Source organism: Haloarcula sp. CBA1131, assembly GCF_008728975.1.
GTDB lineage: Archaea > Halobacteriota > Halobacteria > Halobacteriales > Haloarculaceae > Haloarcula > Haloarcula hispanica.
Genome location: NZ_RPCY01000004.1, coordinates 171,657 through 402,342, shown reverse-complemented (window position 1 = coordinate 402,342; position 230,686 = coordinate 171,657). Strand labels below are relative to the sequence as shown.

The following is a 230,686-nucleotide window of genomic DNA, read 5'->3' as shown; positions in this document are numbered from 1 at the left end:
GAGCGCCTGCTCCGCGCGGTCGGTCGCGAGTTCGCCGAGGCTCTCGGCGGCTTTCGCCCGGGCAAAGGCGTTCGGCTCCCGGGCCAGCATCGCGGCCAGAATGCGTTCGGCCTCCGGCACGTCCTCCGCGACGCCGCCGAGGAACTGCGCGGCGTACTCCCGGACCGCCGGATGGGGGTCGGTCTTGATACACTCGACCAGCAGCGGCTGGTCGGCGTCGCCGCGCTTGCCCATCGCGATGACGGCGTTCCGTCGGACCCACCCGCTGTCGTCGTCCAGCGCCCCTCTTAGCTGGTCGGCGTCGCCGCCGGCCCGCGAGAGGGCGACGACGGCTTCGGCCCGGACCCACGGTTCGGCGTCGTCAAGCGCCTGCCGGACGACGGCCGGCGCGGCCCCGGCGACACCCAGCGCCTCGACAGCGAACTGCCGCACTTCGGGGTCGTCGTCTTCCAGTGCGCGCTCTCCCAGCGCGTCAATCGTTTCCCGGTCGAGGCCGGACTCGGCCGCATCCACAAGTGCGATGGCGGCGTCCTGCCGAGTCCGGACCTGTGGAGCGTCGAGTGCGCTTCGGACCTCTGTCTCGGTCTCGCCCGGCGTCCGACCGCGTGCGCTCCAGTTCTCGTAGCTCATCGCGCCAGCCTCCAGTAGAGGACAGTCCAGCCGGCGACCGTTGCCGCGATGAGTGTCCCGAGCGACGTGTACAGCGGGTTGCTACTGCCGCCCGAACCGCCGTCGCCGCTACTGGAGTCGCCGCCGCTGGAACCGCCGCCGCTGGCGGCGCTACCTGAACTCGAACTGTCCCCGCTGCCGCCGCTCTCGGGTGCCGTGAGTTTGCCGGACTCGGTGTCGAGCGTGCTGTACTGCATCGTCAGTGACTTCTTGCCGTTGACCTCGTCGCTACTCCCGTTCCAGACGGCGAAGGCGAGATACATCGTCTCGTTTTGCGAGAAGGTCGCGTCATGCTGGCCCTCGCCGGTGTGTTCCCGGACGAAGACGACGGACCACTCGTCGCCGTTGCGAGTCCCCTGTGCGTTCACGTTCTGCTGTGGCGCGTTGCTCAGCGACCCGTAGCCGGCCGCGTAGTAGTTTTGGCCGTAGTTTTCGTACTGGCTCTGCGAGAGGGGGTTGCCAGCGGCCATGCCCGGTTTGGTCTCCTCGTCCGGGTGCGGGTAGGCGTACATATCGTTGCTCCACTCCGCGTTCTTGTCGTTCCCGTACTGCCACTGGGACCGCCAGTACCAGATGTTGACCGGGTCGCCGCCCGCGCCCATCGTGATCGGCGGTTTCTCGCCGCTGTGGAGCATAACGGCCGCCGCGTCGCTGTAGTTCTTCGGCGACCGGATGTTCGTGTCTTTCGTCGGGTCCGTCCAGGTCAGCCGGAAGGCGACGTGGGTCTCGTTGGTCAGCGCCTGCACCTCCATCTCGTCGACGCTCCCGCCGCCGTAGGGGACGGCCATCTGCTGTTTCGACAGCGAGACGGTCCGGGACGGAGCCTCCGACCAGCGGTCGCTCTCGGCGGTCTGGGGCACCTCGTCGGTCGCGACCAGCGGTTGCTGGCCGCCGGTGACGGCCGCTGCGACGGCCATCTGTCCGGCCACCAGAAGCGCCATGACGACTGCCGTTGCTGTCGTCGCCCGGCGGGCCGCCTCGTAGTCGAGTTCAACCATCGGCTCTCACCCCCGTGCCGGGCGAGACCGGATCGGGATGGCTCGCCTCGTCGAACTCGACCAGGGCCGCCGCAAGCTCCGCGGCGGCGGCGTAGACGGCGCTCGTCTCGGGCAGGTCCCGGTCGGAACTGCCGCCACCGTCGACGGTTTCCCGGACCCGATGAGCGAACGCGGGGACGAAGTCACCGAGGTGCTCGTCTAACACCGTTGCACCCGCACGAGCGAGGCGGACGGCCGTCTTGTCGTCGCCGCCGTCGAGGGCGACCGCCCGCTGTGCGGCCAGCACCTGCAGCAGCTCCAGTTCGACGGTGACGTGGTCGTGACGCTCGTCGAACTCGTCGCTGATTTCAAGGCCGAACTCCTCCAGCAGGCCGACGACCGTGGCGATGCGGCGCTGGCTCTCGTTGACCTCCTCGCCGGTGGTGTAGTGGGCCTCGTAGGGGACGACCGGATAGGTCCCCCGTCGCCCGGGAGGCCGAACAGCCGATTGTACGCCGGTTCGAGCGAGTCCCGGTCGACGCCGTCCAGCGCGTCAAGCAGCGCATCGACCTCGCTGTCGAGCCCGAGTTCGACCCCGGCCTGTCGCACGGCGTCCTGTACCGCCTCGTCCTGTAAATCGGCGACGACGGCCTCATCGGGGTACTGGAAGACCGCCGCGGCGAACCCGTACAGTGCGGCGCGTCGCGTGTGGTGTTGTGGCGTGTTCTTCATTGTACGCACCTCAGGGCTGGTTCGTCCACTGTTCGCCCTCGCGGACCTCCATGGGCTCCTCGATGGGCACGTCGACGACCTTCTCGCCGTTGCGGTCCCAGCCCTTCACGCGGTTCTCCTTGACGTTGTAGGTCTCGATGAGCCGCGTCGTCGCGCCGAACAACTGGAGAATGCCAAGCACTTCGTGGCTGGGGTTGCGAGCCCGCTCTTGGACGATGCGGACCGACTCCTCGTAGGTGTCGCCCGGCCACTCGTTTTCTTTGACCTCGGTGTTCGGCGTGAACATCTGGGTCAGGAACTCCGGCGGGACGTGGTACGGCGGCATGTAGAACACCTGCGGCTGGGTCCCGAACTGCGGGTACAGCGGCAGGGCCACCTTCTCGTCGGAGTGGACGAGGTAGTTGATCGGCGAGCGCCCCGACGCGGCGGAGGACTTCCCCCCGCCGGCCCGGCGTCCGGCCCGCGGTTGATGTTGCCGTGGAGCCGCGTCTTCCCGATACAGGAGGAGACACACCGGGGGACGTTCCCTTCCTCGATGCGAGGGTAGCAGCCGACCGGCTTCTCAGTGACGCCCGTTTCGGGGTTGTACATCGGCTTGTGATACGGACAGGCCTTCACACAGCGACGGTAGCCCCGGCAGCGTTCCTGATCCAGCAGGACGATGCCGTCCTCCTCGCGCTTGTAGATGGCCTTCCGCGGGCAGGCCGCCAGACAGGCCGGGTTCTTGCAGTGGTTACAGAGCCGCGGGAGGTAGAACTGCCAGATGTCGTGGTACTCGTCGTTCTCCAGGTCGGACTCGACGACCTCGCCCTCGGGGTACTCGCCGTGGACCTGATCGTCGCCCAGCGCGGGGTACTCCCAGGCCTGCTTCTCGGCGATGTAGCCGTGGACCTTTTCGCCGTTGTCGGCGGCGTCGAAGATGGTCTGGTCGGCCTCTAAATCGTCGAGCAGCCGCATGTCCCAGCCCATCGGGTAGCCGCCGTAGGGCTCGGTTTCGACGTTCATCCACCACATGTACTCCTCGCCCTCGCCGCTGGTCCAGGTCGACTTACAGGCAAAGGAGCAGGTGTTGCAGTTGATACACCGGTTCGTGTTGATGACCATCCCCCAGTGGTAGTCCCGCTCTTCCTCGCGGTGTTCGTAGGGATAGCTGTGCTCGCGGCCGAGTTGTGGGTTGTACGTTTGTGCCATCAGTCGTCACCTCCGGGCGTCGTCGTCCCGGTCCTGCCAGCGCCGCTACCGCTTGGCTGCAGTGACCCGCCGATGTAGTCCTCGACGAGGTCGTCCCGGCGGGCGTCGCCGGGCCACCAGTCCGCTTCCTCGTACTTCTCCACGTCCACGAGGTCGTCCCGGTTGGTCCCCGTCGGAGCCCACACCGTCTCCTCGTAGCCGTGCTCCAGTTCCGCGCCGTGCCAGGCGATGTCCTCGTCGACGATGTCGGAGACGTTGGGGTCGCCGAACACCGCCTTGTGGACGAGGTCGTCGGTCTCCTGCAGCGGATCGAGCCAGATGTTGGTGATCGTGTTGTACCCCTTGACGCCGTCCTCGTCGGCCTCGTCGTCGGGGAAGTGCTGGGGCCACCAGCCGTGCCACAGCGTCAGCTGTCCCATGTCGCCGGCCGACCGCGGGCGCTGACGCTCGCTGACCATCGCCCTGACGACGAGGTCGCCGCGCTTGCCGGTGATGCGGACGTAGTCACCGTTCTCTACATCGATGTCTGCTGCGTCGCTTGGATGCATCTCGACGAACGCTTCACCGAGCGGCGCGACGTCTTCGGACTCGCCGTCCCCGGTGGGGAACGAGAAGTCATCGACCAACCGGTCGGTCCCCTCCGGGTCGCCGCTGACGCTGCCGAAGTCCCGCGAGGCCCAGATGAGGTTCCAGTCCGTCATCCCCCACGAGGAGTGGGTCCGGTACTTGGGGTGGGGGGTGTTGTAGTAGAACTGGTTGCCCTCGTCGTGATACAGCGGGTTCTCCTCGTCCTTGGCTTCGTCCCACTTCTTGTTCACGCCGTAGGGAGTCCCCTCGACGCTCTCGACGTGGTCGATGTCGTCCCGACCGAGTTCGATGAACCGGTCCTCCTCCTTGTGGAACTCCATCCGGCCGGTCTTCGTGTAGAACGGTCGGTCTTCGTGGACCTGCGAGTAGAACGGAATCCGCGGATAGGTCTTGAGGTCTAGCCGTTCCGGGCCGTCCTCCAAGTCCTCGACGTCGATGCTCTGGGTCGTCATCCCGCGGTCGAAGGTCTCTTGGATGTAGTTCTTGACGTCGCCGTCTTCCTCCAGGAACTCCTCGAAGTACACCCGGTAGGAGTCGACGTTTCGCTCCTCGGGCGGAATCTTCTCGTCCAGTTTCTCGGCGACCATCGCGACGGCTTCCCCGTCCTGTTTGGTGTCGTAGATGGGGTCCATCACGCCGTGGTCCATCTGGACGAACGGGTTCTCCGGCCCGATGGTGATGTCGGGGTACTCACACTCCAGCCAGGACGGCACCGGGAGCACGATGTCGGCGTGTCTGGCGGAGTAGGTCATGTGCATGTCCGAGACGATGAACAGGTCGTTCTCGGTGTCTGGGTGTTTGACGAAGTTCTCGATGACGTGTTCCTGATGTTTGGTCTGGTTCAGGAGGTTGCAGTTCATCGTCCACAGGATCGACGGCTTAGACATCGTGTACGATCCCGCGTTCTCCGGCATCACCGGCTCCTCGGCGTCGCCCTGAGGGACGAGGTCCATCTCGCGGTCGAAGTCGCCGCGAATCTCGTGGGGGTCGAGTTTCTCGCCGCCGAAGAAGGCGAAGGCGTAGCCCGGATACATCCCGTGGGCGGCGTTGCCGTCCGGGTTGACGTAGTGGGGTACCCGTCCAGCAGTTCGATCTTGTACTGGCCGGAGTAGTTGTAGTACCCCTGGCCGGCGTCGCCGATGTTCCCGAGCATCGCCTGGACGAGGAACACCGCCCGCTGGAGCGCGTCGTTGGAGTGGAACCAGTGGTTGATCCCCTCGCCGGTGAACCACTGGCCCTTCTCGGCGTCGGCGAACTCCCGCGCCGTCTGGGCGAGCTTGTCCGCCGGAATCGTGGTGATGTCCTCGACCGTCTCCGGGTCGTAGTTCTCGATGATGTTGTCCCGCTGGCGGGCGAAGTCGCTCCGGACGGCGACGGTCGAGCCATCGGTCAGTGCCACCTCGCTGTCGACGTCTAGCTGTGGCGTGGTCGGCATCTCCTCGCCGACCTCCTCGCGGGTCATCGCTACGGGCTGGCCGTCCTCACCCAGCACCACGAAGTCGCCCCAGTCGTTGTGCTCGTGTTGCTCGTCGATGTCCTCCGCGGGCGGTTCGACGTCCTCGAACACCTCGTGTGCGCGAAGGTATTTGCCAGTGTCCTCCCGGATGAGTAGGGGAAGACTCGTGAACTTCCGCATGAACTCGGCGTCGTACAGTTCCTCGGCCATGATGACGTGGGCCATGCCGAGGGCGAACGCCGGGTCGCTCCCGGGGCGGATCGGGAGCCACCGGTCGCACTTCTGGACCGTCGGCGAGTAGTCCGGATAGACGCCGACCATCTTGCCGCCGCGCTCGCGGGTCTCCTGCAGGAAGTGGTTGTCCGCGAGTTTGTTGTGGATGAGGTTCTTCCCCTGAATGATGGTGTAGTCGGCCTTGCGCCAGGCGACGGCGTCAGAATCGGATGTCTGGTAACCAGTGGTGATGACGTGGCCCGGCGGCAGGTCGGCGTACCAGTCGTACTCGGTCCACTCACAGCCGCCGAAGATGGACGCCAGTCGGCGGCCCGAGCCGTGCCGGGTGAACAGTCCATCTGCCTTGATGGCGTTGAAGATGTGGAACCGCTTGTTGTCCTCTAAGTTCGCCATCTTCTCGGCGATGAGGTCGATGGCCTCGTCCCAGGAGACGCGCTCGAACTCGTCCTCGCCGCGGCCCTCGGGGTTGGGGTCCTCGGGGTCCCACCCCTTGCGGACCATCGGGTACTTGATGCGCGACGGCTCGAACGTCCGGCGGTGCAGGGAGAGCCCCTTCATACAGCCACGGGGGTTCCAGTGCTGGCTGACGCCGGCGTCCTCGTAGCCCGACGGGCCGACCGAGGGTTCCTCGTTGTGATACACCTGCTCGGCCCGTATCGGGACGCCGTTTTTCATGTAGAAGTTCAGCGCACACGACTGGGTGCAGTTGGGGTGACACACCGTCCAGTCCACCTCGTCGTAGGCGTAGATGTCGTGGTACACCTGCTCCCAGTCCCGGTTCGGATAGGATTTGAGCGGGTTGTCCACGCTCGTTATCGGTTCCGTGGACTGTGTCGCGCCCCAAGCACCTTCGGCGAGCGCGCCGACCATCCCTGCGCCAGCCGCGGTCAGGAAGTCCCGCCGTGACAGTTTCACCGGACATCACTCCGTTGGACAGCGCGTATCTGCATACGTGGGACCCACGGCCTTTGCTAAATGAACGATACTACAGGTTCCCAATTGGTGAGACGGGGCACGAAGATATTCGGCGAAAAAGGGTCTAAGGACGGGCTTCTGTTTTCAATACTTTACTGTCGGCTGTAAGTCTGTAAAGAATTTCGCCACCCGGGGTGGCGAATATCTTAAAATAGTTACAGCCAACAGTATTGACTTGCCGAAGACTATCGGTACCTACTCCGGGAGATAAAAATCGGATTTCGATTGTCTGTGCGGGGACGTGTTCCTGAGTTGGGCGATCTTGGACGGGTTCCGATGGCGAACGATGACGACGTCGTAGGCGTCGTCCGATGCAATCGACCCGCCAACACTGCTGATGCTCGTGACTAGGTGGCCGGCGTTTTCGCTTCCGATGAATACCATTGACGCGCCTTCTCTCTTGGCCATCTTACGGATGGCTTTCGCCACCGATCCGGCCGGCGCGTACCGATCCACGACTGTATGTCGGAAATCCGAACTCGGACACAGGTCCATCACCTGCTCGTGCAGTGAGGTGACGACTGTCTCCAGATCGAATTCTTCGTTCGGCCCGATCCAGTCGCGTTCTCGGGCGTACTTGGCATTCTCGTTCCGAATAACGCTGATGGCCAACACGTCCTCTTCGAAGACGGTGCCGAACTCCGTCGCCCGAACGAGTGCTGCCTCGGCCAGTTCGGAGCCGTCGAACGGCACAACGAGTGTCATACGCTGATTACCGGAGCCATAGACAAGTAACATACCGTTCGTTCTTACACGGCGAGAAGACAGCCCGCAATCGAAGAGCCAGTACTGCACCCAGACCCGAGACACGCAGAACGGTAGTCCATCAACTCCCGAGGGACAACCGTTCGTCGCCCATTCGCTTGCCTTGCGCAACGAGACGCTCTCCGTAGTCGGTCCGGGCGTCGTCCCATGACGCCAGCGCGTCTCCGAGCGAACTGTGGCGGTCGAGAGCGGCTTTTAGTTCGACGGCGTCGCTGGCCGCCTTCGCAGTGCCAGCGGCAGTGTGTGGGCGGGCGACGAACGCCGCATCACCGAGCAGACAGACCCTATCGACTGTCATCCGGGGGATCCGGAGGTCGTAAATCGCCTGCACGAAAGGCGCTGCTGTTGTTGCAACGAGGTCGGCAAACACGGGCGGCAGTATCTCGGTCGCCCGCTCGCGCTGGCGCGTTTCGACCGGGTTTTGGAGGTGCCCCGGCGACACGCTGAACTGCTGGCTTGCTCCTGTCGTGTCGGTAAAGATAGTATCACGCTCGCGCCCGCGGAGTGTGTCGTACCAGACCCAGTTGAGACGGCGGTCACCGGGTGCTGTGCTGCCATCGCCGCCTGGGATGAAGTACGCGAGGATGAGCGTTCGCTCTCCCTGATAAAACGTGAAGCGGCCGTCGAACGCGTCGATGACTGCATCCGAAACGTCCGCCTCCGGGACGACACCACGCCACGCGACGTAGTCGGCAAACTCCGGTTCGGTCTCGGGAAACAGTTGCGCACGGGCCGTCGACTGCCCGCCGTCGGCAGCGACGACCAGATCGGCCGCGGTCCGGTCCCCATCGGCGAATCGAACCGTGCCGTCTGTGGCCCTGAGGCCGGTGACAGTCCGACCGGCGTGGTACCGGTCGTCCGGGAACGCCGCCCGCAATTGACGGTAGACCGCGTCCCAGGAGGTGAACACCATCGAATCCGGTGTCGACGTCCGTACATCGCCGTCAGCAGTCAGAAACCGCCGCTCACTGGCTCGGGTGGTGATGGTCGCCGGGTCGACGATGTCGTGTCGTGAGAGGAACTGTCGGATCGACTGCTGGGCGACGATGCCGCCGCCGCGACTTCGGAGGTCGCCGGCCGATTGCTCGGCGACCGTCACGTCGTGGCCTGCACTGTCGAGAGCGATGCCGGTAAACAGGCCGCCCATCGACCCGCCGGAGATGGTGACGGACAGGGAATCGGATGGTTCGTTGGCGAGGTCCTGTGACACGGCCCCTCTCAGCGCTTGCCGTACGAAAGGCCTCTGGTCACCAGCCGATGACAGTATCGCTCCCGAACACCAGCCCCGAGAGGCGCTCCTGAAGTTCCCCTGTCGCTTCCGCTGTAAATCATCATACTACGAAGTCCCAATGGTTGCCTCGCACCGAGTCGGACTATTAATGTCAGCCGACACTAAACACGACGTATGCGAGTCGCGGCAGTCGGAATCGGTGGTGCCGGGGGACGGATCGTCGAGCGGCTGTGGCAGGACAACGAACGCCGCGAGACGACGTATCTCGGCGCGGCCTGCGCCGTCGATACGGACACCGAAGCGCTCGACGAACTCGACGCACTTCCGGACGACCGGCGGCATGCCTTCGGGCTCTCCGAAACAAACGGGGCCGGAACGAACGGGGACCGGACGAACGGTACTGCCGCCATCGAAGACGAACGGCTCGAAGTGCGCCGGCCGATAGACCAACTGGTAACGAGCGATATCGACGCTCTCGTCCTCGTGGCCGGACTTGCGGGCGGGACGGGCAGTGGCGCTACGGCCCACATTGCCGATGCACTCAGAGAGATTTACACGATCCCGGTCTACTGCCTGTCGGTGTTACCCGCCGGCAGGGACGACGAAGCAGCCGCCAACACCATCCAAGCACTTCGAGCGCTGGAACCGACCGTCGACGGGCAGATACTGTTCGACAACGAAGCGTGGCTCGGAAGCGGACAGACGGTCGAGACGGCCGCCGAGACGCTGAACGAGACTGTCGTGACACGGCTGGGTGCACTATTCGCAGCGGGTGAGGCGACGGCATCCGACGCAGTCGGCCAGAGCGTCGTCGACGCCAGCGAAATAATCAACACCCTCTCGGATTCGGGTTTCACTACGCTTGGCTACGCCAGTCAGGACCTGCAAGCGGACGATGGCGGCAGTGACGAGACAGTCATAGACCAGCTCAAGAACCGTTTTCTCGGCGACAACTCGGACGACGTCGACGAAATCGAGGCATACAACGCCGTCGAGACGACACTTCGCCGCGCTGTACGCGGCAAACTGACGGCCCAGTGCGAGCTGGATTCGGTCGACAGAGCCCTGGCCGTGTTTGCCGGGCCGCCCGCGTGGTTGATCCGGGATGCCGTTACCGACGGGCGGCGATGGCTCACGGAGGAACTGCAGTCACCGGAGGTACGGAGCGGCGATATGCCGACGCCGGACCGGGACACGTTGTCGGTTCTGGTCGTACTCAGCGGCGTCACAGAACTGCCGCGGCTGGTGGAACTCAAAACGCTGGTCGACGAATCAAAATGAGACGGCCCGTTAGATTCTCGTGGGACTGGAGCCAGACCGTCTGAAGTGCGGAAAAAACGAGACAAAGCGGATTGCACTCAAATAGATTTATAAGTGACAGTTTTCAACGAAACCATACGATGACACGGACTGTCATATCATACGAAGACGGCCACGTCTACGAGTTCGCCCCGAATATGGAACCGCTGTATACGGCTGCAGACGGGGAATCGCTCACATTCGAAACCATCGATAGCCTGAACAAAGCCGTTCAATCAGACGCTGATCTGATGGATGCGATCCCTGAAGAAGTGAATGCGGCTACAGGGCCGGTTGCTGTCGAGGGAGCTACACCCGGCGACGTCCTCAAGGTTGAGATCGAAGACGTCCGAGTCACCGAGGATCTGGGTCGCGTAATTACGGCACCGGGGTTTGGACTCCTCCAGGATCACGAGGACATCGAACACCCAGCGACGCGCGTGACGGAGATAACCGACGACGGGGAGGCACTCTCGTTCAAGGATATAGAGGTACCAGTCGATCCCGTCATCGGGACCATTGGCGTGGCAACGTCCGAGGAATCGATGTCGACTCTGACGCCACACGACCACGGCGGAAATCTCGATACCACGGATATGACCACCGGGACGACGGCCTACTTTCCGGTGTTCCAGGACGGTGCGATGTTAGCGATGGGTGACTCGAAGGCCGCGATGGCAGACGGTGAAATGTGTGGCACTGGTGCCGAAATCGGAACCGAGATCGACGTCACCGTCTCAGTAATCTCGGATGCCGCTGTCGACCTTGAGCGCCCACTCGTCGACACCGGTGACGCGTGGAAGACGATTGCAAGTGCCGAAACGATGGAAGATGCGGTCAAGACGGCAAACGAGGACCTCATCGGATTGCTCGCTGCCGAACACGAGTACACGCTGACCGACGCCTACCTCTTTTCGAGCCTCGTTGGCGGCCTCGAAATCAGCCAAGTCGTCGACCCACTCGTTACTGTGCGGAACTCCATTCCGCGCGAATACCTCCCAGATCCATTCTAATTATCGCGGCGAATCTTTCAGTCCTGTTGGTACTTAGCGGGACGACAGTTTCAATGGGGACACTCATCTGGATGATGGATTTCTGCTCGTCCTGCTACCGGCATTCCGCAAACTGGTGGCTCTGAATCCGGTGTACACCGTTGAACGAACGTACGCCCTTCCAGAATCGAGAGCTTCTGCTATCGGCCCCCTGCCAAGAAGCCACAAACGGTATCCACTTCTATGCCCCGCTGGAATCGGCTCCGAAAGATGTCGATCCGGTTGCTCCACTACTCTGACATTGAGAACGCTTGCGACGACCCCGTGCGGATGGGTCGGCTTGCCGGAACGATCCAGTCAATCCGCGGGGAGGATACTGTAGTCGCTGGCACCGGCGACAACACTGCACCGGGTGTCCTCGCCCATTACTACGAGGGGTATCAAGCACTGCCGTTTTTCCAGGCAGTGAGTACCGACGTTGAGACGGTAGGGAACCACGATTTTGACTTCGGGACTGCTCCCATTCTGGACGTGGTCTCGAAGAGTCCACAGGAGTGGGTCGTTGCGAACGTTTACGAAAGCGAGAGTGATCGTGGCGCTCCCTTCGCCGGATTAGACGGGACGACAGTCTTGCATCGAGATGGCCGGCGAGTCGGATTCGTCGGCGTAGTCGATCCCGCGACTCCCCGGATTGCTGCCGGCGCGTCAGAGCTGAACGTGACCAATCCTGTCGAGAGCGTGCGGAAAGCGGTCAGCGAACTCGGCAACAGTGTCGATCATTTCGTCGTCCTCGCACACTTGCGAGACGACTTAGAGACCGACGTTGCGGCCGTCGAGGGTGTCGACGCGGTCCTCGGCGGCCACGTCCACAGGGAGCGCCACGAGGCTGTCGACGGAACACTGGTTGTCCGCCCCGGAGCGAACGGGCAGGTGGTCTGGGAAGTCGAACTCTTCGACGGGGACCGCTCGCCGATTGCCACCCGTCATTCGACATCCGAGGGACCTATCGACGAGTCCGTGGCCGACATGACCCGCGAACGGCTGGCCGATGTCGGTCTGCTGGAGACTGTTGCCACTGTCGACGATCCGATCCATCGAGGCCTCGACCGGCGAACCCGCGGCGAGAGCCGCGTTGGCAACCTCGTGGCTGACGCCTATCGCTGGGCGGCTGATACTGACGTCAGCTTCGTCCACAATGGTGGCCTTCGAACGGGGCGACCCCTGTCCGGCGAGGTCACTGCTGGCGAGGTGGCCAGCGTACACCCCTTCGGCGGTACGGTAGAAGTCCTCGGCGTCTCCGGTGAACAACTACGAACCCTCTTGCAAGCGGCCTTCCGTCCACACCGCGAGGACGGACGGCTCTGGCACGGCGACGTCAGCGGGATGACCGTCGAGTACGATTCCGAGGCTGGACGGCTAATCGGTGTGGCTGTCAACGGCCAGAGTCTCGAAGCCGACCGAGAGTACAGACTTGCCACCAACTCCTACGTCGTCTACAGCGATGACTGGCCGATTCCACACGAGGCAACCATTGACTCGTTCGGTCTCCCGTTCGAGGCCGTCGCAGACTACGCTCGCGAAGAGGGCATCACTGTTCAGGTTGGTGGCCGACTCCAGAACTGCTGACCGGGTCCCGCCACGGATGGCCCTTCTGCAACTGTCTCCTTCAGGAACTGACCGTTCCAGAACTACTCTGTCGTAGTAACCAACAGTACTTGCTATCGACGAGCCTTGTTTCGACGCGGTGCAGGTCGGCCGAGCCGGTAGCTATCGGAAAAACGAAATCGACCAGAGACTCCCACAGACCGGTCCTGTTCAGTCGACACAGACACCACCCCACGTTATTGGAGACATCTAAACAGGGCCGTATATAGTATTACGAGTCACGGTGGACGGTTCATAGTAGTCAGTATACATATTATAAATGTTCAAACACGTCATCAGTATGCGTTCCAGTGTAGCATGAGCACACTCTCGGCTGATACGGAGAGTTGGTTATCGTTTGGTAAACAGGACATGATGGTGTTCATACTCGTTATGTCCCTTACCGGGTTGCAGAACGCGTTCACAGAAATCATGCCCGAGTTCACGGTCGGACCGCTAGAACTGGGCGTTGGTGGCTTCATCTTTATCCCGATCGTGCTGGTGCTACTTTTCAGGACCTACTGGGCTGCAGTAGCCGTTCCTGTTGGCGAAATCGTATTCGGAGAGATACTGCTCGGTGAGTTCGATGGTCTGGGTGCCATGGAGGGATTGCTTCTCATTCCGGTTTGCTATTATTTCGCCGCGAAACTGCTTCAGGACCCGGAAAACACCACACAGTTGGCAATTGTCGTGTTTCTGGCTGAGGCACTCGAAGAGTTCTTCGCTACGTTCATCGACATTGGGAAGGTGTATATCGGGGTTGAAGAATTGGAAGCCGTACCCGGCCTCCCCGAGAGCATTATCGTGCTCGAAGGGGTCGACTTCCTCACACAGATGCTAATCACGGGGACTCTTTTCGGCGTCATCCCCGCACTGTATCTCTACCCCAAACTCCACGGTAAAGTCGAACCGCTGCTCGGTATGGAACCGTTTGAGGGTGAACGCGGCGGGTCGATGTGGCGTGGCTTTTCGCCGAAGGCGCTGTTGGCGGTGCTTATCGCGTTCCCGCTCGCCTTCGTGGCCGAGGCTGCCAGCGAAGTCGGCGGGGCGGTCAACGTAGTCTGGGAGCCGGAATTCCTCGCGACGTTCGGTCAGAGTTACATCGCAGTTCCGATCGTCGTCTCCGCTATCGTCGCCACCATCGTCTGGTACCGCGCAACGCAAACGGCGTAAGATGATGACAGCGACACACGACTCTCAAATTGCCGTTGACGAACTGCAGTTCCGGTATCCCGGTGCTGACGAAGCTGTGTTGACCGGAGCGGAGCTGACGATAGAGCCCGGTGAGTTCGTCGCCATCATCGGTGGGAACGGTTCCGGCAAGACGACGCTGTGTAAGTCGTTTAACGGAATCATCCCGCATTTTTACGAGGGTGATATGCGAGGCCAAGTTACCGTCGCTGGACACGATGTCTCCGAGAGCTCTGTTGCAGAGCTCTCACAGCACGTCGGCTACGTGTTCCAGGAGTTCGATAACCAGCTCGTCAGTCCGACTGTATTCGAGGAAGTCGCTTTCGCCCCGATGAACTATGGACACGAGGACTACCGCGAACGAGTCCACCGGACACTAGATCTGCTCGATTTGAGCGGGCTGGAAGACCGCTTCGTCTGGGAACTCTCCGGCGGGCAAAAACACTTGGTTGCGCTGGCAGCAGCGTTATCGCTAGACCCCGACATCCTCGTCGTCGACGAACCGGCGGCACAACTGGACCCAGTCAACGCTCGGGAGACCTACGACCGTCTCGCCACGCTCAACGAAACCCACGGGAAAACCGTGGTCACTATCGAACATCAGACAGAGTTCATCGCCGAATACTGCGATAGCGTCGTCCTCGTCGAGGACGGTATTGTCCGTTGGAAATTACCGGTCGAGACGGCCCTCAATCAGTTGGAAGACCTCAGAGGACAGGACGTCCATCCCCCACAGGTCACGCGGATCGCCGAGCGCGTCCTCGATGATGCTCGCCCGCTCCCGGTGACGCTCGCGGACGGCCTCGATCTATTCACCGATTACGGCGACACCACTGTGGCTCGAACTGACGGACCACCGGAGGTGAACCGGAAAGGGAAGCCTGTCATCTCCTTCAATAACGTCTCGCAGTCGTACGATACACTCCGAAGCGGGACGAAAGACGTTCTCGATACCCTCTCATTGGATGTCTACCCAGACGAGCGGGTCGTCCTCGTCGGCAGCAACGGCGCTGGGAAATCCACGCTCATGCAACTGGTGACTGGCTTGGAGACACCCGACGAAGGGACGGTCACCGTCGGCGGAACAGACACCGAAGACGTCCTCCCAGAGCAACTGGCCGAGGAGGTCGTCTACGTCAAGCAGAACCCCGAAGAGATGTTTATCGACGATACTGTCCGGGCTGATGTCGCTCACTATCTCGATGATAGGGGCTACCCGAACGTCGAGCAGCGAGTCGACGAGGTGATCGAATTCCTCGACTTGGAAGATCTGCAGTCCCGGGACGGCCGCCTGCTCAGCGTCGGCCAACAGCGCCGGGCGTCACTGGCTATCGGGCTTGCGACGAACCCGTCGATTATCCTGCTCGACGAACCAACCGGCAGTCTCGACCTCGCGAGTCGCGAGGAGGTCGGTCGAACCATCGACCGGGCGGGCGACCGTGTCGAGACGGTCGTGATTGCGACACACGACCTCGAGCTCGCGGCATCGTGGGCGACTCGTGTCGTCGTGCTCGACGACGGTGACATCATCGCTGACGGCCCGCCGAGTGACGTGTTTGCTGACCTTGCCGCTCTCGAACGAGCGAACCTTCACCCACCGCAAGTGGTCCGCCTGGGGACAGAACTCGGTCTCAGTCCCGCACCGCTCACGGTCGAGGCGTTCACGGACCGACTGAACACGGCAAGTCCGCCGGACGAGACATCGAAACCGACCGTGGAGGAGCAGTGATGACGACACTCGATGCGCTTCGTGATGCCACGTCCGTCGAGGCGATCAAGGCTGACTTGCTTCGGACGGCCTACGAGAACGAGGGTTCGTTCCTCCACCGCTTGGATCCCAGAGTCCTGTTACTCTGGTACGTCGTCTTCCTGTTCGTCCCGTGGCTGTTCTACGACACGACCATCCTTCTCGGACTGCTAGCGTTCGTGTCGGTGCTCGCAGTACTTTCACGGGTCAGCCTGTTCCTCGTCGGACTGATGGCGTTTACCGTGGCAACGACGTTAGGATCGTACGCTGTCGTGACTGTCTTTACGGGTGATCCCGTTGCGGCGATTCGAGCGTTAGTTCCGTACACGCTGAAGTTAACGATTATCTCCGTGTCGAGTTTGGCGGTGTTCTCGAGCATGGGTCCGAAGACCCTCTCTCAGGGTCTCAGAAGTCTCGGGATTCCACGACAGTTCACGTTCCTCATCACGTACGGCTACCGGATGCTCCCAGTGTTGTTTGAGGAGTACCACGATCTGGTGAACTCGTTCCGGTTACGGAGTACGGCTCCCGACTCACCCGGGCGATTCCGCTGGCGGCACTACGTCTACCTGCTGAAGCTATCGGTGCGTGCGTTCTATCCGATGATCTTCAACGTGGCAAAGCGAAGTCGCGTCACCGTCGAGGCCATGGAAGCCCGGGGATTCTCGCACTCACTAGCCGACGAGGCGAGTACGGAACTTCGGCTGGCGGACATGCAGATTCGACCCGTCGATGTCGGGTTCTTCGCCGGTTCTCTGCTCGTCGTTACCGGACTCGCGCTTCTTCTGTGATGTCCTCCGCGCCGTTGACTGTTTCCTTACCACGTTCTCATTCTCTTATAGCCTATCAAAAGGAACTCCAGTGTACCCTTTGACAGTCTGGCACTGTCTACCGTATATTGAGGGATACATATCGAGTGTAACTGGTCCATAGGGCTCTTAGCGGTCTTTTTGACATGACGGACTGAGTGAGTGATATGAGCCTGATTACGGGGAACTCGCTCGAATCGAAACTGCTGGAGACGATTATTCTCGGCCGAGCAAAGATTCCGGACGATCCCGATCCAGGGAACTATGTCGTCGTCGACGTGGCGCAGTTCTCGACGACGGTCCCAGAACTGTTTGCGAATGGCACGGAGTACATCTACATTACCGAGGAACGGGGGAACGAACCAGCATTCAAGGCTGAACATCCAGACGCGAAAATCGGCGGGAGTTCCGGCCCGGACTATCGGGGCGAGGAGGGATACGACTTCTTTAATTCACCGAGCTTCGTTCAGGATATTGACGTCGCCGGTCGGCCGACTGCGATGACCTCGACCAACGGTGGGAACGCGGTCACGGATATCCGCTTAGCAGGCGGTGACGACGTCGATATCTACGTTGGTGGGTTGACTAACGGGAAAGCGGTCGCCGACTATCTCGCAGACAGCGACCGCAAGACGTATTTCGTTGCTGCCGGCTCGAGAGGGAAACCCTCGCCTGAGGACCTCGTTGGCGCGCTGTATATTGCTCGGCAACTGCACGGGAAGCCACTGACACCGGAGCAACGCGATATCTATCGGGAAGTCGTTCAGTTCGGGAAGGGGCCGAAGTACGAGGAGAAACCACAGATCAAGCGTACGGACCTCTACGAGTACACACTCGCGTTCGACAGCCGTGACGTCGTTCCGAAACTGGACGGGCAACGACTCTATGACGTGAGTGGCGAGACCGAGATCTGATGCGGACCGATATCCACACGCACACCACGTACTCGGATGGGTCGGATCTCGACGCAATGATTACCGCGGCCGAACAGGCTGGCTTGTCTGCACTCGGGCTGACTGATCACTGTATCGTCACTGAAGACGACTTCGGGCGACGTGCGAGATACGACCTCGTCGAAACGTATCAACAGCGCCGGGAGGACATTCGTGCTGCCAGAGACACGACTGCCCTCCAACTGTACGATGCTGCCGAAGTAAGCTACGTCGAAGGCACCGAGTCGCGTATTGCGTCGTTTCTCGACACCGCCGACTTCGCATACACTATCGGGAGCGTCCACTTCGCCGACCAGTACGACTACACCAGTAGGACACAATACGTTACTGCGTCTGCAACGCAACGCCGGCGGGCCGTCGAGCGGTACTACGATGCGGTCGTTGCGCTCATCGAATCTGAACTCTTCGACGTAGTCGGGCACCTCGACCTCCCAGAACGCATTCCAACGTTGCGACGGCACACAACTCGAGCGGATTACGACCGGGTCGCACGAGCGCTTGTTGACTCCGAGACAGTGCCTGAGGTAAACGCCGGCCGCGTCCATCGCTCGCTCGGCCGGGTACATCCCGACCCAGCGATGCTAGATCTGTTTACCGAGTATGGAATCCAGTTCGTCCTCGGATCGGACAGCCACACGCCTGCAGAACTCTCGCAGCGAGTCCCCGAACTACGAACACTGACTGAAACACTAAACCGGTCACCTGTTGCTGCTGTACTACGCGACAATCAACAGTACCGTGATTTTTGAGCAACCTATAGTAGCCATTGAAAATCAATGCACACCTGATCGCACGACGGCAGTGCGGTCAGTGTGTAATTCGTTTCAATTGTTACTATAGCGACTGTTCGAATGCTGTGAACACAGCGAATATCTCACTGCGGTAGTGGCTATATAGGTTTTAGTGGCCAGCCCTTATGATGATATCTTGTGTATTCCGCCCTCCAGGAGTACCATCGTACACTCCCACGACATAGCGCCCGAACTGTGGCTATGACCTGCTTGCCCCGTCACATTCATCTGAATAAACAGTTCAGTCCTCAATTACTTGAGCTTCTCAAAGACACTTGGCTGTCGTTAGCCATCAAATTTTCCGGAGGAGACTGGTAGCATGGCCAACGATTCAGGGCTTCGTGTTACTGGTCCAGATACTCTGGGTGGCGCAGTACTGTATCTCGTTGTCGGTATCGCTATCGCTAGCTACGGGGGATTCGATTACGTTCAGCAGACTGAAGCAGTTCGAAACTCGGTTGAAGTGGACGCGAACATTACGGAACTCGGTATCGAAACGGATAGCGGAACAGCGTCAAATCCGGGCGTAAAGTACGAACCGAACGTCGAATTTGAATACACCTATAATGGAACGACATACACCGGGACAAAACTATACCCAGCGAATATTGAGCGGAACTATGAGAGACGGTCAGCAGCCGAATCAGCGATCGAATCCTACGAACAGGGGACACAGACAACTGCATACGTGTCTCCAGACGAGCCAGGAGATGCGTTTTTGAAAAACAAAACGTCGAACGCACCGATCATCGCTATTGGACTTGGCGGATTATTCACCCTCTTTGCAGCCTTCTCTGCCGTGAAGAAGCTCTGAGTCCCCTTCCGTTGTTCGGCTGTCCGTGTCGTTACTGGACATCATGTGTGATTTGCCCGAATACGTTTAACTAAACACGACGGTTCTATTCGCGCACAGCTTAAAGTGTAAATAGGACTATATTTAACCAGTATGGTGGAAGAGTCCGGCCCGAAAGGAAAAGAGGAGGGTCAGTCGGCAGCACAGTCGACGTTCACGCTAAATCGGCGGACGCTACTTCAGTCGACCCTTGTTGGAAGTGCGATATTGGGGGAGTCGGTCTGGCCACACCAGTTGCCAGACAGGTGCAGTCCGACGAGAAGGGTTCTGGAGATAGCAACAATCGCTCAGCGGGCTTTCCGCCGAGTGGCATCACTGAGTATGGACGGAAAGTCACCCTCGGAAACGGGGAGGTGCGAACATTTACGAGTGAAACACCGTCAGGAGAGCCGAGGTATCACGGGGTCGAGTTCGACCACACGGCACTCGAAGGGCTTCCAAGCGAGACAGAGATAAGTGAGGTAAACGATCCTGTAGAGACTGATAAGTATCGATTTAGTGGACAAGCGGCAACGATCCATTTCAAACAGTCACTCCAGTTCTTTGTGCCGTTCCCAGATGCGGCTGGCACGCCGTTTACCTTCTTAGGACTCAACTGGAATCCGGACGGCCATTTCGGTGGCAAAGGAGCGTGGGAGAAGCCACACTTCGATATCCACTTTCACATGCGTGACCCTGCAACAGTGGATAACGTCGAGGGGCCTCAGCTTCCGCCGTACGATATCAAAACAGCGGACGGAATCGAGACAAACTTCGACTTCGCTCAACTTCCAGAAGGGTATGCGCGATCACCTCCGCCCGTCGCTGACGAGCGGTATATCACAGACATGGGTGAACACGTAGCTCCCAACGATGCGCCTGAACTCCCAAGTGGCCCCGACGACCGAGGTGATCCTACTAGCTTCAGCAACACACTCATTCAAGGGTTTCTCGGTGACACAGAGGGGTCACAGCTGGCGTTCGTTGAACCGATGCTCACCCGAGAGTTCCTGAGCGATTTCCGAGACAGCAAAACGTATGATGTCCCACAACCGGCCGAATATCCACACGACCAGCAGCACCCACACGAGTACAGTGTCCGGGATATCCCGTCGCAAAACAAGACCGTAGTCGCTATTCAGAGTTTCAAACAGGTATCTGACTGAGCAGCAGGATCGTCTTAGTTGAGCGCACTCGCTCAAATTGAATTCTCCACGCAATGCGGCTCATTGCGCTACTCAGTTCGACGGAATACGGAAATACGGTGGCCACGAGGCGCACCGTTATATTATCACTATCTGATAATTCGTTAAATAACTATTCTGTATGCAACACGTCCCCTCGGCAACCGTCGATGGGATTCCGTGACTGAACACGCGACGCTCACAAACATAGAGTTGAACTTTCAGTATAGTAGCCATTGGAAATCAATGCACAGCTGGTCGCATGGCGGCAATGCGATCAGTGTGTAACTCGTTTCAATTGTTACTATAGAACCACTACAGCGAGTGTTCCTCCCACTGGAAGAGCGAATCGCTCTCGTTTCGTCGGGCGACCGAGTCCTCCCACAGGCAAGATTAGAGTTGAGCGTGGGGTGATTGAGAATGCGCAGCCCTGATAACGGCGCAGACAAGCGACCCGAAGCAGAGCCGACAGGGACGGTCTGCCAACGACGAAGACACCGGGGCTAATCGTCGGGTGATGTCGGGGAGTGGTGGCTGGATCGGCTTCGGGGATATCTGTCCCAACAGCAAACAGTTATATTCTCCAGCAAGCGTACTGAACAGATATACTCGGCAGGGTCTGCCATCCAGACGCGGTCGTCGGCGGGGTCGGTCGTGGGGAATTACATGGAAGGAACGGTTCGAGAAGTCACGCCTAGCGAATTGTGCGACGCGGTCGACCCGTGTGAGGTTACACTCGTCCTCGGGGCACCCAGTGTCGGAAAGTCACATCACCTGCGGCGGGTCGGTCCATCCGTCGAGCGGCTCGCAGAAACAACAGCTATCGACGACGACGAACTCGTGGTCGTCGACGATTTTGTCTCGGCGGTTTTGCACCTCGGTGACGACCGGGACAGGCTGAATGTCCTGTTCGATCGTTCCGGGGGTGCAGTAATCGTGACGCGGCCACGGAGCCTCGACTGGCTCTGCCGACACGGTCACCTCGCGCCCGTTGCGTTCCACGACCGAGTCGATTCCGTGCTCGTGGTTCGGACGCCCCCCGCAGAGAGCCACGATGCAATCACCGAAATCCGCGAACTCACCAGCCAGCGACGTCCACCAGAACTGGGTGACGGGGAGCGCACGTCCCTCGTCGAACGCGTCACCTATCCAGGCTATGACTTCGAGGACGAGCGGCTTCAGCAACAGATCGGGACCGTCGAGGAGACAGTCACGCCCGCAGCCTTCCTCTCGCTCTCGCAGTATGGGTCCGAAACGGTTCTGGCCGGTCCCGATGTCAGGGCGGTGGTTACCGACCGCGACATCACGGTCGAACCGTTTGACGAGGGCGCCCTCGACCTCATCGCGTCCCTTTATTCCTGTGCCGTGGATGGCAGTTGTAGCTCGGTCGAAATGTCGCCTGCGGTCGCCACCGCACTCGCTCTCGTCGCGAGGTCGCTGGCTGATGACGACACGGAGTGGCTCGAACCGTTCGTTCGACATCGGCCGCTGGCCGGGGCTGCCGAAGCCCTCGAAATCGCCGTCGATCTCCCGCCGGGGACGGTCGAGCGGCTTCGGGTGTTCGGGTCCGAACCGATGCGAGCGAGGATCAGTCAGCGCCTGACGGCTCAGTCCGAAACGGAGACAGCCATCGCCGACGCGAGTGCCCCAATCGATGCAGCTCTGACAGCCATGCGAGCAATCGGGTCGTCGCTGGACGCCGCCGCGATGGAGCCCGACGAGTACGGAACCGATCCCCTCGTCGGTTCCTGGCACTGGAACGGACTAACAGCGTTAGACGCGGCTGCGGCGGACCGAGAGTTCCCGAACTCGGACAAGAACTCTGCAGCCGACGGGGACGTTGCTGGGGTCGGCGTCGACGAGGTCGTCGACGCACTCGATGGCGGGCTCGTGCTCCTCTCGGGACCGAAAGCCAGCGGGAAGCGACGGCTCACAGCGAGCGTTGCGACGGCACTTACGATGCGGGGAGCGACGGTCAGACTCTCCGATCTCCGTCAGCCAAACCACAGCAGGGTGGGAATCGACGCCACGCCCAACGCAGTCGTAGTCGCGACGTACGGGGCCGAGCCAGCACGAATCGTGAGCGACGCTGGCGTTCGGGCGCTCGCTGACTGGGTCGAGGCAGGGGTCTGTTCCGGTGCAGTGCTGCTCTGTGATAACGACCGACGGGAGCATCTGGACGCCCTCGCCGACCGGACTGGCTGTGACGACGTCGAGGCCTGGTGCGACCGTATCGAGTTCGACCTTGGAGACGCTGACCTGACGGCCGATCGGACGCCAGAGGCGGTCGCCGAGGATCTGCTGTCCGCGCTGGAGTGGCCCGAAAATCGAACTCCTTCCCGTCGGTCACTCGCGGTCGATTCGGTCGCGGGCCAGAGTACGCTGGCAGCGATCGCTGGCATGCCCGACAGTGCTCTCGATGCGGCCTTCGCCGGGCAGGTCGTTGCCGAGGCCGTCGCTGTCGTCGCACGGACCGCCCAGCCGAGCGCCGCACGGGAGTGGCTGCTCTTGGTCGACAACCTCGTCGGAGACGTCGCAGGGAACCGCTGTGACACGGACGCGGCGATCAGGTACCGGGGAACGGTCGCGGGCACTGCTATGGCGACTGTGGCGAGCGAGCACCCGACAGCCGACGCGTGGGTCGAGGCCATTGCAGTTCGTGCGCTGGCACTGACCAACGAGACCGCGACTCCCCACGGTCGGGACTCGGTCGGTGGCGACGTCGAACCTATCGTGACCGCCGTCACGACGGCCCTGTCGACGCTTGCCCGACCAGAAGCCGGAGGAGAGCCGAATCAGGGGGCACTCGCGACGGTCGACCATCTGCTCCACGAGATGGTGGACGGGAACGCCATCGATCCCGAACCCGGCCTGTATCCGCTCTGTCGGATCTACGGGAAGACTGTCGGACGGCTCGTAGAACGAGCCGAGGAGTCGGCGAGTGCCGAGGCGGTGCTCGCACCGGTGATCGCGCTCGTCGACCAGACAGCGTCCGAGTACGAGGACGGTCACGCGTCCGTCCTCCTCGGCAACGTGTTCGGATCGATGCTCGGGGCCCTCGGGAGTGTGGAGATGCCGACCGACGACCTCCCCGTCTGGATTGACGCGGTCGACGCTGCTGCGAGAGACGTGGCCACGTCGCTCCAGCACGACGAGAACCGGGCCGAGCTGTTACACGTCGCGTCCGTGAGCGCAATCGGCTTCTGGGTGTTCGACCACAACTGTCCGGCGGACCGATTCGAGCCGTGGCTGGTGGCGACCGGCGAACAACTCTGTCGGAGCACGGCCGAGTCGTCGTTCGTCGATCACCCCGAATCCTTCGTGGTCGACACGTACAGCTGGGCAATCTGGCACGTCGTTCACTACCGCGACCTCGACCGTGCCGAGCGACTGTTCGAGAAGTGTCACCGGCTGGTCGATACGATCGCTGACTCGGAGGTCCCCGACGACGAGTGGGAGTGCCGTGCGTCACTCCACGCCGGCGCGCTCGCGACCCTAGCCATCGTGGAACAGGGAGACGTGGCCAAGTCGGGCCCCTACGGCAAAGGAGCCCTCAGACTCCCGAATTCGCCAGGGTTCGCGGACTGGATCGACCGCTACGACGCGACCGTGACCCGCGGAGTAGCGGGCGATGCACCGACAGCAGTGGTCGAGCCGTACCTTCGGGCGGTCTACCGTGGGGCGCTCTCGACGCAGGTCCGGGGATACGACACCGAGCCTGACGACGGGATTTCGCCACACAGCGAGAGTATGTGGTTCGACAGCCTGACAGAGCGCATTGAGGACCTGGCAGCCACGGGTGACTTAGTCTCGGATCCGGTCGCGTTCCTGCGTTCGGTCTACGGCGACGCAGCTACAGGGTGGGCCGCAGAGGGCGAGGCGAACCTGGCCGGAGAGTGGCTTGGGTCGCTCGTCCGGGCGTTCCGCGGAGCGCGAGAAGGGATCGAGGGACCGAGCAAGACGGAGTGGTTCGACGCGTTCGCGGAAGCGGACGCGGCCGTTCTTCTGGCAGTGCTGACTCGGACTGACGCCGGCGGGCGAACGCACGATCGCCTGGTGGAGTCGGTACTCTCCCAGATCGAAACCACTGCAACGGCGACGGAGTACCCACTGCATCCCGTACACTACGTCGCTTCGGTCTTCGGGACCGCACTGGCGCTGGCAGTCGAGGCCGACCCTGCGGAAGTTCGCTTCGGCGTGACCGAAGTCGTCGCCGCCGAACAGCGAACTGACTTCGCGTGGGTCGGGATGGCGCGGGCGAGCATCCTCGAACGGGTGTATGCGGCGGCTCTCGCCGAAGTCGGTCGGACGAATGCCGACCACGACAACACCGAGGCGTGGCTGGCCGTCTGCTCGGAGCGGATGGAAGCAACTGCGACGCGGGAACTCCCCGACGATCCCGCCGGTTTCGTTGCGGGAGTCTACACCCGGGCGTACGTCGACGCAGTCGAAGCCGAGACGCCAGCGTGGCGTCGGCGTCTCGATGCCGCCCTCCGGGCGTTCGCCTTGGAGAGCCACGTCGAGGACCCGGCGACGTTTCTCGAAGGAGTCTACGCCGACGTCGTAGTCGCGGGAACGACGCAGAGCCAACTAGCCGCCGAGGTCGAGGCGTGTGTCGAGGCCGTGTCTCAGTCCGTCGAGCGTGCGAGTGAGGAGAACGTATTCCGGGCCGACGATGCCGTGGTACGAACCTTCTCGCGGGCCGTCGACAGGCTCCCGACGGGTAATCCCGAGCACAGGCAGACTGTACCCACTTGCTCGGTCGGGCACTCCGGGCGACCGGGGGCGAGACCCTCGAAGCGGCCGTCTTCGGCGGCGACCGTCCAACCGGGGACTACTCGGAGTGACCCACTGGCAGAATCCACCGTATGGCAACCTACTACGTCCTCTCGAGTCCGGAGCACACTCCCGACAGCAACCACAGTTCCGAGTGGCCCAAGGAACTCGGACTGTCCTTCGACGACCGTGAGATCCGACTCTTTCAGGGAAAAGGGCACGGTCTCGGCGGTACCGTCTACGACTTCGAGGACTTCCGCCTCGACGAGTGGGCCGAGTTCGTCGACGCCTGCGCCGGTGACTGGCTCCGCGAGGAACTATCCAGACACGAGTCGCTGACTGCTATCGACGAGGCGGACTTCGTCCGGACGCTGAACCGACACGCCACGTTCGCAACGGAAGAGCACTGACGAAACTGGCGGGACCGCTATGCTCATTCGTCGTCCGTTTTCCCTGGCCAGACTGTCGGCCTGATCCGTCTGTCATCGTACGCTGAGAGGTCGGTGCGGACGGTCTCGACCAAGTCCGTGGCCGAGGACTCGCCGTCTTCGATTGCAGTGACCTCCGCGGGCGTCAAGCGCACGGAGACATCGCGCTCTACCGGTCCGCCGAGGAGGAAGGTGAGAATCCACTCGCCGTCGCGGGCCAGTAGGACGTAGGAGTAAGGCTGCCGATCGAGGACTCGCATTGGTCGGTCGAGGAGCAACGCGGGCTAAACAGTTCCGACAGGGCGAAGCCTTTTGCGGCCGTTCGTCCCCCGTATCGGTATGTCTCTCCTCGAATCCGACGTGACTGCTCGCGGCGGTGCGCGATGACTGACGGTCCGACGGTGACCAACGCTGGGAGCAGGCGTACCAGTCCGGTGTCGGAGATTCCTACGAAGCAGTAATCACCCCTCCGGAGCGAGATCTACCGCCCGCATATACGCGTCAAGCTGTTCGGCCAGTGCCCGGGCGAACGTTTCGTCATTGATGTCGGTCTCCATCTCGACCAATTCGACCGATTCAGCCAGATTTGTTTTGAGTGCCTCGAACAGGGCTGTGTCGGCGTCGGGATCATGGAAATCCTCTCCCTCGACGTCGAGCATCGAAACACCTCCAAGTGGAATGTATAGGGCAGTTGGTCCGTTCGCTGCCGAGAGCTTCTTCGCGATGACCTCGCCCAGCTCAGCGTTCTCCTCGGCCGTTGTCCGCATCAGCGTTACCTGTGGGTTGTGGATGTGGAAGTCCCGCCCCTCGAACTCCTCTGGGACGGAGTCTCGTGGCCCGAAGTTGACCATGTCCAGCGCGCCCGTCGAGACGACCTGTGGCGTGCCCGTCTCCGCGGCGGCGTCCAGCCTGTCGGGGCCAGCAGCCAGCACACCCCCTACAAGCTCGTCGGCCCACTCCGTCGTCGTCACGTCCAACACACCGTCGATGACGCCTTGTCTCACGAGGTCCTCCATCGCCTTCCCACCGGTCCCAGTCGCATGGAAGATGATCGTCTCGTAGCCTCGTTCTTCGAGATACTCCCGAGCCGTCTGGACGCACTGTGTGGTGACACCGAACATCGAGATCCCGATAGTGGGGCGGTCTTCAACTTCGATGTCTGGCTGGTTCGTGACCATCCCGACCATCGCGAGGGCAGCATTAGCAATCACCTTCCGGGAGAGTTGGTTGAGTCCCTCAATATCAGCAACCGAATACAACATCATCACGTCAGTGGCACCGACATACGGTTCAATGTCGCCGGAGGCCATCGTCGAGACCATCACTTTCGGGACACCAACCGGCAGCGCCCGCATCGCCGTGGTCGCGATCGAGGTGTTGCCCGAGCCGCCGAGTCCGAGCACACCGTCGAGGTCGCCAGCATCGTGTAGCTGCTGGACGATCGCCGCTGCGCCCTTGCCCATCGCTTCGATCGCCTCACCGCGGTCGGCATCGTCCCGGAGGTGCCCCAGCGTGGTGCCGCCCGCTTCGGCGACCGCACTTGCAGCAGTGTCCGGATCGATTTCCGGGTCGTCCACCACGCCCGTGTCGATGATGTGTACGTCAACGCCTTGCGCGCGAAGGACATCTCGAGCGAAACCTATCTCTTCGCCTTTCGTATCGAGGGTCCCAACGATTGTGACGGCCATACTCACTCCTCCACGTTCTCGGGTGTCGGCAGTTCGCCCGGCGGGACGATCTCACACTCAGGAAGATCCCGGAGTACCTCTTCAGGACCCGGTGGTGCGTAGACCGCGAGCAGTAACAACGGTTCCCAGCTGGTGTTGACGGTTCCGTGTTCGACGCCTTCAGGAACGAACACCATCTCGCCGGCCGAGATATCGCGTGTCTGATCGGCGACCTCTTGTTCACCCTCGCCCTGGATGACGAAGAGGATCTCGTCGCTGTCAGGGTGCGAGTGGCGCTCATGGCCCTTTCCGGGTTCGAGTTTGACGACGCCAGCGCTGAAGCGCTCGCCACCCGTCACGTCAGGCGTGCTCAGCCACTTCAGGACGCCCCAATCGAAGAGCTGACTTTCGACGTCATCAGGAGTGATGAAGTATTCGCTATCAGTCATCTTCGAGACTAATCTCCTTGAATTCGCGGGCCTGTGCTTCGATTGCCTCCTCAGTTGGGAGGCGTTCAATGCTCGACGCACCGAAGAATCCGACGACACCCTCGGTGTGTTCCAGTACGTACTGGGCATCGTCGGGCCATGCGATCGGGCCGCCGTGACAGATCACCAGTACGTCCTGGTTTACCTCTTTTGCGGCGTCGTGATGAGCTTGAACGCGCTCGGCTGCGGCATCGAGATCTAGTGCCGTCTCGGCACCAATATCCCCAGATGTAGTCAGTCCCATATGTGAGACGACCACGTCCGCTCCGGCCTCGGTCATCTCGCGAGCCTGCTCCTCGCTGAAGACGTATGGGCAGGTGAGCATTCCTTGCTCGGCCGCTTCTTGGATCATGTCGACTTCCTTGTCGTAGCCCATCCCCGTTTCCTCGAGATTCTGTCTGAACCCGCTGTCCTCGTCGATGAGACCCACCGTCGGGAAGTTCTGGACGCCCGAGAACCCACGTCGTTTCAGGCTCTCGATGAACACATCCATCTGTCGGAACGGGTCGGTCCCGTTGACGCCGGCGAGAACTGGCGTGTCCTTGACGACTGGAAGCACTTCGTGGCCCATCTCGACGACGATCTCGTTGGCGTCACCGTAAGGAAGGAGGCCAGCCAGCGACCCCCGACCGTTCATCCGATAGCGACCGGAATTGTAGATGATCAGTAGATCGACGCCACCGCGCTCGGCGAACTTCGCCGAGATACCGGTCCCTGCACCTGCGCCGATGATCGGATCGCCGCCCGATACTGTTTCCTGAAGTCGATCAAGGGACTCCTGCCGTGTGAATTCCATACGTCAGATAGAACCATTTCATAATATAGTAATTAATTTTTTGATGATTACGAGGAGTTACCACGACACATAATATTACTTCTGGGCATAGAAACCATCGTCAAACCCAATCGTGGATGGCTCTGCGACTGCGTTGGACACCCAGATCTTCGAGTACTTCGATGGTATTCGACAGTGACAATGCCACAACGTGCGATTGAATGCCCAACGCCATCGCCGACTCGGGTGTCCGCTCGCGTTCCTCAAAACCCAACTCAATCCAGTCTCTATGCCCACTGAGGCGGCTGATTTCTGGCATAGGTACCAAGAAATCAGTCTGCATCACTTTTCACGCTCAACTAAACACGACGGACTCCGCTGTCCATAAAAATATCACAGACAGCTATTTCGCTACGGAAGTGGAGGCGCGACAGTAGTTGATCGATCAGTACAGCTATAGTAACGATTGAAACGAGTTACACACCTGATCGCACGACGGCAGTGCGATCAGGTGTGTATTGATTTTCAATGGCTACTATAGTTTCAATCCTGTTACCGGCGATATTTCGATGTGTGCCACTAACCCGCGGTTCCGACTGCTAAAGAACTACGACTCCGATAACATCAAACACTGTAGTACGGTACTCGAAAGTGAAAACCATGCTAGTCCGGTATTACTGTCGAGAGGATAGATCATGGTGTGCTCCCACTCGAAACGTACAGTGCTGTCAACGCGGAATGGCTGATTTTCCTCTCCCCAGAACTCGCGAGTCGTGCACAATTTGGCTGGACGATTACTGTTCACATCCTCTTTGCCGCGCTCTCGGTCGGGCTGGCACCGTTCATCATCTATTTCACCTGGAAAGACGTCTGGACCGACGATGAACGGTTCAGTCGGTTGCGCTCTTTCTGGGTGACGGTCTTCGCAGTCGGCTTCGTGATGGGTACGGTAACAGGCATCCCCATGAGCTTCCAGTTTGGGACAAACTTCCCGCGGTTTGCGACAATCGCTGGCGAATTGATCGGTGGTCCGCTGGCCTTTGAGGCGAAGATAGCGTTTTTCCTCGAAGCCGTCTTCCTCGGCATCTTGCTTTTCGGACGTGAGCGGGTGAGCGACCGAACGTATGTCCTCTCGTCGGTGCTGGTCGGGATCGGTGCATGGCTGTCGGCGTTCTGGATTCTAGTGGTCAACGCCTGGATGCAGACACCTCAAGGCTATGATATGATAACCCAGAACGGAATGCGGGTCGCCAGGCTGACCGACCCGGTAGCTGCCTTTCTCACGCCGCGACTCCCGTGGATGTACGTCCACATGGTCAACGCCTCCGTCATCTCTGTCGCATTGCTGGTCGGTGGTGTCTCGGCGTACTTGGTCTGGAAGACCCACGACTCGACGGCCTGGCAAGCCTCTCTAAAGATCGCGGTCCTGTTATTGCTGGTTACAGCACCACTGCAGGCCGTTCACGGTGATGCCTACGGTCGCCACGTCGCGGACACCCAGCCCCAGAAGTTCGCCGCTATGGAGGCCCACTACGAGACTGGACAGGCCGACCTTCACCTACTCGCGTTTCCGAAAGATCTCAGTGCGCTGACCGACCCACACGCGGAAAACCTCTACACCGTCAGTCTACCTGGCCTCGGTTCCTACCTCGCCACCGGCGGTGACCCTGACGCTGAGGTACTCGGGTTGAACGAGTACGAACACAACCCCCCGGTGGCGCTGGTGTTCTGGTCGTTCCGGTTTATGGTCGGACTCGGCTTCCTTTTCATCGGTCTCGCAATGTGGGGAGGGTCCCTCACATACAGAGACAAACTCGCCGACAGCGACCGATTCCTGAAGGCGATGATGGCCGCGACGCCACTGGGGTACGCCGCCTTGCTCACCGGTTGGTACGTCACAGAGATCGGTCGGCAGCCGTGGGTCATTCAGGGCGAATTGAAGACCAGTGATGCAGTCTCGCAGTCGCTGACCGCCGGGGAAGCGATGGCGACGCTGGCAGTGTTTCTCATCGTGTATGTTGGGCTAATTGCCGCGGCTCTCCTCGTCTTACGGTGGCTCGTGAGAGAGGAACTGCAGGACCTCGGCGTTCTTGCCCCGTCGCAGGAAACCGGACACGGACGCATTCCGTGGGTGGGTGGCGATGACTGAGTTGCTCTCCGTGGATCGCTACCTCCTTGACGCGCTCCCAGAGGTGTGGTTTGGCGTCGTCATGTTCGCGCTGGCAATGTACGTGGTTCTCGACGGATTCGACTTCGGCATCGGTATGCTGTACGCCACTCGGAGCGACGAAGACGACAGGGAGACACTCCTGTCGGTGTTTGGGCCGGTCTGGGACGCCAACGAGGTGTGGCTGGTCGCCTTCGGAACAATGTTGTTAGCCGCGTTCCCGAGCGTGTACTCTCGGTTGCTCGCTGACAACTATCTGCTCGTTATCGGGTTTGTTCTCGCGCTGTTGTTCCGGGGCATAGCACCGGAACTGCGCGAGCAATGCGAGGACGATCGGTGGCAACGGATGTGTGACGCTTCTTTCGTCGGGGGCAGCACGCTCGCACCACTGCTGTTTGGCGTCCTCGCCGGGCGCTGGATCTTCGATGTTCCGACGCTGTCGGTGCCGGCGCTCTTGACAGGTGTCGGACTGACCACGGTATCAGTCGTCACGGGCGCGGCTTTCATCTCGGCCAAGACTGGCTCCTCCCTTGCCGCCGACCTGCGCAGGTACGGTATCGCCGGAACGGTATCATATCTCGGTGGTGTCGCCATCCTTCTGACGACTGTCGTCGTGACAGACGCCGGCGGCACAGCTGACGCCGTTCTCTCTGTCCCGATTGCTGTGGTAGTCGCTCTCTCTGCCCTCTCAGGCCTGGCTGGGATAGGCTTCGCTCGCCGCGAGCAGTATCGGCGATGGCTCGTGAGTGCGCTAACTCTTCCCGCGCTGTTGAGCCTCCTCGTTGCGCTTCTGCTGTACCCAGTTATCTACCCTGCGACCGGACTGACCGTCCGAGAGGCCGTCGTCTCACCACTCGCGCTCAACCTTGTCACCGTGATGGGGCTGCCGGTGCTACTGCTCGTGCTCTGGTATTTCAAGTTCCTCTATGGCGTCTTCAGCGGACCCGTTGTCGACGAATCCTATGGTCCTTGACCAAGCCGAGACCGCCGCTACAGTAAGCAAGGTGAGTCTCCTCTGGGCTTGCTTCTGACCTCACGCCGCTTCTAGATTCGGCAATAGTTTCAGCCGGAGTGTCAGGGGCAATACCTGGCGTTCGAGCGCTCAGTCCGACTGGACTGGAGCGTCGAGTTGTTCGGTGCGTTCGCCAGAGTCGGGCTCAGCCAAATAATCTCCGTCCGCCGGAAGGAGTCGACGTTTCGAGTTAAAGACGACAATGAGGCTACTGATCGCCATCATAACGGCGGCGATCAACGGTGTGATCACACCGGTTATCGCCAATGGGAGTGCAATCGCGTTGTAGCCGGCCGCCCAGACGAGGTTCTGTTTGATCCGGCCTCGAGTTTCACTCGCCAACTCGAAGACCTCTGGAACGGCGTCGAGACGGTCGTCAAGCACTACCGCATCGGCCGCCTCGATCGCCAGATCGGTGCCGCTCGAGACTGCGATCCCGAGGTCGGCGCTAGCGAGTGCGGGCGCGTCGTTCGTTCCGTCGCCGATCATTGTCGTCGTCCCGCGCTCGCGGAGTCCCTGGACGATCACTTCCTTCGACTCGGGGCGCACGCCTGCGAAGACGTGATCAACTGCGGGATGGTTTGCAAACGTCTCAGTCATCCGCTCGTCGTCGCCAGTCAGCACGACGATATCCCGATCCGCGGCCGCGGTCTCGGAAACCACGCGTTCCCAACTCTCACGGGGCGTATCTTGGACTGTAACGACTCCTTTGACGGCCCCCTCCCAAGCAACCGCCGTTGGATGAGTACCCGACTCGTAAGCGTCCGTGACAGCTGCCTCGATTTCCGTGGGGATTGTCCACTCGTCAGTATCGAATGAGCCCGGGTGGCCCAAAACGACGCGAGTATCGTCGACAAGTGCTGACACGGTACGGTCGGCGCTCTCGAAACTCGACACCGATCGCGTGGTCGGCGGGGCAGCCTCGTCAATGGCAGCGGCGATTGGGTGGCTTGACCGACGTTCGACGGCGGCCGCCATCGCGAGCACTTCGTCGGGATCGTCGCCAACGACGTCCACAAGCTCCATCTCCCCAGTGGTGAGCGTCCCAGTCTTGTCGAATACGACGACCGAAGAGTCGTCGATCCGTTCAAGCACTGTCTCGTTGAGAATGAGCATGCGATTGTCGGTGGCATCGCGGGTGGCCGCTGCGAGAGCGAGCGGAGTAGCGATGCCGAGCGAGCATGGGCACGAGACTACTAGCACGGCGACCCCGGCCATTATAGCTGTGTTCGGGTCGTTACCAAGGACGAACCAGCCGGTGGCGGTCAGCGCGGCAAGTCCGAGTACGAATGGAACGAACAGTACCGCAAAGCGGTTGACAATATGTTGCACACCCGTGGCAGAACTCTTGACGTTCCAGAGGAGTTCGACGAGGCGATCCATCGTGCTAGTTTTTTCGGGACCAACTTCAACGATAATCGCATTGTCAGTAAGGATCGACCCGCCGAGGACACTGTCCCCGACCGATTTTCGTTGCGGGAGAGATTCACCCGTGATAAGTGCCTCATCAATCGCGGCAGTCCCGTCGACGATCTGGCCGTCGACCGGGATCCGCTCGCCGGGTTTGACTAACAGCCGGTCGCCAGGCTCACACTTCGCAATTTCGATGGTTTCACTGGTCTCACTGTCGTCGTCGAGTCGGCGGGCCTCATCGACGCGTGAATCCGTGAGGTCGGCACGGTTACCGAGTGCAGCGTGTTTGACCTGTGACTCCAGATGATTGCCGATAGTGACGATCGCGAGCACCATCACTGCGACGTCGAAGTACGGGTCACGCCCGCCCGTGAGGTAGGTTGCCAGCGAGTAGAGATACGCTGCAAGTACCGCGATAGCTATCAACACGTCCATGTTCGGGCGACCGACTCTCAGGCTCACGTAGGCCCCACGGAAGACCGGGTATCCAAGTCCGACGAGTATGAGTGTGCTCCAGACAATTAGTGGCCAGAACACCATCGCCTCGACAGTGCTCCCATAGAGGAAACTCTCGGGATAGATGCCGAGATACACTGGGTATATGAACAGGACGTAGAGAACCAACACAGGCATCATCAGAACTGCCGCGAGCACCGCACGGTATTTGCCGAACTCGACGCGTGAACGTAGTGAGTCGTTCTCTTCGTCAGGACCGTGAGCTTGGTAGCCCAGTCGACTGAGTGCCGCAGCGATCGCGTTTCGATCGATGCAGTCAGGATCGTACACCACCTGTGCCATTTCAGTCGCGTAACTCGCACGCGCCTCGTGAACGCCTTCCTCCTCTTCGGCAAGGAGTTCAATGAATCCCTCGCAAGTCTGACAGTGCATCCCGTCAATCGAGAGGTAGGCTGTTTCGGCACCCTCGGGGCCATCGGGCCTGGTCTCCTCGGCCTCGACACGGTCACGGACGGCCGCAATCGAAAGGTCGACATCCTCACCGTCGTCAACTAACTGTGCGACCTCTAAACAGCCTCGACAGCAGAACTCGCCGTCAATGTCATCGTTGGTAATCGGGTCTTTGACGGGGAGGTCACAGAGTGTACAGGTGGACATATTACGCAACCGCCTCCGATTCGGCGATCGGTTGATAGTACGGGATATCTGGTAACGGAAGCATGACGCCAAACCGCATAAGTCCCATCGCTACCAGTATGTATCCGAGCCCAACGAACAATACACCGAGTCCGTAATGGACTACCTGCCGCTGGCGGGTGCTCACTGATTGGATAACCGTTCCGTAGAGAAACACACTGGGGATCGTCCCGACCCCGAGCGCACCGAGCGAGAGGAGGCCATATACGGGTGAGCCCTGGGCAAACGCGTACAGGAATGCCGGATAGAGAAGCATACACGGCAACAACCCATGAAGCGCGCCGAGGCCGATAATGCCGATACCGTTGACCCAGCGGTCGACCCGTCTTGAAATGACTGTGTAGGTTCGCGCGAATAGTGAGCCGAACCCAGTACCGGCAACAACTCCTTCAACGGCTCCTTGTTGGTAGCCGGCTAACCGGGTGAGTCCCATAACGATAATTGCTACGCCAATGCAGATTCCGACGACACCCTGAGCTGGCCGGAGAAATCCAGCGAGCCCGATGGTTCCGTACAGTAGCGCGCCGGCAGCTCCGAAGACGCATCCGATGATGGCGTAGCTCACCGTCCGGCCGAGGTTGAACAGTGTGTGCTGACGCACCTCATAGAGTGTGAGTGCGCTCGCCCACCGGTCCTGGGTTTCCATACGCTCGGCATAGGTTGCAACGAGCGGGCCGCACATTCCAAGACAGTGTGCACCTCCGAAAAGGCCAATCATGAAAAACACGACCAGTCCGTAGCCACTTGTGATGCTGATCTCACTCAGCTGTACTAGAACTGCTGATATCATATCCAAGGCTGGCAAGGCCAGCATAGATTAGGGTGTACCAATCGTCGTGTGTAGTGGGTTTCGGTTCAGGCCGTGGCTTCGATCGTTAAGAACTACATCCAAGAACGTGGAATTACAGTGATTGTGAGGCGAAAACCCACGACTTCAGTCGTGGGATGAAGCCGACAACTTGGCCACTCCTCCCGCCACCTCCGTGATGAGTTCGACTTCGGATTGCCGTCGCTGTGGACGCGCTCGCACCTCGCCTCAATTGCGGGCGACGTGTCCAGCGAGTTCATCGAGGAGTATATCGACGCCCAAGCAGGTGAGTCGTCACGCAACGGACCGTCTCAACCACGGAAGTTTGTCAGTAGTTGAGACTTGCAGTCTCAATGCATACGAAATGAGATTCAAGGGAATCTTGGCTGGAATAACTGTTCAATCTGGATGCGAACTACCCAGAAGGGCACTGTCTAGTTCTGGACGACCTCAGCTGGCGTTCGTCCGTCGAGTTCTTGGTTGGGTCGTTCGTGGTTGTAGTGGTGTCTGAAGCGTCGTAGCCACTGTTTCGCGCTGGATTGACTGTCCCTCCAGAAGGAGTGAAAGCGGTCGATTCGCACGGTCACAGTCTGGAACCACTTTTCGAAGTGGTTCCGGATTCGATAGTCGAGCCGACCGCTCAAATCGTGACGCGAGAGGGCAGTCAGATAGCCGCCAGCATCGACGAGAAACTCTGTCTCGGCAACATCGTGTTTCTGAGTGAGCCGGTGCAGGAACGCCGCCGCGGGGTCAGTCCCGCAGCGGCTGAACACGTCAACTTCGAGAAGTAACTTTGATTCAGTGTCGACAGCGGCATACACCCACTTTTTTCCCCGTCGATCTCGATTTGTTTCTCATCGACTGCGACCCGCGACGGCTCCGCCGTCGGCGGGTCGCTCTGTGCTTCGGACAGTGTATGCACCCAATTCCAGACTGCTCCGTGAGAGCGGTCGACACCCAGCAGGTCTAAGATAGCAACCGTCTCCCTAATCGACAGCCCCGCAGTATGGAGACGCACCCCAAACCGCCGGACGGGTGTCGGGGTGCGCTCATTCTCCCAAACGTCTTGGCTGTCCTCATCTAACGTTTCTCTGAGGAGGTCTGCGAGTTGCATGGACACTTCTCGCTACGACCTCCTCGTTTCTCAAACTCGCTCAACTAGACAGTGCCTTTGGGGGTGTTATTTGGATTTCTCTATCAAACGATTCGTAGCTCCCCTGTACTGCTCATTAGCGGAGCAGACCCACCAATTTCGTGGAACTACCGTCGGCTACCCAATCCACCCGTCGATCTCAACCTGTGTACTGTCTGCCGGAGCATCGTCCGCTGTCCTCGCAGCTGAGTCAAACGGGGGCTCGACGAGACGCGGCACTTCATCGTCGTATGTCCGGTCAGGGCGTTTCACACAGTCGAGCGTGATGATAGGACTGCACTCACTACAAGAGTGCGTTGCCCCGTCGAAGCCGTTGATACTCACCGACTAGGAAATAACGCTCGCGAGCCGATACGTCTCCGCTGCTGGCTGGCGAGTACTGGCAGACTGGCAGCCAACAGCCCCGCAGACATCGCAGGTGACGAGATGGTCTCGATCTGCCTCGTGGAAGAGCGAAGGCGGCCTGCTCGACGTTGTCGCGGTCCTGAAGCGTACACTCCCGGCAAATCGTGAACCAGAACACGCCGTCTTCTCGCCCCACTTCGTCGGGCAACCGGACATACGTGTACGCCTCGCCGGAGATATCGGCTGTCCTGTCTCCACAGAACCGACAGTACTCAGCCGTTGCCTTGGGCTGGATTTCGGTCACTGAGACCTCCGTGCAAGTGTTGACTGCTCGCGAGCAGTGTCCACAGGACAGAGAAAGCGCCATTGTATCGCTCACGAATCGGCTTGTACTCTCGGTTGCTTCAGTTTGAGCTGCAAATCGAAAGATTTGAGAAGGAAAGCAAGCAAAAGTACAAGAATATCGGCAATTACAAGACCAATTTAACCAGAAATACGAGCGGATAGAAGAAATAGAAACACGCCTTTGGAAATACGAGAACCCGAATACATCGTCCAGTAAGCAACAGTCGGGGGCTGATGCTCACCGATTCGTCAAGGTGATCCCTGATCTGGAGCCCCCAGAAGTCACCCAGGACAACCGCCACTGCTACCAGTGCAACTCTTGTGGGACAGAAACCGTTGCGACACACCCTGACTGCCCCAAATGAGTGGTAGTTCGCGGTGAGCGTACTCTCCCAAGCAGCACTTTATCGGAACGATCACCGCCGCTCTTTCCGGAAGATTGCTGATAGCTTTGAGCAACTGCACTGGTTAGTAACCCTCAGGTGTGTCCGTGTGGTACGCGACCGAACGCGCTGGTCGCTGCGAATACGAACAGATTCATATCTCCACTGAACGTGACAGGTGCAGCCACGATCCCGATTGCGGTGATGTCGGTGGTATCGGCTCGGTTACGAACAGCACCACAGGACGGTTATCAGCCCGAACACTACCAACATGCTATAGTAGCCATTGAAAATCAATGCACACCTGATCGCACGACGGCAGTGCGATCAGTGTGTACATCGTTTCAATTGTTACTATAGTCGGCGGATCGGGCATCGTTATTGAGTTATCACTCCTGAAAGACTTATACTTGCCCGACGGTGCCCTCACTCTATTTCGTTATGGAAAAAGATAGTATTTCCTCAGAGTACGTCAGAAACGAGGCAGCGGACTATTCGAAGTTGATGAGCGGTTTGATAATGTCGTCCTCTTTCCTTTCCACGAGGGGAACGCTTCTTGCCAGCGTTGCGTTCGGGTTCCCGGCATGTGCCACCCCGAAGACGACCGACGTAAACAGCGTGGCAAGTCCGACCGCAGCCGTACCCCGAACCCGCTCGAACCACGTACGTTCCTCTGTGATGTTGGTGATGAGATATCCCCGAAATAGGAGCTCCTCGTAGACGCCCACGGCGACGAACGTGACGAATCGCCTGTGGTACCAGATGTAGCAGCCTATCGTTCTCAACGCGGATCCCGCCCTGAATCGCCCCTCTGGTTAAACGACACCCTGCTTCTGTACTCGACACTGACCACTAAGTCGTCCCCCGGTGTACACCCCGTAACTAATGGTTGTCTCCGCTTCGACGAACACCGAATCCTGGTATTCACGGGGGCTAAGTCAGATATACGACGCCCTTGACGCCGATTCAGATGGTCTCTCAACCGAGGACGCTGAAAGCCGGCGCTCTGAACACGGCTCAAATCGCCTGCCGAAGACAAAGCCGGTCACCGTGTGGCAAATCTTCCTCCGTCAGTTCAAAAACCCACTCATCTACATTCTCGCCACCGCGGCAATTGTCTCGTTTGCCATCGGTGAGGAGACTGACGCTGGATTCATCGCCCTGGTGCTGTTGATCAACGCGCTCGTCGGCGGTATCCAAGAATGGCGTGCAGAACGCAGCAGTCAGGCACTGCAGCAACTCATCAGGACCCGGGCGACGGTCATTCGAGATGGTGAGACACGCGACATCGATGGAGAAGAGGTCGTCCCTGGTGATATCGTGCTTCTAGAATCTGGGTACCGTGTTCCTGCGGACATTCGACTCGTTTCTACACATGGTCTAGAGATCGACGAGTCGCCACTCACCGGCGAATCAGCCCCCGTCCTGAAAGACGAAGAGTGGGCAGGCGACGACCGGGCCTCACTCGGAGATCGGCGCAATATGGCCTACGCGGGAACGGTGGTCAACCGTGGGCGGGGGCGCGGTGTCGTCGTCGAAACCGGTGCCGATACGGTTGTCGGCCGATTGGCCGAGGACGTCACGGCCGTTGAGGGCGGACAGCCTCCCCTCGTGACGCGTATGGAGCGATTTACCCGCATTGTCGGCCTCGTCGTACTCGCCGCCGCGGCAATCACCGCCCTCCTCGGAATCTTCGTCCAGCAGTACGACGCCGTCGAAATGTTCCTGTTCGCCGTTGCGTTAGCCGTGTCGGCGATCCCTGAAGGGCTCCCCGTGGGAATCACTGTCGCGCTAGGCGTCGCCAGCCGGAGAATGGCAAAGGTAGGCGTCATCGTCCGTCGTCTAGTGGCTGTGGAAGGACTGGGAAGTTGTACGATGATTGCGTCGGATAAGACGGGAACGCTGACTGCAAACGAATTGACGGTCAAACAGGCTCAACTCCCCGATGGAAGGACGTTTGAGGTGACCGGCGAGGGGTATGCCCCGGAAGGGAGTGTCCTCAGAGACGGGCACCCTCCGGAGCCTCATCTCGCAAACGAGTTGTCTCGTCTCGCCCGCGCATCTGTGCTCTGTAACGAAGGGCACCTGTCCCGACGCGACGACGAGTGGACGTGGCGCGGTGACCCGACCGACATCGCGCTTCTCGCGTTCGGTCACAAGCTGGGGTGGTCCCGCGAGGCGGCGCTCGACGCGAACCCACAGATTGACGAGATCCCTTTCGAACCCGAACAGCGCTATGCGGCGACATTTCATGAAACCCGTGACCAGGAACAGGTATTCGTCAAGGGTGCGCCCGAGCGCGTTCTGGAGATGTGTTCGGATGCAAGCGAGGGCGACTTTTCGCGGCAAGAACTGCAACAGCAGGCGACCGAGATGGCTCACGAGGGATATCGCGTGCTTGCCGTCGCCGAAGGAACGCTGGAGACTACCGAGGATCTCGGCCAGCCCCCGTCAGAACCGACCGGGTTGACGTTTCTCGGGTTTATCGGGATGATCGACCCGCTCCGATCCGGTGTCGAGGAGGCGATTACGTCAGCACAGCAGGCTGGCATCACTGTCACAATGATTACGGGAGATCATCGAGAGACGGCCCTTGCTATCGCCCGTGCCCTCGGACTGGCCGAGTCTCCGGAGGAGGTCACCACCGGAACCGAGCTCATGGACGCCTCCCAAGAACAGCTTGTGGAAATCATAGAAACGACGCGGGTGTTTGCACGCGTCTCGCCCGATCAAAAACTCAGAATCGTCGAAGCTGCCCGGGGTATGGGACACTACGTCGCCGTCACGGGTGACGGTGTCAACGACGCACCGGCGCTTCGGCAGGCGAATATCGGTATCGCTATGGGACAGATGGGGACCGACGTGGCCCGGGATGCGGCCGAACTCGTGATCAGCGACGACAACTTTGCGACGATAGTCGCGGGCATCGAACAGGGCCGGATCGCGTTCGACAACATCCGCAAGATCATTTTCCTGCTCATCTCCACCGGCGCTGGAGAAGTTACACTCGTCCTGTTGAGCTTAGCGGCCGGACTACCACTCCCGCTGGTGCCCGTCCAGATTCTCTGGTTGAACCTCGTCACGAACGGGATTCAGGACGTCGCCCTGGCATTCGAACCCAAGGAAGGAGACGTGTTGAATCGGCCACCACGCTCTCCTGACGAGCGAATCTTCAATCAAATCATGATCGAACGGACACTCGTCGCCGCGATGGTGATCGGTGTGATCGGGTTCGGGACGTTCATTTGGTTACTGGAGCAGGGGCTTTCGGAGGCGGCTGTCCGCAATCACCTGCTCCTGCTGGTCGTCCTGTTCCAAATGGTCAATATCGGCAATGCCCGCTCCGAGACGGCCTCTCTGTTCCATCTATCACCGTTGCAGAGCCCCATCTTGCTTACCGGGACGATTACTGCGTTCTTGATCCACCTCGGAGCGATGTACTTTCCGCCCGCTCAGGCAGTCCTTGGAACCGCACCTGTCAGTCTGGAACAGTGGCTCGTTCTCGGTGGGATTGCCCTGACCATCGCCGTCGCTATCGAGCTGCACAAACTGAGCTGGAAGATGCGGTACCCTAAGCGCTCGGAGAGAGCGTCACAGACCTCTTCGCAAACTCGCGAGAAGGAGGCGTAGAGCGGGAAATCTGGCAGACCCTCAGTCGCGCTCTCCGCCACGAAGCGGGCTTTCTCCTGTGAATTCTCGCTTAATTAAGCGACAGCATCCCAGCGTTCACGCCGGGGAGGACGTTATCTCCGAGCAGCCCGATTCATTCCGAGGAGGGGACGCATTCAGTTATAAAATCCCGGCGGGAGACCAGTGTGTCGAACGCCGGTCCATTCCTCGATCTGGAACTCGTATATCTGTGTTTCAAGCGAGTCACTCGCGGTCTCGAACAGTTCCGGGCGCCACGTTGGCGTCGTCGTCTCGTCGAGTTCACCACGTCTGTCTTCCGGGAGTTTCTGAATCGTCCCGATGAGTCCGACGCTCTCCCAGTTAAACGCTGTCTCCGCACTGTACACGAGGAATGCCGCCGACTCTGCCTGGTTGGCCAACTCCATTTTCCGACTTCCGTTGTCTCCGATGAAGTAGAAGTAGAGACGCCCCCCTCCATTATACCCGTAGGTCATCGGAATCAGGTAGGGTTCGACGTCTGTTGGGAGTCCCAGCGTTCCCATACTCTGGCTAGAGAGAAACCCCTCTACCTCCTCGTCGGTCATCTTGTGCAACCCGAAGTCGGTGAGTTCGTCGATAGTCATTCCATATCAGAGTATGCTATCGAGTGACATAATTCCGTGTGCTGTCTCATAGTTTCCCGATAGACAACAGATGGAGGCGTCTGCTATAGTAGCCATTGGAAATCAATGCACACTTGATCGCATGGCAGCAGTGCGATCAGTGTGTAAATCGTTTAATTGTTACTATAACTGCTCGGTCACCCGCTGGCGAGGACCTCGACGGTGACCTGACCTGTCTCCGGCGTCTCGTCGATCAGGACGGCGGCCTGGCCCTCAATTATCGGTTCGCCGTCCTCGTTGAGCACGTCCGTCGTGAGCTGGTATTTGTTCCTGCCGAGGTCCTCGACAACCTCACAGACTGCGGTAAGGCGAACATCGATGTCGGCCGGTTTTAGGAACGAGAGGTCCTGTGAGATGTATATAGTTACACCGGGGAAACGAGCCAACGCAGCACTGATCAATCCACCGACAAGCGTCCCGTGGACGATTCGCCGGCCGAACCGCGTCTGGCTGGCGTACTCCTCGTCGAGATGAAGCCGGTTTGTGTCGCCACTGGCGGCAGCGAAGGTCCTCACGTCTTGTTCGCTGATCGTCTTCGAAAACTCGACTCTGTCACCGACGTTGACGTGGTGGTCGTCGAGTCCCGTACCCTCAACGTCCCAGTCGTTTTTTTCGTAAGCAGTCTCCTGATGTCGGTAGTAGTTGGCAGTCTGTTGTTCGTGGCCTTCGATTACCCGCCGCTGGAGGATTTGCGGGACGTGACGGACGATATCGTCAGTGCTGACCAGCCCAACTAGCTCGTCTCCATCGAAGACGACCAACCGGGCGATATCATGCTCAAACATTGTTTCGACCGCGGCGCCGAGGGTGGCGCTCGCATCGACCGAAACAACGTGGGTTGACATAAACTCCGAAAGCGAGCGCTCTTCCGGGCTCGACTCCTCGCTGAGGAGTCGCACGAAGTCGTCGCTGGTGACGATGCCGAGGACCTCTCCGTCCTCGACGACGACTAGTGACCCGATTGAGCCCGCGTGACACCGGCCGGCGGCAGTACTGGCAGTTGTTTCAGGCGACGCCGTCTCGACCGGACTGCTCATCACGTCGTTGACGCGAATTGGGAACGCCATGGTTGCACGTCGGTTCGACGTGACAAGAGGTTATCTGACGAAGAGATACCAACCGATAACAGCTGTACGTATGTTATTACTAAAAGGAATAGAAAAGTAAAGAGATGGAATAAAAGGTGTATCTAACCGAGATCAAATAGTTATAATTACGCATGTATTATATACAAAATAACGCCCTTCAGATTGAATACTGGTGCTTTGTTTAAAGATTTAATTGATCAGTGTTATTCTTCGTGCTGGATTCTGGTATCCAAGAGCTTCAATTTGTTCTTCTCGAAACCAACGAGGGCACCAATCTGTCGCCCGTGGTGACGACCTTTGGGAGGTTATAATGTGCCTTATCGACATCATCGGTAATGGAACTAGAGTGCATAAGTTAGAGTGAAAACGAGAGATATTAACAATAAAAACCCGAGTTTGGAAATACAAAATCAATTTTATGAACTAAAGGGTTGCAAATACAAGATAAAGATACCAATCTGACTGAATAGAGGATTAAGTCTTGGAAAGTGGACGACATCCATGAGACGGCAGCCCGCAATGCGATATCCGAGTGAGCCAGTGCAGTGACGAAGACCGAAGCTCAGATCGAGATAGGACTCAGATAGCGATAGGCGTCGTCGATGGTACTGATCGTCCGGAATGCCGCTGCCACGGAGGGCTTCTCGTCGACCGAATCCATGTCGCCGACACGGGATCGTAGTTCGGTGACCACCAGCGCCCCCACGGTAGGCTCTGCGGCGACGAACCGGTCGATCGCCTCCTGGGAGTCCGCGGCGGCGAGAAAGAGCGCGCAGATCTCCTCAGCCGCCGATTCCGTTTCGGAGTCCACCACGTCCAGCGCCAGCAGTGCCTCGGTCGCCTCCATACGCACCCACGGATCCTCGTCTTCGAGACGGGCCTCTAAGTTCTCGACGGCGGGGCGAACCTCGTCGGGGTGGGTCCGTCCGACCGCCGTGAGTGCCCTGGCCGCAGAACGACGGCGTTCGATCCTCGACGCGTCGAGGCTGGCGGTAAGGTCATCGATGGCGGGCACGACCGCCTCCGGGTGGGCTTGTGCAATCGTCTCTAGCTCACGGGTGATCGATTCGTATATGGGTTCGAACGTGGTGTTTCCAGCACCTTCTTCGTCGAAGATGCTCTGGAGTGTCGAGGCGATACGGGGTGCCTCGCGTGGGAAGGTCACACCCAGCCGCCCGAGCGCCAGTGTGATGGATGTCTGTTCACCCCTGGGACCGGGTCCGACGAACGCAGCGGGTGGCGACAGCAATGCGAGGATGCCGTCGATGACGGGTCGAACCGCATCCGGGCGCGTCTCCGCGAGCGAAGCGAGCGCACTGGCCGCGCTGGAACGGACCGTCCAGCTGTCGTCGCCCAGACACGCCCGGAAGTCATCGATGGAAGGACGGTCCGCATCCGGATGCGTTTCCGCGAGAGAGCCGAGCCGCAGGACCGCTTTGGACCGTACTTTCGGGACGTCGTCGTCCAGGCACGCCTCGAAATCGTCGAACGGCGGGGTGATAGCTTCGGGTCGCTCTGCGGCGATCTCCCCAGAACGGCCAGTGTGTGTTCCCGGACCCACGCCTCGCCGTCGTCGAGACGGACCCGGAGATCGTCGACGAGCGGCACGAACAGTTCGGCGTGGTGCTTGCACAGTTCCCTGAGGGCGAACAGTGCCTCTCTCCGGGTCGACTCGTGGGCGTCGTGGAGCCGCTCCCGAAGGGTGTCGACGGCGGGGCGGAGCACTGCCGGGTTCTGCTCGCGACCGACGTCCGAGAGGTTCTCGGCGGCGGGTTCGCGGACTCGCCTGGGCTGGTCGAAACAGTGCCCCAGCAACACGTCGACGGCCGCCTCGGTTCGTTCCTCGTCGACGATGCCGACCGAACGAATGCCAGACATGGCGACGTCTCGGTCCCTGGCGTCTTCGGTCGCGAGCAACTCCCGCAACGCCTCGAATTCGGCATCGCCCGCCCGCCCGTCCTCGAAAGCGGCGACCAATTCCGTCACTCTCTCCGTCGTTCCAGTGGTCTCGCGAAAATCGTTCCCCATGCTTCTTGATTGAAACAGGCCACTCACGGTAATAGATCTCTGGATTCCACACGACGACCCGATACCACCTACGACCAGTGTGATTATATTCACAGCTACCGTACCAAAACGAAATGGATGACGAGTCGGTCGAAGCCGCACACGCCTAAAACCCCGAAACCTACGAGGACGAGCGGTTCGGGACATTCGAGAAGAAGGCGACTGTCTGTACTCGGTGATTATCTCGGTCTTGTGCGAGTTGACGGCGCCCACGGCCTCGTGCGTGAGCTCGCCGAGAGTACACTCCACGAGGGTGACGACCGGCGTGTGATCCCGGTCGATCGGTCGAGATCGTCGGCTCACCGTCAGGAGTTCTGTCCGCTTGATGCGCTGCTCGTGTTTCGCTGCGTTGTTCCGAAGCCATTGTCAATCGGGGGCATGTGATGCGCCCCGCCACCATCTCGCGGGGGAAACAGACACACCGAAACGCACCCGTCCATCTCATACACTAAAACTGATCGGTTCGCGAGTCCACTCTCCCTGTGACATCCCCTCAGCCGAAGAGAACCGGCGGCCTTCGCACACAGCATATCGCCTCTCTCTTTGGACGAAAACCGCGATCTGCAAGCCGAAATGACACCCTCAAATAGCAGATGAGCCGTGTCGTACCGATTTGAGCGCGTAGAAGGCATCCCGAGAAATCCCGTGATAATGCTGTAGTTTCAGAAATTGCTCGACGGGATTCAGAAGGAATGATTTCTACTCAGCAACGGACTTTTGAAAGTCTCTGCCGGTGATAGGTTTCACCGGCCGTGTTGAATACAGGATGCGAGTACAGCATGTGATTTTTCCAAGGCGTTGACAATGCAATCCCTCAGTACAGTGTCTGTAATACTCACTCTGTTCGCGCAGTCTGGCCAGAGCAGCGCTGACTGGCTACCTCACCGGGTTCACCACGGGGAGCCGACCCGAGGAGATTATCCGGCGAAGGAGGACGACGATACCGTTCTCCAGGCCGTTGGCGAAGACCGCCTGTTCGTGTGATTCGTCGGGGTCGGCGTCCGGGTAGAAGGAACTGACCAGCAACGTCGTGCGGTCGACCAACAGCAGGCGGCTGATGGCAATCTCGTCGTTACTCGTGGGACCCAGGAGCCAGTCCAATTCGGTTTCGAACACCTTCACGGATGGCAGCTCGGTACCGAGTTTGGCAATGATTGCGTCCGTCTGGCCACCGATGATCACGTCGACGCCGCGGTCGACTGCATCGTGGAGTCGGTCGTACAGCGCCTCCGTCAGAAGTTCCTCCTCGACGACCAGCAGGACGATCTCCGAGTTGGCGTCCTCAAGCAGCGTGTGTGTCCGGGACTCGATGCCATCGTGGCCGGACAGCGCCCATACCTCCTGCATTCGGTCGTTGTTCTCGCCCTCCGGCTGGGGGTCGAGCGCTTCGAGGTGTGACTGGAGGCTGTCGATCCGCGTGTCGTACTGTTGACGCAGGATCGCGGTCGCCTCTTCGATGCTGACCGCGCGAAACTGTTGAGGGCTGGAGTGCTGCACTTCGACCAGCCCCTTTGACTCCAGCACTCGGACAGCGTCGTACACCCGGGTCCGCGGAACCTCCGAAGCCTCACTGATTTGCTTGGCCGTCCCCGTCGAGAGTTGGGTCAATGTCAAGAAACTCCGCGCCTCGTACTCCTTCAGCCCGAGGTCCTGGAGCAGAGTTACCGTCTCGGCTTTGAGTTGTTCAGCTGTCATTAGGTGGTCCTGTCAAGTTTGACTGACTGAGAGAGGTACCAACGACAGAACCTGTCAATATAGTGACGGAATTGGTCACCGTTTCGGTCGATTCGGACATACCGTAGTAAGGACGCCGACACGAATAAAGTCGGTTACCCACACAGTTGTCATATTTGGAAATTCCAACTCAAACTGGCTATCGGTGGATATTTTGAAATTAGAATGTGATTTCAGTGCCGGTAGACGCGGAGATATTTGAAAATTTCAATCGGTCTCCCGGTTATCCTTGATCGGTGACCGACCCGTCGTCGGTGCCGTCATCCTGCCGCGCGCCGGGCCCCGACTGTGGATAGAAGTGGTCCCATGACTGGACTTGTGTCTCGGAGATGATCTCGGAGCTGGTGATTGTCATGCCCACGTCCGCCAGTTCGTTGCGGATCTCTTCGATTTCCCTAACCGTGCCGGCGACGACCTCGACGTGGACATTCCGTTCGCCCCCAAGCAACTCGCGGGTGGTTACCACACCGCGAATATCGAGGATCTGATCGGCCAACGAGTCAAGCTTATTCGGATTGACTGTACAGACGAACATGACGTGGAGGGGGTAGCCCGCTTCCTCGTAGTTGATCTCGGGGTGGTAGCCCCGGATTACGCCCTTCCCTTCGAGCTTGTCGAGGCGATTTCGGACCGTCGTGGAGGTCACATCCACCCTCTCACCGATCTCCGTATCGGTCTGGCGGGCATTGAGCTGAAGTTGGTGCAAGATGCTCCGGTCCACGTCGTCGAGTGGGGAGTCGTCCATGCGATGTCCTTGGACGGGGCGACTGAAAAGTCCGCATGGGCCCATCACGAGCAAGAGAGCAACCACGGCCGTCTCTATCCGAATCACGACGATCTCGTCAACAAAGGACTGCTCGAGAAGGGTGAACTCGACAAGCGGACGAGCGTATACACAGTCACACAGCGTGGTAAGCGTGAAATAGAGGCACGACAGGAGTGGGAAAGCCAGTATTTGGAGAGCAAAGAATCGGTTCCTGCGTAGCACCCACCGGTCTGTCGGAAGCGATGGTCATCCCGGAGGAATCCCTCCTGTAGTAGACAAAAGGGCCTCAGTCCGCGGGCTGTGCCTCCGTAGCTGGTGTCCCGCTTGGAAGCTCGGGAATGGACAGGTCCACGCGGCGGAGTAGCTGTGCGTTGATCGCGACGATTACTGTACTCAAAGACAGCAGAAGCGCACCTACAGCGGGGGACAGCAGAGTTCCGATCGGTGCCAATACGCCTGCTGCAAGCGGAATAGCGAAGACGTTGTAGCCGGCCGCCCAGACGATGCTCTCCTGCATCTTCCGGTAGCTCGCCTTGCTTAGCTTCACGAGTCGCACCACGTCCATCGGGTTGTTCTGGACGAGGATGACGTCGGCCGACTGGACCGCAACGTCGGTACCGCTCCCGATCGCAATGCCGACGTCCGCTCGCGTCAGCGCCGACGCGTCGTTGACGCCGTCGACGACCATCCCCACAAGCTTGCCCTGGTCTTGGAGTTCTTGGACTTTCTCGTCCTTGTCCTCGGGGAGGACTTCTGCGAACACCGTATCGATGCCCAGTTCATCGGCGACCGCTCCGGCGACGTCCTGGGAGTCGCCGGTCAGCATCGCCACCTCGATGCCCAGATCGTGGAGTGCGTCGACGACAGCGTAGCTTTCCTCGCGGATCACGTCGGCCATCGCGAAGGCAGCGATCAACTCTCCTTCGCGAACGAGATACACCACTGTCTGTGCGTTCTCGCCGGCCTCATCAGCGAAACGCTGGAGGTGATCGGAGACATCGCTATCGAGTTGAGTCAACAAGTTCGGCCCGCCGACGTACACCTCGTTTCCTTCGACGCTCGCGCGAACCCCTCGCCTTTGATCGCCTCGAAGTCGGTCGCGTCAGGTGCGCTAAGATCACGCTCGTCAGCTGCCTCGCGGATGGCTCGTGCAATCATGTGTTCGGAATCACTCTCGATTGCGAATGCCAAACAGTTTGTCGACGGGGACTCACGATCAACTGACGATAGTATTCTCGCCTAGCAGATGGTGGAGAGGAACGGAACAGACAAACTCCACTCCTTACGAGGATCGATCGACCGATCAGCGCTCCTCACGGTTCGTGACATCATCGAGAGAGAAGAGCCGCTCGCAGCGCCAACGCTAGACGGCTATCTCAACCCGACGGTTCTGGAAGTCCCACTCGGTGACGGCCGCCGTAGTGCTGACTCCGCCCGAATTGATGTTCAGTGGACGACTCGAGCGGACTACAAATTTCACTATACGGACACTGACGGTGTGAATTTCCGCTGGGACAGTCATCCACATGGCGGTGATTACATCTCCGTTCCAGGTCTCGAATACTATCATCCGCCCCCTGACGCCACTTCCGATCCAGACGATATCGAAGAGTCCTGCATCAAGCAGTCTGTCGAAGCACTCGTCACTCGTGCTGTTCTCAAACTCTGGCGTGTTGCCTATCATGCAGACTCCTACGACCCGCTGAATGCTGCGAGTAATCCACCGTAATCGAGGTGGAGGCCCCACTCTCAACGAGCGAGCGGAGCTATTGCTCTCACGAGAGGGGGGAGTCACTCACAGCAATTCGACCCACTCGGGAGCGCAATCGTGTGTGCCGCCGTAGATCGAGCGCTCGGGATACTGGTCGTCGGCAGCCTCGACAGAGACGATCACGTTGCCGCCGGAACACGAAATTTCTGCACCGGTTCCGACGACTGCATCGAGTGGGCCGTCTCCGTCGGTCCAGTCAGTTCTGACGTGGTCACCGCGGTCGAAGTCATACTCCTCGAAGGAAGGTGCTGTGGTACTCATGATCTCCTCCGGCTTCGGGGGAGACACAAAACCTCAGCCGTTCACCGGTCGGTCATGCACGTCGAACACGAATCGTATCGTACCAAATTGCACTCCCATCTACGAAAACAGAGGTTTTCGACCACACAGGTGAGACTACACGACGTCACATTCGGATAGCGCAGCCAAACACTCAATAATCGGGTTATCCAACAGACGAGTATGGCTACTATCGAAATTGATGAAGAGGTGTATGAGGCGCTCCAGATTCCTGAGGGAGAGCGGCCGCAGGCAATGAAACAAGAATTGGCTGTCTCGCTTTACGCGCGTGATGTCCTTTCGTTCGGGAAAGCGCGTGCATTGGCAGAACTGTCTCACCGAGAGTTCCAGACATTACTCGGAGACCGCGAAATCCCACGCCATTACACCGACACTGAACTTGCCGAAGACCTCGACTATGCCGAATAACGAGCTTGTAGTCTCGGACACGTCCCGCTGCTGAATCTTGCACTTATCGACCAACTCACCCTTCTCAAATCGCAGTTTTCGAGCATCACCATTCCGCGTCAGGTGTGGGACGAACTCACTGATGGAGAGGCAGGTGTAGACGCGCTTCGCTCGTTGCGTGACGATGAGTTCCTGACGATCACCGAGGTCGAACAGTCGCACCTCTTCACTGAAATCTTCCACGAGCTGGATCTCGGGGAAACAGCTGCTATTTGTCATGCCATCGAGCACGATGCTGACCTCATCCTTTTGGATGAAAAAGACGGTCGACAGGTCGCTCGGAGACACAGCCTGACGGTAACGGGAGTCATCGGGATACTACTCCGCGGAGCCAATGCTGGAGACATTGAATTAAAACACGAACTTGACGCCCTTCGTGACGCTGGCTTCTGGATCTCTGATGAGCTGTACTCAAAAATTCTTTCTGAAGCAACGGAATAGTTACCGCTCCCACGGGAAGAAGCCATTCCGCTCGCGATAGGCACTGATCTGGTCCTGAAACTCTTGTTCTTGGAAGTCCGGCTCGTCGCCGTGGATATCCTCCGGTGAGACGCCGTCGGGAAGATGTTCGTAGTCCGTGACGTCCTCCGTGTCATCCTCTTGGTCGGGTTCGTGTCGGTGCTGTCCACACTCCCTGCAGGTCCAGATCATGCGGTCAAGGTGTGGATGGCACTCGAAGCCATCGAGTCCGTAAGATTCGTGTCCCGTCACGGCGCCACATTGGCGACAGTGGAACCCGATTCCGATTATCTCCGGTTCGGCTCTTGCCTGATGGCGCTTCACAACGCCGGGAACAAGCCAGTACGTGCCGTCGTCCTCCCGGAACTCATCCGTGAGCTGCTGGAACTCCGAGCGGTCGGTGACCGGCGACCCGTCCTCGAGGTAGATCCGTGGCTGGACGTCGTCCTCATCCCCGTCCCAGTTGGTCTGTTCGTCGGCTGTCTCCAAGAGCGCCTGTCCGGGTTCCGCGTCGACCGTGGTTTCGGTCGGCAGGTCGGGCCAGCCTTGCGTGAGAGTGGCGGCTGGCTCAGTTCCGAAGGCTGCTCGACACTTCACGGTTCCATGGGAGGTGTCTTCGCCGCTCGCGATGCTGTCGGAAACGGAGAAGGCCGCAGCGCCGAGCGCTCGTGCATGGAAGTCAGTGTTCGCTTCGACGAGCGCGAGTACTACCCGCCCGAACGTCCACTCCCCAAGTGGGCTGCTATCCTGATCGTCGAACGAAGTCTCTGAGATGCCGGTTTGAGCACAGAACGGACACTGGCGTTCATCCCGTGGAATGGCCTGTCCACAGGTCCGACAGGTGCGAGCATCATCCTCTGTACGGTCGGGATATCCAGTGGAGTCGAGGACTCGTTCCTGTCCGTTTCCTCTCGTTTCAGGATCGGAACTCGCGGCACCGGGGATATCCGCGGGTCGTACTCAGGATTCCGGTCAGTCACACGCTTGGTTGCGGTCGTCATCGCATTTAAACCCCGGCCCCGAGGGAAGCACAAACCGACAGAGAGCGAGAGTCTTGCCTGATCCAGTGAAACAGCTGTCGACCTGATGATGTTGTCACTGGTTGCCGTGCAAGATGTAGAGGTTCCATTCAGCACTGGGTTCGCGTGTATTTCTAGTTTCGTTGCGTGCTCAATTCCCGTCTGACGTACCGCTCGCGAGCCACCTCGTGAAGCTTCCCTCGGTTCCAGAAATCAGCGTTGGGTGCAGCCACACCCTCGAACGCATCACGGTTTAGCCACCGGTCGCGAAGTTCCGTCGTGATCACGCCAGTGCCGCTGCAAAGACTACAGACGTTGTTCACGGGGTTATGCATACAACGGCCCTGCGCGTGACAGAAGTCGTCGATGCACTCAACCTGTTCACCGTCGCCACCACACTCGATACACCGAATCCAGTCAACGTCGTATCACGAGCAGAGCGGTCTGCGGTTGCCCCCTCACGCCGACTCACCTCCCAAGTATGCCGTGTGGCACAAACTGGTTTTACAAGCCCTGAAACCGTTGTACTCGAATATGGACATCGACTTCAGACTACCCGACATATCGCCTGTCTCGATAACCGTGGTTAAAAATTTGAGCCTGTCGTGGGGAGATTCTACCCAGAACCCGGATGACAATAGCGACGATGACGACAGCGATGGGAACAGCGATTCGGCCCCGGCCGTAACCGACATCTGGGGGAAATCTCCCAGAGCAAAACGCTGGGCAAAAGTCGATCGGCCATACCACCCAGGAGACCGCCGGTAGTCGAAACAGCACTGTTCACGCTCAGTACCGTCGTTACAGCCACCGTCGCAGTAATCCAGTTAGCAGGTGAAGCCGACGATGGTGATGATGAGGACGGCAAAGGAGGAAGTGACGGCTCAGAACCAACCAGATTCTACCCAATGGACGAATTCGCAAAACGCCGGATTCGGCGGTAGTGATCAGTGCTTTCCACACACTGTGCACAAGAATCGGGTCTCATAATTCCTGAACCAACCATACAAAATAATAGAATCCAACTGACTGGGTTTTTGTCTGCCAAGTGGCATACGCACTTAAACTGTCGATACAGACGAAATACCTATCCACACAGTGAATCAACTACGGCCATGGACCGGCGCACGTATCTCGCTATCATCTCTACAGCTTCCGTAGGAATCGCAGGCTGCAGCCAGCTCAACTCTAACTCAGGACCACCCGAAAACACTGAAACTCAAACTGCGACCGACACGACCACAACGGAGACCTCGACCCCGACCGATACCGAGACGCCGACGCCAACAGAAACGGCGGTAAACATCCCTGATGACCCTGTGGCCGCAGTCGAAATGTATCTGCAAAAATACTACGAAGAGGGCGACAGAGAATGGGTGAACGAGTTCCGTGCAGACAATGGGAATAGAGAACCGGCTACAGAGGAAGATATCGAAGCACTCCAAGAAGTTGATGTTACAGTCAACAGTGTCGAGTTGGTCGAAGAAAACCAAGACAGCGCAGTGGTTACAACATCTCTTGAATTAGAATACGATGACGAATCTGCAACAGGGACGTTCCGACTGGAGTTACGCAGAATTGAGGGTGAATGGCGTCTCTGGGACTCTAGAGAGTCTGACGACGGAGTGGTTGTATCTAACATTGATTTCCAGCAGTCTGATTTCGGTATCCAGTCGATAGTCAGGATAGAGAATAACACAGAGCAAAGAGTAAAGTTGGACGTTCGTGTCGAAGCTTATGAAGGCGACTTACTGCTTGACTCTGGCTCGGCAACAGGAGAGGTTCCAGCTGGCCGGATTTTAGAGGTTGAGGATATTTATTTAGAGGTTGATGAGGCGCGAGTGACTGAGTATGATGTGTTAGCGAGGCAGATTGGGGCATCTGAGTATACTCGTGTTTCTGGTGGCAGTGGCAAGACCTTCAGGGAGAAACTGAATAGCTGAGAGTGTCGTACTCTCACTGAAAACAATCCACGCCGATATACTGGGCGACGGGTTTGAGATCGACGAGCTCTGTCGGGGCCTCATCATTGACAGGTAGTACTCTCGACTTCGGGGCTCCCTCTATGCGAGATACGCGCTGTGCATCTTGCACAGCCCGATCTACCAACCTCGAGACAGATACCAGTGTTTTGCTGTCTTCGGTAAGAGCCGAGACCAAGACAGGACGAGTTGGCTACTCGCCGTCCGTGCTGTCTGTCACTTCTGCGATGAACGTGTCCGTGGCCCTGTCCAGATCATACTGGTTGATGAGTTCGAGGGCAGCCAGCGCTGCGCCTGTGTCTACGAGGTCTGCGGCGAGCAACCGTTTGAGACGAAGAGTGCCTTTGTGGGCACGGTCGGAATCTGAACCGCGCATCTGGGTAAATTCCATCAAGAGTCGTCGCCAAGCAGTCGCCGAGCCGGTCACCGTGAGATTCCAGTCCGGGGCTTCATATCTAGAGGACGACTGCCGGCGGTAGTGGCCTTCAAGTCTGTCGAGCAAGTCGTCGATGATCGTGCCCTTCTCAACGGTCCGTCCGTGTATGGCGTAGTCTGGGTCGACGAGATTGCGCCACTCGTCGGAGGAGTCGATATCGTACTCGACAGCTAGCTCGACCTCGACTGTTTCGAGACAATCGGCCTTCCCGGGTTCATTCACGCGCCGAAGTCGATCTGCGGTCCCCTCGGCGCGGACTGTAAGGTCTGGGAACTGCGCTTCGCTGGATGCTGATTGCTGTTCTCCGGTCTGATCGCTGTTGGTGGTCTTTGATGCCATGGGTACTGTCGGGACGCTCTCACTGGACCGCCCCGCACCCGACCGGGGGTGCAAAAAATTGCTATCGGCTTACGAGATCAATCGCTGAATATAGTTTCTTCACCTATTCAAGTGAGTGAAACAGCTGTAGCGTGTACCTCCGCACATGGTGGTATCACGTCTCTGAGAGACCTCACCCCACGGCAAATTTAGAGGCAAATTATTTTAGCGACTACCCCGAACCTGTACATATGTCCCACGAAGTCGAAGACGAAACGACAGTGAACGAGAGCTATTCTGTGACGGTCCCAGCAGCGGTACGGAGAGAGGCTGGTGTTGAAGCTGGTGACAAAATCCGCTGGCATGTCGACGATGACGGGAAGCTTTCAATCAAACTCGTCAAGCAACACTATGGAGCGTTCTCACAACTAGAGCCAGTCGACGTAGGCGAACCAACTGATGCCGCTGACGACCACGATCTCATTGCTGGAGACTACTGATGGCCGCGGTTGTTGTCGACGCAAACGTCCTCATCGCTACTCGTCTCTCTCGCGATCAGAATCACGAACGTGGCAAAGCAATTACACAGGCGGTAGACCAAGGAGTCCTCCCGACAGCGTACATCCTGAGTGACGTGCTCGAAGAGGTCATCAATTATCTTCAGGCAAGGGCTGGGCACAATGTTGCGACTGAAACGCTTGATGCTATCATCGAGAGCAGCGGGTTCTCACTCAGACAGAGTTCAAAATCTGATTTCGACACTGGCCGGTCGCTGTTCCGACGCTACGAGTCCCTTTCACTGACTGATGCCATTATTGTCGCAACGATGCAACGAGAAGAGATCGAATATCTCTACAGCTTTGACGACGGATTTGACGGTGTTTCCTCACTCACTCGCCTCACGACACCTGATAACCCGTTTGAGCAGTAGCACCTCTGTCCCGACTACAGGAAAGCTCAGTATACCAATGAGCGCTTATTCGGTCGCTGAAGACGTGTGATAGGACGCCCCGGAGTCAAACGAGGTCAACTCCTCGATGCGGTCTTCGAGTTCCGCAATCTCGTCTTGGAGTTGCTGAACTTCGTCATCGTCAGCATCGCTGGCGACAAGGCGATCTTTCAGCCCCTGAAGCCGGGTCTCTTTGGTCTCCTCGTCAACATCGGCTTTGCGGACGTACTCGGTACTCTCGATATCGTACAGATCTGTCTCAGACAGTTCAGTAACCTCCAGAGCATCGTCTACCTTGTCTCGATCAACACTCGTCACGCGCTCACGGTCAATCCCGGCAGCCTCCAGTGCGTTCAGCACAGTCTCCTCATCTTTGAGCGAGCGTTGGCGGCGTGCGGTCCGCTGGACGGAGCCAAACTGCCCGCTGACTGGCTGATCGTGATGGAGCCGACTCAGGATGACGTCAGCGACCGCTTTCCGAAGGTCGTTGGCACTCCGCTGGACATCCGACAGCATCGTGTACAGGTCCACCAGTGTATCCGTCTCGATATCGCCAAACGTGTCGACGTCGTGGCGCTCAAGCGCATCAGTCAATAGAAGTGCGTCGCTGTACACCTGCAGATCCGGTTCAGTGCGCTCGGTTTCTTTATCCTCATCGCCGGTCGTAGCGATCTGTGTCGTGGTTTCGAGGTCGCTCTGTCGGATGATGCCGGCATCTTCATCAATCTCTATTCGTGGATGGAGCGACCAGACCGTAGCGAAGGGTTCGGCGTCGGGTGGCAATCGGTCAAGAGCGAACTCCTGATTTGGTTCGTCATGCACTCGCCGAAACAGCGTTTCGAACTGTTCGCGCTGGAGTGGTCGTGTCTCATCCTTTTCCACGTAGTCGACGATGATTCGGTGTTCCTGTGTCTCACTGATCCGGAATGGCGTATGTGAGAGTGGCGTCACCAGCACTACATCAGGTGGGAGTTCATCAGCCTCCTCCAACAGCGTGTGCCAGTTGACACTGAACGACATATTCGATCCAGTACTGCCACCATCAAATGACTACTGCTCACGCGTGCAGACACACCACCATTTCCGGTGAAAAACCACCAGACAGCAGTAGTGTTTACACTCGAAACACGGTGTGGTGAACCTGGGATGTGACCATGCTCAGCGCAGGAATGGCCTACACTTCGAGTGGCTCCATCGGCTCGACCTCGAATGTCAGCAGATGCGACCGAAGTTGGGCGTAGGCCCCGTCGCCGTCAGTGGTGACGCAGTACCGGTTCAGCCGGGCCTCACGAGGATTGCCGTCGTTCTCTTGCCACTCTTCCAGCGTAAACTCAAGCGCCTCCAACTCGCTGTCAGCGTCTTCAAAGACGGCCGCGACCGATGGCGTCCCGTGGTTGTCAGCGACGTATGCGACCTTGACAGCGTCGTGGTTGGCGTCAAGTCTCGTCCACCCATCGAGCGCTTCCGGCGGGTCCTCGGCGAACTGCTCGATTTCGCGCTGAGTCAGCTCGGCTTCTGCGGCGTCGCGCCACGCTTGCTTGATGTCCTCGGCTTGGGACCGCTCGATCTCCTGAAGGACGTCGCTGTCGATACAGTCGGCGGCCCACGCAAGCACGGTCTTGGCCTTCTTGTGCTTCTGCTCGGGTTCGCCGTTTAGCTGCCCGAAATTCATCTCCTGAGGAGACATCAAGAGAACATGAGTGCGCCAGTAGCCGGGGTCAGCGTCGCACTCTTCACCGGCATCGGGAGCCCACGACTCCATCGAGGTCCGGACTTCCTCGTTATGGCCGAAGCCAGTTCGGACGCCGCCGGCGCGCAGGATTCGTTCCGCGAGGTCGATAGTTCGCTCACGCTCATTAGCAGGCGCTTCGTCTGGACGGTCAACGTCGGCGTAGAATGGCAAGCCGACGTTGTCGATGATCGTCTGTTCGTAGTTTGGACTGAGTGGCGGTTCCTCGACGAAGATCGGATCGAACGGTGGTTCGGCTGTAGGCAACATACTGGAAAGCCTCCAGCCAGTGAGGCAGCACAAAATCGCTCTGAGGCGGGTCAGGTCGAGAGGTACTGGTCGGCAGTGTCACCGTGGTTCGCTTCTAGAGCGTCCCAGTCAGCCATCGAATCGTACTCTGGGCGGATCTCACTGTCCAAGAGCATGTCGTCGGCGAAGGCTTGGACTTGTTCGTCGACGGGTGCGGCCTGCAGGTCACGCTCCTGGACGATGAACTGGATGCCGCAAAACGTGCGCCCGTCTGCTGCAAGCTGCCAGAGCATGAGCTTTCGATTCTGATGGGTTGCGAGTTCGGTCAGCAATGCGTCGTCTGTTGGATTGGACATCGTTTGGAGCCTCCACGCAAGAGGGGTTGATAAAATGAACATTGTGGATAAGATGAAGTAGCAGTACAGTGTTTGAAAAGGGGATTAAGTGGAATTACGCTAAGTGCGAACGGATAAGATTATGACTCTCGCAGGTGGCATTTGGTTTGACAGGATGTACGATGTGAATAGCTTCAAGCGCGATATGATGGTCGTTATCGCAGGTATGGACAGTCCGATGGGGACAGAATTGACCGCAGAACTGCAGGAGTACTACTCTGAGGAAATCACAGTAGGACGTGTCTATCCACAGCTGGATGATCTAGTCGAAAAGGGACTTATCAAAAAGAAGGCTAAGAACGGACGAGAGAACGAATATCAGTTGACGAGGCGTGGTGTGCGAGATCTTCAAGCCCATCGGGAATGGGAGGACGAGTACTTGGCTCCGATTGATGAGCTATCCGCATAGAAGGTGTGAGTGGTAGCTGCGACTTCTATAGAGGTTTTTCATCGCCCTAAACGGCAGTTTAATACTAATCTTAAATTAGACCTATTCTGAATCTATCTCAAACTTTCGTCGGGCCTTGTCAGCGACCTCGGGATGCCGATTCGCCAACCGCTCTAGCTGGTCACGGAACTCGTTGCCCAGATCGACGTCAACGCCATCGCTCGCACGAAGCTCATCGTAGAAGTGCTTCATTTCGGGACCGATAGCGAAGCCAATCGTCTGGTCACTGCTCCGACGGTGAACGTCTCACCGAACTCGCAGTTGGTATCACCCGGTGTCGGCGTTGGTTCCAGCATCGGTTCCAGGGTTGCCCGGCACGGGCGTCGCAGTGGCTGTGGCTCGGTGTCCGCCGTGTCAGCTGCGGCCGCCGCTGTGGACGCATCCATCGCTGGTGCTTCAGCTCCGCCGCTGTCGCCGCCTGCCCGGTGACGACCCATTCCCAGTGAAACCAGGAACTGACGGATATCGAATCTGAACTTCGCTCTATCTTGATTCAGCGAGAGAATCCCGCCCTTCCCGCGAAGGACGAGTGTTCCGACGCTCTGTCGGAACCGAGGACTAAGCAGGGCGGGAGTGAATCGCGTAAGCCTCTTGCCACAATCTCCGTGACTGTTGCCTGGCTGAATACCCAACGTAAGTATTTAGTGGGGTAGAAACGTACAAATTCTTGTGCGAACGGAGATAGATATGGAGCGCGGTGGCGACTTACACGAGCGGGTCAAAGAGTACGCTCGTGAGAATGGTATCCGCCATCCGCGTGCCTACCGCGAGCTAATCGAACAAGGGTTAGAGACGGATGAAAACGGCGACTAAGACGCTCGAAGCGACTCTTGCCCCGCCGACAGCACACAAGGAGCGGAAACTGTGTGACCTGCTCGACACCTACCGTGAGGGGCTACACGAGGGGTTCGACGCCGGGTGCGACACGATGAACGCAACCAGCGACGTGGTGACGCCCTACGACCTGCCGTATCAGGCGAAAGCGGCACTGTGCAACTACGTCCCACAACTTCACGACACCTACGACGCACAGGAGTTAGACGATGACCACCCGGTTCGGCTCACCAACCAAGCCGCCGAGTTTGACCACTCTCCGGCGCGAGACTATGAGTTCACATGGTGGGCACCGCAACCCGGTCGCGGAACGAATTTCTGGATACCGCTTCGTATCAACCCCGAACAAGAGGGGCTTTGGCACGACCTCGTAGACGGGGACGCATCCGCAGGGCAACTCCGCCTGCAACAGAATCGCACATCGTGGACGCTACACGTCACTGTCGAATTTCCGGTTGAAGAACCCGAGTACGCGACAGACGGCGACGACGTGACGCACATCGGTCTGGATATTGGTGAAACCGCCCTGATAACGGGCTGTGCCCTCAAGGACGGTTCACCAACTGGCCCGTTCGTGTGTGACGGGAGCCGTGCGAAGCATCTTCGCAAGGAGATGCACACGACTCTGAAACGACTCCAAGAGCGTGACGCCGCCGAGTGGCGGATAGACGAGCGATTCGACCACTACCAGAACGCGCTCACTGATATTGTCGAGAAGGCGTCTCGGCGGGCTGTTGAGTATGCCCGCCGGTTCGAGAAGCCGGTACTCGTGATGGAGAATCTGACGTACATCCGCGAAGAATTGGACTACGGTTCGTACATGAACCGGCGACTCCATGCGTGGGCGTTTGCTCGGTTACAGAACCGTGTCGAGGACAAGGCACGAGAGGCTGGTATCCCAGTCGAGTACGTCCGACCGGAGTACACCAGCCAGACGTGCCACGCTTGCGGTCACATCGGAAACAGAGCCGCACAAGCCACGTTCCGGTGTACCAACGACGGGTGCCACATCACGAAGTTTCAGGGCGATATAAACGGCGCAATCAACGTTGCACACCGGGCTGACCCGTGGGGAGAGAGCGTGCCGCTGAAACCGGCAGGCAATGACTCGCCTCGGGATGGGAGTGTCTGTGACAGCACCGCGACCCACCGAGAGACGAGCGAGAAACACTCGCAAATGACTCTCTCGGCGTTCCACGGGTCGGTACCCTCTACCAGCAACAGCGAAACTTAGCTGGTATTCCCCATGCGTGGGAAGCCGCGCCGTTCACGGCGCGGAGGATGTCACGTTGGCGCTCGTCTCCTGAGCCACGTTCACTGACTCTACACTAACTATTTCAGAATAGAATACTATTTCAGAATAGAAAATCATTCGCACTATTCACCACAGATTTAAGTTGAGAGGAGGTGATACTGCTGAATAGCATGGATGGCTCAAATAGTAAGAATAGCATAGATAGAACGAATAGTCCGAATAGCCCATATAATTCGATACAGACCGACGGGAACTCTCGGGCTGTATCGGTGTGTATGCTGAAGGGGGTGTCGGCAAATCGACGATTGCTGTCAACCTCGCCCGGCAGCTGGCCGCACAGGAGCACGATGTGCTCCTCATCGATCTTGATCCGAACGGCCACGCGTCCGTTGGTTTAGGCTTTGACGACCAGTATCACAACACCGAAGAAACTATCGGCGACGTCTTCTTCGACGATGCTGATCCGACCTCTGTCGTCTACGATACTGGCTACGAGTTCGACATTCTCCCGTCCAGCGAGGACTTAGAACAGGTCGAACGGGAGATCGTCGTCGGCGACGTGTTCCAACCCTCTGCACTGCTCAAGCGAGAAGTTGTCGACCCACTCCTCGGAGACACATACGATTACATCGTCACGGATTCGCCGGCGTACCGGTCCCGACTCACGGATAACGCACTCGTCGCGACGACGAATCTAGTGCTTCCGCTTGCCCCCGGAAACGAGGCGATGGCCGGCCTAGAGCGGACCATCGAACGACAGATTTCACCGCTTCGGCAGCATATGGACGTCGACGTCCTGGCGCTGGTTCCGAATATGTTGAGCGGCCGTATTGACCAGCAGACGCAGGATCGACAGTTGCTCGAACGGCTCAACTCGCATGATAATCTCCAAGATCGCATCCCGAACTTCGCGCGGATTACGGACTGGGAGGCCGTTGACGCCGGTGACCTCAAACCTTCACCGGGTATCCGGGACCGTACGAGCATCACGAAGGCCTACGGTGAGCGCAAACCGCTGCTGGACTTCGACCCTGACTGTGACCAGTTGAAGTGTTTCGACGAGCTGGCACACATCGTTGAGGCAGGAGAGGTGGTCCGTCATGTCTGAGGACGACCCGTTCGCCGACCTCGGGGAGACGCTCGAGGATGAACCGGATGACGAAACACAAGAGACGGATGAGGCGTCCGATTCGGAGACAACCGCGGAGGCCCCTGTACAAGAATCGGTCAAGCCCCGTGACCCGATGACCGATACTGCGTTCAGCTACGAGGCTGCCAAACAGCGCCCCTTCTATGCTCGTGAGACTACGATTGAGGACTTCGATTCCTGGCTGAAGTACGAATTAGAGCGGGAGCTCAACCAACAGGGCTACCAGAACATCGTCGTTCGCGAGATGACTGATGCACTTCTGCGAACCGTCGTGGAGGAAGATATCGTAGAAGAGGTGGCCGAACGGTTCGAACAAGCCCGCGAGTCTGCTCTTTCAGAACCGGACGAATAGCACACTATTTTAAAATAGAATACTATTCTACAATATCTCAACAGCAGTCTCAGAAAAGCCGGATCTCACCGTTGGACGGCAGGCTCAGTTGTGGCCTCCGCTGATAAAAATTGAGACCGACCTTCTCAATGCATGTGGAATTTTGACATAGTTCCTGAATAGTATGAAGGCGTAGTCTGGGATAGAACGATGGCACGAGACGACGCTGATCTACCGACGGAAGGAAGACTCTGAGCATGACGACCACCGCCAGTATTCAGTGTTCATGTCCAATCGCGGTAGTGGCTTCCTCACTGAGTATGGGTATCGGTGGGAGATCGAGAGCGGCTACAGATCGATTAAACGGTTCATGGCCGCGATGACATCGAAAGGCTTCGGACTCCGATTCTTTTATTTCGCGTTTGCGTGCCTGTTGTACTCGATTTGGCGTGCGGTGGATCTGCTCGTACAAGTCGAATTGACTGGTGAGTACGAACACTCGCCGATGGTGACGGCAGATGACACACTAACGTTGTTGAAGAAGGAGACTGGAATCGGGTAGGGATAACTCGATTTGTGGTCGCGCAGCGTCTGAGTGACTACGCTCTTGAGAATCTTCGAAATTCGGCGATATAGTCATTAGTTCAACATAAAATGGTGGTGAGAGCCAACTTGGAGTGGCTTCCGCTTGACGATTCGTCCAAATACACGCATTACAGCCACTCTAAACCCGCTGTAGTCTCATCTTTCCATACACGTTTCGGTGATATCGAAGTGCTACAAACGAACATCGATTTGCATCGATCAGGATTTGAGAGATGAGAGAGTACGCTCTATGCGTCGCATTCTAACTAATCCGAGGCGAGATCAGCCCCCGACATTAGCTAAAGACTTCTCGGACTTCTAAATACGGAAGTGTGGATTTTGGCCCCGCGCTGGCCTATAAAACAACTATTTCAGACATGGACCAAGCTAATTAATGTCTAAAATATCGATATCGACACTCAAAGTGATTACTATCGTTATAGTAGTTGGTTGAATTGGAGATAACGGGATCTCGTACTCTAGTGGAGTTTCCAGATGACACACTCAGAATGTCACTTTCAGACTTGTTACCAATCCACCCAAAATAATATTTGTACACTTGTTATCTAATGCTGGCATTTCTTTGCCCTACTTTCTAAAGCTCAGTTCACATAACAGATAGGTAGGGGTTGGCAAGAGCGAGTTTCGTGGCACTGACTGGTAGCTCTATTTCCTCTCACGAATTCTCCGCATCCATACGAATTTACTGGCGGTCTGTAGCAAACTCACCCGTTTCACTTGACTCATTAGCAACAAAACTACGGCGATAAGGATTAGAGCCTTGATTGTGTAATCGTTTCTCGTCCTGACTTAGTTTAAGACTGACCCTAAGTTTCGTACTTTGGGGATTCAACTCTCAGCGCACCCAATATCACGTAGTTCTCTCGGGCGCGCTTTATTTATCTTTGTCAAAGTTCGGTAGGTGCAGATGACGCTCTTCGGTCTCCTCATTACAGATTCTGACTAAGCGGAAGGGGGAGAGTCTTGTAGGTGCGGTCACGGTACTGACCGCAGTTCCACCTCTTGATTTTAACCACTAAAGGGTAAATTTTCCGTTACGCGGGAATTCGTCAATGTATAAAAAACGCACCTCGCTCGCTTATCCTTGCCCTATTTGTACCACTGAGTAGCACCCAATTTTGTAAATAGTAATATGTCAGCCCATATTTTCAGCAATTCACCCGGCTATACTCAATCACAACAGTGTGTTCACGGAGGTCCGGAAGACCAATAAAAAAAGTGATCTGGATAATCCGAGGAAACCGCTGTTGGCACCCATCAGCTTGGGATAACTTCATGACATGCTCTACGCTATAGGTTATTCAGCACGATTCCTATCCAATCACTTTCTACAACTATACGTGACTAATTCTCTCTAGTATCTACCAGGAATAGTATCTAGAAGCTTGGATTCTATTCAACCCCATCCCAGAGATATTGAAGCATGACACCTACAGTCGACACAAATAAACCGAGAATTCCAATAAACATTCCTGGTTCAATGAATTGGGAGAGATCCGATTCGAGTAACAGAATCCCAAAGGCAATCAATGCAATTCCGTAGACTGTAATTGTTTTCATGTCTACACATATCAACTCTTGCTATTTATGTTCTCCGGATTAATAATTATCTCACGTCATGTCACACCATTAAGTTTAAAATATTGGATATCACAGTGATGAGTGTGGTGCAAAAAAGAACCTCCCGAAGAACCGCTCTGAAGCTTATAGGATCTGCTACTGCGCTATCATTATGTGGTGGCGTAAGTGCAAATAGTGACCCTCCAGCCACAGTTATCGAGTACAAAAAAGGAGACAGCAATAATCCAATTAAAAATGAAGATATTCGAGAAATGCGTCAAACTGCTGTAGAGAAATCCGAGGTTGCCTCATCGAAAGAAAAGAAGGAACAAAACGATAATAACGAAAAGGAGAAAGTTAGCACTCAAGTAGACAGGATTGATGATATGAAAATGCTTGGAAATATCAAGACATATTCTTCCCAAGCAATTACTGGATATGCTATTGCTATAAAAAATAGAACGCCAGTTGAAAAGATCGTTTCCGAACCTGAAAACGTAAGTAAGTCAGTTACGCTACAATCCGAGTCAGACAGTTTGCCCAAACCATCGCACAAGTCTATTGATAAATTTATAAAGAAGCATTCAAACGAGGGTGACGTGAAGATACAGCAACAAGGGGCAAGTGAAACTGAGCCTAGGGGGAAAACTACTAAAATTGGGACAATAAACCATGAAATATTCTGCTATGATTTCGATGTTAACCCAACCGAAGTTGCTGGAAGACTAAGTACGTGGGTGGAAGCATGGAAGATTGATGCTGAAGAAGACGCATACTTGGTAAGTTTACTCGGTAAACAAATTCCAGCGAGCTATGATAATTTTGATTATGGATTTGGTGACACAATTAAATTGAAAGACAAGACCTCCAACTTCAGATCTTGGCTGAAGCAGAAGTGGACCAAATCTGACCTAGGCGACCCACAAATAAAAGATAGAGAACCAAAAGGCAACGTAACAGGGTCTGTTGACACTAGTTTGAGCATCTCTGTTGGAGCTAGTGGCGGCGATCCGGGTGCTACGGCAGGGCTCAGTGTCGATATAGATACACCCTACGTGGAGCGAACAGAACAATCAACAGTCGGCCGTGATGTAAAACAAAAGTATAGATATCCACACAAGTATTTCAACAAGGACGCGACGAAGGTCCCAGTGTCATTGTATTCTCTAGGCTACGGACATCTGTCAAAAGATCCCGCTGATAGCAAAACGCTATTGAAGACAGAAATGAAAGGGGAGTGGTTAGGTCCGGGTGATTTCAATAAGACAGAAAAAAGTGAGATTGACGCCACTATCAGAAAGTTGGACCAACCGGTGCAATAGCACTCTAGCTACAGTATCCCACAGGGCCGGTGGTTGAGAAATCTGCTTGCTGCGAATTTACCACGTTTCCGCGATATGAGTGTTTACAAATGTACACTGGTAGCACTGTCTAGTTAGTGACACTGAACTGGAATTCGTTCATCGAGCGCTCAATGCCGTCGTTGGAAGTTATAGTATTGCGCAAATTCCATCAGTCACTTGATGCTGCTCCACCGACAGAAAAAGACGCTGAGCATGATGTTTTCGGGTAGTATTCGGTATTCCTAACAAACACTAGCAGCTCCTATTTTGCCGAACACGGTATCGTAGAAGATTGAGAGCGGGTACAGGTCGATAAAGCGATTCATGGCCGCGACGACGTCGAAGGATTTCGGGTTGCGGTTCTTCTGTTTCGCGTTCGCGTGCCTCCTGTACTCGATCTGGGGTAGCGCGGTGTCGAGTGGCTACACTGTTGACCATCTTCGGAATTCGGCAATATAGCTAGTAGTGCAACAAGAACGGGTGATTGAGAGTAAATCTGAACCTGTTTCCGATCACTTAATCGTCCAAATACACGCATTACAGCCTCGCTAAACCCGCTGTAGTCTCAACTTCCCACCGTGGTGTAGTCCGAAATAGCGATCCCAATGCGTGGGATTCCACGGAGAACTGAACGACCGCATTGTTGTGATCGTTAGTCTCTATGAATGGCCTGAGTGGCGTGTGGGCCATCGCGACAGTCGATGGCCCACACAGCCACGACCCGTGCAGAAGCATTCGAACCGCTTCACGAGAAATCAGACAAGCACGCCCGCCTAGTCTGGGGACTCCAGACTGAAGATGGGTCACAGAAACCGTTGTCCAAACGCGCCTTCCACCTCGCAACGCACTGGTTTGGTCACGATGAACACAATGATGTTGAGGCCTTTCTGGCCTGGTTACCGATCACGATTGGCGGCACGCCAATCGATGATCCGTACCCGCAATGGCACGCCAATACGACCGATTTCGATCTTGTCACCCGACTTCACTTGATCCGGCTCTATCATAACTGGAATCATGAAACCGCGCTCTGCCAGTACCTTGACGCCGAGCCGTCGCTACTCGACGCGCTCGGCGTCGATTCTCGCCCCGACCAGTCAACGCTGTACAACGCTTGGCACGAACGATTTACCGAGCAGTTCCGTGAGGAACTGCGAGCGACTATCAAACAGGTCGTCCGCGTTGCCAAGATCCGCCGAGTCGATGTTGCTGACCGGATGTCTACGGCTGACGAAGCCACTGAAGAAGACGAGGAACCCAGTGCCAGCTCCCAACGAAAACACGCTCGGGAGACGACCAAGCAGATCTGGCAGACAGCTAAACCACTTGTCGGGCCGGTCGTCGATTTCGACCGGCCCGACGAGACCCAGATACACGATAACGCCTTTCTGGAGTTACACACGTTCCTGGGCTGTCGAGAAGACCTCTACGCGGAGACTGGTGCTAACGACTTTGTTGAAGACTCGACCCGGGACCGCACGCCAACTGGATCGTATCACCGCAACTCTATTCGCGACCTCTCAATCCAACAGCACCGCCAAAACCACCGCGCGGCGATGACCAATGTCATCGCTCGCGCCAGACAAGCGGGACTGCTTACCGGCAAGCAGACCGTTGCAATCGACATCACCGAGGGAAAGAAATTCTGGGGAGAACGCGATACAACGGAGCTACAGACACAGATTATTGGAACAAAAGAAGACAATCGGGAGGTCGCGTACCAGTACGCGACCGTCCAACTGGTCGGTAACGACCTCCCAATCGTTCTTGATGCAGTGCCAGTCGTCAAAGGAATGGCTCGCGACGAAATCGTCGATAAGTTGCTCACGCACGCAACAGAGATGGTCACTATCGATCTTGTTCTCATGGACCGTGAGTTCCAGCACGACGCCATTAAGGAAGTTTGCGAAAAGCACGGCGTTTACTACCTGAATCCGTCGAAAATGTACCGTGAGGAAAAGCTCACAGCAAAGCAGGTAGCCCGTGAAGATACCACGATCCACATTGAATCCGTAGCGGCGGCCGGCCAGCGGCCGCCGCGAAAGCGTCTCTGGGTTCCACGAGCCAACGTGAGAAGCGATGAGATGTTACCCGACGGTGGAACAACCGAGGAAACCGAGGACGTGTCGGAAGCCGACGAACCGTCGGCTCCCGACGGAGAGACCCAGAAGCAGCGGATTCGTCGTGAAATAGTGGAAGATTTTCTCAAAAGATTCGTAGACATCTCGGAAGAGGAAACCGCCGAATGGGATCTCGGCACGGAGTTCTTGGAGACAGTGGAGGAAAGTGCCTACAGGGAGTCGTATGCCGTCTCCGAGGACGGCATACGACACGTCGTTTTCGAGACGAACCATCCGGATATCGACATTTCAGACGGTAGAGCGAGCGATACAGCAGTAATTCACAAGATAGCACGCTTCACGCGACAGTACGCCAACCGGTGGGGAATCGAAAATGGCTACAAGAAGAGCAAGTCGATGATGGCAGAAACAACCAGTACAGACCACAGCTACCGATTTTTCAATTTCATCTTCGCCTGTTTGTTGTACTCGCTATGGCGGCTCATCGATGTGCTGGTGAAACGCTCGCTCGGCGACGAGCGAGCGGGGACCTGCGTACGTGCATCAACGTTCCTCACCATTGCCAAGCAGGATCTTGGCCTCGGACCACCAGAATAATCACCTGATTCCCGTGGAGTTTGCCCGGCGGGCCAGCGGCAGCGCTGGCCCGCCTGAGAGGATTTCCGGCAGTCGTCGACTCCAGTTGTCACGTCACGGCTGACAGACTCATCACGCGCCGATTTCGCGTTATCTTCGACCCACCGTAACCGCTGAAACGTCTGAAATCCCGCGCATCAGCCGGCCTATCTTGGAGTCCTCCACCGTGAAATTAGATATAGCGATATGCACTTTATCAACATCGGTATCTCAATTCTAAGCACTATAGAGGTGCTGAGACGCGAGAATTCTTGTTTTGAGATTAGGTTTGTATTATAATATTAAGCACCACCAGTTTTACCCGGACCGCCGCTGTACGGGAAGCATGGATCGGCTTCCGCCTGCATACGACGCTACTCCCGGGGTGATGCCCTCGAAGAAGCCATCGAGAAACGACTAGTCGATATCGACTCCGGGCGCTACCAAACGAACGTCGCCAGCGTGCTGCGGAAGTTCGCAGCTTGGTCCCGGGACCAGCACGGTATCTCCAGTCCCGAGGATATCGACGACGACCTTTGTCGGCAGTACGCTCGTGACCTCGCCCGGGCCGACGACAGAGACGATATCTCACCAGAAACCGCCCGACGCTACTTCGCCTACGTCCGCTCGTTTCTGACGTGGGCCGTCTACGAGAGTCTGATTCCGACGAACCCAGCCAAGACCAACCACGCCGAAGGCCCGCTGCCAACCGACGAGACTGAAACAGACCAGCAGTACTGGACGACACGCGACCGCGATGCTATTTGCGCTACTGCGACCGCCCGCGTCGACGACGCCGGCGAAAGCGATGACGTCGACCGCACGGCGGCCTACCGCGACCAAGCACTCGTCTTCCTCCTCGCCTACTCCGGTGCGCGTAGTGCAGAACTGGTCGCTGTTTCTGATGATGAAGAACGGAACGGCCTGCGGTGGCGTCACGTCGATCTCGACGCCGGCACGATGCAAGTATTCGGCAAGAACCGCACCCGCGAGTCTGCGCCGATCCTCGACGATGCTATCCGTCCACTCCGGCGCTGGAAGCAACTTCGAGAGCCCGACGAGAATGAAGCTGTGTTTCCCAGACTCGACAACGCGGCAAAAGCACTTGACCCGACGCCGTCGATCACAACGCAGTCGGCTCGGGATATCCTCGCCAAACTCTGTGAGTGGTCCGACTACGAGTTCGAGGAGCCACTGAAGCCACACGGTGCCCGCCGTGGCCTCGGGCGGGAGATCTATCGCGAGAATCCACAGCTGGCGCAAGATGTACTCCGGCACAAGTCTATCGAGACGACCCACAAAGGCTACGCACAGGAGGCCGCAAAGCGGACACGCGATGAAGCGAACGATATCATTGGAAAGCAGTGAAAGATACAGCTACTGCAAAGGGTGCTGAGTAGTTCGGGCTCTGGAGTGCGATCCGTGCCTGTCACCCCAGATCACAATTACGGGTTCAGTCACATTCGCGATTTTTCACTCGTGGTCAAGGCGAATAGAGCTTGGCCTCGGGCGATTTACGCTGACTTGCACGCTTTAATCACAACTTCAGGGTCGTCAACAAGTTGGTTTACTGTGTGTGCGCCCTTGCCCTTTCCCCGCCCTTTGCGCTCCTGCTCAACGAGCGAGAGAAACGCAAGTTCGGAGAGTAGATCCCGAACACGTCGCACTTTCAGTGGATCAACTCCATTGCTCTCACACAGGCGTTCATACACCGAATAGACGCTTTTCGTTGGGATTGGAGGATTCTTACCTGACGTATCCTGTACTTGTAACGCAAGCGACTGTAACAGGTATTTTGAGTGTTCTGGCTGCTTGGCAATGAGCTCAGAAAGTCTAGCCTGCTCTTCACGGTCATGCGCCTCATCAACATATTCGATTTTTACTGTATCATCGTCGTGTTCGTCGGCAATCTCCCCAGCATATCGGAGGATATCGATTGCCTTGCGCGCGTCTCCATGTTCCTTCGCCGCGAGTGCTGCTACTTTCGGGATAACATCTTCATCTAGAACACCCTCACGAAAAGCATCGGAACGAGATTTGAGGATCTCCCGGAGCTGGTTCGCATCATACGGTGGGAAAACGAAGTCTCGTTCCGACAGGCTTGATTTGACTCGTTCATTGAGAGAGTCTTTGTAACGGATCTTGTTACTGATACCAATCACACCAAGAGTACTTTCTGTCACCTTGCCTGCTTCGGCAGCGCGTGACAGTTGCATTAGAACGTTGTCACCTTCTAATTTATCTATTTCGTCAAGAATAATGATTCCAACATCCAGCCGTGCATCAAGAATATCCCAGAGACGGCGGTAATAGTCCGAGGTACTCACCCCAGTATGTGGAACTGTTATTTCTGTCTCTTCTGGGCTATTGAGTGCTTGAGCAATTGTGCGGACTGTCTGTGTCTCAGTTGATTCTTGGAAACAGTCAACGTATGCGACGCCGATTTTGACACCGTTGTCGGCGGCCGCCTCAGTGAGATCGCGAGTTATATACTTTGAACACAGGCTTTTGCCCGTACCCGTTTTTCCGTAAACCAATACGTTGTTCGGGGTGTCTCCCCGCTGGGCGTCTTTGATAGCATTAGCGAGCTTTCGAAGTTCAGTGTCGCGTCCGATTATCCGGTCACTCTCCGGAAGGTGGCTCACTCTGAGGAGTTCCTTGTCAGCAAAGATTGGATCTGGATTGCCGAAGAACGACTCAGACTCATTCATACCAACACAATCTCATGGACCTCATATTAATATTGTCCACCACCTTGCCGCTGTAAAACAGGTAAGATTGGTATGCTATATTTGAAAAGTCGTATATCAGTCGCTCAGTTCCCATCTATTGGTGATATCCTACTCCAGGATACTGTATGAATTTAGAAGGTAGTAGTACTCCCACACCCCGTGTTGCCGCTGTAACAGTTGAGATGAGTTTCCAGATGAAAGCGGGCACAATAATGAGTGATAGCATACCTACACGCTATCTACACGCTATCTACACGCGCTTGAACAGATCCTGTGTAGAAGGGGTGAAAACCGGTATTTCACGCTACCGACGCTAAAGCGTCGTTATTTTAGTACGCTAAAGCGTGGTACGGTACCAAACAGCATAGATCATAATAAAACTGATGATGCCTGTCCTAATTTAGTGGCTACGCGGAGTTATCAACTTGATATGGTAACACGCTGTGGCTGCTTTACCGATTCACTTACAGCGGCAATGAGGGGTGTACAAACATGACCTCGCATAAAAATAAGAGACAGGCAACTGTTCTCGATTGTTTACAGCGGCAACGAGGGGTGCGACTGCAGACTAGTCTAATACTAGCGTGTCATAGAGTACGCCACACACCCTCTCCTCCTTGCGATCACCGCGGATGATTTCGCCGTCTGGAAAGTCTTCCAATCTGGTGCCACACTCTGTAAATTACCCCTTATAACCCTGTTCATCGTATTTTGAGACGACCGCGTGAACCACGTTCTCAATCTTGACTGCGGCGTGGCCATTCAGAGTCGGAAGTCATCCAGAAGGCTCACCCGCTCTGTATTGTTGTTCCCACTCGTTTCGAGCAGCTATCTCTCGTTCGCCACGTCGCGTGATTGAGTAGATGTTGGTCCGTCTGTCTTTTTGTGCCTTCTCAACGAGCCCTTTGTCGACAAGTGTGTCAAGGTTCGGGTATAGCCTCCCGTGATGGATTTCTCCCTCGTAGTATTCCTCCATCTCCTCTTTGATCGCGAGGCCATGTGGGCCGTCTAGACCGCACACCACGTACAGTAAATCACGCTGAAAACCGGTGAGGTCAAACATCTCAGGATAACTAACAACTTTGCGCCATTAAGTTTACTGAAATTGACCAAAATCCAGACGCATTGATGGCTAGGACCGGTCTCGAAAGCGGCTGAAATCTGATGTTAAATGGTTGTCAATCCCCGTCTTACTCGCCTGCCTCGTCTTCCCCTGGCTGAACATCCCGAAGCCGGCCACCGATCTCCTGCTCGTACTCTTCCAAGAGCTTGTAGAACTCTGCAATCGTCTCCGCAGCAGTCTCACCCTTCGACTTGATGGTCACTCTGTCTTGATCGCGAGTGTCAGTGCCTCGATCCAACCGTGCTTCCATACTGCATCCAAAGTCCGTTCGTTCGACCTTTTCGACTGAGTCTGGAGCCGTGTCTGGCTCTACATCTGGTTCACTTGACATGGGTCTTCTCGGGACGCTCTCACTGGAACGCCCCGCACCCGACTGGGGCACACAAAACAGCCGTCAATCGCTGCCCTCGAACGCATCCAGACTGGCCTGCTCACTTGGGACAGACGTCGCAACAGGAGATGCTTGGTCTTCCGCGCCCGTGTCTGTCCCCTGCGTTGGACTGGGCTGGTTCTCCGCCTCGACCGTATTCTCGAAGGCGTCGGTCACCCACTCGTGAAGCTCTTCGACCTTCTTCTCGTCTAGCTCGCGAACGCTCCCTCCCAGCAAAGAGTACGAGGTCTGCCACGCTCGCTGGAACTCAACAGTCAGTGAGTCGCCCTGTATGATATAGGCGTCCAGATTCAGGAAACAGCAGTTCAATGCTGTCATTCGAGCACACAGTGGGTCTTTATCTTGCCCGACAAACAGCGCGTCTGGCTGCTTTCGACCGGCGACCAGCAGTGTTCGACCGCTCCCACAGGCTGGATCAAGAACTGTCTGTCTATCATCGGTATCGCTCTCGTCTCCGACGCCGGCGCTCTCGGCCATCGTCTCGCAAATAGAGTGGGGCGTGAAGTGCTGGCCGAACGCATCGCTGGACAGTCCGTATTCCTCGTAGACAGCACCCAGAACGTCAGCGTCGGTGGCTGCCATCCGTTCTTGAAGCTGGCCGAACGCCTTGGCGAAGAGGTCGACCGAGCGCCGTCCTTCTGGATGGTCCATATCGCCGCGTTCGCGATAGTCGTCGACGATCTTCAGATACGGATCGTCTCGGTCCTGCAGTGCGAACAGCATGAGGTTGACCCAGTCTCGGAAGACTGTGTGGGCGCTGTGTCCGCGCTGGCGAATTTGCTCAAGCGTTGCAACAATCTCGTCGACGTCGATCTGTGGCGAAGCCATGCTCTCTCAGCCACCAGAGAGTCACAAAATCTGGCCTGCCGGAGGGCACCGCTCTGGGAATTCTACTCGTGGAATGATCTGGTCAGTACAGGGAATAGAGTTATTAGCCAACAATGACGTTCCTGAAATATGGATTTTGAAAATTTCAAGTCAGAAATTTGTGACAAATATTCGGGGTGTGATGAGTCTACTGCAGAAAAGATCGCAAAGAGAGCAAGGCAGTACCACAGTAAACACAATTCAAACAATACGGCGGAAGACTGGTTATCTATCATGACGAGATACAATCAGCAAGACCCTATAGCTGCTTGGAATTATGCAGTAGGTTGGGCTGACGTTTCCAACTTTGGAGGCAGTAGCCCGTATAAAATCGATTAGGACGCACGCTCACTGAACGGTCGTTTCAATCGCTGTCATGAGTAAAGAAACCGTTCTACAGCGGCTACGACGGGTCGTATAGGTCTTCGACCGAGCGTCGGTAGTAGTCCTGGCTGGAGTCTGGAACGGGATCAGCCTCCTCTGGGTGCTTCGCGATGATGCTGGCGAACTGCTTGGGCGGCTTCCAACTGTCGTCAATTTCGCGGGCCTCCAACTCTTTCAGGACTGCATACTCACCACCAGCGGTGACGTACAGAACGCGAAGCCCCGGTTTCTCACTCAGTGGACCTCTGAGTAGCTTTCCTGTTCGTGTATTGACCAGCCACTCAAGCAAGAGTCCAGCCCGACACTGGATTGCGTACAACTGCACTTCGTTCTCCTCGGGAGATTCTGTGCGACCGTTGTCGGCCCACGATTGGGGCAGCGACCGATTGTCAGTCTCATCTTTCCAGCGCCACTTCAGCTTTTTCGGCCCGGTGTTCCCTCGTCGGTATCCACTACTCATTGTTGGATTCTCTCAGCCACTAGAGAAACACAAAATCCGCTCTGTATCGCTTCTATGGCAACTTTTTTGCTGTTTGAGGGTATATGTGTTAGTACGAGGACTCATCATGAAAACAGCCGAGTCCCCCACTACGACCAGCGAGTATTCGGCCCCAGACCAGTGGATATCCCGCCAGCCCAGTGGCACCCGCGAACTTGACTTCCGGCAGATTCGTGACGACCGATCAGCAACGTGGAACGCCGCCCTCGATGCCAGTGTCGACGTAACGAAAGGTGGTCGCCCGGACCTGTTTCTTGTCTCCGTCGACGACGACTGTCCGGTTAATTGCTCGCTCGCCGAGCATCCCAACGGGATCCACGCCGGCTGGTGCAGCTGCGAGGTCTTCCAGGCGACGACCGTCTGCCCACATCTCTGCGTTCTCCGCCAGCACGCTGCCCTCGGTGATCTTGACCTGCCAATGCGGGACCAGACCTGAAGTACAACTCAGTCGTCGCCCATCGAGATATCAGCCAGCGGCCGAACGTCGACGCGCCCAGTCCGGTCGTGGTCAAGACACTGGCACAGTCGTTCTCGAACCGTCGCCTGCGAACACGGCTCGACATCAACACCTAATCGTGGGTCGTCTCGAATCTGGACGTACTCTGCGTCGACGTCCAACGGCGTGTGCTCGACCCGGCACCAGATTGTCGTCGCTCCAGCCCGGTCTAGATCGGTCACGTACCGAGAAGCCACGGCTTCATGGCGAAGTTCGACGAGGACTCGTTCGACAAACGATGCGACCTTCGTTGGCGACCGTAGCGCTGGGACCGACGCAAAAACACTCGAAGAGTCGTGCTGTGCCGCCGATTCGGGAGTATCAGTAACTGACATATGTCTCTCTCAGGACGTGCTTGCTGGCTCGCCCTGCACCCTCGCCGGGGCACGCAAAACAACGGTCGCGAGCGGTCACGCAACGATATGCTCCTCGATCTCTTGGAACCACTGCCGGGCCGTCGTAATATGCACATCCAGTGGCTCGCAGATCGTCGCTTGCGTGAGCCGGATGTCTGACTCTTTCCCGGCGAGATATAGAGCGCCGGCTGCGATACCGTCTGGTCGTCCATTGACCTCAGTGGACTCGGTCGCCTGCTCCGCTAGTTCGAGCGCCCGCTGGCGAATCTCCGGGGAAACGTTGAATGGAAGGTCTGAACAAATCCGTGCCACCCAGTCCACCGGGAGCGACACTGGGATTGGGAGATCGAGTTCCACCAAGAACGTCCGGTAGCAGTTCCAGACGTGCGATGCAGAACACCGGGCAACATCGGCTACCGTCTCCATCGTCACGAGGCCGTTGCATCGGCAGGCAGCGTATACAGCGGCCGCTGCACCGCCCTCAATCGACCGCCCGATTAGGAGGTCCTTGTCCTGGGCTTCCCTGAAGAACGTGGCTGCCTGCTCTTTCACCGACCGGCTTTCGGACAGCGCACTCGCAATGCGTCGGATTTCGCCAAGCCCGTGAGCGAGATTCCGGTCGCGCTTGCTGGTGAACTTCGACCGGCCGTGGAGTTGTTGCTGGCGAGCAAGCCGTCGACGCCGTCTCGGGGAAATATCTGCACTCTCAACCGAGCCGATGTTCGTCGACAGGCCTCGATCATGCCGAGTGGCTGTTCGGGGCGCACCCGTCCGCTTCTGTTCCTCCTTGTCGTACGTCCGCCATTCCGGCCTGCGGTCAATCCGGTCTTGATCGGTCACCAGGCCACAGTCCTCGCAGTTCGTTTCTCGCCCGGTGCTGTCGAGTTCGCCGCCACACTCGGGACAGCCCGGCGTAGCTGCAGACAACGCTGTCTGGACGGTTTGTGAAGACATATTTCGAGACATCCTCTCACCTGACCAGAGGGTCAGAAAACACACTGCGGCCCCCGGTTAGGCGTCTGGCAGTTTTCCATCCGGGCGCGGGACTCGCTGGGCGTCGATCTCGATCTCGACCCGGCGACGGTGCTTGCACCGCTCGGCCTCATCGGGACAACTGCACGTCTCTTCGAGCACGTCGACCTCGTACCGGCTATCTGATGCTGAGTGAACCTCGTAGCGACCGGGCTTTGCGAGGAAGGAAACGTCGATATCTTCCTGCTTCGCTCGTTTCGTGCGTGGTTCGTCCTCGGAGGTGACAGCCAAGGGGTCCTCTTTGGGGCCCGTGACGCCGCTGTCGTCGAACCGGACCTGCATGACTCCGCCGTCAGCGACTGCCTTGCGGGGTTCGCCGTCGACGTGCAACCCGAACTGGCCATCGAGAGCGTCGTCGTCAACCCACTGCGGGATAGGTCGCTCGCCGGTGGCGAAGGCGACTCGCTTCTGGTGCTTGCACTCCTCGCCGGGGTTGAACTGTTTCCACTTGCATTCGCAACTCCCTGTTCGAGTGTCGACAAGGTACTCTGAGCCAGACCCGGAGTTGACCAGGAAGAGGTCGTCGTCGTTTCGTGCCCGACCAATCGAGTCCATCACGGTCATGACTTCGGTCAGCGCCCGAACGGTCCGGTTGTTCGGGTCAGCCTTCTCCAGTTCGCTCTCGTCGATGCTGCTGGCGTCGCTACGGGATTCTGTGGTAGCCATGAATGACAGGCGGCACGCCCTCTCTGGGACGCCCCTCACCCCGCTGGGGCACAGAAAATTCGGTGGCTAGAGCTTGTGAAAGCGTAACTCTATTTTCGGATAGGAGTGGGCGCTATAGAGAATACAGCCAGCATACGGCAAGAATTTCGAATTCGACAGTATACCATTGTATTATGAGCAGGTTGCATAACAGCACCAAGTCCATAATCAGCTGATGTGGGCCTCAATAGTGCTTACTTCATACGGTTCCACAGTGCTAGAAGTTATCGAAGTGAATTTTTTATATACAAATAAATACGTTTTGATAGGTTATTGGACTTTTTTGAGTGGGTTTCATCACTATCTCGTATAGTTCTGCCCTGTTTCTTTTTCTCCCAATACGGCTCGCCTTCTGTCGGTGCTGGCGGAGTACATGGGTCGTCTACGTATTTTTCCTCATCTACGTCTGGATGCATCGGGTGCTCTTCAGGGGTAGATGTTCTTATTGTATTGATGTTCTTTCCACCATTTCTGCTTGGGATACTATGCCCATGTATTTGTTCGTGGCAGCGTCTACAGACAGTAACTAGATTATACATACGGTGGCTACCTCCCCGAGATTTTGGTACCTTGTGGTGTGCGTGAAGTTCTACGTCCCCCCGACCGCCACCTTGTGCCCCGCACTTTTGACATCGATAATTATCCCGTCTATAGACTTGTTGGCGGCGGTTTTTCCAGTCTGGTGGATAGCCGTTTGACATTCCAACACCCTGTTATGTCATCTATTGTGACCTTTAGCCACAGATTGTATAAATACTTCGTTAGATAGTAGTGGCGGTGTATATACATTTTACTGAGCAGAAGCCAGCATCATGGCTAAAGAAATTGCTTCTCACTGCCCGGTCAGAGTTCCGTCGCCTGCATCTGCTCGTGTGCGTCGGGATTGACCACCGGGATGACGCCCTCGATATCCTCTTTGCCGTACTCCTCACGAATTAGGTCGTGGATATCGTTCGCGAGAGCAACGGCCTCGTCTTGCGTGTTGGAACTCGCCTCGTTCTCAGGAAAGTCTGCTGGCCCGACGCCCTCAACGACGATGAACAGCTGGTCGTCACTCATTGTCGACCGCCTCGACGAGCAGCGTCGTTTCGGGCAGGTCGCCGCGAGAGGTCGACAGGAACTCGGACGTCTCCAGCGTTTCCTCGACCAGCTCGACCAGTTCCTCTGAGACATCGCCAAAGTGAACGATGGCGTCGGGATCGGGGTAGTTGTCGTACTGCTGTGTAGCCGTCTTGTTTGTCTTGTTCTTACTCATAATCAGTCGGCAGAGCGCCCTCAGTGGGACGCCCCGCACCCCACTGGGGCACAGAAATTATACGATGGCTCGTTCCCAGCCATCCGATTCATCGCGATGAGCCTCACCTACCTCCTGAAGCGGGACCGCCGGACCGGCCTGCCGGTCCAAGGTGGAGCGTGTCCCCCGAGCGCTTGCGCTCGGGAACCGTGAGCGTGAGAGTGAGCGAAAGAGTGGCTGGTACGGCTCCTCGATTATTTCGCGATCACGTTCCCGTCCTCGTCGATGGCATACCTGAGTGGGTACACGTTGCCGTCGATATGCGTGGACTTCTTCGGCAGCGTCTCGTTCAGCCACGCTTCCCGGTCGGCGTCGGTCTGGATGTCCTCGTTCGGGGAGTGGACGCTGAACAGGTCCATGCTCACCCAGCGATTGACCGTCAGCTCACCGGACGGGGAATACACCTTCACCCGCTCCTTTTCAGCGTCAACGCCGCTGACAACAACTTCAGGCGCATCTTCGGCTGTTTTCAGTCCATCACCGATATCCACGGCATCAGGGTCGATATCGAGGTCGTCGCACTGCTGTACAGCCGTCTCGTCTGTCTTGTTTTCACACATAGTCGGTAGGCAGAGCGCCTTCTGTGGGACGCCCCTCACCCCGCTGGGGCACAGAAATCACACGATGGCTTGCTCCTCGGCATCCGATTCATCGCGACGGATCTCCCGTGCCCGCTCTCGAAGGCGAGACTGGACTGGCGTCCGGTTCTGGTGCTTGTTCTCGTATGCGAGATACCGCTTGACCGTCTCCATTGAGTGCATGCAGTTGATGCCGGCGACGATTGGCTGGAGATGGTCGGCGTCCAGCAACCGCTCTGGAGGGAGTTTGTCGAGAATTGGATCAGGAGTGTCGCTCATGAATCCTCCTCTTGGAAGTCATCGAGTGTCGTCCTGCGTTTGTACCGACAGCCCGGGTAGTGAGCCAGCAGCGTCTCGTCGACGGCGTCCCAGAACCCGACCTTGTGCGGCGCAACCGACTGCCAGAACCGGGCGCGTGCAAGTGCTGCCGCAACTCGGTGGCGTTCCTCACGACGCCACTGCTCGCGCTCAATCATCGCCATGCCGACGCTCCCTCCGGTCGATCCGCCATGTACGAGCTGGCAAGCTCCAGCCCAGCATCGAGTGACCGGCGCGTCCCGACCAGTTTGGTCGCCCGTTCGAGCGTCCAGCCAGCATCGCTCCGTTTGAGCAGGACTGTGGCTCCGGTGTCGGGGATGTGCCAGCCGATCGTGTCGTTGCCAGCGGCGAGAAATTCCCACTCACCGGCAACTGCTTCTTGTGCCGCGCTCTGCGTGTCAATCAGCACATTCGAGCGTGGGCCACCAGCGCCGAAATCGCCCAACGTGGCCGTTCCTGCTGCGTTCATGCAGCGACCTCCCGGCGGTCCCAACCGGCGAGTTCGGCTTCGATGGCGCTGATGATACTCGTGACCTGTTCCTCTAGCGTGTCTACCTGCGCACCGTCGACGTCCAAGAGCGAACGAAGTTCGAGTACGTCCGGGAGGTCGATACTGTCTGATCGCCGGGCCACCGCACGGAGGACAACCGCTTCAACATCGGCGCTGCCGGACTGCGCTCGAACAGTCGTCGCGATGGACTCGACGAACTTCGGGATGGTTGGCTTCGACAGGTCTTCCGAACGACGGCAGGACATATTTCGAGACATCCTCTCACCCGCCAGAGGGACACAAAATTAGGACTCGCTGCCGCTGTGACTGGAGTTTTGTGCTTACTGTGCTGGCTGAACTACCTGCTCAATAAGACTGCTCACGTACCGTTTCGGAGGGCATCCACTATCCTGACACCGACGAGACCGTAGATGAGTCCGAAGAGACCGAGGTAGAACCCTATGTAGAAGGCCCATGTCTCCCCCATCATACCCGTGTCCAATATCGTGAATCCTCCATAAAGTACGAGTAGGATTGCGAATAGCTCAACGAGGAGGGCTTTCTGGACGGACATCTTATTAAAGGTCTGTCTTTTCGACAATCAATAATCCCACGATGCCTGGCTCACCTGTACTGTTCATTAGCGGATCAGACCCACCAGTTTCGTGGAACTACCGCCGGCTACCCAGTCCACCCGCCGATCTCGACCTGTGTACTGTCTGCTGGAGCATCGTCCGCTATCCTCGCAGCTGAGTCAAACGGGGGCTCGACGAGATGCGGCACTTCATCGTCGTATGTCCGGTCGGGACGTTTCACACAGTCGAACGTCACGATGGGGCTACACTCACTACAAGAGTGCGTTGCCCCGTCGAAGCCATTGATACTCACCGACCAGGAGATAACGCTCGCGAGCCGATACGTCTCCGCTGCTGGACGACGAGTACTGGCAGACTGGCAGCCAACAGCTCCACAGACATCGCAGGTAAGCAGATAGTCCCGATCTGCCTCGTGGAAGAGCGAAGCGGCCTGTTCGACGTTGTCGTGGTCCTGAAGCGCACACTCCCGGCAAATCGTAAATCGGAACACGCCGTCTTCTCGGTCGACCTCGTTGGGCCACCGGACATAGGTGTACGCCTCACCGGAGATCTCGGCTCTGTCCCCACAGAATCGACAGCACTCGGCCGTTGCTTCGGGCTGGACGTCGGTCACTGAGACCACCGTGCAAGTGTTGACTGCTCGCGAGCAGTATCCACGGGACAGACAAAGCGCCACTTGTATCGCTCACGAATCGGCTTGTTCTCGCGGTTGCTTGCCTGCCCTGGTTCACGGTAGCCCGTACAGGTCCAGCCCTTGTCTTGCAGCGCCCGAACCATCGCCCCATCGTAGTCCGAGCGTACCCACGTCAACAAGAAGCGAGTGTCACGGTCGTCAGCCTGCAAGAATCGCTCTTGTGAGCGGGCTAACGCTGCCGACGCGAGGTTTGGCATCCGAACGCCCATGCAAATCCGCGCGGCCTCGACGAGCGAGTCCCCAGAAATCACCTCACTGTCAACGACTGGTGTGTCCGTCGACGGAAGCACCCGCCGGGCGGTTGCTCTGATCTCCGTGGGAAGGCTGTCGATCTCGACGGGCTCGGGACAGAGCTGGCCGTCGACGCCGTACCGGATTCGCTTCTTCGAGATGAGCGGGTAGCGGTAGGTGATGGCCCCGACTAGCGAGTCCTGAAAGTACATCCCGTGGTGAGCGAGATTGACCGACGGCAGTGACCCCATGTAGGAGTGGTGCGCCTCGTACACGGCGGCCGCTGTTTCTCTGTCGATTGGCTCCACGCCGACATGATCGGCAAATCGAATCCCGAGAGGTGCGGTGAACGGGTCGCCGTTGGCGTGAATCGGACAGGAACACTCCCCTGTGTCTGCTGGCGGGCGATGCTGGAACGACTGTGTTCGCGTCGATGCTGAGTGTGTGGACATCCTCTCACCCGCTAGAGGAACAGAAAATCGCTATCGAGTTACCACGGGGTGATCACAATGCCTGCGTCGGGACCTTCGATATACACTGGTTCGCACCCTCGGTAAAAGATCGTGAACCGCTCAGGCTGATACGCAGGATGCTTCGCAAGCGTTGCGATTGCACGGCTCACGTCGGCTGGCGGGAACTGTGGCTCGCCCGACCGGAGTGCAAGGCGGCCAGACTGGAGTGGCCCCCACGACTGGAACTGGTAGTCAGCTGGGGGAGTGAACGTTTCTCGGGCTGTTGCCACAAGATACTCAGCACCGTCGACGACCTTTGCAGCTATCGGATACCGGGCAGACTCCGGGCGCACGGTGATAGCTCCATCGAGCGCGGGGACCACTTCATCTTGCCAGACAAACGCCGATGGTGGCTTGACGACTGGAATTGGTTGCTCGTCGACGGGCGATTCGCTGCTGTTCGTGGCTGATCCGTCACGGGCTTTGGAGGTTGGTTCTGTCATCCTTGCACCCGCCAGAGGAACAGAAAACCGCCGTCTCAGTCGAGGCCGGGGAGTCGTTCAGCAATGATGATGCCGCCCCTCGGCCCCTCCAAGTACAGTGCTGTGTGCCCCCGGAAGTAGATGGTGTAGCGGTCTGGAACGTACTGGTGACCGGGTGAAAGCGTCGCGATAGCCTTCGACAAGATCCGCGCCGAGAACAGTGAGTCGCCGTTGTGGTTCGACAGGCGGCCAGATTGCAGTGGGTCCCAGCTGTCGAACTCGTGGTCCGCTGGTGGCGTCAGTGTTGTCCGGGCCGTTGCGATCAGGTAGTCAGCCCCCTCGACAACTTTGGCGGCGGTGTTCGTTACATCTGGAATGAATTCCACATTCTCTCCAAAGTCGGTCATCGGCTCGTTGTCCCAACGCAATGCTTCTGGATGGCCGGCGACCGGCACCGGCGGGCCTCGGAAGCTCTCGCTTCGGATGTGGGATTTTGCTTTGCTCTCGCAACCGAATGTCTCTCCACAGGTGCACTCGAACGATTCGTCGTTGCGATAGTAGCCGTCGGTATCCTGTGAGCGGACGAGTTCACCGTCATCGTCCATGTAGATGGTGTCGACATACCCCCACGAATACGACACCTCGATCTCGTGCTCTTGACTGGGCTTGCTGAAGTCGAAGCCGGCTTGCTGATCTGGCTGTCCGTCCTGCGTCTGAGTCGGATCAGTTTCTGTCATCCTCTCACCCGACAGAGGAACAGAAAATCGTCCGACACAGCGTGTTAACCAACAGAAGCGATGAGTGTTGGTTAAATACGAGGTGTCAGCCCGACGACCACCGTTTCAGGTCGCTCTGGGCGTTGGCCTGTCCACAGAACGACAATCAGTCGGACATTGGAACGCTCACTGCTTCGTCGTCGCGAGCGACGTAAGCGAATATCTCAAATGGCTATCTCCTACAGAACTTCTGGAATTGAAAAAATTTCAACTGCAATATTCAGAAACTAAGACAAAGGAGTAATTTCAGCCATCTGAATCTGAGAGGCTGAGAGGCCCTTTAGACAACTCTTAGCAATCATATTAGAGCCTCAGGTTATAATACAGCACACTAATACCCCGGCAAATAGCTGCTACCGCCCAAATGACTAGTGCTGAATATAAAATCGTAGCAGCTAATCTTTGAATGAGAAGTCCTGCAGTCATGTAGCCTCCAGACCCAGAGAGTAGCACGTCCGTATTAACCGTTGAGTTGACAACACCCGGCACTACTGCCCCAAACGCGAAATAGTAAACCAACAGCGCACCCCATAGTATATGTAATCCGTTCCACGCTACACTTGCATGGCGAATGTGAGGTCCACCGTTCCCAGGGTTTCTGGCCTTGATTCGGTCCAAAAACCAGCCTTCAGCCCACTTTGAGATCAGGGTCGTTGCCAAGAAAAACGCGATTGAGACACCGACTAACGCAGTTGTCGATTCAACTCCAGTGCGCGCTTCGAGTAATGGAGGTAGTATAGTCAGTGCACCTAATACGGACACTATGATGAATGTCAAATTATGAGAATAGTAAGTTGCACGGTAGACCGATAGAAGGAACGCAAACTTGTCATGCCGATCCAGATCGGGAATAAGTTGAGAAATCAAGTTATACTGAGATATAGTGCACTCATACGTAATATTTGTCTTATCTAGGTTGGAAATATCGGGAACACGACCACATAGATAATAAATGTCTACTGTACGTTCTCGCCTCTTCTGGCTGGCTCCGGAAACTTAGGTTTTGAGCTAAGGCCGCAAGTGGACACTGGAACACCTGTCCTGAGCGATTCGATTTCTCGTGATTCAGGAACCGGTAAGTGCAAGGCTCGCGCCCTGTATTCATCAGCAGTAGTTATGATATAACGCTGGCAGCACTGTTTCACTGAGTTCAGTAAAAGCCTCACTGGCAGTAGCTCTCCTAGCCGTAGACCTCGATGGGAGTGAGTCCTGCCCGGTATTCCACTCTGTCTCTCTCGTGTTGGCTCCGATACGCGAGCGTCTGTCCGTTCTCATACTCGACGACAATAGCATCCTCAAGGCCATTTACAGTTGCTCTCGAACCGTCAGCAGCCCAGACGGGGTCCATCGGTTCCGCTGTTAGCGGGGTCCGGTCTTTCTCCACGGTCGGCCACACACCCGCGATTTCCAGTATGACCGGATGTGTCTCAAACTCTCTCGAACCGTCTCCCGGATCGAGAGGTGGTCCGCACTCCCGTAGCCGTGTGGTGAGAAGTACTCGCCGTGAAGCGCCGCAAGATGAATCCCGTTCCAGTCGACGCCAACGATATCGGCTGGTTCCTCACCGGTCACACGCGGCTGTGATAGTTCCTCGATCACCGGATACTGCTTCGTCGGACTTGCCCCCAGCAGATGCACGCGCCGCCCCCGCCAGTCCACGATGTCCGTGTACTCCTCGGCTGTCTGGTCAGAATATCCCATCGGGTATCCCAAGACAATATCTTCGTCGATCACATCGATTGCGTCGCGGCACTTCGGGACGATGATGACCTCTGTCCCTGGAAACTTCCGTTTCAGCTCCCGTGCGGCTTGGTTGTACCGTCGCGCTTCCTGCTGGTCGTATGCATCGCCGAGCATCCCGACCGACGGCTCGCATCGCTCGAAGCGCTCAATGTACCGGTCCAAGTCTGGATTCCGGAAGTCGTTGTCTAGAATCTCAATCGGGACGTCGACGTTCCGCAGCGAGGACTGGTAGGTGTAGTCCTCGCGAACGCCGACGGCGAATCCAAGCCGGTAAGCATCGATTACGAAGGGCTCGCGATGGAGGAACCCGATGTACTCAGCCTGCTGTGCATCGCCGACAGCCGCCGCTGACCAAGAGTGTCGCGCCTCAGAAGACATGGAAAACACCGAGCGCACCGACCGGCGCGCCCAGCTGGCAGGCGCGGCACAAAACGACCCCGCGCTTTAAATACGGAGACGGGAAGAAATGTCGAGGAGAATGAAGGAAGGTATCGAATCGCAGTACGACGACCCTGACAGCTACCGGGGCGAGTACCCACCAGACTGGGCGTACCGGATCGTCTTCCGGAAGCAGTTGGACAACAACACTTGCACCAACTGCGGGACGCGGTTCCCTGCGGAGGATTTGGAAGTCGTGCGACGAATCCCCGCCGAGAACGGCGGGACAAACAAGACCACGAACCTGCTGACAGTGTGTTCTACCTGCGAAGAAGACATCAAGCAGACGGGACGCCTGAACCTGCCAGCGTCAGCGAACCAAGAGCCAGCAAGCAGTCCAGAAGCAGACTCCCACAGAGTGCTTGCGTTGCAGAGCGAAGTCCCGATCACTGAGGAAGTCGAGGGCGAAACGGAGGGCAACGGGCAGTCTCGTGGTGTCTCCCGGCTGGAAGCCAGCCACGTCGAGACACAGTCGAGGAGTCCTCTTGCAGTCACCACGACGACCGAGGACAGCGACGAGCAGTCCGACCAGGACGACACCGACGAGCGTGTTGGATGGCGACGGCTATTCGTTGCGTCGGTAGGAGGCACAGCGATGTTTCTGACATACTTCTGTGCGTTTGGTATCTCCTATTTCCTGTCCTCGCTTGCGGGTGATGTAGCGTTCTATGGCCTCCCACTGGCCGGGCTCGTAGCGGGAGTCCGGTGGCGGCTGTCGACAGCCATTGCATCCGTCTGCGTTGTTTTGATGTACGCTGCCGTCTGGGAGTCTATCTCGACGGAACTGCTCATGTCTCCGTTGGCGTGGATTCCCGTGGTTGCGCCACTGGCTGGGATTGCCTACGGACTCATAACCGAGCGCACTGAGTTCTCGCTGCGGAACCTTCCTTCAGATCCGCGACTGGTGGTCCAGCGCTTCCGTTGACGAAATATACTCTGATAACTGGTCCACGACCGACGGATCGAACGAGTCGGAGACGTGCCGCACGTTCCACAGCCCAGACTGATACACCTCAGATTTCGGCGAGTGGTATCCAAGCCAATCGAGGTCCGATGGTCCTGCGGATCGACGATGATGCGACACCATCGCGATGGTATTTGACTCAATCTCGGCTCTGTCACACTCTGGGCCGGGCTTGCCCGGAACGTCAACCCAGAGAAACGGCAGATCCCGGATGTACTCCGACACGCGCTGTTCAAGTTCGTGTTCCTGCTCGCGAACAGTCGTTGTTTCCTCATCGGGATTCGGTTCGCCCCAGTGAGGATACTCGTCGCGCCAGCCGTGCTTCTCGATCAGCGCCCGTCCAACGTGCAAGCGAAAAATCGAACCGCGATGGTTGCCACCGCCGGCGTACTTCCCTCGAACATTCCCACGATGTTGTCTGAGTCGATTCCAGAGCGTGTTCGACGAGCCGGTACTGACGCCGACGGTGCCGATCCGCGAGAGTCGCCAGTCGACCGCTGTCGTTGCGCGAAGGTCGCTTGCTGGCGAGAAGAAAAAGTACACTCCTCGGTCGGGCCAGTCCAATCGCCCGGTCACGTCTCCGAGGTAGTACGGCCCTCCGATCTGGTCACGCAAGTCAGCTAAGACACTCAAGAACTGTCCGACAGGACTGCCACCTGACGCTGCTGTGGAACGCATATTCGACTCCCTCGCCCATCAGGGGAGTCACAAAATACGGCTCTCAAGCACGTCTGGAAAAGCACGACCGACTGCTCAGCTGTCACCTTCGACGGCGTCGATCAGATCCGCCGCAGTCGACGAGATACGGTCCAGCCGGTCCCGCAGCGTCTCTGGTGCGTCGCCGTCCCACGCCGCCAAGTAGAACGCCGAGTTGTCGGGGTCCAGCCCAAAGTGACGACTGACCACGTAGGCGACTGCCTCAGCCTCGACCTCACGTTTCGACCGCTCCGCCTCATCCTCGACATTGAAGTGAAGCTCCGCATGGGCGAACTCGTGAATCAGTGTACTCGCGAGGGCGGCCCGATTCTCCCGGTCAACCGCTTCGATCATCGGATTCGTGGTCATCACGCTCCGACGCTGGCAGACACCCCGTGCAGACCCATGCTCCCACTCTTCCGGAGTGACGATTCTTGCGTCGACGCCGATCTCGTCGGTGGCGTCCAAGAGGTTCTCGACAAGTCCATCCGGGTCGCCGTGAGCTTCTGTCTCCAGTTCGGGAAGCGGTTCGCCCTCGGTCTGAGAGATATCGAACACCGACGTTGGCCGGAACCCGACCAGTCCCCGACGCCACTGCTCGGGGTCCGTTTCATCGTACTCGCAATCCGTGTTCTCGTGATACGACGGCGAATTGCCGCATTCGGGGCACTTCTTCGTGATGATCGGAGCCCAGATCCAGATCGCATCCTCGCCTTGCTGGACGTAGCGGTCGAACTCATTCTGCCACGTATTGTAGCCGGCGACTCGCGTTGCTTCGGGACACTGGAGCTTGATGAGTAGCGTGTTCCGGGCCGAGTAATCGTGGAACTTGCTCTGCACATCGAGCCACTGCTGGAACTGCTCACTGGTCTGCGCTTCGTCGGTGAGGTCGGCAAGATCCTCGACCCACGCATCGAGTTGGTCGCGCATCTCCTCGTCCCGGGAGTCCGAATCGTCGAAGGTGCAAGTGGTCTGTTGGCTGGACTGCTCTGGAGTCTCTGACTGTATCGTTGACATCGGTCTATCTTCGGGACGCACTCTCGGGCACGCCCCCGCACCTCCACTGGGGGTCACAAAATCGACTGGCTGACTGAGCGAGAGCGAGGTGAGGTGGCTACCTGTACCGCTCCGGCGGGTAGAAGACGACGTGGATAGCAGAGCCAAGGTTGTACCACGACTTTGCGAGAATCGAGACCTCTAGTCCCCACTCGGCGGCAAACTCGAAGACGTCGAACCAGAGATTGTGGGGCGGCTCTGTGGAATCCAATCGCTCGATATTCCCCGGATAGACGTGCATCGAGTACAACGCCGGCTCGCCATCGTCAAGCCAGAGCGTCGAGTGGTCGTCTGCTGGCGGGCTGTGAGGCGGTCCGTTTGGGTCGGTGTCGGCGTCAAGCGGCGAGTGCGGGCACTCGTCGTCGCCCGTGATGAGACGGCGTATGCAGGCTGTCTCGGCAGTCTCATCGAGGTCGAAGGATTGGGCAAACGCATCGCGCTGGTACTCGCCCATGATCGCGCCGAGCGCCCGCCAGATGTCATCCCACCTTGGGTCCTCTGGCTCGTGATCGAGGTAGTCGTGGACAGCCTCGCGCAGCTGTCGGTACTCGTCCCATGCCGGGACAGGCTCGTTCGGGCCGGGTGTCGGCCAGTCAGTGCGGTCCATACGCTTGGGAAAATTCCGATAGGGTATCAACTCTCGGGACGCGCCCATACGCCGCGTCAGAGAAGAGGTCCTGACGCTAACCAACACCGAGTGGAATGTGGGGTACTGTGTTGGTTAGTCTGCGAGTTGGCTACTCCGCGCCTCTAGCCTCCCAGCCCTTGTGGAAGTACACCAGCGCCATGTCGGAATCAAAACACTGCCCGGACGGAACGTGCTGCAAGACGTTTTGTTCTGGGACGGATTCGACCACACCCTCATTGAGTAGACTGGTAACGACCTCACGCCCTCGTGGCTCGTCGATCTCGACGGTATCGGGACGCTGCCGGTCACGGTCCTGTGCGATCTGTTCGCGCTCGAAGCGCTCGTAGTCTGGAACTGTTTCGGTCGGGTCCATAGAGGAAATCCCTCACCCGACCGGGGAGACACAAAATCAGCGCTAACCAACAGTCCGAAAGTATGGCGGTCACTGTTGGTTAAGACACACCACCGTTTCTGCAAAACGCTCGAAGCTGAGTCAGTTCGGGAGCTTCGGCGCGATCACGAATTGTATCGCTCCATCAGCGTCCGGGAACTCGGATTTCAGCACGAGCGGCACCCCGTTTCCGATATGTAGAACCCGATTCGTGCCGTCTGGCAGGCCAGCGTTTGCCGATTTGACCAGCGACGAGTCAAGTTTCACTGCGACATCCGCAGGCTCGAAGGCGATGAGATCGGTGTCGTCCCACCGGTAGGTCATGCTGTCAGTGTCGCCGTCTGCGGCAAACCGCACTTCTCCGGCATCAGAGTCAACGGTGAGATCAAACCGGTCGGCAAGCATATCTGCTGCGTCAAGACCAAGCGATATGTCGTCTGGACTCAGGTGGACAGTTGCCGGGATGTCTATCTCTGGCATCTCGACAGGGTAGCGGAGCGATTCAACCGCATCAAGCTCGATGGTGCGCGTTATCCCGTCGATGTTGATTTCTAGTGTGCTGTTTGCCGCATCGAGTGCGAACTGTGCAAGGTCGCCTGCATCGCCGACCGAGAGTGCATCGCGAACTCGTCTGACGTCCACCCCCAACGTTCCCCTCCCTGCATCGAAGGAGGTGAACGAACTCCCAGAAACACGCAAGTCGACCATCGCGTGTCCCTGCAGGTCAGCCGCCCGGATGGCGATTCCCGACTCTGTAATTCCTATCCGCGTCTTGTCCGTGACCGTGCCAGCCGCCGCGAAGATCCGCTCAAACAACTGGACCTCGCCGCTGATCCGAAGATGCTGCGGGGCATCGAGCGACAGGAGGTCCGCAGTGTCGAGTTCTGCGTCACCGTCCGGCGGCGTCTCTGGCACGCTCGTTTCGGCGTCTGTGGTTGCTGCTTCGGTGCTACTGGTCGCTGTGGACTGTGACATTTCGATTTCCCTCCACTTGCCGGAGGGTACACAAAATGAGCCGTTGGCGGCGTCGATGGCACGTTTGGTGTGAATACGATTCTGTATCCATCAGAGGGGGTGAAACAACTGCTCTGGAAGCGTGCTTATCGACCGCGAAGGAACGGGGACACAAACGCATAGGCGCAGATGAGTAGTGTGATAATAAATAGAGGAAATCCTAATCCATCTTCGTCAGCGATGATGAGTCCGGCTGTGAGGATTGATACCGCCATAGCGACGAGTGCTGTGCGGATTGAACGGAGGTTACGGAGCGTGGCTTCATCTGTCATACGTATGCCGGATATGGATTCCATATCAGCCTTGCGAAGCTAATGTCTTATACCGAATCCTGCTTGTCCGATTTCTGTTGACTGCTGCCGTCATGAATATGTTCGCCGTATTCACAACGGCCGGTCAGGGGACCACCGACGCGAGGCGATGAGTATTGTAGTCGACCGTCCATCGCGAGTAGTTCTGTGTTATCCAGTACTCGCGAACGACTGCAACGTCTTCCAGCGACTCCTCGGGTTGTTCCCACGCAAACTCGTAGCCGGCGACTACATCTCCCTCGTCGAGATATCCAACCGGATGCTCCGGCCCGTCCCACTCAACCGAGATTGGGTCGCCACCGTTTGGGGGCTGGACTCCACGGCTGACTGTCCCCTGGATGACGGATGGGTCATTCGTCAACCCATGCAGTTGTGCTAAGTCACTGGCTTTGATCGTGAACTCATCCTCCTCGCCGACGAACGAGTGCTGGGTTTGCCCGCGTACTGTTGCGTACTCTACGCTCTCGATATCGACACCGAGAGCGTCGGATAGCAGGTGGGTAAACTCAGCGGCTCCCGTGCGGACTGTTTGGTTCTGTTCCTCGATCTGCAGGGTCGTCTCTGGCGTCCGAAGCTCCCTCGTGTATGGATTCTCCGGCCGCTCAACGAGCATACAGCTGCACAAGAGCGTCCCTTCTGGACCCGTCAGAATCCACGGCTGTTTCCCGCACGGGATGGCAGTATATTGCGACGCAGTGTATCGGCCACCGCCAGTGAGGACTCGGAATTCCTTTTCAAGAGCCTGTGCGTCAATGCCGTACCCGTAGCTGTCAGCGAGCCCGTCGACGAATGTGACTCGAGTGTCGACTGAACTGAAGTCGTCGTACGTGTTTGGGATTTGCAGGAGGTCACCAGTTGCGTACTGCTCAACGTAGTCTCCGACGTCCCCATCAACGACCCACCGGGTTTGCTGTTTGGTTGCTCGACCAGCCGACGTGTTGATCGACGACGCCGGCCGCTGTGTTGTCAGCCCCCAGTCCTCGTCCGGGGCTGCCCAACTGGTATCGTCGCGGTCAGGAGCGCGACACGTCGTCGCGCATCGGGCGATGCTTGCAGCATCGGGATCGAGGTCGTCGTCGGCGCTGTCTCCGTCTCCGAACGTACCGAGTGAAAGGTCAGTCATCCTCTCACCCGCCAGAGGAACACAAAATTTTGGACTGGCTCACGGTCAATACAGAGAGGAATTCGGCTGTTTCGCTGTGCTTGGTAAGAGCCGACCCAGAAGGAGTGTTTCAGAGTCAGAAACACTCTGTGGGGCTTGATTATCCACTGGCCAGTATGTGCAGGTAGCCGCCGGTCGGAGGCGGTCCCCGAAAAGTATCCGACACGCTTGCCCCATCACTCCCCAACTGACCCCCAGTGTTGGCGAGCGCTAAGTGCTCGACCCGCTGCCCTCCAACGTGCCCCGTTTCCCCTCCACCTGCGTTCCACTCTCCGTACTCCCCTATCGTGCTTTCACCAAACTCCTAGAGTTCGGTGCTGTCGTCATGAGTCACAGTCTGTTGCTGACACACGGGCATCAGTGTTGGTCAGGAACCCTTTGTACGGTGGCTTCTGAGTAAATAACTGATCCGCCTTCTCGCGGGTCTGTACAAAGCACTACCTTCCTGGGAGACTTGTTTCACTGACTGGCCTGGTCGGATTAAAATACCGTCACCGTCTGTTCTACAAATCAGCAGATATTACGAGGAGATATCGGTGAGACAGAACTCGAGATTCGAGCCGAATTGCAAGCTTCCGAGGTGGATGAATCGTGACGAGACGCTCACAACGCCATCGGAGTACAGCACTCCCATTCGCGTACAGAGAATCCGGGCTCGACTTCGACCTGGAGGGTTATTCCGTCGACGGCAAGAAACCAGTAGACCTAGATCTCAAGGCTGGGCAGAAAGATATCGACTTGGTGTCTGCTCTCGAGCCAGAGGACGGTGAGGAGCCATCAGACTGGGAAAAAGTCGTCCTGTACGGGAGCCTCAAAGTACCCGAAGAGACTATCGAAAACGTCTTTCCGGAGGAGGAGCGCCAGAACCCACCTGCAAAGCTCTACGTCACTCTTCGCTGCCACGAGACTATCTACAGAGATCGGAAGATACTCGCCGACCCCGTAGCCGAACCAGGGGAACACGAAGTGGCCATCGTCCTGTACAAAGAGGATATCAGAGGCACCGTCGAACTCCGACCGTACTTAGTTCGCACCGAAGACAGATCTGGTGAGGGTCGTTAAGCGACGAAGAAGAACTTCCGAGTGGCGAGTGGCGATATCTACAGAGCCATTATCGACAGACCCCCTGGTGAGCAACCACCAGCGATCGACGGCGAGGAGATCAGTTTCTCCCGAGCATCACATCTTCCTGGTGGCGACAAGCTCTACTATCTGGACTTCCGGAACGAATCCCGACCGAAGCTGTGGCTAAACTCGGATCACCCGCGTATCACCGATGTCCTCCAGAGCCGTGGGTCTGTAGGTGCCGAGGCACGGATGCGTGACGTCATCCTCGACCAGATCAGCTACGGAATCTGGACTCAGCTGATATTGCGTACTGGGAGTGCGATCGACGAAGAGGGCGAAACAGAGCACGAGTGGCAGGAGACGGTTTTGGAGACGTTCGCGCGAAATCTGTACGATGTCGACGACCTCGAAGAGGCGAAACACGAGTTGCGGTCCGATCTCGAAGGGACTGACTCGATATCACATTTGATGGAACTGATCGACCGCGAGCTCCAGGAGTATATCGACCCACGGACACAACTGATCAACCTGATGGAGGAGGGCCTCAGGATCTAAGATGACCACAGAAGAGCCATTATACCGATTGCACGAAGACGGCAGACGACTCGTCGGGGAGAAGTTCCTCAAAGACGAGGCTTCGATAGACGAGGCAGAGCTCGCAGAACACGTGGAGCCGATGTCAGGGAATCCTACGGCCGATCTACAGTCACTGGATGTCGCTGTAGACACCGTATTGCAGGAGTATTCAGAGTACGATACGGCGATGGACGGCGAACTGGCCAGAGGAGTCCATCAGTGTCTGGACATCACACCTCGTACTGCCGGAGACCCTGGGATGTGGCATTGGCTAGCAGTGAAACGCTATCCCGAGTTCGTCCGGTATCGGTGGAAGTATCTCTCCGAAGAGGCGATGCGGTAGAAATTCCTGGGCGCTGGATCGGACCTGTATTCGAACGCGATTCACCGACTGTGGTGGATCGCCAAGTTGACCGCCGACGGAGACGATTACAGTCTCACGGAGGACGTGTTCGGCAATCAGACGATCGTCAACAAGGTGTTCGACAGGTGGTTCGCTCGGTACCAGCCAGCTGTCGTCGCAGTCTGTGACGTTCTCGCAGACGAGCCCTCGAGTGTGATAGACGAAGCGACTCGAAGGTTCAACCACGCCCTGACGAACGTCCAGCTCGAGGGACTCTCCGAGGACGAGGCCCGTGAGATGATCGCTCGAATCGTAGCGGATATCGATTAGGCGAGTCCGAAGAACCAGATTCAGCTCCAGTCTATCCCAGGTAGTGGACGGCTCGCCCATCGGCCGCTCCGTCTCGAACGTTCGATTAAGCAGGTACCAACTCGATACGCTTGTGCAGGCTTATCGGTCTATCTGCCGCTCTAAAAGTTTCAGTCGGGACTTGGATCGTGCTAACCGCTCTTCGAATGTGTCTTCGCTCCCGTAGATTCGCCATCCTTCATCTCTCTGGGCTTGGAAGTCTACGGCATCTTCTAACAGTTCCAATCGTGTCCATCCGTTCCAGAAATCTGAATCGTAGAGGGCTGAGGACCGATAGAACGACTCCATGTGAAGTACACTGAGTCTCGTATAGAATGCGACGATGCTCAGGTAACCACGCACAGCGATCTCGAATGACTCGTCGTAGTCGTCCTCACTGTAGAATGGCTCGTACTCCCCTTCTATGTGGAGGGTTCGGAACTTCTCTTCGTTCCCTGCCCCGTCGATCCTCTCTAGAATTATCTCCTTGTTAGACGGCTTCATTTCGAGAGGGGGAAGATCGGAGGCGTCTATCGCTCGTTGCAGTGACGCTTCGCTCCCCACACCACCACCGTTCACAGCCTCGTTGTCTGGTAAAATAGAGGGGTCCTCTGGTCCCTCCGAGTCTGTCTCGACGATGTTTGAACCACCACCTCCAAGCCTCTCTTTCAAATCTTCACACTCGAGACATTCGTATTGATTCGGGAGTGGGTCGCTGATGGTCGTTTCACAGACCCGACACTCCCGAGTCTGATGCCGGCTATCTTCGTCGTCTTCACGCATGTCGGGCGGGAGATTACTGTGATGCTCGGTCCGGGGAGGCGAATCTTCACCTGGCATATCAAAGTCGGTATGCAAGGGTGCTTAATTTGGAAGCGTGAAAGGTTTGGTGCTGGTTGGACTAGCCAGTCGGACCTCGGCTATCTGTGAACGGATCGCGTTAGTGTGAATACCAACAGCGCAGCGAATATCGCGCCGAATACTCCTTCGATCATCGCGATAGTTTGTCCAACTTGAGACGAAAGCTGTGGTGTGGTGGAAAATATCAGTGTAGCGAACGAACCGATACTGACGAGCAGCGCATCCAGAGGACCATCTACTGACGCCGGTTGTACGAGTAAGTATATCAATGCGAATACGAATATCGTGACCAACAACGACCCGATAGCCCGAAGTGGGCGTTCACCGTATCCGGCTGTGAGGCGCAGTGTCGCGTTCTCGAGCCACCTTACCCATCCCAAGGACCTAGAGCCGGACTGCTCTGCTGCGTGCAGGATCTGTCTATAATGCATTTCGCGACGGAAGAATTCGGACGCGATTTTCTTCGCACCAACTTGATTAGCTCCGTTTTTCGCTTTCAGATACGTCGTCTGTAAATCTTCGACATCAGATCTGGTGGCTGGCGGCGTGAACGTCTTTTCGTCCCCCAAGCGAGGGTCGTCTGTCACCTGATTACGGTTATCCCTCGCCGAGTCTCCATGTTCCTTCCCGTCCTTTCGTGGCCCGTCACCCTCTCGTTCTGAATCAGTCTTTTCGACGGACAGCTCTTCATTGGCAGCGAGTTTCCGACCAGCTGTCATAGTTTTATACATGGAGTTGATAGGCCCCATGAAGAACCAGATCGCTCTAAATATGGCCGAGTCGATAGGTGGGGACTGTTCAACGGTAGGTATGGCGTCGTCTATGACCGGATCGTGAATCTTCCATTCTTCTTGTTTCAATTCGGCCTGATAGTCCGAGAATTCGAATCCCGAAAACTGGGTCCCCTGACAACGGAGATGTCCGTATAGTTCGCCGTCGTCACTCTCGAACGAGACGTCCCCGAGCTTCGTCCGAGTGAGATCGGTGTCGTACAGAGAGTCGCCAGTACGCTCAATCTTCCCAGAGGCGATGTCTGCTCCTGCAAGATCCAGTTCTATCGCTTTCGCTCCGGGTGTTTCGACATCTTCGATCAGCAGCTCTTCTTCTATCGTCGCTTCGGCTAATGAAATCCCAACCCGGGCTCTTCCTCTCTCGATAGAGAGACTCTCGGTGAAGCGGACTCCCGATGCATCTATCCGTGTTATTGTCCGCACATTCTCCAAAGAACAGCCACTCAAGAAATCAGCATCTTGAAGCCTGAGCGAGCCATTTTTTAGAAAAAGGTCTTCCATGAAACAGCCTCCTCTGACTTGAGCGTCGGACAGATAGATCTCGTCGACAATGAAATTCCGAAGTTTCAAGCTTCCATTAAATGTCGCTTCACTCAGATTGATTTCGGAACCAGGTTGCCCTTTCTCTACCATAAACTCACTCTCGAATCTCGTGTTGTCGGCCGACAAGGGCCCACCTATCGTAAGCTTCTCACATTTGACTCTCGCATTGAACCGAGACCCCAACAGTTGCAACCGACCACCGACGGTGACGTCGTTCAGTTCGACCTGTTGGTTCGTCATGATTTCCTTGAGCAGAAGATATCTATCGAGCTCGTCGCTCTCGAGATGAAGTTCACCTTCGATCGAAGTTTGAACGAATTCGATAGACTCGGCTTCGAGATCGAAGAGACGCACATCGTGTGTGTTGCTCGAATCTATCTTGAGTACAGAAACTTCGACGTACTCGATGTCGACATCTTCAAGATTAGACGACTCAACGATGATATCTCCAACTATGTCTGAGTCCTCTATCGCAAGCTTGTCATCCAAGTGAACGTCTTTCAACTGGAGGGGATTGTGGATATCGGAGTCTGCGATGGTCACTGGTCCGTAGATGTCTGCCCGGAGAAATCCACGACCTCGTCGAATCCCCCTAGCTCGGCCAATTCTGCATCGTGTATACAAATCCCCTCACGGAAGGTAGTATCACTCATAGAGACGTCCCCGAAGACTTCAGCACCCTCGAACGATACTTTGTCGCCGAATTCGGCTTCCTTGAGGCTCAGGTTACCCCCTACATCAACTTCGTTACAGTTTATCCCGTTGTGGAACGTCGCTCCGTCCAAAATCAGATCCCCATCGACTGTGACGTCTACCAAGGAAACTGGACGATCGAATTCTGCTTTGCTAAGGTCTAAGCTCCCAGAAATATCGATGTCGTCACAGATGAGCTCTGAATCGAATACCGAATTTTCGACCACGACATCACCCTCTACGTTCGACCCCGAGAGATCTAATGTTCGAACGACTTCCGAGGATTTGAGCGATATTTCTCTGGCATCGACTTCACGAAGGTCAAGGGGAAACGAACAGTTCGCCGCAAGTTGGGTGTCTTCAAACTGTATCGTACCAAATTTTGCACCCGCAAAACAGGGCCGTTTCTCTTTACTGACGACGGGGCGGCCATCCGGGGCATCTTGGATCTCGTCGACGAACTCCTCTAGAATTTCTTCGTCGGTCTTGGCGCTCTGAGGGCGGTGAAACACGCACTTTTCATCTTCGTCGTCGACCGTACGCCCGCACGCTAACTCCGCGCCGTCGGTCTCCGTCTCGTGGCCACAATCCGAGGCATCGGCGGGCGACATACTCCACAGGAATAGAGTCCAATATATAAATTCCACCCAAATATTATGATATGTAGCGTAATCGTACCAGATTAGTATCGGTACGTACTCTACCTGCAAAATCGGCGGAAGATATATCTAACCTGATTTTAATTTTTTTACAGATGGGCGACTCTATCCCGAGGCTCGCAGAAAGGTGTGAAGGCCGCGAATTCCTCGCGGGATTCTTCGAGGGCTGGATAGAACACAACGACCAAGTGGTCGATATGGGCCAGACCGACAAAGCGCTCATCGAGAAGACACTGGCTCTCCTAGAGAACGAACAAGACCTGCTTATCATCAACCCTTTCAGCTATTCACTCGTCCCAGCACTAATAGCAGCGTCTTACACGTTCGTTGCTGATACCAGGACCGGTTCAGGGGATGCTCAATCGACGGGGAACCCGCTGCTTCTCTTCCCGAAACAAGGCTATATCGGCGATATCGAGTCCTTCAGTTACAGCGATATTGTTTCTGGTGAAAGTATCGTCGACAAGCGTAATATCAGTGACTTAGCTGACTTCGAGGGTGGAAACACGGTCTATCGAGTGACCGACGAGTCGGTGTTGGGATCGTCTGAAAAAGATATGGAGATCGGTCTAATGTTCGTCGATCTCCGGAAAGATCTCTGGCAGAACAACGTCGCAGAGTTCGAAGCATTCACGCGTCGTAATCGAGTCACGACCGTCGTGTACTACTCCGACGAACGGAACTTCGCTACGGCGAACGTCGCGGAAACGGTCAACGAAGAACTCGAAGTCTCTCGGTCGACGATAGCGGAGACCGAGACCGAGTCACTCGGCGAGAATCCATCACGGGCTCGTACGGAAGAGTTCATCGTCAACCAGGGGGTCGATATCTCTATTACGAGTGTCGATCCCGGTGATCTAGAAGAGTTGTTCGACGATTTGTACGAGGCGCGACAGGGCCTGCAAAATGCAGCTCCTGACCTGTACGCGGTTCCCGAAATCAACAACCTACTGGTGGAGCTTGCGGTCGAACCATCTGTTTACGACGAACAAGTCAAAGAGAATTTTTACTATAGCTCTACATCGCGCCTGATCGAAGGGCTGCAGGAGGCTCGTAACAGAGCCGAAGAGACCGTCACTGGGAGGCTCGACGAGTATTGGAGGCTCGCCGACGACCTCCGTGCCGAGTTAGAGAAACAGAATCCGAAAAAGAGAGTGCTAAAGAACAGAGTAGAAGAGGCGACCGAAACCGCTGAAACAACCGTCTTCGTCGCCAGAAATCAGATGCACCGAGACGCTATCGAGCGAGGTTTATTTTTGGACGATGTCGATATCGGCGACAACGTCGAACTGGTGACGAAGGCGGAGGTCAACCCACGTCCGGACACCAAGCACGTATTCGTCAACCTCCCTGGGTTCAACCACCCTCTCTACGAGTTTCCACCCTCTACCGATGTGGAGTTTCTGGTCTATCCGTTTCTCAAAAACGTCGTGGAAAACGAGTTGACGAGTGATGGGGCGGACACAGATGGCGACGATTCTGGTGCCACGAGTGAAGTCGTTCGTGTCGAAGATAGTGAAGAGATCGGTCGGCCGGATACCGTCGAGTTCTCACGTTCGGAGATCGAGGTGGACGTCGCTCGATCGTTGGCGACGACCGACGGCGATAGCCACTCTGAGGGGCGAGGGTCAGAGGGGTCAGCGATAGAAAATATCGAGATCGAATTTAGCGACGGAAGTACCCAAGAGACTACCCCTCGGTCGATGATGACTATTCTCGACCCGGACGCAGACACGGTTCGTCGTCGTCGTGCACGAGACTTGCGTCCGGGTGACAAAGTGGTCATTCTCGGTGAAGCGGCTACCGACTTGTACGAGATTATAACCGAGCACCAGCACCAGAAAGAGTCGATACAACAACGCGAGATGCTGATAGAACGCTGGCGAGAGATTCTCAACGAAGCGCTCGACTCGGATTATACTACCGACGAAATACTGCACGAGTTGCAGGAGAGAGGATCCGACTTACAGACAACCGCAACCATCGAATCCTGGGCAGAGGGGGACACGCTCGGACCGCGTAGCCACGAAGACGTTCACTTGATTCTGGAGATCGCACGCCCTGGATCTGAAGGTGCATCCAAAGACATTCACGAAGCGATGAGATATATTCGCACTCTCCATCGACGCATCGGAAGACGAGTTCACAGAATTGTCGAGGCAGAGATAGATCCGAAGAAAGAAGCACGATTCGAGAGCGGTATCGGCAGTCAACTTAACAACATAGGAGATAAAATCGACATAAAACATGTGTCCGACACAAAATCAGTTTGACAAAACTAACCGGGAGTTGATGGACCGGACTCTGAAGAAGGTGCGTGGGAGATATACAGATTATTGCGCCTTCGACGAGCCACAGAACAGTTATTTCTTGTCGAGTCTCGCCCCCAAGGCGTCTGGCGAAGAAGGTCCCTTCACCGAGTCACGTCCAAATCTCATCGGGCTAAAAGTCAAGCCAGACCAGCAAGAACGCTACCTGGATCTCACTGTCTCGTTCGAAATCTATCTGCCGTCGTTCCCGCTTCGTTCCGAATACGAGGAGCTCGAAACCGGGAGTAACGGAGATTCTGGTCGGAGTTTTCGAACCGATTCGTCTTTCTACCGTAGAGTGGAGTTCGAATACGAAACCGAGATAGACACGAAGGCAGTCGGAACGGAAAATGACCCCTGGTACGAGGACGCCAGTTCCGATATCACCGAAGACATAGGCGAGCAACTCGAGAATCTCGTGGAAGAATTTTCCGAGGAGGACATTCTCGTTTTGGACCGGCCGGAGGATACAGATGTGGACCTCTCGGACCCGGACCAGTTCCAGGAATATCGAGATAGGTTGTCGGAAGACGACATCGATCCGCCCCACTGGGAGCTCGAATTCGAAATAGACGAGCGGAACGACGAGATGTCTCTCCGGCTGTACAACGAATCTGACGAGGATACCGACGGAGAGGCAGATATGTACGTTTTCAATCCTACAATAGGCCTCGAAGGTGTCTTCAACCACTACTCGCTGAGTCTTATTCCGGAAGAGTTCCGATACGATCGGAAGATCTGGGGGAAAGGTGAAAACTGTTCAACAGACGACAGTGGTCTCGACCCAGCCGGCAGGAACGAAACTGTACGGGAAGGATGGATAGAGACCACGGCTGTCCCAGAATATCAGTCGAAGCGATTCAAACAACGGGAAGAGCATATGGAGTATACTCGGTTAGAGAAGCTCTCCGATGGCGATCTCTTCTTAGATGCTCTCGTGGGTCTCGAGGACGAGATGAACACGTATCACTCGAAGTGGGTCGGAGAGAGACAACGAAAGATCGCCAGTGACCTCTCCAACGAAGAACTAAAGCAGTTCGAAGAATCGGCAGCAAAGTTCAAAGACGAAATCGACCGATTCCGCGACGGTATCGAGATACTTCAGTCTGAAGAGGACGCTCGGAAGGCGTTCCTGCTGATGAATCGTGCATTCCGTAACCAGGACACGGAGATGGATGCCTGGTATCCGTTCCAGATAATCTTCATCGTCTCCAATATCGGATCCATCGTTTCAAGGGAGTACCCGCGATTCGAGAGTGATGCTGACGACGAGGCCGAAGTGCTTTGGTTCCCTACTGGTGGTGGCAAAACGGAAGCGTACCTCGGACTCATCGTCTTCAGCCTTCTATTCGACCGGATTCGCGGGAAGGAGCGAGGAGTGACTGCTTGGATCCGCTTCCCGCTCAGACTGCTCGGTAAACAGCAGAAAGATCGCTTCCTCTCTATCTTACACGAGGCGAACAAAATTCGCGAACAGGAGTTAGATGTCGGTGAACCGTTCAGTGTCGGTTACTTCGTCGGAAGTCACGATACCCCGAACAGTATCGCAGACAGCGGCCGGAACAACTACTGGTCGACGTTTCAAAAAGACCAGAACGCCCTCAGAGACCAATGCCGGGTCGTCACCGAATGTCCGGAGTGTGGGGGCACCGTCGACGTCGAATTCGATGCTGATGTGAACAAGGTGTACCACTTCTGCACCGACGAGGAGTGCGATGTCGACCGGTTACCTCTCTACGTGACCGATCACGACATCTACCGAGAGATTCCATCCGTCCTCTTGGGAACTCTCGACAAGATCTCCATCGCAGGAGCGAATCCGCGGTTCACCAACTTGCTCGGAAACTTCACTTCGAAGTGTGAGGACCATGGTCTGGGCTACGCTGGAAAATGCCCCGAGAGTAGTACACTGAATTGTTCCGACGATTCAAAGCTCGAAGACGTCGAACCAGACCTCTACGACCCGATACCGTCTCTCCACCTCGTAGACGAGGTTCACTTGCTAAACGAGGAGTTGGGTGTCTTCGCAGGCCAATACGAGACTCTCTACCAGGAGCTGTGCCGGCAACTATCGGACGACAACTCCGAGCCCAAGGTGATCACGTCTACAGCGACGATCGCAGATTACGAACAGCATATGGATAACCTGTTCCTCAAAGATGCAAATCGGTTCCCAGAGGAGGGTCCGACGCTGAAGGAATCTTTCTACGGCTACGTCGACGAGGACGACCCCGAACGCCGATATATCGGTATCACTCCGGTCAACAAGACCCACATATACGCCGTCTTGGACCTGGTCAAAAAGTACCACCAGACGATTCGAGATGTCCGTGAGACCGGTCTCGAGAGTGTCGATATCGATGAAGACGTTCTCTACGATATCCTGGATTATTACGAACTCAGTGTGGTCTACTTCCTGAGAAAGACCGAGAAAGATCGGTTCCTTCGGAGTATGGAGAACCAGATAAACAAAGAAATGGAAAACGACGGGTACGAAAGCAACCTCTCTACCCAACAACTGACTGCCGACGTGGAATCGACGGACGTCCTTGACGAACTTCAGGATCCAGATGGCGACTTCGAAGACCGGGTCGACACTGTGGGCGCTACGAGTTTCATCGGCCACGGTATCGACGTCGATCGGTTCAATATGATGTTCTTCTTCGGGTTCCCGTCAGAGACGTTCCAATACATCCAATCCAGTGCCCGCGTCGGCCGAAAAGTCCCGGGGACTGTCGTCGACGTGTTCCGACCGTACGACGAGCGAGACAAACACCGCTACAAGTACTTCGAGAAGTCCCACGAGTACCTTCGTCGATCGGTCGATGCGGTCTCTATCGACCGCTGGTCGAAGTTCAGTTTGGAGAAAACCTTCCCAGGGGTGTACGAGGCGCTCTTGATGCAGTATTTCCGGCCGATCATGCATCGTGAATACGGAATAAACGTCCAAAGCTCGAGTCAACTCGAAGACGTGATATCGGCCCCCGACCAGTATCCCGAATTCAATCGGGAAGAGTACGAACGGCTGTTAGAACGATCCTATGGGCTCCACAAACGTAACGACGAGTACTTCGACAAACGCATCGCAGAAAAGACAGAGTCCTACTGGGATTACTGGCTCAAAAAACTTCGACAGAGATCCTATACGACGATCAAAGAAGAGCCTATGATCAGTCTACGAGACATCGGCGAACAGGTCGAGATATCGCCTGATACGAGCGAGATACAGTTCTACAACGACATGGTGGGAGGTAACTAACCATGGAACGAAAGAAGTCTCAGCTACTGTTCAACTTCCTCCCAGACGATACGTTCAATCACTCGCGGAACGGGACGATCGGCCGTATCGGGTGGATATACGAAGACCGCAAGTCGAAGGTGAGCGACCTTCCGAAGGGCTACCTGCTCCGGCGAATCCGACCGTACGTTGAGCAGTGGCCCAACGACGTCCCTCTGCGGCCGGACAACGTGGATCTCGTCTCACCCGACGGGGCCTCCTTCGATATCTTCCCGAGAGTCTTCGAATGTCGGAGTTGTGGCGCCTGTACAGAGTTCAGTGAGGACGATATCAAATCGGGTTCCTCACCGAGATGTGGACACTGTGGCAAAGAGTTCGACGACACGGAACAGCTCCAGTTCGTCACCGTGTGTACTTGTGGCGCGTTAGATTCAGTCCCAGTCCCCTACTGCTCTTGTGGACATTCGTATCCGCGCTTCCGACGCCCGACTTCACAGATGTCGGACTCGTATTGGGAGTGTCCAGAGTGTGGGGATTATATCGGTGATGCCTACACGGCACTCGACAACTGTCGATTCTGTGGCGATCGTCAGCGAATCAAAGTCCACTCCTCCTCTACGACTTTCTACCCTCAGAAGGCTAGTTTCGTCAACGTAGAAGACCAAGACCTCAACTCGATAGCCCGAAGCGACGAGTTCCAAAAGCAGAAGATCGTAGATTATCTGTTAGATCAAGACCAGGCTACGCAGTCCGACGAAACCGAACTCGATGTCGACCAAGACGTCCTCGACGCACTCGGCGTTACCGAAGAAGAATATCTGGACAAGAAAGAGGAGGTAAACGAAGAGCGCCAACAGGAACGGGAAGAGGCTATGGAGTGGGTCGAAGACACGTTCGACGACCGCCGTAGACGAGCGGTGAGCGAAGAGGTATTCGAATTCGAGTCGCTCGTCAAGAACGCAGATATCGACGCGACGTCACTCGAACAGCTCCAAGAAGAGGCCAAGAGTCGGAAAGATCTCGATCCTGCTGTCGTCGACCAGTACAAAGACGCGAGAAACACTTTGAACATCGACTCTGTGCGGATGATCTCGGACTTCCCCATCACTACGGTCGTGTATGGGTACTCGCGACTCAACCCGGGTCCAAACGAGGACTCTCGGCTCAACACGTTCCACGGCAAGAACGGAAACGACCGGATGTTCGCACAGACTGCCGAAGAAGAGGCGGTGATGTTCACTCTCGACTCCGAAAGCGTGTTCAAATGGCTGCAGGAGAATGGGATCGTCAACGAGTGGCCAGACGAGGATCTCGATAAGTGGTTCTTACGAAATCTGCGCGAGTATCCGTACTACGAAGAAGTAGATCCAGACGACGACTCCGAGATCGCGCGGCACACGCTGACGCTCCTCCACACGATGTCTCATACGGTGATGTCTGCCATAGACGCTCTCTCTGGATACTCGAAAGACAGCCTCGTCGAGTATCTCCTGCCACACACGCTCAGCTTCGTTATCTACAAACGGTCCGATACAGACTTCAGTCTCGGCGCGATGCACACGCTGGTCGAAGATCGGTTCCTTCGATTCGTCGATTACATCAACAGCGACGCAGAAGTGTGCATCTACGACCCAGTCTGTGAAGAAGAGGAGAACGCCGCCTGTGAAGACTGTCTGTTTATATCTAACATCTCCTGCGATAACGGCAACCACAATCTGAGTCGGTCGACGCTGTACGGTGGGAAATTCGACGACGGCGATATCGAAAAAGGCTATCTGGACATCCAAGTGGCCGAGGACGGCACGAATGTCGGATCTTAGCACGGTAGTCGACCATCTCGTCGACGTTAGCACGTCGACAGACGATGTAGATGCGGTTGTGGCAGCCATGGAGTACTTAGAGGCATCTGGGAACGCCGAAGTCACACCTGAGGAACTCGCAGAGATGTTCCAACAGGCTCTTTCCCACTCTGACAGTCGGTCCCTCCTCTACAGTATGGAACAGGCGAATATAGTGACCGACGAAGGGCTGGACAGAGAACGTCTCGATATCGCATCTGGAGCCGCGAAAACGGCTGTCGCCACCGGTCGCCGTCCGGAGAACGACGTCGTCGTCAACGTTCCTCAAGGAGACAATCCGGATATCGGGAAGTCTCTGGGGAGTTTAGTCGTCCGCCTGGTAGAGCTTATCGCGAGTGCTCAGGAGGAGATCCTCATCTTGAATCCATTCTTCACCGAGCAAGCGTTTGGAAACGTTGTCCGTCCCGTCGTCAACGCCTTGGATAGAGGTGTAACGGTGACACTCGTCACTCGGTACCTCACGTACGGCTCTGACGAGGATAGTCGTGAGTTCGTTAGAGAAGTGTCTTCGGAACGTCAAGCACTCGGCGGAGAATTAGAACTATACGAGTACATCAACCCCGAAGAAGAGAGTACTGCGACCATACATACCAAGATGACTATCGTCGATCGGGAACGGGCGTATCTCGGAACGGCTAATCTCACCCATAGAGGCCTGCACGACAATCTCGAAGTCGGGGTGATATTCCGCGACGATACGGTCAGTCAGTTCGTCAATTTTGCCGACGAACTGCGTGAATCGAGATACCTCCACAGAGTCGAGTTACGCGACGACGAGTTCGTTCGTGTTTGAGCACCCATCACTTTGTTAATCGATACGGCCCATCTCTCGGTAAAATTCAATTTGCTGATAATCACAACCTTATATATAAACTAGTATTCACGTTACATAAGTTATTAATAGAGATATTGGGGAATATCCACACGCGAGCTCAGTTACTCAGACACTATGTTCCTGGAACTCTACACAGGATAGTCCGATACGACCTATCAAAATACAATATGAGCAAACCGAGCCAATTCTTTATAGCGTCCGAAGATGCCGGGGTATTTACCCCGGGCGACTATCTTCTCGGGTTGGTACGAGAGTCAGACGACGGGGACCCGATCGTCTTGACGGGTGGGGCCAAATTAGACGTCGACCAGGGAGACCCAGGTGACGTTCATTACCTCCGAGTCGACGACTTCTCGACGACCCGATACGGAGCGAACAAAGGAACTGCCAGTGTCGTCGATATAGAGTCGTACTTTCGAGCTGCCGAAGACTTGACGAGGGCGATCTGGTACAAAGCTGCTGACAGCTGGATCCCCGCAAATCGAGGACCTGTAGAGCACGAGCTTCTCAACGGTCTCTCCACCGAAATCACTGCACAGGAGCCGCTCGATATTTGTTTCCCAGGATTCGATCCTCGGGCTGTGATCCCTGTCGCGGTCGAATTGTTGTTACACCCTGCTATAGATGGTAACGTCGGACTCTACTCGCCAGGAACACAGACACACTGGGGCGAAAAAGGAGATATTCGAGAAGAGTACGAACGGTACGGCCTTTCACGAACCTCCGATGGCAGTGATTCGGTGAAACCTCTCCAGAAGTCTTTCCTACCGGGTACGTCTCAGACGGAGTCATCAAAACCCACGATGAGACGCCTTCGAACACCTGCTTGGTCTTGAGTAAGAATCTCGACGACTTCCACGATCTAAACGGTCTAAATGCGATAATTCTTAACCACATCTCTCGAAAGCGGGCAGACGACGATGCCGATATCGAGAAGCTCACGGCAAACCATCCTAATACTCCCGTGGTTCGTCTCTCTAGTCCGCTGACCAAAATCGAACAGAACGGTGCTCCTGCGTACCAGCCACCAGAAGGTCTATATTCCACCTTGATACGACCGACACCAGAGACTCTATCGGCCGTTACAGGCTCGCGAGATTCGATCGAGATGACGCATTCGACTTCGTTGTCGGGATACTTCCCCGACGATGACGAGGAACTGGATCCACCGTTCCCACCGACGAGCACCGACCTTCTCGGATACACAGATCCAGCAGATATCGTCGTTTCGTCCGTGGAGGCCCGGAGTATCACGGACGAACTGAAACTTCTGTTCGACCAGTTTCACACGTTCAGAGACGTAGAATACTACGGTGCCGCGAACAAGGTATTCAACGCACAGATGTTCTTCGAACGGCTCGCTCTCCCGTTACGTATCTACGACGAAAAGATAGAAGAACGCTCCCTCGAAGGCGAAATATACCTCCCAAAGACGTCGGCCGAGTATCTCGAAGAGTTACGCGACCATCGGATAGATGGCGGTGGTGGCTCGTTACTCGAGTCGACGAAGGCCGTCGAAGCACTTCGAGATTTCTTGTGGGACAGCTGTCCGATGTTCGATGAGATCGTCGCTACAATCGACGAGTCTGTTCAGGAGGGCGACAGTGTCGCCGTATTCAACGGCTCGAAGAAAACCGGCGAACTGCTCAGTGAGGCCCTCTACGACGAGAGTGGTGTCGACGCGGAACTATTGGACGAGCACTTGCGTGTCGTCAACCAGGACACCGTACGAGACATCCCACCAGTCGAGACACTGGTTTTCTGCGGCCTCCAGCGACCGGGACACGCGTCACTCTATTGCCACCCACGTGTGGACGAGACGGTGATCTTCACCTATTCAGACTGGATGCACGGGACCATCAAGGACCATGTGGATGCTGCGATGGAGCGATACAGAGAATTCACAGGACTACCGGACCATCGAATCCCGACGCCAGAGGTGCACGGACTGAGTGACGCCGAACCCGACGATAACGGGCCAGATCCATCGTATCCAGACGAACAAGACGGTCCTGAGGACGACCATGATCAACCGAAAGACGAAGATACCGTCAACCTTCCAGATGGGCTTTCGTCCGAAGACTTGTATCGGCTAGAGGACTTGGTGAGATTATCTCCGACGAAAAACAGTGAACTCCGAGACGAATGGGGACTAACATCTGGGAAGGAAGTCTACCAGTACCTCGCGTCGAATCTCTCTGAGTATTACCGCCGCAACGAAGAGCAATTGATCGTCCCGACCGGTCACGGTCGTGACCTCGTGGAAGAACAGTCTTAGAACGGGCAGAATCGAAGTTCGGAAGGAGAACAATTGGGTCGGTGAAGACGCAGTTCACCGCTTTGCAACTACTGCACACCATATCAGTGCGGACAGGATGGTATTCACCTCGTCGTCGTTTTTTACCAATTCTGCTCGTGCAGCAGCAGACGAATTAGGAATCGAGACATGGAACGGTGAGAGGACAGGAAATTTGTTTTCGGAAAAACGAGCACCTTCCAGAATGAACTCGTGCTCATCCTTCGCATGTTTTAATTTATCGAAAACCGGCACTCTCGATTGGACGCGCGAAAGGTGCTCTCCCCTCTAAGCAACCTCTGGATACTCCGTCCGCCGTTCAACACCACCGTAGAAGATCTCGTGAAGATCTGTTATCTTTTCCGCCGCGGCCCTGACGATGTCCTCGGCTGATTTATCCGTGTCTACCCCCAACCGATACGAAACCGCTTGAACTGGCCTTTGCCGCCTTCGTTCTCAATTAACCTGCTGATCTCTTCAGGATCTGTATGGTAGGTTGGTTCCTTTTCAGAGTGCAGGCTATTCGCAGATGCATGGACCTCCATGTCGTTTTCTTCGACAAGATTTGCGATCTGCTCCGAATATTGGTTGAAGAACGTTCTTGCAGTATCATCCTTGCTGAGATAGGTGTTCAGCTGGATGTAGAGCTCGTTGTGTAATGCAGGGACGACAACTGCAAGATACCAACCATCCCAAGAGGTGTTGTAATCGATATCTGCATCGCCGAAGTACTCCTTCGGTTGGTACGCGAAAATATAGTACGAAGAGGCGAGCGATTGGTAACTGTTCTTTTTGATCTTATTGAGATTTTTTGCGTCCGGCTGTAGAAGTCCCTGTGCTTGTTCTTTTTAGTGTAGAGACACACCTCGTCCACATATTTGTCGACCTCGAAGGCGAGATCGACGGCGTCATTCTGGTGGGTGACGAACCAAGCTTCGTCTCGTTCGAACGGTGCGAATCCAGTGAATCGCTCGTAGCCCCTTGTGTTTGAATAGGTCGGACATGAGTTGGTCGCGCTCGCGGCCTTTCTTCCCGGCAGAGACGTACACTTCGTCGATTTCGATCGGGCTGACGAGATCGAGGGAAGGCGCATCGAGCGCTCTGGCGAAGCGCTCGATGCGCCGGTGTATCGCTTTGTGTGTTACCTCGATTTCGCACTGTAGTTGACGAAGACTCGTGTTAAACTGGAGAAACGCATAAATTGAGAACAGCCACCGCCGGAGCGCAATCTTCGAATGAGCGAAGATTGTGCCAGTCTTATCGTTGAACGTACGGTCGCAATTCTTACAGAGATATCGTTGAAACTCTCTGTAGCTGCCGTTTCTGACCGTCCGGTCAGAACGGCAGCGAGGACAGGTAACACCGTCACGCCAGCGAACCTGTTCCAGCAGGTCCGCTGCGACCGATTCCGACCCAAACACATCTAGCGGAATCATTCGTGTCAGGCACCGCTGACGCGGTGCCCTTGTCCTCTTCGACTCCACAGCTACGGCTCAACAGTATCAACAATCTCCTACGCAAGAGCGGGAGACGTTTATTGTTTACCACCCTTATATCGGATCATGGGCGGGAACACCTAGACACGGGACGAGTACTTGATCAACCTTGATCTGTACTTTGATCACCCAGAGGATGTAGAAGATGAAGAAGACCCGATAGACGGTTATATTCACTTAGTGATAAGCTGTACCTCGGCATATTTCAAGGCGAAGGATCAACGGAAAACGAATTTTCGCTCAGTCTGCGAATTTTTGAGTCGGGCGATCAGATCAAGAGAGACGTTTAACGAGCGATCGGACTTCGTCGAAGGCAGCTTCCGCTTCGTCAACAGTCGTATGATACTCACTTCCGATCAACTCCGTAAAACCAGGTCGGTGATAGTCAGGGCCTGCGGTTTCAGCAGCTTCGACGTACCACTGAGAACCTCTGTGCTGGAGAGACACGACTTGAATAGGTACGTCCGTGCCAACGAGATTAACCTCGGAACAATCCCAATCATACTCACTGTCGTCTAACTCACGGACCCACTGGTATCCGTCAGTATCAAAGTGCTCCCGCTGCCAGCTACGTCCGTTTATCACGATTGTTTCTTCAGGGAGATCCTCTTCGGCGTATTCCGCGCTCATAAGACTACCGTCACATCCAATGTTCTTATGGATTGTTGTCGGCTATTCTATCTTATCTTCACACATTCAGAATCTATCTGAAAATCCAGCACCTCGCATCTCCCACTATTCCTGCAACTCGAAACCGCACTTTATGCAGTACCGGTCACCAGCAGGGTAGCGACAGTTCACCAGCTAACGGGGACATTCACGGACCCTTCGTTTGAGCAATCACCTGACGTCTTGGATGACCCGTCTCGTGAGGTTTCGCGCATCCTCTTCGGATAGCGCTTCAAGCTGGACATTAGTCAGGGCGTGATTGAACCGTCGTGTGGCTTCGTCAATGACACCCGATCTCTCGTCAGCAAGTTCGTCACAGATAGCGACGACAGCTGGCTGATACCGTGCGAACCACCGATCAAAAACCTTGTTGACGATCGTCTGGTTCGCGAACACCTGCTCTGTTAGGGTGTAGTCATCTCCATCGGACGTGAGTTCGGCGATCCACCATAGCCGGTGGATCGCGTTAGAGTAGAGATCAGAGCCGGCGCCGAGAAACTTCTCACGCATCGCGGCTTCGGAGCGGTACTCCCAGCGATGGCGAACGAAGTCTGGATACCGATCAACCGCTATCCAGTGCCACAGACCAGGATCACCAGCGGTCCGCCGCGTGATATCCAAGCACTGGTGGACGTCCTCAGCAAGGGCACCGTCCATCGCAGTATCGGTTTCAGAATACTCGTTCAAGATTCTCTCGACACTTGAGTCAAGAGTCTGGAGATTGCCCATCGCTCCACTTGGCATCGGTTCAACGTACTCGTCTAACGCCTCGTCGGGGATTTTCGCCTCTCCCTTCAGGAACTCTTCGCCAACGAGTCGCTGCCCGTCTTCGACTAGTCGATATAGTTGATTTTCTTCTGTCATATCAGATTCGGAGTCCTTCTTCCATGAGGTTGATGAGTTGTGTTCTCGGGTCAATGTACTCCTGTAATTCTCGATCGATTCGTTCCATCAAGTGAGGTAACGTCTCAGGGTCGTCAACGTCCGCTCGCAGTTTGTGGGCAGCTTCAGAGATGTCGTCTACCTCGTAGAGGTTTCGAGCGAACGTCTCAACGACAGTCTGTTGCCACTCGTGTTCAACGTCACCGTCTTCGTCAATTGCACAGGCTGCCCGAACGATCAGCTGAGACCAGACACCGTAACTGATCTCGTCAAGAATCACGTCTCGCATCCGCGCTTCGGCCCCGACCGAACCTTGGCTCTGGAGGATATCGGTGATACGAGGGTGATCCGAGTTTATCCACAGTTTCGGGCGTTTCTCGTTACGGAAATCAAGGTAGTAGAGCTTGTCACCCTCTGGAAGGTGAGCCGCGCGTGAGAAGCTGACCTCTTCACCGTCAATCGCTGGCGGTTTCTCTCCAGGTGGAAGATCTACGATGACGGAGTAGATTGTCCCGCTAGCCAATCTGAAGTTCTTCTGTCCAGCGTACTGTCCATCAGTAGATCTATCTCGTGTTCGTACGAGGTACGGGCGCAGTTCGATCGTCCCTCTGACCATCTTCTTCGGTATATTCACCGTCGCGTTGTACGAACCAGGGCCGGTGGGTTCGTCAGATACGATCGCCTTCTCACGGTAGATCGTCTCGTGGCAACGCACCGCGACGTAGAGTTTCGCTGGTGGCGCATCACGCTCTGACTCGGGAAACACGTCTTCGACAGTCTCCTCCGGGATGTCTAAACGTCCGAACAAGGTGACCTTCCCCCAATCTTCACTCTCCTCTGGCGACGGGAGCGTCTGTGTCAAGTCGATTTCGGTCTGACCTGCCTTGAGATCTAATCTCTTCGGTTTCGAACCATCTACGGAGTACTCTTCCAGTGCGAAGTCAAGGCCACCGTCTCGGTATTTAAACGGGAGGGTCGTACTCCTGTGACGTTGCGTGTGTTTAGTCAAGATTCGTCACCTTCCGTGGTCTGGATCTCCGCCCTGATCTCGATCTGTGTCTCACCGACTTTTCCGCTCAGCATATCTTCGTTGTCGGTCGCATGAGAGTGGCCTTCGAACGAGGCGTTTTCCGTACTCGCCTCTGCCACTAACCGAACTGTCCCGTTCTCGTGAATCTTGGTCACGTTTTCGGCGTCCACAGAGATCGATTCGACGGGGATCTCGTCGTATCTCGAACCGTCTTCGCCGATACCCGTGAGCGATATCTCGGCAGTCCACCCCTGGAAATTTTCCACGATCGGTTCGATTCGACCCGAAAATGTCCAACGCTCACCGTCGAACCGAGAAGAACTCTCTATGTCGAATACTTCTGACGGGGCAGAGTTACCCGTCGCCCTGGGTGCCCCGTTTCCGTGGATCGGGAACCGGTTCAGTACGTTGTCAGAGAGGATATCTGTGCCTCCGTTACTCTTGGCAGCGAGGTGACGGAGGCCGTCACGCATCGTCTCAAACATGTCCTCAAGAGCCGTCCTGAACCCACGCTGGTACTGTTCTCGTAGATTCTCGGTAGACTCCCACTCATCGTGTTCGGGAGGTTCGGCGAAACGTAAGAACCGATCAACCTCTTGGTCGGGGTCGGATGGTGGGAAGTCGGTACGTGCCTCCCCGCTGGCGAGTATAGCGTGGAAGTTCCGGTCACCGAAGGCTACTCGGCTCTGATCGTAGTACTTCACGACCATCCCTGCACCTCTGAACAGGGCCACTCTGTTGAGGTAGGTGTCGTCGTCTGCTGGAGAGGCCAAGCGAGCAGCCAGTCGGACTTCGCCATCTGGAGTCTCGGTACCGTCTGCCCGTGGAGGGATGTTCAGCGGGATGTCGAGTCCCGCGACGTCACCAGGACTGTCGAGCAACTCGTTCTCCGTGAATCGAGACTTGAAACACTCGAGAAACGGTCGGATGGACGGGACGTCCTCCGTCTTCGCTTCGTACGTCTCCTCCGGAGTCTCAACAGTGACCTCAAGATCGTCACGGAAGATAGCCGGCCAAAAGTACTTGACCGAAGCCTCAACGAACTCTTCCGCCAAGTCTTCGATGTCAGGTCGTTCGTCTCGAGTAGGGTCCTGGAAATCGACGACCATGGCACTAGTACCACTGGTGGCTGGGCGTCCGACGTGCAGTCGTTCGGCGAGCTGTTCCGCTTTCTCGCCCCGTATCGACATGGGACGGACACCGTCTTCCGTTTGCACGGGCTCACACAACCATCCAGCACCTTGATACGTAGTGTCGTCGTCCGGCAGTTCGTGGGTCGGGAATTTCGACCGCGCGATCACCCGCGGCCCCTGAGTACTCCCGGACGACTCCATCGGATAGGAGTTGAATACAACCGTGGAAGCTCCAGAGAACGTCCAGAGGACCGACTTGCCGAGCCCGTAGGATCCACCGGCAGTGTCGTCCTGTTTGCTGCTGTACAGCTCGTCTCGGACGAGAGCGGCGTAGTTAGAATCCTCTTCCCAAGTGCCTGTGAGCCCCGTCGTGTTCCTGTCCTCTACGATTAGAAGATGTAATTCAGAATCGGGGTCGTCTATCTCGCCTACGAGGTCGTCGTACCTTCTCCCGTGTTTGGCACGAGAGACAGCATTCAGGCGACCCCTGAGTCCAGATCCCCAGTCTAAAGTGTCGAGGAATCTCTCTTTGTCCTCACCAGATAAGGTGACGAACCGAAAGGTGACTCGCACGGGATCTTCGTTGTCTAGTCCTTGATCGTTCGCGTTCTGTAGCACCTCTCGGACGAAGGCCTCAGAGTCGTGATCAACGGAGTGTTTCGTCGGATCGTCTCCATATCGCGGAGCACCAGGACCACCGCTGAAGAAGAACCACTCTGCTTCGCCCGTTGTGTCGTTTGGCTTTCGAGTCATTATTTTAGAATAGATATATCGTCGTTGTATTGGGTGACCTCGATAAACGTGTCGGTCTCATCCATCCTCATCTGCCTACGTACGAGCCAGTCATCACGTTTCGTCTTCTGACAGTAGTAATCACTCAAATATCGGTAGTTGATCCCAGATGCTTCTGATTAGTCCTACTTCCGCGGTTTAGTTTGAACGGGTAGCACGATTTTCTCGAAGGACGGCGCAGTCTATCGGTTTTGATCGACGAGTTGGACAGACCCCCACCGATGCAACACGCTTCGCCGTCACACCGACGTGGGAATATCCAACCGCTGAAACGGCACAGACGCTGCGGAGAGACGCCCTCTGTATCACGCGAAAGCGATCCCAAAAACGGCGTCGGCTAAACCGCGGAAGTAGGATTAGGCAGACAAGTGGACAACTTCCAGAACACGTGTTCGTCTCACTGTTGGTTCTGAACTTTGTCCATCTTACACTGGACACACAAGTCGTCAGCGAAACACGCGACGTTGTCGTACGGGCAATCGTGTTCTTCTACTTCGACCGACAACCGGCGTTTCGCGTGTTTCCACTCGGTCTCCCAATTGTCGATATCCATATCTACAGAGTCGAACACAACATCTCCGTCTCTGTCGATTATCTTGATCACCGTCGTAGAGTAGCGGTTGTCTCTGACCACTCCGATAGCTTCGTTGTAAGACGAACATCGGACGTCTTCTCTTCCCTCGTCGTCGTCCAAGAGACGAACTGTGAGTGAGCCGTCGTAACTCTCGGTGGGCTCGGAATCGTTCGACATACACATCTGATTATAATTCTATCACAAAAACCCACGGTCGGTCCGGTGCACTAGCACTTATGATGTGCTACTAGGAAATGATGGTATGAAGATTACCGCGGTGGACCTCTTCTGCGGCGCTGGTGGCCTCAGCTATGGCCTGGAGCGTGCAGGTATCTCGGTGAACGTCGGAGTTGACAAAGATCCACATTGCAATCACGCGTATGAGCAGAACATCGATGCCGAGTACAGGCAGACGGACGTACGTCCCCTCTCACAGGATCCGGAGCGTGTCGCGAGGATGTTCCCTTGGGACTCTGACCTCGACGTCCTCGGTGCTTGTGCACCGTGTCAGCCATACTCGACGATGGGTCACTCGAAAGACAAGACACATGAGGACCACCAGAAGTGGGGACTACTCAAAGATGTCAAGAAAATCGTTGAGTACGTTGAACCCGACGTCGTTGTCACCGAAAACGTCCTCCAAGTTCGAAAGGATGACGTCTACGACGAATTCGTACAGACTCTCGAAGACCTCGGGTACCACGTGAACGACGACGAAGACAAGAAAGTCTACTGTCCAGAGTACGGGATCCCACAGAATCGGAAACGCTGGGTGATGATGGCCTCGAAAGAGGGACCGATATCTCTCCCAGATCGGCTTTACGAAGACGAATCCGAGTACCCTACTGTCCGAGAGACGATCGGGCACCTCCCGCCACTCCAGGCTGGAGAGGTTCATCCAGAGCACGGCCTCCATCGAGCGCGAACTCTCTCCGACAAGAATCTCGAACGTATCCGGAACATGGATCCTGGTGGTGACTGGCGACTCTGGGAAGAGGAAGGGCTAGACCACTTGCTCGCAGACTGCCACAAGAAGTCCAGTGGTCGATCGTACAAGGCTCCGTACAGTCGAATGGAACCAGACGAAGTCGCGCCGACGATCACGACCCAGTTCTACAACTACGGGAGCGGTCGGTTCGGCCACTACGACACCGATCAAGACAGAGCACTCTCGCTTCTAGAGGGGGCACTACTACAGACGTTCCCAGAAGACTACGACTTCTACGACGAGTGGGACAATGTCGGTGTGAAGAACTTGGGACGGCTGATCGGGAACGCGGTCCCGCCTCTACTCGGAGAATACATCGGCAGAGGGATACTCTCCCACGTGGGTGCTGAAGTACCCGCAGTGAGCACCGGGGTCGCCGACGACTGACGTAACCAGACCCGTTGACACACACGCTCTCAGTAATAACCACCTAACCGTTGGGCCTTTCTTCGGGTGGCCACCAGGGAATGCGTTTGTTGTGCTTTTCCAGGAACTCGGCGGAGGACGGCTCTTGAGGCAGGCTGATTTTCTCACCCGCCCGGTCCAGAAGCGTTCTCTTCATGAACTCGTCGTCAGGCTCAAAATCGGGATTCACCACCAACTCCCCGTCACCAGTCAGTGTAAAGAGATTGAGGTCAAACGCACGATGGTGATTGTAGCAGAGCAAGAGCCCGTTCGCGGGGTTACCTCGGTACACTTCGTCGTCGCTCCAGTCAAGGATGTGACCTGCTTGGAGGAGCCCAACCTCCGAGATATTACAGAGCACACATTCGTCGCGGTATCGCTCTCGGATCGTTGCTCGGAAGTCGGACTGTCCGATCCGCGACGTCGTAGTTGAGATTGTCTCTCCAGTTTCAATCTCTCCCTGGCTGCCATCGTTAACGTCCCCCCCAGTCCGGTCTGGTTCGTCGTGACCTCCCTCAAGACGTTCGCGAGCACGCTTGGCTTCCCAAGCGAGTTCGTTCTCATTCCCATAGAACTCTTTCCAGATCTCGTAGCAGGCCTCATTGTAGTTGGTAAGCCCTTTCGTTCCTGATGGGTCCAAAGCCCGATAGTTGCCCAGGCGCATTGCGACTGCCCCTGGACTACGGCCGATCAGCGCGGCAATTTTTTGAACAGTTTCGTCTGAGGAGTCTTCGAGGTAATCATCCTGGTTCAAGTAAAGGTCAAGTGTGACGAGATATTCATCACGGTCCCACTGTTTTCCTGGCATAGATTCACTCCGGTGACCCAACTGCTGAATGAGAGAACTCACGCCTCCATTGTCAATCTAACTAACGTATTTTTCATTACGGATCATTATATTCTTAGCCAGGACACGATGGAGCAAGCAATTCCATACTATTCTCATGGCGACAATCACGTTCAAGCCGTGCCCGAACAACTCTCGCTGCAAACAGCTCAGTCAGTACCCCCTCGCAACAAGGGAACAGATCGCTAAGTAGGGATCTGGACTCAAAATTTGCTAATCACTGTATAAACGGAGTCGATACAGTCTGGAGGTTCAATACCGATGCGGGAGTACGTCACGATGATGAGTCATTCCAGAGAGGAACAGTTTCGCTCTGCACTACTGGAGTGGGCAGAAGGAAACTTGCGTGACTTCGCATGGCGTGACAGGGGCCGTTCTCTCTACGAGGTGTTTGTCGCCGAGTTCTTCCTAACACAGACGCCCGCACGAAACGTAGCTGAAGTATATCCCGAGTTTCTAGAACGATTCCCGGACTTCCGCGCGATTGACTCAGCGACTAAAGACGAGATCGTAGCTGTGATCGAACCTCTCGGGTTCTACAACATGAGGTCGGAAGCTCTGAAGAGTATCGCCGCCGAAATGAGCGAACTCCCAGAAGCCGTCGAAGAACTCACTGAACTCCCGCGCGTAGGACACTACGTCGCCAATGCGACGCTCTGTTTCTCTCGGGGTCACCGATTGCCGATCCTCGACAGAAACGTCGAGAGAGTATACAGCCGGGTCTTCGGAGCAGACTGGCCAGAGACACCATCAGAGCAGATAGCTTTCGCCGAACGGCTTCTTCCGACGGACGACCCACGTACTTACAACTTGGCTCTCCTTGACTTCGCAGCAGCGATCTGTCAGCCAAGTCCGCTCTGTGAACAGTGCTTTGCGAACGACTATTGTGAGTACTACGAGTCTTAGTAACTCGTCGGGGATCTTACCGAATACAGTGAAACAGTGGAATCTATCGGGAGATTGGTGTGTGGGCCAGTGCAAGATACAAGGCGCGTATCGGTCACAACGTGTTTCTCTGGAAGCTCTAATTCGGTGCTGTCTACTCTTTCAGTCCTTTGGATAATATTCGGTTTCGATTTCTTTTTCCCAATTGTCATTCACATAAATTAGCAAAAATACACCCTGATCATAATTATAGCGTTTATTGTGGTCACCGTCGTTAGTGAGAATACGTAACCGCTTTTTGTCACTTTTGAAATTGTCTTTGTTGGTTTCTTTTTTTGCTTCAATCACGAGGAGATTCTTACTATGATTACCCCGTTTGTGTACAATCACATCAGGGTATATTTGATCTTCCTCGTTATCTTCCTGAGGTTTGGGGAGGGTTTTCGTATCTCCGTGGTTCTCTCGATTATACTCACAATCAACTACCACCTCCTCATCACCTACCTCGTTATCAAACTCCTGTTGGAGATACGCGGCAAATTTGTGAACAATGCTGCGCTCATGGACATTATTTTGTAATAGGAACGATTCATCGCTTCGGACCTTTGCAAATGCTCTATCCACAAGATCATTTGCAGTAGTTCGATCCATGGTGTATAGAACTATGTTTGAACCTGTCATGTATTTGCTGGACAAACCCTCTATATTTTGCACGACAATCGGTGACAATATCACTAACTCGATGGTTGTTTCACTGAGTTCGGTAAGAGCCCTCGTTGGATGACCGGTGCCCAACCGAGATGCTGAATTAGTACTCAATGACGCATCCCCAGAGTCAATCGTAGTCGTCAGACCGGATGAACTGGCGAACAGTTACTCTGTGATACAGCGAGCGTTGTGTGCTATCGAGATTGCGTCGTTGGCCGAGGAGACTCTCAACCAATTGAAGAGCACGAAGGGTGTCGATCTGGCAGAGTACGAGTTCGTCCAGATCGGACGGCCCACGAGACCGAGTCAAAACCGGTGTCTCGGGGAGTTTCGGGATTCAAAGACATCCACAGAAACCGGGCGAGGCAGCAGCAGTGTCCGTTAGCAAAATGTTTAGTCGGGAGAGGTCCTAGCATATAAACGACCGAATGCACATCTCTGCTATCGATCTGTTCTGCGGCGCCGGCGGGCTCACTAACGGACTGGAGCGTGCCGGTATCTCTGTGGAAGCGGGCATCGATATCGATCCTGACTGTGAGTATCCGTACGGTCAAAACAACGACGCCGAGTTCCTTCTCGAAGACATCGGCGAACTCGCCCGAGACGAACCAGAGCGGGTAGCGGAATACTTCGACACCGAAGCCGACGCGACTCTACTAGCAGGCTGTGCACCGTGCCAACCGTTCTCCCCACTGACCCACGGTTCTGACAGCTCTGAGCACTCGAAGTATGGTATGCTGGAAGCGTTTCTGGAACTGGTCAAAGAGATTGATCCAGACTTCGTAGTTATGGAGAACGTCTTCGAAGTCCGTCACGCCGACGTCTACAACGAATTTATCGAAGAACTTGACGAGCTCGGTTACAATCTGAATCCAGAAAATGACAGACGAGTCTACTGTCCAGAGTACGATATACCACAGACCAGACGCCGGTGGGTAGTACTCGCGTCGAAGGGGGGATGTATGGACCTCGGCGCACCACTCAATCCCAACCCCAAGAGTTACCCGACCGTCAAAGATCGAATAGGTCATCTTGAGCCATTGAAGGCAGGTGAGACGTCTGAAAGTGACCCACTCCACTCAGCTCGAGAGCTCTCCGAGACGAACCTGAAACGGATCCGGAACTCTGAGCCAGGAGGGAGTTGGCAAGACTGGCCTGAAGAGCTGATACTTGAGTGCCACAAGAAGGTGAGTGGACAGAGTTACGAATCGGTATATGGTCGGATGGTCGCAGACGAACCAGCACCGACGATAACGACACAGTTCTACAATCTCGGGAGTGGACGGTTCGGCCACTACGACACCGATCAAGACCGGGCGCTCTCGCTCCGAGAGGGTGCGATGCTACAGACCTTCCCCGAGGACTACTCCTTCGCCGAAGACCCTGAAGAAGTCGGAATCACGAAGATCGGACGTCTGATCGGGAACGCCGTACCACCGAAACTGGGAGAGGTCATCGGTGATCGAGTGGGAGAGTTCCTTACGGGGATAGACAAGCAAGCGATGATAAGTGAGTATTAGCTCGTGAGTATCGAGACCACGGGAACTACCGTAAGGAATACAACTGGGGCAAAACTGACACGACGGAAGAGGTGAAACCACGTCCAGATGAGCTGGTCAAGGAATCAAGTTGTTCAGACAGTCTTAATTCGTACTTTCGACGTAGTTTCGGATTTTCCCGAGCTGGTCACGGATCTGGTCTTTCGAGCGTGCTTCAAGTTGGGTCGTCGAGAGTGAATTGTTGAACCGCTTGGCGATACTCGTGATATTCTTCCCGCTCTCGTCCCAGAGTTCTTCGGCGAACGCGATCGCTGCTGGTCGGTATCGTCGGAACGAACTGTCGAGTACGTAGTTCACCAAGCGCTGTTTGTTGAACAGCCGGTGGGTCGCGAGATAGTGATCTGCCTCCTCGTCGTAGGTGAGGTGGGCACCCCACCAGAGACGAGCCAGGTGATTGGAGTAGAGGTCCTTCTGTGTTCCGAGAAACTTCTCTTGGAGATCGTCATCTTGGCTCCATCGGGACGTGATGAAGTCAGGGTACCGGAGGAGGGTCAAGTAGTGCCACATCCCAGGAACCGCTGCAACTCTCGGTGGCACGTCGATACACTGGTGGACTATCGGGGCGAGGTTCGAGTCCATCGCAGTCCGTTGTCTCCGTCTACCGAGGTCGAAGACGGTCATCGAAGCTTCAATCGCCTCGTCCAGTCGATCGTAGTCGATGGTCGCCTCGTCTACTTCGAGAGTGCGGAGGTGGTTCTCGAGTTCGTCCGCAGGCGGTTCGGAATCCTCCTCTGCTGGGAAGCTATCGTGGGACTTCACGAGGTCTTGGCCCGAGTCGGCCAGTACGTGGATCGTCGTCATGGTGAGTGCTCCTGGATGAAGTAGTCAAGATCGTCGGCGTACCCTTGATAGAGTTGTACGGCTTCACAGAGGTCGGTTATCAGTTCACGGAGCTTCGATGGATCCGATATTCTATCCCCGAGTTCCGAGACGACAGTCTCGTAGTCGGCGTTCTCGTCGAAGAGATGTGTACCGAGTTCAGATTCGGATATCTCTTCGACTACGCCTTCCTGCCAGTCGAACTCCGGCTCACCTGCTTCGGCGATCGTCGTCCCGGTGAGTACCACGAGCTGGATCCAGAGTGAGACGCCGAAGTCGGCCTTCAGGAGGCGTTTCATATTCGGTCGGAACCCGTACGTGTTACCGCTCTGGAGGACGTCAACGACGTTTTCGTTCTGGTCGTTGATCATCATCTTCGGGTTCGGGGTCTTACTGAACGAGTGGACCAGATCTTCCGAGGGCATACCGTCTTGTGAGAAGTCACGGTACACGAATGGAAACCCATCGGAATCTTTCGTGGGATGATCCACGACTACGGTCCAGCTCTCACCACCTGCCACACGCATCCCGTCATTCGGTGCGTAAGGGAGTCCTTTCCGACACGGTTCCGTCCTGACTAACCGCGGTGTCATGACCACGTCTCCACGTAGGAGCGATCTATCTAACGTGAGCTCTACGTCGTAACTCCCCTCTGAGACAGGTGGATCTGCGACGTTCTTTTCGAAACGGAGCTGCGTCTCTTCGGCATCAACGATCACGATCAGTTCGGCCGGGAAAGGTGGTCCCTCGTCGTCGGGGAAGACACGCTCGACAGAATTACCGATCGTCACGTCCCCCTCTAGCGTGACTTCTGACCAGTCTCCGTAATCGTACAGAGGGATCGTCCTATCGTCATAATCCGGACTCCCGGCGTCACCACCATCGAATGAGAAGCCGTTGATCCCGAACTGGAGGCATCCGTCTGCGTAGTGGTAGGGCATCGACTCGTCGCGTGACTTCGAACTACGAGTGTTCGCGGGCATCAGGAATCGTCCTCCGTCTCGATCTCGGCCGAGACGTCCAACCGCGCTTCGGTGATCGCTCCGATTTCGAACGCTTCTCTGACGTCTCCGATACCGTCTACGACCTTCTCGGAGCTACCTTCGAACTCAATCTCGTGGATGGACTCATCAACGTCTAGTGTGACAGAGTCGCCATTTTGAACGATACCTACGCCTGGCGAGAGCGGCTTCACAGATTGGACCGGTATGGAGTCCGAAGACGACTCATCGACGTCCAAACGATCGATGGTGATCGTGACACTCCACGGACCGTGATCTTCGTCGATCGGCCCGCCTTTACCGTAGAACATCCAATTTCCGTCGTCGAACCACGTCCCTGGTTCCTCTTCCCAGTCCATCACGGGGCCGCCGCCTTTGCTCTCGTCGTCGTTCGTCCGTCCACCCATTATTGGAGCGACATCATCCATGTCTGGCACCCCATCGCCCGATTCGACGTCTTCCTGAACCACTTCTGCCAGCGCCCGCTCGAGTCGTTCTCCTTCCAGCGCTGCGATCTCTTTCACTATGGTACCGCGATAGTGCTTCTTAAGGTAGTCGTTCTTGCTACCCTGCCAGTCGTCGTGCTGGGTCGGTTCGGAGCGCTTAAGGAACTTCTCGACCGCCCGCTGCTCTGGCGTAGGCGTGTCTCCGTTCGGTGACTGTGCTTCTCCACATACGAGGACTGCTACGAAATCGTCGCCTCTATCAGCGACGCTGCTCTTGTCCACGTAGTCTACGATCATCTGTGCACCCCTGAGTCTCGCGACCCGGTTCCGGCTCAGATCGCGATCGTCGCTCTCGTCGAATTCTTCCGTATCAGTCGGGTTCAGCTGCCGGATGAGAAGATCGACGGTCGTCTCGTACTCTGGGTCGGGAGCGTCCAACACTCCTTCGTTCTCTTCTGGGACAGTGATATCGACGGTCGCCTTGGCAACAGATCCTGGGCCTTCCAACTCGTCAGTTTCAACCTCAAACAACTGGGAGTAACACTCGACGAACGGGCGTACACCTGGAGCGTCGTCCCAGTTCGCGACTTCCTCGTCCCCGTCCGGCGTACGGACTCGAACGTCCAGATCACCTCGAGAGATGGCCGGCCAGAAGTGTTTCACAGCGGCGTGACGGAACTGTTCAGACAGGTCTTCGGGTTCGGGATGCATGTCTTCGCCCGGGATCCGAAACCCGACGACTCCTATACTTGTACCGGTCTCGTTGCTCGGTCGATCTACCTGTAAGGTATCCGCCAGCTCCGAGACTGCGTTGCCCCCGTCCCAGAAAGAAGGGGGCCGGCCCAGACGGTCAATCTCTGAGTCGTCGGCGTATCCGAACCAGCCGTGGTTAGTGTAGGTCCGATTTGCATCTTCATGGTCGTGTGCCGGGAGGATGCTCCGACCGATCAACCGCGGCGGTTCTTCGTCCACGCTGATCATTTCGCGTGGACCGGAATTGAATATCACCGTCGAGATACTCGAGAACGCCCACAACACGGTCTTACCGACCCCGTGACTCCCGCCGGAACTGGAGTCTAATTTCTCCGAACCCCGAAGTCTTTCACGAGTGCGCCGTACGGTTGGGAGCTGTCGTCTTCTTCTCCGACCAAACCGGTCGTGTTCTCGTCGTGGACGGTGAGTACGAGCAGCTCATCACCTTCGAAACTATCGACGAAACGTCGGAGGCCTGGATCTCTGGCTTGCTCGTTTTCGATAGCACGTTCAACGTGCCACTCTAGGTTCGCTGGTGGGTCCGCCTGTCCTGTCCATTGGAGTGCTTCGAGGTATTTATCAAGATCATCTCCAGTAAGACGGTTGAATTCGAACGTTACTTTGACTGGATCGTCGTTCGGCAAGCCTTGGTCGTTCGCGTTCTGGAGAACCTCCCGAACGAACGTCTCTAGCTCGCTGTCTAACGCTTTCTCCGTCGGCATCGAGTGATAGTCGGTTAACCCCGATGCTTGATCTGGAAACTTCCATGTTACATCAGTCATATTTAGATATAGTTAGCGAAGTATCGATGGCAGGCATTCGGAACATATACTCCACAGATGGACAACACGTTATTAAACGTTGGTTATCGGAATATATCTGAGATACAGGAGATGCCTCAACAGAAAACGGTCGGTTCCGGCCTAAGATGGTTCTTTCCCAGGCATATTTGCTACACACGCAATCGATGATGGATGATCTAGGAATCCTGTATCGGCCATCAGCGAAGGCGGGACGTCAGTGGCCTGCATCCATAGTATGAATGAACTCCAGAACCAGTCCACGGCTCTGGACCACAACGAAATCAGAAAATAGCCGATACAGGCACTGAATAGCGCGAAACCGTTAGCTCATAATCGTGCAAACTGTGGATGGGCCCTGCCGGGTTTGAGCTAAATGGTGTCGGAAACAGAATCGTTCCCAAGATAGTGGAACAAAACGTGCTAAGGTGATTTTGGTCGTGATTATCCCTGTAATCAAGATCTTACACTTAGAGTGTCTCAGTCTCAAAAGTAGAGTTACCTATCCAACCCTCCGGGGAATAAAGTTGCAGGCTCTCAATTACAGTATATAGTTGACTGACTATGCCCATGAAACACACAGGTCAACCCCCATTCCCAGACTGGATCCAAAGTGCCTACCAGACACTGGAGAGGGCGTACGCCTCAGGCACTGACGAACTCCCCAAGAGTGAAGCACATGAGTTCCTTCTGGCTGAGTCTGAGCATATCGAGGAGCACACTGATGCAGTATACGTGATCGATCGGCTTCTTGACCGTGGCTGGCTCTACGAGGTCGATAGCCAACTCCGTAAAACCGAGTAACACAATCCTATCGGCCATGTCCATAATATTCTTCACTTCAGAGAAGATGATACAACCTCCCTGGAGCCGAGGACGCTATTTAAGCCGTAATGATCGTTCGTTGATTCGGCAATTGCTTACGGATGGAGTAGCGACGAGGAACCACGACAGCTATCCCGAACTGAACTCACCAAGGCCGATTGCTCGTGGTCCAGCAGCTCAATGACATGGGGATCGTCGTTGCCGGAGTTGTTGACTCGCGACGAAATCTCGTCGGCGTCTACGTCTTTAACCAGCACGAGAGTGGTTTGGAGTGGGTTGTTGGTTATTTTGAGGCTCACGAGGTCGAACCCCCACACCCCGTGTGCGATATGAAATCGGGAGGAGAGTGGGAGGGGGTGGTCGAAGAGATAGACAACGAAACACCAGAAATCCGCGATTTCATGGAAAAGGAATCTCAAAGACAGTAATATTAAGCTGACTACATCTTATGGAAATCTTTACATAGCTACCCTGTCAACTAGATCCGTACTGGTACTAGAGTCGGTCGAAATGGAATAGTATATCTCGTGACATAACAACTCTCAATGGTTCCTTTGCTTTTTCGTGGGTTGACGGTCTTTGCCGGTCCTGTGTCTTCTCGTGGGTTCTCCGGGCGAATACCAAGTTCCTCAGATGATTCATCCCCGTTCCCCCTCTCGCTAAATTCATATCGCACACGGGGTGTGGGGGTAGCTTAGTGACGAGATCCCATCTCACTCAGGATAGCCGAGAGATATTCTTGGTACTATCCGGCCCGAGACTACGTCTGATATTTCATCTTGCACACGGGGGTGCCTCCGCCGAGTTCTTTTGACTCGCCTTGACATCAACAGCTGTTTGATGAATTATTCGGGATTTCATATCGCACACGGGGGTGACTACGATCAATTGATTTCGCCCGCGGTTACCCAATCTCATCTACTACCCTCGCCTAAATGCACTCTACCTCTTGAATTCGGATGATTTAATCTCGCACACGGTATCAATATTTATTTATAGTTTCGCCCTAACTGCGCAAACATGCCTGACGGCGACGATCAAGAATCCCTCTCACAATCTATTAAAGGCCGTCTTCAGGAGGGCGTTCAGAACTCTGTCTTTCGAGATAAGGGACTTCTCGACCCGGATGCCGTCATCGATGAGGACCGGATTGTCGGTCGCGATGACCAACTGGACGACATTATCACCTACCTACGACCGGCACTACAGGGGAATCGACCACCCAATATGCTCCTCTATGGGCCGTCGGGAACCGGCAAGTCACTCATCATCAATGCGGTCTGTCAGCAGGTTCTCGAACTCGCGACCTCGCAAGGAGATCGGTTCGGTGTCATCAAAATCAACTGCCAGACGATCAAATCCCACGATCGGGCTGTCTATCGACTTGTGAAGAACGCGGCTGAAGAAGCTGGCGTCGACGTCGGCGTCCCAGAGAGTGGGATTTCGACTGACCAGAAGCTTGATCGATTCTACGAGATTTTGAGCAACAACTTCGACTCAGTTATCATCATTCTCGACGAGGTCGACCTCCTAGTGGGTCGGCAACGTGATCCGAACGATGAGCCGGCGTATTCGAAACTGCTCTACCAACTGTCGCGAGCCTCCCAGCTTGGTCGCATCGAGGGGCACGTATCCGTTGCTGCGCTTACGAATGACCCCCGGTTCATGGAGGATCTCGACGGCCGGGCAGAGAGTTCGTTCAATCCGCAGGACGTCGTCTTTCCCGACTACGATGCGAACCAACTGCAGGCGATTCTCGAACGCCGTCGCGACGCGTACCAAGACAACGTCCTTGAGGACGGAATTATTCCGATCAGTGCCGCATTTGCTGCTCAGGATCATGGTGACGCACGGAAAGCAATCGATCTGTTCCGAAAGGCGGGTGAAATCGCCGACCGAGCTGAAGAAGATACGGTCCGTGAAGCGCATGTTCGCGATGCTCAGAAAGAGGCCGAACGGGACCGAACGCTAACGCAGATGCAGGGATTATCAACGCAGAAGAAACTCTCACTTTACGCCACCGCGATTGTTCCTGTTTACTCGCAGCGAAATTTGAATGCCGTCCCCAGTACGGTTGCCTACCGAGTGTACCAGTATCTCACCGACATTCTAGATGCTGCTGAAAAATCGCGCGACTCCTATTTGCGATATATGAATGAGGCTGAAACCTATAATTTCGTCACGTCTGAGAAACGTGGGCGCGGCTACGGCAGTGGTGTCCACAAGGAGTACACATTTGTCGACGATCCGGAAGTGGTCGCCGAGACACTCCAGACTGACTTCCGACTTGAGGGTGCTGAACACGAGGAAGATCTTGTCAAATCTGTTGTCAACGCGCAGATAGACGATTTCTTCGATGGGAACTAACACGAAGAGACGCCGACGGCGGCATCAAATTCGTTTCGCACACAGGGGGTGGCCTCGGTGAGCGTATTATTAGAATGACTAAGTATGTATGACAACAGTACGCAAGATTTCATTTCGCACACGGGGGGTCTCCCCTAGACTCATCAGTCAATTCATCTCTCACACGGGGTCCACGCGGAAAGCGACCAAAATCATATCGCACACGGGGAGCCCTACCTCAACTCCGTCGGCGGATTCACTTCGCACACGGGGGGTGTGATCCGACGAAATAACAACAGTTGTCGTCTTATTCGTCCGGGTTGACCGGCCCTTTATATTTGGAGATTACCTTATCCTCTTCCCGCCACTGCCAGTAATAGTAGCGGTTGTCGTTGATCTCTTTGATCGTGACTGTGGCTTTCGGCGGGACGTTGTCCGGAAGCTCATCCTGCCGCTCGTCAACCTCGTCGGGACGGCTGTTGTCCGTGACCCACGCTGCGGTGTACTTGGTAGTCTCGAAGGTGGGTTCCTCCGTGGACGCCTCCGCCGTGGTCGTCTCGCTGGATTCCACGATGGCTCGTGTCTCATTGGCCAACCGGGCGTGGTCGGCTTCTTCACCCACACGCTTCTCGTAGCCGGCGAGCCCCTCACCAGTGCGTCGGTCAACGAGCTCTGGAATTGGCTCCTTGTCCGACTGGTCTGCTTCGGGGAGATGCGCCAGACCGAGGCTTTCAGCCACTTCCGCGTCCGATTTGATTTCGTACTCACTATGGTCCAGTTCCTCGGTTTTACTCCTCTTGTGGTATCGTTTACCGGCGCTCAGAGTTGACGACATGGGGGTGTGTGCGGCGACATTGACGACATGGGAGTGGTCCACGACATGGACGACCTAAAGTTCTGATTTCAATCTGGCTCGTTTACTGCCCTGCTTTTGCCTTTCTATGAAACTAACCTAATGACTGTTCTATTGATCCGATTCTATGGCTTCACTGCAGTCATCTTTGGCTGGCCCAATTATGCTAAATATATCACCACCAGACACCGTCAATATTAGCTCTTTAATTACCGTAATATCTGACATAGTATCTGGGATTTCTGAGGCTGAACGAATAGTTAACAAGACTACTAGTTGATGTACTAATACGTATTCCACTTAGCATTAGGATTCATGCGGTTCGAAAATTAAGGCATTGCCGAGTAAGACTACTTATCACAATCTAGAACCCTTCATCTTGTTCACAAGTTTTTTGATAGTCCCACTGTCAATACGTGCTGGCGAATTCAGAATAGGATTCACCAACTGTGTAAGAAATGTAACACAACAGCGGTAGCGGATCACCTGTGGGGAATCGGTGGGCAAGCAAGACCGCAAAACCAGAGACATCTATGTCAACGCAAACCAACGAATCGAACGCATCGAACACACAACCAACACTCTACACGCACGCGAAGCGGCGGTTTGCTGACGCGTGGCTCACGCCCGGCGTGCGACAGGCAACGCAGCTACTGTTGCTCCTTACACTGTTTGCTGGCTCTGCAATGGGCCAGACCGACGTCGGGAACATCTACTGTGATACTGCTGTCGAGGACGGCGTCAACGTTGTCTTCGGGGCACTGGCTGGCCTCGGCCTGCCAGCGACGATGGTGTTCGTCGGTCGCAGTGGTCTTTCGTACATGCGTGCGTCAGGGAACCCGAACCAGCAAAACGAGGCCCGCCGGGACCTCATCCTCTCGCTTGTCGGCCTCGGCGTAGTCGTACTGGCAATTGTGGCCCCAGAACTCATCACGAAGTTCGGAGACAACGTTGGCTTCGGCTTCTCGGACTGCGTGACGCCATTCTGAAAATACGATGCCAACACTCCGCTCACTGCTGGTGATCGCGGCCCTGTGCTCGCTGCTCTCGACAGTCGGAGCTGCGGGGCCGGCAACCGATGCTGGAAATCCACCCCATGTTGAGCGGGGGACGGCACACTCCCTTCCCGACGCGAGTCACGGTGGCGTGGGGGTACTCCAACAAAACGCCACCGCGCCGAATGGCTCCAGCAACGAGGGAACACAGACGAATCGCACCGAAAACAACGAATCCAGCGTCCAAGACCCAGCAGGCAACGGGACAGCAGCCAACGGAACCGAGGGCAACGAATCCGTTGATCGAGGATCAGCAGCGAACCAGACAGACGTGAACAGGTCCGTCGAAGTGGGATCGAGACAGAACCTCAGCGCGAAAGTCTCGTGCTACGAGAACGCCTCGAATCCACCGGCAAATGCCTCTGTTGGGGACAACGCGACAGCAGGCGTCGTGCCTCCGAACCGGTCCTACAACCACAACCACACGTTCTTCCGTGCGCTGTGGTCTGGCGACCCAGACCATCCGAACCTTACGCGGGCCGACCGGTCAGCGGCTGAGAACGGCACGCTGGCCGTCCTGCCTTCATGCACGGGAGATATGGTCTCTCGCGAGCCATCGAATGTGGCGCTGTGGAATCGGCCCGAACACGATTCGTTCCAGACTGGGATCGAGCACTCCTCGCGACCAGTGAACGTCACGGACACTCGCTCTGGACTCTGGATTCGTGACGCCTATGTCGCGTTTTTCAGCGTAGAGCCGTCGACAGTTGTCCATCGAGAGTCGGGGACAGAGCGTCTGGTCCGTCCGAATGGGACTGTCCGTGCAATCCACGACTACCGGATAGTCCTCTCGGAGTTCATCGAAGAGGACTATCGGCTGGTGAACACGTCGACGAAGACGACGCTGTACGCTAACGGGACGGAGATGGACAACAGCACTGCCGCCCAGCCCACACTCAACTACACCGGGATCAACGGAACCACCGAGCTCCGATTGGAGACGATAATCTCGGTGAACCTCTCGAAGATTGGTGAGGACGAGATTGACGAGTATGGACTGACGGTCACGGACTCACGGACGGTCCAAGTAGAGAACCTGTCCGAACGAGAGATGACCGTCGAACCCGGTGTTGTCCCGAACGGCAGGGGAGCCACAACAGACGACTATCGAATTGGGACCGAAATCCCCGGCAGCTGGCAGCGCGTCCAGTTCGATGCCGGATACGAGATCCAGAGCCAGTGGCGGTTCTACACTCGCTCACCACCTGGGTGGGAGAACTGGTCGGAGAACACGACCACACCAGTACGACCGCTCGAAACCCACGCTGTCCGGACGACGGAAGGTCCAGCAGTCACGGTCAACCGCGTCCAAAATGAGAGTTCCGACGGCTGGCGGTTCGTGCCGTCGCTCGAAGCGGCGTATCCGGCAAATGCGACTGTGAACACGACGGCAAACGCGACCAATAGGACGACGCTCCCGCCGGAGATTCGGATCAACCGTTCGGAGACGTTCACGACGGCAGATCGGTTCACGATACGGAGTGCGGAACAACTCCGGACGGAGAACTTCGAAATCAACGGACTCGTCCGTGGGAACAGCATCGAACAGCCAGCGGACTCGACGAACCCGACGCTAATCCGCGAGGTCAATATCACCTCTGAGGTCGTCAACTCGACCGACAACTCGACGGACCTGCTGGTCCGGGTCGAACCGACGGCTGGCTTCCCGATTGCGGCAGGGAACGTTACTGTCGCAACGGGGCAGTCCCGGGTCAAACAGTCACTGTCTGGTGATGATGAGATTACGGTCACCGTCGACCAGGGCGAAGTCTCCTCAGCGATAGTCACGTATCGCCCGGCTCAGATCTGGTGGGAGCAAGGGCGTGCTGTCCCAGTGCGAGACACCCAAGAGCGGGTCGCCTACGAAGTGAACCTCCCAGACCTTGCGGAGTTCATCGACCTCGCTGTGGTGACGCTCCTGACGGTGTTGCCGGCTGTGCTGGCGCTGTATGGCTACGACGTCTGGACGAGAGGCAAATTTGTTGGTTGGTATAATCCATGACACACAAGATATACCACGAAATAGCAGTATCGACCGCAGAACAGCGCTTGGACTCCTTAGCGGGGGTCTTGCCGCGCTTGCAGGATGCAGTGGCGGGCTGTCTGATAGCAGTGACGGAGGTGACGGAAGCGCCGGCCCGCCAGAAGAGCAGTCCGACTACATCGAAGAGACATCGATTGAGATTGTCGAGAACGGCCGCCAGTTGGCTCTGGAAGTGGCTGTAACCGATGAGATCGAGCCGTCATCGGTTAGCATCATCACAGAGTCCGGTCGAGAGTTCGTCAGCGACTACTTCAATGCTGGTGAAACCCGGACCAGCCTATTGCTCACGGCGGGAGATGATAACTACAAGCCATTGCCCCGGGGCCAGCACACACTCTATCTCCGTGGGGATGACGTTGAAACCGAAATCCCACTCGAACTGGGCACTACATTCGAACTTGAGAAAGTTGTTCCTGCCACTGAACATCCAGACGTTCGTGAAGGCCTCGGCCACTTGGTGGTGGTTGTCAGGAATGTGGGTGAGCGAACCGGTGCAGCTACCCGCGCATTAATGAACGGAAAAGAAAAAGAAGACGTGTTTGTCCCGGTAGAGCCTGGTGAAACCAATGTCGTCAGATATTTTTCCCTCATTGAAGACAGCGTTTCTTCTTGTCCGAGAGTTGATGAGAGCGCTAAAAGAGATGAGCAATTAACCGTTGAATTCCTTTGGAGCGATCCAGTCACATTCACTCAGACGATCAGCTATGAAAATTCATCTGGATGCGAGCGGACTCTGATTGGGACTCCTGAAGAGGTCACTGCAAGTTCAACGGAGACGGAGACGTAGCAATGCAGTCGGGAATAGGCGAGGATCTCGTTGAGGAGGTTTTCCAGAGATTGCTGGGAGAACTCTCGTCGGCAATCACAGCTGGTATCAGTGGTTTCCTTGCTCAACTTAAAACGCAGATAGTCAATTATCTTGATGGGTTCTTTAAGAGCCTCATTGACCCGATGGTAGGGACACCCGCCCCGAAGGACCGAATTCATCGGCCCCAGTTGACATTGCGTTCGAATCTGCGAGTAATGCCCCGTGGAACTCGCTAATATCGGGCATCTACTTCGATGGAATCGTTGGGTTGGCACTCGGGCTGCAGTTCATCGTCTTGGCAATGATTGGAGTTCGATACGGGTCGATGAACCCGGTCATTCGGAAGAAGCTCCTACGCCGACTTGGGGTTGCCTTCCTCTCACTGTTCTTTTGGCTCCCAGTGGCCTCACTGGGGACTCAGTTCTTCAATGCCATCGGTCGCGAGATCTACAAGTCCGGTCAATCAACGACTGAAGTCGCCGCACTAATCAGTTCAGCTCAGCAGATTGCGGACCTTAGTCTGGGGATATTCCTCGTCCTCATCATTGTCGGACTGTATGTCTACCTCAAGGCGGCGTTCATCTTCATCACCCGATGGTTGCTAGTCTTCCTGCTGACCCTCTCGATGCCGTTGGTCGCGACGTTCTGGGCAGTGGAAGTCTGGCCGCTGAACCGTTTCTCGGGACTGGCAAAACAGGTCGCCGGCGCGTACCCCGGAGTCCTCGCTGCGGGCACCCCGCCTGCAATCTTGATACGAATGAGCTTCGAAGCGACAAACTGGGGACTGGCTTCTGAACTGTCGCTGTTCATCAGCCTCGTGACGCTGTACTTGGCGGCGAAGTCACAGAAGATCCTCATCCAGCGCAGTAGCCGCGTTGCGATTCAAGTCAGCGAGCAGGCGCTTGCCGGCGGCAAAAAATCGGTCGCAAAACCAGCAAAGATTGGAGCGGCAGCTACTGGCGCAGCGGCCACAGCTGGAGCGGGAGCAGTCGGTGGACCCGGCGCAGCAATGGCGACGGGTGGCACGATTCGAGCTGCCTCAAGCGCCGCAAAAGGACGTGTTGGCGGCGCTGCCACGGGTGCTCAGATGGTCCATCGACAGATGGCAGCCAACCCCGCTGGCATGAGGAGCAATACCAGCAGTGCCAACGGAGCTGGGAGCGGTGGAAACAGTACTAACGGTTCCGGTGGTGGCGGAAGTAGTATCAACGGCTCCGGAGGTGGCGGCAGCAGTGGTTCCGGTGGCTCAGGTGGTTCCGCCCCACCCTCTGGCGGCAGTGGTAGTAGTGGATCCGGTGGCTCTGGTAGCTCCACACCGCCTGCCAGTGGTACTGGCGGGTCCAGCGGCTCATCTGCCGGAAGTGCTCTCAACAGTAAGTTCACTAATTCCAGCAACGGGAGTTCTGCGTCCGGTGAGTCCGCTGGAACCAGTCCATCTGACGGCGACTCAAACAGTGAGCGCCAGACACAGAAAAACTCCGGCGATACCAGAATCTACGAGTCTGACGTCGACCCGCCGTTCTCCGACGAGCACTTCGACGAAAACGACAGTTCGGAGACCGAGACCGATACCGAGGAGTCCGAGTCGTATGACACGCTCAAGGACGTGTTTGCAACTGATGACGATGTATTAGGACCAGACGTGTACCGAGACGGCCTGCCAGATACATACTCGGAGGACGATAACTAATGGCTGACTCACAAGAAGACTACAACACGAACATCATCCACGAATCTCTTGGAGATACAACCAACTTCTGGGGGACTACACACTCGGGGAACTCATTCTGTTCCTCCTCCCGCCGTTTGGCTTCCTCGTCGCCATGGGAATGCCATTCGTGCCAGCAGCGTTGTTCTTCCCAGCGTTGGGTCTAGCAGCGCTTGCCGAAGTCTTCCTCTACATCCTCCACAAAGTCCGCCCGGACCACTACCGGCTGACTGAGTGGCTGCGAGTCAGACTGTTCTGGCTCGTCAAAAAGCACCACTACACCCACGACCAGGGCAATCAGGACACTCGCCAAGTCACGCGACTTGAGCGGATCATGCCCCACGGCATTGAGCGCGTCGACGGAGCGTACGTCGGCGCGGTCGAGGTCGAGCCCGCCAACATGGCCCTCCAAGACGACGAGAAATGGGACAAAGCCGTCACATCGCTCACACGCCTGTCAGAGTCGCTGACTGGGCGAGCGAAGCTTCACGTCACAACGGCCGAAGTCGACAACAAGTCCCATATCGAGTCCCACATCAACCGACTCGAAGATCCCGACGCAAAGAGCCATCCCATCTTCCGAGGGGTGTTGACAGAGTTCGTCAACCGCTACACCGACGACAGCGGCACCGTCGAGACCGAGACTGAGATCCAGCGCAAGTACTACATCATCGTCTGGGTCACCGACGATGATATTCACGACCTCCAGATGAACAGTGACTCCATCGCGGATTACCTTGCCGGGATGCCGGCTATTGGCCGACTGTTCGCTCGGTTCGACAGCGACACGCTCACTGAGGCCGAGCGAGAGGAGTTCAAAGCGAAGAAACTCCACGACCGACTCGGGACCGTCGATAGGGCAGTCAGCAACCTGTATCGGTGTCGTAGCCGCTCGGTCAGCCCCCACGAACTGGCACACTTGACCGAGGATTACTGGGCCTGCGAAACACGGTCGGAACGCGAGTACGAAGAGGCGGCCTCCGTCTCCCCGGTGACGTACTCTGCTCGGGAACTTATCAAGCACGGCGAGGGTGCTGCAGCCCACGACGCTGCGGAGGGCATGGATACCGATGACGTTGGCGGGACCGACTACGAGGTCAATGAGACTGACTTCGTCTCCCAACTCCACCGACCGGGAGAGAACCATCGGTCGCTGGTCGCGCCAACAGATATCGAGTGGGAAGCCGACCACGCCCTCATCGATCAGGAGACGTACACGCGTTGCTTCTGGATCGAGACGTATCCCGAGCATCCGACCAATGGGATGCTTGAGCAACTACTGCTGGATACGGAGCTTGCCGTCGACGTCTCAATCCACATTGACCCATACGATTCTGATGCAGCAGTGTCGGTGATGAAAGAGTGGATCTCATCACTGAAGATGTTGCAAAACGACAAAGGCGAACTTGAAGCGGAAGATATCGAACAGGAAGTCAACCAGGCGAAGTACATCCGGCAGATGGTCCGACGGAACCACACGTCGCTGTTCCGTGTCGGAGCGTTCATCCGACTCACTGCGGAGACCGAAGAAGACCTCCGGAAGCAAACGAACCGGCTCGAAACGCTCCTACGAGACTCACCGTCGAACTGTGGAGTCAAACGAACGACCCGCCGGCAGGAAGAAGGACTGGTGACAGTCTCGCCGATTGGAGCCAATGAACTCGGGCAGAACCGGCTCTCCTCAATGACCGGGGACGCCCTCGGATCGCTGTTCCCGTTCTCGTCGAACTACCTCCGGATGGACAACGGCATCGAGTACGGACTGCACGGCCACAACGACTCCTCGCTGTTGATCGATCCATGGGAACTGGAAACCGGTCACTCGGAGCTGGTGACTGGAATGCCCGGCGGCGGGAAGACGCACGGCACGCAGGCTCGGGCGATGCGGATGCTGAAAAAGCGGTCGGACGTCAAGCAGATCTACATCGACCCGGTCGGCGATATGCACGGCAGCGCGAAGATGCTGGACGCAAAGACGATCACGATCAGCGGCGAGACGCCGCTGAACCCGTGCGAGATGCATCCGACGCCGCCTCATGTCCTTGAACAGTCCCCGGATATGCAGCCCGTCTCCGCCAAGAAAGACGAAGTGTACGGGGTCATCGAGAACTTCCTGCAGTCGCGGGATGTCGATCTGGAAATGCACAGCGGCCTCATCACGTTCCTGATCGACAAGATATTCACTGAATCGGATATCGACCCAGCGGACCCGTCGACGCACACGCCGGAGAACTCGCCGGACCTGAGTGACTTCTTAGACGTCGTCGACCGTCTCCAGGAAGAGCCAGAAATGTTCCCGGGAGCGACGACGGAGTCCTCCCAGCAGAAAATCCAGCAGTACGCAAACGAACTCTCGATTGCACTGCATCCGTTCCGACCGGGGAGTACGTTCGGCAACCTCTCGAAAGAGTCGGACCTGCGGCTGATCGACGACAGCAGCAAGGCCGTCTATCTGGACCTCCAGCAGGTCGAAGGCTCTGGTAGTGGCCTCGGCAAGCAGTCGTTCATCATGCAACTGCTGTTGTCGACGCTGTACCAGCAGGCGAAAAATATGCAGCAGAAGGTCGAGATCATCATCGACGAAGCTCACTACCTGTTCAACGACGACGCAAATCTGGAGTCGCTGAACCAGATTGCTCGCCACCAGCGCCACGCCGGACTGCGACTGGTGATGCTGTCCCAGACGCTCTCGGAGTTCGAGGACAAGGGCGCAGCCGAGGAAATCGCGGGGATGTGCCCGATCAAGGTGCATCACCGCGAGCCGGAACTGGGCGATGAAACCGCAACAAGCGCCGGACTGACGGACGAACAGCAGTCCTACATCCAGCACGCCGAAGCCGGCAAGGAGTCACTGGGTGACGGTCAGGGCTACTCGCAAGCGCTGGTTCGTGTCGACGAACATGGCGATTACCCGCTGACGATCAAGACGTCGTGGGAAGAGAAGCAGATCATTGACCTCGACGCTGACGCGGAAGATGCGCTCGACGTTGTTGCTCACGAGGTTGACTCCCGCGCTGCTGATTTCGAAGAGTTCGTGCGCTCGAAGGCAGTCGAGCAAGAGCTAGCGAATCGTGGATTGTCCCCGGAGAAGGCTGAACACGTCCTCAACGGACTCAGCGAAGAGGAATTAGTGGACGTGGTGTCTGTAGCACTTGACCAGACACAGCCAGAAGCAGTTGTCGCTGACGGTGGTATCGAGACAGAGACTGATTTCGAGTTCGACACTACGGAGTGATTCCCATGGATGAAAGTATCACATTTTCGATGAGCGCAGAGAAAAAGAAACAGATTGTAACGCAAGCTGAGAAGAACGACGAAACGGTAACTCAGTTCCTGCTTAAAGCGGCAGAACAGCGTATATCTCGTGAACTGCAGGAGCAACGTGCTAACGAACTAGGGGTTGCAGATGAACTGCAAGACCTTGCTGATAGCGTCACTGGCGAAGTGAGCGCTGCAACGGATATCGACACAGATCAAGAACTGTGTCATACTGTAGCACTGTGGGAGTTGATTTCGAGTAAGTATGATGCTGATACTCGAGCTGCCGCAATGGAGGAAGCGCCAGAGAAACTGCAGGAGCAGGTAGCGAAAGTTGGCGGAGGTGATGACTGATGACAGAGCGAGATGAAGTTCTTCAGATATACACGACCAGCGAAAACAAGGAATGGATCAAAGAGCGGGCTGAAATAGAAGGCAAGACGATCTCGGATATCGGCCATAGTCTCGTTGAAGAGTATATTGACCGCGAGACTGGTGAAACGCAGTTTGAGCGGTACGGGACCGATACGCAACTCGAACTTGTCATGGAGAATATCCGGAGTGATATCACGGCTGAGCTAGACGAGTTTAAATCCGAGACGCTGGAGGAACTGAAGACAGTCCAGAAGGTCCGGACAGCATACACCATCGCTATCTGGAAACTACTGCATGAGGACCACGATGATGCACACCTCAGATTAGCGATGAAATTTGCGACTGACCGCATTGGACGGGAGCCAGCTACAGAGGCAACAAACGGGAGTGATACAGACTCAGGAGAGCAGGGTCGTGGGTCTTCGGTGGCGACTAATGCTGGGGGTGACGGTGCATGATACTGCCAACGGATTATCAGCGGAATGGAGCAGGGAATCTCGTTGACTACATCCGACGTGACCGGGACCAGGACGCCGGCGTGACAGTTGACTTACGGAATCCGGCCGGGCGAGAACTGTCTGACCCAGAGGTAAATCGGTTCGTCGACAAGAGCCGAGAGTTCGGATTTCAGCGGCATCTGATCGTCTCTCCTGACCCCACAGGGCAATACTCACCAGAAGAGGTGAATGCCAACACTCGGGAACTCATGAACCGCGAGTTCGCCCGGCAGCCAACAACTGACTACGTATACGGTGTCCACCAGAATACGGAGTTCCCACACGCACACGTCGCGGCAACTGGGGAACCAGCAGAGTTGGAGATGGATCGGGAAGATATTCGACAGATGCGCGAACAAGCAGCGACCGTATTTGAGGAACCCACTCGAACGAGAGACCCAACGGCTACCCCTCACGATGCCCCGGAGAATCCCGGTCGGGTCGTGGATCAAGAAGCACGGGAGCAGTACCACGAAACAGAGCTGTCGCTGAACCCCGAAGCGGAAAAAGCGCTCAAACGGGCGACTGAGAAGAGCCAGCAGAAAGACGTCGGACAGCCCACAGCTGAGAAGGCGAGCGATGAGCGCCAAACTGAGCCACTCTCAGAGCGTGCTGTGGAGAAGGCCGAAGAACAGGCGGCAACTGAGAGCGAACCCGAAGCTGCGCTTGAACGCGAGCAGGAACCCGAGCGCGAAGTTGGGTGGTGGCAGTGAGTTCTAGCTCCTCTGCACCACCAGGACAACGCTCTGGCGAGGTGCCGAATAGCCTCAAGTACGACAACGTCGTCGGGTTCGTCTGGGCCGGGTTCATGCTGTTGTTCCCGCCGATGATCGTCGACAGCGACAAGGTCCTTCCGAAGCGGTTCTGGGCGTGGCGCTACATTTACCTCGGCTTTGGACTCATCAGCGCAGCGTTCTTCTACGACGTCCTTGTTCAGACACCCAGTGCAGCGCTGTTGTTCCCGTTCGCGCATGTTCTGGCTGCCATCTCAGTCGGGACACTGTTCGCTGACTTCACCGTGCCCGGGCTATCGCTGCCGATGCTCTCGTACTCGACCACGGTGATCCTGTATGCTGTTTCAATCGGTATCGTGTTCTCCGGGGAACTACTCCGCCGGACCTCGCCGGAAATGCTCGCGATGAACCAGTGGGACCACGACGACGGGGAGTCCGTCGTCCCGCTGGAAGAGGTCTCTCACGAACACGAAGAGGCCGAAATGCCGTTCACGCTCGACCAAGATGTCTCTACAGCCGTCGTAGGGGAAACCGGGAGCGGGAAGACGTCGATGATGAAACTACTGGCTTACCAGTTCCCGTACTACAGCGACACAGCGGTCATTGCTCATGATACCGGCGAGGACTTTCAAGCGTTCTATGAGGAGCTGGGCTTCGAGGTTCAGCGCATCCGCCACGAAGACAGCGATGTGGTCTGGAATCTGTTCAAGGATGCTGACTCGGAGTCGGATTTCCGCGAGGTCGCCGGCGCGATCTTCGGCGAAGCCGACGGCCACGACCCGTTCCATCGGCCCGCCAAACAAACCTTCGCGGAGATGCTGATGTATCTGCATCTCAGCGCGAAAAAGAACAATCGCCGTCACGCGCTCTGTCATGCCGATATCGTCTCACTACTCAACGAGGGCCATATCGCGCTGAAAAAGGCACTCGATGAGTTCGACCGACTGGACTCAGGTCATATCGACCCTGACAAGGGCAAAGGCGCACAGAACGTCTACCAAACGATCAAGGAGAACGTCGATCCCGTCTTCACCGGCGACTTCGGAGACTACGGGGAGTTCTCCCTGCAAGAGTACATCGAGAACCCGGAAGGCCGGGTCCTCATCATCGACTCGAACCCAACGGAACTGGAAACGCTCGGGCCGATGTACCAACTGCTCGTAGACTGGTCGATCCGCTACGCGATGAATGCTTCAAACCCGACGGTCCACATCCTCGACGAGATTGACGCGCTGCCGGCACTTACACAGGTGACGAACCTTACCGCCCGAGGGCGGAAACACAAGGCTCGGGCACTGGTCGGCGTACAGACAATCGGCCAGCTCAAAGACACGTACAGTACGATATCCGGGATTGTCGGCAACTGTCCACAGGGAGTTTACTTCGGTCCGGGTGACACTGAGTCGACGGACTTCATCCTCGACGAACTTGGCGAGAGTCGACAGTATGATCGCTCCGAGATGGTGTCGATGAGTCATCAGGGGCGCGGCGAAAACCCACGAACGCAGGCTCGGGACACGTACAAAGAGAAGGACAAAACACCGGTCACCTCTGGCTTGCTTCGAGACTTCCAGCCCGGTGAGTGCGTTGCCGTCTCGCGGACGACGTGGGTCCACGGGCAATCCTACGAACTAGACGACGTTCGCGACAGCCTCCCAGCGCAGGGCGCAGAGTCGCCGGGCAGTTCGGAACCGGAGCCCACTGAGGATGATACCGACATCGAGAGTGACAGTTGGTTCTCGTTCACTCGGGCCCGACTCGACGACGTACTCCGTGGGTCACTTGGTGAGACTGACGGCGATGAGTCCAGAGAGAGTGGCCCAGATCGTGACCCCGAAGTCGAGCCAACCGCCGACGCGACAGACGGGTTGGACGACGACGAGTCGAGCGACCCACTCGACCAGACAACAGCAAACACTGCCGTCACGTCTCCGGACACAGACCACCCGAACCTATCAGATGAAGAAGGTGAGTTCGACGGTGGCGATCACGACCAGCAGTCCGACGACAATGGTGGTGACTTCTCTTCTGACGAGTCACCGAACCCCACCACTGATGAGACGGAATCCGCTGAGAAAGGAGATGCTGAATCGGCCTCAGAATCAGACGCTACTGAGACTGATGAGCAAGACAAAACAGAGTCAGAAGAGAGGGGGCACGACCCGGCTGGGTTCATGTGACTGCTTCTCCACAGAGTAACGATAGCATCTAAGAAAATCTATACTTTTGCGGATGATCCCTTGATCTCTCTTTGGTTGTTGACTGATAGAGTCCTTTGGCTGTAGCCCCTCAATAGAGCGATTGTCAGATACCAAGTAAAGTCTCTCCAGCTAACTGATTCTGGGTGAAATCGCCAGACGGAACGGGTTTTGCTCCAATCTGAATCTATTAGCTAAGTGACTGATTCGTACAAAATCGCAATACGTGGCGGGTGTGATTCACCGAATAATTGGTCCTTTAACTTGCCGTGCTTTGCGGGGCGTTCTGAGAGCGATTTTTGCGAGAAATGTATAGGCAATCTAACAGTGGGAGAGCGGGTCGATAGACCCGACACAAACAGGGGTACGAATCCGCTCAGGCCACCTGCACTCACACCTATTGGAGAACAGATATGTCTCACCTCACTCCCCAGAGTCCGACCGGGACTGCACATGGCGGGCCAGCTCCACCGAGCATCATACGATTACACTGTGCCACGCACGTCGCCGGCCGCCGACGTCTAGGGCCACGCCGATCACGACCCCACTCGAGTTGAGCCAGCGCTGGCAGACCTACGCTTGACTCTCGCTCGCTTCGGCCTCTTCGTGGCGCACAACCCGACAGTCACCGGCCGGCGACCACACCATCATGTCCGGAGCTTTGTATCTGAATCCCAACAAGTACAACGCGGCTTGTTTTCGCACCTTCTCAGAACCGTAATTTAGTACGGTATTCAGCCGAGAACCCGCCGACTCTTGGCGGGGATCGCGCCCGCCACCGCAGGCACGATTGGACCGGCGTGAGGCGCGCGACCGCGCCGAGCGCAGCGCCCCGTCGTCCGAGTGAGCACCAGCGAACGAGGACAGGACAGACGAGCATCGCGAGTCTGTCAGTGGCGTCGCGCGCTGGGACGTTCCACCAGCCATTGCTGGCAGACCCACGCTCGCGACACGCCAGAGGGTAGACTCACTTCGCTATTGATCGTCGATGATCGGTGCCGGCCTAGTCCCTGCACAAGCGATTTAACAGATGCCGATAAAGAGTGATTGAAGCGATTTTCATGTCAAAGACACATCCATCTCCAGAGCGCCGGCTACCTAACGAGCGAATCGTCCCGTCAATGACGACTATCGGCCCAATCGTCGACGAAGTCGTCGAAATCGCACAGCACAACCTTAAGCGTCCGATCTCGGTCAAGATCTGGACCTGGGAAGACGGGACATTCAAAGTTCGTGCCAAGCACTGGTATCCAGCTGGGACCACGACCCGGTACGGCTACCGGTCGGTAATCCAGTACCACAGCGACCGTGAGGTCGTCAAAGGATACCTGCTGGAAAAAGACACAGAAACAGATGAAGAATCACTCCTCCTAGAAATGAAACTCGACGAAATCAGTGATCCAGTCCCACGAAAAAATGAGAAGGGCGACTAACCCTATTTGTCCATTACGAACCGGTAGCACTTCTCACACAGCCGGTCGAACGATTCCTCACGCTCGCTATCATAGAACGACCCCAAGCGCATTCGCTCGTCATCGAGGAAGGTATTGAACACCTTCTCGCACCGCGGACATTGGACGTTTCCCACATTTCTCACCTCCTGGGACCCCTTCTCGGGCCGCCACCTGCCTGCGGCCGCACAAAATCCACGCCGGCGAGCAGCGGCATCCAAGCGCTCCCCCGACGCTTTAACCAACATACCCGCGATCACCCGCCCAACGTTGGTTAAGACCGCTGCGCCACTCTCGCTGACGCCGGATCTCGACGGACCAGCCACGAATGCGGTTCCCGTCCACTTCCCGGCGGCAGACCGGGATCGCGCCCGCCACTGCAGGCACGATGGACCGCCGCGAGGCGCGCGATAGCGCCGAGCGCAGCGTCCCGTCGTCCTCGTGAGCGGTAGCGAACGGGGGCTCGACAGACGACCAGCGGGAGTCTGTCGGTGGCGTCGCGCGCTGTGGCGACCCACCACCCACCCAGCCTCAGTCTCTCCCGGGCCGGCTGGCCCACATCCACGCACACACCAGGACCCCCACAGCCACCCCCCGACTGACCCACGTCGACGCGCCGTTGCGGTCGGCGCTCCAGTCCGTGCGCGTGGTTGTCTCGCCGCCGCCCGGCTTGCCGGAGGCGGCGGCGAGGCCGCGTGCGCGAGCACCGTCGCACCGGCCGAGGGACCATCTTTGATGGGAGAGGTCCCCAGCTGACGCCGGGCGTTAGTGCGCGTTGCCCAGCGTCACAGCAACCGCCCGATCAGTGTTTCGCTCGTTGGCCCACTGGTGCGTGTCTGACTCCGCATCCCACGGGGCCACCGTCGGGCTATCACCGGCGGAGCCGAACATGCTACTCCCGTGTCCGGTCGGTGCGGGACCGTCGCCGCGCTCAATGACACACATCAGGGTGTCACTCGTGACGGCCACCGTCTTCATGCCGTTGTACTCGCCGGGCTTGCCCCCGGAGATTCGCACCCTGTCGCCTTCGTGGAGCGTCCGCACCATCTCACCGCCGTGGACTGACTTGCCCCAGACCGTCACCTTCGCCGTCGTGCCCTCTCCATCTTCGATGTAGGCCACCTGGTACTGATTGCGGGCGTCTGGCTCCTCAATGAGATGGGTCACTTCGCCCTCAACGGTACACTCCCAGCCATAGGGCGAGACATCCGCGATAGGAGTGGGTGCGTCCATTGCAGCCTGAGCGTCTAGCTGGGTGGAAAACGCAGCGCTACACAGGTCTTCGCCATCATCGAGATACTCAGCAAGGAGCCGACTTGCAGCCGCTCGGGTCATGGTCGTCTGCTCTGCAATGGTGTCGGCCTGCTGGTTGACTGTTGCCAGCGTGTCGGCGTCCATGTCGGCCCGCGGGTCGTCGTGGTCGAAATTCTCCGGGCGCTGGCTCATCGCGTCTGCGAGCTGTCGGTTGCCCGCTTCGCGGTCTACACCGTTGGCGTGTTTGTGGGCTATCTCTGAGTGTCGGGCTTGCTCGGCTTCGCGTGCGAGGCGTTCCTCTTGCTGGGCGAGCGTTTCGCCAAAGCGTCGGTTCGGGCCGACCTCGGTCGAGCGGGTCCAGTCGTATGCCTCCTCCTGACGGGCGTAGTAGTTGCCACGGCTATCGCTGCCCTTGTTCATCCGGAAATCAAGTTCGTCGCCGTTCTCGGTCTTTGCGACCTGCTCTAGAAGTTGCTCGGGGCCACCATCGACGTGGGCCGAAAGGGAAACCGTCTGGTTGCTTGCCGATGCTTTCTTGCCGCTGGAATTGCTAGTATTCATTGTCTTTCTCCTAGATACGGAAAGACACTTGTCGGGTGCTCTAACACCCGATTTCTGCGGCGTGAAACTGCTTTGTGAGTGCCGCGTGTGTCGTGTCTTTCCGTATCTATTGACAGAAGTGTCTAGCACTTAAAGATAACGAAGAAATTGTATTGTTTCAAGTGCAATATTCTGGTGTTTGAATGGTCTCTAAGCAGTTTATTATTATTCGGTCTTCGAGGGGAATTAGTATATAAAGGATCGATTTGATATTGACACCCCGACGGGCGGTCCAATCGTGTGCGGTTGCGGTGAGCCAGCATCCCGCGCGGCCAAGCGAGTGCCGGATGGGTGAAAGCCCGGCAGCGCAACGAAGTGAGCAGCCCGGAACACAGGGCACGCAGTGCCCGTCCTCGTTCCGGCGAGGGAGCGCCGGCCCCGCGGGTTCCTCATCCAGATCGCGCGCGACTCCGACGCTTGCGTTCGATTACTGCTGTGCCGTGCTGTAATAGTCGGGTGGGACTGAAAGGGGCACGCCGCTGGCGCTTGTTGTAGTCGGGTCAGCGACCCCTATCCGACCGCAGTGAGGATATGTCGCTGAGCGACCGCCAGCGGCGTGGGGCTTTCAAGATGTGCTGAGCCGACACCGCACTCGTCGCCGCGATCCCGTTTGGAGTGGTTTCAGTACCGCAAGCCCCAGCAGTCCCGCTACGGTCAGTAGTTTCGCCATCTGTAGCTCCATGCGTCCCGCCGCCAACAGTGCCACGAGTTCTGTTGTCCGAAGTGTTGCCCCCATCGACACCGTCACGAGTGTCACAATACTCAACTCCAGGCCCAGCAGCCCCAGAACTCTCCGCCCATCGCACACGAGACACACCCTGCCTGCGCTAGCTTCGTCCACTCTCTGCCCACGTCCCGGCTCCAGCAAGAGCGAGAGTGCCGCCCAGCGGCGGCTGTCCGCCGGTCGGGCGTCACACCAGCAGCCATCCGGTTCCTGCCCGGCGGTCAGTCCCACGCCGACTCACACTGGTCTCTCGGGTTCTCAGCCGGCCTGCCAGCCCCACGCTGCTATCCACCAGGCGTCCATCTGTTTCGCTCGGCCGTCTGCCCCGCGCTGCAAGGGACCGACTGCACTGGTGCTGGCAGTCGTACCATCTATAGTGAGGAAAACCGGACACTGGCGTGGGACTACATTGTGATGTAGTGTTCCGCGAACTACTTGAACGGTGCCGGGAACAGATACTCGCGGATGCAGGGAGAGGACTAAGTACACAGGATTAACGATCTGCCTCACGAGTAGCGCAGGGAATGCACTACTCTGAGATCCTGTAGTGCCCTATCTCGTCCGATTCGCATTCAGGACACTCGTCTGTGTCTGGCGTGAGATTCGTCCCACACTGGCGGCACTCTATGACTACGTCTGTCTCGTCAGCAGAGAATAGTCGAGAGAGGACCGCGGGAACACCCATAGTTTCTCAAACTATCGGTGGCCCCGAAGTAATACTGTCGGTAGACTCTCTGTACTGGAATACTGCTGTGGTCACCCTGAAAACCCGGCAAACACTTATTTTCGAGGCAATTCGAGTTGCCATTGGAAGGAACAGTGTCACACGCTCCTTCCGTCCCCTTTCCATGCCAAACGACACGCAACGCCTTGGTCGCTGTCCGGCTTGTGATGAACATATCACGACCGCGTGGATTCTGGTTGAATACGAGAAAAATGACGGCACAGAAGGTATCTGGGCAGAGTGTCCGTCGTGTGAGGCCGTTGTTGCGCCGGAGTGAGTTCAGGCAGAATCAAGTACGTCTACCCGAGTGTCTCGGACAGAATACTCATGGATATTCCTACCCAGCTACGGTGTCTATTTGCTGCGACTGTCGAAGAGCAAAACGACTCCTACGTGATCGAAGTCCCAGCCCAGGAACTTCGGCTTGGTGACCTGCAACAGGGTGAGACGTACCGTGTCGCGCTGCTATCGGCTTCGACGGATAATGACATCGAACAAACCGATACGCCGCCACAGCATGAACAGAGGCTGCCGAAACCTCCGGTCGAAGTGGATGAACAACGCACTGTCGAAATCGAAGACATCGGCGACCAGGGCGATGGGATCACCCGAGTCGAACGTGGATTTGTGGTCATTGTTCCGGATACCAACCTTGGAGAGCGTGTCATCATCGAGATTACTGACGTAGGCCAGAACGTCGCCTTTGGGGAAGTTGTTGAACGACTGAGTTACTATGAGTAGTGAGCGTGGTTGGAATCCACTTCTGCGAACGTTAGGGCCGGTATAATCAGCCGCTCTGTCACTGGCTTTGTTACTATTGATTAACTGAGAAATAGTGTGTGTTGATACCTACCCACAGGAATAGTTGCCACCGGAGACAACTACATCGTTCCGTTGGTGCGATACTCACCGCACGGTCTCACAGCCATCGGTTCCAACTCCGTCCCGATAGTCATCAGAAATCACTGATGGATCAGAAACGAGGTACGCTTCGAATGCATCACCGTGGACATCCAAACTCGCACTCGACTGAGACCAAATCATGCGCAAAAAAGAACATATCTACACTCACGCTCTGCTCGCGGAAGTCACACGATATTTGATCGAGAACGACACCATGTCGGCTGAGATGCTGTCTGCATACGACGCAGTTGAGACGCGTCCAGCAAGCATTCACAAATCGAAACAGAACCACCGCGAAGCGATTATGATTCTTAGCAGTGCTATCGAATCAAGTCTCACAGAGGACCACACTGGTAACCCTGAGCAATCGCTAAATCGATAACGAGAGTTGCTCGACACTCCCAGCAATCCCCTTTGCTGTGGATTTACTTCCTGATTTTGACTCCTTGTTACCACATAGGGTATCTTGACATCCTCCTCCGCGTAAACGGGGAGGAATCCCGAGCAGTGGGAGTTTCAGGTTCGCAGTCCAGTCACCAGACTACCAGTCCTTTCGGGCGCGGGTAGTCCCACAGTATCGGACTGGTGGACTGCTGGCCATGCCAAGTGGCCGTTACCCCTATCCTCGGCCGTGTATAGCGTCCCGGTGTTGTTTTTGCCACGGGGACGCCAGCAGGCGTTAGCGGACTCGGGGTACCTTTTGATTCGTTTCGAGCAGTCAGCACCTCGACATACCCTTCGAGGATATGCGGTCACCGACTGTTCTTTCGGATATTGCCTCGTTACGTGGGCGGACAGGCCACCTCCGAAGGACGGTTCGGAATCCGCTCCGTTCCGACCGATTCCTACCCGTAAAGATGATTGCCTGTCACTTAAACACCGGTATTCCGAAACTCGGAGTGCTGTCGAATGCGGATTCTCTCCCAAGGGACGGCGCGTATCCACGGCGTGAACGCCGTGGTATTGCGCCTGTTCAGCGTATAAAACAGTTCACAAGGTAATTTATTTCAGAACTTTCAGGAGGAACAATCTGCTCAGTAGGTGTGCGAATTGACTGGTGGGATTTCGACCAGCTCAGAAAGGTGTTCTAATATTCGTGCAAGATACAGAGCGCGTATCTCGTACAGACTCCGACCAAATTGAACAGACTGGATCGGTAAATAAAGGGTCTGATTGGTATACGACCTTCTTTTTATACTCAGATTATCCAATTTTAGAATGCGGACGTGAGTAGCAGCAAAAATAACTCCAATAGGAAATAGTAGCACTACGTATTCATAATGTTATTCTAGATCAATTGAATCTGAATGTTATGCATCCGATAAGTTCTCATTCCAGTGGTCCACAATGAATCGCCCTGGCTTATCAGCTGTCTTCAGGTGGGGAATAATTATCTGCTCTATTGCGGTCTTACTTTTGTTCATGATTATCGGTACTAGTGCTACGATTACACAGCCTGCACCACCGAACTCCTACTACGGCGTTGCTCAGGCCGGCGGAACTCCAGCACCGGAAGGAACTATTATTGTCGCCGTCGCAAACGGTATCAAGCAGGACTCTATTTCTGTTGGCTCCAACGGGGAGTACGGGAGTTCCTCTGGTGAGAAGCTCAATGTGGACAGCGACATTGACTCGAAGGTTACTTTTCACGTAGATACTGTTGATGGTCCTCAAGCGGACCAGACGGATTCGGACCCAACAGCGGAAGTAGAGGAACTTGACCTGACATTCCCAGGAGGTACGTTCAGTGGCTCATCCCCAACAGAGACGGAAACAGCGGCAGAGACGGAAACGGCGACAGAGACGAAACGGCGACAGAGACGGAAACGGCGACAGAGACGGAAACGGCGACAGAGACGGAAACAGCGACAGAGACGAAACAGCGACAGAGACGGAAACAGCGACAGAGACGGAAACAGCGACAGAGACGGAAACGGCGACAGAGACGGAAACAGCGACAGAGACACCAACAGGAACGGTCACTGAGACAGATTCACAGACCGAAACAGAAGCCAACACGACACCGAAGACCACCACCGCCTCGACGTCATCAAATACTGACGATACGTCCGAGGAGACATCGGCAGCTGACGGGATCTCGACTAAAATTACAGTAACGAGTGCAAGGCTCAATCGGACACAAGTAGCGCCAAATAGAGTGGTCTTGGTAAACGCAACATTACAGAATACGGGCGATTCGACAGCGTCTAACGCTGTGTCGCTAATAGTCGGTGAGACACGAGCGGCGACAAATAACTACACGCTGTCGGCTGGCGAAAGCCGCGACATCCAGTTTCGCTACCGCGCGAATGAGACTGGAGAGTACCCTGTCTCTGTTGGGCAAACCAGCGCTGGGACGCTCACTGTCGGCGAGAGTGATGGCTTGATTCCGTGGGGCATACTCCGAGCCATATTCCTCTTTATTTTTCTCCCAGTAGCAATCATTTACGGCATCCTGAAAGCACTTGCAATCTACTACGGCTACTAATCTCCATCCCATTCAATAACTATAACCTACTCCTGCAGATATTAGAGATGACAATTAGGGATCGTACTGCTCGTCTTTGATTACGCCATACTCTTCACCGGAGTCAATATAGACATAGTAACCCTGGTAAGCAGCCATATCACTGCTCAGTACTTCGAAGTCCATCTCGTCAGGGTTACTGATAGAATTAGTTGCCGACATGGAGACGTACACCTTGTCATTTGTCCCGAGGCTAATTGAACCAAGTTCGTTGGACTCGCTGATAGTTGACCTGTCGTTCAGGTCCGGGGTCGCAGTGACAAGGTTGTATCCCTCGTATAGATGCCGTGTACGTTCTTCAGTACTATCGCTGAAGGTGTACCCGATCCGGGCAGAATTGTTTATTCCGTGAATGTAGTACGCTGAACCCGCAGTTTTCAGGTCTGGGTTAGTGTTCCAGCTGTCGTCAGTGGGGTCATAGCGCATCTGACTATTCGTGTACTGCAGATCTACGCTTTCAGCGTCCATAGGCGTACCCTCTATCTGGTATCCTTCTTTGAGATTATTGGCTTCATCAACGAGTGTTACCGTATCGGTATCTGATCCCGAGTCAGCCGCTGTAAGTTCGACCGTCACATCACCCGTGCTCTGACTGTTCGAGATCTCTTCAGGATTGATTTCGGTATCAATGCTACCACTACTAACTGAGACATCGTAGTTGTGGCCTCCGACTCTGAGCGTGGTGTCTTTGTCTACGATTGCGTTACCCTGTGGGTCGGTGATACCATCGGCAGTTACCCGAACAGTGGTGTTCTCGTCTTTGACAATACCGATGAAATCCTGATGGATAGTAAGCGAACTGACTGAGTCAATGTCCGTTACGAGGTCAATTGAATCACTCTCCGTAGCGGTGTTCCCGTGGTTATCCTTAGCGGCCACAGTCAGTGAAACCGACCCATCGCCAACGTCCGGATCAGAGACAGTGAACTTCTCTTTGTAGGTACTCCCGGAGTCCAACGAAAGTGACAGAGAAGAATCTCCGCCCAAGTCCGCTGCATCAACTGTCACCGTATCGATGCCGGACGTCGCGTCGGTTACGTCAGCTGACACGATGACTGTATCACCAACTTCGACTTTTCCATCTCCGTCGGTTTCGTCTGTCACTGACACTTTATTGATGTTATTATTATTGAATTGTGGGTCAGTAGTATCGAGTGTAAATGGTTGCTTGAGGTTCGAGTAATCTGGGCCGTCGAAATACGACGCAGTGTTGCCCGCTTTATCCGTGGATCTTACATACACACGATAGTCTCCATCATTTAAATTATTAATCTGGGACGTGTCATAGCTCCAGTCACCGCTGCTGACCTGCGCATCGCGCCAATTCGGTGAAGATGAACTGAAGTCTGTTCCATCGTAGTAGTTGTCGTTGCTATCTCTGATTGCGACTTCTACTTTATCGAGATGCTTATCGCTGACAGTTCCCTCAACTATCGGGTCTGATGTCGGCTCTGAGATGCTATCGAGCTCTACCGTCGGAGCGGTATCATCGATAGTGAATGTCGTCGAGTCGTCGGACTCAATATATCCATCTCGGTGGTCAACCTTGACAGTTGCAGTCCCCCTGTCAAGCGCGGTGTCGAGATTGCTCAAATCAATCTCAGTGGTAAACGAATCCGAACCAACCGTTGTGTCTGGTCCGGAATCCGATTTCGAAATATAATCTCTATTTCCGTTTGCATCTTCTATAAGGAATGTAACCGTCGTAGGGCTGCCAGAATCGACGCTACCGGTTATCTCAATCGTGCCGTCAGGTGCTGCAACATCTTCAGTGATGCTCAGTGTGCCGTCATTGACGGCGGCACTGGCACTGTCACTGAATGTCACTGTTACCATGGTCAATGATAATATTAGAATGATCGACAATGCGACGGCCTGAACGGTGCTTTGCAATGGTTTTTGACTCATAGTTTGTGTCTCGTCTATTTGATTTCCCGGACGGTTTTCCCGATTTGCTGCTGTCATGCCAAGGCAATGATCGACAGATAGGCAGCTATTTGCCTATCAACGATACTTTGTTGGATGGTAATTAGCATGTATCTATAGATTTCATAAAACCTCGGATGCCATTCTCGAATTTGAAAATAGAATTTTCGATTCATTTATACAACGGCCTCAAGTGCTGCATAGAATCTCTATATTCAGTACCCCCTTCCTAACAGTCTCTGGGTAGTTGATCGCTTGATGTGATATGACGTGCGTCTGTACTGACCAACTGGAAGATACGAAAACCGGATATGAGAGTCGTTGTATGACACTCTCGTTACCACAAATAGAAGGGGACTGTATTTCTTCCTGATAGGGGAGCGGGTCGTAGGCCTACCAATCGAGATGGGACGCTTCTGGACACACGCTACTGACTGGGCCAGTGACAATTTAGGGCCTCAGCGCTCCCCGTGGGGACGGCCCTGGAAGACTTCACCACTGGCCTGTGCCTGGTGATGCTGGGCACGAATGCCTTGTCCCTCGTCGGCTTCGTCAGAGGACTGTTCGTCGACAGACTGCTGTTCGGTACTCATGTTCGGGAAACCCCTCACCCCATCGGGGGGACACAAAATTACCAGTGCGAGCACGCAACCGACAGGATTCAGGCCTCAGCGACGTCCCAGACAGAGAGATGACCGCTGGAACAAACCCCCAGCGTAGCGTCCAACGGCCATGCACGGCTCGTATTCTCCGTCGACACACGCGATGCGCTCGGCGTCGAAGATCGGCGCGTCGCACTCGTCGGTTCTGCAGGTCAAGTGCCCCTGGGACGAGTCACTGCCCATCACGTCTCGCCCGCCATCGCTTGCTGACAGAGCTCGTCTTCGCTGGGAAGGTCCCAACCGTGGTACTCACGAGCGATGTGGCGCGCTCGCGTGACGTTGACTACGACACCGGCTGCTGGAGACTGGTGCGCTTCGATACGCTCTTTCAGGTACGCAGGATGGTTGCGTGTGTACGTGCCAAAGCCGAGATTGTCTGGCCCACTCTGGCTCATAACGACGTATCCCTCTATCTTGGTCTGGGTCGCGTGATTGCCTGACATAGATGATGGTCAAGACGCTCTCTCTGGAACGCCTCTCACCCCGTAGAGGCACACAAAATAGGGGCGAGTTCCCTTGCTGTCAGACTAGGATTGCTCTAGCGGTTCGACCCACTCGGGAGCGCAATCATGGGTCCCGCCGTAGATCGAGTGCTCGGGATACTGGCCGTCATCAGTCTCGACAGAAACGATCACGTCGTCCCCAGAACGTGAGATGGCTGAAACGGTCCCGACGACTTCATCGAGTGGCCCGTCTCCGTCTGCCCAGTCGACTCGGACGTGGTCACCGAGATCGAAGTCGTACTCCTCGAACGAAGGTGCTGTGGTCCTCATGATCTCCTCTGGCCCCAAGGGAGACACAAAATCGTCTGTATGCCAGCCAGAGCGTTGATGCCGCTTGACGCGATAAGAGAGCTGATGACTGAGTTGCGGGTCCGGAAACCCGATGGCTGGACAACCGTCTCGTTCCCCGATGAGGTTGCGGCGATCTCGGCTGTCGGCGGCAAGGTCGACGGCCAGCTGTGCCTGACCCTCACCGGCGAACGGGAGGACGGTCCTCGCATCGTCGAAACCGGAATCCTCGACGTCGACGAACGTGACGAGAACTTGTTGGAGAATACAGTGCCTCGGACCGAGAACGGGACGAGTATCGTTCTAGATCGACTACTGCCGGATTGACTGCAATCTCAACAGTGAGGATTACCACTCCCACGGGAAGATGCCATGGCGCTCGCGATAGGTGCTGATCTGGTCCTGAAACTCCTGCTCCTGGAAGTCTGGCTCGTCGCCGTGGATATCCTCCGGTGAGACGCCATCGGGAAGATGCTCATAGCCCGTGGTCTCCTCCGTATCGCTGTCTTGCTCGGGCTCGTGTCGGTGCTGTCCACACTCCCTGCAGGTCCAGATCAGCCGGTCACGATGCGAGTGGCACTCGAAGCCGTCGAGCCCGTGAGATTCGTGTCCCGTCACGGCGTCACACTGTCGACAGTAGAACTCGATTCCGACTGTCTCCGGTTCGGATCTCGCTTGATGGCGCTGCACGACGCCGGGAACGAGCCAGTACGTGCCGTCGTCCTGTCGGAAGTCGTCTGTGAGGCACTGGAACTCCGAGTGGTCAGTGACTGGCGATCCGTCCTCGAGGTAGATCCGTGGCTGGACGTCGGTGGCGTCCCAGTCGGTTTGCTCGTCGGCTGTCTCTATGAGCGCCTGTCCGGGTTCCTCGTCGATCATGGTTTCGGTCGGAAGCTCGGGCCAGCCTTTCGTGAGAGTGGCGGCTGGCTCTGTCCCAAATGCCGCTCGACACTTCACCGTCCCATGAGAGACGTCCTCGCCGCTCGCGATGCTGTCGGAAACGGAGAAGGCCGCAGCGCCAAGGGCTCGTGCATGGAAGTCAGTGTTCGCTTCGACGAGTGCGAGTACTACTCGACCGAACGTCCACTCCCCAAGTGGGCTGCTATCCTGATCGTCGGACGGAATCTCTGTGACGCCGGTGTGAGTACAGAACGGACACTGGCGTTCATCCCGGGGAATATCCTGTCCACAGGTCGTACAGGTGCGAGCATCATCCTCTGTACGGTCGGGATACTTGGTGGATTCGAGGACTCGTTCCCGTCCGTTCCCTCTCGTTTCAGGGTCGGAACTCGCTGCGCTGAGGATATCAGCGGGATCGTACTCAGGATTCCGGTCAGTCACACGCTTGGTTGCGGTCGTCATCGTATTTAAACCTCAGCCCCGAGGGAAGCACAAAGCGACAGAGACCAAGACAGGACGAGTTGGCTACTCGCCGCCTGTGCTGTCCGTCACTTCTGCCATGAATGTGTCCGTGGCCCTGTCCAGATCGTACTGGTTGATGAGTTCGAGGGCAGCCAGCGCTGCGCCTGTGTCTGCGAGGTCTGCGGCGAGCAACTGTTTGAGACGAAGGGTGCCTTTGTCGGCACGGTCGGAATCTGAACCACGCATTTGAACAAACTCCATGAAAAGGCGTCGCCAGGCAGTCGCCGAGCCGGTCACCGTGAGATTCCAGTCCGGAGCTTCATACCTAGAGTCCGACTGCCGGCGGTAGTGTCCTTCAAGTCTGTCAAGCAAGTTGTCGATGATCGTGCCCTTCTCAACGGTCTGTCCGTGTGCGACGTAGTCCGGGTCGATAAGATTGCGCCACTCGTCGGAGGAGTCGATATCGTACTCGACAGCTAGCTCAACCTCGACTGTTTCGAGACAATCGGCTTTGGCAATTTCATTCACGCGCCCAAGTCGATCTGCGGTTCCCTCGGCTTGGACTGTGAGGTCTGGGAACTGCGATTCACTGGAGTCGGCTGCTGATTGCTGTTCTCTGGTCTGCTTGCTGTTGGTGGTCTTCGATGCCATGGGTACTGTCGGGACGCTCTCACTGGACCGCCCCGCACCCGACTGGGGCCAAAAAATAGAATTTTGGTGAGAACAGCTGGGGTAGCTGGGCACGTAGCGAGTTCTGGTTATGTCTCAGAAATGAGCGCAACCCCAGAGAATTCGCCTCGCCGGGCGAAAAAAGACTGCAATTCAGGTTTCAAGTGTGAGGACGATATCTGCGTCCCACAGGAGAGTGTACTGGCTATAGTGCCCTTTCCCCTCTCCAGTCCCTCGTCGACTCCCTGCAATCTCTAAAAAGCAGAGTTCGTTGAGTAGCTGTCGGGTACGTTCTGTTGAAAGCGGGTCTGCCCCACTCTGATCACAAACATTGAGATACATCTCGCGTATTCGCATCGTCCGGAACCATTCTCGGTCTGGGTGGTTCTGACTGAGGTTCGCTAGCGCGACTAGAACGTGCTTGCTATGGGGCGGAAGCCCAGAAATCAATTCAAGCAACCGGTCAGACTCTGCTGAGGCGCGTGCATCCGAAAGGTGAGACTCTTTTACTCGCTCAGCGTTCTCCTTGTTCGCTTGGTCACCAGCATATCGGAGGAGGCGCATAGCCTTTCGTGCGTCTCCATGTTCCTTGGCGCTCAGTGCCGCAGCACGAGGAATGACTCCCTCGTCAAGGACGCCGTCAACGAAGGCATCGGTCCGATTTTGAAGAATCTCTCGAATTTGCTCCGCATCATAGGGTTCAAAAATAAACTCGTTATGGCCGAATGAACTCTTTGTCCGTTCGCTCATTTTGTCCCGATAGTTGATTTTGTTTGATACCGCTATCACTCCAATTGGAACGTCAACACTCCCGTCTTCCCCGGCTCTTGACAAGGCCATCAGAAGATCGTCGTTATTGAGTTTGTCAACTTCGTCTAAGACAATGATTGCAGCGTCATAAAATTCGTTCAGGACCGACCACACCCGTTCAAAGTACTCGTTCTCTGAAATCCCGCGTGCCGGAAACTTTACACCGCTTTCTGGTGGGTTGATTGCACGACCGTATTTGCTCAGAGCGTCAGAGTTACCCTTTGCCTGCTGACAATTAATATATCCTGTAGCAAGCTTCACATCCCGATTTTCAGCTTCTTCCCGGGCAATCTTGGAGACGTGCTTTGCGACGAGTGACTTCCCACATCCGGTTTTCCCGTAGATGATGATCGAATTCGGCGGCTTCCCGACGACAATTGGCCCGATCTCCTCAGCAACTTTCTCTATCTGTTCATCCCGTCCGACGATTCGTTTTTCACTGGGTACATAGTCAATTTGAAGGATCTCACGTTGTTCAAAGATTCTTCCTCCGCTCTTATCGATACTATCAAATACGCTATGGAGTGTCTCTGACCCGTCCTCGCTATCCATTATTAGAGTTAGACAGCAGTCAGCGAAATAAAGCTTAGGTACCTGATTATGAGTAAGATGCACGGGAAACCAAGTGAAAAGACAGATATCAGGCTTTCCTTCTTACACAAAACTCAGCTGACCCACACCAGATTTTGAGTAAGATGGAGGGAGACACACACCTAGTTTGGAGTAAGAAGGTAGGGTAGGCCGGGGCGGAGAGAAGCAACATAGAGGGTTGTGGCGACACGTTCGTTGTCTCTACACTACTACTTACTAGAACAACTAGACTAGAGGAACACACCTAGTTTGGAGTAAAGAACTCGCTCCAGATCAAGTCATCTCGTCTTCTACGACACTAATCGTATCATCCTTACTCAAAATCTGGTGTGTGTGTCTGATCCTGAGTTTTTGTTGCTGACAGTTCAGACCGATAGAACAGCTACACCTAGTGTCTCCCTCCGCGAACTCACGAAGTGTAGTTTGCTCACTTGAGGCGACAACAGACTACTACAAGCAGACAGCTGATGAGCGGTCATTCGGTTGTTGAAGAGGTGTGATAGGACGCCCCGGAGTCAAACGAAGTCAGCTCCTCGATGCGGTCTTCGAGTTCCGCAATCTCGTCTTGGAGCTGCTGAACTTCCTCAGCATCAGCATCGCTGGCGACAAGACGATCTTTCAGTCCCTGAAGCCGGGTCTCTTTGGTTTCCTCGTCAACATCGGCTTTGCGGACGTACTCTGTACTCTCGATATCGTACAGATCCGTCTCGGATAGTTCAGTCACCTCAAGAGCATCGTCTACCTTGTCTCGATCAACACTCGCCACGCGCTCCCGGTTGATCCCGGCGGCTTCCAGCGCGTTCAGCACAGTCTCATCGTCTTTGAGCGAGCGTTGGCGGCGTGCTGTTCGCTGGACGGAGCCAAACTGCCCGCTGACTGGCTGGTCGTGATGGAGCCGACTCAGTATGACGTCAGCGACCTCTTTCCGAAGCTCGTTGGCACTGCGCTGGACATCCGACAGCATCGTGTACGGGTCCACCAGCGTATCCGTCTCGATATCGCCAAACGTTTCGACGTCGTGGCGCTCAAGCGCATCAGTCAATAGGAGTGCGTCGCTGTACACTTGCAGATCCGGTTCAGTACGCTCGCTTTCTTCATCCCCATCGCCGGTCGGGGCGATCTGTGTCGTAGTTTCGAGGTCGCTCTGGCGGATGATACCGGCGTCTTCATCAATCTCTATTCGTGGATGAAGCGACCAGACCGCAGCGAACGGCTCGGCCTCAGGTGGCAATCGGTCAAGGGTAAACTCTTGATTTGGTTCGTCATGTACCCGCCGAAACAGCGTTTCGAACTGCTCGCGCTGGAGTGGTCGTGTCTCGTCCGCTTCGACGTAGTCAATGATGATTCGGTGGTCCTGGGTCTCACTGATCCGGAACGGCGTGTGTGAGAGTTGCGTCACCAGCACTGCATCGGATGGAAGTTCATCAGCCTCCTCCAACAGCGTATGCCAGTTGACACTGAACGACATATTCGATCCAACACTGCCATCATCAAATGACTACTGGCCCGGTTCTGCACACACCACCATTTCCAGTGAAAACCACCAGACTGCAGCGGTATTTACACTCGAAATACGGTGTGGTGAATCTGTGATTTGACCGGACTGAGCGCTGGAGTAACTTACACTTCGAGTCGCTCCATCGGTTCAACCTCGAAGGTCAGCAAATGGGACCGAAGACAGGCATAAGCTCCGTCGCTGTCGGTAGTGACGCAGTACCGATTCGGCCTCGCATCGCGAGGATTACCGTCGTTCTCCCGCCACTCCGCCAGCGTGAACTCAAGCGCTTTCAACTCGCCAGCAGCGTCCTCAAAGACAGCCGCAACCGAGGGTGTTCCGTGGTTGTCTGCAATGTATGCAACCGCAACGGCGTCGTGGTCGGCGTCAAGTCTTCTCCACCCATCGAGTTCTCCGGGCGGGTCGTCGGCGAACTGCTCGATCTCGCGCTGAGTCAGTTCGGCTTCTGCGGCGTCCCGCCACGCCTGCTTGATATCCTCGGCTTGGGACCGCTCGATCTCCTGAAGAACGTCGGTGTCGATACAGTCACCAGCCCAGGCAAGTACTGTCTTGGCCTTCTTGTGCTTCTCCTCGGGTTCACCGTCTAGTTGCCCGAAGTTCAGTGCCCTGGGCGACAGCAAGAGGACATGCGACCGCCAGTAGCCGGGATCACCGTTGCGTTCCTCGTCGGCATCGGGAGCCCACGTTTCCATCGAGGTTCTGACCTCTTCGTGGTGCCCGAAGCCGGTTCGGACGCCGCCAGCACGGAGGGTACGTTCTGCGAGGTCGATGGTTCGCTCGCGCTCGTCAGCGGGAACGTCGTCGGGACGGTCAACGTCGGCGTAGAACGGTAAGCCGACTTTGCTGATGATTGTCTCTTTGTAGTTCGGAATTAGCAGCGGTTCCTCTACGAAGATCGGTTCAAACGGTGGTTCGGCTGTCGGCAACATACTGGAAAGCCTCCAGCCACTGAGGCAGCACAAAATCGCTACTGGGGTGAGCCCGACCTAGAGGTACTGATCGACAGTCTCACCATGACTCCTTTCCAGCGCTTCCCAGTCGGTCCACTCGTCGTACTCTGGGCGGATCTGGCCGTCTGATAGCAGATCATCGACGAAGGCCTGGACCTGCTCGTCGACAGGAGCGTTCTGTAGGTCGTGTTCCTGTGCGACGACCCGGACACCACAGAACGAACGGCCATCGGCTGCGAGCTGCCAGAGCAGGAGCTTTCGGTTCTGATAGGTTGCGAGTTTGGTGAGTAGTGCTTCATCATCAATGTCGTCTGTTGGATTGGACACGTTCTGGCGCCTCCACCTGTGAGGCTGGCAAAAAAGCCACTATTTCGACTAATGCCTGTATGGACTGTATGACGCTGATTCGCTGGAGATATTAGGAGACTTGGTTTACGGGAGTTCCCCAGTCACATCAACGAGCCCTTCCTCGGTTCGCCAGCGATAAGGGACGTCACGGTGTCGGCGACCAGGCAGAATTTCTGGATACTCTCAGTTGCACGTTAGCGTCAGCTATTGAGGGAACGAAAAGATGGTCGATCTCTTCCATGAGGGCATCAGCGCCACGATCATCGTTGTCACGAACCTCCTGTCTGACGACTGTCTGACTCCACTGTTTCCACTAATAGGATGACATATTGAGAAGCAGCGGTTAGAGGGCAGCACCCACCCCCCACTATTTCCAGTAAAGCTAGTGAAGAAGGCAGAGCCGAATGAACTGTCCGTTTCTTTCACTAGATCAACACCCTACAGCAACTGCCTTCTAGGTCTACTACGGTCTAGCTCTAACGGCATGGATATAAACTTTCCCCTTATTCAAAGTTTATTCTCTATGGTGGTCGCTCTCTTACTATTCTTTACTGGAAATAATGGGGGGAGGGTGTACTGGCATTCCTTGGACGCATATCCCCTTGCCTTCTCATGGTTCCATTCTCAATACGGGTTTACTGGAAATGGTGGGGTATCCTATACTTAAAAAGAACCAATTACTGGAAATACTGGAACCCCCTGGTCCCAATCTACCGACACCACTCGTGAGACAATTACTGGTGTTTACTGGAAGTGGTGGGGTGGGTCACACTAACTGAGGCCTCCGATTTACTGGAAACTCTGGGGTGATCTAAAGTGCTAGCGCACGGCTGAGGGAACCAACAAAAGCCTCGGGCCACCGCGCCCGAGGCTGTTTACATTCCCTCCACATGATTCCGTGCAATCGGGTTGAGACCCACTCACCGTGAGCAGGGGATACACTGGAAACTGTGGGGTGTTTCTGTTTAGTGGAAGCACCCGGTTATACTGGAAATAGTGGAAACAATGGTCGAAACCATTATTGTAGTAGCCTGACTCAGTCGGCCATATCATGGGTCCTCGTTTTCAGCCAGACGACACACTCTACAAGCGACGGAATACACTCAAAGTCGAGTATGTCCCCGACGAAATCGTGGGCCGAGACAACGAAATCGAGGAGTACGAAGCTGCTTTGCAGCCGATCATCAACGGCGAGTACCCTGATAACATCTTCATTTACGGCAAGACCGGTGTCGGGAAGACCGCTGTGACGAACTTCTTACTGAATGAGCTCCGGGAATCAGCGGAACATTTTGAGATAGATCTCAGTGTCATCACGCTCAACTGCGATGGCCTAAGTACAAGCTATCAAGCGGCCATCAGTCTGGTGAACAACCTCCGGGACCACGAAAACCACATTGCTGAGACTGGGCACCCCCAATCCAAAGTATACCGCCTTCTCTGGGATGAACTTAATAAGCTCTCGGGGAGCGTCATCATTGTCCTCGACGAGATTGACCACATCACGGATGACACGTTCCTTTACCAGATTACTCGTGCCGACAACAACGGCTATATCGACAATATCCAGCTCGGGATTATCGGGATCAGCAACGATTCGACGTTCCGAGAGAAGCTCGATGCAAAGGTGCAATCCTCACTCTGTGAGACGGAGATTTCGTTCCCACCGTATGGGACCGAAGAGCTACAGGCGGTGCTTGAACAACGGGCCGAGATAGCCTTCCACGAAAGCGCTCTTGAGGATGGGGTCATCCCGTTGTGTGCAGCTCTCGGCCGCCAGGATGGTGGGGATGCTCGACGGGCGATCACCCTTCTTCGGAAGGCTGGTGATCTGGCACGCACTGAAAATGCGAATTCGGTAACGACTGACCATGTAGAGCGTGCCCAGGAGAAACTTGAGGCCCAGCAGAGCATGGACATCATGCGTGACCTCACTGAACACGAGCAACTCACACTGTATGCACTGACCACGCTTGCTGCAGAGGAGACAACTCCCGCTCGCTCCCGGATAGTCTATCAGCGCTATAAGGAGCTCTGTGAATTCCAGGGCCGAGAACCGCGAACTGCTCGCCGGATGCGTAGTTTCCTCTCTGATTTCGAGATCCTCAATATCACACTCTCCAACATTGAGCACCGTGGCCAGGACGGCGGCACATATCGCGAGCATGAACTCAACCGGGATATCGCGACTGTCGTAGACGCCCTTCAGACGATCATCAGCGAATTCGGTGCCCACCAGAGTATAGTTGAATATCTGCCCGATTCTGGGGAAGAGTTTGCTACGATGTGATACCGGCAACACACCACCGTTTCCGGAGAAAAATCACGCTACGCCGGACTGATTGGTGCCACGTACTGACTCTTAACCTTCTCGCCCTCGCGCCACTGGAGGTAGTAGTATTCTCGCTCACCGATTGTCTTTGTCGTCAGCGTCCCCTTCGAGCGCGCAATCTCCGCCTTTTCGTACGCCTCGTCTATCTTCTCCTCCCATTCCTCTTCGTCATTCCACTCCTCCGGCGCGTCGACTGCGACTCCGTCGTCTGTCTCGTCGCCTTCTCCGAGTGCGGTGGCCAGTTCACCGACTGCAGTGACTGCTCTCTCGTAGGTATCGCAAACGAACTCGTCGTGGGCCTCTGTTTCGATTCGCTCCAGCGCCGACAGTGCTTGGTGGGCATATTCCTTGTCGCTCATATGCTAACCAACATAGCCATGGAAAATAGGGTTTGTGTTGGTTAGCTATTGACGCCAACGATAAGAAGGTCTTTCAGCAATCGGCGAGTTGACCTTTACATGACACGACGTTCTTCTCCTCCAATAATCGCAATTCTGATCCCCTTTACTGTCGGACTGGTCCTAATCGCGTTTGTCTTGGCGGTGCTGGCAACACCAACGTTGAACATCGAATCTCATGAAGCGTTTGCTCAGATGCAGGGCGGTATTCTTCCTTGAACTGTCGGCTTCTTTTCTGTATTAATCAGTTGAATGGGACTCTTGGCGGCAGCGTATCGAATTATGTTGTAAAGAACTCACACACCCCACTGTTTCCAATGTGTTACTAACAGCCTCTACTAATCGATGTTATTAACAAAACTATCATTATTAACATTTGATACTAATTTGTAGTACTAGCATAAGATACTAACTAATACTACTAGTGTGCGGTACTAAATAGTGGTACTAATATATGTTATTAATCAACGTTACTACTAAATGATACTGGCTAGTGATACTAACATACGATACTAACTAATGCTACTAACACGCGCTAATTATTAGTAGTAACAACACACAGGTGTAACACATGCTGGCATATACGGTATATAGCGAGGCTGGTGGCGTCGGCAAGACGACGACCGCAGCGAATCTCGCGCACGCTCACGCGACGAACGGACTCAAGACACTGGTTATCGACCTCGACCCGCAGGAGGCGTCGATCTCCTATGTCTTCGGCGTCGACGACGACCGCGACGACGGCGAAGCCGACAATCTCGTCCGGCATATGGTCGGACGGGCGAAAGGCCCCTTCAAGGATCTCATTCGAGAGGACACGGGCGTCGACAACTTGGATGTCATTCCGGCCCACAACATGCTTTCGGGCCTAGACACGGCGATGCGTCGCGCCAAAGAGACCGAGGAGCAGATGAATCCCGATGCCGAGTGGGTCGAAGAAGAACAGCTCTACCAGCTACTGGGTCGGAACGGTATCCACGAAGAGTACGATGCGATAATCTGCGACCCACAGGCTTCCGAGGGCCAAGGTCTGTACAACTCGGTCATGGTCACGCAAACGGTCCTGATTCCTGTCGAACTCTCGGGCAAAGGGTCGCTCAGTATCGACGGCCTGGAGCAACTCGTCGACGGCCTGGAGGACAACCTAGACATCGAAGTCGGTGTACTCGGAGTGGTTCCTGTTGCCTTCGGTGACACCACAGGTCAGCAACAACATCTCGAAACGCTGCAAGAAGAGGTCAAATACGACGTTCCGGCGGTGTTCCGTAAGCGTGAGTCGCTGATGCAGGAGATGTGGGACGCACGGGCGACTGCCTATCAGGTTGTTGAAGAGGCGTACAAGGACGGCGAGAAGGGCGTTCGTCGTGTTCCTGACCGGGAGCATGAAACGCTCGAAAAGTACGACGAACTCGCCGCGGAGATCGAGGAGGCGTTCGACGCATGAAGTCTGGTGCTGGCTCTCCGTTTGAGGACGACTTCGACGAGGATGAAGAAGAGGACGACGGTGCCGAAGAGGAACCGATTGCGAGTGGGACCGACACTGAATCCGTCGCCACAGAAACGGTCCCTGAGTCCGACACGACCGAGGATACAACACAGACGGCGGACTCGCTACCGTATAAGTACCGACGCGATGGCGTGCAGGACGGTCGCAGCCATGCAAATCTCTTCTTGCGCGACGAAGCTGAAACTCATGTCGACGAGGTCGTGGATGCTATGGAGGAGACCTTCGAATCCGAAACGGTCTACAAAATCGACGTACTCGAAGCGATTATTCTGGCTGCCAACGATCCGTCCCGAACGGTTGCAGACGAACTAAGGAAGATGGGCTATGGAATGAAATAGGACACGAAGGGCCAGGCCCACAATTTGGTACAGCAGCATACACTTTAAGGAAAAATTTGCCAGACCACCGTAGAGCCATAAGTCTGGCACGCGTCTGCTGTGGCAACAGAACTAACAGGATTCAATGTGTTTAGCTCTGTATGCCGAAATCGGCTGACTCAGATTCAGAACCGGGACAGCACGAGGATTCCCCCGGGGTTGAGCGGACGAAGCCGTGGCACTCCGCTGACGACGTGCCCTGGACCCTGCTCACCGAGCCCCAGCTCGCCGATGCCTACGAGGCTGTCGTCGTCCCAGCGCTGCGACGGGATGGCTTCGATCCCGGGACCGAACGTCCCTCCTACGAGTGGCTCTCGAACAACGGCTTTCGCGGGCTCACGTACGCACTGAAGGAGTACCATGACACCACCTTCGCCGAGTTCTGGGAAAACACGCTGGGATACGACACCGAATCCAGCGGGTACGACTGGGATATCGAACACGACGCGACACGCGAGTCCTTTGAGGAGTATCTTGACGCCAAGCAGGCGGCCGCTGACGACTGGACGGACAGCACGCGGGAAACCATGCGCTACCGGCTTGCTCGCTACGCTCGATCCTACCGGGAGCGCCACGGGACTGACGATCTTCTCTCGCCCGTCGACGCCGACAGCGACATCACCGAAACGGAAGCTGTCGACCGCTGCCGGGAGACCTTCGCCTACATGTCGAATGAGTTCGCTGAGTCTACCATTGCCCGCGTGCATGATGCAATCCGTACGTGGTATGGCTGGCTCGTGGAGCGCCGCGTGGCGACGGTCAACCCCACCAACGGCGCTGAGGATTGGTTCTCGTGGACTCGCTCCTCGGACACTGACCCGGTCGCCCTCAATCCCGAGCACGTCCGGTCGATGTTCGACGCCGCCATCACGAGCCGCGACCGGATGCTCGTCGTCGCTCTCGCGGGTTGGGGCCTGCGGGCCGGCGAGGTCGCGGCGCTGCACCAGGACCAGATCCATCTCGATGCCGACGACCCGTACATCCAGTTCGATGAGCGAAAGAACGGGCCGGGGACCGTCGCGATCGTCTTTGGCGAAGATGTCACCCGCCGACACGTCTCTCGGGTTGATGACTACCTGTTCCCCTCGAAGCGCTCGAAAACCGGCCACGTCGACGGCACGACAATCGCCGGTTGGTTCCACGACCTCGCCGACAAGGCCGGGGTTCCCGAGGAAATCGACGGCGTCGCCCGGAAGCCCCACATGGGCCGCCGATTCTGGTACGACGCCTACTCACAGACGACCCAGGACCTACTGGAACACGTGCAGGATATCGCTGACGAACAGGGCAGCGCGAGTGCGAAAGTCGTATTCGAGGATTACCTGACCGACGAGCGCAAGAGAGAACTCCGCCGGGAGTTCATGCGAGAGAAACTTTCAGATGCGTTCGGTGGCGAGTAATTACGACCACTTTTTCCCACACCCACGCCGTCAGTGAAGCACGAACGCTACAACCGGCTCATACAGTTCTTCCCCTCCAGATTGAACTTCGAGTTTGGCACTGACACTCGTCAGCCGATGTTGAGACTACCAACGCTCACCATCGATATAGAACTAACTACCTCAATTTATATTAAGATAGGGCCCGAACTGTGTTGTATGACTGAAGATAAATCGAGTTCCGGGGGTCTGATGGAACGCCAAACTACGGGTGAAGACCGCGTGCGGATGATCGCCCGGCAGCTATCGGAGCCGCGGACGACAAACTGGATCGCCTCTGAAGCAGACTGGTCACACGAGCCAACCAGACGCGTCCTTGAACGACTCGTCGATGATGGCATCCTCCACCGGGACGAAAGCGGTCCGCACACAACGTATTACCCTGATTACCGCCGCCAAGCAATGCAGGAGGCGATGCGTCTCCGAGACGGCGGCCACACTGTCGAAGAACTCACGGACCGCCTTGCAGACATGAAAGCGCAGATCCGCGACTGGGAGGCTGAATTCGACGTAGAATCACCAAACCAGCTTCGCGGGACCCTCGCTGACGAGTCCCTTGATACCGATGAAGAAAGTCGTCGCCGTGAGATAGCACGCGAGTGGGAACACCTCCAACGACGTATCCAGATCGTCGGATTCGCAATCCGCGAATGGGACTTCCTCGCCCCGACAAACGAATCTGTTGAGGCCAGCAGCTAACAGATGTCGGTCCCGCGTCCAGGAAGCAATCCAAACGCGAATCTCTACGCGCAGCTGAAGCGAGACGTTCTCGACCGTCTCCCACAGATTACGATGGTCGAGTACGTTCCGGACGACATCGAAGCCACAGAGTTGCGTGCAACTTTCGATCCCAACCGTCTCGATCCGCCGACGGGCCCTGATTCACCAGAACTAATTGTCCAGTGGTATCGACAGGACCCGCACGATTGGTTCCGTATCAACTATATCGACCCGAACACAGACTTCCACGCTGGCTGGCACCAAGATGAGGATCACCCTGACCTCGGACGAGCGCATTTCCAGTACTCAACCCCAAGTGAGGAGGATCGGTGGGGTATCTCATTTGAACAAGAGACTAGTTCCTTGATCCTCTGGGAAATTGTCGAAACACTGCTTGAGGATGTCCATTCGAACTACCAGTAGGTGGACAAAGAATCAAAAATATAATTATATATCTGGCATACATAGGAACATAACATCAAAATACACCAACTAATTTCCGTATACAGTTGAAAGAAAAGACAACTATCCCAATATGCACACGCAATACGAATTAACCCTATTTTCGTGTCCCTATCTCGTCCCATAATAGTGCCCAAGGTCCTTGTTGAATACATGCCGTAGCTCAGGGCTGTATAGGAACAATTGCATCTCGATGCTGAAGAATCGCACATCTAGTTTGACGAGCGAAAGAGCGGCCCAGTAGCCATCGTCTTCGGTGAAGACGTTGCCTGCCGGCACGTCTCTCGGGTTGAGGGCTATCTGTTCCCGTCCGGCGTTCGAAAACGGGCCACGTTGACCGGACGACAATTGCAGGGTGATTCCACGACCTCGCGGACACGGCTGGCGTTCCCGAGGAGATCGACGCCGTCGCACGGAAACCCCACATGGGTCGACGGTTTTGGTACGATGCGTATTCCAGTACGACAGAAGATCTACTGGAGCATGTGCAAGATATCGCCGACGAACAGGGCAGTGCGAGTGCGAAAGTAGTCTTCGAGGACTATCTAACCGCCCGATGTCGTTAGCTACGAACGAGTAGGGTAGTTCACCAAAGTATGTATTCCTAAACAGGCTTGTTATATCAAGCCACATCTTGATATTCTCTACGCCGTTCTTTTTTGTATGTGGTTTGAATTGACACCGCTCCAGCAATCACTCCGAAACTCGTTTCGGGAGTTTGCTAAGGCAATGCAGGCTGTGGTCGACAAGAGAAATAGAGCGATTCAGTTCCACGGTACTCTCGGGTACTTGGCCAAACACCATATCGAGCGTTACCACCAAGACGTGGAACTACTTACAATAGCAGACGGTCTGAACGAAAGGCAGGAAAACACGCATGCGAATGCGACGGTTGACCAGCAGGGTGAGTGGATTACATGCCGTTAGTTACTATTTCAGTTCTGGAAGGGAAGTCCGATGAGTATCGCAAAACGGTTGCGGATAGGGTTAACAAGGCAGTTCTCGAAACACTTGACTTTCCACCAGATGATCGTTATCAGCTCGTTCGAGAATTCCCGTCACAAGATTTTGAGTTACAGGAGAGGGAGGGTGATCAGATCATATTAGAGCTGACAATGCGTGCTGGCCAAGCTCGTGAAGACAAACAAGCGTTTTACGCCCGCGTGACTGAACTCTTGGAGCAGGATCCAGGAATCCCGCCAGAAAATGTTATGATCGTCATTACTGAAAACAGTGAGGAAGACTGGTCTTTCCGGAATGGCGTGGCACAGTTCATAGATAACGACTGATCTGTTCCAGCGGCGTCATCCAGTTAGTAGCGTACTCACCGGATCGTATCAACCAGTAGCTTCTGCTCGACCCGTTTGACCTCCTGTTGGACATCCTGAACCGCGTCGACATTGGCCGACAGCGATGTGATTCCGGCGTTAACCAGTGACCGGACCATCGTCGGCTTCGACGCCGCCTGTCCGCAGATACTTGTGTCCACATCGCTAGCTCGACACGTCTTGATCACGTCAGTCATCAGTGTCTGGACCGCCGGATGGAGTTCGTTGTAGCGGTTCGCCACGTTACTGTTGTTCCGGTCGACCGCAAGCGTGTACTGCGTGAGGTCATTCGTGCCGAAGGAGACAAAGTCTACCCCGGCATCTATAATTCCCTCGATGGAAAGGGCGCTTGCCGGAGTCTCAATCATCACTCCCCACCGGCGCTTGTCAGGATCGATGCCGACAGTCTGCATGTGAGACTTCGCCCGAAGCACGTCCTCGGCATCGGTCACCAGCGGGAACATCAACTCAACGTTGTCATAGCCCATCTCGTGTAAGCGGCGCACTGCGTCCAACTGAATCTCGAACACGGCGGGCTTGTCGAGGCTACGCCGGATCCCCCGATAACCCAGCATGGGATTGTGCTCTGTAGGCTCGTCCGCACCGCCATCGAGTTGACGGAACTCGTCGGTCGGCGCATCTAGCGTCCGCGCCCGGACCGGCCGCGGGTAGAACTCCTCGGCGACCGTCCGAATCCCATCGATGATCTCCTGTCTGAACGCCCGCTCACCGTGCTCGGCAATGTACTTTTCCGGGGTCTGTCCCAGCGACAGAACCATGTGCTCGATGCGCAGTAAGCCGACACCGTCGGCCCCCGATGCCGCGGCGCGCTCGGCGGCTTCCGGAATAGAGACGTTGACTTTTACCTCGGTTGCGGTCATCGGCTTCGGGATGTGTCTCGCCCCGGAAGCCTCTGTGTCCCCTGTAGCAGCGTCGGATGCTCCTGTCGGTGAGTCTGTGTCACTCTCCATCTCTGCTGTTGCGCCATCCACGACAGTCCCTTTGTCGCCGTCGATAGTGACATACTGGTCATCGGCCAGCGTCTCAGTCGCGGTTTCAGCCCCGATAACTGCCGGGACACCCAACTCTCGGGAGACGATTGCGGCGTGGCTCGTCATCCCGCCTTCATCGGTCACAATCGCCGCCGCCCGCTTCATCGCCGGCACCATGTCCGGTGTCGTCATCTCCGCGACGATAACGTCACCCTCGGTCACCGAATCGAGATGATCGAGTTTGTCGATCAACCTGACACGCCCCGACACCGTACCTGGACTCGCACCCAGGCCGGAGCTGAGAATTTCCCCGTCACTATCGCCATCGGTCTCGCTCCTGTCGTCCGTCGCAGCGCCATTGGTCGTCTCGTCGATGGTCGTTATCGGCCGGGACTGTAACATGTACACGTCCCCGCCAGCGATGGCCCACTCGACGTCCTGTGGCTCCTCGTAGTGGTCTTCGACCTGCCGACCGATCTTCCGGAGCTCGTCGAGTTCCGCCTCGCTCAGTACACGCTTGTCTTGGCGGTCGTCCGCAACCGTACGCTCGACTGTTTCGCCGGTTGCCGCGTCTTTGACGCATTTTGTTTTTTTCGTCGTGACGGTCATCTCTTCGATTGCACCGCTCTGTTTGTCGAGGATATAGTTGTCCGGGGAGACAGAGCCCGAAACAACAGCCTCACCGAGCCCCCATGCGGCCTCGATGATGACCTCCGAGTCGCCGGTCGACGGGTGGCTGGTGAACATGACGCCAGATTTCTCCGCGTCAACCATCCGCTGGACGACGACAGCTATGTCGACAGCCTCGTGGTTGAATCCCTGCTCGTCGCGGTAGTAGATAGCTCGCTGCGTGAACAGCGATCCCCAGCACCGCTTGACGCGATCCAGCAATTCCTCGCGGTCGACGTTCAGGAATGTCTCCTGCTGGCCTGCAAATGACGCGTCGGGAAGGTCCTCAGCCGTCGCCGAGGACCGGACGGCGACGAAGGGATCATCACTGAAATCATCGTAGGCGTCGAGAATCGTCGACTGGACGGTCTCGGGCCACTCGGCGTTCATGATGAGTTCGCGGGCCCGCTGTTCGGCCGCTGCCAGCGCTGTCGAATCTTCGCTGTCGACGTCAACAGCCTCGAACAGTTCCGCAGCGATACCTGCCTCCTCGATGAACGTCCGATACGTATCCGCCGTGACGATGAATGCGGATGGGACCGGGAGCCCAGCACCACGAATCTCGCCCAGAGACGCTCCTTTGCCACCGGCGGTATCGATATCACTCCCGCTGACTGCGTTCAGCCAAGCTACTGGCATTATTGGATTAAACACTGTTGTATATTATGAAGGTACGGGTTTCTCGTATCACTACTACGCTCGACTGTCGTACTTCCATCTGTGCTGGACACAGAATCTACCGTGTCTCAGATACGGTTTCACTCCAGCACGCTCCCAGCGGGCGCGAGGAGAGGGGGTGACGTAAAAAGGTCCTCCCTACATGTCGGGCCAGGCCTTCACAGCCCGACTGATGCCGGTCACGTCGTTGATCCAGCGGGCGGCAATCGCCTTTTTCAGCAGCTTCGCGGGCATACCGCCGAAGGTCTCGACGGGCATGTTCAGCACGTCGTGGGCGACGGCTTTCTCGCCGACCGAAACGACCGTCCCCTTGTCCTTGTGGGTCCAGGTCTTGAGTGGCTGGCCACGAACGGCGCGAGCCAGGTTCTCGCCGGCGACTTCGGCGGCTTGCCAGGCGGCCTGAGCCGTCGGCGGCGCGGGCTGGTCCCCGGGCTGGTCGATCAGCGCCGAGTCGCCGATGGCAAAGACGCGCTCGTCGTCGGTCTGGAAGTTCCCCTCGGTGTGGACGCGGTGGTTGCGCTCGTCTTTGTCCAGGTTCACGTCCTGCATGCAGTCCCGGCCGGTGATGCCGCCGGTCCAGACCAGTACGTCGTAGTCCAGTTCGTCCTCATCGCCGATGTAGACGGTCTCTTCGTTGACCTTCCCGATGAACTCTCCGCACTTGATGTTCACACCTGCGGCTTCTAGGCGCTTGCGCAGGGCACCCTGCAGTTCCGGATCGCTGTTGGGCAGGACCTGATCAAGGCCTTCCACGAGGTGGATGTCAATAGGCGCGTTGTGCTGATCGCGGAACTCGGCAACCTCGCCGGCGGTCTGGATACCCGAGAGGCCAGCGCCGCCGATGACCACCTGCGCCGGGTCGTTCGTGGAGGCCTCACGAGCGGCCTGCTGAATGGTGTCGTGAATCTCCAGGGCGTCGTCGAGACTTTTCAGCGTCAGGGCGTGCTCTTCGAGGCCGTCGATCCCGAAGAAGGCCGTCTGCGAACCAAGCCCGACGAGCAGGTAGTCGTACTCGACGGTGTCGGACTCGACGAGGTCGACTTCTTGAGCGTCGGTGTCGATACCGACAATCTTGTCTTGAATGAACGAGGTCGAGGGCTCCTTGATCTCGTGGATTGGGATAGCGATCTTCTCTTGGACACTTGGGTCCCGAATACACCGGTGGGACTCGTGCAGCACCAGATGGTAGTCTGTCTCAGAAATCCAGGTGACATTAGCCTCGCCGTCCAGTTCGTCCTCTACACTCTTAATCGCGCCGGCACCTGCATATCCAGCTCCTAGTACGACTATGTTCTCTGTCATAGAAGCTTCTCCGGAGGCATCTGATACAAACCCTTTGGAATCGATTTACGATCTTGCGGTGGTATCGTCACGTTGAATTGCCTCTCGGGACGACAACTCTGTAAGTCTGGTCAGGCGTTCGAGGCTGGGGAAATACCACTCTTATACCGTACGTAACCGATAGTAGTGCGGTATTGCAATAATATTCGATTCCCATTCACGGATCTTCAAAGCCGATATTACAGAAAACACCTTCCAGGCATTTGACGTTAAGAGGGATACCACTCTAACTGGAACGATTTCTGGAGACAAGCACAACAATTATTGCCGTTGTAGTCAAATGTTGTATTTGATGAAATCGTTAGATAACGTCCTACTCGCGGTTGGGGAGAACGACAGAGATCACGTTGAACGACTCCTTGATGCCGTAATCGCAGTTGCAAAACCAGCAGACGCGACTGTGTACCTGTTGCATGTGTTCACGAACGACGAGTACGAGCAATTAATGGACGACCTGGACCTGGATCCGACCTCTGGAGCGTTACAACCGGACGAGTTGGCGTCCCGGCACGACAGCGTCAGAACCCCGGCAGAGAAGCTCTCTGAACTGGGAATCGACTACGAAATACGTGGGATCGTTGGGAACCCCGATACAGAGGTTGTCCGTATTGCGGAGGAATTGGATATCGATCAGTTGTTCATCGGTGGCGCGGGGCGGTCACCGACCGGCAAAGCGGTGTTTGGCGACCACGCACAACAGATTCTTCTGAATGCGAACTGCCCCGTAACGTACATCCAGCGAGAATAAGGCGACAGCCCGGCGCAGTGTTCTCTTGCTGATTGGATTATGAGATACTGGTTCGACTGCGAATACAAACTGGATGGGATACGGTCTGGCAAATAGTGTCTTGTCGTTCGTATCTTCCGAACAATATTTCTTTCCAAGACTAGATAATATACGTTTGTAGGAAGATTATAACACATGTACTACTGTTATTCTTAAATCAGAGTTCGTTCGGTTACTACGAACGGAATGGATCGGTAACGAAGCCATGTGCCGTAGGGACCGTCTAGAACCTACAGATGAGACGCATGTCACCAGATGCCATATGTTGGGTTCGGTCAGGCCGAACAGACGTTGGAGAAAGCAGTCGGAATACAAGTCGTTCGTAGTGACCAGCAACCCAGTGTTTCTATGACTCATATTGAGCATAGACAGTAGCTGTGATCGGTCAGTCCCCAATTTATATATTGGTCTAGAGAGTGGGACTTGTATGGGAGTCGGATACACGACTATCATGTACGGCGAGGAATCGCTACTAGATGGCATTGCCGACATCGGTGCCTGTCGCTACGATGGCGTGGAGACGAGTTTGGGAGAGATCGACGCCGTGGGGGCGAATGCGTTCGAGAAACAGTTGGACGCCTACGACTTGGACCTCTACTGTGCGATGGGTGAATGGCTCGAAACACAGGGCGCGGCAGACCGTATCGCGGCCGGGGCAGAAACGGCCGCCGACCTCGGCGCACCCTATCTGGGAATCCTCCCACCGCACCGAGGGACAACCGACGACGACGATTTCGAGCGGTGGCTGGGCGAGATCTGCGACGCTGCAGACGATGCCGATATTACGCCAGTCCTGCACCACCACGGCGGGACCCGCGTCGAACAACTCGATGAAATTGAGGAGTGGCTCGACCGCGCCCCGGATTCCCTGGGACTGCTCTGGGATACGGCTCACCACTATCCGTACGATAAAGGTGATCCAGAGGGTGACCTGTCCGACGGTATCCGCCGGTTCGCTGACGACATCGAGTACGTTCACCTGAAAGACGTCGCACCGGATGCGGGCTTCGATGACCACGTCGCCGCACTGTCGGAGGGGAAGTTCCGGCTCGACACCGTGTTCCTCTACTACAACGCCTTCACCGACCTTGGAGAGGGCGTCATTGACTTCGCCGCCACCCATGACGCGCTCGAGGAAATCGGCTACGACGGACACATCACGATTGAGATCGAGAACCAGACGAAAGACCCGATTGCCCACGCCAAAGAGAATCTCGACTACTGGTGGGAGATTACCGGCCAGTAGTCGACTGGACTGGATCGCATCGGTGACTCCAGCGTACCGGAATCGGCGCAGCTGTGTACAAAACGTTTTGTTCCTGGCTGTGTGAGATGTACCCGTATGGGAATCGGATACGCGACCATCATGTACGACTCGGAGGCTGTCGTCTCCGAAGGGATCGGCGATTTCGCAGCGTGCCGGTACGACGGTGTCGAAATCGGACTGGGAAAGGCCGAAGCCATCGGTGAGGCGAAACTGCGCGAACTACTCGACGAGTATGACCTCGATCTTTACTGTGTTATGGCTGGCTGGCTCAATACGGAAGAAGACCTACAGGCCGCCGTCGACGGCGCGGAACTAGCCGGCTCGCTGGGGGCGAACTTCCTCGGGATCTTGCCGCCGCCTCGGGGCGTCGTTGACGACGACACGTTTGCCGACTGGCTCGACCAGATCGGAGCCGCTGGGAAGGAAGCCGGTGTCACACCAATAGTTCACCATCACTTCGGCGCACACATCGAACAGCCCGAGGAAATCCGGCGCTGGCTGGATGAGGGACCGGACAACGTAGAACTGCTGTTCGACACGGCACACTACTACGCCTACGGCGACGTCACCGAAGGGATCGAACGGTTCGCAGACGATATCGCGTACGTCCACCTCAAGGATATCGATCCTCCAGCAGAGTTCGAAACCCACGTCGAGAACCTCACCGCTGGCAAGAAAGACTACGACAGCATTGTCAACTACATCTGGGCGTTTACGGACCTCGGCAAGGGTGTTATCGACTTCAGTGAGGTGTTCGAGACCCTGGATGAAGTCGGATACGACGGCCATCGGACCATCGAGATCGAGAACCAGAAGGACCATCCGCTGGTCCACGCCAAGGAGAATATCGACCATCTACGGTCGGTTACTGACCGCTGAGCGGCGTCAGACCCTTCCAAATCCGACCACTTGTACTGAAGAAATCGACCGTACCGTTCGGTGTAACGTTACGTCCGTGGTTCGCCGACCAGTTCATGCCCCTGGAACTCACGGAACAGGTCGGCAATGAGTTCGACGTCACGCTGTGCGTCGGTCGGCGTCGTCCGCGGGTGGCGTTCCCCTCGACGCAATTCTTGAAATGTTCGAGTTCGCGCTTGAACGCCTCGTCGGTCGACGGCGTGTGAATCGTCTCCTCGGTTTCCTCGGTCCCCTGCTTGACACGAACGTCGGCCGGGGTGTTCTTGATGAACGCGTTCGAGAAGCCGATGGAAACGGAGCGGTCTGGTGCATCGACCTGGATCCGCTCGTCGTACCACATCCGGTCGGTCGCCCCCGATTCCAGCATGCAGCGGAGGTCGTCCTCGTAGCGGAGCTGGGCCGTCAGATACTTCCAGTCGCTGAATACATCGACGTGGTCGATGCCCGTGACAGCGCCGAATACGCCGCGGAGCGCGTTCACGTCGTGGCAGATACTCTCTAAGTGATAGCCGTAGGCACGAGTGAGGGTCTCGTCCTCGGTCCCGATAGCCGCCTCGCACTGACGCTGCCGGGCCGCCATGCTTTCTTCGATGAACGAATCGTCGAGGTCAGCCTGGATGAGGTCGTAGGTGTCCTCGAGGACCGAACCGACATCCGGCGGAATGACGACGCTGGTGGCGAGATCGATCTGATCGATATCGTCGACCAGTTCTGCGAATCGCTGAAAACCGGGGTCGTAGCGCTTCATATACCCGACCATGCAGTCGACATCAGCGGCGTCAGCGGCTTCGACAACGCGCTCTGCGTCCTCGGGCGTAACGGCGATGGGCTTCTCGACGAACGTGTGGAGGCCCGCTTCAAGCGCCGAGATAGCGAGGTCGGCGTGGGTCTGCATCGGTGTCGCGATGACCACGCCATCGAGGTGATTCCGCTCCTCCTGAATGAGCGTCTCGCTGTCCCGGTAGCGGTTGGGAACGTTGTATCGGTCGCCCAGCGTTTCGGTGGTGTTCGCTCCTGGATCGGCCAACGCCTCGATTTCGATGTCTGGAATCTCTGCCAGATACGGCAGATGCATAATCTGAGCGATACTCCCGGCTCCGATCATTCCGACTTTCATGACATACGAGAATGGGAGAGACATTCACAAATAGGTTTCCCTCGGGAGGGCTATTTCGGCTCCAAGAACTCCTGTTCGGATGGGTGCGCAGACGAGAGAGAAAGTCGAAAAGCAGTGTCCAACTGTCGGCGACGGCGCTACTGAATCGCGCCGGTCATGCGACCGACGAGGTCCTCGCGGTCAATGGTGCCGTCGTTTTCTAGTTCTGCGACGAGACTCCCGGAGCGGAGCACGGCAACGCGGTCCGCTACGTCGAACACTTCCTGCAGGTTGTGGGTGATGAAAATGACCGTCTTCCCGGATGCCTGGAGCTCTTCGATCAGGTCCAGAATCTTCTGTGAGCCCTCGACGGATACCTCGGCGGTGGGCTCGTCGAGGATGACGACTCTCGGGTCCGAAATGAGTGCCCGAGCGACGGCAACAGCCTGCTGCTGCCCGCCGGAGAGTTCGTCTGCCACCGCGTTGGGGTCGATCTCGAACCCGATCTCGTCCAGCGCTTCAATCGACCGCTCTTCCATATACTCCCTATCGATACGGCGGAGAAGCTTCCCTCGCAGCCCGCCTTTCGTCGGTTCGCGGCCCATGAACACGTTCGAGGCCACGTCGTGTTGCATCGACAGCGACATGTCCTGAAACACCGTTTCGATACCGGCCCGCTTGGCCATCGACGGCGAATCGAGGACGATGTGTTCGAGGTCGCCGGTCTCCTCGTTACGCATTTTAAACGTCCCGGATGTCGCCGGAATAACACCGGAGAGGAGCTTTATAAAGGTCGATTTCCCGGCTCCGTTGTCACCGACGATAGACAGGACCTCGTTGTCTTTTATCGAGAGGGAGACGTCTTCGAGCGCAACAACGCCGCCGTAGTGTTTCGAGACGTTCTCTACGGAGAGAATGGTGTCATCGTCCGCTCCCGTACTGGTGGACGTATTTACATCTCTATCTACTGTCTGCTCGTCTGCCTTTGACATGGTGGAAAAATCACAATCCACCATTATAAATGTGGTGGGTTATTGCGGCTGCAATGCCTCGTCGAGGCTGTCGTCATTGAAAACAATCTGCACCCGAGAACTGAATAAAACGCACCAGTCAGTCAGTTAATGGCCGAGATTTGTGTTAGAGTGAAGGCCACGACCAGTGCCCAGAGGATGACAGTCATCACGACTGACAGCGCGGCGTTCCGACTACTGAACTCGTGGAGTATCTGCGTCGAACTGTACAGGAGATACATGGATGGGAGGAACACGAGTGCCGCCGCTGCCATGACGACCGGCATGATGAAATCCCACCCAGCGAGCAGAATCGGCAGGAAGAGCAACACGGCCGGGGCGAAACTGTAAATGACTCCCTGGAGCGTGGTGTCGAAGTCACGTCGCGTCCCGATGATTTTCACGGACGCGTGCAGGAAGATTGCAGTCAATAGGAGAAGTCCAGCCATCGACATGAACGTCACGAGCGGGAGCGTCCCGAGCGCGGCGACACCGGGACTCACGATAGCAAAGGAAAAGCCCCAGCCGAGAGCGAGGTCAATGACCGTCATTGCAATCAGCGTCACGAGCGTGAGGATGAGCGTCCCGATGGTCGCAAACATGAGTGGCGCATCGAGTCCCTGGATATCGCTTCGGACGTACTCGAAGAAACCGCTCGTATCGTTACTGATCTCCTTGATCGGGTCGATGTACTCGTCGGTCAGGTACTCGATGCGAACGTCACGGCTCAGCACCTCGATCAGCACTGCCGAGATGATGAAGATGCCAGTGAAAACCTGGAACAGGCGCACACCTAGTCCCGCCAGCACGAGGATATTCTGCGTGAGTGCAAACACGAGTGCACCCAGGAAGGTGCCGGGCATTGACCCTTTACCACCGAAGAGGTTGGTTCCACCGATGACGACGCTGGCGATAACGATCAGCTCAGTGCCCTGTCCGGTTGACGGCGACACAGCCTGTGTAAAGGCAAGCTGACCGATACCAGCGAAGGCCGCGAGTAGTGCGACCAGCATGAAGTTGATAATCTTTACGTGGTCAGTCTTGATACCGGTTCGCTGGGCGCTCTCTTGGTTTCCGCCGGTGAACATCGAGCGGTAGCCAAAGGCGGTTCTGTTGAGGACGTAGTAGCCAAGGACAAGGAAGACGAGGGTCCAGATGATCTGGATCGGGAACTGCTGGAGCAGCGCCGGTCCAGAAACCAGTTCGGTAACACCGCCGATGTAGAATAACAGGTCGGGATAGTTGTCGCTGCTAATCGTTGCGGTTTGCCCCTGTAGAATAACGAGGTTTGCGCCCCGTAATAATGTCAAGGTCCCGATAGTGACGATAAGCGACGGGAGTCCCAGTTTGGTTATCATGAGTCCCTGGAACAGCCCGTACAGGGCCGCAAACAGGAGCACTAGCAACACCACGAACAGGATGGGGTAGCCAGTTCCGTACATGGTCGCTACCAGTGCGCCACAAACAGCCATCAGCGACCCGACTGACAGGTCGAACTCGCCGGAGACCATCAGCAGAGTCATCCCGTATCCGATGATGGCTGTCACCGCGGTGTTCCGAACGATGCCGACCAGATTGTCTGAACTGAGGAACACGTCCGCCCGGACGATTGTGCCGAGCGCCAGAAGGACACTCACCGCGAGTATCGCCCCCACCTCCCGACTCTGTAACAGTCTTGATACGCTGCCTAATCCGCTGTCTCTTGATACTGAGGCATCGACCTCTGCCATACCTGGTCGAACGCATTCACCAATTATAAAACATTGGTTTTACGGCATGTGTTGTCTGGCTATTCAAGCAACTGACACGCTCTCGATGGCCGAAAATACAGTGATGAACGGCCGAAAGGCCCTCGATCGTGTCGGCAGTCTCAGTAGTTATTGTCCTGCCAACTCTGCAGGTCACCCCAGGACCCGGAACGACGCCGAGCGAATTCGAGGTTCGATTCGTCGATGATGGAAATCCCAGTGTTGAAGTCTTTCATCGGGATCCCGCGCTCCATGTAATTCCACATCATGTTGACCGGCATGTTCCCCTGGCTGTACGGGTCCTGCCCTGCGGTGAAGTCGATAGTTCCCTTTTCAATCCCGTCTAGTGTCGGCCCGGGAAGGTCGAAGCCACCGACCGTCATCTCGTCCTGCAGGCTGTTGTTCTCGACGAGTCGACCGCCGGCAATTGCGCCCTGCAGGGCTGTCCCGAGGATGAGGTTGAGGTCAGGCGTGGCGCTGTACTTCGTATCCACGCGGTTGATAGCCTGCGAAAGGTCGCCGCTGACGTTCAGCGTGCTCAGAACCCGCACGTCGTCCTGTGCTTCGAGGGCCATGCGAATCCCCTCGGCTCGCGCCGACAGCGCCGGGTGGCCCGGCGCGGAGGTGGTCGGGAGCGCGACGATCTCCCCGTCGACTTTTTCCCGGGCTATCTCGTACCCAGTTTGACCGACTGCCACACCGGCTTCGACGAACTTCTGGCCTACGTACGGGATGACGGTTCCGAACGTGTCCATCATCTCGCTGTATTGGCCCGAGTAGACGCTCGTGTTGAACGAAGCGACGGGAATGTCGTTGTCGATGGCGTTCTGGATTGGGCCGGTGTACTGGTCCTTGTTCAGAATACTCGTCGCGATAGCGTCTTCGCCGTTATTGAGACGCGATATCGTCGTGTTGAGCGTCTCGATCTGCTGGGCCGGGTCGTGGCTCGACGGGCCGATGAACTCGCCCGACCAACCGACGTTGTTCAGCGCGTCGTTCATACCGACGATAATACCGGTCATGAACTCGTCGACGACGTGCGTGACAAACACCATCTCGCGTTCCTCGTGTGTCGGGTTCGCGAGGTCCATGCTGTCGGCGGTGGGCGGGGGGACGAGCGGGACTCGGAGTGCTGTTGGAAGCGAGTCTGAGCCGCCTCCACCGTCGCTCTGGCCACCGGAACCGTCGCCACTTTCGCCGTCTGCAGATTCCGTCGGTGTCTGGCTGTCAGACCGGAGTCCACCACAGCCGGCCAGCGCGGAGAGGCCACCTGCGATGCCGACGGCGCTCATCTGTTTCATCAGATTTCGCCGTGAGACGCCGAGATCGATCGATACTATCTCGTCACCGTGTTCGGATGCGTTACCGTCAGGCATACACTTCACCATTGGTGAACAGGTAAATAAACATTTCTATTAATCATCCATGTTGCTGGTTGCACAGCTAGCGGAGTGTCGAGAGTGGGCTCTCGAGATGAGTCCCCGCACAGTATCGCCGTCAGACGTACACCCGTTCACCGCGCTCGTCGCTCTCCCGTATGGCCTCAACCACGCGCTGAACGTCGACGCCATCCTCGAAATTCGGTCGGTACTGGTCACCATCTCGAACGGCGGTGAGGAACTCGTAGTTCTCGTGGACGAACGTGTGCTCCCAGCCGATGATATGGCCCGCTGGCCACCAGCGGTCCATGTAGGGGTCATCGTCGTCGGTCACGAGAATCTGTTGGTAGCCGCGGTCGTCCGGTCCCTTGACCTGGAGTTCGTTGAGCCGGCGGAGCGAGAACTTCAGCGCACCCTCGGACCCGTATATCTCGATAGCGTTGTCGGCCTTTCGACCGGTTGCGATCCGAGACCCCTCCAGAACGCCCTCCACACCGTTCTCGAACTCCACGAGGGCTGAATATTCGTCGTCGGTCGTCACCGGTCGGGTCCCGTCGCCGTCGGGGTCGGGTCGCTCCGTGACCTGTGTCACCAGCGAGCCGCTGAGGCTCTCGATATCGCCGATAATCCAGCTGACGAGGTCGATCGTGTGCGATCCCACGTCACCCACGACACCAGTCCCGGACACGTCCGCGTCACAGCGCCAGTTCCAGGGCAGGCTCGGGTCGGCCAGCCAGTCCTGCAGACAGCGCCCCTTCACGCGGTAGATCTCGCCCAGTTCGCCAGCATCAACCAGTCGCTTTGCCAGCTGGATCGCCGGCACGTAGCGGTAGTTGAACCCCGTCGCGGCGACGGCGTCGCTCTCGCGGGCGGCCTCGCACATCTCCGTCGCCGTCTCGATGTCCGGCGCGAGGGGCTTCTCACACATGACGTGTACATCCGACTCCAGGGCGGCGATGGTCGGCTCGGCGTGGACGTGGTTCGGCCCGAGGTTGTAGAACACGTCCACCTCGTCAACCACGTCGCGCCAGTCGCTCGCCGTTCGGTCGAAGCCAAAACGGTCTGCCGCGTCGCTGACGGCCGCCTCGCTCCGACCGATGAGTACGTCACGGTTCGTCGCCGGCGCGTCGGGGAAGAACATCGGCAAGCGCGCGAGCGCGTTCGCGTGTGCTTTCCCCATAAATCGGTAGCCGAGGAAGCCGATATCGAGGGTCATGCGGTCGCCTCCGTCTCACCGCGAGCGAGCGCCATTGGTTGGCTGGCACATGTGCGATACGTCTCTGACAGATTCAACTGCCAGCGAGTCCGGTCAGTGTGGAGCGCTATTCGCATCGAGTGAAATCTCGACAGCGCACGAAATAAAGATTTGGAGAAGCCAAACGGGAGTCTACCGAAGCCGATACCACTATACGATCCGCATCTATATCGGCGGATATGCTCGAAGACGAAACGCGACTCGGACTCGGAACGTACACACTCACCGACGCGGACGGCGTCGAGACGATTAAAGCGGCCATCGAACACGGGTATCGCCACATCGACACCGCCCGGCTCTACGGGAACGAAGCGGAAGTCGGCGAGGCCATCGCCGCCGCCGACGTCGACCGTGACGACCTCTTCGTCGCAACGAAGGTCGCACACTTCGAGGAACCGGAGAAGACGACCGAGTACGTCGAGCGGGCTATCGACGAGAGCTTCGAGAAACTCGGTCTCGACCGCATCGACCTGCTGTATCACCACTGGCCGCGCGGGCAGGACGACATCGAGACGGTCCTGCCGGTCCTCGCGGACCGCGTCGCCGACGGCCGGGTCGACAATCTCGGCGTGAGCAACTACACCGTCGACGACCTCGAACTCGCCGACGAACTGATCGACCGCCCTATCGACGCGCTCCAGGTCGAGATGCACCCACTACTCCAACAGGACGAACTCTGGGCATTCCTCGCCGACACCGACACCGACCTCGTCGCCTACTCGCCGCTGGCCCAGGGCGAGGTGTTTGAGGTAGACATCATCTCCGACATCGCGGCGAAGCACAGTGTCTCGGAACCGGTCGTCTCGCTCGCGTGGCTGCTCTCGAAGGAGGGCGTGACGGCGATCCCGCGGACGAGTTCCGTCGACCACCTCCGGGACAACTTCGGCGCGCTGGAGGTCGAACTCGACGCCGAAGACGTAGATCGGATCGACGCAATCGAGCGGACCCACCGCTGTGAGGACCCCGACTGGATGACCTGGTAATCGCTGGCAGTTCGGCCCCGATGGTTTTCTCCCGTTACAGGCGTTGAGACGGGCTTTGTCCGTCGGTTTCACACCACCGCTAGTTGTGACTGACTACGAGACGCCCTCGACTGCGGTCATGGTTCGACGAGGATCTTGACGTGGCCAGTGTCCGGCGAGCCTAGTTCCTCAATGCCGTCCTCGACGAGCGCGTCCAGTCCGATTCGCCTCGTGACGAAGGTGTCCGCTTCGATGCCACCGTCGCCCAGCGACTCGATGACGGCATCGAACTCTGTCCGGAACGACCGCGGCGGGAAGCCATAGCAGTACGTGCCACGGAGGGTCCGCTCGCCCGTGACGATCCCTTGGAGGTCCACACTCGTCGTCCCGCTGGTCATACTGCCAACGGTGACACAGCCGCCCCGGCGCGTGCTCTCGATAGCGGCGTTGACCGCCGGGGCGACGCCGGCAAACTCGAACGAGGCGTCCACGCCGCCAGTCGCGGTCGTGATCTGCTCCGCAGCGTTGGATTCCGTCGGGTCGACGACCATATCAGCGCCAAGTTCCAGCGCGACTTCGCGCCGTGCCGGGTTCGGCTCGGAGGCGAAGATCCGCTTCGCGCCCGCTTCGTCGAGCGCCCGGATGACCGTCAGTCCGATTGGGCCACAGCCGAAAACCGCAGCGGTGTCGGCGGCGCGCAGTTCCGACCGGCGGACCGCGTGGAGGCCGACAGCGAGCGGTTCGATGAGCGCACCTTTCCAGACGGGCACGTCAGTGGGGAGCCGGTGGACCTGCCCAGCCGGGACGACGGCTTCCTCGGCGAAGCCACCGGCCCCGGTCTGGAGGCCGACCGCCAGCACGTCCTCACAGCGGTTGTAGGCTCCGTCCTCGCAGTACCGACACTCTCTACAGGGAATGTTTGGATGGACAGCGACAGGGTCCCCTACCTCGATGCTGGTTACGTCGTCTCCCACCTCACTGACGGCCCCGCTGAACTCGTGCCCGATGGTGATCGGCCGGCTCGCCCCCGACCTTGGGTGTGGGTCTGCGGGCGTGTACTCAGCGTGTTCGTACTCGTGAATGTCCGTCCCACAGATGCCACACGCCGCCACGGCGATCCGTACGTCGGTCGGTCCGACCGGGGACGGCTCCACGTCGTCGATCCGTACGTCGCCCGGGCCGTAGAAGCGCGCGGCTCTCATGGGTGTCGCTCCGCTGTGTCACTCGATTGCATGCCTGTTGAATATATCTCCCGGGAGAGTGCTAACCCTTTCGGTTAGACAGTACCGCGAAAACGCATCGGCGTCCACACGAACGGCGTGGTTACTCCTTGCGGTGCTGTTCAACGACGTCCCAGTCCAGTTCGATGCCCAGGCCCGGCGAGTCAGGGATCTGGATGCGACCGTTCTGGATGAAGTCCTCGTCGCGGGCCAGCAGGTCTTCCCACCATGGGACCTCCCGGGCGTGGTACTCTAGCGCGACGAAGTTCGGGACGGTGGCGCCGACGTGGGCAGTTGCAGCCGTGGCGACCGGGCTGCCAATGTTGTGCGGGACGAGCGCCTGGTAGTACGCTTCGGCCATGTCGGCGACCTTCTTCGTCTCTGCAATGCCGCCGGTCTTTGGCACGTCGGGTGCGAGGAAATCGACGGCCTGGTCCTCGATGAGGTCGCGGAAGCCGTGGCGGCCGTAGCGGTTCTCTCCGGTGAGTATAGTGGCGTTGACCCGGCGCTTGAGTTCCCGCATGGCGTCCGTGTTTTCGGGGGGTAGCGGGTCTTCTATCCATGCGAGGTCGTACGGTTCGAGCGCGCGACAGAGCCGCTCGGCCGTCTCCGGGCTGAAGTTCCAGTGCAGGTCCACTGCGATCTCGGCGTCGTCGCCGATCTCCTCCATGACAGCCGCGACGACGCGCTGCTTGTGGTCAATCTCTGGCGGGTCGAAATGGCGCGACAGAGTGTCTATTTCGCGGCCCGACGGCACGTCGAGGTCGAACTTGACGATGTCGAAGCCGTCCTCGACGGCGGCACGGGCGGCCTGAGCGTAGGCTTCCGGTTCGTAGGTCTCCTCCTCCTGGCCTTCCTCGGCGGATTCGACCATCGCCTCGCCGGCGTGGCAGTCGGCGTAGACGGCCACCTCTTCACGGACCTTCCCGCCGAGGAGCTGATACACCGGCTGGTCGAGGAGCTTGCCCGTCGCGTCCCACAGAGCGAGTTCGACGCCGCTGATAGCGATAGTGCCCACACCTTCCTGGGAGCCACGCCCCGAGAGACTCTCGCGCATGAGGTTGTAGAGCCGTTCCACGTCTGTCGGGTTCTCACCGACCAGTACGGGTCGGAGGTAGTCCGTGATGATCTCGTGGACTCCCGGGGACGGATAGGCCTCGCCGATGCCGGTGACGCCCTCGTCGGTCTCGACGGTCACGATAGTCCACGGGAAATTCCCGTCGATGACCAGCGTGTTCAGGTCGGTAATCTCTGCCGGTGGGCCGTCCGCGCGGCGCGGCGTCTCGTCGAAGTCGGCCCACATCGTCGCTGCGAGCTTGGATGCGAAGTCTTCGTACATTGTTTGTCAGTTTTTGTCATTCCACACCGTCTGCCGGCGTGGACTGGAACGGTCGTAGTGACTGCGTGTTCCGCCTCGGCAACTCGATACCATCCGGCATGACTGGTCCGCGACGAAACTGGCACACCGGATGATACCGAATCCCATCGTTTCTGGTATCTACGTTTGTCCTGTTATATGTTCCGATGCATGGGGATAGTGTCTGTACACACGTGCTGCGTTTCGTCGATGACCGGAAGTACACAGGTATCAACGTGTGTGTCGTGTACCCGTATATTTTTATACCTCCAATCGAATATTTATGATAGATTCCCAAGTAACGCCAGCCGCTGATCAGTGGCGAGACGTCCCCCATCAGTCACTGGCGGTCATCAATTAGACATGACTCATCTCAAAGACGCAATTGAATCGGCCGACAGCCCGTTCGGGACCTGGATATCGGTCGGTCACCCAACAATAGCGGAGGCAACGGCGCAGTTAGATCTGGACTTCGTCCTCGTCGACATGGAACACACGACGATGGACCTCGAAACGGTAGAGAGCATGGCGCGGGGCGTCGATGCCGCGCCCGGCGACACCGACATGATCGTCCGTGTCCCGTGGAACGACCCGGTCCGGCTCAAGCGTGTCATAGACATCGGCGTCGCCGGAGTGATGGTTCCGATGATCAGCTCCGCCGAGGAGGCAGAAGAACTCGTCCGCTCACTACGGTATCCGCCGGACGGGATTCGTGGCATCGCTGGGAGCCGAGCGACGCGATACGGGAAAAACTTCGAAGAGTACGTCACGAACGCGAACGGGTCCATCCTCACCATCGCCCAGATCGAGACAGAACAGGGGATGGAGAATGCCCAGGATATCGCCGCTGTCGAGGGCATCGATTCGCTGTTCGTCGGCCCGGCCGACCTCTCCGGTTCGCTCGGGATGTTCGCAGAGTGGGATTCATCAGAGTTTGACGATGCTGTCCAGTCCATCATCGACGACAGCCACGCGGCCGACGTGCCCGTCGGAACGTTGACGACCGACATCGGGGCCGAGGCGATCGAGTCCCGAGTGCAACAGGGTTTTGACTTCCTCATCGCCGGCAAGGACGTGGCCCTGCTGATGGACAGCGTCGAAGTGGCTATCGACAACTACGCCGAAGCGCTGGACAGGCCGGTCTCCGCATCCGACGACTGACCGCGCTGCAGACCTGACAGCCAAAACTGGCCGTATCTCATTCTGTGACTGCCGACTGGAGAGCCGATGTTGATCGATTCTCGAATCGAGTTCACAGACGCAAAAGAGACGAAGTAGTGGAGCTGGGGCCGCAAGCCGCGGATTTCAGTGACTGTAGTACCGCTCGATGGTGATGGTTTTGTCCGTGTAGAAGTTGATCGCGTCCTCGCCCTGGGCGTGGAGATCCCCGAAGAAGGAATCCTTGCGCCCACCGAAATGGAAGAAGCCCATCGGCGCACAGACACCGACGTTGATACCGATGTTGCCGGCGTCGACCTCGTAGCGGTATTTCCGGGCTTCCGCGCCGTTTTCGGTGTACAGCGAGGAGGCGTTACCGTACTGGGTACTGTTGACCATCTCGATGGCTTCGTCAATGTCGTCAGCTTTTGTCAGGGCCATCACCGGGCCGAAGATCTCAGTCTGGGTGATGTCCATATCGGTCGTAACATTTTCCAGCAGCGTCGGCCCGAGGAAGTTCCCATCGGGGTAGTCGGGGTGCTCGAAGTCGCGCCCGTCGACGACTAGGTCCGCACCCTCGTCGACAGCGTCTTCGACCATCTCTTTGACGCGCTCGGCGGACTCACCCGTGATGAGCGGGCCCACATCGGTGTCCTCGTCGAGGCCGTTGCCCACGGTGAGGTCGTCGATGGCGTCGAGGATTTGCTCGCGTAGCGGTTCGTAGCTGTCGCCAATACCCACGACCACGTCGTTTGCGAGACAGCGCTGGCCGGCGTTGCCATACACCGAACCGATGACGTTCGGGATGGCTTCCTCCAGTTCGGCGTCCTCAGAGACGACAGCGTAGTTTTTCGCGCCGCCCTGGGCCTGCACGCGCTTGCCGTGTTTGGCGCTGGTCTCGTAGATGTGGCGCGCGACCGGGGTCGACCCGACAAAGGAGACGCCCTCGATGTCCTCGTGTTCGAGGAGCGCGTTGACCGTGTCGACGCCACCGTTGACGAGATTGACGACACCGTCTGGGAAGTCAACCGCGTCGATGGCCTCGAAGATGATCTGCGAACTCAGTGGGACTTTTTCGCTGGGCTTGAGGACGAACGTGTTGCCCGTGGCGACGGCGTAGGGCAGGAACCACAGCGGGATCATCGCCGGGAAGTTGAAAGGCGTGATAGCCGTGAACACGCCAAGTGGTTGTCGGATAGCGTGTTCGTCCATGCCGCTGGCGACGTCCTGGACGTTCCCGCTGCCCTCGCGCAGCATGTTCGGAATCCCCGCCGCGACCTCGACGTTTTCGATGCCGCGACGGATCTCGCCGCGAGCCTCGTCCAGTGTCTTCCCGTGTTCGCGTGTCAGCGCCTGCGCGATGTCCTCCTGTCGGTCTTCGAGTTCCGATTTCAGGTCGAAGAGATACTGGACGCGCTCGACCGGCGGTGTTCGGGACCACTCGTCGAACGCCTCGCTCGCTGTCTGGACGGCCGCATCGACAGTCGCCTCGTCGGAGAACGGCACTTCTGCCAGTGTCTCGTTCGTTGCCGGATTGACAAGCGGTTGGCCGTCGTCGCTGTCGACGGACACCCACTCGCCACCGACGTAATTTTCCACAGTGTCGGGTACTGCAGTCGCCGCTGGCGACTGCTCTTGCTTGCTCGTCATACAAGAAACACCTCTCGGTCCACCCATAAATGTGTTACGCCACCGCGCGCGTTCGGAGCCATCGGACTGCCCACAAGCCGTACCACTCTTACTGTTCCAATCACAAGGAGGAGTATGGGGTCTGTTACGTACGAGTACGACGACGAGACAGTGATTGTTACCGGCGGAAGCTCCGGAATCGGGCGTGCCATCGCGATGGCGTTCGGTGCCGCGGGGGCGACGGTAATCAACGCCGACATCACGCCGGAGCCAAAGGATGCAGGTGCGACTGAACCGACCCATGAAGCCATCGAGGCCGACGGCGGAACAGCCCACTACGTCGAGACTGATGTCTCATCACGAACGGACATCGAATCGGTTGTCGAGGCAGCCCGTGAGTTCGGCGGTGTCGACGTGATGGTGAACAACGCCGGGTGGTTCACCCGGGGCGACCTGTTTTCGGTCGACGAAGAGACCTTCGACCGGATTCACAGTATCAACACGGGCGGGGTCTTCTTCGGCTGTCAGGCGGCTGCGGCGGACATGCGAGACAGGGATGCAGGCGGAACCATCGTCAACACGGCGTCGATCAGTTCGACACACGCTCAGGCCGATCAGATCCCCTACGACTCCACGAAAGGGGCGATCAAGATGATAACCCAGGGCGCAGCGATCGAACTCGCCGACGAGGACATTCGTGTCAACGCAGTCGCGCCGGGACACATCGCGACCGAGTTCGGGTCCGGAGCGGAACAGAAGGAGGACTCCGTCGCGGCCGGTGACTTGGTAAAGCCCATTCCATTAGATCGACCGGGCTACCCGTCGGACATCGCCCCGGTGGTCCTGTTTCTGGCCAGCGACCAAGCGGGCTACGTGACCGGCGAAACCGTCTACGTCGACGGCGGGTGGCAGACGTTCTGATGGCGTTGCCATAGCGCCGGTAGCGGGTGTCATTTGATCGATAACCCAGTACAATTATGACCCGGTAGTCTCATTGGTATACTATGCGTGCCTTAGTGCTCGATGCGGAGTGGAATCCGAAAACAAGCTACGACCTGTCCGAGGACGAACAAGAGCAACACCGCGCGATGAACAGCGCCAGCGTCTGGCAGAACCCCGAACTGCGTGTCGAGGAGCGAGAAAGACCTGAACCGGACGAAGACGAGGTGCTCGTCCGTGTCAAGTACGCCGGCATTTGCGGCAGCGACGCCGCCATGACCGAGACCGACGACGACGGCTACATGCACTATTCGGCGTACACGCAGCTCCCGAACGTTATCGGCCACGAATTTTCCGGCGAGGTGGTCGAGACCGGCGACGACGCGGATTTATTCGAGGCTGGCGATCCAGTAACTGCTGAGGTCACGGACTACTGTGGCCGCTGCCAGATGTGTCGCCAGGGCTTTCACGGCCACTGCGAGAATTTCGAACAGATCGGCTTCACGCTCGACGGCGCGTTCGCTGAGTACGTCACCGTCCCGGAGAAGATTCTCTGGGGCGTCTCCGAGCTCTCCGAGCAGTACGACGACGAAGATGAACTATATCGGGCCGCAGCGACAATCGAACCCAGCACGATCTCGTTCTACGGGCTGTTCGGGCGGGCCGAGGGTATCTGGCCCGGTGACTACCACGTCTACCACGGCGTCGGACCCATCGGCCTGACCGGCATGAACGTCTCGCGTGCGGCAGGCGCGGGCAAGGTCATCGCGTTCGAGCCCTCTGACGAGCGCCGCGAAATTGCAAACGAACTCGGGTTCGATCACGTCTACAACCCAATCGAGACTGACCCCGCGGCGAAAATCAACGAAGTGACCGGCGGCGAGGGTGCGGACGTACACGTCGAGACCAGCGGCGCAGTCGGCGCGACCTACCCGGTCATCGAGAACACACTGGCCGAGCAGGCCAACGTCGTCCACATCAGCAACGCTGGCAGCGACCCCGATATCGCACTCCGGAAATACCAGGGGTCGAGCGCCCAGATCTACGGCTCCGAGGGACACACCGGCCAACAGGTGTATCCGCGGACCATTCGATTGATGGCGAGTGGCCGACTGGACAATCTCCCGATCGTCACGTCGACGTTCGACCTCGAGAACGCCGACGAAGCTGTCGCGCAGGCCCGTAAGCGCGTGGACGGCAAGGTCCTCATCGAAGTATAGCGGCGGACTCACAGTTTTTCGTAGTCGATTTGCTTCCAAAAGTGCCAGTTGCGTCTTAGACTCGTTCGGTGTCCAGAAAAGAGCCGGTCGCGGTTACTCTTCCAGGTCCGCGAGGTCCCATTTGCCGGTGATGATCGCACCGGAGTCCGCGTTGTCCGGTTCGACGACGGCTTCGACGAACGAGGGGCCGTCGTAAGCGAACGCTTCTTCCAGAACTCCTGCGAGGTTCTCGGGCTTGACAACGCGCTCGGTGAAGCCGACGTTGAACGACTCGGCCATATCCATGAAGTCGACCATCGTTTCATCATCGAACTCTGTGTCGATGACCCGGTCCCAGCCGTACTTGTTCACTTGCAGGTTCCGGATGGACTTCCAGCCGTTGTTGTTGACGACGACGTAGTTCACGTCGATGTCGTGTTCGACGGCACAAGCGACTTCCTGGTTACACATGAGGAAACTGCCGTCGCCCTCGAAGTCGACGACCGTCCGCTCGGGGTTCGCGAGCTTCGCGCCGATAGCGGCCGAGACGCCCCAGCCCATCGTCGAGAAGCCGCCACAGGAGATGTTCGTCCGCGGTTCGTACACCGGGAACTCGGGGTTGATCGTCTCCTGGGGCTGGCCAGCGCTGGTAACGATGCTGCCGTCCCGCGGGAGTACCTCGCGGACCGCCCTGGCCACGCGAGAAATACTCATCGGCACGTCGTCGTTCTCCCAGCGCTCGTCGACCTGCGCCTGCCAGTCTTCCCACAGTTCCTGGATCTCGTCGTAGTATTCGTTGTCCTCCGTGGAGACGGGGGCGACTCGGTCCTGAACCGCGTCCGAGATCTGGCGAGTGACGACCTTCGCGTCGCCCTGTATCCCAACCTCGACCGGGTAGTTCTTCCCGATCTCCTGTGGGTCGATATCGACGTGAACCAGCTTGCTCGGCGGGATCTCAAAGCTCACGCCTTCCTCAAAGGAAGAGGTATGCATGTCGGTGAACCGACAGCCAACGGCGAGAATCACGTCGGCATTGGAGGCGAGTTCGTTACCGGCCGTCGAGCCGATCCAGCCCGCGTATCCGACGAATAGGTCGTGGTCCTCCGGGATGATGCCCCGCGACTGGAACGTCGGAATGACGGGGGCCTGGAGGTGTTCAGCAAGTTCCTGGACCTCGTCCCAGGCCTCTGCGATCATTGTGCCGCCGCCAGGGACGATGACGGGGCGGTCAGCCTCGGCCAGCAGGTCCGCGGCGTCCGAGACTGTGTCGGGGTCACCACCGGGTCGGCTGTGGGGTCGGTGCTTAGTCGGTTCTGGGAGTTCCACGTCCGCGGCCGCGCCCTGTACGTCCATCGGCACGTCGATATGGACAGGGCCGGGGCGACCGGACAGCGCCGTCTGGAAGGCACGACGGAGGACGCGTGGGAGCCGTTCAACATCGTCGACGACGAAACTCTTCTTCGTCACTGGCTCCATTACACTTGGGAAATCCCCTGGCTTCTGGCGCTCAATCTCTTGGAGAATCCCCTCGCCGTACTCGTGGGTCTGGGGTGCACCAGTGAATATGATCATCGGAATAGAGTCGACGTAGGCCGTCGCCGCTCCAGTGACGGTGTTCGTCGCACCCGGACCGATGGACGTGAATACAGCGAGTGGATTACCACTCGCGCGTGCGTACCCGTCAGCCAGGTGTGTTGCACCCTGTTCGTGTCGTGGTTGGATAACCTCTACCTCGGATTCGTTGAAGGCGTCCAGCAGGTTCGTGCTCCCGTGGCCCGGAATGCCCACGAGGTACTCGACGCCCTCCTTTTCGAGATATCTGGCGATAATTTCGCCACCGTTCAGTCTTGGCATCTCATCAAGAACGTGCACGCGGGATTTATTAAACGTTCCCCCACACGTGTCACGCCTTTACCCGAGAGTCAGCATGCCTACAGCGTGGGAATGACCTCGTCACCCATCACTTCGAAGAACCGCGCCGGATCGGGGCTCGTATTGCCAAGCGCGATGCGGTCAAATCCCATCTCGGCGTACTCCTCCAACTGGGCGGCGATAGTCGACGGATCGTCGGCGATGAGGAACTTCGCCTCGATTTCCTCTTCGGTGGCTTTCTCACCTTCCTGTTCGATCTCTTTCGGATTCGCCATCGCCCGGTCGAAGACGTTCTGGGTCGTCGCCCACCACGGTCGTGTGGCGGCCCGGGCTTGCTCGAAGTCCTCGTCGTAGGAGGCAATCACCAGCAGCGTCGTCTCGATACTGTCCGGGTCTCGACCCTCTTCTTCGGTGTAGCGACGGATTGCCGGATACAGGCGGTCTGTGTATTCCTCACCTTTCTTGACAGTGATGAAACCGTCACCGTACTCGCTGGTCAGCGATGCCGTGCTCGGACCGTTTGCGGCCAGATGGATCTCTGGACGCTCCTCAGGCATCGTGTACAGTTTCGCGTCGTCGACCTCGTAATGATTGCCCTCGTAGCTGAAGAAGTCGTCCGAGTCGTACAGCCCGTGGATGATCTCCAATGTTTCTTCGAGGCGGTCCCGTCGGACAGAATACTCAGGCCATTCATGGCCCAATGGTTTCTCGTTCATTGCTTCCCCAGTAGAGAGCCCAAGGACGACCCGTTCGTCGTGCATTTCTTGGATTGTTGCGAACGCCTGTGCCATCATCGCCGGATGATAATGTTTGCCTGCGGGTGTGACACACGTTCCAATGGGGATGTCGACCCGCTCAGTCGCAGCCCCGAGCCAGGACCATGCGAAGCCCGCTTCCGCATCGGTGTGGAACCACGGATGGAAGTGGTCTGATGTCCAGATGAAGTCGAATCCGTTATCCGACGCGAGCTCGGAGTACTCCAGAAGCTCCGACGGGCTGTACTGCTCCTGATGGGCCATGTAATCGATTGCGACCATGGTATCTTCCGCTTGTGTGTTCTTGGTAATATCAGTTTCCCCATGCTAGCTGTTTGACGGTTGTCTGTCGATGATACCAAGTCCGTTCGTCTCTCTCAAACATCCGTCACAAGAGAAAATCCGAGGTCTTAGTTCATAGACAGAATTCGCGGTTCCAGGCAAATGTGCACCGAAAGGAGTTCGGTTCTTCCGAACACCGAAATATGTTCGCAGCTCACGAACAGGTTTAAGACAAGGCCGAGGCAATAGAAAGGTATGCCAACCCAGGACGAGTCTCGAACGGTCGAAGCGGTCCAAACGACGCTCGATATCATTGAATTTCTGTTAGAACGAGACGGTGCTGGAATCACTGAAATCGCTGACGAGCTCGACCGGTCTAAAGGAACGATTCACGGACACATGTCCACACTATATAAAAACGAGTATGTGATCAAGAAGGACGAGACGTACCGGCTGAGCCTTCGTCATCTCGAACTCGGTGAGACGGTCCGGGATCGACTACAGATATACGATGTCGTCACCGAGGAACTCGACGATCTCTCGGCGTCCTGTGGCGAGCTAGCTCAGTTCGCAATGCCCGAACACGGTCAGGCCGTATACATTTACAAAAGCGCCGGGGAAAACGCGGTCCAGTCGGCATCGTCACCGGGAAAACGGGAGTACATGCACTGTCTCTCCCTTGGCAAAGCGATGCTAGCACATATGTCGGCCCGCGCGTCAATGAGATCATTGATCGCCACGGCCTTCCGAAGTATACTGAAAACACAATTACGACTAGGGAGGCTCTCTTCGATGAACTCGAAGAGATCCGCGAGCGTGGGTACGCCTTCGATCGGGAAGAGAAAATCCAGGGGCTCCGCTGTGTCGCTGCACCGGTGACGACGAAAAATGAAATAATCGGTGCTATCAGTATCTCTGGCCCCGCGAGTCGATTCGAAGGCGAAGTATACGAGGAAGAGTTGCCCAGTATGGTTACGCGGTCAGCGAACGTGATTGAAATCAATTCCCAGTTCTCCTAACCCCCTGTTTGGATACTGCGAACGTACGGTCTGACACAAACTGAGCCCTCTGATCCAATGGCGAGGTTCTCTGGGATTGAATAACGACTGTACCACTGTTATTGTAAGAACCGGTTATCTCATATTTCGACGCCATCTCGGTCTTCTTGTTACTGCTGCACCCCTCAAGCATCTTTGCAACGAAGAATATGTGACTGTAGGTAACAATCGTGCAGAGTCGATGATGATCTACTGATCTCCGTGTCAGAGACTCCGGGCCGATCACCTGACAATTGGTTCTACCGCTTGTTACTGGTTGAAGACGTCTTTTTGTGGGTGTTAACGCTGTAAGATCAGTGGCTGACTATTACGACTGCGACAGTTCTGTCCGGGCTTAGCGTGGCTTACCCATTACTGAGGACTTAGCAGGATAGAACTGGAGACTCTCAAGTAATCTGATGACAGCTTGTAAAGGATTGATGTTTATTTTATTTACTTTTTATGATGGTGTGACTTAATATGGCGATAATTTTCATCTCTATCATACAGTCCAGCTAAGAAATTAGGCGAGCAGATAGAGGATTTTTATAGCTGGAGTAACTAATTAGTTTATGGCAACCTCCGAATCCGTGTCTGAAACAGCGGAGTTTGAAGTCAAGAATATCGGCGGTATCGACAGTACCCAGGTTTCGATTCCCCCAGGCGTGACCGTTCTGACAGGCAAAAATGCGACTAACCGAACGTCGTTCCTCCAATCAATCATGGCTGCCATAGGGAGCAATCAGGCGACACTCAAAGGTGACGCCGAGGACGGATATGTTAAACTCAACCTCAACGGCGAGACCTACGAACGAACGCTCACCCGCGCAGGTAATTCGGTCACCTTTGATGGCGACGGCTACCTCGACGATTCCGAAGTCGCGGAACTCTTCGCGTTCCTCCTCGAAATCAACGAAGCGCGACAGTCTGTCGCTCGTGGTGACGACCTTCGCGAGATTATCATGCGCCCTGTCGATGTCGGCGATATTAAAAATAGAATCCGCGAATTAGAAGAGAGAAAGGATGATATAAATGATAAACTAACCACTATTGAGGATAGAAAAACAGATATTCCTGAACTTGAACAACGACGAACACAGATACAGGACCAGATTCAGGATAAAAAAGATGAGCTTGAGGAGAAAGAAGAAGAAATAGAGAAAAGTAACCGTGATATCGAGACAGGCCGGCAGGGGCAGGAAGAGTTAGAAGCAAAGCTCGACGAACTCCGCTCAACGCGCTCAGAGCTTGAATCGACGCGCCGCCAGATCGAGACCCAAACCGAGAGTATCACGTCACTCAAACAGGAGCGAAGTGACCTCGAAGCCGATCTTGCGGAGCTGCCCGAGACGCCGATGGGAGATCACCAACATCTCGAAACCGAAATCGAACAGCTCCGAGAAACGCGTCAAACGCTGAACACTCAAATATCGGACCTCCAGAGTCTCATCCAGTACAACGAAGAACGACTGGCAGAAGAGGACTACGAGGTACTCGAGACGCTCGACGAGGCCAATCAGTCCGAGTCGAGCGATTCGCCAACTGACGAGCTACTTGCAGACGATGACGACGACATCACCTGTTGGACGTGTGGTTCAATGGTCAAACGCGACCAGATCAAGGACACTGTCGACCGTCTCCGAGAACGCCGGTAGGGCTTAATGCAGGAACTTAACGAGGTCAAATCTGAACTTGATAATCTGAAAACCACTCAGCGCGAGGCCACACAACAGCAGAACCGGCGTAGGGAATCGAGCGCAACCTCGCAGACATCGAAACTGAACTTGAGAGCCGCGAAGACCAACTTGAATCGCTCAAATCCGAACACAAGGCACTCACTGATGACGTCGAATCACTCGAAGCCGAGGTCGACGATCTTGAATCGGAGGACTTCGACGAGGTGCTCTCGCTTCACAAAGAAGCCAATCAACTCGAGTTCGAAATCGACAGCCTCGAATCAGATCTCGAAGGCGTCTCCGAGGAAATCGAAGAGATCGAGGAAATGCTGGACCGTGCCGAACACCTCCGAAAAGAACGCGAGGAGTTGGGTGACCAGTTGACCGATGAACGGACAAAGATCGACCAGATCGAAGCCGAGGCGGTTGAGGAGTTCAACGAACACATGGAGGCGATGCTGGAGATTCTGGACTACGAGAACCTCGACCGGATCTGGATCGAACGTGTCGAGCAGACAGTGCGTGAGGGGCGACGGAAAGTCGAGAAGACAGTGTTCAACCTCCCTGTCGTCAGGACAACAGAAAATGGAGCCGCCTACGAAGATACGATTGAACATCTGAGCGAGAGTGAGCGCGAGGTCACGGGACTGATCTTCGCACTGGCAGGCTATCTCGTCCACGACCTTCACGAGACAGTACCATTCATGCTAGTGGATTCACTGGAAGCGATCGATTCAGACCGCATCGCCCAGCTCGTCGACTACTTTGAAGACTACGCTGCGTATCTCGTGGTCGCCTTGCTCCCTGAAGATGCACAGGCACTCGACGATGACGTTACTCGGGTGACTGCTATCTAAGGTCGGCTCATACTGCTCACAAGCTTTCATATCGTCGTCGAGATACCCACGCACTTTGCACTCGGTATCGACCTAGACGATCTACCTTTCATCACAGACTGACGGGTCGCTGAGTCCCTCAGATGGCGCTTCCATAGTAGTCCTATTGGCCACATGTAGGTTATAGCCAGGTCTATCGGCGTGCAGGTGAAAGTGCCGGAGAATGGCGGCACCGAATGGGGTTGGGGTGGGGGTGGGTACACAGACACCGAAAGTGGATTCAGAGGGGTGTCTGTGATTGGACTCGTCTCTTCTCAGCTATCAATTTTCTGGCCTACGTATCAATACTCGAATGATTCGTTATCACTATCGACGGTGTTCACCAGCTAACCAACACAAACACCCTATTTGACCTGTGTGTTGGTCAAATTTCTACCTTATCATCGAGAGCAACGGCAATGAAGACGTGTCCTCGATCTCTACGGTGAAATATCGTGAATTTCGGACCTGCTGTTAGTACGTATACCGAGATCGAGACCGTCCATGGTGTTAATCTCAAAACCGATCTCCTCGACGACCGCACCTACTCTTGCACGGGGAAAGAGTGAAAACGTAGGGTCTATTCGTCGTCTTCCCCAGGCTGAATATCCCGAAGTCGCCCACTGACTTCTGCTTCATACTCCACTAAGAGCTTGTAGAACTCCTCAATCGTCTCCTCAGCAGTCCTCCCTTTCGCCTTGATTGTCACGCTGTCTTCGTCTCGTGTTCCGGTTCCTCGTTTTAACCGGGCTTCCATACTACTCCCGATATCTGTTCGTTCAACCGTTTCAACCGCGCCTGAAGCCGCTGCTGGCTCGTCGTTTGTTTCTAATGACATAGTTTTTCTCAGGACGCTCTCACTGGAGCGCCCCTCACCCGCTTGGGGCACACAAAACAGCCGTCAGTTGCCGTTATCGAACGCACCCAGACTGGCCTGTTCGCTCTGGACAGACGTCGCAACGGCAGGTGTTCGATCTTCCGAGCCCATGTCTGTCCCCTGCGTTGGACTGAGCTGGTCGCCTCCCTTGAACGTGTTCTCGAACACGGCAGTCACCCACTCGTGAAGCTCGGAACCCTCCTCGTCGTCTAGCTCGCGAACGCTCCCACCCAGCGAGGAATGAGAGGTCTGCCACGCTCGCTGGAACTCAACAGTCAGTGAGTCTCCCTGAATGATGTAGGCGTCCAGATTCAAGAAACAACAGTTCAGCGCCGTCATTCGGGCACATAATGGGTCCTTGTCTTGCCCGACAAAGAGCGCGTCTGGTTGCTTTCGACCAGCGACCAGTAGCATACGACCGCTCCCACAGGTCGGGTCAAGAACAGTCTGCCGGTCCTCGGTACCGCTACTTTCGTTTACAACACCGGCGATCTCAGCCATTGTCTCGCAGACAGTGTGTGGCGTAAAGTGCTGGCCGAAGGCATCGCTCGACATTCCATACTCCTCGTAGACCGCACCCAGAAAGTCAGCACTGGTGACTGCCATCCGTTCTTGCAGCTGGCCGAACGCTTTAGAGAAGAGGTCGACGGACCGCTGCCCATGTGGATGGTCCATATCACCGCGCTCACGATAGTTATCGACGATTTCCAGATATGGATCGTCTCGGTTCTGAAGCGCGAATAACATGAGTTTGACCCAGTCTCGAAACACGGTGTGGGCGCTGTGCCCGCGCTGGCGAATCTGCTCAAGCGTTTCAACAATCCCGTCGACGTCAAGCTGTGGAGAAGCCATGCTCTCTCAGCCACCAGAGAGTCACAAATCGAGCCGACCAGTTATCGTCACTCCAGAGTTCTACTCGTTGCTTAATCTGGTCAATACATCAACATAGGGTCCATCAAAAATTCTAAGACAAGCGTCCTACTTCCTTCAATATGGCACAGTGTAATCTCTGTGGACAAGAATGGAACCAACCGGATATTGAGCGTATCTGCGACCATTTTGAAGAAGAACACGGATTTTTTCAAGACTAATACACAGTATCATACAACCCTTCATGGGGTGTTATTTTCAACTAGGGTAGTTTGAATCAGATGAGCGGTACGCAGGCCTACCGAGCAGCTGTTTCAATCGCCTTCACAAGTAATGAATCCGTATTCACAACATCTGCTATAGATTGTAGAGGCCCTCAACTGAGCGACAGTAGTAGTCCTGAGTGGAGTCCTGAACAGCGTCAATTTCATCGGGATGCGTCGCAACGATGCTGACGAACTCTTTCGGAGGCTTCCAGTTGCCCTCTGTCTCCCGTGCTTCCCACTCTTGGACGAGAGCTTGCTCACCGTCAGCAGTGACATATAGAACACGAATCCCCGGCTGCTCGCTGAGTGGCCCTTCCAGCAATGTGCCAGTTCGGGTATCAACTACCCATTCAAGCAGGAGACCAGCCCGCCACTGAATGGCATACAGTTTGACCTCATCGTCATCAGCAGATTCTATACGACCGTTGTCAGCCCATGATTGGGGCAGCAATTGATTCGTGGTTTTGTCTGTCCAACGCCACTTTCGCTCTTTCGATCCATGCTTTCCACGTCGATAGCCACTGCTCATTTTGGATTTCTCTCAGCTACCCGAGAAGCACAAAACAGCCCGTCACGAGAGGTCACTCAACCATGTGCTTCTCGATATGCTGGAACCACAGACGGATCGTCTTTGTATGCAAATCCACTGTCTCACTTATTTTCGCTTGTGTGAGTCGGGTATCTGACTCCCGGCCAGCAAGGTAAAGAGCGCCGGCTGCGATACCGTCTGGTCGCCCGTTGATTTCGGCGGACTCGGTTGCCTGCTCTGCCAGTTCGAGTGCCCGCTTGCGAATGTTCGGAGCAATGTCGAAGGGGAGGTCTGAACAAATCCGTGTCACCCAGTCCACCGGGAGCGACACTGGAATCGGAAGGTCAAGTTCGGTCAGGAACGTCCGGTAGCAGTTCCAGATGTGGGAGTCGGAACACCGGGCAACGTCGGCTACCGTCTCCATCGTCACGAGGCCGTTGCACCGGCAGGCAGCATACACAGCGGCCGCTGCACCGCCCTCGATTGAGCGCCCGATTAGGAGGTTCTTGTCTTGGGCTTCCCGGAAGAGCGTGGATGCCTGCTCTTTCACCGCGTTGCTCTCAGATAGCGCACTCGCAATGCGTCGGATTTCACCGAATCCATGGGCAAGATTCCGGTCGCGCTTGCTATCGAACTTTGCCCGACCGTGAAGCCACCGCTGGCGAGCAAGCCGTCGACGCCGTCTCGGGGAAATATCTGCACTATCGACGCTTCCGATGTTCGTCGACAGGCCTCGGTCGTGGCGAGTGGCTGTTCGGGGCGCGCCCGTCCGCTGCTGTTCCTCCTGATCGTACGTTCGCCACGCTGGCCTGCGGTCGATCTGGTCTTGGTCGGTCACCAGGCCACAGTTCTTACAGTGCGTTTCTCGGCCACTGCAATCGAGCGTGCCGCCACACTCGGGACAGTCCGGCGTAGCTGCAGACAACGCTGTCTGGACAGTTTGTGAAGACATATTTCGAGACATCCTCTCACCTGACCGGAGGGGCACAAAACACGCTGTAGCGCCCGGTTAGGCGTCTGGCAGTTTTCCATCCGGACGTGGAACTCGCTGGGCTTTAATCTCGATCTCGACCCGGCGACGGTGCTTGCATCGCTCGGCGACATCGGGACAACTGCACGTCTCCTCAAGCACATCCACCTCGTACCGACTGTCCGACGCCGAATGGACCTCGTAGCGGCCGGGCTTTGCGAGGAAGGAAACGTCGATATCTTCCTGCTTCGCTCGTTTCGTACGCGGTTCATCCTCAGAAGAGACAGCCAAGGGGTCCTCTTTGGGGTCCGTGACACTGTCATCGTCGAACCGAACCTGCATGACCCCGCCGTCAGCGACTGCTTTCGGTGGTTCGCCGTCAACGTGCAATCCGAACTGGTCGTCGAGAGCGGCGTCGTCAACCCACTGCGGGATGGGTCGCTCGCCGGTCGCGAAGGCGACTCGCTTCTGGTGTTTACACTCCTTGCCGGGGTTGTACTGTTTCCACTTGCACTCACAACTCCCTGTCCGAGTGTCGACAAGATACTCTGAGCCAGACCCGGAGTTGACTAGGAAGAGGCCGTCGGCGTTTCGTGCTCGACCAATCGAGTCTAACACGGTCATCACTTCGGTCAGCGCCCGAATAATACGGCTGTTCGGGCCAGCCTTCTCCAGTTCACTCTCGTCGATGCTGCCGGCATCGCTATGGGATTCTGTGGTAGCCATGAATGATAGGCGGAACGCCCTCTGTGGGACGTCCCTCACCCCGCTGGGGCGCAGAAAATTCGGCGACTAGAGTCTGTTAAAGGGTGATTCTATTCTCGGACAGGAGTGGTCAGTTCAGGGAAGGTACGGAAGCTCACTTTTGTGAAGTTCCACAAGACAGATACTCCCTTGACCTGAAGTTCAGTTATGCCGCGTGACACTATCGTTTCATGGAAAACATTTGCTCTATTCCTCCTCTTTCCCCCTCTTGCCATCATCGCTATTGTATTGTTCCCTCTGACGCTACTCGTCCTATTCTGGCTCTATAGCAGGGGAAAGACCCAAGCATTACGTGAGAGAACCACCTCCGAATCAAGGTCATCTGTTGATAAGTAAGCACATCTACTGGCCGGCGTATTCGATACTCCAAGGCTGAGACGAAGCTACAACTTCAATAACGACTTCTCAGACAAGTCGCCATCCAGTGAGTATAGATGATCTACTGAGTACTCTCAGAATATCAATGAGTAATAAGACGGGTAGTATTAACTAAAACAATAATTAACTGGAAAGTACATGGCACAAAGGACACGTCGTGAATGGCTTCGTGATCTTGGATTAGTGAGTGCTGGAAGTCTGAGTGGTTGTCTGTCCGAAGATAACGCTCCCTCCACAGCTGAAGAGACCCCCAGCCCAGACGACACAACTACAGAAACAAGAACACAAACTGAAACTCCGAAGTCTGGGACGGAAACAGAGACTGAGACCGAAACAGAAACCGAGACTGAGACCGAAATAAAACCAGAAATCAGCGGTTGGCCAATGTTTCAGTTTGATCAGGCCAACAGTGGAGTTACTACAGAATCTGGTCCTTCTGGAGAGATCACTGAGTCTTGGGCGTTCGAAACAAACGAGGAGATACATTCCTCGCCGGCCGTTATGAACGGGACTGTCTATGTGGGTAGTAACGATGAGAACCTCTATGCGGTGAATGCCGCTACTGGTGAGGAACAATGGGTTTACAGTACAGGTAGTTCTGTAACTTCATCCCCAGCGGTGGTAAATGGGACAGTCTATGTAGGGAGTAGCGACACCACGATGTATGCCCTTGATGCAACTACGGGCAGTGAAGAATGGTCGTTCAGTACGGATGACTCGATAACGACGAACCCAGTTGTTGTGGATGGCACGGTTTATATCGGTAGTGATGATGCTGCACTCTATGCGATAGATGCCACGACCGGAAAGCAACAATGGTCATTCAATACTGACGGAGATATCACAGCCTCACCAGCAGTAGTTGACGGTACGGTGTTCTTCGGAAGTCTGGACTATCATATCTATGCTGTGGATGCTGCTAGCGGGGACCAACAGTGGTCCGTGGAAACTGAGAGTTATATAAGATCAGCACCTGCCATCGGAGACGGGACTGTCTATTTTGGATGTGGTGATGGAAATGTATATGCAGTAGACATCGAAACTGGAAGCCAACAGTGGTCCTTTGATACCGGTGGACCAGTATGGGGTTCGCCGGCAGTGACCGAGGATTCGGTCTATATCGGCAGCTACCACGATACCACTACAAGGAATGTGTACGCAATAAGCCAGGATACCGGCGACCAACGCTGGGACAAGCCTCTAAATTCACCCATACCGGTGTCTCCAGTGGTAGTCGATGAAAGTGTCTATCTCGCAACTGCGGAGGGAGATCTACACGCACTTGAAACATATACTGGTGATAGAGAATGGGACTCTCAGCTGGGATCTCGGATATATGCCTCGCCAGCGGTAGCCGATAGGCGAATCTATATCAGCAGTGGAAATACTCTATACGCACTCCTGGAACAGTGACCGCTTGGTAAGCATACCTACTGTGTAGTGTATTCAGCTACTCAAGACTGAGATGTAGCTACATCTACAATGACGACTTCTTATACAAGCCGCTGTCCGGTCAGTACAGACTAATTCTTGCTTTTTTGTCGTTGAATTTTGGGCCTTCCTTGACGGTCTGTTCTTGTCTATCCAGCCTGACTAACCCTGTTTCTTCTAATTCTTCGAGCGAGTGATGATGTAGCTCAAGACGGAGTTTCGCTACATCCTCATTGGCAGAGGGAAGGTCGCTACGAGCCGCAATGGCTGGTGTTTTGCTCTTTCTCATTAGATCTAGTATACTATCAAGACACGGATAAACACACGCAGTTTTCACTGATATTTGTCTTTCCAATTAATGAGGGGTCAAGGACTCCGTGCGTTCAGTTCGCACACGTACTGAGCGGGCGTTCCAGCCAGTACCGAGGCTAAAGAAACTGCCTTCTCGGCGCTCGGTTAGAGTTCGGTCGCCTGCATCTGTTCGTTTGCGTCGGGGTTGACTACCGGGATGACGCCCTCGATCTCCTCTTTGCCGTACTCCTCACGAATCAGGTCATGGATATCGTTCGCGAGAGCAATGGCCTCGTCTTGCTTGGTGGAACTCGCCTCGTTCTCAGGAAAGTCTGCTGGCCCGACGCCCTCAACAACGATGAACAGGTGGTCGTCACTCATCTGTGACCTCCTCGACGAATAGTGTCGTTTCGGGCAGGTCGACGCGAGAGGTCGACAGGAACTCGGAAGTCTCCAGCGTTTCCACGACTAACTCGACCAGTTCCTCCGAGACATCGCCAAAGTGAATGATGGCATCGGGATCGGGGTAGTTGTCGTACTGCTGTACAGCCGTTTTGTCTGTCTTGTTTGCACTCATTATCGGTATGCGGCACGTCCTTAGCGGGACGCCCCTCACCCTGTTGGGGCACAGAAATTACACGACGACTTGCCCCTCGGCCTCACGCTCATCGCGACGAATCTCGCGTGCCCGCTCTCGAAGACGAGACTGCACTGGCGTCCGATTCTTGTACTGATTCTCGTAGGCGAGATACTGCTGGATCGTCTCGATTGAGTGCATACAATTGATGCCTGCGACGATTGGCTGGAAATGGTCGGCTTCCAATAGCCGCTCTGGAGGGAGTGTATCAAGAATTGGGTCAGAAGTGTCGCTCATGTATCCTCCTCCCGGAAGTCATCGAGTGTCGTCCTGCGCCTGTACCGACAGTCGGGATAATCAGCTAAAAGCGTCTCGTCGACGGCCTCCCAGAAGCCGATTTTGTATGGCGCAACCGACTGCCAGAACCGGGCGAGTGCCAGTGCTGCCGGAACACGGTGGCGTTCCTCGCGACGCCACTGCTCGCGCTCGATCATCGCCATGTCGAGGCTCCCTCCGGTCTGTCTGCCATGTATGAGTTGGCAAGCTCCAGCCCAGCATCGAGTGTGTTTCGCGTCCCGACCAGTTTAGTCGCTCGTTCGAGCGTCCAGCCACCGTCACTGTGTTTGAGCAGGACTGTGGATCCAGTGTTGGGGATGTGCCAGCCGATCGTGTCGTTGCCAGCGGCGAGAAATTCCCACTCGCCGGCAGCGGCCTCTTGTGCCGCGCTCTGTGTGTCAATCAGCACATCCGAGCGTGGGCCACCAGCGCCGAAGTCGCCCAAGGTGGCCGTTCCTGCTGCGTTCATGCAGCGACCTCCCGTCGGTCCCAGCCAGCGAGTTCAGCTTCGATGGCGCTGATGATACTCGTGACTCGTTCTTTTAGCGTGTCTGCCTGCTCACCGTTGACGTTTAGGAGCGAGCGAAGTTCGAGTACGTCCGGGAGAGCAATGCTGTCTGAGCGCCGGGCCACCGCACGAAGGACGACTGCCTCAACATCGGCGCTGTCGGGCCGCCCTCGAACAGTTGTCGCGATGGACTCGACGAACCGCGAGGTAGTTGGCTGCGACAGGTCTTCCGAACGATGGCAGGACATATTTCGAGACATCCTCTCACCCGCCAGAGGAACACAAAATTGGGGCTCGCTGCCGCTGTGACTGGAGTTTTTTACTCACTGTGCTGGCTGAAGTGTCTGCTCAATAAGTCTGGGAATTGAACATGGCCTATCCAGTCAAAACCATTTGATGATACGGATCAATTATCGTCTTCGAGTGACTCTACCGCGTTTTGAAGCGCTTCCAGTGCCTGCTCCAACTCCCCAGACACTTCGGGGTCGTCTACGTCTTCCTTGACAATTCGAATCTGTTTTATCGCTTCTTTCAGTCTGTTTGACACCAATGTACTTGACGAGTCAGGCTCCAATATAATAATATCTGGGGTCCCTCTACTATGCATTCGACCCAAATAACAAGAACTGCCTCCACTGTACTGCTCATCAGCGGATCAGACCCACCGGTTTCGTGGAACTATTGTCAGCTATCCAATCCACCCGCCGATCCCGACCTGCGTACTGTCTGTCGGAGAATCGTCTGCTGTCTTCCCACCTGAGTCAAACGGCGGTTCGAGGAGACACGACACTTCATCGTCGTATGTCCGGTCGGGACGTTTCACACAGTTGACCGTCATGATGGGACTGCACTCAATGCAAGAGTGCGTCGCCCCGTCGAAACCGTTGATGTTCACCGACCAGGAGATGACACTCGCGAGCCGATATGTCTCCGCTGCTGGCCGGCGAGTACTGGCAGACTGACAACCAACAGCCCCACAGACATCACAGGTAAGGAGATAGTCCCGATCTACCTCGTGGAAGAGCGAAGCGGCCTGCTCGACGTTGTCGCGGTCCTGAAGCGCACACTCCCGGCAAATCGTGAACCGGAACACGCCGTCTTCTCGGTCGACCTCGTCGGGCCACCGGACATACGTGTACGCCTCGCCGGAGATATCAGCCCTATCTCCACAGAATCCACAGCACTCAGCGGTTGCCTCGGGCTGGACGTCGGTCATTGAGACCACCGTGCAAGTGTTGATTGTTCGCGAGCAGTGTTCACGGGGCAGAGAAAGCGCCACTTGTAGCGCTCACGAATCGGCTTGTCCTCGCGGTTGCTTGCCTGCCCTGGTTCACGGTAGCCCGTACAGGTCCAGCCCTTGTCTTTCAGCGCCCGGACCATCGCTCCATTATAATCCGAGCGAACCCACGTCAACAAGAAGCGAGTGTCACGGTCGTCAGCCTGCAAGAATCGCTCCTGTGAGCGGGCCAGCGCTGCCGAGGCGAGGTTCGGCATCCGAACGCCCAGACAAATCCGCGCGGCCTCGACGAGCGAGTCGCCAGAAATCACCTCACTATCAACGACTGGTGTGTCCGTCGACGGAAGCACCCGCCGGGCAGTCGCTCGAATCTCCACTGGAAGACTGTCGATCTCGACAGGCTCGGGACAGAGCTGGCCGTCGACGCCGTACCGGATTCGCTTCTTCGAGATGAGCGGGTAGCGGTAGGTGATGGCCCCGACTAGCGAGTCCTGAAAGTACAGCCCGTGATGGGCGAGATTGACCGACGGCAGTGACCCCATGTATGAGTGATGCGCCTCGTAGACGGCGGCCGCAGTCTCTCTGTCGATTGGTTCGACGGCGACATGATCGGCAAACCGAATCCCGAGGGGTGCCGTGAACGGGTCGCCATCGGCGTGTATCGGACAGGAACACTCCCCCGTGTCTGCTGGCGTGCGATGCTGGAACGACTTCGACGCTGAGTGTGTGGACATCCTCTCACCCTCCAGAGGACCACAAAACTGCTATCGAGTCACCACGGGGTGATCACAATGCCGGCGTCTGGACCTTCGATATACACTGGTTTGCATCCCCTGTAGAAGATCGTGAACCGCTCAGGCTGGTACGCAGGATGCTTCGCAAGCGTTGCGATTGCACGGCTCACGTCAGCTGGCGGAAACTGCGGGTCGCCTGACCGGAGGGCAAGGCGACCAGACTGGAGTATGTCCCACGACTGGAACTGGTAGTCAGTTGGGGGAGTGAACGTTTCTCGGGCTGTTGCGACAAGATACTCAGCACCGTCGACAACCTGTGCGGCTATCGGATACCGGGCAGACTCTGGACGTACAGTGAGAGACCCATCGAACGCAGGGACCACTTCATCTTGCCAGACAAATGGCGAGGGAGGCTTGACGACTGGAATCGGTTGCTCGTCGACGGTCGATTCGTTACTGTTCGTGGCTGATCCATCACGGACTTCGGAGGTTGGTTCTGTCATCCTCTCAGCCACCAGAGGAACAGAAAATCGCCAGACTCAGCGTATTAACCAACAGAACCGATGGGTGTTGGTTAAGAGAGTCGAGATCGTGAGTTTGCGTGTTATCCATCTTTTTGACCGACCCCGCCGTCGGTCGCGAGACTCGTCTGTCTCGTGGCAAGGAACCGCTCAGGGACGTTCTCGAATGCATCCAGCCCTGCCTGCTCAGTCCCCTCGACGTCGACGCCACTGTGCCCTGTTTGCCACGTAGCAGAGTCACGCTCGAAGCCCCCGTCAAAGGCCGAGAGTTCTGATCGTCGGGCTGGAGCCGCTGCCGACGAGAGTTCTTCGGCCCGGTCTGAGAGCCAACTCATCTGGTCGAACATCCCGTCGAAGTCCCGCTCCTGGAAGGGGAAGCGGACTGTCGCTTTCGGGGGAAGAGCAGTGTAGGTCTCTCGCCCGGTCCGAATCGCAGTTGGTCGACCGCCGAAGATACCGCGCTCACGTAGCGCGTCGACGTAGTCGCTGCCGGCCAGAACGACCAACTCCCGACAGGGGGACTCCTGTTGATCGGCAGCATAGGGTCGCCGGAGCCAATCGCCTAGCGATGAGTGGACACGGAGCGCCCACTGATCTAGTCGACTCTCAACTCGGTCGCCTGACGGCAGCCGATAATTGGCTTCTCCTTCGACGGGTTCACCGCGCAGGTCCTCGATGGTCGCATCGTACGGGGCGACCGTCTGCCGAGGCATCAAGATCCCGTGTTCTGCAGAGAGAACCGCCCAAGTGTTCGCTCGCCGGTCAGCGGTTCGAGCCCACTGGACAGCCGCCTCAGCATACGTTCGCTTGACTGCGAAATATGACGATGTGTAGAGGTTGCGAGCCTCAGCTGGATCGTCGGTTTTCGCGTCGCCGCATCCGATGAGTACGAAGCGGCCACGAGTTCGCTCAGTCTGTGTAGTAGTCATCTGTCTCCCTCTCCCTATGGGGAGTCACAAAACCTCTGAGACGACACGTTCGGCTCTAGCCGTGAACTTCACTGGGAGTGAGACCTGCCCGGTATTCCACCCTGTCTCGCTCGTGTTGACTCCGGTACGCGAGCGTCTGTCCGTTCTCGTACTCAACGACAATCGCATCCTCAAGGCCATTCATAGTCGCTCTCGAACCGTCAGCAGCCCAAACAGGGTCCATCGGTTCCGCTGTTAGCGGGGTCCGGTCTTTCTCAACGGTGGGCCACACCCCCCGCGATTTCCAGTATGACCGGATGTGTCGCAAGCTCTCTCGAACCGTCTCCCGAATCGAAAGGTGGTCTGCATTGCCGTAGCCATGTGGTGAGAAGTACTCCCCGTGAAGCGCCGCCAGATGAACCCCGTTCCAGTCGACGCCAACGATATCGGCTGGCTCCTCTCCGGTCACACGCGGCTGTGTTAGTTCCTCGATTACCGGATACTGCTTCGTGGGACTTGCCCCCAATAGATGCACGCGCCGCCCTCGCCAGTCCACGATGTCCGTGTACTCGTCGGCAGTCTGGTCAGAATATCCCATCGGGTATCCCAAGATTATGTCTTCGTCGATCACGTCGATTGCTTCGTGGCACTTCGGGACGATGATGACCTCTGTCCCTGGAAACTTCCGTTTCAGTTCCCGTGCGGCTTGGTTGTACTGGCGCGCTTCTTGCCGGTCGTATGCGTCGCCGAGCATCCCGACCGACGGCTCGCATCGCTCGAAGCGCTCAATGTACCGGTCCAAGTCAGGATTCCAAAAGTCGTTGTCTAGAATCTCAATCGGGACGTCGACGTTCCGCAGTTTGGATTGATACGAGTAGTCCTCGCGAACGCCGACGGAAAATCCAAGCCGGTAAGCATCGATTACGAACGGCTCCCGGTGAAGGAACCCGATATACTCAGCCTGCTGTGCATCGCCGACAGCCGCCGCTGACCAAGAGTGTCGAGCCTCAGAAGACATGGAAAGCACCGAGCGCACCTACCGGCGCGCCCAGCTGGCAGGCGCGGCAAAAAACGACCCCGCGGCTTAAATACGGAGACGGGAAGAAGTGTTGATCAGAATGAAGGAAGGTATCGAATCGCAGTACGACGACCCTGACAGCTACCGGGGCGACTACCCACCAGACTGGGGGCACAGGGTCGTCTTCAGAAAGCAGTTGGACAACAATACTTGCACCAACTGTGAAACCCAGTTCCCTTCAGAGGATTTGGAAGTCGTGCGACGAATCCCCGCCGAGAATGGCGGGACAAACAAGACCACGAACCTCCTGACAGTGTGCTCGTTCTGCGAAATCGAGATCCAGCAGACGGGACGCCTGGACCTGCCAGAGTCAGTGAAACAAGAGCCAGCAAGCAGTCCCGAAAAGGACACCCATAGGGTCCTTGCGTTGCAGAGCGAGGTCCCGATCACCGAGGAAGTCGAGGGAGAAGAAACTGAGGCCAACGGGCAGTCTCGCGATGTCCCTCGTTCGGAGCCCAGCCACATTCAGACACAGTCGAGGAGTCCCCTTGCAGTCACCACGACGGCCGAGGAAAGCGACGAGCAGTCCGACCAGAATGACACCGACGAGCGTGCTGGATGGCGACGGCTATTCGTCGCGTCGGTAGGAGGCACAGCGATGTTTCTGGGATATCTCTGTGCGATTGCTGTCGCCATTCCCTTGCCCTCGCTTGTGGGTGACGTGGTGTTCTACGGCCTCCCGCTGGCCGGGCTCGTGACTGGAGTCCGATGGCGGCTGTCGACAGCCATTGCGTCCGTCTGTGTTGTTTTGATGTACGTTGGAATTTGGCAGGCCTTCTCAGTGGAGCCGCTCATATCAGTACTGGGGTGGATTCCCGTGGTTGCGCCACTGGCTGGGGTTGACTACGGACTCGTAGCCGAGCGTACTGAGTTCTCGCTGCGGAACCTGCCCTCAGATCCGCGACTGGTGGTCCAGCGCTTCCGTTGAGGAGATATACGCCGACAACTGGTCCACGACCGAAGGGTCGAACGAGTCAGAAACGTGCCGCACGTTCCACAGTCCAGACTGATACACCTCGGATTTCGGCGAGTGGTATCCAAGCCAATCGAGATCCGACGGCCCTGCGGATCGACGATACCTCGACACCATCGCGATAGCGTTTGACTCAATCTCGGCTCTGTCGCACTCTGGTCCGGGCTTGCCCGGGACATCAACCCACAGAAACGGCAGATCCCGGATGTACGTCGACACAATCTGTTCGAGTTCATGTTCCTGCTCGCGAACAGCGGTCGTCTCAGCGTCGGGATTCGGTTCGCCCCAGTGGGGAAACTCGTCGTGCCAGCCGTGCTTCTCGATCAGTGCCCGTCCGACGTGGAGACGGAAGATTGAGCCACATGGTAGCCACCGCCGGCGTACTTCCCTCGAACATTGCCTCGGTGCTGCCGGAGTCGGTTCCAGAGCGTGTTCGACGAACCGGTACTGATGCCGACGGTGCCGATCCGCGAGAGTCGCCAGTCGACCGCTGTCGTTGCCCGAAGGTCGCTTGCTGGCGAGAAGAAAAAGTACACTCCTCGGTCGGGCCAGTCCAACCGGCCGTTGACATCCCCGAGGTAGTACGGCCCTCCGATCTGGTCACGCAAATCTCCTAAGACACTCAAGAACTGTCCGACAGGACTGCCACCTGACGCTGCTGTGGAACGCATATTCGACTCCCTCGCCCACCAGGGGAGTCACAAAACACTGCTCTCAAGCACGGCTGGAAAAGCACGATCGACTGCTCAGCTGTCGCCTTCGACGGCGTCGATCAGACCCGCCGCAGTCGATGAGATTCGGTCCAGCCGGTCCCGCAGCGTCTCTGGTGCGTCGCCGTCCCACGCCGCGAGGTAGAACGCCGAATTGTCGGGGTCCAGCCCGAAGTGACGACTGACCACGTAGGCAACTGCCTCGGCCTCGACTTCACGCTTTGAGCGCTCTGTCTCATCCTCGATATCGAAGTGAAGCTCGGCGTGTGCGAACTCATGAATCAGTGTACTTGCAAGGGCGGCCCGATTCTCCCGGTCAACCGCTTCGACCATCGGATTCGTGGTCGTCACGCTTCGGCGCTGGCAGACGCCCCGTGCAGAGCCATGCTCCCACTCTTCCGGAGCAACGATTCTCGCGTCGACACCGATCTCGTCGGTCGCGTCAAACAGGTCCTCGACGAGTCCATCTGAGTCACCGTGAGCTTCTGTCTCTAGTTCGGGAAGCGACTCGCCCTCAGTCTGGGAAATATCGAACACCGACGTTGGCCGGAACCCGACCAGTCCTCGACACCACTGCTCGGGGTCCGTTTCATCGTACTCGCAATCAGTGTTCTCGTGATACGACGGCGAGTTCCCGCACTCCGGACATTTTTTCGTGATGATGGGGGCCCAGATCCAGATGGCATCCTCGCCCTTCTGGACATAGCGGTCGAACTCGTTCTGCCACGTATTGTACCCCGCAACTCGGGTTGCTTCAGGACACTGGAGCTTGATCAACAGCGTGTTTCGCGCTGAGTAATCGTGGAACTTCGACTGCACATCGAGCCACTGCTGGAATTGTTCGCTGGCCTGCGCTTCATCGGTGAGGTCGGCAAGGTCTTCGACCCACGCATCGAGTTGGTCGTGCATCTCCTCGTCCCGGGAATCGGACTCGGCGAAGGTGCAGGTGCTTTGCTGGCTGGACTGTTCTGGAGTGTCTGACTGTATCATTGACATTGGTCTATCTTCGGGACGTGCTCTGGGGCACGCCCCCGCACCTCCACTGGGGGACAGAAAATCGACTGTGTGGTTCAGGCGAGAGAGTAGTGAGCTGGCTACTCCTCGTCTCTAGCCTCCCACCCTTTGTGGAAGTACACCAGCGCCATGTCGGAGTTAAAACACTGCCCTGATGGAACGTGCTGCAAGACTTCTTGTTCTGGAATTGGCTTTACCACGCCCTCGTCAAGCAGACTGGTGACCACCTCGCGGCCTCGTGGCTCATCGATCTCGACAGTATCGGGACGCCGTCGGTCGCGGTCCTGTGCGATCTGTTCGCGCTCGAAGCGCTCGTAGTCTGGAACGGTCTGGTCCATAGAGGAAATCCCTCACTCGACCGGGGATACACAAAACTGGAGCTAACCAACAACTGCGAAGTATGGCGGTCGCTGTTGGTTAGGACACACCACCGTTTCCGCAAAACCACTAGATCAGACGCATGGAATCGCCGGGATCGTCGCCGATGATATCCGCCAATCCGTAGACCGCGATTGAGTCCGTATACCCCTGCGCCCGGACTGCCTTCTCGATCCCCTTCTTGGCTGGCTTATCGTCTGTGAGTACGACAACACCTGTCGTTTCTCGGTCTCTGACGTACTGGATAGCTAACCCGGCGAGAATCGCATCGGTTTTCTCCACCTCGTGTTCGACTTGCTCGGTTTCGTTGGCAATGGTTCGTCTGGCGATATCACTCGCAGCGACAGCGTCTCCATCCGTCGGGGATGGTGCCTCTATGATCGTTGCCCAGCCTTCGTTGAGTGCTGTTTGGACGCGGTCCGTCTTTGGTCCACCGAGTTCACCGATCACGCGCTGTGGGAGTTTACAGATAACGCCGGCGTTCTGAATTGCACTCCGAAATCGTCGATACTGAGGGTTCGGGGGACGGCCAATCGCATAGAATATGTTTGCGTCGACGAGGACGTCCTGGTCAGCAGCGAATGGTATGTCGGTTCCCATCTGAGAAACTCACCTATCGGGGTCCGACGTGCGGGCCGGGGCACTAGATATCTCGTCAAGGTCAGGGAGATTCATTGTGTCATGTACGTCTGGGAAGAGATACTCGAAGAACGGGTCATGCTCCTGACCGACAGCCAGTGCCGGTTTGAGCGCGTAGATGATCATCATCGCTTCTGTCTCGCGAACGTCGATATCAGTGGCGACCATCCGTTGAGTTGTCTTGCCCGCGAAGTGGAGTCCAGCACCCCGTAATGCGGCAATGAGTTTTCCGATACCGTAGCGGTCCATGAAGTACTCAACGTCTTCGTCGACTTCTTGAAGCGCAAGAGCGTGGAGAACGGTCGGTGTGATAACAATCGGGACGTACTGCTCAACGATGATGACTGGATCAGCAGTCAGCTGCTGAGGGCGCGTCGAATCATCGCGGTCAACCAAGTCGAGATCAACCAACTGATCGACGTACTCATAGGTGGTTGATTTCGAGAGATCGAGTGCGTCCATGATCTCCGGTGGAGCAACCGGTCCCCAGTAACACACGTAGACGTAGACGCGAGCCAATGCCGGGTGGTTGAGTAGTTGGACAATGGTTTCGAGCCGAGCAGCGTTCTGGGCTAGTGTCTCTGGCTTGAGCGTCTCTTCGTCCATCACATCCATCGGTGGCGGATCCAACGCGTCAATCCCGCCATCCGGACGAACGTGATTGTGATCAGAGGGCATACTAGTTAGTTCGTAGTCCATGAACTTCAGACTATCGCCACAGTTGTCAGCAACTGGAATGTCGCTGTGGTGATAGAGAGAGGAAGTTGCTGCTCCGGTCATGAACTAACCAACAGTCCAAACGTATGACGGTCATCGTTGGTTAGAACACACCACTGTTTCCGCAAAATAAGCGGACCCAGCTCAGTTCGGGAGCTTCGGCGCGATCACGAATTGCATCGCTCCATTGGCGTCAGGGAACTCGGATTTCAGCACGAGCGGTACTGAGTCTCCGATATGGAGAACCCGACTCGTGCCGTCTGGAAGGTCAGCATTCGCCGATTTGACGAGCGACGAGTCAAGTTTTACTTCGACATCTGCAGGCTCGAAGGCGATGAGATCAGTGTCTTCCCACGTATAAACCATACTGTCAGTGTCACCGTCTGCGGCGAACTGCATTTCTCCGGCATCGGAGTCAACGGTAAGGTCAAACCGGTCGGAAAGCATATCTGCTGCGTCGAGACCGAGCGAGATGTCGTCTGGACTCAGATGGACGGTTGCCGGGATGTCGATATCCGGCATTTCGACAGGGTAGCGGAGCGATTCAAGCGGGTCAAGCTCGATGGTGCGCGTTATACCGTCGATATTGACTTCTAGTGTGCTATTCGCTGCATCAACTTTGAACTGTGCAAGGTCGCCTGCATCGCCGATCGAGAGTGCATCTCGAACTCGTCCGACGTCCACTCCCAACGTTCCCCTCCCTGCATCGAAGGTGCTGAAAGAACTCCCAGAGACACGCAAGTCGACCATCGCGTGTCCCTGCTGATCGGCTGCCCGGATGGCGATTCCTGACTCTGCAATCCCGAGTCGCGTCTTGTCTGTGACCGTGCCAGCGGCCGAGAAGATCCGCTCAAACAGCTGGACCTCGCCGCTTATTTTGAGATGCTGCGGAGCATCGAGCGACAAGTGGTCCGTAGTGTCGATTTCTGCTTCGCCATCTGCCGCCGTCTCTGGCACGCTCGTTTCGGCGTCTGTGGTTGCTGTCTCGTTGCTACTAGCCGCTGTAGACTGTGACATCCTTATTTCCCTCCGCTTCCCGGAGGGCGTATAAAATGTGGCGGCGACGACGTCATATTTACTGTAAATACGGTTTCTGTATCCATCAAGGGGTGAAACGGTTGCTCAGTAAGACCGCGTATCGGTTGATTCAGATGGATTGGGTAGAGAATGAGCGGGTACCATCATCAGAAAAGTGCCCAACTGCGGCGCCAACTAACGCAGGGAGTGCGAGAGAGATGATCATGAGACTACAATACTGCGTTGCGACACCCAGTGACATGTTGAAGGACGGTTCTGCAACTATCCAATCAAGCGAGAGTATGCCCACCCCGAAAACGAAGCCTGCAACCAGAAACCATCCGGTGACTCGCTGTATCGGTTCCTTACAGAGGTGGCCGAGATAGAACCCGCCCATGGCCGCTAACAGCGGGATTACGATAAAACGGAGGCCGAAACCGAGCGTACTCACAAGCGAAAACCAGGATTCGAGATATGCCATGCGTGCGGATTCTGTACCGATGAAATACTCCGGATACCAGAATAACAGAAAGTGATGGACGCCAGTTATTATCACACCCAAGCCTGCCACAAATAGTCCAACCCACCGCGGCGACCGATGATCAATCATAGTCAGTACTCGGTATCCTATCTGATAACTGTTCTCCCAATGAAACCTGAAAACCACTTTGAGCAGAAGGAAATGGGTACTGTTCAAGCCAGTTCATATATCAGCCATACTGCACGATATGTACATCTCTTGTACTGACCACTGCCGTGATGAATAGATTCGCCTATTCACAACGACCAGTCAGGGGACGACCGACGCGAGGCGATGGGTGTGGTAGTCGATTGTCCACCGCGAGTAGCTCTGTGTTATCCGATACTCTCGAACGACTGCAACGTCTTCTAATGACTCTTCGGGCTGCTCCCACGTGAACTCATAGCCAGCGACTACATCTCCCTCGTCGAGATATCCAACCGGATGCTCCGGCCCGTCCCAATCAACCGAGATTGGATCGCCACCGTTGGGAGGTTGGACTCCACGACTGACTGTCCCCTGGATGACGGCTGGATCGGATGTTAACCCATGCAGTTGTGCCAAGTCGCTCGCCGCGATTTTGAATTCATCTTCTGCCCCGACGAACGACTGCTGAGTTCTCCCGCGTACTGTTGCGTACTCTACACCCTCGATATCGACACCGAGAGCGTCGGACAGCAAATGAGCGAACTCAGCAGCCCCCGTACGAACTGTTTGGTTCTGCTCCTCAATCTGCAGGGTTGTCTCCGGTGTCTGAAGCTCCCTCGTGTACGGATTCCTCGGCCGTTCGACGGGCATACAGCTGCACAAGAGCGTCCCTTCTGGTCCCGTCAGAATCCACGGCTGTTTCCCGCAGGGGATTGCCGTATATTGCGACGCATTATATCGCCCGCCACCAGTGAGGACCCGCAATGCCTTTTCGAGAGCCTGGGCGTCAATGCCGTACCCGTAGCTGTCAGCAAGTCCGTCGACAAATGTGACTCGAGTGTCGACTGAACTGAACTCGCCGTACGTGGCTGGAATTTGTAGAACACCAGTCGCGTACTGCTCAACATATGCCCCGACATCTCCGTCCACGACCCAGCGCGTTTGCTGTTTGGTTGCTCGACCAGCCGACGTGTTGATCGACGACTCTGGCCGCTGCGTTGTCACCCCCAGTCCTCGTCTGGAGATGGCCAACTGCTGTCGTCGCGGTCAGGAGCGCGACACGTCGTCGCGCATCGGGCGATGCTTGCAGCATCGGGACCGAGGTCGTTGTCGGCGCTGTCTCCGTCTCCGAACGTACCGAGTGTGAGGTCTGTCATTCTCTCACCCGCCAGAGGAGCACAAAATTTTGTACTGGATCACGGGCAATACAAAGGGAAATCCAGCTGATACTCTAGCGTGTCGTAGAAGTGTTCGCAACCTCCGTTGTGGTTTTGGTGTATGATCGCCTTCAACTTCAGCAAGAGGATAGACATCCTTTCTTGGAATGTACAGAGGACTTTCCTTCCATACACCCCTACCTGAACGCACCGGGTGAGGAGGTCATCGACAAGGTGTTCGCGGAGGCCGAACTCTGACCGAAGCAGAACTGCAGTGATAGACTACGGTGCAACAGTACCAGTGTTCCCGTTCGACTCGGTGAATGGAATGTCGATTTCGAGACCGTCGTAGGCCAACATCGGCTTCTTTGCTTCGCCCGGTCCACCGCCCTGAAATTCGATAACGTCGATGTCTGCGAGTTCAGAGAGGTTCCGGTGGACTTGCTTGTAGTCTCGGTCAACTAGTTCAGCAGCCTCGCGAATGCTCGCCGGTTCATGTTCGGAGATCGCCTCCAACAGCTCCAGATTCTTCGGACTGAGGAGACGACTGAGTTCGGCGTACGAGTCGAAGTTCAGTACCGGTTGGGCGTCGTCAAGATCTTCGCCCTCCTGGGCTGCCTTGATTCGACTACGTGTGCGCTGGTCGAGATGGTCGCTATTTCCGACGGTGACTTTGAGTGTGGGCATTGTGTTCCTCCCGGCGGCGTCCTACGGTGACCAGTTCCACGAGACGGGCGATAGTTCGGTAGCCTCCTCCTTGAAGCGGTCGTAAAGCGTCAGCATCCCTGGAAATTCGATGTATTCAACATCGCCGTGAATGTGACGCTCGTGCCCTTTCGTCCGTTCGTGGGCATTGTCGTATCGGAGGATCGTGTCTCCGCCGACCTCCCCAAGATGGAGACTGTAATCCCAACCACACGGGTACTTTTCATCGTCCGTCTGTCGGATGGTCACAGCAACGACGTAGCCGTCTTTGACATCCCGCCAGTCTTCGATGGTAGTGTAGGACACCATCCGCTATCCTATGTTATTGCCTCCATAGACATAAGCCTATGGAGATAACTCCATAAAAGGGTCAAAATACCACAGTCGAGACTTTGTGTGGCGCCGGTCAAGTATATAAACTACCAATCTTTTTGCGGGACCGTAGAAAGCACTAGCTTCTTGCGCCCGTTTCCTCCCTGCTACGCTGTTCGATCGTATCGCTCCCTGGAGAAGGGAGCCTATTGCCACCCTGATTAAAACCGAAGTTACACCATATTTCAGACTAATTCCCGTCAAAACTGTCGGTCAGCGAGGCCTGCTCGGAGCCATGCAGGTAATCCTGCACAGTCTCCGAGAGCACCTGTTCCTCAACCGCTAATACGGCGTCCATGTGGTCACGGGTGAACCGATACATGTGATTCTCGACTTGCTCACAGGCTCCGAATTCGACAAGAAACTCAAATACTAATTCCAACTCGGTGAGGCCGACGTTGTGCTTCGGTGCGAAATAGTCACGAACCTCGGTCCGACTAACCTCTATCCCGTCGTCGTGGTCTAGTGCTTGCTCACCCCATACGTCGGCGACCGCCATGGCCAGCACTTCATGCTCCATTCCTTCGGTCAGCATGAGCTGGTCGGGCGGGTTCTCGGGTAATTCTATTCCGCGCCGCAAAAGCGACTGTAGATTCCCCGAATCGTTGAACTCACCCGTGAGTGGTCGGAGTTCACCACCATAGTCCTGCGTCATCAGCACGGCATGGTTCGTCAGCTCGTCCACAGTATCTGCAAACTGCGTAGACTCCTCACGCACCTCCTCCAAATATTCCTCGTCCATGTCTTGATAGATGATGATTGGCTCAACAGCCGTTACGGTGCCACTGAGTCCAATCCGGTCACGGACCTGGGCGGCTCGTAAGGCCTCCTCCGCGGCCTCGATATCGATGCTTGCACACTCCCGCATCTGTCGGATATCGCGCCCATCAATATTATTCCCGCTCTTAATCTCCGCGAGCACACAAGTCTCCCCGTCGTACAGTACAAAATCTGGCTCTGCAGTCACACCGGTTCGCGGGTTACTGATTTCCGGGAAGAACATCGGAATACGGACACCATGATTGTAGAGCGCCGGCGTCGCTCGTTCGGTGACAGCGGAGTAAAAAAGATTGTACGTGTTGACTTCGCGCCGTTGCCGTACCCCCTCTGTCACCTCATCCATAGCTACTGTATTGACACCGGATTATGCGATTTGCTCAGCGAGTACGTCGAGTCCAAGTCGTCGTAGACATCCCGAACGAAAGACCGTAGTGAGAGTGCAGTCGTCGACTCACGGGCGTAGAGAATGATGTTCGGTGGCTCAAGCGCTACGTCAAATAGTTCATCGTGGTCGGTATCGTAAACCCGGATCTTTCGTTGCTCATCACGAATACCGTAGCGGTATTGATTGCCGTTCAGGATATTCTCCTCTAAATCAGCTATCAGTTCTTCGTTCGTCGCCTGCTCTCGGTCGGGGTCGGTGAGTTCGACTGCAGTGAATCCGTCAACAGTGAAGCCGCTATCGAGTTCTTGCCGCACCGGAGCATGTTCGACTTCGAAACTCTGCCGGTCCAGCTCCTGGTATCCGGCCGTGAGACCCATTATCGTATCTACAGCTTTCCCTTCGGAGCCACGTTTGACAGACCGCATCGTTACCCGGCCCTCATTCGTATTAGAGCCCTGGATGGCAGTGGCCGGGGAATTGGTCTGGTCGAACTCTATCCGAGTGGGTTTGGCGTCAAAGGTCTCCTCCGCATCTTCGAGGTCATTTTCCTCCGCCCCGGAGAATATGAGCGTCGCATCTCTTTCCCGGTTCGGAGCGTGATACTTTGCAGTGAAGCCGGACACACGCGCATCTTTCACGTCATCGGTCAACTCTCTCAGGTCGTCAGCAGAGAGATATAGCCGTTCGACACACGGTAGATAGTTGAGTAGATTCTCGATTGTCTTATCCCGCCAATCGCTGTGAACAGTCGTAAGAACCCATAGATAGCCGTCTTTTGCCACGAAAACAAACTCATCCTCCCGATTCTTCGCTGGTGTAGAAATCCCGACCAGCGAAATATCCTCATCGATTACCTGCTCCGAGAAGGTGTGTTCACCAACGTAGTTGTCAGCATGTCCGGTTATACCATCGTTCTCCGCGATGTACGTCACCCACTGATCCAGTTCTCCAATGTTGTAATCCTGATTGTCGCAAAGATAGATATTGAGGTCAGTTTGCCCCCCGCTGCGAGTTGTCTTGGATTCCATCTCCTCACCGCTCGTAACAACATATTGGATAAGTTCATCCAGGACTTCTCGCGTGGATTTATCCTCGATGTCTGAGGGGGCAATGTCCATACTAAAGTCGACTCCGTACCATTGAATTATTGTCGAACGGGTTCTATCCTACGAATCTGCATTAATATGGAAACTATATGAGTAATAAATTTGTTCACGAATATCTAACAGTTTTGGCGATGACCGAGTGGATCGTCGACACCCGCGGCGGCGTCTACCACCAGTGCGACACCGAGTACCAGCGCCTCGCGGGTCACTGGGCCCGAAACCAGTCCTGCACCTATCGCGACCTCGACGACACCCACCACGAGACCATCCGCGGGCTCCTCTTGGGCGACGGCAACCTGGACGCCCCAACGACGGTCCGCTAGCACTCCGACTCGCCTCGATGCAACGCCCACATATCGAGTGGTGCCACGACAAGCTGGGCTGGTTCTCTCGTGGCATCACCCAGGACATCGAGGGTACCTACCGACTCCGGACAGTCTCACACCCGACCCTCGGTCGCTACTGGACCTAGATGGACAACCCACCAGCCGAGGGTTGGGACCTCACCCACCCGATTGCGCGCCTTTGGTACGCCTGTGACGGCGGTCTCGAATGGCCCGGCGACTCTGACCGGCCACGGGCCCAGTGGACGATCACCGACGACGACAAACGAGCGACGTGTGCCCAGCAACTCCGCGAGCAGGGTCACGGAATAATGGTGTGGGACCGCCGAGTGGCGCTATCTTTCGACGAGACAGAGGCGTTCTTGGAGTGGCTCGGAGAGCCCATGCCCAGCAGCGAGTACAAATGGGTAACAGAGCTGGAGGAATACGAGCGACGACGAGACGAAGTTGAGCCTGTCTAACCGCTGGGTGCAATCACAAGAGCAATTTCTCGGTCGTTCGCGAGGACACAGTCATTCCCCCACCGCCTCCTCCACAATCTCGATTTCCTCGTCGGTCAGCCCGTACAGCTCGTAGACGATCTCGTCGATGAGCTCATCCGTCCGCTCGATTTTCGTCTCCAGCTCGTCGGCTCGTTCTTTCGTTTCGATGTAATTCTCCAGCCCTTCTCGAACCTCGTCGACGTCGGGCAGCGTCAGCTTCCGCATCCGGTCGACCAGCGAGTTCGTTATGGTCGCGGTCTCCCGGAAGCCAGCAAACCCGTCAGCCTTGTCGACGGCCACCGGCACGAACGCTTCGATAAGTTCGGCTTCGTTCTTGGAGAGGTCCGTAATCCGTAGCGCCGGTAGTGGCTCGGTCTCCGTGTACCCCCACTGGTCGGTCTCGTTAGCATCCTCGTCATCGGGTTTGTAGCGAGCGGTGAGTCTAATTTCGACCGTGCTGTCAGACTCTCTGACCACAGTGGCTTCGCCGACGCGGAGGTTCGGTTTCTCCTCGACGGTCATCTGGAGGATAGAGTTGGCAGAGCCTTTCGGGGGCTGAGTGAGCCCGATATCAGCGAGTGTCGGGCCGTCGGAGTAGGAGCCGAGATGATCAAGGAGGGAGAGGTTTAGGTCGAAACGAACGCTTTTCGTATTACCAAGATATTCGGCTAAATCGGATGCAATCTCGTGTAAAAAGTGGGAATTTTCATCATTCAGCTCGTCAACGTTGACTCCGTAGCTATTTTGATCAATAGATGATTTAGCATCGCTTACCCATTCGGAGACCTCTTTTTCGTCTATTTCCGTTTGGAAGTCAATATCAGGGATAGGAAAATCCCGCACTGACTGCGGATATACATGAGAATATGATCCTTGTAAACTCCCGGTAGCAAATCGAGATGCGTAATAAAAACTCTCGACTGTTGACGCGACGACCGCTTGCAGATATTGTAAATCGTACTCGTGATTTACTCTATCGAACCCATCGAAGTTTTGTCGTAAATCAGTGCCCTCGATGTTTGCATATGGTGTGCAGAGAACAACGAGATGGTCGGTATACATACCTGATGCATCAAAAGCTGCTAGCAACGAATCATCGCTATCTGAGACGTATCGGATAGCAAGCTTTTCGCACTCGAATAAATGCGGATGTCGCGGGCCATACATCTCTGAATCACGATATTCTAAGTACAATCCTGGCCACTCAATGTGATAGCGAGAAATGTTTTTCCCTTCAAAGAACTTCACACGGTTTTCGCCAGGTTCCTCGTACAGTAGCTCCTGTTTTCCGAAACCTCCCTTCTCCTTGCTTGATATCTGTGCACCGTAGTTCACATAACAAATATCACCCATCTTTCGGCTGGTCTCTTCTATCTTATCAAGAATATCAAGCTCTTTTAGTTCAGATTCATGACGGATTTGGAAACCTGGCAGTTCTAAGAAGTCAGACTGAGTGATCTCTTTCTCACCCTTATCTGCATCTGGATTGTATTCCTGATTGATACGTATAGTATGGTCGGACAGCGGTGCAGATTTTTCAATTATCGGAATTGCTGTTTGTCGCGAGACCCCTTCAAATACGTTCTTCTCTCCGAATCCAACAATCTCTCTGATTGTAGTATTTTCCAATAAGAATTTCCTGGGCTCAGTTGCATACTTCTCTCTGAAGAACGCATTCGGAATGATGTATGAATACGAACAACCCTCTTTGCATAATTGGTGAGCGCGGAGTATAAATGGGACAAACAAATCCCAATGACCAGAGAGTATTCCAGGCGAGTCAACTAAGCCCTTGATAGCATTTCTTGTTAACTCAGCATCATCCTCCGTCATTGACCATGCACTTACATACGGTGGATTCCCAATCACCGTGTCAAACCCAGCTCCCTCTAGCCTCTTCCCACCCGACCCGAAGAACACCTCGGGATACTCCAGTTCCCAGTGGAAGAAGTCATTAGAATTGGTCTCTCGTCTCCAAAACTTCTGGAATAAATAGTCCCGACGTAAGTGAGCGGGGATGTGGCCAACATCAATATCTCTGGGATACCAGAGCAAGAAAAGGCGAAGTACACTAGGTTAGCAGAGGAATCCGGAGCCAAATCTCGCTCAGAATGGCTCCGTTGGCGTTTGCGTACCGGGGTCCATCTATGGGACTGCAACGGACGAATTGATCTTGAATCAGTAGATGAACTTGTGGAGGATCGCGAGCAAGCTGAGAGAGATGTAATCAGATCGGATTCCGAGATCAAACATTGTATAGTGCATCATTTGTCGACCCACGAAGTCGCTACCCTGGATGAGTTACAAGAGACCGTATTTGAGGAGTTAGTCATCGATGCTCTGTACGAATTGCTGAAGGAGGAGAAGGTGGAGAATGTCCCCGGAAGTGGATATCGAAATCTCTGAAAATGGCAGACAGAAGTATCCCTCAAAAATGGTCTGATGACCAGATTCTCGAAATGGACACTAGTACGTCAACAGATGTACTTGAGCTCAAGCGGGATCCGATTCAAGAGTATATCAGGCGGAAACGGAGGTATGGAAAGGAAAGTGAGTACATTAAGAAGACGCGTACGATTCTTCGAGAGTTTGAAGCCTTCTTGTTCAAAGACTTCGAATCTCATCTTTGTAACATCGATGATACACACGTTGCTGAATTTAACGACCACCTCCGTACAGGGAATCGGTACTATACGATCACAGGGTCGCAGTCGAAAGTGCCGAAGAAAATTGATCTAGTAGACCGTACGAGACATGAATACCTTCGTGAGCTTGTTGGATTTTACAACTGGCTCGTTGAGGACGAAGGTGTACTCACTCAGAACCCCGCAAAGAAGGCATTGAATGATCTTCCTGAGTCTGAATTCAATCTATCACCACCGGGGCGTCCGCGGATTGAAATGCAGGAAATGCAGGCGTTTGTACAGTGGCTATCCACGCCGATTCACAGAGCAATGATTCTGTTTCTCCTGAAAACAGGCGCAAGAGTCGGCGAGCTGGTGAACTTAGATTTGTGTTGCCTTCATCTAGACCATCCAATCTATGACTCTCTACTTGAGGCGCGTAAAATATCACTTCATTCTGCTATTCGTTCGTCTCCCGATACCGTATTCTTAGAGGGTGGATATCAATCAAACACGGAAGTCCGTGCTGAGACGAGATCGGTGGGGAATAAGCGCCAACGACCGAGCGGGACACTCATTCCGATAGATGATGAACTCAAGACAGCATTACTAGAGTACCTACTTACTCGACGATGTGCTCATTCACATCCTCAACAGGCCCGACCAGTGTTTCTCAACCGCCAAGTTTCGGGTGATAATGATCGTCTCACCCGACAGTCGGTATATGCTCTTCTCACCAAAAACGGGGCCTCAGAAGGTGTACTGAAACAGTATGGTTGGTGGTCCGAAGGACTAGCAACAGAAGAGAAAGTCACACCACATTACTTCCGCCACTACTTCACTCATAACCATCGACATAATCAGGGAGTGCATGACCAATACATGCCAGAGGGGGTAATCGCATACATTCGTGGCGACGCCCCAAATGATGACTCGGTCAGAGAAAAGACGTACCGACACGATGATTGGAACGTCTGGGAACGTTACATCAAGCGTCCGTACTTAGTAGGGATCTACAAGTTCAATCTATACGACTAGGCTCACACGTCAGTGGATTCACCCCCACAACTTTACATCGGGTTTTAATACAGTCACGAAGATTGAGTATATCATTCAATGAGTCAGGCAACTCTCGGTGACGCGCCTTACCGGAACTCCGATCTCTTCTCCGGCTATTATCTTGATGAGCGTGTCAATGACCTGGAAGACTGGGAGCGTGACGACGAAGCTGAAGCCGCCTTTGAGGCCCTCAGCGAGTTGTGGGAACTCGAAAAGGATCTCGTTGGGTCGTATAACGAGGACGAGCTTCTCGATCAATGGATCACTGAGGTGTGCTCAGTTCTCGGCTTCGACACGATCTCTGAGGGGACACTTCCTGATGGCGGCGGGTACGTCGACCGCTTGCTGTACGAGTCCGACGAGAAGCGCCGGGAGGCCGCCGAGCGCAAGCTTCAGAACGACACTGGAGGAATGTTCGCGAAGGCGGCCGCGCTCGTCGAGGCCAAGCAGTGGGGCCACGACTTCGACCAACGATTTAGCGAGGACCGCTCATACCGAGACGCCTCTCACCAGATCAAGTACTACCTCGAACGCACACCCCCCGATCTCAAATGGGGAATTCTCACGAACGGGCGGAAGTGGCGGCTGTACGGCACGAAAGATTACGAGACGCAGACTTACTACGAGGTTGATCTCCCGGAGCTACTAGAATCGGGTGACCTTGAGCAGTTCAAATACTTCTACTGCTTCTTCCGCCCGGGCGCATTTACCGAGGTTGCAGGTACCTCCTTTCTTGAAACGGTGTGGAACGAGTCGGAGACAGCCGCACAGGAACTCGGGAGGACCTTCAGGACAACGTTTTCACCGCGCTCCGGGTGCTCGGAGAGGGTTTCGTCGAGTCGAACGACCTCGACATCGACCCCGACGACGAAGCGGCGCGCGACGAGCTCAAAGAGAAGTCGCTCGTCTTGCTGTATCGGCTTATGTTCGTCCTGTATGCGGAGTCGCGCGGTCTGATCGATCCGGACGACCCCAAACGGAATGCTGAGTATCACGAGAACTTCAGCCTCGACGCCAAGCGCTCGGAGATCCTCGACGACCTGGAGGGAGAGGATCTCACCGACAGTGAGACGTTCCACCGCGAGTACAGCGAGTACTCCACGAGCATCTGGAACCGCCTCACCCGCCTCTTCGAACTCGTCGACGAAGGTGAAGAGGACCTCGACATCCCGCCGTACAACGGTGGCCTGTTCGACACCGACGATCACGCGTTCCTCGACGCCAACGAGGTATCAGACCCGTACATCGCGGAGGTGATCTTCCGGCTCTCGACCACTGTGAACGAGGAGGGTGAGCACGTGCTGGCGGATTATGCAGATCTTGACACGCGCCACCTGGGGACCATCTACGAGGGCCTGCTCGAACACGAGTTCCGTATCGCACCCGACGAAGGGATGGCCGCCGTCTCGGAGGACGGGGGACAGGTGTGGAAACAGGGCGATGAGGTGTCGGTCGCTGACGCCGTCGAAACCGTTGATGCCGGTGGGCTCTACGTCGTCAACGACGAAGGGGAGCGGAAGGCGACGGGCGCGTACTACACGCCCGACTACGTAGTGACGTACATCGTCGAGGAGACGGTCGATCCTCTGGTCGAAGAGATCGACGACGATCTTAAAGCCGACGGGCTTACAGAAAGCGACCCCGAGTACTTCCGACGCTTCTACCACCGCGTGACGGAGCTGAAGGTACTCGATCCCGCAATGGGGAGTGGACACTTCCTCACAAAGGCGACTGGGTACCTCACCGAGCAGGTGATGGCTGTTGTCCGAGAACAGGAAATCCAGTCATACGACGAGCAAGACATCCGACGGGAGATCTCGAAGGAGAGTATCTACGGCGTCGACCTCAATGGCATGGCTGTCGAGCTCGCGAAGCTCTCGATGTGGCTGGAGACACTCGCCGCCGACCAGCCACTCGCCTTCCTCGACCACCACCTCAAAGCCGGCAACTCACTCGTCGGCAGCGACATTACCGAGGTTCTGAGTGACGACACCGAGGGGAGCGACGGGCAGTTGACGCTCACACAGGCGTTCGCCCGCGTCCGCCAGGATACGCTCGAACACGTAATGGAGTTGATGGCCAATCTTCTCGCGTTCGACAACGAGACACTAGAAGAGATCAAGTCGATGGAGGGGTTGTACGACGAGATCCGTGACGATCCGCTGTATCAGCGGCTCTTCGAGTTAGCCAACGTTCACACTGCCGAGGAATTCGGAGTTGACGTTCCTGAAGACGCCTACGAGCGCATGGCCGATGCTATCGAGGATGAAGACGACTGGGCAGAGATTGAGGAGACAGACTGGTTCATCAATGCGCAGGAAGTTGCCGAGGAACAGGACTTCTTCCACTGGGAACTGGAATTTCCCGAAGTCTTCTTCGACCTCGACGGCGAGAAATTGGCCGGGGCCGGATTCGATGCGGTGGTCGGGAATCCGCCGTATATTCGTATTCAATCGCTACGAAACCACACTCCAGAACAAGCTTCCTACTTTACTACTGTGTATGAATCTGCAACTGGGAATTTTGACATCTATGCAAACTTCACTGAAAAGGGACAGCAACTGCTCTCAGAGCGGGGGATCTTAGGATACATTGAGCCACACAAATTCTTCCAGAGTGACTTCGGAACCGGGCTAAGAGAGTATCTGTCGGGAAGGAAATCCATCTATAAGATTCTCTCTTTCAGGCATGAGCAGGTTTTCGAAGGAGCCTCAGTCTACACTTGTTTGCTCTTCCTCAGTCAGAGAAGTCAGAAAGAGTTCGACTATGCAGAACTCGCTCCGAAAAAACTCGAAACGGGCTCGACTCCATCGTATCGATCAATTGAGGCAAATTATGACTCTGAACCGTGGATCTTCCGTGATGCCGAGACAGAGCGAATTTTAGAAAAGATCGATGATGCGGGGCCGACTCTGGAGACAGTCACCGATCGAATTTACCAGGGGTTAGTCACTAGTGGAGACTCTATCTATCTCTTAGAAAAGATCGAAGACATAGAAGGGGAGTATGTCACGGTCCGCAGCCAAGAAGACGGCAAAGAATGGAAATTGGAGTCAGAATTACTGAAGCCACTGTTGAAGGGTCAAGATGTCCACCGATATGATCCCCTTGCTCCAGAATATCTCGTTATATACCCATATCTACTTCACGAGGATGAAAACGAGGTATATGCCGAATTCGTTGAAGAAGAACAGCTTGAAGATTCATATCCAAATCTCTACGAATACCTCACAGAACACGAGGAGGAGATCAGAGCTAGAGAAAGTGGAAAAATGGATCGAGAGGGTTGGTACGACTATGTCTATCCAAAGAATCTAACAGAATTTGAGGAGGACAAGATCGTGACCCCCGAGATCAGTTATGGGACCAACTTCACGTACGACTCGGAAGGACTCTATCACAAAACGAAGGTATACGGAGTGAAAACAGACAAGGATCAGGTCGGAGAAAAATATCTGCTTTCCATTATCAATACAGAAGTTCTCTGGTATTTTCTAAAGAACACAGGATACGCGCTTCGAGGTGGCTATTTCACATTTAAAACAGACTATCTCAATCCATTCTCTATTCCACTCCCACCCGATTCTTCAACCCAAGAGTTCGAACAGAAAGAGTTCGAGCAAAGGTACGCATCTTACCTTTCAGCAGGGTCAATTTCAGATTCCTTTGATACCGCTAAACTCCGTGCTAGTGCCGGAGATATCCTGCCTCAATTAGCGGATCAGATGATTGAATTACATGGGAAGCATCAATCTCTGAATCGCTCTCTTCAGGACTATCTGGGTGTATATGATAGTGGCTCCTCACTCGCAGAGCTCGGTTTTATTCAACCACCAGAAAGTGCCGGGGCATCAGTACTCCGCAAAACTACTAAATATCACGCGAACCTCCGCGTTGGCACTGTCACCGTCGATCGTGAGTCCCCCAACACGGTTCTCATCAAGGCCACCGCTCGCTACAAACCCGACGACGAGGACGCACACGAAACGGACCGGTGGGGCTACACCAAAACGGATCTCCTCCCCGCGTTCCGGATTACGGATCTCACGGAAACAGAGGCGGACCTGATCGAGCACTTCGTGCCGGTCGTCGTTGACGAGGCCGGCGGCTTCGCAAACTTCCGCGAAACGGCTACGAAGACGAACTCGCTTGTCGACCGACTGAAGGAGATCGAGTTGCCCGACATCGGCGACGTGGCCGATGGCTTAGAGAACTACCTCGAAACAGTCGAGCGCGCTGAGGAGCTCGACGAGAAGATTGCGAAGACTGACGCCCTGATCGACAAGATCGTCTACGAGTTGTACGGACTCACTGACGAGGAGATCGAGATAGTGGAAGAAGCAACTACCGAGTAAGTAGCTTCTCTGGTCGTGCTTCTTCCTGTAATCCATACTAACTTCAGAAGTATACCGGGGACGGGGGGTATGAGAGTGTAACTACTCGTATGTAGGACTAGGCTGTTTACACTCTCATATCCCCGTGTGGTCATCATCAGCGATAGTGAGCCGTTAGATGTCACATAGAACGCTGCCAGCTGTCTTGGAGTGTGACTGTAGCTTGGCACCTCCCAGCAACCACTCGTTTTCAAGCACCGCTACACTGTCGAGTATCAAGACTATCTGAGCAAAGAGAACAGAAACCCAGAAAACATCCGGAATACCGGATTCCTGGTTAGTTTGTAGAGCCGCCAGGCGAAGCCTGAGTCGTCGTCGGTCGGGATCAAGCCCTACTACGGCCGATTTGGATGAGGATGACGCACTGATTATAGCATAAGTTCCGGATATTCTGCCAACCTAGAAATATTAAATTATCTTACTAGTTATTAAACTAATAGATGTTCTTGGTAGCATTAAAATTCATGGTGCTGGAAAATTAAGGCATTGCCGTCTAACACTACATATCACAAAATGGAACCCTATAGTTCGTTCACAGGTTTTTTATTCAGCCCAATGCCAATACATGCTGGTGAATTCAAGGCGGAATTTACCAACTGTGTAAGAAAATAAATATAACGGCGACAGCGGATCACCGGTGGGGAATCGGTGGGTAAGCAAGACGCTTCGAACAGAGACATCCATGGCAACCCAAACACAAGCATCGAACGCATCGGCTTCACAATCAACACTCTACACTCACGCAAAGCGGCGGTTCGCTGAAGCCTGGCTCACGCCCGGCGTGCGACAGGCAACGCAGCTACTGTTGCTCCTTACACTGTTTGCTGGCTCTGCAATGGGCCAGACCGACGTCGGGAACATCTACTGTGATACTGCTGTCGAAGACGGCGTCAACGTTGTCTTCGGGGCACTGGCTGGCCTCGGCCTGCCAGCGACGATGGTGTTCGTCGGTCGCAGTGGTCTTTCGTACATGCGTGCGTCAGGGAACCCGAACCAGCAAAACGAGGCCCGCCGGGACCTCATCCTCTCGCTTGTCGGCCTCGGCGTAGTCGTACTGGCAATTGTGGCCCCAGAACTCATCACGAAGTTCGGAGACAACGTTGGCTTCGGCTTCTCGGACTGCGTGACGCCATTCTAAATACGATGCCAACACTCCGCTCACTGCTGGTGATCGCGGCCCTGTGCTCGCTGCTCTCGACAGTCGGAGCTGCAGGGCCGGCAACCGATACGCTCGGAAATCCACCCCAGTCTGTTGAGCGGGGGACGGCACACTCTCTAACCGAGGGGAATCTCAGTGGCGTGGGGGTACTCCAACAAAACGCCACTGCGAATGGTTCCAGCGGAGAGGGATCGCAAGCGAACGACACTGAAAACAATGGGTCCAGTGCCCGGGGACCAACAGACAACGGGACAGCAGCCAACGGAACCGAGGGCAACGAATCCGTTGATCGAGGATCAGCAGCGAACCAGTCAGACGTGAACAGGTCCGTCGAAGTGGGATCGAGACAGAACCTCAGCGCGAAAGTCTCGTGCTACGAGAACGCCTCGAATCCACCGGCAAATGCCTCTGTTGGGGACAACGCGACAGCAGGCGTCGTGCCTCCGAACCGGTCCTACAACCACAACCACACGTTCTTCCGTGCGCTGTGGTCTGGCGACCCAGACCATCCGAACCTTACGCGGGCCGACCGGTCAGCGGCTGAGAACGGCACGCTGGCCGTCCTGCCTTCATGCACGGGAGATATGGTCTCTCGCGAGCCATCGAATGTGGCGCTGTGGAATCGGCCCGAACACGATTCGTTCCAGACTGGGATCGAGCACTCCTCGCGACCAGTGAACGTCACGGACACTCGCTCTGGACTCTGGATTCGTGACGCCTATGTCGCGTTTTTCAGCGTAGAGCCGTCGACAGTTGTCCATCGAGAGTCGGGGACAGAGCGTCTGGTCCGTCCGAATGGGACTGTCCGTGCAATCCACGACTACCGGATAGTCCTCTCGGAGTTCATCGAAGAGGACTATCGGCTGGTGAACACGTCGACGAAGACGACGCTGTACGCTAACGGGACGGAGATGGACAACAGCACTGCCGCCCAGCCCACACTCAACTACACCGGGATCAACGGAACCACCGAGCTCCGATTGGAGACGATAATCTCGGTGAACCTCTCGAATCGGATTGGTGAGGGGACCACCGAGTATGGACTGACGGTCACGGACTCACGGACGGTCCAAGTAGAGAACCTGTCCGAACGAGAGATGACCGTCGAACCCGGTGTTGTCCCGAACGGCAGGGGAGCCACAACAGACGACTATCGAATTGGGACCGAAATCCCCGGCAGCTGGCAGCGCGTCCAGTTCGATGCCGGATACGAGATCCAGAGCCAGTGGCGGTTCTACACTCGCTCACCACCTGGCTGGGAGAACTGGTCGGAGAACACGACCACACCAGTCCGACCGCTTGAGACCCATGCTGTCCGAGCTACAGAAGGTCCGGAAGTCACGGTCAACCGCGTCCAAAATGAGAGGTCCGACGGCTGGCGGTTCGTGCCGTCGCTGGAAGCAACATATCCGATGAACGCGACGGGGAACGCGACCGCCAACGCGACCAACAGGACCACGCTCCCGCCAGAGATTCGGATCAACCGTTCGGAGTCATTCACGACAGCGGATCGGTTCACGATTCGGAGCGCAGAACAACTTCGGACGGAGACATTCGAGATTCGCGGGCTCGTCCGTGGGAATAGCATCAAACAGCCCACAGACTCGACGAACCCGACGCCGATCCGCGAGGTCAATATCACTTCCGAGGTCGTCAACTTGACCGACAACTCGACGGACCTGCTGGTCCGGGTCGAACCGACGGCTGGCTTCCCGATTGCGGCAGGGAACGTTACTGTCGCAACGGGCCAGTCCCGGGTCGAACGGTCACTGTCTGGCGATGATGAGATTACGGTCACCGTCGACCAGGGCGAAGTCTCCTCGGCGATCATCCAGTACAGCCCGACCCAAATCTGGTGGGAGCAAGGGCGTGCTGTCCCGGTACGAGATACCCAAGAGCGGGTCGCCTACGAAGTTAATCTCCCGGACCTTGCGGAGTTCATCGACCTCGCTGTCGTGACGCTCCTGACGTTGTTGCCGGCTGTGCTGGCGCTGTATGGCTACGACGTCTGGACGAGAGGCAAATTCATCGGTTGGTATAATCCATGACAAAGCAAGATATACCACGAAACAGCAGCATCGACCGCAGAACAGTGCTTGGACTCCTTAGTGGGGGTCTTGCCGCGCTTGCAGGATGCAGTGGCGGGCTGTCTGATAGCAGTGACGGAGACGGTGGAAGCGCAGGCCCGCCAGAAGAGCAGTCTGACTACATCGAAGAAACATCAATTGAGATTGTCAAGAACGGCCGCCAATTGGCTCTGGAAGTGGCTGTAACCGATGAGATCGAGCCGTCATCGGTCAGCATTATCACAGAGTCCGGTCGGGAGTTCTCCAGCGACTACTTCAATGCTGGTGAAACCCGGACCAGCCTATTGCTCACGGCGGGAGATGATAACTACAAGCCATTGCCCCGGGGCCAGCACACACTCTATCTCCGTGGGGATGACGTTGAAACCGAAATCCCACTCGAACTGGGCACTACATTCGAACTTGAGAAAGTTGTTCCTGCCACTGAACATCCAGACGTTCGTGAAGGCCTCGGCCACTTGGTGGTGGTTGTCAGGAATGTGGGTGAGCGAACCGGTGCAGCTACCCGCGCATTAATGAACGGAAAAGAAAAAGAAGACGTGTTTGTCCCGGTAGAGCCTGGTGAAACCAATGTCGTCAGATATTTTTCCCTCATTGAAGACAGCGTTTCTTCTTGTCCGAGAGTTGATGAGAGCGCTAAAAGAGATGAGCAATTAACCGTTGAATTCCTTTGGAGCGATCCAGTCACATTCACTCAGACGATCAGCTATGAAAATTCATCTGGATGCGAGCGGACTCTGATTGGGACTCCTGAAGAGGTCACTGCAAGTTCAACGGAGACGGAGACGTAGCAATGCAGTCGGGAATAGGCGAGGATCTCGTTGAGGAGGTTTTCCAGAGATTGCTGGGAGAACTCTCGTCGGCAATCACAGCTGGTATCAGTGGTTTCCTTGCTCAACTTAAAACGCAGATAGTCAATTATCTTGATGGGTTCTTTAAGAGCCTCATTGACCCGATGGTAGGGACACCCGCCCCCGAAGGACCGAATTCATCGGCCCCAGTTGACATTGCGTTCGAATCTGCGAGTAATGCCCCGTGGAACTCGCTAATATCGGGCATCTACTTCGATGGAATCGTTGGGTTGGCACTCGGGCTGCAGTTCATCGTCTTGGCAATGATTGGAGTTCGATACGGGTCGATGAACCCGGTCATTCGGAAGAAGCTCCTACGCCGACTTGGGGTTGCCTTCCTCTCACTGTTCTTTTGGCTCCCAGTGGCCTCACTGGGGACTCAGTTCTTCAATGCCATCGGTCGCGAGATCTACAAGTCCGGTCAATCAACGACTGAAGTCGCCGCACTAATCAGTTCAGCTCAGCAGATTGCGGACCTTAGTCTGGGGATATTCCTCGTCCTCATCATTGTCGGACTGTATGTCTACCTCAAGGCGGCGTTCATCTTCATCACCCGATGGTTGCTAGTCTTCCTGCTGACCCTCTCGATGCCGTTGGTCGCGACGTTCTGGGCAGTGGAAGTCTGGCCGCTGAACCGTTTCTCGGGACTGGCAAAACAGGTCGCCGGCGCGTACCCCGGAGTCCTCGCTGCGGGCACCCCGCCTGCAATCTTGATACGAATGAGCTTCGAAGCGACAAACTGGGGACTGGCTTCTGAACTGTCGCTGTTCATCAGCCTCGTGACGCTGTACTTGGCGGCGAAGTCACAGAAGATCCTCATCCAGCGCAGTAGCCGCGTTGCGATTCAAGTCAGCGAGCAGGCGCTTGCCGGCGGCAAAAAATCGGTCGCAAAACCAGCAAAGATTGGAGCGGCAGCTACTGGCGCAGCGGCCACAGCTGGAGCGGGAGCAGTCGGTGGACCCGGCGCAGCAATGGCGACGGGTGGCACGATTCGAGCTGCCTCAAGCGCCGCAAAAGGACGTGTTGGCGGCGCTGCCACGGGTGCTCAGATGGTCCATCGACAGATGGCAGCCAACCCCGCTGGCATGAGGAGCAATACCAGCAGTGCCAACGGAG

The 230,686-nt window shown here is 56.2% G+C and carries 207 protein-coding genes and 22 pseudogenes (2 of these 229 only partly in view); 97 read left to right on the top strand and 132 right to left on the bottom strand.

The genetic code is table 11. The features are described 5' to 3' along the window. From Har1131_RS19670 to Har1131_RS19640, 8 genes and pseudogenes are all read right to left on the bottom strand, one after another. On the bottom strand, positions 1-630 hold the 5' portion of the coding sequence (locus Har1131_RS19670; RefSeq protein ID WP_064287189.1) for a HEAT repeat domain-containing protein. The gene continues 285 nt to the left of window position 1, outside the view; the window shows 630 of its 915 coding nt (coding positions 1-630); its start codon is at positions 628-630; its stop codon lies off the left edge, out of view. Further along, the gene (locus Har1131_RS19665; RefSeq protein ID WP_050036522.1) at positions 627-1,667 is read right to left on the bottom strand and encodes an ethylbenzene dehydrogenase-related protein; all 1,041 of its coding nucleotides are present in this window, start codon (positions 1,665-1,667) and stop codon (positions 627-629) included. Before Har1131_RS19665 ends, Har1131_RS19670 begins: the two co-directional genes overlap by 4 nt. Further along, positions 1,660-2,378 (bottom strand): annotated as a pseudogene (locus Har1131_RS22840) (molecular chaperone). The gene Har1131_RS19665 and the pseudogene Har1131_RS22840 overlap by 8 nt, the downstream one beginning before the upstream one ends. 10 nt (positions 2,379-2,388) lie before the next feature. After that, positions 2,389-2,703, bottom strand: a complete 315-nt coding sequence (locus Har1131_RS22365; protein WP_225308201.1) for a hypothetical protein — start codon at positions 2,701-2,703, stop codon at positions 2,389-2,391. After that, the gene (locus Har1131_RS19655; RefSeq protein WP_225308200.1) at positions 2,670-3,569 is read right to left on the bottom strand and encodes a 4Fe-4S dicluster domain-containing protein; all 900 of its coding nucleotides are present in this window, start codon (positions 3,567-3,569) and stop codon (positions 2,670-2,672) included. Before Har1131_RS19655 ends, Har1131_RS22365 begins: the two co-directional genes overlap by 34 nt. Further along, a pseudogene (locus tag Har1131_RS22835) lies at positions 3,569-6,762 on the bottom strand (molybdopterin-dependent oxidoreductase). Before Har1131_RS22835 ends, Har1131_RS19655 begins: the two are co-directional and overlap by 1 nt. 255 nt (positions 6,763-7,017) lie before the next feature. Then, a complete protein-coding gene (locus tag Har1131_RS19645) occupies positions 7,018-7,527 on the bottom strand; it encodes a universal stress protein (RefSeq protein ID WP_064287194.1) in 510 nt (169 codons plus the stop codon). Positions 7,528-7,648: 121 nt separating this feature from the next. Further along, positions 7,649-8,761 (bottom strand): FAD binding domain-containing protein, encoded by a 1,113-nt coding sequence (locus Har1131_RS19640; RefSeq protein WP_318526337.1) that lies wholly within the window; start codon positions 8,759-8,761, stop codon positions 7,649-7,651. A gap of 231 nt (positions 8,762-8,992) precedes the next feature. Between Har1131_RS19640 and Har1131_RS19635 the strand changes: the two genes are divergently transcribed. The 11 genes from Har1131_RS19635 (at position 8,993) to Har1131_RS19585 (ending at position 25,375) form a co-directional block, all read left to right on the top strand. Then, positions 8,993-10,099, top strand: coding sequence for a tubulin/FtsZ family protein (locus Har1131_RS19635; protein WP_064287195.1), 1,107 nt, complete (start codon positions 8,993-8,995; stop codon positions 10,097-10,099). Positions 10,100-10,218: 119 nt separating this feature from the next. Then, complete coding sequence (locus Har1131_RS19630) at positions 10,219-11,130, top strand: acetamidase/formamidase family protein (protein WP_151148298.1); 912 nt, start codon at positions 10,219-10,221, stop codon at positions 11,128-11,130. A gap of 249 nt (positions 11,131-11,379) precedes the next feature. After that, complete coding sequence (locus Har1131_RS19625; RefSeq protein ID WP_151148296.1) at positions 11,380-12,735, top strand: bifunctional UDP-sugar hydrolase/5'-nucleotidase; 1,356 nt, start codon at positions 11,380-11,382, stop codon at positions 12,733-12,735. A gap of 336 nt (positions 12,736-13,071) precedes the next feature. After that, positions 13,072-13,926, top strand: a complete 855-nt coding sequence (locus tag Har1131_RS19620) for a hypothetical protein (RefSeq protein WP_050036517.1) — start codon at positions 13,072-13,074, stop codon at positions 13,924-13,926. Between the two features lies 1 nt (position 13,927). Beyond that, on the top strand, positions 13,928-15,673 hold the full coding sequence (locus Har1131_RS19615; protein WP_151148294.1) for an ABC transporter ATP-binding protein: 1,746 nt from the start codon (positions 13,928-13,930) through the stop codon (positions 15,671-15,673). Next, on the top strand, positions 15,673-16,482 hold the full coding sequence (locus tag Har1131_RS19610; protein ID WP_008308251.1) for an energy-coupling factor transporter transmembrane protein EcfT: 810 nt from the start codon (positions 15,673-15,675) through the stop codon (positions 16,480-16,482). The genes Har1131_RS19615 and Har1131_RS19610 overlap by 1 nt, the downstream gene beginning before the upstream one ends. Positions 16,483-16,667: 185 nt before the next feature. Further along, positions 16,668-17,414 (top strand): 2-phosphosulfolactate phosphatase, encoded by a 747-nt coding sequence (locus Har1131_RS19605; RefSeq protein ID WP_151148292.1) that lies wholly within the window; start codon positions 16,668-16,670, stop codon positions 17,412-17,414. After that, complete coding sequence (locus tag Har1131_RS19600; protein ID WP_151148290.1) at positions 17,414-18,202, top strand: PHP domain-containing protein; 789 nt, start codon at positions 17,414-17,416, stop codon at positions 18,200-18,202. The genes Har1131_RS19605 and Har1131_RS19600 overlap by 1 nt, the downstream gene beginning before the upstream one ends. 361 nt (positions 18,203-18,563) lie before the next feature. Then, positions 18,564-19,058 carry a DUF3592 domain-containing protein gene (locus Har1131_RS19595; protein WP_014030962.1) on the top strand — a complete coding sequence of 165 codons (495 nt, stop codon included), beginning with the start codon at positions 18,564-18,566 and terminating at the stop codon, positions 19,056-19,058. A 284-nt stretch (positions 19,059-19,342) separates the two neighbouring features. Then, positions 19,343-20,242, top strand: coding sequence for a hypothetical protein (locus Har1131_RS19590; RefSeq protein ID WP_225308197.1), 900 nt, complete (start codon positions 19,343-19,345; stop codon positions 20,240-20,242). A gap of 684 nt (positions 20,243-20,926) precedes the next feature. Then, a complete protein-coding gene (locus Har1131_RS19585) occupies positions 20,927-25,375 on the top strand; it encodes a hypothetical protein (RefSeq protein ID WP_225308196.1) in 4,449 nt (1,482 codons plus the stop codon). Between the two features lie 94 nt (positions 25,376-25,469). On the opposite strand, the gene Har1131_RS19575 is transcribed toward Har1131_RS19585, so the two are convergent. From Har1131_RS19575 to Har1131_RS19555, 5 genes and pseudogenes are all read right to left on the bottom strand, one after another. Continuing rightward, positions 25,470-25,724 carry a hypothetical protein gene (locus Har1131_RS19575; protein WP_014030966.1) on the bottom strand — a complete coding sequence of 85 codons (255 nt, stop codon included), beginning with the start codon at positions 25,722-25,724 and terminating at the stop codon, positions 25,470-25,472. A 201-nt stretch (positions 25,725-25,925) separates the two neighbouring features. Beyond that, on the bottom strand, positions 25,926-27,152 hold the full coding sequence (locus Har1131_RS19570) for a Tm-1-like ATP-binding domain-containing protein (protein ID WP_151148288.1): 1,227 nt from the start codon (positions 27,150-27,152) through the stop codon (positions 25,926-25,928). Between the two features lie 2 nt (positions 27,153-27,154). Beyond that, positions 27,155-27,580 (bottom strand): cupin domain-containing protein, encoded by a 426-nt coding sequence (locus Har1131_RS19565; RefSeq protein WP_014030968.1) that lies wholly within the window; start codon positions 27,578-27,580, stop codon positions 27,155-27,157. Beyond that, positions 27,573-28,415: a phosphoenolpyruvate hydrolase family protein gene (locus tag Har1131_RS19560; protein ID WP_151148286.1), complete on the bottom strand. Its 843-nt coding sequence runs from the start codon at positions 28,413-28,415 to the stop codon at positions 27,573-27,575. Before Har1131_RS19560 ends, Har1131_RS19565 begins: the two co-directional genes overlap by 8 nt. A 103-nt stretch (positions 28,416-28,518) precedes the next feature. Further along, positions 28,519-28,713: pseudogene (locus tag Har1131_RS19555) on the bottom strand (IS6 family transposase); the annotation flags it as partial. A gap of 381 nt (positions 28,714-29,094) precedes the next feature. Here Har1131_RS19555 and Har1131_RS19550 point away from each other — a divergent pair. Together Har1131_RS19550 and Har1131_RS19545 are read left to right on the top strand one after the other, a co-directional pair. Continuing rightward, positions 29,095-30,543, top strand: a complete 1,449-nt coding sequence (locus Har1131_RS19550) for a cytochrome ubiquinol oxidase subunit I (RefSeq protein WP_050036509.1) — start codon at positions 29,095-29,097, stop codon at positions 30,541-30,543. Next, entirely contained in the window at positions 30,536-31,534 is a 999-nt protein-coding gene (locus Har1131_RS19545; protein ID WP_023842943.1) for a cytochrome d ubiquinol oxidase subunit II, read from the top strand. Before Har1131_RS19550 ends, Har1131_RS19545 begins: the two co-directional genes overlap by 8 nt. 129 nt (positions 31,535-31,663) lie before the next feature. On the opposite strand, the gene Har1131_RS19540 is transcribed toward Har1131_RS19545, so the two are convergent. Both Har1131_RS19540 and Har1131_RS19535 read right to left on the bottom strand, forming a co-directional pair. Next, complete coding sequence (locus Har1131_RS19540) at positions 31,664-34,099, bottom strand: heavy metal translocating P-type ATPase (RefSeq protein WP_014030973.1); 2,436 nt, start codon at positions 34,097-34,099, stop codon at positions 31,664-31,666. Position 34,100: 1 nt separating this feature from the next. Continuing rightward, a complete protein-coding gene (locus tag Har1131_RS19535; protein ID WP_050038214.1) occupies positions 34,101-34,928 on the bottom strand; it encodes a sulfite exporter TauE/SafE family protein in 828 nt (275 codons plus the stop codon). A gap of 171 nt (positions 34,929-35,099) precedes the next feature. Between Har1131_RS19535 and Har1131_RS19530 the strand changes: the two are divergent. Beyond that, positions 35,100-35,285: pseudogene (locus tag Har1131_RS19530) on the top strand (hypothetical protein); the annotation flags it as partial. A 95-nt stretch (positions 35,286-35,380) separates the two neighbouring features. Here Har1131_RS19530 and Har1131_RS19525 read toward each other — a convergent pair. After that, positions 35,381-36,060: pseudogene (locus tag Har1131_RS19525) on the bottom strand (IS6 family transposase). A gap of 156 nt (positions 36,061-36,216) precedes the next feature. Then, positions 36,217-36,748: pseudogene (locus Har1131_RS22830) on the bottom strand (hypothetical protein). A 110-nt stretch (positions 36,749-36,858) separates the two neighbouring features. On the opposite strand from Har1131_RS22830, the pseudogene Har1131_RS22350 reads away from it, so the two are divergent. After that, a pseudogene (locus Har1131_RS22350) lies at positions 36,859-37,327 on the top strand (hypothetical protein); the annotation flags it as partial. Positions 37,328-37,663: 336 nt separating this feature from the next. Here Har1131_RS22350 and Har1131_RS19510 read toward each other — a convergent pair. Continuing rightward, positions 37,664-37,957: a CPBP family intramembrane glutamic endopeptidase gene (locus tag Har1131_RS19510; protein WP_151148284.1), complete on the bottom strand. Its 294-nt coding sequence runs from the start codon at positions 37,955-37,957 to the stop codon at positions 37,664-37,666. 100 nt (positions 37,958-38,057) lie between these two features. Between Har1131_RS19510 and Har1131_RS19505 the strand changes: the two genes are divergently transcribed. Further along, the gene (locus Har1131_RS19505) at positions 38,058-40,802 is read left to right on the top strand and encodes an HAD-IC family P-type ATPase (protein WP_151148282.1); all 2,745 of its coding nucleotides are present in this window, start codon (positions 38,058-38,060) and stop codon (positions 40,800-40,802) included. Between the two features lie 155 nt (positions 40,803-40,957). On the opposite strand, the gene Har1131_RS19500 is transcribed toward Har1131_RS19505, so the two are convergent. The 3 genes from Har1131_RS19500 to Har1131_RS22020 all read right to left on the bottom strand — a co-directional run bounded on the left by Har1131_RS19500 (position 40,958) and on the right by Har1131_RS22020 (position 44,113). Then, a complete protein-coding gene (locus Har1131_RS19500; protein ID WP_014030979.1) occupies positions 40,958-41,425 on the bottom strand; it encodes a pyridoxamine 5'-phosphate oxidase family protein in 468 nt (155 codons plus the stop codon). A 176-nt stretch (positions 41,426-41,601) separates the two neighbouring features. Continuing rightward, positions 41,602-42,531 (bottom strand): CBS domain-containing protein, encoded by a 930-nt coding sequence (locus tag Har1131_RS19495; protein ID WP_151148280.1) that lies wholly within the window; start codon positions 42,529-42,531, stop codon positions 41,602-41,604. Positions 42,532-43,114: 583 nt separating this feature from the next. After that, entirely contained in the window at positions 43,115-44,113 is a 999-nt protein-coding gene (locus Har1131_RS22020) for a HEAT repeat domain-containing protein (RefSeq protein ID WP_191907523.1), read from the bottom strand. On the opposite strand from Har1131_RS22020, the gene Har1131_RS22015 reads away from it, so the two are divergent. Next, positions 44,098-44,589: a hypothetical protein gene (locus Har1131_RS22015; protein WP_191907522.1), complete on the top strand. Its 492-nt coding sequence runs from the start codon at positions 44,098-44,100 to the stop codon at positions 44,587-44,589. The genes Har1131_RS22020 and Har1131_RS22015 overlap by 16 nt on opposite strands. A 906-nt stretch (positions 44,590-45,495) precedes the next feature. Here the strand turns inward: Har1131_RS22015 and Har1131_RS19485 are convergent. Together Har1131_RS19485 and Har1131_RS19480 are read right to left on the bottom strand one after the other, a co-directional pair. Further along, on the bottom strand, positions 45,496-46,314 hold the full coding sequence (locus Har1131_RS19485) for a TrmB family transcriptional regulator (protein WP_050036505.1): 819 nt from the start codon (positions 46,312-46,314) through the stop codon (positions 45,496-45,498). A gap of 262 nt (positions 46,315-46,576) precedes the next feature. Continuing rightward, positions 46,577-47,098, bottom strand: coding sequence for an Lrp/AsnC family transcriptional regulator (locus Har1131_RS19480; RefSeq protein WP_023842947.1), 522 nt, complete (start codon positions 47,096-47,098; stop codon positions 46,577-46,579). A 3-nt stretch (positions 47,099-47,101) separates the two neighbouring features. On the opposite strand from Har1131_RS19480, the gene Har1131_RS19475 reads away from it, so the two are divergent. Then, positions 47,102-47,338 (top strand): helix-turn-helix transcriptional regulator, encoded by a 237-nt coding sequence (locus Har1131_RS19475; protein WP_023842948.1) that lies wholly within the window; start codon positions 47,102-47,104, stop codon positions 47,336-47,338. Between the two features lie 67 nt (positions 47,339-47,405). On the opposite strand, the pseudogene Har1131_RS19470 reads toward Har1131_RS19475, so the two are convergent. After that, positions 47,406-48,310, bottom strand: a pseudogene (locus Har1131_RS19470) (HAD-IC family P-type ATPase); the annotation flags it as partial. Positions 48,311-48,365: 55 nt separating this feature from the next. On the opposite strand from Har1131_RS19470, the gene Har1131_RS22825 reads away from it, so the two are divergent. Next, positions 48,366-48,848, top strand: a complete 483-nt coding sequence (locus Har1131_RS22825; protein WP_014030985.1) for a hypothetical protein — start codon at positions 48,366-48,368, stop codon at positions 48,846-48,848. A gap of 66 nt (positions 48,849-48,914) precedes the next feature. Here Har1131_RS22825 and Har1131_RS19460 read toward each other — a convergent pair whose 3' ends face one another. Beyond that, complete coding sequence (locus Har1131_RS19460; protein WP_050036504.1) at positions 48,915-49,151, bottom strand: hypothetical protein; 237 nt, start codon at positions 49,149-49,151, stop codon at positions 48,915-48,917. A gap of 201 nt (positions 49,152-49,352) precedes the next feature. Between Har1131_RS19460 and Har1131_RS19455 the strand changes: the two genes are divergently transcribed. Beyond that, a complete protein-coding gene (locus Har1131_RS19455; RefSeq protein ID WP_050036503.1) occupies positions 49,353-49,598 on the top strand; it encodes a UPF0175 family protein in 246 nt (81 codons plus the stop codon). Positions 49,599-49,700: 102 nt separating this feature from the next. Further along, positions 49,701-50,078, top strand: a complete 378-nt coding sequence (locus Har1131_RS19450) for a DUF3368 domain-containing protein (protein ID WP_225308195.1) — start codon at positions 49,701-49,703, stop codon at positions 50,076-50,078. On the opposite strand, the pseudogene Har1131_RS22820 reads toward Har1131_RS19450, so the two are convergent. After that, positions 50,079-51,097, bottom strand: a pseudogene (locus tag Har1131_RS22820) (hypothetical protein). It lies immediately after the preceding gene. 1,133 nt (positions 51,098-52,230) lie between these two features. Between Har1131_RS22820 and Har1131_RS22005 the strand changes: the two are divergent. After that, positions 52,231-53,058 carry a hypothetical protein gene (locus Har1131_RS22005; protein ID WP_191907504.1) on the top strand — a complete coding sequence of 276 codons (828 nt, stop codon included), beginning with the start codon at positions 52,231-52,233 and terminating at the stop codon, positions 53,056-53,058. Between the two features lie 232 nt (positions 53,059-53,290). Here Har1131_RS22005 and Har1131_RS19435 read toward each other — a convergent pair whose 3' ends face one another. Beyond that, entirely contained in the window at positions 53,291-53,872 is a 582-nt protein-coding gene (locus Har1131_RS19435) for a hypothetical protein (RefSeq protein ID WP_151147778.1), read from the bottom strand. Positions 53,873-54,102: 230 nt separating this feature from the next. On the opposite strand from Har1131_RS19435, the gene Har1131_RS19430 reads away from it, so the two are divergent. After that, entirely contained in the window at positions 54,103-54,351 is a 249-nt protein-coding gene (locus tag Har1131_RS19430) for an AbrB/MazE/SpoVT family DNA-binding domain-containing protein (RefSeq protein ID WP_004966486.1), read from the top strand. Beyond that, on the top strand, positions 54,351-54,782 hold the full coding sequence (locus Har1131_RS19425; protein WP_050038589.1) for a type II toxin-antitoxin system VapC family toxin: 432 nt from the start codon (positions 54,351-54,353) through the stop codon (positions 54,780-54,782). Before Har1131_RS19430 ends, Har1131_RS19425 begins: the two co-directional genes overlap by 1 nt. A gap of 45 nt (positions 54,783-54,827) precedes the next feature. Here the strand turns inward: Har1131_RS19425 and Har1131_RS19420 are convergent, their stop codons facing one another. The 3 genes from Har1131_RS19420 to Har1131_RS19410 form a co-directional block, all read right to left on the bottom strand. Further along, positions 54,828-55,820, bottom strand: coding sequence for a hypothetical protein (locus Har1131_RS19420; protein ID WP_050038588.1), 993 nt, complete (start codon positions 55,818-55,820; stop codon positions 54,828-54,830). 154 nt (positions 55,821-55,974) lie between these two features. After that, positions 55,975-56,799 carry a hypothetical protein gene (locus Har1131_RS19415; RefSeq protein WP_151147781.1) on the bottom strand — a complete coding sequence of 275 codons (825 nt, stop codon included), beginning with the start codon at positions 56,797-56,799 and terminating at the stop codon, positions 55,975-55,977. Between the two features lie 50 nt (positions 56,800-56,849). Continuing rightward, on the bottom strand, positions 56,850-57,134 hold the full coding sequence (locus Har1131_RS19410) for a hypothetical protein (RefSeq protein ID WP_050007895.1): 285 nt from the start codon (positions 57,132-57,134) through the stop codon (positions 56,850-56,852). A 121-nt stretch (positions 57,135-57,255) separates the two neighbouring features. Between Har1131_RS19410 and Har1131_RS19405 the strand changes: the two genes are divergently transcribed. After that, positions 57,256-57,582 (top strand): PadR family transcriptional regulator, encoded by a 327-nt coding sequence (locus Har1131_RS19405; protein WP_079980879.1) that lies wholly within the window; start codon positions 57,256-57,258, stop codon positions 57,580-57,582. Between the two features lie 227 nt (positions 57,583-57,809). Here the strand turns inward: Har1131_RS19405 and Har1131_RS19395 are convergent, their stop codons facing one another. After that, positions 57,810-58,058 carry a hypothetical protein gene (locus tag Har1131_RS19395; RefSeq protein ID WP_050007894.1) on the bottom strand — a complete coding sequence of 83 codons (249 nt, stop codon included), beginning with the start codon at positions 58,056-58,058 and terminating at the stop codon, positions 57,810-57,812. Positions 58,059-58,290: 232 nt separating this feature from the next. Here Har1131_RS19395 and Har1131_RS22000 point away from each other — a divergent pair, with 232 nt between their 5' ends. The 9 genes and pseudogenes from Har1131_RS22000 to Har1131_RS19355 all read left to right on the top strand — a co-directional run bounded on the left by Har1131_RS22000 (position 58,291) and on the right by Har1131_RS19355 (position 68,764). Next, positions 58,291-58,434, top strand: coding sequence for a hypothetical protein (locus tag Har1131_RS22000; RefSeq protein ID WP_170095807.1), 144 nt, complete (start codon positions 58,291-58,293; stop codon positions 58,432-58,434). Then, positions 58,418-59,689 carry an RNA-guided endonuclease TnpB family protein gene (locus Har1131_RS19390; RefSeq protein ID WP_050038586.1) on the top strand — a complete coding sequence of 424 codons (1,272 nt, stop codon included), beginning with the start codon at positions 58,418-58,420 and terminating at the stop codon, positions 59,687-59,689. The genes Har1131_RS22000 and Har1131_RS19390 overlap by 17 nt, the downstream gene beginning before the upstream one ends. A gap of 292 nt (positions 59,690-59,981) precedes the next feature. Next, positions 59,982-60,818 (top strand): ParA family protein, encoded by an 837-nt coding sequence (locus tag Har1131_RS19385; RefSeq protein WP_151148278.1) that lies wholly within the window; start codon positions 59,982-59,984, stop codon positions 60,816-60,818. Next, on the top strand, positions 60,811-61,212 hold the full coding sequence (locus Har1131_RS19380; RefSeq protein ID WP_050007892.1) for a hypothetical protein: 402 nt from the start codon (positions 60,811-60,813) through the stop codon (positions 61,210-61,212). The genes Har1131_RS19385 and Har1131_RS19380 overlap by 8 nt, the downstream gene beginning before the upstream one ends. Positions 61,213-61,390: 178 nt before the next feature. Next, a pseudogene (locus tag Har1131_RS19375) lies at positions 61,391-61,753 on the top strand (transposase); the annotation flags it as partial. Positions 61,754-63,455: 1,702 nt separating this feature from the next. Then, complete coding sequence (locus Har1131_RS19370) at positions 63,456-64,679, top strand: hypothetical protein (RefSeq protein ID WP_151104309.1); 1,224 nt, start codon at positions 63,456-63,458, stop codon at positions 64,677-64,679. Between the two features lie 251 nt (positions 64,680-64,930). Continuing rightward, positions 64,931-65,102: pseudogene (locus Har1131_RS22335) on the top strand (transposase); the annotation flags it as partial. A gap of 299 nt (positions 65,103-65,401) precedes the next feature. Then, positions 65,402-67,378, top strand: a complete 1,977-nt coding sequence (locus Har1131_RS19360; RefSeq protein WP_050038584.1) for a hypothetical protein — start codon at positions 65,402-65,404, stop codon at positions 67,376-67,378. A 364-nt stretch (positions 67,379-67,742) separates the two neighbouring features. Continuing rightward, a pseudogene (locus tag Har1131_RS19355) lies at positions 67,743-68,764 on the top strand (tyrosine-type recombinase/integrase). Between the two features lie 146 nt (positions 68,765-68,910). On the opposite strand, the gene Har1131_RS19350 reads toward Har1131_RS19355, so the two are convergent. The 4 genes from Har1131_RS19350 to Har1131_RS19335 all read right to left on the bottom strand — a co-directional run bounded on the left by Har1131_RS19350 (position 68,911) and on the right by Har1131_RS19335 (position 72,470). Beyond that, positions 68,911-70,107, bottom strand: coding sequence for a Cdc6/Cdc18 family protein (locus tag Har1131_RS19350; protein WP_008313473.1), 1,197 nt, complete (start codon positions 70,105-70,107; stop codon positions 68,911-68,913). A 796-nt stretch (positions 70,108-70,903) separates the two neighbouring features. Then, positions 70,904-71,191, bottom strand: a complete 288-nt coding sequence (locus tag Har1131_RS19345) for a PadR family transcriptional regulator (protein ID WP_008313475.1) — start codon at positions 71,189-71,191, stop codon at positions 70,904-70,906. Positions 71,192-71,318: 127 nt separating this feature from the next. Beyond that, positions 71,319-71,582, bottom strand: coding sequence for a hypothetical protein (locus Har1131_RS19340; RefSeq protein ID WP_151147787.1), 264 nt, complete (start codon positions 71,580-71,582; stop codon positions 71,319-71,321). Between the two features lie 63 nt (positions 71,583-71,645). After that, the gene (locus Har1131_RS19335; protein WP_151147790.1) at positions 71,646-72,470 is read right to left on the bottom strand and encodes an N-6 DNA methylase; all 825 of its coding nucleotides are present in this window, start codon (positions 72,468-72,470) and stop codon (positions 71,646-71,648) included. Positions 72,471-72,599: 129 nt separating this feature from the next. Here Har1131_RS19335 and Har1131_RS19330 point away from each other — a divergent pair, with 129 nt between their 5' ends. Further along, entirely contained in the window at positions 72,600-72,848 is a 249-nt protein-coding gene (locus tag Har1131_RS19330; RefSeq protein WP_147439962.1) for a hypothetical protein, read from the top strand. 64 nt (positions 72,849-72,912) lie between these two features. Here the strand turns inward: Har1131_RS19330 and Har1131_RS19325 are convergent, their stop codons facing one another. Continuing rightward, the gene (locus Har1131_RS19325) at positions 72,913-73,353 is read right to left on the bottom strand and encodes a hypothetical protein (protein ID WP_058992190.1); all 441 of its coding nucleotides are present in this window, start codon (positions 73,351-73,353) and stop codon (positions 72,913-72,915) included. A gap of 106 nt (positions 73,354-73,459) precedes the next feature. Here Har1131_RS19325 and Har1131_RS19320 point away from each other — a divergent pair, with 106 nt between their 5' ends. Further along, positions 73,460-73,828 (top strand): hypothetical protein, encoded by a 369-nt coding sequence (locus Har1131_RS19320; protein ID WP_151147793.1) that lies wholly within the window; start codon positions 73,460-73,462, stop codon positions 73,826-73,828. Between the two features lie 8 nt (positions 73,829-73,836). Here the strand turns inward: Har1131_RS19320 and Har1131_RS19315 are convergent, their stop codons facing one another. From Har1131_RS19315 to Har1131_RS19235, 17 genes and pseudogenes are all read right to left on the bottom strand, one after another. Further along, positions 73,837-74,223, bottom strand: coding sequence for a hypothetical protein (locus tag Har1131_RS19315; protein WP_151147796.1), 387 nt, complete (start codon positions 74,221-74,223; stop codon positions 73,837-73,839). Positions 74,224-74,298: 75 nt separating this feature from the next. Next, complete coding sequence (locus Har1131_RS19310; protein ID WP_151147799.1) at positions 74,299-75,198, bottom strand: transcription initiation factor IIB family protein; 900 nt, start codon at positions 75,196-75,198, stop codon at positions 74,299-74,301. Between the two features lie 57 nt (positions 75,199-75,255). Next, positions 75,256-75,942, bottom strand: a complete 687-nt coding sequence (locus Har1131_RS19305) for a hypothetical protein (protein ID WP_151147802.1) — start codon at positions 75,940-75,942, stop codon at positions 75,256-75,258. Positions 75,943-76,205: 263 nt separating this feature from the next. Continuing rightward, on the bottom strand, positions 76,206-76,682 hold the full coding sequence (locus Har1131_RS19300) for an HNH endonuclease (RefSeq protein ID WP_151148276.1): 477 nt from the start codon (positions 76,680-76,682) through the stop codon (positions 76,206-76,208). A 142-nt stretch (positions 76,683-76,824) separates the two neighbouring features. Beyond that, entirely contained in the window at positions 76,825-77,040 is a 216-nt protein-coding gene (locus Har1131_RS19295) for a hypothetical protein (RefSeq protein ID WP_050007934.1), read from the bottom strand. Beyond that, positions 77,033-77,236, bottom strand: coding sequence for a hypothetical protein (locus Har1131_RS19290; protein WP_151147805.1), 204 nt, complete (start codon positions 77,234-77,236; stop codon positions 77,033-77,035). The genes Har1131_RS19295 and Har1131_RS19290 overlap by 8 nt, the downstream gene beginning before the upstream one ends. Before the next feature lie 233 nt (positions 77,237-77,469). Beyond that, a complete protein-coding gene (locus Har1131_RS19285; protein WP_151147808.1) occupies positions 77,470-77,835 on the bottom strand; it encodes a hypothetical protein in 366 nt (121 codons plus the stop codon). 57 nt (positions 77,836-77,892) lie between these two features. After that, positions 77,893-78,132, bottom strand: coding sequence for a hypothetical protein (locus Har1131_RS19280; protein ID WP_151147811.1), 240 nt, complete (start codon positions 78,130-78,132; stop codon positions 77,893-77,895). After that, entirely contained in the window at positions 78,129-78,335 is a 207-nt protein-coding gene (locus Har1131_RS19275; protein WP_151147814.1) for a hypothetical protein, read from the bottom strand. The genes Har1131_RS19280 and Har1131_RS19275 overlap by 4 nt, the downstream gene beginning before the upstream one ends. After that, the gene (locus tag Har1131_RS19270; protein WP_151147817.1) at positions 78,326-78,640 is read right to left on the bottom strand and encodes a hypothetical protein; all 315 of its coding nucleotides are present in this window, start codon (positions 78,638-78,640) and stop codon (positions 78,326-78,328) included. Before Har1131_RS19270 ends, Har1131_RS19275 begins: the two co-directional genes overlap by 10 nt. Beyond that, entirely contained in the window at positions 78,637-78,927 is a 291-nt protein-coding gene (locus tag Har1131_RS19265; RefSeq protein ID WP_151147820.1) for a hypothetical protein, read from the bottom strand. Before Har1131_RS19265 ends, Har1131_RS19270 begins: the two co-directional genes overlap by 4 nt. 113 nt (positions 78,928-79,040) lie before the next feature. Continuing rightward, entirely contained in the window at positions 79,041-79,235 is a 195-nt protein-coding gene (locus Har1131_RS19260; protein WP_151147823.1) for a hypothetical protein, read from the bottom strand. Positions 79,236-79,342: 107 nt separating this feature from the next. Beyond that, a complete protein-coding gene (locus tag Har1131_RS19255) occupies positions 79,343-79,870 on the bottom strand; it encodes a hypothetical protein (RefSeq protein WP_191907505.1) in 528 nt (175 codons plus the stop codon). After that, positions 79,867-80,634: a hypothetical protein gene (locus Har1131_RS19250; RefSeq protein WP_121513541.1), complete on the bottom strand. Its 768-nt coding sequence runs from the start codon at positions 80,632-80,634 to the stop codon at positions 79,867-79,869. Before Har1131_RS19250 ends, Har1131_RS19255 begins: the two co-directional genes overlap by 4 nt. A gap of 38 nt (positions 80,635-80,672) precedes the next feature. After that, positions 80,673-81,137 carry a hypothetical protein gene (locus Har1131_RS19245; RefSeq protein WP_121513540.1) on the bottom strand — a complete coding sequence of 155 codons (465 nt, stop codon included), beginning with the start codon at positions 81,135-81,137 and terminating at the stop codon, positions 80,673-80,675. A gap of 35 nt (positions 81,138-81,172) precedes the next feature. Continuing rightward, a complete protein-coding gene (locus tag Har1131_RS19240) occupies positions 81,173-81,853 on the bottom strand; it encodes a hypothetical protein (RefSeq protein ID WP_151147829.1) in 681 nt (226 codons plus the stop codon). A 1,219-nt stretch (positions 81,854-83,072) separates the two neighbouring features. Beyond that, positions 83,073-84,013: pseudogene (locus Har1131_RS19235) on the bottom strand (DUF6610 family protein). Positions 84,014-84,113: 100 nt separating this feature from the next. On the opposite strand from Har1131_RS19235, the gene Har1131_RS19230 reads away from it, so the two are divergent. Further along, complete coding sequence (locus tag Har1131_RS19230) at positions 84,114-84,998, top strand: HNH endonuclease (protein WP_151147835.1); 885 nt, start codon at positions 84,114-84,116, stop codon at positions 84,996-84,998. Here the strand turns inward: Har1131_RS19230 and Har1131_RS19225 are convergent. From Har1131_RS19225 to Har1131_RS19200, 6 genes are all read right to left on the bottom strand, one after another. After that, positions 84,963-85,715 carry a hypothetical protein gene (locus tag Har1131_RS19225; RefSeq protein WP_191907496.1) on the bottom strand — a complete coding sequence of 251 codons (753 nt, stop codon included), beginning with the start codon at positions 85,713-85,715 and terminating at the stop codon, positions 84,963-84,965. The two genes, Har1131_RS19230 and Har1131_RS19225, sit on opposite strands and share 36 nt — an antisense overlap. 75 nt (positions 85,716-85,790) lie before the next feature. Then, positions 85,791-86,750, bottom strand: coding sequence for an ArdC-like ssDNA-binding domain-containing protein (locus tag Har1131_RS19220; protein WP_151147634.1), 960 nt, complete (start codon positions 86,748-86,750; stop codon positions 85,791-85,793). Between the two features lie 97 nt (positions 86,751-86,847). Beyond that, positions 86,848-87,396 (bottom strand): hypothetical protein, encoded by a 549-nt coding sequence (locus Har1131_RS19215; RefSeq protein ID WP_151147637.1) that lies wholly within the window; start codon positions 87,394-87,396, stop codon positions 86,848-86,850. A gap of 130 nt (positions 87,397-87,526) precedes the next feature. Further along, entirely contained in the window at positions 87,527-87,790 is a 264-nt protein-coding gene (locus Har1131_RS19210; RefSeq protein WP_151147640.1) for a hypothetical protein, read from the bottom strand. Positions 87,791-87,910: 120 nt separating this feature from the next. After that, on the bottom strand, positions 87,911-88,783 hold the full coding sequence (locus Har1131_RS19205; RefSeq protein ID WP_151147642.1) for a hypothetical protein: 873 nt from the start codon (positions 88,781-88,783) through the stop codon (positions 87,911-87,913). Positions 88,784-89,218: 435 nt separating this feature from the next. Next, the gene (locus tag Har1131_RS19200; protein ID WP_151147645.1) at positions 89,219-90,256 is read right to left on the bottom strand and encodes a hypothetical protein; all 1,038 of its coding nucleotides are present in this window, start codon (positions 90,254-90,256) and stop codon (positions 89,219-89,221) included. Positions 90,257-90,886: 630 nt separating this feature from the next. Between Har1131_RS19200 and Har1131_RS22330 the strand changes: the two genes are divergently transcribed. The 3 genes and pseudogenes from Har1131_RS22330 to Har1131_RS19190 all read left to right on the top strand — a co-directional run bounded on the left by Har1131_RS22330 (position 90,887) and on the right by Har1131_RS19190 (position 92,612). Next, positions 90,887-91,357, top strand: coding sequence for a hypothetical protein (locus Har1131_RS22330; protein WP_225308166.1), 471 nt, complete (start codon positions 90,887-90,889; stop codon positions 91,355-91,357). Between the two features lie 21 nt (positions 91,358-91,378). Further along, positions 91,379-91,918 (top strand): hypothetical protein, encoded by a 540-nt coding sequence (locus Har1131_RS22325; protein WP_225308167.1) that lies wholly within the window; start codon positions 91,379-91,381, stop codon positions 91,916-91,918. 1 nt (position 91,919) lies between these two features. After that, positions 91,920-92,612: pseudogene (locus Har1131_RS19190) on the top strand (DUF6339 family protein). A gap of 120 nt (positions 92,613-92,732) precedes the next feature. Here Har1131_RS19190 and Har1131_RS19185 read toward each other — a convergent pair. The 3 genes from Har1131_RS19185 to Har1131_RS19175 form a co-directional block, all read right to left on the bottom strand. Next, a complete protein-coding gene (locus Har1131_RS19185; protein ID WP_151147648.1) occupies positions 92,733-93,470 on the bottom strand; it encodes a hypothetical protein in 738 nt (245 codons plus the stop codon). 80 nt (positions 93,471-93,550) lie between these two features. Continuing rightward, positions 93,551-95,368, bottom strand: a complete 1,818-nt coding sequence (locus Har1131_RS19180; protein ID WP_151148273.1) for an MFS transporter — start codon at positions 95,366-95,368, stop codon at positions 93,551-93,553. Further along, entirely contained in the window at positions 95,365-96,129 is a 765-nt protein-coding gene (locus tag Har1131_RS19175; protein ID WP_151148271.1) for a hypothetical protein, read from the bottom strand. The genes Har1131_RS19180 and Har1131_RS19175 overlap by 4 nt, the downstream gene beginning before the upstream one ends. A 143-nt stretch (positions 96,130-96,272) precedes the next feature. On the opposite strand from Har1131_RS19175, the gene Har1131_RS19170 reads away from it, so the two are divergent. From Har1131_RS19170 to Har1131_RS22815, 6 genes are all read left to right on the top strand, one after another. Continuing rightward, on the top strand, positions 96,273-98,450 hold the full coding sequence (locus tag Har1131_RS19170) for a DrmE family protein (protein ID WP_151147654.1): 2,178 nt from the start codon (positions 96,273-96,275) through the stop codon (positions 98,448-98,450). Positions 98,451-98,547: 97 nt separating this feature from the next. After that, a complete protein-coding gene (locus tag Har1131_RS19165) occupies positions 98,548-101,745 on the top strand; it encodes a DEAD/DEAH box helicase family protein (RefSeq protein ID WP_191907497.1) in 3,198 nt (1,065 codons plus the stop codon). Between the two features lie 2 nt (positions 101,746-101,747). After that, positions 101,748-103,544, top strand: coding sequence for a hypothetical protein (locus Har1131_RS19160; RefSeq protein WP_151147660.1), 1,797 nt, complete (start codon positions 101,748-101,750; stop codon positions 103,542-103,544). Then, positions 103,531-104,376: a phosphatidylserine/phosphatidylglycerophosphate/cardiolipin synthase family protein gene (locus tag Har1131_RS19155; RefSeq protein ID WP_151147663.1), complete on the top strand. Its 846-nt coding sequence runs from the start codon at positions 103,531-103,533 to the stop codon at positions 104,374-104,376. The genes Har1131_RS19160 and Har1131_RS19155 overlap by 14 nt, the downstream gene beginning before the upstream one ends. A gap of 1,150 nt (positions 104,377-105,526) precedes the next feature. Next, positions 105,527-106,696, top strand: coding sequence for a DUF5797 family protein (locus Har1131_RS19150; RefSeq protein WP_151148270.1), 1,170 nt, complete (start codon positions 105,527-105,529; stop codon positions 106,694-106,696). Continuing rightward, entirely contained in the window at positions 106,671-107,006 is a 336-nt protein-coding gene (locus tag Har1131_RS22815; protein WP_151147669.1) for a restriction endonuclease, read from the top strand. Before Har1131_RS19150 ends, Har1131_RS22815 begins: the two co-directional genes overlap by 26 nt. A 715-nt stretch (positions 107,007-107,721) precedes the next feature. Here the strand turns inward: Har1131_RS22815 and Har1131_RS19140 are convergent. The 6 genes and pseudogenes from Har1131_RS19140 to Har1131_RS19115 form a co-directional block, all read right to left on the bottom strand. Further along, positions 107,722-108,150 (bottom strand): annotated as a pseudogene (locus Har1131_RS19140) (transposase); the annotation flags it as partial. Between the two features lie 333 nt (positions 108,151-108,483). Next, on the bottom strand, positions 108,484-108,840 hold the full coding sequence (locus Har1131_RS19135) for a hypothetical protein (protein ID WP_151147675.1): 357 nt from the start codon (positions 108,838-108,840) through the stop codon (positions 108,484-108,486). Between the two features lie 210 nt (positions 108,841-109,050). Continuing rightward, positions 109,051-109,743, bottom strand: coding sequence for a DUF6339 family protein (locus tag Har1131_RS19130; RefSeq protein WP_151147678.1), 693 nt, complete (start codon positions 109,741-109,743; stop codon positions 109,051-109,053). A 1-nt stretch (position 109,744) separates the two neighbouring features. After that, a complete protein-coding gene (locus Har1131_RS19125; protein ID WP_151147681.1) occupies positions 109,745-110,770 on the bottom strand; it encodes a hypothetical protein in 1,026 nt (341 codons plus the stop codon). Continuing rightward, a complete protein-coding gene (locus Har1131_RS19120; RefSeq protein WP_151147684.1) occupies positions 110,767-112,677 on the bottom strand; it encodes a hypothetical protein in 1,911 nt (636 codons plus the stop codon). The genes Har1131_RS19125 and Har1131_RS19120 overlap by 4 nt, the downstream gene beginning before the upstream one ends. A 436-nt stretch (positions 112,678-113,113) precedes the next feature. Beyond that, a complete protein-coding gene (locus Har1131_RS19115) occupies positions 113,114-113,467 on the bottom strand; it encodes a hypothetical protein (RefSeq protein WP_151147687.1) in 354 nt (117 codons plus the stop codon). 85 nt (positions 113,468-113,552) lie between these two features. Between Har1131_RS19115 and Har1131_RS19110 the strand changes: the two genes are divergently transcribed. After that, a complete protein-coding gene (locus tag Har1131_RS19110) occupies positions 113,553-114,665 on the top strand; it encodes a DNA cytosine methyltransferase (RefSeq protein WP_151147690.1) in 1,113 nt (370 codons plus the stop codon). A 43-nt stretch (positions 114,666-114,708) separates the two neighbouring features. Here Har1131_RS19110 and Har1131_RS19105 read toward each other — a convergent pair whose 3' ends face one another. Then, entirely contained in the window at positions 114,709-115,491 is a 783-nt protein-coding gene (locus Har1131_RS19105) for an HNH endonuclease (RefSeq protein ID WP_151147693.1), read from the bottom strand. Positions 115,492-115,791: 300 nt separating this feature from the next. On the opposite strand from Har1131_RS19105, the gene Har1131_RS19100 reads away from it, so the two are divergent. After that, complete coding sequence (locus Har1131_RS19100; protein ID WP_151147696.1) at positions 115,792-116,436, top strand: hypothetical protein; 645 nt, start codon at positions 115,792-115,794, stop codon at positions 116,434-116,436. A gap of 141 nt (positions 116,437-116,577) precedes the next feature. Here Har1131_RS19100 and Har1131_RS19095 read toward each other — a convergent pair whose 3' ends face one another. Continuing rightward, entirely contained in the window at positions 116,578-117,066 is a 489-nt protein-coding gene (locus Har1131_RS19095) for a hypothetical protein (RefSeq protein WP_151147699.1), read from the bottom strand. Between the two features lie 485 nt (positions 117,067-117,551). Between Har1131_RS19095 and Har1131_RS19090 the strand changes: the two genes are divergently transcribed. After that, positions 117,552-118,643 (top strand): DNA cytosine methyltransferase, encoded by a 1,092-nt coding sequence (locus Har1131_RS19090; RefSeq protein WP_151147702.1) that lies wholly within the window; start codon positions 117,552-117,554, stop codon positions 118,641-118,643. Between the two features lie 123 nt (positions 118,644-118,766). Here Har1131_RS19090 and Har1131_RS19085 read toward each other — a convergent pair whose 3' ends face one another. The 5 genes from Har1131_RS19085 to Har1131_RS19065 form a co-directional block, all read right to left on the bottom strand. Further along, positions 118,767-119,483, bottom strand: a complete 717-nt coding sequence (locus Har1131_RS19085) for a DUF6339 family protein (protein WP_151147705.1) — start codon at positions 119,481-119,483, stop codon at positions 118,767-118,769. Beyond that, entirely contained in the window at positions 119,480-120,484 is a 1,005-nt protein-coding gene (locus Har1131_RS19080; protein WP_151147708.1) for a hypothetical protein, read from the bottom strand. The genes Har1131_RS19085 and Har1131_RS19080 overlap by 4 nt, the downstream gene beginning before the upstream one ends. Beyond that, a complete protein-coding gene (locus Har1131_RS19075; protein WP_151148268.1) occupies positions 120,484-121,920 on the bottom strand; it encodes a hypothetical protein in 1,437 nt (478 codons plus the stop codon). Before Har1131_RS19075 ends, Har1131_RS19080 begins: the two co-directional genes overlap by 1 nt. A gap of 104 nt (positions 121,921-122,024) precedes the next feature. After that, on the bottom strand, positions 122,025-122,483 hold the full coding sequence (locus tag Har1131_RS19070; RefSeq protein WP_191907521.1) for a hypothetical protein: 459 nt from the start codon (positions 122,481-122,483) through the stop codon (positions 122,025-122,027). A 663-nt stretch (positions 122,484-123,146) separates the two neighbouring features. After that, on the bottom strand, positions 123,147-123,329 hold the full coding sequence (locus Har1131_RS19065) for a hypothetical protein (RefSeq protein WP_050038616.1): 183 nt from the start codon (positions 123,327-123,329) through the stop codon (positions 123,147-123,149). A 155-nt stretch (positions 123,330-123,484) separates the two neighbouring features. On the opposite strand from Har1131_RS19065, the gene Har1131_RS21995 reads away from it, so the two are divergent. Both Har1131_RS21995 and Har1131_RS19055 read left to right on the top strand, forming a co-directional pair. Next, the gene (locus tag Har1131_RS21995) at positions 123,485-123,754 is read left to right on the top strand and encodes a hypothetical protein (RefSeq protein ID WP_191907499.1); all 270 of its coding nucleotides are present in this window, start codon (positions 123,485-123,487) and stop codon (positions 123,752-123,754) included. A 592-nt stretch (positions 123,755-124,346) separates the two neighbouring features. Further along, a complete protein-coding gene (locus Har1131_RS19055; RefSeq protein WP_151147714.1) occupies positions 124,347-125,693 on the top strand; it encodes an orc1/cdc6 family replication initiation protein in 1,347 nt (448 codons plus the stop codon). Between the two features lie 286 nt (positions 125,694-125,979). Here the strand turns inward: Har1131_RS19055 and Har1131_RS21990 are convergent, their stop codons facing one another. Next, positions 125,980-126,507 carry a hypothetical protein gene (locus Har1131_RS21990; protein ID WP_191907506.1) on the bottom strand — a complete coding sequence of 176 codons (528 nt, stop codon included), beginning with the start codon at positions 126,505-126,507 and terminating at the stop codon, positions 125,980-125,982. A 551-nt stretch (positions 126,508-127,058) separates the two neighbouring features. On the opposite strand from Har1131_RS21990, the gene Har1131_RS19045 reads away from it, so the two are divergent. From Har1131_RS19045 to Har1131_RS19000, 10 genes and pseudogenes are all read left to right on the top strand, one after another. Next, positions 127,059-127,514, top strand: coding sequence for a pilin (locus Har1131_RS19045; RefSeq protein ID WP_151148263.1), 456 nt, complete (start codon positions 127,059-127,061; stop codon positions 127,512-127,514). A 7-nt stretch (positions 127,515-127,521) separates the two neighbouring features. Continuing rightward, positions 127,522-129,582, top strand: a complete 2,061-nt coding sequence (locus Har1131_RS19040) for a hypothetical protein (RefSeq protein WP_151148261.1) — start codon at positions 127,522-127,524, stop codon at positions 129,580-129,582. Continuing rightward, positions 129,572-130,411: a hypothetical protein gene (locus Har1131_RS19035; RefSeq protein ID WP_225308235.1), complete on the top strand. Its 840-nt coding sequence runs from the start codon at positions 129,572-129,574 to the stop codon at positions 130,409-130,411. Before Har1131_RS19040 ends, Har1131_RS19035 begins: the two co-directional genes overlap by 11 nt. A gap of 2 nt (positions 130,412-130,413) precedes the next feature. Further along, positions 130,414-132,122: pseudogene (locus Har1131_RS19030) on the top strand (hypothetical protein). Between the two features lie 133 nt (positions 132,123-132,255). Continuing rightward, on the top strand, positions 132,256-135,375 hold the full coding sequence (locus tag Har1131_RS19025; protein WP_225308192.1) for a VirB4 family type IV secretion system protein: 3,120 nt from the start codon (positions 132,256-132,258) through the stop codon (positions 135,373-135,375). A gap of 5 nt (positions 135,376-135,380) precedes the next feature. Further along, on the top strand, positions 135,381-135,752 hold the full coding sequence (locus tag Har1131_RS19020; protein ID WP_050007953.1) for a hypothetical protein: 372 nt from the start codon (positions 135,381-135,383) through the stop codon (positions 135,750-135,752). Next, positions 135,752-136,231 (top strand): hypothetical protein, encoded by a 480-nt coding sequence (locus Har1131_RS19015; RefSeq protein ID WP_151148258.1) that lies wholly within the window; start codon positions 135,752-135,754, stop codon positions 136,229-136,231. Before Har1131_RS19020 ends, Har1131_RS19015 begins: the two co-directional genes overlap by 1 nt. Then, positions 136,228-136,983: a relaxase/mobilization nuclease domain-containing protein gene (locus Har1131_RS19010; RefSeq protein ID WP_151148256.1), complete on the top strand. Its 756-nt coding sequence runs from the start codon at positions 136,228-136,230 to the stop codon at positions 136,981-136,983. The genes Har1131_RS19015 and Har1131_RS19010 overlap by 4 nt, the downstream gene beginning before the upstream one ends. Then, positions 136,980-139,184: a type IV secretion system DNA-binding domain-containing protein gene (locus Har1131_RS19005; RefSeq protein WP_225308191.1), complete on the top strand. Its 2,205-nt coding sequence runs from the start codon at positions 136,980-136,982 to the stop codon at positions 139,182-139,184. Before Har1131_RS19010 ends, Har1131_RS19005 begins: the two co-directional genes overlap by 4 nt. Before the next feature lie 1,079 nt (positions 139,185-140,263). Further along, positions 140,264-140,635 carry a hypothetical protein gene (locus tag Har1131_RS19000; protein ID WP_225308190.1) on the top strand — a complete coding sequence of 124 codons (372 nt, stop codon included), beginning with the start codon at positions 140,264-140,266 and terminating at the stop codon, positions 140,633-140,635. Between the two features lie 2 nt (positions 140,636-140,637). On the opposite strand, the gene Har1131_RS21985 is transcribed toward Har1131_RS19000, so the two are convergent. Both Har1131_RS21985 and Har1131_RS18995 read right to left on the bottom strand, forming a co-directional pair. Then, complete coding sequence (locus Har1131_RS21985) at positions 140,638-140,790, bottom strand: hypothetical protein (protein WP_154021066.1); 153 nt, start codon at positions 140,788-140,790, stop codon at positions 140,638-140,640. Positions 140,791-141,424: 634 nt separating this feature from the next. After that, a pseudogene (locus Har1131_RS18995) lies at positions 141,425-142,468 on the bottom strand (hypothetical protein); the annotation flags it as partial. A 1,814-nt stretch (positions 142,469-144,282) separates the two neighbouring features. On the opposite strand from Har1131_RS18995, the gene Har1131_RS18990 reads away from it, so the two are divergent. From Har1131_RS18990 to Har1131_RS21975, 4 genes are all read left to right on the top strand, one after another. Then, positions 144,283-144,696 (top strand): TRAM domain-containing protein, encoded by a 414-nt coding sequence (locus Har1131_RS18990; protein ID WP_151148254.1) that lies wholly within the window; start codon positions 144,283-144,285, stop codon positions 144,694-144,696. Positions 144,697-144,997: 301 nt separating this feature from the next. Beyond that, positions 144,998-145,240 carry a UPF0058 family protein gene (locus Har1131_RS18985; RefSeq protein WP_151148252.1) on the top strand — a complete coding sequence of 81 codons (243 nt, stop codon included), beginning with the start codon at positions 144,998-145,000 and terminating at the stop codon, positions 145,238-145,240. A gap of 1,040 nt (positions 145,241-146,280) precedes the next feature. Then, positions 146,281-146,844 (top strand): hypothetical protein, encoded by a 564-nt coding sequence (locus tag Har1131_RS21980; protein WP_191907520.1) that lies wholly within the window; start codon positions 146,281-146,283, stop codon positions 146,842-146,844. 229 nt (positions 146,845-147,073) lie between these two features. Further along, complete coding sequence (locus tag Har1131_RS21975) at positions 147,074-147,346, top strand: hypothetical protein (protein ID WP_191907519.1); 273 nt, start codon at positions 147,074-147,076, stop codon at positions 147,344-147,346. Positions 147,347-147,400: 54 nt separating this feature from the next. Here the strand turns inward: Har1131_RS21975 and Har1131_RS18975 are convergent, their stop codons facing one another. The 4 genes from Har1131_RS18975 to Har1131_RS18965 form a co-directional block, all read right to left on the bottom strand. Continuing rightward, positions 147,401-149,212 carry a hypothetical protein gene (locus tag Har1131_RS18975; RefSeq protein ID WP_151148251.1) on the bottom strand — a complete coding sequence of 604 codons (1,812 nt, stop codon included), beginning with the start codon at positions 149,210-149,212 and terminating at the stop codon, positions 147,401-147,403. Positions 149,213-149,769: 557 nt separating this feature from the next. Continuing rightward, positions 149,770-149,904 (bottom strand): hypothetical protein, encoded by a 135-nt coding sequence (locus Har1131_RS22615; protein ID WP_255518513.1) that lies wholly within the window; start codon positions 149,902-149,904, stop codon positions 149,770-149,772. A gap of 251 nt (positions 149,905-150,155) precedes the next feature. After that, positions 150,156-150,416, bottom strand: coding sequence for a hypothetical protein (locus Har1131_RS18970; protein WP_151148249.1), 261 nt, complete (start codon positions 150,414-150,416; stop codon positions 150,156-150,158). An 84-nt stretch (positions 150,417-150,500) separates the two neighbouring features. Next, positions 150,501-150,746: a hypothetical protein gene (locus Har1131_RS18965; RefSeq protein WP_151148247.1), complete on the bottom strand. Its 246-nt coding sequence runs from the start codon at positions 150,744-150,746 to the stop codon at positions 150,501-150,503. An 84-nt stretch (positions 150,747-150,830) separates the two neighbouring features. On the opposite strand from Har1131_RS18965, the gene Har1131_RS18960 reads away from it, so the two are divergent. Beyond that, positions 150,831-151,091 carry a hypothetical protein gene (locus Har1131_RS18960; protein ID WP_151148245.1) on the top strand — a complete coding sequence of 87 codons (261 nt, stop codon included), beginning with the start codon at positions 150,831-150,833 and terminating at the stop codon, positions 151,089-151,091. Between the two features lie 21 nt (positions 151,092-151,112). Here the strand turns inward: Har1131_RS18960 and Har1131_RS18955 are convergent, their stop codons facing one another. The 6 genes from Har1131_RS18955 to Har1131_RS18930 form a co-directional block, all read right to left on the bottom strand. Further along, positions 151,113-152,126, bottom strand: coding sequence for a hypothetical protein (locus Har1131_RS18955; RefSeq protein WP_151148243.1), 1,014 nt, complete (start codon positions 152,124-152,126; stop codon positions 151,113-151,115). Between the two features lie 63 nt (positions 152,127-152,189). Next, a complete protein-coding gene (locus tag Har1131_RS18950; RefSeq protein ID WP_151148241.1) occupies positions 152,190-152,777 on the bottom strand; it encodes a hypothetical protein in 588 nt (195 codons plus the stop codon). A 171-nt stretch (positions 152,778-152,948) separates the two neighbouring features. Next, positions 152,949-154,157 (bottom strand): orc1/cdc6 family replication initiation protein, encoded by a 1,209-nt coding sequence (locus tag Har1131_RS18945; protein WP_151148239.1) that lies wholly within the window; start codon positions 154,155-154,157, stop codon positions 152,949-152,951. Positions 154,158-154,671: 514 nt separating this feature from the next. Beyond that, positions 154,672-155,664 carry a hypothetical protein gene (locus Har1131_RS18940; protein WP_151148237.1) on the bottom strand — a complete coding sequence of 331 codons (993 nt, stop codon included), beginning with the start codon at positions 155,662-155,664 and terminating at the stop codon, positions 154,672-154,674. 152 nt (positions 155,665-155,816) lie between these two features. Then, positions 155,817-156,641: a hypothetical protein gene (locus tag Har1131_RS18935; RefSeq protein ID WP_151148235.1), complete on the bottom strand. Its 825-nt coding sequence runs from the start codon at positions 156,639-156,641 to the stop codon at positions 155,817-155,819. Positions 156,642-156,698: 57 nt separating this feature from the next. After that, positions 156,699-156,989: a hypothetical protein gene (locus Har1131_RS18930; protein WP_151148233.1), complete on the bottom strand. Its 291-nt coding sequence runs from the start codon at positions 156,987-156,989 to the stop codon at positions 156,699-156,701. Positions 156,990-158,061: 1,072 nt separating this feature from the next. On the opposite strand from Har1131_RS18930, the gene Har1131_RS18925 reads away from it, so the two are divergent. Then, positions 158,062-159,300, top strand: coding sequence for an orc1/cdc6 family replication initiation protein (locus Har1131_RS18925; RefSeq protein ID WP_151148231.1), 1,239 nt, complete (start codon positions 158,062-158,064; stop codon positions 159,298-159,300). 38 nt (positions 159,301-159,338) lie between these two features. Here the strand turns inward: Har1131_RS18925 and Har1131_RS18920 are convergent, their stop codons facing one another. Then, the gene (locus Har1131_RS18920; RefSeq protein WP_151148229.1) at positions 159,339-159,701 is read right to left on the bottom strand and encodes a hypothetical protein; all 363 of its coding nucleotides are present in this window, start codon (positions 159,699-159,701) and stop codon (positions 159,339-159,341) included. Between the two features lie 610 nt (positions 159,702-160,311). Here Har1131_RS18920 and Har1131_RS18915 point away from each other — a divergent pair. The 8 genes and pseudogenes from Har1131_RS18915 to Har1131_RS18885 all read left to right on the top strand — a co-directional run bounded on the left by Har1131_RS18915 (position 160,312) and on the right by Har1131_RS18885 (position 165,534). Beyond that, positions 160,312-161,184, top strand: a complete 873-nt coding sequence (locus tag Har1131_RS18915; protein ID WP_151148227.1) for a ParA family protein — start codon at positions 160,312-160,314, stop codon at positions 161,182-161,184. Continuing rightward, complete coding sequence (locus Har1131_RS18910) at positions 161,181-161,585, top strand: hypothetical protein (protein ID WP_151148225.1); 405 nt, start codon at positions 161,181-161,183, stop codon at positions 161,583-161,585. The genes Har1131_RS18915 and Har1131_RS18910 overlap by 4 nt, the downstream gene beginning before the upstream one ends. A gap of 140 nt (positions 161,586-161,725) precedes the next feature. Next, positions 161,726-163,024, top strand: a complete 1,299-nt coding sequence (locus tag Har1131_RS18905; RefSeq protein WP_151148222.1) for a tyrosine-type recombinase/integrase — start codon at positions 161,726-161,728, stop codon at positions 163,022-163,024. Positions 163,025-163,222: 198 nt separating this feature from the next. Further along, on the top strand, positions 163,223-163,762 hold the full coding sequence (locus Har1131_RS18900; RefSeq protein ID WP_151148220.1) for a hypothetical protein: 540 nt from the start codon (positions 163,223-163,225) through the stop codon (positions 163,760-163,762). 3 nt (positions 163,763-163,765) lie between these two features. After that, a complete protein-coding gene (locus Har1131_RS18895) occupies positions 163,766-164,206 on the top strand; it encodes a hypothetical protein (protein ID WP_151148218.1) in 441 nt (146 codons plus the stop codon). A 216-nt stretch (positions 164,207-164,422) separates the two neighbouring features. Continuing rightward, positions 164,423-164,796: pseudogene (locus Har1131_RS22810) on the top strand (hypothetical protein); the annotation flags it as partial. 112 nt (positions 164,797-164,908) lie between these two features. After that, on the top strand, positions 164,909-165,172 hold the full coding sequence (locus Har1131_RS22805; protein ID WP_151148216.1) for an acyl-CoA dehydrogenase family protein: 264 nt from the start codon (positions 164,909-164,911) through the stop codon (positions 165,170-165,172). Then, complete coding sequence (locus Har1131_RS18885) at positions 165,163-165,534, top strand: tautomerase family protein (RefSeq protein WP_151148214.1); 372 nt, start codon at positions 165,163-165,165, stop codon at positions 165,532-165,534. The genes Har1131_RS22805 and Har1131_RS18885 overlap by 10 nt, the downstream gene beginning before the upstream one ends. A gap of 35 nt (positions 165,535-165,569) precedes the next feature. Here Har1131_RS18885 and ppsA read toward each other — a convergent pair whose 3' ends face one another. Together ppsA and Har1131_RS18875 are read right to left on the bottom strand one after the other, a co-directional pair. After that, complete coding sequence (ppsA, locus tag Har1131_RS18880; RefSeq protein WP_151148212.1) at positions 165,570-167,873, bottom strand: phosphoenolpyruvate synthase; 2,304 nt, start codon at positions 167,871-167,873, stop codon at positions 165,570-165,572. A 177-nt stretch (positions 167,874-168,050) separates the two neighbouring features. Beyond that, positions 168,051-169,214, bottom strand: a complete 1,164-nt coding sequence (locus tag Har1131_RS18875) for an NAD(P)/FAD-dependent oxidoreductase (protein WP_151148210.1) — start codon at positions 169,212-169,214, stop codon at positions 168,051-168,053. Positions 169,215-169,545: 331 nt separating this feature from the next. Between Har1131_RS18875 and Har1131_RS18870 the strand changes: the two genes are divergently transcribed. The 3 genes from Har1131_RS18870 (at position 169,546) to Har1131_RS18860 (ending at position 172,186) form a co-directional block, all read left to right on the top strand. Beyond that, positions 169,546-170,001: a universal stress protein gene (locus tag Har1131_RS18870; RefSeq protein WP_151148208.1), complete on the top strand. Its 456-nt coding sequence runs from the start codon at positions 169,546-169,548 to the stop codon at positions 169,999-170,001. A gap of 466 nt (positions 170,002-170,467) precedes the next feature. Next, positions 170,468-171,286, top strand: coding sequence for a sugar phosphate isomerase/epimerase (locus Har1131_RS18865; protein WP_151148206.1), 819 nt, complete (start codon positions 170,468-170,470; stop codon positions 171,284-171,286). A gap of 96 nt (positions 171,287-171,382) precedes the next feature. Beyond that, positions 171,383-172,186: a sugar phosphate isomerase/epimerase gene (locus tag Har1131_RS18860; protein ID WP_151148204.1), complete on the top strand. Its 804-nt coding sequence runs from the start codon at positions 171,383-171,385 to the stop codon at positions 172,184-172,186. Here the strand turns inward: Har1131_RS18860 and Har1131_RS18855 are convergent. From Har1131_RS18855 to Har1131_RS18835, 5 genes are all read right to left on the bottom strand, one after another. Continuing rightward, on the bottom strand, positions 172,173-173,342 hold the full coding sequence (locus Har1131_RS18855) for a Gfo/Idh/MocA family protein (RefSeq protein ID WP_225308187.1): 1,170 nt from the start codon (positions 173,340-173,342) through the stop codon (positions 172,173-172,175). The two genes, Har1131_RS18860 and Har1131_RS18855, sit on opposite strands and share 14 nt — an antisense overlap. A 137-nt stretch (positions 173,343-173,479) precedes the next feature. After that, positions 173,480-174,313, bottom strand: a complete 834-nt coding sequence (locus tag Har1131_RS18850; protein WP_191907517.1) for an ATP-binding cassette domain-containing protein — start codon at positions 174,311-174,313, stop codon at positions 173,480-173,482. Positions 174,314-174,435: 122 nt separating this feature from the next. Continuing rightward, positions 174,436-176,061 carry an ABC transporter permease gene (locus tag Har1131_RS18845; RefSeq protein WP_151148200.1) on the bottom strand — a complete coding sequence of 542 codons (1,626 nt, stop codon included), beginning with the start codon at positions 176,059-176,061 and terminating at the stop codon, positions 174,436-174,438. A 140-nt stretch (positions 176,062-176,201) separates the two neighbouring features. Next, positions 176,202-177,455 carry a substrate-binding domain-containing protein gene (locus tag Har1131_RS18840; protein WP_191907516.1) on the bottom strand — a complete coding sequence of 418 codons (1,254 nt, stop codon included), beginning with the start codon at positions 177,453-177,455 and terminating at the stop codon, positions 176,202-176,204. Between the two features lie 121 nt (positions 177,456-177,576). Continuing rightward, positions 177,577-178,674, bottom strand: a complete 1,098-nt coding sequence (locus Har1131_RS18835; RefSeq protein WP_151148196.1) for a Gfo/Idh/MocA family protein — start codon at positions 178,672-178,674, stop codon at positions 177,577-177,579. A gap of 218 nt (positions 178,675-178,892) precedes the next feature. Between Har1131_RS18835 and Har1131_RS18830 the strand changes: the two genes are divergently transcribed. Beyond that, entirely contained in the window at positions 178,893-179,696 is an 804-nt protein-coding gene (locus tag Har1131_RS18830) for an aldo/keto reductase (protein WP_151148194.1), read from the top strand. A gap of 116 nt (positions 179,697-179,812) precedes the next feature. On the opposite strand, the gene Har1131_RS18825 is transcribed toward Har1131_RS18830, so the two are convergent. Both Har1131_RS18825 and Har1131_RS18820 read right to left on the bottom strand, forming a co-directional pair. Next, complete coding sequence (locus Har1131_RS18825; protein ID WP_151148192.1) at positions 179,813-180,877, bottom strand: 2,3-butanediol dehydrogenase; 1,065 nt, start codon at positions 180,875-180,877, stop codon at positions 179,813-179,815. Between the two features lie 121 nt (positions 180,878-180,998). Continuing rightward, positions 180,999-182,234, bottom strand: a complete 1,236-nt coding sequence (locus tag Har1131_RS18820) for a mandelate racemase/muconate lactonizing enzyme family protein (RefSeq protein ID WP_151148190.1) — start codon at positions 182,232-182,234, stop codon at positions 180,999-181,001. A gap of 381 nt (positions 182,235-182,615) precedes the next feature. Here Har1131_RS18820 and Har1131_RS18815 point away from each other — a divergent pair, with 381 nt between their 5' ends. Further along, the gene (locus Har1131_RS18815; RefSeq protein ID WP_151148189.1) at positions 182,616-183,413 is read left to right on the top strand and encodes an HpcH/HpaI aldolase/citrate lyase family protein; all 798 of its coding nucleotides are present in this window, start codon (positions 182,616-182,618) and stop codon (positions 183,411-183,413) included. 144 nt (positions 183,414-183,557) lie between these two features. Here the strand turns inward: Har1131_RS18815 and Har1131_RS18810 are convergent, their stop codons facing one another. Further along, positions 183,558-185,060, bottom strand: a complete 1,503-nt coding sequence (locus Har1131_RS18810) for a CoA-acylating methylmalonate-semialdehyde dehydrogenase (RefSeq protein ID WP_151148187.1) — start codon at positions 185,058-185,060, stop codon at positions 183,558-183,560. Between the two features lie 114 nt (positions 185,061-185,174). Between Har1131_RS18810 and Har1131_RS18805 the strand changes: the two genes are divergently transcribed. Next, positions 185,175-185,960 (top strand): SDR family NAD(P)-dependent oxidoreductase, encoded by a 786-nt coding sequence (locus tag Har1131_RS18805; protein WP_151148185.1) that lies wholly within the window; start codon positions 185,175-185,177, stop codon positions 185,958-185,960. Positions 185,961-186,043: 83 nt separating this feature from the next. Continuing rightward, positions 186,044-187,198 carry a scyllo-inosose 3-dehydrogenase gene (iolM, locus tag Har1131_RS18800; protein ID WP_151148183.1) on the top strand — a complete coding sequence of 385 codons (1,155 nt, stop codon included), beginning with the start codon at positions 186,044-186,046 and terminating at the stop codon, positions 187,196-187,198. A 93-nt stretch (positions 187,199-187,291) separates the two neighbouring features. On the opposite strand, the gene Har1131_RS18795 is transcribed toward iolM, so the two are convergent. Then, positions 187,292-189,031, bottom strand: coding sequence for a thiamine pyrophosphate-binding protein (locus Har1131_RS18795; RefSeq protein WP_151148181.1), 1,740 nt, complete (start codon positions 189,029-189,031; stop codon positions 187,292-187,294). Positions 189,032-189,108: 77 nt separating this feature from the next. After that, entirely contained in the window at positions 189,109-190,086 is a 978-nt protein-coding gene (locus tag Har1131_RS18790; protein WP_151148179.1) for a TIGR03557 family F420-dependent LLM class oxidoreductase, read from the bottom strand. Positions 190,087-190,341: 255 nt separating this feature from the next. Here Har1131_RS18790 and Har1131_RS18785 point away from each other — a divergent pair, with 255 nt between their 5' ends. From Har1131_RS18785 to Har1131_RS18780, 3 genes and pseudogenes are all read left to right on the top strand, one after another. Further along, positions 190,342-190,965 (top strand): IclR family transcriptional regulator, encoded by a 624-nt coding sequence (locus Har1131_RS18785; protein ID WP_225308186.1) that lies wholly within the window; start codon positions 190,342-190,344, stop codon positions 190,963-190,965. Continuing rightward, entirely contained in the window at positions 190,854-191,105 is a 252-nt protein-coding gene (locus Har1131_RS22320; protein ID WP_225308233.1) for an IclR family transcriptional regulator C-terminal domain-containing protein, read from the top strand. The genes Har1131_RS18785 and Har1131_RS22320 overlap by 112 nt, the downstream gene beginning before the upstream one ends. Before the next feature lie 590 nt (positions 191,106-191,695). Next, positions 191,696-193,656: pseudogene (locus tag Har1131_RS18780) on the top strand (archaea-specific SMC-related protein). Between the two features lie 598 nt (positions 193,657-194,254). Here Har1131_RS18780 and Har1131_RS18775 read toward each other — a convergent pair. The 5 genes from Har1131_RS18775 to Har1131_RS18755 all read right to left on the bottom strand — a co-directional run bounded on the left by Har1131_RS18775 (position 194,255) and on the right by Har1131_RS18755 (position 197,912). Continuing rightward, a complete protein-coding gene (locus Har1131_RS18775; protein ID WP_151148177.1) occupies positions 194,255-194,512 on the bottom strand; it encodes a hypothetical protein in 258 nt (85 codons plus the stop codon). 63 nt (positions 194,513-194,575) lie between these two features. Further along, positions 194,576-195,403 carry an N-6 DNA methylase gene (locus Har1131_RS18770; protein ID WP_151148175.1) on the bottom strand — a complete coding sequence of 276 codons (828 nt, stop codon included), beginning with the start codon at positions 195,401-195,403 and terminating at the stop codon, positions 194,576-194,578. A 375-nt stretch (positions 195,404-195,778) separates the two neighbouring features. Next, a complete protein-coding gene (locus Har1131_RS18765) occupies positions 195,779-196,216 on the bottom strand; it encodes a hypothetical protein (RefSeq protein WP_151148173.1) in 438 nt (145 codons plus the stop codon). A 52-nt stretch (positions 196,217-196,268) separates the two neighbouring features. Then, the gene (locus Har1131_RS18760) at positions 196,269-197,168 is read right to left on the bottom strand and encodes a transcription initiation factor IIB family protein (protein ID WP_151148171.1); all 900 of its coding nucleotides are present in this window, start codon (positions 197,166-197,168) and stop codon (positions 196,269-196,271) included. A gap of 57 nt (positions 197,169-197,225) precedes the next feature. Next, positions 197,226-197,912: a hypothetical protein gene (locus Har1131_RS18755; protein WP_151148169.1), complete on the bottom strand. Its 687-nt coding sequence runs from the start codon at positions 197,910-197,912 to the stop codon at positions 197,226-197,228. A gap of 555 nt (positions 197,913-198,467) precedes the next feature. Here Har1131_RS18755 and Har1131_RS18745 point away from each other — a divergent pair. Then, positions 198,468-199,742, top strand: coding sequence for a PQQ-binding-like beta-propeller repeat protein (locus Har1131_RS18745; RefSeq protein WP_151148165.1), 1,275 nt, complete (start codon positions 198,468-198,470; stop codon positions 199,740-199,742). 100 nt (positions 199,743-199,842) lie between these two features. On the opposite strand, the gene Har1131_RS18740 is transcribed toward Har1131_RS18745, so the two are convergent. From Har1131_RS18740 to Har1131_RS18685, 13 genes are all read right to left on the bottom strand, one after another. Next, on the bottom strand, positions 199,843-200,049 hold the full coding sequence (locus Har1131_RS18740) for a hypothetical protein (protein WP_151148163.1): 207 nt from the start codon (positions 200,047-200,049) through the stop codon (positions 199,843-199,845). Between the two features lie 167 nt (positions 200,050-200,216). Then, a complete protein-coding gene (locus Har1131_RS18735) occupies positions 200,217-200,432 on the bottom strand; it encodes a hypothetical protein (protein ID WP_151148160.1) in 216 nt (71 codons plus the stop codon). Next, a complete protein-coding gene (locus tag Har1131_RS18730; protein WP_151148157.1) occupies positions 200,425-200,628 on the bottom strand; it encodes a hypothetical protein in 204 nt (67 codons plus the stop codon). Before Har1131_RS18730 ends, Har1131_RS18735 begins: the two co-directional genes overlap by 8 nt. A 57-nt stretch (positions 200,629-200,685) precedes the next feature. Next, positions 200,686-200,925, bottom strand: a complete 240-nt coding sequence (locus Har1131_RS18725; protein WP_151148154.1) for a hypothetical protein — start codon at positions 200,923-200,925, stop codon at positions 200,686-200,688. Then, positions 200,922-201,128: a hypothetical protein gene (locus tag Har1131_RS18720; RefSeq protein WP_151148150.1), complete on the bottom strand. Its 207-nt coding sequence runs from the start codon at positions 201,126-201,128 to the stop codon at positions 200,922-200,924. The genes Har1131_RS18725 and Har1131_RS18720 overlap by 4 nt, the downstream gene beginning before the upstream one ends. After that, positions 201,119-201,433, bottom strand: a complete 315-nt coding sequence (locus tag Har1131_RS18715; RefSeq protein WP_151148147.1) for a hypothetical protein — start codon at positions 201,431-201,433, stop codon at positions 201,119-201,121. Before Har1131_RS18715 ends, Har1131_RS18720 begins: the two co-directional genes overlap by 10 nt. Then, positions 201,430-201,720, bottom strand: coding sequence for a hypothetical protein (locus tag Har1131_RS18710; RefSeq protein ID WP_151148144.1), 291 nt, complete (start codon positions 201,718-201,720; stop codon positions 201,430-201,432). The genes Har1131_RS18715 and Har1131_RS18710 overlap by 4 nt, the downstream gene beginning before the upstream one ends. Before the next feature lie 158 nt (positions 201,721-201,878). Beyond that, positions 201,879-202,019: a hypothetical protein gene (locus Har1131_RS21970; protein WP_191907515.1), complete on the bottom strand. Its 141-nt coding sequence runs from the start codon at positions 202,017-202,019 to the stop codon at positions 201,879-201,881. 141 nt (positions 202,020-202,160) lie between these two features. Continuing rightward, positions 202,161-202,688: a hypothetical protein gene (locus tag Har1131_RS18705; protein WP_151148142.1), complete on the bottom strand. Its 528-nt coding sequence runs from the start codon at positions 202,686-202,688 to the stop codon at positions 202,161-202,163. Continuing rightward, a complete protein-coding gene (locus Har1131_RS18700) occupies positions 202,685-203,443 on the bottom strand; it encodes a hypothetical protein (RefSeq protein WP_151148139.1) in 759 nt (252 codons plus the stop codon). The genes Har1131_RS18705 and Har1131_RS18700 overlap by 4 nt, the downstream gene beginning before the upstream one ends. Positions 203,444-203,481: 38 nt before the next feature. Continuing rightward, positions 203,482-203,946, bottom strand: a complete 465-nt coding sequence (locus tag Har1131_RS18695) for a hypothetical protein (protein ID WP_151148136.1) — start codon at positions 203,944-203,946, stop codon at positions 203,482-203,484. A 101-nt stretch (positions 203,947-204,047) separates the two neighbouring features. Further along, entirely contained in the window at positions 204,048-204,893 is an 846-nt protein-coding gene (locus Har1131_RS18690; RefSeq protein WP_151148133.1) for a DUF6884 domain-containing protein, read from the bottom strand. Positions 204,894-204,948: 55 nt separating this feature from the next. Beyond that, on the bottom strand, positions 204,949-205,890 hold the full coding sequence (locus tag Har1131_RS18685) for a DUF6610 family protein (protein ID WP_151148131.1): 942 nt from the start codon (positions 205,888-205,890) through the stop codon (positions 204,949-204,951). Positions 205,891-205,990: 100 nt separating this feature from the next. Here Har1131_RS18685 and Har1131_RS18680 point away from each other — a divergent pair, with 100 nt between their 5' ends. Next, a complete protein-coding gene (locus Har1131_RS18680; RefSeq protein ID WP_151148128.1) occupies positions 205,991-206,878 on the top strand; it encodes an HNH endonuclease in 888 nt (295 codons plus the stop codon). Here Har1131_RS18680 and Har1131_RS22800 read toward each other — a convergent pair. The 12 genes and pseudogenes from Har1131_RS22800 to Har1131_RS18620 all read right to left on the bottom strand — a co-directional run bounded on the left by Har1131_RS22800 (position 206,843) and on the right by Har1131_RS18620 (position 216,582). Continuing rightward, a pseudogene (locus Har1131_RS22800) lies at positions 206,843-207,594 on the bottom strand (hypothetical protein). The gene Har1131_RS18680 and the pseudogene Har1131_RS22800 overlap by 36 nt on opposite strands. Before the next feature lie 75 nt (positions 207,595-207,669). Then, entirely contained in the window at positions 207,670-208,629 is a 960-nt protein-coding gene (locus tag Har1131_RS18670) for an ArdC-like ssDNA-binding domain-containing protein (RefSeq protein WP_151148125.1), read from the bottom strand. Positions 208,630-208,727: 98 nt separating this feature from the next. After that, positions 208,728-208,985, bottom strand: a complete 258-nt coding sequence (locus Har1131_RS18665) for a hypothetical protein (protein ID WP_151148122.1) — start codon at positions 208,983-208,985, stop codon at positions 208,728-208,730. A gap of 109 nt (positions 208,986-209,094) precedes the next feature. Further along, on the bottom strand, positions 209,095-209,625 hold the full coding sequence (locus Har1131_RS18660) for a hypothetical protein (protein ID WP_151148119.1): 531 nt from the start codon (positions 209,623-209,625) through the stop codon (positions 209,095-209,097). A 9-nt stretch (positions 209,626-209,634) separates the two neighbouring features. Continuing rightward, entirely contained in the window at positions 209,635-210,342 is a 708-nt protein-coding gene (locus tag Har1131_RS18655) for a helix-turn-helix domain-containing protein (protein ID WP_151148116.1), read from the bottom strand. 183 nt (positions 210,343-210,525) lie between these two features. After that, the gene (locus Har1131_RS18650) at positions 210,526-211,398 is read right to left on the bottom strand and encodes a hypothetical protein (protein ID WP_151148113.1); all 873 of its coding nucleotides are present in this window, start codon (positions 211,396-211,398) and stop codon (positions 210,526-210,528) included. A 130-nt stretch (positions 211,399-211,528) separates the two neighbouring features. Continuing rightward, positions 211,529-212,008 (bottom strand): hypothetical protein, encoded by a 480-nt coding sequence (locus tag Har1131_RS18645; RefSeq protein WP_151148110.1) that lies wholly within the window; start codon positions 212,006-212,008, stop codon positions 211,529-211,531. Between the two features lie 180 nt (positions 212,009-212,188). Next, positions 212,189-213,222, bottom strand: a pseudogene (locus tag Har1131_RS18640) (hypothetical protein). 282 nt (positions 213,223-213,504) lie between these two features. Then, positions 213,505-213,909, bottom strand: a complete 405-nt coding sequence (locus tag Har1131_RS18635) for a transcriptional regulator (protein WP_151148107.1) — start codon at positions 213,907-213,909, stop codon at positions 213,505-213,507. A gap of 21 nt (positions 213,910-213,930) precedes the next feature. Further along, positions 213,931-214,236: a DUF6516 family protein gene (locus tag Har1131_RS18630; protein ID WP_151148104.1), complete on the bottom strand. Its 306-nt coding sequence runs from the start codon at positions 214,234-214,236 to the stop codon at positions 213,931-213,933. A 253-nt stretch (positions 214,237-214,489) separates the two neighbouring features. Beyond that, a complete protein-coding gene (locus Har1131_RS18625; RefSeq protein ID WP_151148101.1) occupies positions 214,490-215,422 on the bottom strand; it encodes a hypothetical protein in 933 nt (310 codons plus the stop codon). Between the two features lie 2 nt (positions 215,423-215,424). Further along, positions 215,425-216,582, bottom strand: a complete 1,158-nt coding sequence (locus Har1131_RS18620; protein WP_151148098.1) for a hypothetical protein — start codon at positions 216,580-216,582, stop codon at positions 215,425-215,427. 119 nt (positions 216,583-216,701) lie between these two features. On the opposite strand from Har1131_RS18620, the gene Har1131_RS22310 reads away from it, so the two are divergent. From Har1131_RS22310 to Har1131_RS22305, 3 genes are read left to right on the top strand one after another with little or no spacing between them, the layout of a single operon-like run. Next, positions 216,702-216,893 carry a hypothetical protein gene (locus tag Har1131_RS22310; protein ID WP_225308184.1) on the top strand — a complete coding sequence of 64 codons (192 nt, stop codon included), beginning with the start codon at positions 216,702-216,704 and terminating at the stop codon, positions 216,891-216,893. Between the two features lie 17 nt (positions 216,894-216,910). Further along, a complete protein-coding gene (locus tag Har1131_RS22610; protein ID WP_255518511.1) occupies positions 216,911-217,042 on the top strand; it encodes a hypothetical protein in 132 nt (43 codons plus the stop codon). Next, positions 217,043-217,375, top strand: coding sequence for a hypothetical protein (locus Har1131_RS22305; protein ID WP_225308183.1), 333 nt, complete (start codon positions 217,043-217,045; stop codon positions 217,373-217,375). It begins immediately after the preceding gene. A 51-nt stretch (positions 217,376-217,426) separates the two neighbouring features. Here Har1131_RS22305 and Har1131_RS18610 read toward each other — a convergent pair whose 3' ends face one another. Continuing rightward, the gene (locus tag Har1131_RS18610; protein WP_151148095.1) at positions 217,427-219,451 is read right to left on the bottom strand and encodes an Eco57I restriction-modification methylase domain-containing protein; all 2,025 of its coding nucleotides are present in this window, start codon (positions 219,449-219,451) and stop codon (positions 217,427-217,429) included. Here Har1131_RS18610 and Har1131_RS21965 point away from each other — a divergent pair. The 7 genes and pseudogenes from Har1131_RS21965 to Har1131_RS18580 form a co-directional block, all read left to right on the top strand. After that, positions 219,416-219,802 (top strand): hypothetical protein, encoded by a 387-nt coding sequence (locus tag Har1131_RS21965; RefSeq protein WP_191907513.1) that lies wholly within the window; start codon positions 219,416-219,418, stop codon positions 219,800-219,802. The genes Har1131_RS18610 and Har1131_RS21965 overlap by 36 nt on opposite strands. A 2-nt stretch (positions 219,803-219,804) precedes the next feature. Beyond that, entirely contained in the window at positions 219,805-221,058 is a 1,254-nt protein-coding gene (locus Har1131_RS18605; RefSeq protein ID WP_151148092.1) for a tyrosine-type recombinase/integrase, read from the top strand. A gap of 78 nt (positions 221,059-221,136) precedes the next feature. After that, a pseudogene (locus Har1131_RS18600) lies at positions 221,137-225,434 on the top strand (Eco57I restriction-modification methylase domain-containing protein). Positions 225,435-226,155: 721 nt separating this feature from the next. After that, positions 226,156-226,611, top strand: a complete 456-nt coding sequence (locus tag Har1131_RS18595; protein WP_151148089.1) for a pilin — start codon at positions 226,156-226,158, stop codon at positions 226,609-226,611. A 5-nt stretch (positions 226,612-226,616) separates the two neighbouring features. Then, complete coding sequence (locus tag Har1131_RS18590) at positions 226,617-228,680, top strand: hypothetical protein (RefSeq protein WP_151148086.1); 2,064 nt, start codon at positions 226,617-226,619, stop codon at positions 228,678-228,680. After that, positions 228,677-229,510: a hypothetical protein gene (locus tag Har1131_RS18585; RefSeq protein ID WP_151148082.1), complete on the top strand. Its 834-nt coding sequence runs from the start codon at positions 228,677-228,679 to the stop codon at positions 229,508-229,510. Before Har1131_RS18590 ends, Har1131_RS18585 begins: the two co-directional genes overlap by 4 nt. Positions 229,511-229,512: 2 nt before the next feature. Continuing rightward, positions 229,513-230,686 carry the 5' portion of a hypothetical protein gene (locus Har1131_RS18580; protein WP_151148079.1) on the top strand. Its footprint extends 536 nt past the window's final position, so only the first 1,174 of its 1,710 coding nucleotides appear in the window; its start codon is at positions 229,513-229,515; its stop codon lies beyond the right edge, outside the window.

Bases quoted from the DNA above. Each gene is read 5' to 3' on its own strand.
- Har1131_RS19630 (WP_151148298.1), top strand. From the start codon at position 10,219: ATGACACGGACTGTCATATCATACGAAGACGGCCACGTCTACGAGTTC.
- Har1131_RS18860 (WP_151148204.1), top strand. From the start codon at position 171,383: ATGGGAATCGGATACGCGACCATCATGTACGACTCGGAGGCTGTCGTC.
- Har1131_RS18620 (WP_151148098.1), bottom strand. From the start codon at position 216,582: ATGGACATTGCCCCCTCAGACATCGAGGATAAATCCACGCGAGAAGTC.
- Har1131_RS19600 (WP_151148290.1), top strand. From the start codon at position 17,414: ATGCGGACCGATATCCACACGCACACCACGTACTCGGATGGGTCGGAT.
- ppsA (WP_151148212.1), bottom strand. From the start codon at position 167,873: ATGCCAGTAGCTTGGCTGAACGCAGTCAGCGGGAGTGATATCGATACC.
- Har1131_RS19360 (WP_050038584.1), top strand. From the start codon at position 65,402: ATGGCCCACACAGCCACGACCCGTGCAGAAGCATTCGAACCGCTTCAC.
- Har1131_RS18590 (WP_151148086.1), top strand. From the start codon at position 226,617: ATGCCAACACTCCGCTCACTGCTGGTGATCGCGGCCCTGTGCTCGCTG.
- Har1131_RS18735 (WP_151148160.1), bottom strand. From the start codon at position 200,432: ATGAGTGACGACCACCTGTTCATCGTTGTTGAGGGCGTCGGGCCAGCA.
- Har1131_RS18655 (WP_151148116.1), bottom strand. From the start codon at position 210,342: ATGCCCTCTGATCACAATCACGTTCGTCCGGATGGCGGGATTGACGCG.
- Har1131_RS18785 (WP_225308186.1), top strand. From the start codon at position 190,342: ATGCCAACCCAGGACGAGTCTCGAACGGTCGAAGCGGTCCAAACGACG.
- Har1131_RS18855 (WP_225308187.1), bottom strand. From the start codon at position 173,342: ATGAAAGTCGGAATGATCGGAGCCGGGAGTATCGCTCAGATTATGCAT.
- Har1131_RS19425 (WP_050038589.1), top strand. From the start codon at position 54,351: ATGGCCGCGGTTGTTGTCGACGCAAACGTCCTCATCGCTACTCGTCTC.
- Har1131_RS18925 (WP_151148231.1), top strand. From the start codon at position 158,062: ATGGGTCCTCGTTTTCAGCCAGACGACACACTCTACAAGCGACGGAAT.
- Har1131_RS19085 (WP_151147705.1), bottom strand. From the start codon at position 119,483: ATGACGACGATCCACGTACTGGCCGACTCGGGCCAAGACCTCGTGAAG.
- Har1131_RS22310 (WP_225308184.1), top strand. From the start codon at position 216,702: ATGACCGAGTGGATCGTCGACACCCGCGGCGGCGTCTACCACCAGTGC.
- Har1131_RS19020 (WP_050007953.1), top strand. From the start codon at position 135,381: ATGGATGAAAGTATCACATTTTCGATGAGCGCAGAGAAAAAGAAACAG.
- Har1131_RS19380 (WP_050007892.1), top strand. From the start codon at position 60,811: ATGTCTGAGGACGACCCGTTCGCCGACCTCGGGGAGACGCTCGAGGAT.
- Har1131_RS18745 (WP_151148165.1), top strand. From the start codon at position 198,468: ATGGCACAAAGGACACGTCGTGAATGGCTTCGTGATCTTGGATTAGTG.
- Har1131_RS19240 (WP_151147829.1), bottom strand. From the start codon at position 81,853: ATGACAGAAACTGATCCGACTCAGACGCAGGACGGACAGCCAGATCAG.
- Har1131_RS19665 (WP_050036522.1), bottom strand. From the start codon at position 1,667: ATGGTTGAACTCGACTACGAGGCGGCCCGCCGGGCGACGACAGCAACG.
- Har1131_RS19315 (WP_151147796.1), bottom strand. From the start codon at position 74,223: ATGTCAGTTACTGATACTCCCGAATCGGCGGCACAGCACGACTCTTCG.
- Har1131_RS18820 (WP_151148190.1), bottom strand. From the start codon at position 182,234: ATGTACGAAGACTTCGCATCCAAGCTCGCAGCGACGATGTGGGCCGAC.
- Har1131_RS19280 (WP_151147811.1), bottom strand. From the start codon at position 78,132: ATGAGCGACACTCCTGATCCAATTCTCGACAAACTCCCTCCAGAGCGG.
- Har1131_RS19115 (WP_151147687.1), bottom strand. From the start codon at position 113,467: ATGTCGAACGATTCCGAGCCCACCGAGAGTTACGACGGCTCACTCACA.
- Har1131_RS19615 (WP_151148294.1), top strand. From the start codon at position 13,928: ATGATGACAGCGACACACGACTCTCAAATTGCCGTTGACGAACTGCAG.
- Har1131_RS18730 (WP_151148157.1), bottom strand. From the start codon at position 200,628: ATGAGTGCAAACAAGACAGACAAAACGGCTGTACAGCAGTACGACAAC.
- Har1131_RS19540 (WP_014030973.1), bottom strand. From the start codon at position 34,099: ATGTCCACCTGTACACTCTGTGACCTCCCCGTCAAAGACCCGATTACC.
- Har1131_RS19300 (WP_151148276.1), bottom strand. From the start codon at position 76,682: ATGTCAAACGGCTATCCACCAGACTGGAAAAACCGCCGCCAACAAGTC.
- Har1131_RS19010 (WP_151148256.1), top strand. From the start codon at position 136,228: ATGATACTGCCAACGGATTATCAGCGGAATGGAGCAGGGAATCTCGTT.
- Har1131_RS18895 (WP_151148218.1), top strand. From the start codon at position 163,766: ATGTCGGTCCCGCGTCCAGGAAGCAATCCAAACGCGAATCTCTACGCG.
- Har1131_RS19295 (WP_050007934.1), bottom strand. From the start codon at position 77,040: ATGAGTGACGACCAGCTGTTCATCGTCGTTGAGGGCGTCGGGCCAGCA.
- Har1131_RS19605 (WP_151148292.1), top strand. From the start codon at position 16,668: ATGAGCCTGATTACGGGGAACTCGCTCGAATCGAAACTGCTGGAGACG.
- Har1131_RS19155 (WP_151147663.1), top strand. From the start codon at position 103,531: ATGTCGGATCTTAGCACGGTAGTCGACCATCTCGTCGACGTTAGCACG.
- Har1131_RS19185 (WP_151147648.1), bottom strand. From the start codon at position 93,470: ATGCCAGGTGAAGATTCGCCTCCCCGGACCGAGCATCACAGTAATCTC.
- Har1131_RS19655 (WP_225308200.1), bottom strand. From the start codon at position 3,569: ATGGCACAAACGTACAACCCACAACTCGGCCGCGAGCACAGCTATCCC.
- Har1131_RS18790 (WP_151148179.1), bottom strand. From the start codon at position 190,086: ATGGTCGCAATCGATTACATGGCCCATCAGGAGCAGTACAGCCCGTCG.
- Har1131_RS18970 (WP_151148249.1), bottom strand. From the start codon at position 150,416: ATGTCAGGCAATCACGCGACCCAGACCAAGATAGAGGGATACGTCGTT.
- Har1131_RS19135 (WP_151147675.1), bottom strand. From the start codon at position 108,840: ATGAGCGCGGAATACGCCGAAGAGGATCTCCCTGAAGAAACAATCGTG.
- Har1131_RS18765 (WP_151148173.1), bottom strand. From the start codon at position 196,216: ATGAGCAGTGGCTATCGACGTGGAAAGCATGGATCGAAAGAGCGAAAG.
- Har1131_RS18715 (WP_151148147.1), bottom strand. From the start codon at position 201,433: ATGAACGCAGCAGGAACGGCCACCTTGGGCGACTTCGGCGCTGGTGGC.
- Har1131_RS19370 (WP_151104309.1), top strand. From the start codon at position 63,456: ATGAGTGTGGTGCAAAAAAGAACCTCCCGAAGAACCGCTCTGAAGCTT.
- Har1131_RS18965 (WP_151148247.1), bottom strand. From the start codon at position 150,746: ATGAGGACCACAGCACCTTCGTTCGAGGAGTACGACTTCGATCTCGGT.
- Har1131_RS19420 (WP_050038588.1), bottom strand. From the start codon at position 55,820: ATGTCGTTCAGTGTCAACTGGCACACGCTGTTGGAGGAGGCTGATGAA.
- Har1131_RS19405 (WP_079980879.1), top strand. From the start codon at position 57,256: ATGACTCTCGCAGGTGGCATTTGGTTTGACAGGATGTACGATGTGAAT.
- Har1131_RS19275 (WP_151147814.1), bottom strand. From the start codon at position 78,335: ATGGCGATGATTGAGCGCGAGCAGTGGCGTCGTGAGGAACGCCACCGA.
- Har1131_RS19110 (WP_151147690.1), top strand. From the start codon at position 113,553: ATGAAGATTACCGCGGTGGACCTCTTCTGCGGCGCTGGTGGCCTCAGC.
- Har1131_RS19485 (WP_050036505.1), bottom strand. From the start codon at position 46,314: ATGACAGCTGAACAACTCAAAGCCGAGACGGTAACTCTGCTCCAGGAC.
- Har1131_RS19565 (WP_014030968.1), bottom strand. From the start codon at position 27,580: ATGACTGATAGCGAATACTTCATCACTCCTGATGACGTCGAAAGTCAG.
- Har1131_RS22805 (WP_151148216.1), top strand. From the start codon at position 164,909: ATGTGGTTTGAATTGACACCGCTCCAGCAATCACTCCGAAACTCGTTT.
- Har1131_RS19260 (WP_151147823.1), bottom strand. From the start codon at position 79,235: ATGTCCGTCCAGAAAGCCCTCCTCGTTGAGCTATTCGCAATCCTACTC.
- Har1131_RS19205 (WP_151147642.1), bottom strand. From the start codon at position 88,783: ATGTCACAGTCCACAGCGACCAGTAGCACCGAAGCAGCAACCACAGAC.
- Har1131_RS18905 (WP_151148222.1), top strand. From the start codon at position 161,726: ATGCCGAAATCGGCTGACTCAGATTCAGAACCGGGACAGCACGAGGAT.
- Har1131_RS19430 (WP_004966486.1), top strand. From the start codon at position 54,103: ATGTCCCACGAAGTCGAAGACGAAACGACAGTGAACGAGAGCTATTCT.
- Har1131_RS19610 (WP_008308251.1), top strand. From the start codon at position 15,673: ATGACGACACTCGATGCGCTTCGTGATGCCACGTCCGTCGAGGCGATC.
- Har1131_RS18870 (WP_151148208.1), top strand. From the start codon at position 169,546: ATGAAATCGTTAGATAACGTCCTACTCGCGGTTGGGGAGAACGACAGA.
- Har1131_RS18875 (WP_151148210.1), bottom strand. From the start codon at position 169,214: ATGACAGAGAACATAGTCGTACTAGGAGCTGGATATGCAGGTGCCGGC.
- Har1131_RS22365 (WP_225308201.1), bottom strand. From the start codon at position 2,703: ATGCCGCCGTACCACGTCCCGCCGGAGTTCCTGACCCAGATGTTCACG.
- Har1131_RS18910 (WP_151148225.1), top strand. From the start codon at position 161,181: ATGAAGTCTGGTGCTGGCTCTCCGTTTGAGGACGACTTCGACGAGGAT.
- Har1131_RS19220 (WP_151147634.1), bottom strand. From the start codon at position 86,750: ATGTCAACGATACAGTCAGAGACTCCAGAGCAGTCCAGCCAACAGACC.
- Har1131_RS19645 (WP_064287194.1), bottom strand. From the start codon at position 7,527: ATGACACTCGTTGTGCCGTTCGACGGCTCCGAACTGGCCGAGGCAGCA.
- Har1131_RS18680 (WP_151148128.1), top strand. From the start codon at position 205,991: ATGAAGGAAGGTATCGAATCGCAGTACGACGACCCTGACAGCTACCGG.
- Har1131_RS18840 (WP_191907516.1), bottom strand. From the start codon at position 177,455: ATGCCTGACGGTAACGCATCCGAACACGGTGACGAGATAGTATCGATC.
- Har1131_RS18985 (WP_151148252.1), top strand. From the start codon at position 144,998: ATGCGCAAAAAAGAACATATCTACACTCACGCTCTGCTCGCGGAAGTC.
- Har1131_RS18770 (WP_151148175.1), bottom strand. From the start codon at position 195,403: ATGGCTTCTCCACAGCTTGACGTCGACGGGATTGTTGAAACGCTTGAG.
- Har1131_RS19585 (WP_225308196.1), top strand. From the start codon at position 20,927: ATGGAAGGAACGGTTCGAGAAGTCACGCCTAGCGAATTGTGCGACGCG.
- Har1131_RS22005 (WP_191907504.1), top strand. From the start codon at position 52,231: ATGGACCGGCGCACGTATCTCGCTATCATCTCTACAGCTTCCGTAGGA.
- Har1131_RS18660 (WP_151148119.1), bottom strand. From the start codon at position 209,625: ATGGGAACCGACATACCATTCGCTGCTGACCAGGACGTCCTCGTCGAC.
- Har1131_RS18710 (WP_151148144.1), bottom strand. From the start codon at position 201,720: ATGTCCTGCCATCGTTCGGAAGACCTGTCGCAGCCAACTACCTCGCGG.
- Har1131_RS19055 (WP_151147714.1), top strand. From the start codon at position 124,347: ATGCCTGACGGCGACGATCAAGAATCCCTCTCACAATCTATTAAAGGC.
- Har1131_RS19495 (WP_151148280.1), bottom strand. From the start codon at position 42,531: ATGGCGTTCCCAATTCGCGTCAACGACGTGATGAGCAGTCCGGTCGAG.
- Har1131_RS19460 (WP_050036504.1), bottom strand. From the start codon at position 49,151: ATGAGTACCACAGCACCTTCCTTCGAGGAGTATGACTTCGACCGCGGT.
- Har1131_RS19000 (WP_225308190.1), top strand. From the start codon at position 140,264: ATGTCAAAGACACATCCATCTCCAGAGCGCCGGCTACCTAACGAGCGA.
- Har1131_RS22615 (WP_255518513.1), bottom strand. From the start codon at position 149,904: ATGAGTACCGAACAGCAGTCTGTCGACGAACAGTCCTCTGACGAAGCC.
- Har1131_RS19480 (WP_023842947.1), bottom strand. From the start codon at position 47,098: ATGGACGACTCCCCACTCGACGACGTGGACCGGAGCATCTTGCACCAA.
- Har1131_RS18630 (WP_151148104.1), bottom strand. From the start codon at position 214,236: ATGGTGTCCTACACTACCATCGAAGACTGGCGGGATGTCAAAGACGGC.
- Har1131_RS22825 (WP_014030985.1), top strand. From the start codon at position 48,366: ATGGTGGAGAGGAACGGAACAGACAAACTCCACTCCTTACGAGGATCG.
- Har1131_RS19330 (WP_147439962.1), top strand. From the start codon at position 72,600: ATGGATTTTGAAAATTTCAAGTCAGAAATTTGTGACAAATATTCGGGG.
- Har1131_RS19265 (WP_151147820.1), bottom strand. From the start codon at position 78,927: ATGTCCTGCCGTCGTTCGGAAGACCTGTCGAAGCCAACCATCCCGAAG.
- Har1131_RS19325 (WP_058992190.1), bottom strand. From the start codon at position 73,353: ATGAGTAGTGGATACCGACGAGGGAACACCGGGCCGAAAAAGCTGAAG.
- Har1131_RS18720 (WP_151148150.1), bottom strand. From the start codon at position 201,128: ATGGCGATGATCGAGCGCGAGCAGTGGCGTCGCGAGGAACGCCACCGT.
- Har1131_RS19100 (WP_151147696.1), top strand. From the start codon at position 115,792: ATGCGGGAGTACGTCACGATGATGAGTCATTCCAGAGAGGAACAGTTT.
- Har1131_RS18585 (WP_151148082.1), top strand. From the start codon at position 228,677: ATGACAAAGCAAGATATACCACGAAACAGCAGCATCGACCGCAGAACA.
- Har1131_RS19500 (WP_014030979.1), bottom strand. From the start codon at position 41,425: ATGACTATCGACGAACTCACCGACTTCGGGTTGCACAAGATGACCGAC.
- Har1131_RS18665 (WP_151148122.1), bottom strand. From the start codon at position 208,985: ATGGACCAGACCGTTCCAGACTACGAGCGCTTCGAGCGCGAACAGATC.
- Har1131_RS19625 (WP_151148296.1), top strand. From the start codon at position 11,380: ATGTCGATCCGGTTGCTCCACTACTCTGACATTGAGAACGCTTGCGAC.
- Har1131_RS18900 (WP_151148220.1), top strand. From the start codon at position 163,223: ATGACTGAAGATAAATCGAGTTCCGGGGGTCTGATGGAACGCCAAACT.
- Har1131_RS18695 (WP_151148136.1), bottom strand. From the start codon at position 203,946: ATGACAGAACCAACCTCCGAAGTCCGTGATGGATCAGCCACGAACAGT.
- Har1131_RS18825 (WP_151148192.1), bottom strand. From the start codon at position 180,877: ATGAGAGCCGCGCGCTTCTACGGCCCGGGCGACGTACGGATCGACGAC.
- Har1131_RS18760 (WP_151148171.1), bottom strand. From the start codon at position 197,168: ATGTCTTCACAAACTGTCCAGACAGCGTTGTCTGCAGCTACGCCGGAC.
- Har1131_RS19560 (WP_151148286.1), bottom strand. From the start codon at position 28,415: ATGGAATTCACACGGCAGGAGTCCCTTGATCGACTTCAGGAAACAGTA.
- Har1131_RS18955 (WP_151148243.1), bottom strand. From the start codon at position 152,126: ATGACGACCGCAACCAAGCGTGTGACTGACCGGAATCCTGAGTACGAT.
- Har1131_RS19270 (WP_151147817.1), bottom strand. From the start codon at position 78,640: ATGAACGCAGCAGGAACGGCCACGTTGGGCGATTTCGGCGCTGGTGGC.
- Har1131_RS19040 (WP_151148261.1), top strand. From the start codon at position 127,522: ATGCCAACACTCCGCTCACTGCTGGTGATCGCGGCCCTGTGCTCGCTG.
- Har1131_RS18835 (WP_151148196.1), bottom strand. From the start codon at position 178,674: ATGACCCTCGATATCGGCTTCCTCGGCTACCGATTTATGGGGAAAGCA.
- Har1131_RS18605 (WP_151148092.1), top strand. From the start codon at position 219,805: ATGGCAGACAGAAGTATCCCTCAAAAATGGTCTGATGACCAGATTCTC.
- Har1131_RS19305 (WP_151147802.1), bottom strand. From the start codon at position 75,942: ATGGCTACCACAGAATCCCGTAGCGACGCCAGCAGCATCGACGAGAGC.
- Har1131_RS19215 (WP_151147637.1), bottom strand. From the start codon at position 87,396: ATGGACCGCACTGACTGGCCGACACCCGGCCCGAACGAGCCTGTCCCG.
- Har1131_RS19200 (WP_151147645.1), bottom strand. From the start codon at position 90,256: ATGACTGACCTTTCACTCGGTACGTTCGGAGACGGAGACAGCGCCGAC.
- Har1131_RS19210 (WP_151147640.1), bottom strand. From the start codon at position 87,790: ATGGACCCGACCGAAACAGTTCCAGACTACGAGCGCTTCGAGCGCGAA.
- Har1131_RS19015 (WP_151148258.1), top strand. From the start codon at position 135,752: ATGACAGAGCGAGATGAAGTTCTTCAGATATACACGACCAGCGAAAAC.
- Har1131_RS19175 (WP_151148271.1), bottom strand. From the start codon at position 96,129: ATGTCGCCCGCCGATGCCTCGGATTGTGGCCACGAGACGGAGACCGAC.
- Har1131_RS18645 (WP_151148110.1), bottom strand. From the start codon at position 212,008: ATGATTGATCATCGGTCGCCGCGGTGGGTTGGACTATTTGTGGCAGGC.
- Har1131_RS19620 (WP_050036517.1), top strand. From the start codon at position 13,072: ATGAGCACACTCTCGGCTGATACGGAGAGTTGGTTATCGTTTGGTAAA.
- Har1131_RS21980 (WP_191907520.1), top strand. From the start codon at position 146,281: ATGATTATCGGTACTAGTGCTACGATTACACAGCCTGCACCACCGAAC.
- Har1131_RS19410 (WP_050007895.1), bottom strand. From the start codon at position 57,134: ATGTCCAATCCAACAGACGACGCATTGCTGACCGAACTCGCAACCCAT.
- Har1131_RS18810 (WP_151148187.1), bottom strand. From the start codon at position 185,060: ATGACGAGCAAGCAAGAGCAGTCGCCAGCGGCGACTGCAGTACCCGAC.
- Har1131_RS19160 (WP_151147660.1), top strand. From the start codon at position 101,748: ATGGAACGAAAGAAGTCTCAGCTACTGTTCAACTTCCTCCCAGACGAT.
- Har1131_RS19390 (WP_050038586.1), top strand. From the start codon at position 58,418: ATGAAAACGGCGACTAAGACGCTCGAAGCGACTCTTGCCCCGCCGACA.
- Har1131_RS19310 (WP_151147799.1), bottom strand. From the start codon at position 75,198: ATGTCTTCACAAACCGTCCAGACAGCGTTGTCTGCAGCTACGCCGGGC.
- Har1131_RS18700 (WP_151148139.1), bottom strand. From the start codon at position 203,443: ATGTCCACACACTCAGCGTCGAAGTCGTTCCAGCATCGCACGCCAGCA.
- Har1131_RS19575 (WP_014030966.1), bottom strand. From the start codon at position 25,724: ATGCGAGTCCTCGATCGGCAGCCTTACTCCTACGTCCTACTGGCCCGC.
- Har1131_RS18990 (WP_151148254.1), top strand. From the start codon at position 144,283: ATGGATATTCCTACCCAGCTACGGTGTCTATTTGCTGCGACTGTCGAA.
- Har1131_RS19340 (WP_151147787.1), bottom strand. From the start codon at position 71,582: ATGTCAAGTGAACCAGATGTAGAGCCAGACACGGCTCCAGACTCAGTC.
- Har1131_RS18805 (WP_151148185.1), top strand. From the start codon at position 185,175: ATGGGGTCTGTTACGTACGAGTACGACGACGAGACAGTGATTGTTACC.
- Har1131_RS19570 (WP_151148288.1), bottom strand. From the start codon at position 27,152: ATGGCCGTCACAATCGTTGGGACCCTCGATACGAAAGGCGAAGAGATA.
- iolM (WP_151148183.1), top strand. From the start codon at position 186,044: ATGCGTGCCTTAGTGCTCGATGCGGAGTGGAATCCGAAAACAAGCTAC.
- Har1131_RS19505 (WP_151148282.1), top strand. From the start codon at position 38,058: ATGGTTGTCTCCGCTTCGACGAACACCGAATCCTGGTATTCACGGGGG.
- Har1131_RS18940 (WP_151148237.1), bottom strand. From the start codon at position 155,664: ATGTCGTTCAGTGTCAACTGGCATACGCTGTTGGAGGAGGCTGATGAA.
- Har1131_RS19070 (WP_191907521.1), bottom strand. From the start codon at position 122,483: ATGACTGATGTAACATGGAAGTTTCCAGATCAAGCATCGGGGTTAACC.
- Har1131_RS18685 (WP_151148131.1), bottom strand. From the start codon at position 205,890: ATGTCTTCTGAGGCTCGACACTCTTGGTCAGCGGCGGCTGTCGGCGAT.
- Har1131_RS19345 (WP_008313475.1), bottom strand. From the start codon at position 71,191: ATGTTTGACCTCACCGGTTTTCAGCGTGATTTACTGTACGTGGTGTGC.
- Har1131_RS18690 (WP_151148133.1), bottom strand. From the start codon at position 204,893: ATGACTACTACACAGACTGAGCGAACTCGTGGCCGCTTCGTACTCATC.
- Har1131_RS22305 (WP_225308183.1), top strand. From the start codon at position 217,043: ATGGACAACCCACCAGCCGAGGGTTGGGACCTCACCCACCCGATTGCG.
- Har1131_RS19545 (WP_023842943.1), top strand. From the start codon at position 30,536: ATGACTGAGTTGCTCTCCGTGGATCGCTACCTCCTTGACGCGCTCCCA.
- Har1131_RS19335 (WP_151147790.1), bottom strand. From the start codon at position 72,470: ATGGCTTCGCCACAGATCGACGTCGACGAGATTGTTGCAACGCTTGAG.
- Har1131_RS19150 (WP_151148270.1), top strand. From the start codon at position 105,527: ATGACGCATTCGACTTCGTTGTCGGGATACTTCCCCGACGATGACGAG.
- Har1131_RS18725 (WP_151148154.1), bottom strand. From the start codon at position 200,925: ATGAGCGACACTTCTGACCCAATTCTTGATACACTCCCTCCAGAGCGG.
- Har1131_RS21990 (WP_191907506.1), bottom strand. From the start codon at position 126,507: ATGTCGTCAACTCTGAGCGCCGGTAAACGATACCACAAGAGGAGTAAA.
- Har1131_RS19435 (WP_151147778.1), bottom strand. From the start codon at position 53,872: ATGGCATCAAAGACCACCAACAGCGATCAGACCGGAGAACAGCAATCA.
- Har1131_RS19130 (WP_151147678.1), bottom strand. From the start codon at position 109,743: ATGACAGAAGAAAATCAACTATATCGACTAGTCGAAGACGGGCAGCGA.
- Har1131_RS18915 (WP_151148227.1), top strand. From the start codon at position 160,312: ATGCTGGCATATACGGTATATAGCGAGGCTGGTGGCGTCGGCAAGACG.
- Har1131_RS19635 (WP_064287195.1), top strand. From the start codon at position 8,993: ATGCGAGTCGCGGCAGTCGGAATCGGTGGTGCCGGGGGACGGATCGTC.
- Har1131_RS19395 (WP_050007894.1), bottom strand. From the start codon at position 58,058: ATGGGTCGTCACCGGGCAGGCGGCGACAGCGGCGGAGCTGAAGCACCA.
- Har1131_RS19120 (WP_151147684.1), bottom strand. From the start codon at position 112,677: ATGACTCGAAAGCCAAACGACACAACGGGCGAAGCAGAGTGGTTCTTC.
- Har1131_RS19025 (WP_225308192.1), top strand. From the start codon at position 132,256: ATGGGAATGCCATTCGTGCCAGCAGCGTTGTTCTTCCCAGCGTTGGGT.
- Har1131_RS19320 (WP_151147793.1), top strand. From the start codon at position 73,460: ATGAAAACAGCCGAGTCCCCCACTACGACCAGCGAGTATTCGGCCCCA.
- Har1131_RS19065 (WP_050038616.1), bottom strand. From the start codon at position 123,329: ATGGACATGGCCGATAGGATTGTGTTACTCGGTTTTACGGAGTTGGCT.
- Har1131_RS19455 (WP_050036503.1), top strand. From the start codon at position 49,353: ATGGCTACTATCGAAATTGATGAAGAGGTGTATGAGGCGCTCCAGATT.
- Har1131_RS19230 (WP_151147835.1), top strand. From the start codon at position 84,114: ATGAAGGAAGGTATCGAATCGCAGTACGACGACCCTGACAGCTACCGG.
- Har1131_RS19415 (WP_151147781.1), bottom strand. From the start codon at position 56,799: ATGTTGCCTACAGCCGAACCACCGTTCGATCCGATCTTCGTCGAGGAA.
- Har1131_RS18850 (WP_191907517.1), bottom strand. From the start codon at position 174,313: ATGTCAAAGGCAGACGAGCAGACAGTAGATAGAGATGTAAATACGTCC.
- Har1131_RS18920 (WP_151148229.1), bottom strand. From the start codon at position 159,701: ATGAGCGACAAGGAATATGCCCACCAAGCACTGTCGGCGCTGGAGCGA.
- Har1131_RS19045 (WP_151148263.1), top strand. From the start codon at position 127,059: ATGTCAACGCAAACCAACGAATCGAACGCATCGAACACACAACCAACA.
- Har1131_RS18635 (WP_151148107.1), bottom strand. From the start codon at position 213,909: ATGCCCACACTCAAAGTCACCGTCGGAAATAGCGACCATCTCGACCAG.
- Har1131_RS18705 (WP_151148142.1), bottom strand. From the start codon at position 202,688: ATGACCGACGTCCAGCCCGAGGCAACCGCTGAGTGCTGTGGATTCTGT.
- Har1131_RS18595 (WP_151148089.1), top strand. From the start codon at position 226,156: ATGGCAACCCAAACACAAGCATCGAACGCATCGGCTTCACAATCAACA.
- Har1131_RS18625 (WP_151148101.1), bottom strand. From the start codon at position 215,422: ATGGATGAGGTGACAGAGGGGGTACGGCAACGGCGCGAAGTCAACACG.
- Har1131_RS19225 (WP_191907496.1), bottom strand. From the start codon at position 85,715: ATGCGTTCCACAGCAGCGTCAGGTGGCAGTCCTGTCGGACAGTTCTTG.
- Har1131_RS18950 (WP_151148241.1), bottom strand. From the start codon at position 152,777: ATGGCATCGAAGACCACCAACAGCAAGCAGACCAGAGAACAGCAATCA.
- Har1131_RS18740 (WP_151148163.1), bottom strand. From the start codon at position 200,049: ATGAGAAAGAGCAAAACACCAGCCATTGCGGCTCGTAGCGACCTTCCC.
- Har1131_RS19105 (WP_151147693.1), bottom strand. From the start codon at position 115,491: ATGCCAGGAAAACAGTGGGACCGTGATGAATATCTCGTCACACTTGAC.
- Har1131_RS18935 (WP_151148235.1), bottom strand. From the start codon at position 156,641: ATGTTGCCGACAGCCGAACCACCGTTTGAACCGATCTTCGTAGAGGAA.
- Har1131_RS19095 (WP_151147699.1), bottom strand. From the start codon at position 117,066: ATGGATCGAACTACTGCAAATGATCTTGTGGATAGAGCATTTGCAAAG.
- Har1131_RS19475 (WP_023842948.1), top strand. From the start codon at position 47,102: ATGTCCTTGGACGGGGCGACTGAAAAGTCCGCATGGGCCCATCACGAG.
- Har1131_RS18775 (WP_151148177.1), bottom strand. From the start codon at position 194,512: ATGTCATTAGAAACAAACGACGAGCCAGCAGCGGCTTCAGGCGCGGTT.
- Har1131_RS19170 (WP_151147654.1), top strand. From the start codon at position 96,273: ATGGGCGACTCTATCCCGAGGCTCGCAGAAAGGTGTGAAGGCCGCGAA.
- Har1131_RS18845 (WP_151148200.1), bottom strand. From the start codon at position 176,061: ATGGCAGAGGTCGATGCCTCAGTATCAAGAGACAGCGGATTAGGCAGC.
- Har1131_RS19090 (WP_151147702.1), top strand. From the start codon at position 117,552: ATGCACATCTCTGCTATCGATCTGTTCTGCGGCGCCGGCGGGCTCACT.
- Har1131_RS19250 (WP_121513541.1), bottom strand. From the start codon at position 80,634: ATGTCCACACACTCAGCATCGACGCGAACACAGTCGTTCCAGCATCGC.
- Har1131_RS19595 (WP_014030962.1), top strand. From the start codon at position 18,564: ATGGCCAACGATTCAGGGCTTCGTGTTACTGGTCCAGATACTCTGGGT.
- Har1131_RS18795 (WP_151148181.1), bottom strand. From the start codon at position 189,031: ATGCCAAGACTGAACGGTGGCGAAATTATCGCCAGATATCTCGAAAAG.
- Har1131_RS19245 (WP_121513540.1), bottom strand. From the start codon at position 81,137: ATGACAGAACCAACCTCCAAAGCCCGTGACGGATCAGCCACGAACAGC.
- Har1131_RS19535 (WP_050038214.1), bottom strand. From the start codon at position 34,928: ATGATATCAGCAGTTCTAGTACAGCTGAGTGAGATCAGCATCACAAGT.
- Har1131_RS18830 (WP_151148194.1), top strand. From the start codon at position 178,893: ATGCTCGAAGACGAAACGCGACTCGGACTCGGAACGTACACACTCACC.
- Har1131_RS18960 (WP_151148245.1), top strand. From the start codon at position 150,831: ATGACTGAGTTGCGGGTCCGGAAACCCGATGGCTGGACAACCGTCTCG.
- Har1131_RS18865 (WP_151148206.1), top strand. From the start codon at position 170,468: ATGGGAGTCGGATACACGACTATCATGTACGGCGAGGAATCGCTACTA.
- Har1131_RS19350 (WP_008313473.1), bottom strand. From the start codon at position 70,107: ATGAATGAGTCTGAGTCGTTCTTCGGCAATCCAGATCCAATCTTTGCT.
- Har1131_RS19080 (WP_151147708.1), bottom strand. From the start codon at position 120,484: ATGCCCGCGAACACTCGTAGTTCGAAGTCACGCGACGAGTCGATGCCC.
- Har1131_RS18945 (WP_151148239.1), bottom strand. From the start codon at position 154,157: ATGGATAGCGAGGACGGGTCAGAGACACTCCATAGCGTATTTGATAGT.
- Har1131_RS19285 (WP_151147808.1), bottom strand. From the start codon at position 77,835: ATGTGTGAAAACAAGACAGACGAGACGGCTGTACAGCAGTGCGACGAC.
- Har1131_RS18650 (WP_151148113.1), bottom strand. From the start codon at position 211,398: ATGTCACAGTCTACAGCGGCTAGTAGCAACGAGACAGCAACCACAGAC.
- Har1131_RS19290 (WP_151147805.1), bottom strand. From the start codon at position 77,236: ATGAGTAAGAACAAGACAAACAAGACGGCTACACAGCAGTACGACAAC.
- Har1131_RS18815 (WP_151148189.1), top strand. From the start codon at position 182,616: ATGACTCATCTCAAAGACGCAATTGAATCGGCCGACAGCCCGTTCGGG.
- Har1131_RS22610 (WP_255518511.1), top strand. From the start codon at position 216,911: ATGCAACGCCCACATATCGAGTGGTGCCACGACAAGCTGGGCTGGTTC.
- Har1131_RS18755 (WP_151148169.1), bottom strand. From the start codon at position 197,912: ATGGCTACCACAGAATCCCATAGCGATGCCGGCAGCATCGACGAGAGT.
- Har1131_RS18885 (WP_151148214.1), top strand. From the start codon at position 165,163: ATGCCGTTAGTTACTATTTCAGTTCTGGAAGGGAAGTCCGATGAGTAT.
- Har1131_RS18670 (WP_151148125.1), bottom strand. From the start codon at position 208,629: ATGTCAATGATACAGTCAGACACTCCAGAACAGTCCAGCCAGCAAAGC.